Annotated in this window: 218 protein-coding genes, 4 tRNA genes and 3 pseudogenes (1 of these 225 only partly in view); 79 read left to right on the top strand and 146 right to left on the bottom strand. The window is 65.5% G+C overall.

The genetic code is table 11. The annotated features are described in order from the left end of the window. Both J7I79_RS13320 and J7I79_RS13315 read left to right on the top strand, forming a co-directional pair. Positions 1-541: the 3' portion of a type II secretion system F family protein gene (locus J7I79_RS13320; protein ID WP_214953811.1), read on the top strand. 344 nt of this gene lie to the left of the window's left edge; only the last 541 of its 885 coding nucleotides appear in the window; its start codon lies beyond the left edge, outside the window; the stop codon is at positions 539-541. Between the two features lie 107 nt (positions 542-648). After that, complete coding sequence (locus J7I79_RS13315; protein ID WP_214953809.1) at positions 649-1110, top strand: Hpt domain-containing protein; 462 nt, start codon at positions 649-651, stop codon at positions 1108-1110. On the opposite strand, the gene J7I79_RS13310 is transcribed toward J7I79_RS13315, so the two are convergent. Then, entirely contained in the window at positions 1111-1908 is a 798-nt protein-coding gene (locus tag J7I79_RS13310) for a response regulator transcription factor (RefSeq protein ID WP_214953808.1), read from the bottom strand. Between the two features lie 563 nt (positions 1909-2471). Next, positions 2472-2678, bottom strand: coding sequence for a hypothetical protein (locus J7I79_RS24775; protein WP_311380576.1), 207 nt, complete (start codon positions 2676-2678; stop codon positions 2472-2474). A gap of 19 nt (positions 2679-2697) precedes the next feature. Here J7I79_RS24775 and J7I79_RS13305 point away from each other — a divergent pair, with 19 nt between their 5' ends. After that, the gene (locus J7I79_RS13305) at positions 2698-3837 is read left to right on the top strand and encodes a PAS domain-containing sensor histidine kinase (RefSeq protein ID WP_311380575.1); all 1140 of its coding nucleotides are present in this window, start codon (positions 2698-2700) and stop codon (positions 3835-3837) included. A 23-nt stretch (positions 3838-3860) separates the two neighbouring features. Here J7I79_RS13305 and truA read toward each other — a convergent pair whose 3' ends face one another. From truA to J7I79_RS13265, 8 genes are all read right to left on the bottom strand, one after another. Then, positions 3861-4751, bottom strand: a complete 891-nt coding sequence (gene truA / locus J7I79_RS13300) for a tRNA pseudouridine(38-40) synthase TruA (protein WP_214953805.1) — start codon at positions 4749-4751, stop codon at positions 3861-3863. A gap of 31 nt (positions 4752-4782) precedes the next feature. Further along, entirely contained in the window at positions 4783-5349 is a 567-nt protein-coding gene (rplQ, locus tag J7I79_RS13295; protein WP_214953803.1) for a 50S ribosomal protein L17, read from the bottom strand. A 77-nt stretch (positions 5350-5426) separates the two neighbouring features. Then, positions 5427-6437, bottom strand: a complete 1011-nt coding sequence (locus tag J7I79_RS13290) for a DNA-directed RNA polymerase subunit alpha (protein ID WP_104172048.1) — start codon at positions 6435-6437, stop codon at positions 5427-5429. A gap of 132 nt (positions 6438-6569) precedes the next feature. Beyond that, a complete protein-coding gene (rpsK, locus tag J7I79_RS13285; RefSeq protein ID WP_018773682.1) occupies positions 6570-6971 on the bottom strand; it encodes a 30S ribosomal protein S11 in 402 nt (133 codons plus the stop codon). 51 nt (positions 6972-7022) lie between these two features. After that, the gene (gene rpsM, locus J7I79_RS13280) at positions 7023-7397 is read right to left on the bottom strand and encodes a 30S ribosomal protein S13 (protein ID WP_066293239.1); all 375 of its coding nucleotides are present in this window, start codon (positions 7395-7397) and stop codon (positions 7023-7025) included. Between the two features lie 175 nt (positions 7398-7572). Next, the gene (gene rpmJ / locus J7I79_RS13275; RefSeq protein ID WP_009358722.1) at positions 7573-7686 is read right to left on the bottom strand and encodes a 50S ribosomal protein L36; all 114 of its coding nucleotides are present in this window, start codon (positions 7684-7686) and stop codon (positions 7573-7575) included. A gap of 69 nt (positions 7687-7755) precedes the next feature. Continuing rightward, positions 7756-7977: a translation initiation factor IF-1 gene (infA, locus tag J7I79_RS13270; RefSeq protein ID WP_009358723.1), complete on the bottom strand. Its 222-nt coding sequence runs from the start codon at positions 7975-7977 to the stop codon at positions 7756-7758. Between the two features lie 154 nt (positions 7978-8131). Continuing rightward, a complete protein-coding gene (locus tag J7I79_RS13265) occupies positions 8132-9157 on the bottom strand; it encodes a P1 family peptidase (protein ID WP_214953801.1) in 1026 nt (341 codons plus the stop codon). Between the two features lie 259 nt (positions 9158-9416). Here J7I79_RS13265 and J7I79_RS13260 point away from each other — a divergent pair, with 259 nt between their 5' ends. From J7I79_RS13260 to J7I79_RS13250, 3 genes are all read left to right on the top strand, one after another. Next, entirely contained in the window at positions 9417-10367 is a 951-nt protein-coding gene (locus J7I79_RS13260; protein WP_214953800.1) for a carbohydrate ABC transporter permease, read from the top strand. Continuing rightward, positions 10364-11218, top strand: coding sequence for a carbohydrate ABC transporter permease (locus J7I79_RS13255; RefSeq protein WP_214953798.1), 855 nt, complete (start codon positions 10364-10366; stop codon positions 11216-11218). The genes J7I79_RS13260 and J7I79_RS13255 overlap by 4 nt, the downstream gene beginning before the upstream one ends. A gap of 102 nt (positions 11219-11320) precedes the next feature. Next, the gene (locus tag J7I79_RS13250) at positions 11321-12667 is read left to right on the top strand and encodes an ABC transporter substrate-binding protein (protein WP_104172045.1); all 1347 of its coding nucleotides are present in this window, start codon (positions 11321-11323) and stop codon (positions 12665-12667) included. Positions 12668-12803: 136 nt separating this feature from the next. Here J7I79_RS13250 and map read toward each other — a convergent pair whose 3' ends face one another. The 28 genes from map to rpsJ form a co-directional block, all read right to left on the bottom strand. Beyond that, a complete protein-coding gene (gene map, locus J7I79_RS13245) occupies positions 12804-13631 on the bottom strand; it encodes a type I methionyl aminopeptidase (RefSeq protein WP_214953796.1) in 828 nt (275 codons plus the stop codon). A 37-nt stretch (positions 13632-13668) separates the two neighbouring features. Next, positions 13669-14580 (bottom strand): NAD(P)-dependent oxidoreductase, encoded by a 912-nt coding sequence (locus tag J7I79_RS13240; RefSeq protein ID WP_214953794.1) that lies wholly within the window; start codon positions 14578-14580, stop codon positions 13669-13671. Next, entirely contained in the window at positions 14577-16265 is a 1689-nt protein-coding gene (locus tag J7I79_RS13235) for a class I adenylate-forming enzyme family protein (protein WP_214953792.1), read from the bottom strand. Before J7I79_RS13235 ends, J7I79_RS13240 begins: the two co-directional genes overlap by 4 nt. Then, complete coding sequence (locus J7I79_RS13230) at positions 16255-17457, bottom strand: cytochrome P450 (protein WP_311380574.1); 1203 nt, start codon at positions 17455-17457, stop codon at positions 16255-16257. The genes J7I79_RS13235 and J7I79_RS13230 overlap by 11 nt, the downstream gene beginning before the upstream one ends. Continuing rightward, positions 17454-18272 carry a glycosyltransferase gene (locus J7I79_RS13225; protein ID WP_311380573.1) on the bottom strand — a complete coding sequence of 273 codons (819 nt, stop codon included), beginning with the start codon at positions 18270-18272 and terminating at the stop codon, positions 17454-17456. Before J7I79_RS13225 ends, J7I79_RS13230 begins: the two co-directional genes overlap by 4 nt. Further along, positions 18269-19303, bottom strand: a complete 1035-nt coding sequence (locus J7I79_RS13220; RefSeq protein WP_214953790.1) for a 3-oxoacyl-ACP synthase III family protein — start codon at positions 19301-19303, stop codon at positions 18269-18271. Before J7I79_RS13220 ends, J7I79_RS13225 begins: the two co-directional genes overlap by 4 nt. A gap of 208 nt (positions 19304-19511) precedes the next feature. Continuing rightward, positions 19512-20081: an adenylate kinase gene (locus tag J7I79_RS13215; RefSeq protein WP_214954298.1), complete on the bottom strand. Its 570-nt coding sequence runs from the start codon at positions 20079-20081 to the stop codon at positions 19512-19514. 5 nt (positions 20082-20086) lie between these two features. Then, positions 20087-21397: a preprotein translocase subunit SecY gene (gene secY / locus J7I79_RS13210; RefSeq protein WP_214953787.1), complete on the bottom strand. Its 1311-nt coding sequence runs from the start codon at positions 21395-21397 to the stop codon at positions 20087-20089. Positions 21398-21586: 189 nt separating this feature from the next. Further along, complete coding sequence (gene rplO, locus J7I79_RS13205) at positions 21587-22081, bottom strand: 50S ribosomal protein L15 (protein WP_011692793.1); 495 nt, start codon at positions 22079-22081, stop codon at positions 21587-21589. Next, positions 22082-22288 carry a 50S ribosomal protein L30 gene (gene rpmD / locus J7I79_RS13200; RefSeq protein WP_056626615.1) on the bottom strand — a complete coding sequence of 69 codons (207 nt, stop codon included), beginning with the start codon at positions 22286-22288 and terminating at the stop codon, positions 22082-22084. 3 nt (positions 22289-22291) lie between these two features. Further along, a complete protein-coding gene (gene rpsE, locus J7I79_RS13195; RefSeq protein WP_104172038.1) occupies positions 22292-23020 on the bottom strand; it encodes a 30S ribosomal protein S5 in 729 nt (242 codons plus the stop codon). Beyond that, on the bottom strand, positions 23017-23400 hold the full coding sequence (gene rplR / locus J7I79_RS13190; protein ID WP_104172037.1) for a 50S ribosomal protein L18: 384 nt from the start codon (positions 23398-23400) through the stop codon (positions 23017-23019). The genes rpsE and rplR overlap by 4 nt, the downstream gene beginning before the upstream one ends. Positions 23401-23402: 2 nt before the next feature. Further along, the gene (gene rplF / locus J7I79_RS13185; RefSeq protein ID WP_090575311.1) at positions 23403-23939 is read right to left on the bottom strand and encodes a 50S ribosomal protein L6; all 537 of its coding nucleotides are present in this window, start codon (positions 23937-23939) and stop codon (positions 23403-23405) included. A gap of 18 nt (positions 23940-23957) precedes the next feature. Then, positions 23958-24356 (bottom strand): 30S ribosomal protein S8, encoded by a 399-nt coding sequence (gene rpsH / locus J7I79_RS13180; RefSeq protein ID WP_011692798.1) that lies wholly within the window; start codon positions 24354-24356, stop codon positions 23958-23960. An 86-nt stretch (positions 24357-24442) separates the two neighbouring features. Further along, positions 24443-25024, bottom strand: coding sequence for a 50S ribosomal protein L5 (gene rplE, locus J7I79_RS13175; protein WP_011692799.1), 582 nt, complete (start codon positions 25022-25024; stop codon positions 24443-24445). Then, positions 25024-25383 carry a 50S ribosomal protein L24 gene (gene rplX, locus J7I79_RS13170; RefSeq protein ID WP_104172036.1) on the bottom strand — a complete coding sequence of 120 codons (360 nt, stop codon included), beginning with the start codon at positions 25381-25383 and terminating at the stop codon, positions 25024-25026. Before rplX ends, rplE begins: the two co-directional genes overlap by 1 nt. 3 nt (positions 25384-25386) lie before the next feature. Beyond that, complete coding sequence (gene rplN, locus J7I79_RS13165; RefSeq protein WP_003803789.1) at positions 25387-25755, bottom strand: 50S ribosomal protein L14; 369 nt, start codon at positions 25753-25755, stop codon at positions 25387-25389. A gap of 405 nt (positions 25756-26160) precedes the next feature. Continuing rightward, complete coding sequence (gene rpsQ / locus J7I79_RS13160; RefSeq protein ID WP_104172035.1) at positions 26161-26469, bottom strand: 30S ribosomal protein S17; 309 nt, start codon at positions 26467-26469, stop codon at positions 26161-26163. Further along, positions 26466-26795 carry a 50S ribosomal protein L29 gene (rpmC, locus tag J7I79_RS24620; RefSeq protein ID WP_104172034.1) on the bottom strand — a complete coding sequence of 110 codons (330 nt, stop codon included), beginning with the start codon at positions 26793-26795 and terminating at the stop codon, positions 26466-26468. Before rpmC ends, rpsQ begins: the two co-directional genes overlap by 4 nt. Positions 26796-26797: 2 nt before the next feature. Next, entirely contained in the window at positions 26798-27214 is a 417-nt protein-coding gene (rplP, locus tag J7I79_RS13150; RefSeq protein ID WP_104172033.1) for a 50S ribosomal protein L16, read from the bottom strand. Next, entirely contained in the window at positions 27215-28048 is an 834-nt protein-coding gene (gene rpsC / locus J7I79_RS13145) for a 30S ribosomal protein S3 (RefSeq protein WP_104172032.1), read from the bottom strand. Then, on the bottom strand, positions 28049-28414 hold the full coding sequence (gene rplV / locus J7I79_RS13140; RefSeq protein WP_003803798.1) for a 50S ribosomal protein L22: 366 nt from the start codon (positions 28412-28414) through the stop codon (positions 28049-28051). A gap of 38 nt (positions 28415-28452) precedes the next feature. After that, a complete protein-coding gene (gene rpsS, locus J7I79_RS13135; RefSeq protein ID WP_011692805.1) occupies positions 28453-28734 on the bottom strand; it encodes a 30S ribosomal protein S19 in 282 nt (93 codons plus the stop codon). A gap of 12 nt (positions 28735-28746) precedes the next feature. Continuing rightward, entirely contained in the window at positions 28747-29586 is an 840-nt protein-coding gene (gene rplB, locus J7I79_RS13130; RefSeq protein WP_104172031.1) for a 50S ribosomal protein L2, read from the bottom strand. Between the two features lie 29 nt (positions 29587-29615). After that, positions 29616-29921: a 50S ribosomal protein L23 gene (gene rplW, locus J7I79_RS13125; RefSeq protein ID WP_024366132.1), complete on the bottom strand. Its 306-nt coding sequence runs from the start codon at positions 29919-29921 to the stop codon at positions 29616-29618. After that, a complete protein-coding gene (gene rplD, locus J7I79_RS13120; RefSeq protein WP_104172030.1) occupies positions 29918-30535 on the bottom strand; it encodes a 50S ribosomal protein L4 in 618 nt (205 codons plus the stop codon). Before rplD ends, rplW begins: the two co-directional genes overlap by 4 nt. Before the next feature lie 4 nt (positions 30536-30539). After that, positions 30540-31190 (bottom strand): 50S ribosomal protein L3, encoded by a 651-nt coding sequence (gene rplC, locus J7I79_RS13115; RefSeq protein WP_102973689.1) that lies wholly within the window; start codon positions 31188-31190, stop codon positions 30540-30542. A 17-nt stretch (positions 31191-31207) separates the two neighbouring features. Continuing rightward, positions 31208-31516 carry a 30S ribosomal protein S10 gene (rpsJ, locus tag J7I79_RS13110; protein ID WP_003803825.1) on the bottom strand — a complete coding sequence of 103 codons (309 nt, stop codon included), beginning with the start codon at positions 31514-31516 and terminating at the stop codon, positions 31208-31210. A 397-nt stretch (positions 31517-31913) separates the two neighbouring features. On the opposite strand from rpsJ, the gene J7I79_RS13105 reads away from it, so the two are divergent. Further along, a complete protein-coding gene (locus J7I79_RS13105) occupies positions 31914-33341 on the top strand; it encodes a GH1 family beta-glucosidase (protein ID WP_214953785.1) in 1428 nt (475 codons plus the stop codon). A gap of 8 nt (positions 33342-33349) precedes the next feature. Here J7I79_RS13105 and J7I79_RS24615 read toward each other — a convergent pair whose 3' ends face one another. The 9 genes from J7I79_RS24615 to J7I79_RS13065 form a co-directional block, all read right to left on the bottom strand. After that, positions 33350-33475 (bottom strand): hypothetical protein, encoded by a 126-nt coding sequence (locus J7I79_RS24615; RefSeq protein WP_258073772.1) that lies wholly within the window; start codon positions 33473-33475, stop codon positions 33350-33352. A gap of 38 nt (positions 33476-33513) precedes the next feature. Then, the gene (locus J7I79_RS13100; RefSeq protein ID WP_214953783.1) at positions 33514-37695 is read right to left on the bottom strand and encodes a hypothetical protein; all 4182 of its coding nucleotides are present in this window, start codon (positions 37693-37695) and stop codon (positions 33514-33516) included. A gap of 167 nt (positions 37696-37862) precedes the next feature. Beyond that, positions 37863-39053: an elongation factor Tu gene (gene tuf / locus J7I79_RS13095; RefSeq protein ID WP_214953781.1), complete on the bottom strand. Its 1191-nt coding sequence runs from the start codon at positions 39051-39053 to the stop codon at positions 37863-37865. A 245-nt stretch (positions 39054-39298) separates the two neighbouring features. After that, positions 39299-41413: an elongation factor G gene (gene fusA / locus J7I79_RS13090; protein ID WP_214953779.1), complete on the bottom strand. Its 2115-nt coding sequence runs from the start codon at positions 41411-41413 to the stop codon at positions 39299-39301. A gap of 69 nt (positions 41414-41482) precedes the next feature. Further along, entirely contained in the window at positions 41483-41953 is a 471-nt protein-coding gene (gene rpsG, locus J7I79_RS13085; protein ID WP_011692813.1) for a 30S ribosomal protein S7, read from the bottom strand. Position 41954: 1 nt separating this feature from the next. Then, positions 41955-42329, bottom strand: a complete 375-nt coding sequence (gene rpsL / locus J7I79_RS13080; RefSeq protein ID WP_011692814.1) for a 30S ribosomal protein S12 — start codon at positions 42327-42329, stop codon at positions 41955-41957. A gap of 396 nt (positions 42330-42725) precedes the next feature. Further along, the gene (locus tag J7I79_RS13075) at positions 42726-46625 is read right to left on the bottom strand and encodes a DNA-directed RNA polymerase subunit beta' (RefSeq protein ID WP_104172026.1); all 3900 of its coding nucleotides are present in this window, start codon (positions 46623-46625) and stop codon (positions 42726-42728) included. 119 nt (positions 46626-46744) lie between these two features. After that, positions 46745-50260, bottom strand: a complete 3516-nt coding sequence (gene rpoB, locus J7I79_RS13070; protein WP_214953777.1) for a DNA-directed RNA polymerase subunit beta — start codon at positions 50258-50260, stop codon at positions 46745-46747. Between the two features lie 336 nt (positions 50261-50596). Next, positions 50597-51055 (bottom strand): hypothetical protein, encoded by a 459-nt coding sequence (locus J7I79_RS13065; protein ID WP_251042761.1) that lies wholly within the window; start codon positions 51053-51055, stop codon positions 50597-50599. A gap of 166 nt (positions 51056-51221) precedes the next feature. Between J7I79_RS13065 and J7I79_RS13060 the strand changes: the two genes are divergently transcribed. Both J7I79_RS13060 and J7I79_RS13055 read left to right on the top strand, forming a co-directional pair. Continuing rightward, positions 51222-52421, top strand: coding sequence for an acetyl-CoA C-acetyltransferase (locus tag J7I79_RS13060; protein WP_214953775.1), 1200 nt, complete (start codon positions 51222-51224; stop codon positions 52419-52421). Next, positions 52421-52921: an aminoacyl-tRNA deacylase gene (locus J7I79_RS13055; RefSeq protein WP_214953773.1), complete on the top strand. Its 501-nt coding sequence runs from the start codon at positions 52421-52423 to the stop codon at positions 52919-52921. The genes J7I79_RS13060 and J7I79_RS13055 overlap by 1 nt, the downstream gene beginning before the upstream one ends. An 82-nt stretch (positions 52922-53003) precedes the next feature. Here the strand turns inward: J7I79_RS13055 and rplL are convergent, their stop codons facing one another. The 10 genes from rplL to J7I79_RS13005 form a co-directional block, all read right to left on the bottom strand. Then, positions 53004-53381 (bottom strand): 50S ribosomal protein L7/L12, encoded by a 378-nt coding sequence (gene rplL / locus J7I79_RS13050; RefSeq protein ID WP_104172021.1) that lies wholly within the window; start codon positions 53379-53381, stop codon positions 53004-53006. Between the two features lie 80 nt (positions 53382-53461). After that, positions 53462-54052, bottom strand: coding sequence for a 50S ribosomal protein L10 (gene rplJ, locus J7I79_RS13045; protein ID WP_214953771.1), 591 nt, complete (start codon positions 54050-54052; stop codon positions 53462-53464). Between the two features lie 329 nt (positions 54053-54381). Next, a complete protein-coding gene (locus J7I79_RS13040) occupies positions 54382-55494 on the bottom strand; it encodes a GNAT family N-acetyltransferase (protein ID WP_104172019.1) in 1113 nt (370 codons plus the stop codon). Positions 55495-55502: 8 nt separating this feature from the next. Beyond that, entirely contained in the window at positions 55503-56627 is a 1125-nt protein-coding gene (locus J7I79_RS13035; protein ID WP_214953769.1) for a GNAT family N-acetyltransferase, read from the bottom strand. Continuing rightward, a complete protein-coding gene (locus tag J7I79_RS13030; protein WP_214953767.1) occupies positions 56609-57700 on the bottom strand; it encodes a GNAT family N-acetyltransferase in 1092 nt (363 codons plus the stop codon). Before J7I79_RS13030 ends, J7I79_RS13035 begins: the two co-directional genes overlap by 19 nt. A gap of 109 nt (positions 57701-57809) precedes the next feature. After that, a complete protein-coding gene (rplA, locus tag J7I79_RS13025) occupies positions 57810-58517 on the bottom strand; it encodes a 50S ribosomal protein L1 (RefSeq protein WP_214953765.1) in 708 nt (235 codons plus the stop codon). A 186-nt stretch (positions 58518-58703) separates the two neighbouring features. Beyond that, positions 58704-59135: a 50S ribosomal protein L11 gene (gene rplK, locus J7I79_RS13020; protein WP_024365990.1), complete on the bottom strand. Its 432-nt coding sequence runs from the start codon at positions 59133-59135 to the stop codon at positions 58704-58706. A gap of 131 nt (positions 59136-59266) precedes the next feature. Continuing rightward, complete coding sequence (gene nusG, locus J7I79_RS13015; protein WP_214953763.1) at positions 59267-60106, bottom strand: transcription termination/antitermination protein NusG; 840 nt, start codon at positions 60104-60106, stop codon at positions 59267-59269. Between the two features lie 116 nt (positions 60107-60222). After that, a complete protein-coding gene (secE, locus tag J7I79_RS13010) occupies positions 60223-60507 on the bottom strand; it encodes a preprotein translocase subunit SecE (RefSeq protein WP_214953761.1) in 285 nt (94 codons plus the stop codon). Positions 60508-60587: 80 nt separating this feature from the next. Then, positions 60588-60660: transfer RNA gene (locus tag J7I79_RS13005), tRNA-Trp, on the bottom strand. Positions 60661-60935: 275 nt separating this feature from the next. Between J7I79_RS13005 and J7I79_RS13000 the strand changes: the two genes are divergently transcribed. After that, positions 60936-62153 carry a pyridoxal phosphate-dependent aminotransferase gene (locus tag J7I79_RS13000; protein WP_214953759.1) on the top strand — a complete coding sequence of 406 codons (1218 nt, stop codon included), beginning with the start codon at positions 60936-60938 and terminating at the stop codon, positions 62151-62153. A gap of 104 nt (positions 62154-62257) precedes the next feature. Here J7I79_RS13000 and J7I79_RS12995 read toward each other — a convergent pair whose 3' ends face one another. Continuing rightward, on the bottom strand, positions 62258-62890 hold the full coding sequence (locus J7I79_RS12995) for a response regulator transcription factor (RefSeq protein ID WP_104172392.1): 633 nt from the start codon (positions 62888-62890) through the stop codon (positions 62258-62260). A gap of 50 nt (positions 62891-62940) precedes the next feature. Next, on the bottom strand, positions 62941-64404 hold the full coding sequence (locus J7I79_RS12990; RefSeq protein WP_214953757.1) for an ATP-binding protein: 1464 nt from the start codon (positions 64402-64404) through the stop codon (positions 62941-62943). 124 nt (positions 64405-64528) lie between these two features. On the opposite strand from J7I79_RS12990, the gene J7I79_RS12985 reads away from it, so the two are divergent. The 5 genes from J7I79_RS12985 (at position 64529) to J7I79_RS12965 (ending at position 68842) form a co-directional block, all read left to right on the top strand. Next, positions 64529-66217, top strand: a complete 1689-nt coding sequence (locus J7I79_RS12985; protein ID WP_214953756.1) for a PspC domain-containing protein — start codon at positions 64529-64531, stop codon at positions 66215-66217. A gap of 1 nt (position 66218) precedes the next feature. Beyond that, on the top strand, positions 66219-66521 hold the full coding sequence (locus J7I79_RS12980) for a hypothetical protein (protein WP_214953754.1): 303 nt from the start codon (positions 66219-66221) through the stop codon (positions 66519-66521). A 3-nt stretch (positions 66522-66524) separates the two neighbouring features. Then, complete coding sequence (locus J7I79_RS12975) at positions 66525-66782, top strand: PspC domain-containing protein (protein ID WP_214953752.1); 258 nt, start codon at positions 66525-66527, stop codon at positions 66780-66782. A 171-nt stretch (positions 66783-66953) separates the two neighbouring features. Continuing rightward, the gene (locus J7I79_RS12970) at positions 66954-67979 is read left to right on the top strand and encodes a 6-phosphofructokinase (protein WP_214953750.1); all 1026 of its coding nucleotides are present in this window, start codon (positions 66954-66956) and stop codon (positions 67977-67979) included. 104 nt (positions 67980-68083) lie between these two features. Continuing rightward, positions 68084-68842, top strand: a complete 759-nt coding sequence (locus J7I79_RS12965) for a GNAT family N-acetyltransferase (RefSeq protein ID WP_214953748.1) — start codon at positions 68084-68086, stop codon at positions 68840-68842. 51 nt (positions 68843-68893) lie between these two features. Here the strand turns inward: J7I79_RS12965 and J7I79_RS12960 are convergent, their stop codons facing one another. The 7 genes from J7I79_RS12960 to J7I79_RS12930 form a co-directional block, all read right to left on the bottom strand. Further along, positions 68894-70420, bottom strand: a complete 1527-nt coding sequence (locus tag J7I79_RS12960) for a DHA2 family efflux MFS transporter permease subunit (protein WP_214953746.1) — start codon at positions 70418-70420, stop codon at positions 68894-68896. 34 nt (positions 70421-70454) lie between these two features. After that, entirely contained in the window at positions 70455-71018 is a 564-nt protein-coding gene (locus tag J7I79_RS12955; protein ID WP_214953743.1) for a PadR family transcriptional regulator, read from the bottom strand. A gap of 178 nt (positions 71019-71196) precedes the next feature. Further along, positions 71197-71619 carry an ankyrin repeat domain-containing protein gene (locus tag J7I79_RS12950; protein WP_214953741.1) on the bottom strand — a complete coding sequence of 141 codons (423 nt, stop codon included), beginning with the start codon at positions 71617-71619 and terminating at the stop codon, positions 71197-71199. Next, positions 71616-72701 (bottom strand): folate-binding protein YgfZ, encoded by a 1086-nt coding sequence (locus J7I79_RS12945; protein ID WP_214953740.1) that lies wholly within the window; start codon positions 72699-72701, stop codon positions 71616-71618. Before J7I79_RS12945 ends, J7I79_RS12950 begins: the two co-directional genes overlap by 4 nt. Before the next feature lie 81 nt (positions 72702-72782). Beyond that, positions 72783-73517, bottom strand: coding sequence for a flavodoxin family protein (locus J7I79_RS12940; RefSeq protein ID WP_214953737.1), 735 nt, complete (start codon positions 73515-73517; stop codon positions 72783-72785). A gap of 109 nt (positions 73518-73626) precedes the next feature. Further along, on the bottom strand, positions 73627-74241 hold the full coding sequence (locus J7I79_RS12935) for an FABP family protein (RefSeq protein WP_214953736.1): 615 nt from the start codon (positions 74239-74241) through the stop codon (positions 73627-73629). A gap of 167 nt (positions 74242-74408) precedes the next feature. Further along, positions 74409-75143: a permease gene (locus J7I79_RS12930; RefSeq protein ID WP_214953734.1), complete on the bottom strand. Its 735-nt coding sequence runs from the start codon at positions 75141-75143 to the stop codon at positions 74409-74411. Between the two features lie 274 nt (positions 75144-75417). Here J7I79_RS12930 and J7I79_RS12925 point away from each other — a divergent pair, with 274 nt between their 5' ends. The 14 genes from J7I79_RS12925 to asd all read left to right on the top strand — a co-directional run bounded on the left by J7I79_RS12925 (position 75418) and on the right by asd (position 88441). Further along, complete coding sequence (locus J7I79_RS12925) at positions 75418-76116, top strand: response regulator transcription factor (protein ID WP_011692843.1); 699 nt, start codon at positions 75418-75420, stop codon at positions 76114-76116. Positions 76117-76389: 273 nt separating this feature from the next. Next, complete coding sequence (gene mshD / locus J7I79_RS12920; RefSeq protein ID WP_214953732.1) at positions 76390-77361, top strand: mycothiol synthase; 972 nt, start codon at positions 76390-76392, stop codon at positions 77359-77361. A 103-nt stretch (positions 77362-77464) separates the two neighbouring features. After that, positions 77465-79714 (top strand): RNA degradosome polyphosphate kinase, encoded by a 2250-nt coding sequence (locus tag J7I79_RS12915; protein WP_214953729.1) that lies wholly within the window; start codon positions 77465-77467, stop codon positions 79712-79714. A 10-nt stretch (positions 79715-79724) separates the two neighbouring features. Next, complete coding sequence (locus J7I79_RS12910) at positions 79725-80729, top strand: NUDIX hydrolase (protein ID WP_251042759.1); 1005 nt, start codon at positions 79725-79727, stop codon at positions 80727-80729. 108 nt (positions 80730-80837) lie between these two features. Further along, positions 80838-82472, top strand: coding sequence for a hypothetical protein (locus J7I79_RS12905; protein ID WP_251042758.1), 1635 nt, complete (start codon positions 80838-80840; stop codon positions 82470-82472). Continuing rightward, the gene (locus J7I79_RS12900; RefSeq protein ID WP_214953727.1) at positions 82469-82855 is read left to right on the top strand and encodes a GntR family transcriptional regulator; all 387 of its coding nucleotides are present in this window, start codon (positions 82469-82471) and stop codon (positions 82853-82855) included. The genes J7I79_RS12905 and J7I79_RS12900 overlap by 4 nt, the downstream gene beginning before the upstream one ends. A 9-nt stretch (positions 82856-82864) precedes the next feature. Beyond that, the gene (locus J7I79_RS12895) at positions 82865-83668 is read left to right on the top strand and encodes a thymidylate synthase (RefSeq protein WP_214953725.1); all 804 of its coding nucleotides are present in this window, start codon (positions 82865-82867) and stop codon (positions 83666-83668) included. Further along, positions 83665-84249 (top strand): dihydrofolate reductase, encoded by a 585-nt coding sequence (locus tag J7I79_RS12890; protein WP_214953723.1) that lies wholly within the window; start codon positions 83665-83667, stop codon positions 84247-84249. The genes J7I79_RS12895 and J7I79_RS12890 overlap by 4 nt, the downstream gene beginning before the upstream one ends. 4 nt (positions 84250-84253) lie before the next feature. After that, positions 84254-84472 carry an NF038396 family protein gene (locus J7I79_RS12885; RefSeq protein ID WP_104171996.1) on the top strand — a complete coding sequence of 73 codons (219 nt, stop codon included), beginning with the start codon at positions 84254-84256 and terminating at the stop codon, positions 84470-84472. Positions 84473-84600: 128 nt separating this feature from the next. Beyond that, complete coding sequence (locus J7I79_RS12880; protein ID WP_311380571.1) at positions 84601-85560, top strand: hypothetical protein; 960 nt, start codon at positions 84601-84603, stop codon at positions 85558-85560. 24 nt (positions 85561-85584) lie between these two features. After that, positions 85585-86226: a hypothetical protein gene (locus J7I79_RS12875; RefSeq protein ID WP_214953721.1), complete on the top strand. Its 642-nt coding sequence runs from the start codon at positions 85585-85587 to the stop codon at positions 86224-86226. Between the two features lie 2 nt (positions 86227-86228). Then, positions 86229-86642, top strand: a complete 414-nt coding sequence (locus J7I79_RS12870; RefSeq protein WP_214953719.1) for a hypothetical protein — start codon at positions 86229-86231, stop codon at positions 86640-86642. A 153-nt stretch (positions 86643-86795) separates the two neighbouring features. Further along, positions 86796-87203: a hypothetical protein gene (locus tag J7I79_RS12865; protein ID WP_214953717.1), complete on the top strand. Its 408-nt coding sequence runs from the start codon at positions 86796-86798 to the stop codon at positions 87201-87203. 95 nt (positions 87204-87298) lie between these two features. Then, a complete protein-coding gene (gene asd / locus J7I79_RS12860) occupies positions 87299-88441 on the top strand; it encodes an aspartate-semialdehyde dehydrogenase (RefSeq protein ID WP_214953715.1) in 1143 nt (380 codons plus the stop codon). Here the strand turns inward: asd and J7I79_RS12855 are convergent. Next, on the bottom strand, positions 88438-89547 hold the full coding sequence (locus tag J7I79_RS12855) for a winged helix DNA-binding domain-containing protein (protein WP_214953713.1): 1110 nt from the start codon (positions 89545-89547) through the stop codon (positions 88438-88440). The genes asd and J7I79_RS12855 overlap by 4 nt on opposite strands. 130 nt (positions 89548-89677) lie before the next feature. On the opposite strand from J7I79_RS12855, the gene J7I79_RS12850 reads away from it, so the two are divergent. Further along, entirely contained in the window at positions 89678-90169 is a 492-nt protein-coding gene (locus J7I79_RS12850) for a hypothetical protein (protein ID WP_214953711.1), read from the top strand. Positions 90170-90180: 11 nt separating this feature from the next. Here the strand turns inward: J7I79_RS12850 and J7I79_RS12845 are convergent, their stop codons facing one another. The 4 genes from J7I79_RS12845 to J7I79_RS12830 are packed head-to-tail and all read right to left on the bottom strand — an operon-like array spanning position 90181 to position 93521. After that, a complete protein-coding gene (locus J7I79_RS12845; RefSeq protein ID WP_214953709.1) occupies positions 90181-91248 on the bottom strand; it encodes a UDP-N-acetylmuramate dehydrogenase in 1068 nt (355 codons plus the stop codon). Positions 91249-91285: 37 nt separating this feature from the next. Further along, the gene (locus J7I79_RS12840) at positions 91286-92587 is read right to left on the bottom strand and encodes a sugar MFS transporter (protein WP_251042757.1); all 1302 of its coding nucleotides are present in this window, start codon (positions 92585-92587) and stop codon (positions 91286-91288) included. Next, positions 92580-93032, bottom strand: a complete 453-nt coding sequence (locus J7I79_RS12835; RefSeq protein WP_251042756.1) for a MaoC family dehydratase — start codon at positions 93030-93032, stop codon at positions 92580-92582. Before J7I79_RS12835 ends, J7I79_RS12840 begins: the two co-directional genes overlap by 8 nt. 3 nt (positions 93033-93035) lie before the next feature. Further along, complete coding sequence (locus J7I79_RS12830; protein ID WP_214953707.1) at positions 93036-93521, bottom strand: MaoC family dehydratase N-terminal domain-containing protein; 486 nt, start codon at positions 93519-93521, stop codon at positions 93036-93038. A gap of 181 nt (positions 93522-93702) precedes the next feature. On the opposite strand from J7I79_RS12830, the gene J7I79_RS12825 reads away from it, so the two are divergent. Both J7I79_RS12825 and J7I79_RS12820 read left to right on the top strand, forming a co-directional pair. Next, positions 93703-94080: a metalloregulator ArsR/SmtB family transcription factor gene (locus J7I79_RS12825; protein WP_214953705.1), complete on the top strand. Its 378-nt coding sequence runs from the start codon at positions 93703-93705 to the stop codon at positions 94078-94080. Continuing rightward, positions 94077-95765, top strand: coding sequence for a SulP family inorganic anion transporter (locus J7I79_RS12820; RefSeq protein WP_214953703.1), 1689 nt, complete (start codon positions 94077-94079; stop codon positions 95763-95765). Before J7I79_RS12825 ends, J7I79_RS12820 begins: the two co-directional genes overlap by 4 nt. Here J7I79_RS12820 and J7I79_RS12815 read toward each other — a convergent pair. From J7I79_RS12815 to J7I79_RS12805, 3 genes are read right to left on the bottom strand one after another with little or no spacing between them, the layout of a single operon-like run. Then, complete coding sequence (locus tag J7I79_RS12815) at positions 95753-95977, bottom strand: DUF3188 domain-containing protein (protein WP_214953701.1); 225 nt, start codon at positions 95975-95977, stop codon at positions 95753-95755. The two genes, J7I79_RS12820 and J7I79_RS12815, sit on opposite strands and share 13 nt — an antisense overlap. 23 nt (positions 95978-96000) lie before the next feature. Then, positions 96001-96963, bottom strand: a complete 963-nt coding sequence (locus J7I79_RS12810; protein WP_214953699.1) for a DUF2797 domain-containing protein — start codon at positions 96961-96963, stop codon at positions 96001-96003. Positions 96964-96989: 26 nt separating this feature from the next. After that, complete coding sequence (locus J7I79_RS12805; protein ID WP_214953697.1) at positions 96990-97856, bottom strand: CoA ester lyase; 867 nt, start codon at positions 97854-97856, stop codon at positions 96990-96992. 313 nt (positions 97857-98169) lie between these two features. Here J7I79_RS12805 and J7I79_RS12800 point away from each other — a divergent pair, with 313 nt between their 5' ends. The 6 genes and pseudogenes from J7I79_RS12800 (at position 98170) to J7I79_RS12780 (ending at position 103094) form a co-directional block, all read left to right on the top strand. Further along, positions 98170-99222: an ABC transporter substrate-binding protein gene (locus tag J7I79_RS12800; protein WP_214953695.1), complete on the top strand. Its 1053-nt coding sequence runs from the start codon at positions 98170-98172 to the stop codon at positions 99220-99222. Then, a pseudogene (locus J7I79_RS24245) lies at positions 99219-99830 on the top strand (ABC transporter substrate-binding protein); the annotation flags it as partial. The gene J7I79_RS12800 and the pseudogene J7I79_RS24245, both read left to right, overlap by 4 nt. 91 nt (positions 99831-99921) lie before the next feature. Next, positions 99922-100347: a hypothetical protein gene (locus J7I79_RS24240; protein WP_251042832.1), complete on the top strand. Its 426-nt coding sequence runs from the start codon at positions 99922-99924 to the stop codon at positions 100345-100347. Further along, positions 100344-101222 (top strand): ABC transporter ATP-binding protein, encoded by an 879-nt coding sequence (locus tag J7I79_RS12790; RefSeq protein ID WP_214953693.1) that lies wholly within the window; start codon positions 100344-100346, stop codon positions 101220-101222. The genes J7I79_RS24240 and J7I79_RS12790 overlap by 4 nt, the downstream gene beginning before the upstream one ends. Further along, complete coding sequence (locus J7I79_RS12785) at positions 101222-102118, top strand: ABC transporter permease (RefSeq protein WP_214953691.1); 897 nt, start codon at positions 101222-101224, stop codon at positions 102116-102118. Before J7I79_RS12790 ends, J7I79_RS12785 begins: the two co-directional genes overlap by 1 nt. A gap of 55 nt (positions 102119-102173) precedes the next feature. After that, the gene (locus J7I79_RS12780) at positions 102174-103094 is read left to right on the top strand and encodes a TauD/TfdA family dioxygenase (protein WP_214953689.1); all 921 of its coding nucleotides are present in this window, start codon (positions 102174-102176) and stop codon (positions 103092-103094) included. Positions 103095-103248: 154 nt separating this feature from the next. Here J7I79_RS12780 and J7I79_RS12775 read toward each other — a convergent pair whose 3' ends face one another. The 5 genes from J7I79_RS12775 to J7I79_RS12755 all read right to left on the bottom strand — a co-directional run bounded on the left by J7I79_RS12775 (position 103249) and on the right by J7I79_RS12755 (position 109363). Next, positions 103249-104226: an aldo/keto reductase family oxidoreductase gene (locus tag J7I79_RS12775; protein ID WP_214953687.1), complete on the bottom strand. Its 978-nt coding sequence runs from the start codon at positions 104224-104226 to the stop codon at positions 103249-103251. 129 nt (positions 104227-104355) lie between these two features. Next, positions 104356-106062: an alpha-amylase family glycosyl hydrolase gene (locus tag J7I79_RS12770; protein ID WP_214953685.1), complete on the bottom strand. Its 1707-nt coding sequence runs from the start codon at positions 106060-106062 to the stop codon at positions 104356-104358. A gap of 106 nt (positions 106063-106168) precedes the next feature. Continuing rightward, a complete protein-coding gene (locus J7I79_RS12765) occupies positions 106169-107083 on the bottom strand; it encodes a carbohydrate ABC transporter permease (RefSeq protein ID WP_251042755.1) in 915 nt (304 codons plus the stop codon). Further along, complete coding sequence (locus tag J7I79_RS12760; RefSeq protein WP_137323561.1) at positions 107083-108036, bottom strand: carbohydrate ABC transporter permease; 954 nt, start codon at positions 108034-108036, stop codon at positions 107083-107085. The genes J7I79_RS12765 and J7I79_RS12760 overlap by 1 nt, the downstream gene beginning before the upstream one ends. A gap of 25 nt (positions 108037-108061) precedes the next feature. Next, on the bottom strand, positions 108062-109363 hold the full coding sequence (locus J7I79_RS12755) for an extracellular solute-binding protein (protein WP_214953683.1): 1302 nt from the start codon (positions 109361-109363) through the stop codon (positions 108062-108064). Between the two features lie 224 nt (positions 109364-109587). Between J7I79_RS12755 and J7I79_RS12750 the strand changes: the two genes are divergently transcribed. After that, positions 109588-110790: an ROK family protein gene (locus J7I79_RS12750; RefSeq protein ID WP_214953681.1), complete on the top strand. Its 1203-nt coding sequence runs from the start codon at positions 109588-109590 to the stop codon at positions 110788-110790. A 25-nt stretch (positions 110791-110815) separates the two neighbouring features. Here J7I79_RS12750 and J7I79_RS12745 read toward each other — a convergent pair whose 3' ends face one another. The 11 genes and pseudogenes from J7I79_RS12745 to J7I79_RS12695 form a co-directional block, all read right to left on the bottom strand. Continuing rightward, positions 110816-112387 (bottom strand): Na+/H+ antiporter, encoded by a 1572-nt coding sequence (locus tag J7I79_RS12745; protein WP_214953679.1) that lies wholly within the window; start codon positions 112385-112387, stop codon positions 110816-110818. Between the two features lie 89 nt (positions 112388-112476). Further along, a complete protein-coding gene (locus J7I79_RS12740) occupies positions 112477-113136 on the bottom strand; it encodes an NAD(P)H-binding protein (protein WP_214953677.1) in 660 nt (219 codons plus the stop codon). A gap of 122 nt (positions 113137-113258) precedes the next feature. Next, positions 113259-114248, bottom strand: coding sequence for a hypothetical protein (locus J7I79_RS12735; RefSeq protein ID WP_214953675.1), 990 nt, complete (start codon positions 114246-114248; stop codon positions 113259-113261). A 1-nt stretch (position 114249) separates the two neighbouring features. Further along, positions 114250-114759 carry an RNA polymerase sigma factor gene (locus tag J7I79_RS12730; protein ID WP_214953673.1) on the bottom strand — a complete coding sequence of 170 codons (510 nt, stop codon included), beginning with the start codon at positions 114757-114759 and terminating at the stop codon, positions 114250-114252. 140 nt (positions 114760-114899) lie between these two features. Further along, a pseudogene (yidC, locus tag J7I79_RS12725) lies at positions 114900-115697 on the bottom strand (membrane protein insertase YidC); the annotation flags it as partial. A gap of 121 nt (positions 115698-115818) precedes the next feature. Next, positions 115819-115895 (bottom strand) — tRNA-Met (locus J7I79_RS12720). Positions 115896-115957: 62 nt separating this feature from the next. After that, positions 115958-116029: transfer RNA gene (locus J7I79_RS12715), tRNA-Thr, on the bottom strand. A gap of 234 nt (positions 116030-116263) precedes the next feature. Then, the gene (locus J7I79_RS12710) at positions 116264-118495 is read right to left on the bottom strand and encodes a DEAD/DEAH box helicase (protein WP_214953669.1); all 2232 of its coding nucleotides are present in this window, start codon (positions 118493-118495) and stop codon (positions 116264-116266) included. Positions 118496-118928: 433 nt separating this feature from the next. After that, a complete protein-coding gene (locus J7I79_RS12705) occupies positions 118929-119582 on the bottom strand; it encodes an MOSC domain-containing protein (RefSeq protein ID WP_214953667.1) in 654 nt (217 codons plus the stop codon). A 34-nt stretch (positions 119583-119616) separates the two neighbouring features. Next, positions 119617-120291 carry a response regulator gene (locus J7I79_RS12700; protein WP_214954284.1) on the bottom strand — a complete coding sequence of 225 codons (675 nt, stop codon included), beginning with the start codon at positions 120289-120291 and terminating at the stop codon, positions 119617-119619. Beyond that, positions 120288-121886: an ATP-binding protein gene (locus tag J7I79_RS12695; protein ID WP_251042754.1), complete on the bottom strand. Its 1599-nt coding sequence runs from the start codon at positions 121884-121886 to the stop codon at positions 120288-120290. The genes J7I79_RS12700 and J7I79_RS12695 overlap by 4 nt, the downstream gene beginning before the upstream one ends. 331 nt (positions 121887-122217) lie before the next feature. On the opposite strand from J7I79_RS12695, the gene J7I79_RS12690 reads away from it, so the two are divergent. From J7I79_RS12690 to J7I79_RS12675, 4 genes are read left to right on the top strand one after another with little or no spacing between them, the layout of a single operon-like run. Continuing rightward, positions 122218-122895, top strand: a complete 678-nt coding sequence (locus tag J7I79_RS12690; protein ID WP_251042787.1) for a Tat pathway signal protein — start codon at positions 122218-122220, stop codon at positions 122893-122895. 2 nt (positions 122896-122897) lie between these two features. Then, complete coding sequence (locus tag J7I79_RS12685; protein WP_214953665.1) at positions 122898-124118, top strand: glutathionylspermidine synthase family protein; 1221 nt, start codon at positions 122898-122900, stop codon at positions 124116-124118. Further along, positions 124115-125671, top strand: a complete 1557-nt coding sequence (locus tag J7I79_RS12680; protein ID WP_214953663.1) for an APC family permease — start codon at positions 124115-124117, stop codon at positions 125669-125671. The genes J7I79_RS12685 and J7I79_RS12680 overlap by 4 nt, the downstream gene beginning before the upstream one ends. A gap of 22 nt (positions 125672-125693) precedes the next feature. Continuing rightward, positions 125694-126893: an acyl-CoA dehydrogenase family protein gene (locus J7I79_RS12675; protein ID WP_214953661.1), complete on the top strand. Its 1200-nt coding sequence runs from the start codon at positions 125694-125696 to the stop codon at positions 126891-126893. A 103-nt stretch (positions 126894-126996) separates the two neighbouring features. Here J7I79_RS12675 and J7I79_RS12670 read toward each other — a convergent pair whose 3' ends face one another. From J7I79_RS12670 to J7I79_RS12640, 7 genes are all read right to left on the bottom strand, one after another. Then, a complete protein-coding gene (locus J7I79_RS12670; RefSeq protein ID WP_214953659.1) occupies positions 126997-127743 on the bottom strand; it encodes an SDR family oxidoreductase in 747 nt (248 codons plus the stop codon). Next, a complete protein-coding gene (locus tag J7I79_RS12665; protein ID WP_214953657.1) occupies positions 127740-129122 on the bottom strand; it encodes a glycosyltransferase 87 family protein in 1383 nt (460 codons plus the stop codon). Before J7I79_RS12665 ends, J7I79_RS12670 begins: the two co-directional genes overlap by 4 nt. Positions 129123-129414: 292 nt before the next feature. Further along, the gene (locus tag J7I79_RS12660; RefSeq protein ID WP_214953655.1) at positions 129415-130818 is read right to left on the bottom strand and encodes an MFS transporter; all 1404 of its coding nucleotides are present in this window, start codon (positions 130816-130818) and stop codon (positions 129415-129417) included. Beyond that, positions 130815-131324 (bottom strand): helix-turn-helix domain-containing protein, encoded by a 510-nt coding sequence (locus tag J7I79_RS12655; protein WP_214953653.1) that lies wholly within the window; start codon positions 131322-131324, stop codon positions 130815-130817. The genes J7I79_RS12660 and J7I79_RS12655 overlap by 4 nt, the downstream gene beginning before the upstream one ends. A 54-nt stretch (positions 131325-131378) precedes the next feature. Continuing rightward, entirely contained in the window at positions 131379-132647 is a 1269-nt protein-coding gene (locus tag J7I79_RS12650) for a glycosyltransferase 87 family protein (RefSeq protein ID WP_214953651.1), read from the bottom strand. 6 nt (positions 132648-132653) lie between these two features. Then, positions 132654-133841, bottom strand: coding sequence for a cystathionine gamma-synthase (locus J7I79_RS12645; protein ID WP_214953649.1), 1188 nt, complete (start codon positions 133839-133841; stop codon positions 132654-132656). 39 nt (positions 133842-133880) lie between these two features. Continuing rightward, positions 133881-135266, bottom strand: a complete 1386-nt coding sequence (locus tag J7I79_RS12640) for a cystathionine beta-synthase (RefSeq protein ID WP_214953647.1) — start codon at positions 135264-135266, stop codon at positions 133881-133883. Positions 135267-135370: 104 nt separating this feature from the next. Between J7I79_RS12640 and J7I79_RS12635 the strand changes: the two genes are divergently transcribed. Next, positions 135371-136558: an SLC13 family permease gene (locus J7I79_RS12635; RefSeq protein ID WP_214953645.1), complete on the top strand. Its 1188-nt coding sequence runs from the start codon at positions 135371-135373 to the stop codon at positions 136556-136558. 36 nt (positions 136559-136594) lie between these two features. Here the strand turns inward: J7I79_RS12635 and J7I79_RS12630 are convergent, their stop codons facing one another. Further along, the gene (locus J7I79_RS12630; RefSeq protein ID WP_214953643.1) at positions 136595-137026 is read right to left on the bottom strand and encodes a VOC family protein; all 432 of its coding nucleotides are present in this window, start codon (positions 137024-137026) and stop codon (positions 136595-136597) included. 188 nt (positions 137027-137214) lie between these two features. Here J7I79_RS12630 and J7I79_RS12625 point away from each other — a divergent pair, with 188 nt between their 5' ends. The 3 genes from J7I79_RS12625 to J7I79_RS12615 all read left to right on the top strand — a co-directional run bounded on the left by J7I79_RS12625 (position 137215) and on the right by J7I79_RS12615 (position 140131). After that, positions 137215-138195 carry a DNA-3-methyladenine glycosylase gene (locus J7I79_RS12625; protein ID WP_214953641.1) on the top strand — a complete coding sequence of 327 codons (981 nt, stop codon included), beginning with the start codon at positions 137215-137217 and terminating at the stop codon, positions 138193-138195. A gap of 161 nt (positions 138196-138356) precedes the next feature. Further along, positions 138357-139325, top strand: a complete 969-nt coding sequence (locus J7I79_RS12620) for an ATP-binding cassette domain-containing protein (protein ID WP_214954278.1) — start codon at positions 138357-138359, stop codon at positions 139323-139325. Beyond that, complete coding sequence (locus J7I79_RS12615) at positions 139325-140131, top strand: ABC transporter permease (protein WP_214953639.1); 807 nt, start codon at positions 139325-139327, stop codon at positions 140129-140131. The genes J7I79_RS12620 and J7I79_RS12615 overlap by 1 nt, the downstream gene beginning before the upstream one ends. Positions 140132-140140: 9 nt before the next feature. Here J7I79_RS12615 and J7I79_RS12610 read toward each other — a convergent pair whose 3' ends face one another. Next, the gene (locus J7I79_RS12610) at positions 140141-141820 is read right to left on the bottom strand and encodes an AMP-binding protein (protein ID WP_214953637.1); all 1680 of its coding nucleotides are present in this window, start codon (positions 141818-141820) and stop codon (positions 140141-140143) included. A 102-nt stretch (positions 141821-141922) separates the two neighbouring features. Here J7I79_RS12610 and J7I79_RS12605 point away from each other — a divergent pair, with 102 nt between their 5' ends. Further along, complete coding sequence (locus J7I79_RS12605; RefSeq protein ID WP_214953635.1) at positions 141923-142201, top strand: putative quinol monooxygenase; 279 nt, start codon at positions 141923-141925, stop codon at positions 142199-142201. A 142-nt stretch (positions 142202-142343) separates the two neighbouring features. Here the strand turns inward: J7I79_RS12605 and trxA are convergent, their stop codons facing one another. Next, positions 142344-142757 (bottom strand): thioredoxin, encoded by a 414-nt coding sequence (gene trxA / locus J7I79_RS12600; protein WP_104171953.1) that lies wholly within the window; start codon positions 142755-142757, stop codon positions 142344-142346. A gap of 130 nt (positions 142758-142887) precedes the next feature. On the opposite strand from trxA, the gene J7I79_RS12595 reads away from it, so the two are divergent. From J7I79_RS12595 to J7I79_RS12585, 3 genes are read left to right on the top strand one after another with little or no spacing between them, the layout of a single operon-like run. Continuing rightward, positions 142888-143559 (top strand): TetR family transcriptional regulator, encoded by a 672-nt coding sequence (locus tag J7I79_RS12595; RefSeq protein ID WP_214953633.1) that lies wholly within the window; start codon positions 142888-142890, stop codon positions 143557-143559. After that, positions 143556-144485, top strand: a complete 930-nt coding sequence (locus tag J7I79_RS12590; RefSeq protein ID WP_214953632.1) for an ABC transporter ATP-binding protein — start codon at positions 143556-143558, stop codon at positions 144483-144485. The genes J7I79_RS12595 and J7I79_RS12590 overlap by 4 nt, the downstream gene beginning before the upstream one ends. Further along, the gene (locus J7I79_RS12585) at positions 144482-145282 is read left to right on the top strand and encodes an ABC transporter permease subunit (RefSeq protein ID WP_214953630.1); all 801 of its coding nucleotides are present in this window, start codon (positions 144482-144484) and stop codon (positions 145280-145282) included. Before J7I79_RS12590 ends, J7I79_RS12585 begins: the two co-directional genes overlap by 4 nt. A 63-nt stretch (positions 145283-145345) precedes the next feature. Here J7I79_RS12585 and J7I79_RS12580 read toward each other — a convergent pair whose 3' ends face one another. Then, complete coding sequence (locus tag J7I79_RS12580) at positions 145346-145891, bottom strand: thioesterase family protein (protein ID WP_214953628.1); 546 nt, start codon at positions 145889-145891, stop codon at positions 145346-145348. Between the two features lie 60 nt (positions 145892-145951). Between J7I79_RS12580 and J7I79_RS12575 the strand changes: the two genes are divergently transcribed. Further along, positions 145952-146695, top strand: a complete 744-nt coding sequence (locus J7I79_RS12575) for a potassium channel family protein (protein ID WP_214953626.1) — start codon at positions 145952-145954, stop codon at positions 146693-146695. A gap of 617 nt (positions 146696-147312) precedes the next feature. Continuing rightward, a complete protein-coding gene (locus tag J7I79_RS12570) occupies positions 147313-148251 on the top strand; it encodes a LysM domain-containing protein (RefSeq protein ID WP_214953624.1) in 939 nt (312 codons plus the stop codon). A 131-nt stretch (positions 148252-148382) separates the two neighbouring features. Here the strand turns inward: J7I79_RS12570 and J7I79_RS12565 are convergent. Both J7I79_RS12565 and J7I79_RS12560 read right to left on the bottom strand, forming a co-directional pair. Beyond that, positions 148383-148464, bottom strand: a tRNA-Tyr gene (locus J7I79_RS12565). 159 nt (positions 148465-148623) lie between these two features. Then, positions 148624-148878 (bottom strand): hypothetical protein, encoded by a 255-nt coding sequence (locus J7I79_RS12560; RefSeq protein ID WP_104171946.1) that lies wholly within the window; start codon positions 148876-148878, stop codon positions 148624-148626. A 223-nt stretch (positions 148879-149101) separates the two neighbouring features. On the opposite strand from J7I79_RS12560, the gene J7I79_RS12555 reads away from it, so the two are divergent. After that, the gene (locus J7I79_RS12555) at positions 149102-149593 is read left to right on the top strand and encodes a YajQ family cyclic di-GMP-binding protein (RefSeq protein WP_104171945.1); all 492 of its coding nucleotides are present in this window, start codon (positions 149102-149104) and stop codon (positions 149591-149593) included. 159 nt (positions 149594-149752) lie between these two features. Here the strand turns inward: J7I79_RS12555 and htpX are convergent, their stop codons facing one another. After that, positions 149753-150622: a zinc metalloprotease HtpX gene (gene htpX, locus J7I79_RS12550; protein ID WP_214953623.1), complete on the bottom strand. Its 870-nt coding sequence runs from the start codon at positions 150620-150622 to the stop codon at positions 149753-149755. Positions 150623-150673: 51 nt separating this feature from the next. Continuing rightward, complete coding sequence (locus J7I79_RS12545) at positions 150674-151945, bottom strand: MFS transporter (RefSeq protein ID WP_214953621.1); 1272 nt, start codon at positions 151943-151945, stop codon at positions 150674-150676. Positions 151946-152086: 141 nt separating this feature from the next. Between J7I79_RS12545 and J7I79_RS12540 the strand changes: the two genes are divergently transcribed. From J7I79_RS12540 to J7I79_RS12525, 4 genes are all read left to right on the top strand, one after another. Beyond that, the gene (locus tag J7I79_RS12540) at positions 152087-152881 is read left to right on the top strand and encodes a hypothetical protein (RefSeq protein ID WP_214953618.1); all 795 of its coding nucleotides are present in this window, start codon (positions 152087-152089) and stop codon (positions 152879-152881) included. Positions 152882-152911: 30 nt separating this feature from the next. Beyond that, complete coding sequence (locus J7I79_RS12535) at positions 152912-153379, top strand: Fur family transcriptional regulator (RefSeq protein ID WP_104171941.1); 468 nt, start codon at positions 152912-152914, stop codon at positions 153377-153379. Between the two features lie 27 nt (positions 153380-153406). Continuing rightward, positions 153407-154906 (top strand): catalase, encoded by a 1500-nt coding sequence (locus J7I79_RS12530; protein WP_214953616.1) that lies wholly within the window; start codon positions 153407-153409, stop codon positions 154904-154906. 163 nt (positions 154907-155069) lie between these two features. Then, positions 155070-155705, top strand: a complete 636-nt coding sequence (locus tag J7I79_RS12525; RefSeq protein ID WP_214953614.1) for a DUF2461 domain-containing protein — start codon at positions 155070-155072, stop codon at positions 155703-155705. Positions 155706-155772: 67 nt separating this feature from the next. On the opposite strand, the gene J7I79_RS12520 is transcribed toward J7I79_RS12525, so the two are convergent. From J7I79_RS12520 to J7I79_RS12485, 8 genes are all read right to left on the bottom strand, one after another. Further along, positions 155773-156378 carry a TetR/AcrR family transcriptional regulator gene (locus tag J7I79_RS12520; protein ID WP_214953612.1) on the bottom strand — a complete coding sequence of 202 codons (606 nt, stop codon included), beginning with the start codon at positions 156376-156378 and terminating at the stop codon, positions 155773-155775. Between the two features lie 67 nt (positions 156379-156445). Beyond that, on the bottom strand, positions 156446-158023 hold the full coding sequence (locus J7I79_RS12515; protein WP_214953610.1) for an amino acid permease: 1578 nt from the start codon (positions 158021-158023) through the stop codon (positions 156446-156448). Positions 158024-158232: 209 nt separating this feature from the next. Further along, a complete protein-coding gene (locus J7I79_RS12510) occupies positions 158233-158640 on the bottom strand; it encodes a DUF779 domain-containing protein (protein WP_214953608.1) in 408 nt (135 codons plus the stop codon). Further along, on the bottom strand, positions 158640-159662 hold the full coding sequence (gene adhP, locus J7I79_RS12505) for an alcohol dehydrogenase AdhP (RefSeq protein ID WP_214953606.1): 1023 nt from the start codon (positions 159660-159662) through the stop codon (positions 158640-158642). The genes J7I79_RS12510 and adhP overlap by 1 nt, the downstream gene beginning before the upstream one ends. Before the next feature lie 129 nt (positions 159663-159791). Then, positions 159792-161315, bottom strand: a complete 1524-nt coding sequence (locus J7I79_RS12500; protein WP_214953604.1) for an aldehyde dehydrogenase family protein — start codon at positions 161313-161315, stop codon at positions 159792-159794. Positions 161316-161437: 122 nt separating this feature from the next. Beyond that, positions 161438-162844 carry a GAF domain-containing protein gene (locus tag J7I79_RS12495; RefSeq protein WP_214953602.1) on the bottom strand — a complete coding sequence of 469 codons (1407 nt, stop codon included), beginning with the start codon at positions 162842-162844 and terminating at the stop codon, positions 161438-161440. Between the two features lie 110 nt (positions 162845-162954). Continuing rightward, positions 162955-164409, bottom strand: a complete 1455-nt coding sequence (locus J7I79_RS12490; RefSeq protein ID WP_214953600.1) for an FAD-dependent oxidoreductase — start codon at positions 164407-164409, stop codon at positions 162955-162957. Between the two features lie 66 nt (positions 164410-164475). Further along, positions 164476-165486: a DNA topoisomerase IB gene (locus J7I79_RS12485; RefSeq protein WP_214954276.1), complete on the bottom strand. Its 1011-nt coding sequence runs from the start codon at positions 165484-165486 to the stop codon at positions 164476-164478. A gap of 166 nt (positions 165487-165652) precedes the next feature. On the opposite strand from J7I79_RS12485, the gene rarD reads away from it, so the two are divergent. Then, positions 165653-166663, top strand: coding sequence for an EamA family transporter RarD (rarD, locus tag J7I79_RS12480; protein WP_251042749.1), 1011 nt, complete (start codon positions 165653-165655; stop codon positions 166661-166663). A 129-nt stretch (positions 166664-166792) separates the two neighbouring features. On the opposite strand, the gene J7I79_RS12475 is transcribed toward rarD, so the two are convergent. From J7I79_RS12475 to J7I79_RS12465, 3 genes are all read right to left on the bottom strand, one after another. Then, positions 166793-167656 (bottom strand): universal stress protein, encoded by an 864-nt coding sequence (locus J7I79_RS12475; protein WP_214953598.1) that lies wholly within the window; start codon positions 167654-167656, stop codon positions 166793-166795. 234 nt (positions 167657-167890) lie between these two features. Next, positions 167891-169246 (bottom strand): 4-aminobutyrate--2-oxoglutarate transaminase, encoded by a 1356-nt coding sequence (gene gabT, locus J7I79_RS12470; protein WP_214953596.1) that lies wholly within the window; start codon positions 169244-169246, stop codon positions 167891-167893. Positions 169247-169299: 53 nt separating this feature from the next. Continuing rightward, positions 169300-170730: a gamma-aminobutyraldehyde dehydrogenase gene (locus tag J7I79_RS12465; protein WP_214953594.1), complete on the bottom strand. Its 1431-nt coding sequence runs from the start codon at positions 170728-170730 to the stop codon at positions 169300-169302. Between the two features lie 167 nt (positions 170731-170897). Between J7I79_RS12465 and J7I79_RS12460 the strand changes: the two genes are divergently transcribed. The 4 genes from J7I79_RS12460 (at position 170898) to J7I79_RS12445 (ending at position 175804) form a co-directional block, all read left to right on the top strand. Continuing rightward, positions 170898-172340, top strand: a complete 1443-nt coding sequence (locus J7I79_RS12460) for a PucR family transcriptional regulator (protein WP_214953592.1) — start codon at positions 170898-170900, stop codon at positions 172338-172340. Positions 172341-172417: 77 nt separating this feature from the next. Beyond that, positions 172418-173644 (top strand): MFS transporter, encoded by a 1227-nt coding sequence (locus tag J7I79_RS12455; RefSeq protein ID WP_214953590.1) that lies wholly within the window; start codon positions 172418-172420, stop codon positions 173642-173644. Further along, a complete protein-coding gene (locus J7I79_RS12450; protein ID WP_214953588.1) occupies positions 173641-174321 on the top strand; it encodes a FadR/GntR family transcriptional regulator in 681 nt (226 codons plus the stop codon). Before J7I79_RS12455 ends, J7I79_RS12450 begins: the two co-directional genes overlap by 4 nt. Before the next feature lie 214 nt (positions 174322-174535). Further along, complete coding sequence (locus J7I79_RS12445) at positions 174536-175804, top strand: AI-2E family transporter (protein WP_214953586.1); 1269 nt, start codon at positions 174536-174538, stop codon at positions 175802-175804. A gap of 84 nt (positions 175805-175888) precedes the next feature. Here J7I79_RS12445 and J7I79_RS12440 read toward each other — a convergent pair whose 3' ends face one another. Continuing rightward, positions 175889-176428, bottom strand: a complete 540-nt coding sequence (locus J7I79_RS12440; RefSeq protein WP_214953584.1) for a hypothetical protein — start codon at positions 176426-176428, stop codon at positions 175889-175891. A gap of 145 nt (positions 176429-176573) precedes the next feature. Between J7I79_RS12440 and J7I79_RS12435 the strand changes: the two genes are divergently transcribed. From J7I79_RS12435 to J7I79_RS24235, 3 genes are read left to right on the top strand one after another with little or no spacing between them, the layout of a single operon-like run. Beyond that, positions 176574-176864: a hypothetical protein gene (locus J7I79_RS12435; protein ID WP_214953582.1), complete on the top strand. Its 291-nt coding sequence runs from the start codon at positions 176574-176576 to the stop codon at positions 176862-176864. 3 nt (positions 176865-176867) lie between these two features. After that, a complete protein-coding gene (locus J7I79_RS12430; RefSeq protein WP_214953580.1) occupies positions 176868-177695 on the top strand; it encodes a DUF1206 domain-containing protein in 828 nt (275 codons plus the stop codon). A gap of 31 nt (positions 177696-177726) precedes the next feature. Next, positions 177727-178893: an SRPBCC family protein gene (locus tag J7I79_RS24235; protein ID WP_251042747.1), complete on the top strand. Its 1167-nt coding sequence runs from the start codon at positions 177727-177729 to the stop codon at positions 178891-178893. Positions 178894-179015: 122 nt separating this feature from the next. On the opposite strand, the gene J7I79_RS12420 is transcribed toward J7I79_RS24235, so the two are convergent. The 6 genes from J7I79_RS12420 to J7I79_RS12395 form a co-directional block, all read right to left on the bottom strand. Continuing rightward, positions 179016-180479 (bottom strand): FAD-dependent oxidoreductase, encoded by a 1464-nt coding sequence (locus J7I79_RS12420; protein ID WP_214953578.1) that lies wholly within the window; start codon positions 180477-180479, stop codon positions 179016-179018. A 114-nt stretch (positions 180480-180593) separates the two neighbouring features. After that, complete coding sequence (gene cobA / locus J7I79_RS12415; RefSeq protein ID WP_214953576.1) at positions 180594-181865, bottom strand: uroporphyrinogen-III C-methyltransferase; 1272 nt, start codon at positions 181863-181865, stop codon at positions 180594-180596. A gap of 74 nt (positions 181866-181939) precedes the next feature. Next, positions 181940-182422, bottom strand: coding sequence for an SRPBCC family protein (locus tag J7I79_RS12410; RefSeq protein ID WP_214953574.1), 483 nt, complete (start codon positions 182420-182422; stop codon positions 181940-181942). Between the two features lie 208 nt (positions 182423-182630). Then, on the bottom strand, positions 182631-183596 hold the full coding sequence (locus J7I79_RS12405) for an ABC transporter permease (protein WP_214953572.1): 966 nt from the start codon (positions 183594-183596) through the stop codon (positions 182631-182633). After that, positions 183586-184311: an ABC transporter ATP-binding protein gene (locus tag J7I79_RS12400; protein ID WP_214953570.1), complete on the bottom strand. Its 726-nt coding sequence runs from the start codon at positions 184309-184311 to the stop codon at positions 183586-183588. Before J7I79_RS12400 ends, J7I79_RS12405 begins: the two co-directional genes overlap by 11 nt. Before the next feature lie 56 nt (positions 184312-184367). Continuing rightward, positions 184368-185525 carry an ABC transporter substrate-binding protein gene (locus tag J7I79_RS12395; protein ID WP_214953568.1) on the bottom strand — a complete coding sequence of 386 codons (1158 nt, stop codon included), beginning with the start codon at positions 185523-185525 and terminating at the stop codon, positions 184368-184370. A gap of 91 nt (positions 185526-185616) precedes the next feature. Between J7I79_RS12395 and J7I79_RS12390 the strand changes: the two genes are divergently transcribed. Continuing rightward, positions 185617-186054 carry a GYD domain-containing protein gene (locus J7I79_RS12390; protein ID WP_251042745.1) on the top strand — a complete coding sequence of 146 codons (438 nt, stop codon included), beginning with the start codon at positions 185617-185619 and terminating at the stop codon, positions 186052-186054. Positions 186055-186138: 84 nt separating this feature from the next. Here the strand turns inward: J7I79_RS12390 and J7I79_RS12385 are convergent, their stop codons facing one another. From J7I79_RS12385 to J7I79_RS12355, 7 genes are all read right to left on the bottom strand, one after another. Next, positions 186139-187125 carry a GTP pyrophosphokinase family protein gene (locus J7I79_RS12385; protein WP_214953566.1) on the bottom strand — a complete coding sequence of 329 codons (987 nt, stop codon included), beginning with the start codon at positions 187123-187125 and terminating at the stop codon, positions 186139-186141. A 155-nt stretch (positions 187126-187280) separates the two neighbouring features. After that, positions 187281-188447 carry an RtcB family protein gene (locus J7I79_RS12380; RefSeq protein WP_214953564.1) on the bottom strand — a complete coding sequence of 389 codons (1167 nt, stop codon included), beginning with the start codon at positions 188445-188447 and terminating at the stop codon, positions 187281-187283. 106 nt (positions 188448-188553) lie between these two features. Next, the gene (locus J7I79_RS12375; protein ID WP_251042743.1) at positions 188554-189975 is read right to left on the bottom strand and encodes a sulfate adenylyltransferase subunit 1; all 1422 of its coding nucleotides are present in this window, start codon (positions 189973-189975) and stop codon (positions 188554-188556) included. Next, positions 189975-190922 (bottom strand): sulfate adenylyltransferase subunit CysD, encoded by a 948-nt coding sequence (gene cysD / locus J7I79_RS12370; RefSeq protein ID WP_214953562.1) that lies wholly within the window; start codon positions 190920-190922, stop codon positions 189975-189977. Before cysD ends, J7I79_RS12375 begins: the two co-directional genes overlap by 1 nt. Next, on the bottom strand, positions 190919-191701 hold the full coding sequence (locus tag J7I79_RS12365) for a phosphoadenylyl-sulfate reductase (RefSeq protein ID WP_251042742.1): 783 nt from the start codon (positions 191699-191701) through the stop codon (positions 190919-190921). Before J7I79_RS12365 ends, cysD begins: the two co-directional genes overlap by 4 nt. Further along, complete coding sequence (locus J7I79_RS12360) at positions 191698-193443, bottom strand: nitrite/sulfite reductase (protein WP_104175828.1); 1746 nt, start codon at positions 193441-193443, stop codon at positions 191698-191700. Before J7I79_RS12360 ends, J7I79_RS12365 begins: the two co-directional genes overlap by 4 nt. Positions 193444-193613: 170 nt before the next feature. Further along, the gene (locus tag J7I79_RS12355; protein WP_214953561.1) at positions 193614-194339 is read right to left on the bottom strand and encodes a sirohydrochlorin chelatase; all 726 of its coding nucleotides are present in this window, start codon (positions 194337-194339) and stop codon (positions 193614-193616) included. Between the two features lie 60 nt (positions 194340-194399). On the opposite strand from J7I79_RS12355, the gene J7I79_RS12350 reads away from it, so the two are divergent. Further along, positions 194400-195071, top strand: coding sequence for a trimeric intracellular cation channel family protein (locus J7I79_RS12350; protein WP_214953559.1), 672 nt, complete (start codon positions 194400-194402; stop codon positions 195069-195071). 14 nt (positions 195072-195085) lie between these two features. Then, the gene (locus J7I79_RS12345; protein ID WP_214953557.1) at positions 195086-195511 is read left to right on the top strand and encodes a hypothetical protein; all 426 of its coding nucleotides are present in this window, start codon (positions 195086-195088) and stop codon (positions 195509-195511) included. Positions 195512-195653: 142 nt separating this feature from the next. Here the strand turns inward: J7I79_RS12345 and J7I79_RS12340 are convergent, their stop codons facing one another. The 4 genes from J7I79_RS12340 to J7I79_RS12325 form a co-directional block, all read right to left on the bottom strand. Continuing rightward, complete coding sequence (locus J7I79_RS12340) at positions 195654-196493, bottom strand: DUF559 domain-containing protein (protein WP_214953555.1); 840 nt, start codon at positions 196491-196493, stop codon at positions 195654-195656. Between the two features lie 397 nt (positions 196494-196890). After that, complete coding sequence (locus tag J7I79_RS12335; RefSeq protein ID WP_214953553.1) at positions 196891-197994, bottom strand: polyprenyl synthetase family protein; 1104 nt, start codon at positions 197992-197994, stop codon at positions 196891-196893. 9 nt (positions 197995-198003) lie between these two features. Next, entirely contained in the window at positions 198004-199338 is a 1335-nt protein-coding gene (locus J7I79_RS12330; RefSeq protein ID WP_214953552.1) for a geranylgeranyl reductase family protein, read from the bottom strand. An 11-nt stretch (positions 199339-199349) separates the two neighbouring features. Next, the gene (locus J7I79_RS12325) at positions 199350-200123 is read right to left on the bottom strand and encodes a demethylmenaquinone methyltransferase (RefSeq protein ID WP_311380570.1); all 774 of its coding nucleotides are present in this window, start codon (positions 200121-200123) and stop codon (positions 199350-199352) included. Between the two features lie 109 nt (positions 200124-200232). Here J7I79_RS12325 and J7I79_RS12320 point away from each other — a divergent pair, with 109 nt between their 5' ends. The 4 genes from J7I79_RS12320 (at position 200233) to J7I79_RS12305 (ending at position 204415) form a co-directional block, all read left to right on the top strand. Continuing rightward, entirely contained in the window at positions 200233-201663 is a 1431-nt protein-coding gene (locus J7I79_RS12320) for an isochorismate synthase MenF (RefSeq protein ID WP_214953548.1), read from the top strand. A 187-nt stretch (positions 201664-201850) separates the two neighbouring features. Continuing rightward, positions 201851-202654 carry an ABC transporter substrate-binding protein gene (locus J7I79_RS12315; protein WP_214953546.1) on the top strand — a complete coding sequence of 268 codons (804 nt, stop codon included), beginning with the start codon at positions 201851-201853 and terminating at the stop codon, positions 202652-202654. A gap of 160 nt (positions 202655-202814) precedes the next feature. After that, positions 202815-203606: an amino acid ABC transporter permease gene (locus J7I79_RS12310; RefSeq protein WP_214953544.1), complete on the top strand. Its 792-nt coding sequence runs from the start codon at positions 202815-202817 to the stop codon at positions 203604-203606. 11 nt (positions 203607-203617) lie between these two features. Further along, entirely contained in the window at positions 203618-204415 is a 798-nt protein-coding gene (locus J7I79_RS12305; protein WP_214953542.1) for an amino acid ABC transporter ATP-binding protein, read from the top strand. Positions 204416-204482: 67 nt separating this feature from the next. Here the strand turns inward: J7I79_RS12305 and J7I79_RS12300 are convergent, their stop codons facing one another. Next, complete coding sequence (locus J7I79_RS12300) at positions 204483-205016, bottom strand: YceI family protein (protein ID WP_214953540.1); 534 nt, start codon at positions 205014-205016, stop codon at positions 204483-204485. A gap of 124 nt (positions 205017-205140) precedes the next feature. Between J7I79_RS12300 and J7I79_RS12295 the strand changes: the two genes are divergently transcribed. Beyond that, positions 205141-205608 (top strand): MarR family winged helix-turn-helix transcriptional regulator, encoded by a 468-nt coding sequence (locus J7I79_RS12295; protein ID WP_251042741.1) that lies wholly within the window; start codon positions 205141-205143, stop codon positions 205606-205608. Here J7I79_RS12295 and menD read toward each other — a convergent pair. Continuing rightward, positions 205605-207293, bottom strand: a complete 1689-nt coding sequence (gene menD, locus J7I79_RS12290; RefSeq protein ID WP_251042778.1) for a 2-succinyl-5-enolpyruvyl-6-hydroxy-3-cyclohexene-1-carboxylic-acid synthase — start codon at positions 207291-207293, stop codon at positions 205605-205607. The two genes, J7I79_RS12295 and menD, sit on opposite strands and share 4 nt — an antisense overlap. A gap of 393 nt (positions 207294-207686) precedes the next feature. On the opposite strand from menD, the gene J7I79_RS12285 reads away from it, so the two are divergent. Beyond that, complete coding sequence (locus J7I79_RS12285) at positions 207687-208751, top strand: LacI family DNA-binding transcriptional regulator (RefSeq protein ID WP_214953536.1); 1065 nt, start codon at positions 207687-207689, stop codon at positions 208749-208751. Between the two features lie 87 nt (positions 208752-208838). On the opposite strand, the gene J7I79_RS12280 is transcribed toward J7I79_RS12285, so the two are convergent. The 8 genes from J7I79_RS12280 to J7I79_RS12245 form a co-directional block, all read right to left on the bottom strand. Then, a complete protein-coding gene (locus J7I79_RS12280) occupies positions 208839-210257 on the bottom strand; it encodes a glycoside hydrolase family 32 protein (RefSeq protein WP_214953534.1) in 1419 nt (472 codons plus the stop codon). Positions 210258-210280: 23 nt separating this feature from the next. Beyond that, positions 210281-211183 carry a carbohydrate ABC transporter permease gene (locus tag J7I79_RS12275; protein ID WP_251042740.1) on the bottom strand — a complete coding sequence of 301 codons (903 nt, stop codon included), beginning with the start codon at positions 211181-211183 and terminating at the stop codon, positions 210281-210283. An 8-nt stretch (positions 211184-211191) separates the two neighbouring features. Beyond that, complete coding sequence (locus J7I79_RS12270) at positions 211192-212148, bottom strand: carbohydrate ABC transporter permease (protein ID WP_214953532.1); 957 nt, start codon at positions 212146-212148, stop codon at positions 211192-211194. Continuing rightward, complete coding sequence (locus J7I79_RS12265; RefSeq protein WP_214953530.1) at positions 212145-213566, bottom strand: extracellular solute-binding protein; 1422 nt, start codon at positions 213564-213566, stop codon at positions 212145-212147. Before J7I79_RS12265 ends, J7I79_RS12270 begins: the two co-directional genes overlap by 4 nt. 231 nt (positions 213567-213797) lie before the next feature. After that, positions 213798-215573, bottom strand: coding sequence for an arginine--tRNA ligase (gene argS / locus J7I79_RS12260; RefSeq protein ID WP_214953527.1), 1776 nt, complete (start codon positions 215571-215573; stop codon positions 213798-213800). A 247-nt stretch (positions 215574-215820) separates the two neighbouring features. Continuing rightward, entirely contained in the window at positions 215821-217899 is a 2079-nt protein-coding gene (locus tag J7I79_RS12255) for a PhoX family phosphatase (RefSeq protein ID WP_214953525.1), read from the bottom strand. Positions 217900-218087: 188 nt separating this feature from the next. Then, a complete protein-coding gene (locus J7I79_RS12250; RefSeq protein ID WP_214953523.1) occupies positions 218088-219125 on the bottom strand; it encodes an o-succinylbenzoate synthase in 1038 nt (345 codons plus the stop codon). Between the two features lie 379 nt (positions 219126-219504). Beyond that, on the bottom strand, positions 219505-220149 hold the full coding sequence (locus J7I79_RS12245) for a hypothetical protein (RefSeq protein WP_214953521.1): 645 nt from the start codon (positions 220147-220149) through the stop codon (positions 219505-219507). A 519-nt stretch (positions 220150-220668) separates the two neighbouring features. Here J7I79_RS12245 and J7I79_RS12240 point away from each other — a divergent pair. Further along, positions 220669-221589, top strand: coding sequence for a phosphatase PAP2 family protein (locus J7I79_RS12240; RefSeq protein ID WP_214953519.1), 921 nt, complete (start codon positions 220669-220671; stop codon positions 221587-221589). 15 nt (positions 221590-221604) lie between these two features. On the opposite strand, the gene J7I79_RS12235 is transcribed toward J7I79_RS12240, so the two are convergent. Continuing rightward, positions 221605-222396, bottom strand: a complete 792-nt coding sequence (locus J7I79_RS12235) for a hypothetical protein (protein WP_214953517.1) — start codon at positions 222394-222396, stop codon at positions 221605-221607. Between the two features lie 344 nt (positions 222397-222740). Between J7I79_RS12235 and J7I79_RS12230 the strand changes: the two genes are divergently transcribed. The 3 genes from J7I79_RS12230 (at position 222741) to J7I79_RS12220 (ending at position 225587) form a co-directional block, all read left to right on the top strand. Continuing rightward, positions 222741-223958, top strand: a complete 1218-nt coding sequence (locus J7I79_RS12230; RefSeq protein WP_214953515.1) for an aminotransferase class I/II-fold pyridoxal phosphate-dependent enzyme — start codon at positions 222741-222743, stop codon at positions 223956-223958. Between the two features lie 160 nt (positions 223959-224118). After that, complete coding sequence (locus tag J7I79_RS12225; protein WP_214953513.1) at positions 224119-224712, top strand: hypothetical protein; 594 nt, start codon at positions 224119-224121, stop codon at positions 224710-224712. A 263-nt stretch (positions 224713-224975) separates the two neighbouring features. Then, the gene (locus J7I79_RS12220; protein WP_214953511.1) at positions 224976-225587 is read left to right on the top strand and encodes a carboxymuconolactone decarboxylase family protein; all 612 of its coding nucleotides are present in this window, start codon (positions 224976-224978) and stop codon (positions 225585-225587) included. Between the two features lie 198 nt (positions 225588-225785). Here J7I79_RS12220 and J7I79_RS12215 read toward each other — a convergent pair. Next, positions 225786-226050 (bottom strand): annotated as a pseudogene (locus J7I79_RS12215) (DUF1579 family protein); the annotation flags it as partial.

The raw sequence follows: 226050 nt of genomic DNA, 5'->3' as shown, positions 1-226050 counted from the left end.
GATGATCAAGCTGGCCGGCCTGTTCCTGCTATTCCTTGGGTACTTCGTCCCGGACCTGCTCCTGTACAGCAAGGGCATGGAACGGCAGAAAGCCATGCAGCTGGAACTGGCGAACACCCTCGACCAGATGCTCATTTCCGTCGAAGCCGGCCTCGGCTTCGAGGGCGCCATGGCCCGGGCAGGAGAAAACGGCAAAGGACCCCTCTCCGAAGAGCTTGTCCGCACCCTGCAGGACATGCAGGTAGGGCGCAGCCGCAGGGAGTCTTACATCGCCCTTGCCGAACGCACGAACATTCCGGAACTCCGCAGCTTTGTCCAAGCCATTGTCCAGGCAGACACGTACGGCATCGCCATCAGCCGCGTCCTCCGCATCCAGGCCAAGGTCATGCGGGTAAAGCGCCGGCAACGCGCCGAGGAGAAGGCCATGAAGCTCCCGGTCATGATCCTGTTCCCGCTCCTGTTCTTCATCTTTCCGGTCCTTTTTATCGCGATTCTCGGCCCTGCGGTGATCAACACAATTGACACCTTCGCCGGTCAATGACGCCATGCGTCATGCCAGTCCGCCCGCCCAGCCCGCGAAACCGCAAGGTTTCCACAGGATTGGATGAAGTCATGCGAATTGACAGTTTCAGGAAGTAGCGTTGTCATATGTCCCTCTCAGGTAGCTTCAGCGGCGATGAAAGCGCGGGCTTTGTCCCCGCACCTTCACAGTCCACGGCTGCCCCGGGCCCGGCATCAAATCGGGATGACGTTGAGCTTCCGCTCGTGGACCTCGCAGTTCTGCAGGACCTTGAAGAACAGCTGGCGCATCCGGCCGTTGCACAGAAATTCGCACGGGACTACGCGACGTTGTGGAGCCAGCGCCACCAGAAGCTGGCAGCCGCGCTGAATCGCCAGGATGCTGCTGGTGCCCTGGACGCGGTCATAAGTATGAAGATAGCTTCAGCCATGGTCGGAGGCCTGCGGCTGTCCCGGCTAGCGGAACAGCTGGAAGAGTTCATCCGAAAGGGAGACCTCGAAAAAGGACATGCCCTCATTGCCGCGGTGGAACTCCATGGGAGCGCGACCGTAAAGGAACTTCGGGACACCTACATCCTGGCGGATGAATAGCTACCGCTGGTCGTGGATCTCCTGCCGTTCATGCTCCGCCGGCGTCAGCTTGTACCCCACGCCGCGCACAGTCTGCAGCCATCGTGGGGATTGGGGATCTTCGTGCAGCTTCCGCCGGAGATTTCCGATATGGACCTCAACGGCCCTTTCATCGGATTCGCTGACGTAGGTATCATCGCGATCTTCCTCGCCCCTGACTACGCGAACCAGGTCAGTCTTCGTGCAAACAGCCCCACCGACCCGCAACAGCTCCTGAAGAAGATCGAACTCACTTCGGGTAAGGGGTAGCGCGTCTCCGTGGACAACAACTGACCTGGTCTTCCGATTCAGCGCCAAGCCATTATGCACAAGTACCGCTTCCTCAGCGGTCCTCGTGGGAGGCGACAGGGCCGGGACCGGCGCAGGCGTCCGCCCGTGTGGAGACTGCGGCCGAGGTCTGCGCAGCATTGCCGCTACCCGCGCCCTCAGCTCCAAGGGCCGAAACGGCTTGGTGATGTAATCGTCGGCTCCGGAGTGTAGCGCCGTTAGCAGGTCCGGTTCCTCTGTCCTGCCTGTCAGCATGACTACGTAGGCGTCGCTAAACTGCCGGATTTGCCGGAGAACCTCGTAACCATCGATGTCGGGCAGGCCCACATCCAGGGTGACGACGTTTGCGCCATGGTCGCGAACCACCTCGACTCCATTCCGTCCGTCCGCGGCTGAGTAAACCTCAAACCCTGCCTGACTCAGCACGGCCTCCAATAGATTCCGCACATCTTCGTCATCCTCAACAACTACTGCAACCCCAAGATCACCCATGGACTCCCCACCCTGACGAATTGTCCGAATATGCCCATCACATATGCGAAATTCACCACCACAATTTCACGTTACAACGCAGGAGCTAAATCGTCATCACTTTTTGCCCTATGACCCCACCCATCACTTCGTTTACTATGACACCAAATGCAACTTCTGCTTCTGGAAAGTCGGAGATCGCGGGCAGCGTTGCTCGCATCCAACCGCCACTGCAGGCGAAACGAGCGATTTGGCCCCAACGTAAGGAGTGGCACAATGAGCGAGCGGTTTCTGGCACGAAAGGCGGAGCGCTACTTCAGCGGCCTCCGGCCTCGGGCGCAGGTCATTCTTTGCCAGTCACCCCTGACAGTTTTCATTGCTGCTCTGGTCATCGCAGCGCCAGCCGTTTGGGCGGGGGTACTGACCAGCGGCCTCTTCCAGGCCGCCCTTGTCCTTCACGCCATTATTTTTGCAGCCTGCGTGCTGGTTCCTTGGGAGAAACTGGGACCCAATGCACCCTTGTTGATACCGGTGCTGGACCTCGTTGCCATCTGGTTTACCCGAAACGGGGCCTCCGCAAATCTTCAGGGACTGGGAGTTCTGGCGCTATTTCCGGTCATCTGGCTTTCCGCCTCGGCGATTTCAGCCAGGACAAGCCTTATCCTCAGCTTCTTCGGTCCGTTGCTCATTGCATTGCCGACCCTGTTTTCAAAGATTCCGAACATTACGGCCGCCGACGTTACGTCCATTGTGCTTTTGCCTTTGATGATGCTCGCCGTTTCGCTCGCCATACGTTTTGCCAGCGTTCATATGAGACTTCAGCAACGCAGACTTGAAGCCAAAGACATTGAGCTTCAGGCACTCCTGGCAGAAAGCAAAGAGCGCGAGCGACTCTTGAACATCATCCTGGAAACGGTCGACGTCGGAATCATTGCTGTCGGCGGCGACGGCCAACGCCTTCTTTCCAACCACCAGCAGTCCCTCTTTGAGGTGACCGCAAGTCCCGAGGGTCTGCCGGGACGCTCCCAAGAGTCGCTGCTAATGGTCTCCGGCCATGACCGAAAGACGCCGGTTCCACTGGACCGCCGCCCTGAAGCCCGCGCTGCCCACGGCGAAACCTTTGCCGACTACCAAGTTTGGTTAGGTGAAGGCACGCAACAGCGGGCTGTATCCACCGCGGCGCGTCCCCTCAAGAACGACGACGGCGAGTTCGACGGCGCGGTACTCGTCTTCAATGACGTCACCGGGCTGGTAGAAGCCATTTCGGCAAAAGATGATTTCCTTTCGAACGTCTCCCACGAGCTTCGAACTCCCCTGAATTCAGTGATTGGGAACCTGGACCTTGTGCTCGACGGAGACCAAGGGCTTCCGCCGTTGGTTGTCCAGCGGCTTGAGGTGGCGCAACGCAACACTGAACGGCTCCTCACCCTGGTTTCCGATCTCTTGGTTTCGGCGTCCGAGGCTTTGCATGTGCACCCACGCAGAACGGACCTCGCCGGCGTGGTTGAGGCGTCCCTCGGGTCGGCCCGGGCCCACGCCGAAACAACGAAGGTCTCACTGCTGATGGACGTTCCCGTGCCGTTATGGGCGCACGTTGACCCGCTCCGGATCGGCCAGGCACTGGACAACCTGGTTTCGAACGCAATCAAGTACTCCCCCGACGGCGGAACGGTGAAGGTTTCGGCGCGGGCCGAGGATGGCCTGATCCGCCTTCAGGTGGAGGATGCCGGAATGGGCATGACCGCGGCGGACACCGCCAAGGTCTTCACCCGGTTCTACCGTAGCCCGGCCGCACTCGAGGCTGGCATCCCCGGCGTGGGACTTGGGTTGTCCATCACCAAGGCGATCGTTGAGCGTCACGGGGGCGGCATTTCCTGTGTAAGCCGGCCAGGCGAAGGCAGCACTTTTACGGTGTCCCTGCCGGCCGACGGGCACGCCCCGTCCTTCTAGGCACGCCCGAGCGGCCGCGCACCCTACTTCCGCTGCGCCCGCGTCAGTTCAGCACGGGCCAGCAGCTCGCCGTCCGATGGATACGCGACTTCCTCGAGCACCAGCGGGTGCGGCGCGGACAGCACGGACTTCGCGTCCCGCTTCTGCTCAAGCAGCCGCTCGTAGAGCCAACCGGGTTTCTCTACTCCCTCTCCCACATACAGGGCCGAGCCCACCAGGGCACGCACCATGTTGTGGCAGAACGCGTCGGCCTGGACGGTGGCAACGATGACGCCGTCGGTCCCCCGTGCGAACTCAAACCGCTGCAGCTCCCGGATGGTGGTGGATCCCTCCCGCGGCTTGCAGTAGGAACGGAAGTTCTGCAGGCCGAGCAGCTTGGACGCCCCTTCATTGAGGCGCGACACATCGAGCTGTTCCCTGTGCCAAAGCGTGGAGTACCTGCCCAGCGGATCCCAAAGTGCCGGACCATCCGCAATGCGGTAGCTGTACCGGCGCCACAGCGCCGAGAACCGCGCATCGAACCCCTCCGGGGCCACGGTGACACGGTGGACTTCGATGGCTCCGGTGAGGTCCCCCAGCCCCCGGCTGAGCGCCCCGCGCAGGCGCCGCAGGAGGGCGACGGCGGGGTCCAGTTCCACACCACGGTTCAGTCCGAGCCACTCCACGTCGGTGAGGTCCAGGTGGACCACCTGGCCGCGGGCATGCACTCCGGCATCGGTCCGGCCCGCGACGGTCACCCGCACCTTGCGCCTCACCAGCAGCGCCAGCGCCTCTTCCAGTACTCCCTGGACTGTCCTGAGGCCGGGCTGCACGGCCCACCCGCTGAACGGGCCGCCGTCGTACGCCACATCCAATCGGATACGCAAAAACCCGCCGCCCCCCAAAACGGGGGCAGCGGGTTTCTGGTGGTTCATAGACTTAAGTCTATGCGAAGAATTTAGCGAATTACTTCGCGTCCTTTTCCTCTGCAGCGGCTTCCTCAGCGGCCGGGGCCTCTTCGGTTGCAGCAGCTTCAGCTTCCGGAGCAGCTTCGGTCTCAGCGACCTCTTCTTCTGCAACAGGTGCAGGAGCTTCCTCGGCGGCCGGGGCAGCCTTGTCCGCATCGCGCTTAGCGGCAGCGGTAGCCTCGGCTACAACGGCCTGCTTTGCGGAAACCGGCTCAAGAACCAGTTCGATGACAGCCATGGGAGCGTTGTCGCCCTTGCGGTTGCCGATCTTGGTGATGCGGGTGTAGCCGCCTTCGCGGTTCTCCACTGCCTGTGCAATGTCGGTGAACAGCTCGTGGACGACGCCCTTGTTGCTGATCAGGCCGAGTACACGACGGCGGGAAGCGAGGTCGCCGCGCTTGGCGAAAGTCACCAGACGCTCTGCGTACGGCTTCAGGCGCTTGGCCTTGGTCACCGTGGTGGTGATCCGCTTGTGCTCGAACAGTGCTGCAGCCAGGTTCGCGAGCATAAGACGCTCGTGAGCCGGGCCGCCTCCGAGGCGCGGACCCTTAGTGGGGGTAGGCATAATTGTTTCTCCTCATATGGAAGCCGGTGGGCTGCGCACACCATGGTGCATCCAGCCAGCCGGCCAAGATCTGCTTGTTAGAGCTCGTCGTCGCTGAACGCGGCGTCGTCCTCTTCGATGGCTGCGGCGCGTGCTGCCAGGTCGAAACCGGGAGGGGAGTCCTTGAGGGACAGACCCAGTTCAACCAGCTTGGCCTTGACCTCGTCGATGGACTTCGCACCGAAGTTACGGATGTCCATCAGGTCGGCCTCGGAGCGGGCAACGAGTTCACCCACGGTGTGGATGCCCTCACGCTTGAGGCAGTTGTAGGAACGGACGGTGAGGTCCAGATCCTCGATCGGCAGGGCCATGTCAGCTGCCAGGGCAGCGTCCGTCGGCGACGGGCCAATCTCGATACCTTCAGCTGCGGTGTTCAGCTCGCGGGCCAGACCGAACAGCTCCACCAGGGTGGTGCCTGCCGAAGCAACGGCATCGCGCGGGGCGATTGCCTGCTTGGTCTCGACGTCGACAATCAGCTTGTCGAAGTCAGTGCGCTGCTCAACACGGGTAGCTTCCACGCGGAAAGTAACCTTCAGCACCGGCGAGTAGATCGAGTCGACCGGAATGCGGCCGATCTCGGAATCGCCGGACTTGTTCTGAGCTGCCGAAACGTAGCCGCGGCCGCGCTCGATGGTCAGTTCGAGTTCGAACTTGCCCTTCGAGTTCAGCGTGGCAATGTGCAGATCCGGGTTGTGGAATTCGACGCCGGCCGGCGGAGCGATGTCCGCGGCGGTGACGACTCCCGGGCCCTGCTTGCGCAGGTAAGCAACAACCGGCTCGTCGTGCTCGGAGGAAACCGACAGGTTCTTGATGTTCAGGATGATCTCGGTGACATCTTCCTTGACACCCGGAACCGTGGTGAACTCGTGCAGCACGCCATCGATCCGGATGCTGGTTACAGCAGCGCCCGGGATGGAGGAGAGCAGGGTACGGCGGAGGGAGTTTCCGAGAGTGTATCCAAAGCCCGGCTCCAGCGGTTCAATAATGAAACGGGAGCGGTTATCGGAGACGACCTCTTCAGAGAGGGTGGGGCGCTGTGCAATGAGCACTTAGGTTTCCTTTCGGCGAGCATCCGCTATATGACGCAACACAGGTGGTGGAAATTTGGTCTGAAGACTTAACGCGGCTGGGCTTGCCCGGACCCGTGAAGGTCCGGGCAAGCTCCTGCTGCTGGAAACGTCTTAGACGCGGCGGCGCTTCGGCGGACGGCAGCCGTTGTGCGCGCTGGGGGTTACGTCCTGGATGGACCCAACCTCGAGGCCAGCGGCCTGCAGTGAACGGATTGCGGTCTCGCGTCCTGATCCCGGTCCCTTGACGAATACGTCAACCTTGCGCATGCCGTGCTCCTGCGCACGCTTGGCAGCAGCTTCGGCAGCCATCTGGGCTGCGAACGGGGTGGACTTGCGTGAGCCCTTGAAGCCAACCTCACCTGAGGAAGCCCAAGAGATAACAGCGCCGTTCGGGTCCGTGATGGACACGATGGTGTTGTTAAAAGTGCTCTTGATGTGCGCCTGGCCCAGCGCGATATTCTTCTTGTCCTTCTTACGCGGCTTGCGAACCGCGCCACGAGTCTTCGGGGGCATTTTTTCTCCTACAGAAAGTTATTGGGGGAAGACGAGTCAATCCCGAGGGATTTAACGAGCCTTCTTCTTGCCTGCAACGGTGCGCTTCGGACCCTTGCGGGTACGTGCGTTCGTCTTCGTACGCTGTCCGCGCACTGGCAGGCCCTTGCGATGGCGAATACCTTCGTAGCTGCCGATTTCGACCTTGCGGCGGATATCAGCTGCTACTTCGCGGCGAAGGTCACCCTCAACCTTGTAGTTGCCTTCAATGTAGTCACGCAGCTCAACCAGCTGGGTATCAGTGAGGTCCTTAACGCGGACGTCAGCGCTGATGCCAGTGGCAGCCAGGGTTTCGTGTGCACGGGTCTTGCCCACGCCGTAGATGTAAGTAAGCGCAATTTCCAACCGCTTTTCGCGGGGAATGTCTACGCCAGCGAGACGAGCCATAGTGGCAGTGCTCCTTGAATAAACCGGAGGTCGTAGGCAGTACACCCGCACATTCTGTGCGGCCCCAGCCTCCGACCGGGGGTTAGCTGTCCGGGCTCATACGTCCCAATTCAGCTTGTGCTGCCTTTATTTACTTGCGTGGGTTAGCAACCCAGGATTTCCCTCAGGAGGGAAATTAGCCCTGGCGCTGCTTGTGGCGCGGGTTCTCGCAGATCACCATGACCCGGCCATTACGGCGGATCACTTTGCACTTTTCGCAGATCTGCTTGACGCTCGGCTTGACCTTCATGGCGTTCCTTTGCGTGTGGCAGTTGGTCAACTGGAGCAGCCGTCAGCTCAAGCTGAGGCCGCCCAGAATTTACTTGTAGCGGTAGACGATACGACCCCGAGTGAGGTCATAAGGGCTCAGTTCCACCACTACCCGGTCCTCAGGGAGAATCCTGATGTAGTGCTGGCGCATCTTGCCTGAGATGTGCGCGAGTACGATGTGCTTGTTGGTCAGCTCAACGCGAAACATCGCGTTAGGCAGCGCCTCAGTCACAACGCCTTCGATCTCAATGACCCCGTCCTTCTTGGCCATACCCTCCGCTAACTGTTGTTGCCGCAGCCCTGCCGGATTGCACCGGACATGGCCACGAACGTTTTTGATTGATTGGTTTCTGCCTTCCGACCGCAAAAGGGCGCAAACAGGGCAGACAACCAACAGACAACACTACGCCATCTCGGCAGGAATGTTAAATCGGACCATGGTAGCGCACTACCGGGCCGTACGCAGCATATTCCCCCGCCGGGGTTGTGATGCCCGCGGCCCGGGAGATGCCGTCCAGGATGGCTTCAGTCACGACGTCGGCCGCCGCGCTCTGCAGCGCGATGAGGCTGAACTGCCTGGGAGTCTCGATGCTCTCCAGCTCGACGGCGCCCGTTGCCAGGCAGAACACGGTGTCCCCATCGGCCAAGGTATGGCTCGGATTCAGCGCCCGGGCCAGTCCGGCATGGGCAGCAGACGCCGTCCGCTTACAGTCGGCCTTGCTGAGGACGGCATTGGTAGCGACGACGACCAGGGTTGTGTTCAGGGGCGGCAGCTGGGCATCCCGCTGTCTTAGCTTGTAGAAATCCGCCGCCCCGGTTTCGGCGGGCTCAACCAGCGGCCGGCCAACAGGCATCCCCACGGCATTGACCACGGCGATCGCACCCACCACGATGCGGTTCTCCAGGGTGATGGACGCCGTCCCGACTCCCCCCTTGTACGTCCCCCGGCCGAGTACCGCTCCGGTGCCGGCTCCCACGTTGCCGCGTTCGACGTCGTGGCCTTCCGGTTGGGCGGCAGCGGCGGCAGTTGCCGCGTAGCCCATCTCCTCGTCCGGGCGGGAAGCGAAGTCGCCGCCGCGGCCGAGGTCGAAGATGGCCGCAGCGGGGACGATCGGCACGAGGCCTCCGGGCACCGGGAAGCCCCGGCCGTTTTCCTCGCACCAGCGCTGGGCACCGCGCGCTGTGACCAGTCCGTAGGCGCTGCCGCCGGTGAGCACCACGGCGTCCACCCGCTGCGAGAGCGTGGTGGGATCCAGGGCGTCCGTTTCGGAGGTCGCCGGGCCGCCGCCGCGGACATCCACGGAACCGACCGTTCCGGGCGGCGGCAGCACCACGGTGACCCCGGTGAGCCAGCCGGCGTCGTTGGGGACACCGCCGTCGGACTCCTGGACAGTTCCTGATCTTTGGACGTGGCCAACCCGGATCCCAGTGACATCGGTAATCGCTCCCATGGCTCCATTGTGCGCCCTGCACAGGAAATGAGTGTCCGCTCCCACGCGTTCCGCGACCCGCGGAGGCAACTCCGGCTGCCAAAACAAACGTTATGTAATACTGCAAGCAACACAGCGTTAACGGGCAAGGAAGCCTCGACTAACAATCCTCTGACGAGGGCTTGTGCGGGATTCTGCCCACCAACCATGTGGTGAAGTGAAGCTAAATCCCCACGCCCACTGGCCAGTCACGCGCAGGCCCGGATCCGTTAGAGACCGAATGACACGACAACTGACTGACAGGCCGCCCGCCGTCGCGGAAGCCGGTCCGGCGCTGCGACGCCGCGCCAAATGGTCCGGCAGGACGCGCCGGGACTTCTTCGTTTTCCTGGCCCTGGCCCTCCCCAACCTTGTGCTGATCGGGGTGTTCACGTACCTCCCGCTCCTCAACAACGTGTACTACTCCACCCTGGACTGGACGCTGGGATCGGCTTCGGCCACGGTAGTGGGGCTGGACAACTACGTCACCTTCTTCACCAGCGCAGACGCCGCCAAGGTGCTGGGCACCACCGCGGTGTTCACGCTGGTCACTGTGGGCGGCTCCATGGTGCTGGGGCTGCTGATCGCGCTGGCCCTGAACTCGAAAGTCCGCGGCACCACCTTTGCGCGGTCCGCCGTCTTTGCCCCGTATGTCCTCAGCGGCGTGGGGGTCGGCCTCGTGTGGCTGTTCATCTTCGATCCCGGCTACGGCGTACTCGCCTGGGTCCTCCGCGGGCTGGGCCAGCAGAGCCCGCAGTGGATCAACGATCCGCAGCTCTCGCTGGTCATGGTGATCATTGTGTACGTCTGGAAGAACCTGGGGTACTGCGCCGTGGTGTACCTGGCCGGGCTGCAGTCGCTCCCGCAGGACGTCATGGAGGCTGCTTCGCTGGACGGCGCCAACGGATTCCGGCGCTTCCTGAGCATGTCCGTGCCTCTGCTCTCCCCCACCACGTTCTTCCTGCTGATCACCACCATGCTCAGCTCACTGCAGGCGTTCGACCTCATCAGGATCATGACGCCGCTGGGCAACGGCACCAGCACGCTGATCTACGAGGCCTACCTGCAGGCGTTCGGCGCGTACAACCGGGCCGGGTACTCGGCAGCTATCTCGGTGGTGCTCTTCGCCATCCTGCTGATCATCACGGTGTTGCAGCTGCGCTTTGTCGAACGGAAGGTGCACTACTCATGAGCACACACCGGCCGCTGTCCCGCGCCAATATTGTCCAGACCATTGCCGGCGGTTACGTCCCGCTGCTCCTGGCCACGCTGGTGGTGTTCCTGCCGCTGCTCTGGATGATCCTCAGCTCCTTCAAGCTGCCCGGCGAGATCATCACCATGGACCTGAGGATCCTGCCGGAGAGCCTGAACCTGGAAAACTACAACATCGCCATGACCACGGTGCCGTTCGCCCGGTTCTTCCTGAACAGCACCATCGTCACCGTGGTTGGCGCAACCGTCAAAGTGCTGCTGGCCATTCTCACCGCCTACGCCCTGGTGTTCGTCCGCTTCCCCTTCAAGAACGCCATCTTCGTGCTCATCCTCGTGGCTCTGATGGTCCCGCCGCAGGTGTCCATCCTGCCGAACTACATCCTCATCGCCGGGATGGGCGGAAAGAACACCCTGTGGGGCATCATCCTCCCCGGCCTGGGGACCGCGTTCGGCACCTTCCTGCTGCGCCAGCACTTCCTGACCCTGCCGGCGTCGATCCTCGAATCGGCGGAGATCGACGGCGCCGGCCACTGGCGCCGCCTCTGGCGGATCGTGGTGCCGGTTTCGGTGCCGTCCATCGCCACCGTGGCACTGGTCACCGTGGTGAGCGAATGGAACGACTACATCTGGCCCCTCATCATCACCGACCGGCCCGAGACCATGACCCTTCCTGTGGGCCTGACGCTGCTGCAGAACTCGGAAGGCAACGGTTCCGGCTGGGGCATCCTGATGGCCGGTGCCGTGCTGGTGATCGTTCCGATCCTGGTGGTATTCGCAGCGCTCCAGCGCTACATCGTGGCCGGCCTCACCCAGGGCAGCGTCACAGGTTAAGACCCGCGTCTCGGCAACCCCTGCAGGCAGTCTTACCGAACCACCCGTCATCCAACCCGTACAACGAGTCAGCGTGAGCAGACACCTTTGAGAGGATCCACAATGGTTATGAATCTTGACCGCAGGCATTTCCTGGGACTGGCCGGCGCGGGGGCAGGCGCCGCGGCACTGGCTGCATGCGGCGGTCCCTCCACCGGGGGAACAACGCCCGCGAGCGAAGCCGCCGAGATCGACTTCAGCGGCGTCAAGCCGGCCGCCTCCATCGATTTCTGGACAAACCACCCGGGCAAGTCCCAGGACGTGGAAAAGTCCATAATCGCGAAATTCCACGCCAAGTTCCCGGACATCAAGGTGAACCTGGTCACCGCCGGCGCCAACTATGAGGAAATCGCGCAGAAGTTCCAGACCTCGCAGGCGGCCAAGGAGGCCCTGCCGGGCGTTGTGGTGCTCTCCGATGTCTGGTGGTTCCGCTACTTCTCCAACGGCAACATCATTCCGCTGGACGGCTTGGTCAAGCAGCTGGACATCAAGGTGGACGACTTCCAGAAGTCCCTCGTGGCGGACTACCAGTACGACGACAAGCAGTGGGCCCTCCCCTACGGCCGTTCCACGCCGCTTTTCTACTACAACAAGGACCACTTCAAGGCGGCCGGGCTCCCTGACCGGGCCCCGAAGACCTGGCAGGAGTTCGCCGAGTGGGCGCCGAAGCTGAAGGCCAGCTCGGGCGCGCAGTACGCCTACATCTACCCGGCACTGGCCGGCTACGCAGGCTGGACCCTGCAGAACAACCTCTGGGGCTGGGGCGGCAGCTGGTCCAACGAGTGGACCATCAACTGCGACTCGGCGGAATCCGTGGAGGCGCTGCAGTGGGCCCAGGATTCCATCTACAAGGACGGCTGGGCGGGCGTTTCCTCCAAGGAGGCGGCCGACGATTTCGCCGCCGGCATCACCTCGTCCACCATCTCGTCCACGGGTTCCCTGCTCGGCGTGCTGAAGTCGGCCAAGTTCAATGTGGGCGTGGGCTTCCTGCCGGGCGGCCCCAAGGTGGAAAGCGGAGTCTGCCCCACGGGCGGGGCCGGCCTGGGCATCCCCAGCGGCGTGAGCAAGGAAGTGCAGCTCGCTGCGGGCACGTTCCTGAAGTTCATGACCGAGCCGGAAAACACCGCGGAATTCTCGGCGGCCACGGGCTACATGCCCACCCGCACCTCCGCCGATATGACCTCGGTCCTGGCCAAGACGCCGCAGATCAAGACGGCAATGGACCAGCTCGCGGCCACCCGCGTCCAGGACAACGCCCGGGTGTTCCTGCCCGGCGCGGACCAGGAAATGGCCAAGGCCGCCGCGAAGATCCTCACCCAGCAGGGTGACGTGAAAGCCACCATGACGGCCCTGAAGTCCACGCTGGAGGGCATCTACACAAAGGACGTCAAGCCCAAGCTCAAGAGCTGACGCCCGGTCTCGACGCGCAAAAGGGCCCGCGATACGCAAAATCCCTGGCGCACCCGTAATTCCGGGTGCGCCAGGGATTTTGTGCGTCGCAAGGGTATTGGCGCGTCGCTGCCGGTTCGTGCCTACGGGACGGAACCTACGGGATCGGGACGGGGACCACGCCCAGCGGCGCAAGCCGCTTCGCACCGCCGTCGGGCGCTGAAAGAACCCAGATGCCCTTCTCGTGGACGGCCACCGAGTGCTCCCACTGGCAGGAGCGCTTGCCGTCGGTGGTCACCACGGTCCAGTCGTCGTCGAGCACGGCGGTCTCAATGCCGCCACGGACCAGCATGGGCTCGATCGCCAGGCACAGCCCGGGACGGATCTTGGGCCCGCGGTGGCTGGTGCGGTAGTTCAACACGTCCGGCGCCATGTGCATCTCGGAGCCGATGCCGTGGCCCACGTAGTCCTCCAGGATGCCCAGCGGCTTGCCCTGCACGGAGGCCACGTAGTCGTCCACGGCACAGCCGATGTCGCCCACGAACTTTCCGGTGGCCAGCGCGGCGATGCCCCGCCACATGGCTTCCTCGGTGACTTCGGACAGCCGGACGTCCTCGGGATCGGGCGTCCCCACAATCACGGTGCGGGCCGAGTCGGAGTGCCAGCCGTCCACGATCGCGCCGCCGTCGATCGAGATGATGTCGCCGTCGTTCAGCACACGGTTGCCGGGGATGCCGTGGACCACTTCCTCGTTGACGGAGGTGCAGATGGTGGCCGGGAATCCGTGGTAGCCGAGGAAGTTGGACTTGGCGCCTGCCTCGTCCAGGACCGCAGCGAATACGGCGTCCAGCTGGGCCGTGGTGGTGCCGGGGGTGGCAGCCGCTACCGCAGCGTCCAGGGCGCGGCTCAGGACCAGGCCGGCCTCATGCATGGTGCGCATTTGGGCGTTGGTCTTGTATTCGATGCGGGGCTGTCCGAATGCCATGTATACCTCAGTGCTTCGTCTCGCTGGCGGGATGCGTTCATCCCAGGTCTCTGATCCATTCTCCCGCACCTGCGAAGCTGCTCGGGACAGGGTCCACGCCCAGCTCCTCCCGCAGCCGCCGTGTGCAGTAGGTCCGCTGGAAGCCGAGCTGGCTCACGGCGTACCGCGTGAGCCGCGGCGGCCTGCGTGTCACGCCTGCCACCGCCTCGAGGGACGCCGCCAGCGTCATCGCCGCGCGCATCGGGATGAAGCCGAGTTCGACGTCGGCCCGGCCTGTAGCGTCCAGCACCTCCCGGAGGACCTGGCCGAGTGCCACCGGCCGGTGGTCAGCCACGTTCACGGGACCGGTCGCCTCCGAGGTGCAGGCGGCGAGCGCTGCCCGGGCCAGGTTGCCGATGGACGTCAGCTGGTGCCGGATGTCCGAGCCTCCGACGCTCAGCAGCCGGCCGTGGTTCACGTTGCGGATGAGCCGCGGCAGGAGCGTCCCGTCACCGGGGCCGTAGACGCCATGCGGCCTGAGGATCAGCGCGTTGCCGTGCCGCGCTGCAGCGGCCTCGGCCAAGGCTTTCGAGCTGGAATAGGCGTTCAGGTACCGTCCCGCCACCGCGTCCTCCGGCCGGTCCACGCACGGCTGCCACCAGGGGTAGACGCTGGAACTGGAAATGTGGACAAGCCGCGCACCCGGGAAGGTCGCGGCAACGGCCTCTGTCCCCAGCACGTTCACGCGGTGGAACAGCGGCGGCGGGCCCCAGTCGCCGACATGCGCGCCGGCATGTACGACGGCGTCAACTTCCGGTGGAGAGGGCAGTTGCCCTGCGCTGAGGTCCCACACGCTGAGGCCCGGGAGCTTGCGCCGGCCGTACCGGATCACTTCCCAGCCGCGTTCCTCGGCGGCCTCAGCAACGGCTCCGCCGACGAAACCGCTGGCACCGGTAACAGCGATCCTCATGGCCTCCCCTCCGGCGGCCGTTCCGCGAACAGGGCCCTCAGGGCAATGCGGTCAGGCTTGCGGTGCCGGCCGGACGCCGGCAGCCGGGGCATGATTTCTATCCGGTCGGGCAGGGCCGATTCGTCGATGAGTTTGGGCAGCTCGCGCCGCAGCATCCGCAGCAGCGTCTCCTGGTTCCGGCCGTGCTGCGGTTCGACGGCGAGCCACACCGCTTCGTCGCCGATGCCGTCCGGGACGCCGACCATCACCGCCTGGCCGACGCCTTCGATGCCGGCAATCACGGGCTCGTAGAGGCCCGGGTAGATGTTGGTCTTGCCGCGGATGATCATGTCCTTCTTGCGCCCCAGCAGGACCAGCCTCGGCGCGCTCGAGGAGCCGGCCGGTCCGGCCGGGTCATCGACGGGCCCCTCCGGTCCGTGGTCCAGCCGCACGAGGTCGCCGGTGGCGTGCTCCTCCATGGTGTCCCCGCCGAGGTAGCCCAGGCACATGTTCGGGCCGGAGACGGTCAGCTCGTGGTCCTCCGCTACCCGGATGTGCACGCCCGGCAGGGGCTGGCCGAGGTAGTCTCCCTCCCCGGAGCCGTCCCGCGTCCGGAATTCCGCGGTTTTCCCGGAAGCGAACTCCAGTTTCTCGCGCCCGTCGGCGATCGCAATGGGCAGTACTTCGGTCATCCCGTAGATGCAATGGAAGCGCACTCCGGGCAGGAGCAGGGCGGCCCGTTCCAGGAAGGATGCCAGCACGGGTGCGGCACCCAGCATCACCGTTTTCAGGGTGTCCGGCCACACCAGCTGTCCTGTTTCCACGGCGTCAAGGATCGGCGCTAGCTGCGAGGGCACCAGGAACACGTGGCTTGCCGCTTTATGCCCGGGCGAGGGCCCCAGCTCGGCCGCGAACCGCAGCGGATCGATCGCAGCGGACAGACCATACGCGGGCATGGTCCAGTGGGCACCGGCAATCAGCGCAGGCAGGCCCATCATCAGCTGCTCCGAATGGATGCGGTCACCGGCCGCGAACGTGCAGCGCGTGCTCAGCTGGCCAAAGCCGGCCGCCAGGGTCCCGCGGCTGTGCACCACTCCCTTGGGATTCCCGGTGGTGCCGGACGTGAAGATGATGACCGCTTCCTGCCCTGGCGCGGCTTTGACCGGCGGGAGAGCGGCAGGAGCATTGCGGGACAGCGAACGGATGTTGGTGGACTTCAGCGGGACTCCCGGAAGCCACGGGCCGGAGTGGTAGTGCCTGACATTCATGGCTCCGTAGTCCGGGAGCAGCAGGCCGCGCCGCCGGGCAAGTGGCCGCAGCGGGCCGCGCGCGCTGAGGGCATAGAGCAGCGACTCGGAGGCTGCCCAGCGCGGGGATGCCAGCGCGGTCCTGTTCCGGAAGAGCTCGGGCCCAACCCCCGGATCGATGAACACAATGGCCCCGCCTGCCCTGACGGCGGCCAGCGCGAGCGTGAAAGCCGCCGGACCCGGCCGGACCGAAAACAGCAGGCGCTCCCCCGGGCCGAACCCGTCACGCCGCAGGCCTGCGGCCGTGGATTCGATCCCGCCAGCAAGGTCCCGGTAGCTGATGGTCTTACCGGGCCTTCCGCTGCGTTTGCCCGGTGCCGTAATGGCCGGATGGTCCGGGTACTTCGATGCGGCGTCGTACACCGCGGCAATGAGGTCATCCGGCAGGTCAGTTGGCACGGGTCAGCTCCAGGGACTTGTAGTGCGGAATGAGCACGTTGCGGCTGACAGTCCTGGACCGGATGGACCACGGGTTCCGGCGGTACTCGTCCAGCAGCGCGGCCAGCGCGCAGTTGATTTCGGCCATCGCGAGGGGCATGCCGATGCAGAAGTGGGCGCCCGCCCCGAACCACAGCTGGCGGGCCGCGGGCGGGACGGGCGTATCCGGGTCAAAGCCGCCCAGGCTCTTGACCGCGTGCACGGTCGACAGCAGGATGCGGTCCCCCGGCCTGATCCTGACACCGCCCAGCCGCCCGGCCGCCGTCGCCTCGCGGAGCATCATGGGCGACGGCGCCGTGTACCGAAGGCCCTCATTGACGGCGTCCGGGAGCCCGCTGCGGTCAGCTGCCAGTCCGGGCAGCCGGCCGCCGTCGAACAGCATGGCGGCGAGACGCGGAACGTAGGACACCAAGGTCTCGGTCCCCGCGATCACGAAGGCGCTGACGATCCCCACCGCTTCGTCTTCGCTGAGGCCCATGACGCGGAGGCGGCCGGGAAAGGTGGAGGGGTCGTCGCTGCGGTAGGCGTTGCGCACCGGTCCGGCAAGAATTTCGACGGCGGCCTTCGCCTTCGCGACTTGCGGCGCCGTTAGCCGTGGCCGGCCCAGGCGAACCAGCGAGGTGATGGAGGTACCCAGGGTGAAGAGTTCGGTGTCCGGCAGGCGACCGGGAGCATCGTCCGGGACACCCAGCAGCCTGCTGATCACTCCGCCGGACAGTTCCTTGACCAGCCCGACGAACTCCACGGAGCCACCGTTCTCCAGCCCCGCGGCCAACCGTTCGCGCAATCGTTCGCCTGCGGGCGCGACGATGGCTTCAACGGCCCGCGGGGTGAACAGTCCGTTGAGGCGGCGCCGCAGCTCCAGGTGCTCTGCCCCGTGCATGTTCAGCAGGACGCGCGGTCCCACCACGGGAGTCCACAGCGCGCCGGAAGCCCGGGTCCCGGACTTCGAGTAGCCGGCGTCCATCAGGACATCGCGGACCAGTGAGGCCTCGCTGACCAGCACGCCGAGGCCCGGCAGCCGGACAACGGGCCGGAGCTTCCCCAGCCCGCGGATCAGCGGGTAGGCCACCGGATGGGCGCCGGTGTGCAGCCGCCGCTCCCAGCCGGCCAGGCCTCCCGTGGCCGCGGCCGGCGCCGTATCGGTGCTCACCGGATGTCCACGTGGTCGGGGCGGAACCGGTGGTCCGCATACCATGCGAGGGTGTTGGGCAGGCCCCAAGCCTGTACCCGGCGGGAGGACCCAAAGACCACCACGTTGCGCCGGAGCTCATAGGCGCGCGTGAGTTTGCGGACGCTGTTGGATAGCGCCCGGTCCTCGTGCAGGTCCTCGATGCTGGTGCGGGGAAATCCGCCTGACCGCAGATACAGCTCCGCGGTGATGGCCATGTTGCAGCCGGGCAGCATCTGGTAAGGGCCAAGGTAGCCCTCCCCCTTGTTGCCCGGGCGGATGCGGCCAAAGAACGAGGCAACTTCCACGGCCAGCAGCATCAGCCAGCGGTTTGCCCGGCCCAGGCCCTCGTCCAGCCGGGGGTTCAGCTGCCCGGCAATCATTTCCAGGCCGTCGTCGAACGCTTCCACGATGCGCAGTGTCCAGTCGGGAGCCGGCAGGCAGTCCGCGTCCGTGCGTGCCAGCCAGCGGGCGCCGTTCAGGGCGCCGAAACGCATCCCCGTATCGGCAGCGGCTCCGGTCCCCTTTTGCGGCTCGTGGATCAGCCGGACATCCATGGCCGGGTGAATCCGTGCAAAGTCCGCGACGATTGCCGTGGTTGCATCCGTGGAGCCATTGTCCACCACCACGAGCGTGAAGTCCTTGTGCACCTGGGCGGCCAGCGCCTGTAGTGATTGGCGGATCAGCTTCTCCTCGTTGAGCGCCGGCATCGCGACACAGAGCGCCCGCACCGGCGGTTCGCCGGCGGCCGGTTCGTCGGCGGGGACCGAATCGCCGCCGGGGACCGGTGCCGTCACAGCCGCACCACGGCGATGCCCAGGCTCACGCCGCCGGCCAGCCCCACCAGCGCCACCAGGTCGCCGGGGCCGCACCGGCCCAGGTCCTGCGCCACCTTCAGCTGCAGCGGCAGGCTGACCGAGGCCATGTTGCCGAAATCCTCCACGGTCCTGACGAGTTTGTCCTGCGGCACCCCGGCGCCGCGGGCAAAGATGTCCCGGTACGGGGCACTCACCTGGTGGACGCAGACAACGGCGAAGTCCGTCCAGGCCAGGCCAAGCCGCCCCAGGGTCTCGTCCAGGATGCCCCGGCCCAGGTCAAGGAATGCGTCCTTGAGCTTTTCGCCGTCCATGTTGAAGTACGTTGCTTCGGGGTCCCGTGGGGCTACGGAACCGCCGGTGGCGAGCGTTCCCACCGCCCAGTGGCTGCTCTTCGCGGTGAACCCCATTCCCAGCACCCGGGACCCGGCGTCGTCGTCGGGGTCTGCCGGTTCGAGCAGCAGCGCGCACCCGGCGTCGCTCATGGTGTAGCCCGGGAAGGCTGCGGCGAAGGTCTCCTGGTCCGGAACGGCCCACCGCACCGCCCTGGAGGGCGATTCCCCGCTCACCAGAAGGACGCGCCGGTAACGGCCGGTTCCGATCAGGGCATCGGCCACCTCGAGGCCGTTCAGAATGCTGTTGCAGGCGTTCTTGATGTCCATCACAGGGCAGCCCATGCCGAGTTTTGCGGCGACCATGTGGCCGGTGGCCGGTTCCACCATGTCCTGGCTCGCCGAGGCAAAGAGGAGGAGGTCGACGTCGGCGGGCTGGAGTCCCTGGTCCGCCAGCAGTTTGGCGGCGGCGACGGCCGCAAGGTCGGACGCCTGCTCGGTCACGGCCATCACAGACCGTGTCCGGATGCCCGTCAGCCTGCCGATCAGGCCCTTGGGGACCCGAAATTCCGGGCTGGAGGCTGCGAGCTGCCGCTCCAATTGCCCGGTGCCCAGCCGCCCGGGCGGCACATAGACTTCGAGGCCGGCGATCCTCGCCGCCCCCGGAAGGGTCTGGTTCATGCAGTATCTCCCCACAGACAATGCGTCCGGTGATTCCCGGTTCCGGTCCTGAGCACCTGAAAGCGTCCTCAAGCGCCGCCCTCAGTACAGGGCGCCGCCCCAAAAAAAGGCAGGGCGCGTCCCGTACACGATGGTACGGGACGCGCCCTGCCTGGCACTGAAGGCGGGCCGGGTCCGGCATCTGCCTTGATGCCCGGCTAATCCTAAATCAGGCTGCCTGTGCTGCCTTGATGGCTTCCATCACGCGGTCGGTGACCTCGTCGATGGCGCCGATGCCGTCAACCTGGGTCAGGATGCCGCGTTCGGCGTACTTGGCCACAACGGCCTCGGTCTGCTCGTGGTAGAGGTCCAGCCGGTGGCGGATGACGGCTTCATTGTCGTCGCTCCGGCCCGTTTCCTTGGCCCGGCCGAGCAGCCGGTGCACCAGTTCCTCGTCGTCGGCGGTCAGCTGCAGGACAACGTCCAGCTTCTGCTCACCCTTGGCGAGGATCTCATCGAGGTAGTCCACCTGTGCGGTGGTGCGCGGGTATCCGTCCAGGAGGAAGCCACCGTCGACGTCGTCCTCGCTCAGGCGGTCGCGCACCATCTTGTTGGTGACGCTGTCCGGCACGAAATCCCCGGCATCCATGTACTTCTTGGCTTCGACGCCCAGCGGCGTCTCACCTTTGACGTTGGCGCGGAAGATGTCGCCGGTGGAGATCGCAACGACGCCGAGGCGCTCGGAGATCCGATCCGCCTGCGTTCCCTTGCCCGAACCCGGAGGTCCGATAATCAGCATTCTCGTCATCGCAAAAGCCCTTCGTAGTGACGTTGTTGTAGCTGCGCGTCAATCTGCTTGACCGTTTCCAGGCCGACACCCACCATGATCAGGATCGACGTTCCACCGAACGGGAAGTTCTGGTTGGCATTGATCAGGACCAGGGCGACCAGCGGGATCAATGCCACGAAGCCCAGGTAGAGGGCGCCGGGCAGGGTGATCCTGGAAAGGACGTACTGCAGATAGTCCGCCGTCGGCTTGCCGGCCCGGATACCCGGGATGAAGCCGCCGTACTTCTTCATGTTGTCGGAAACCTCTTCAGGATTGAAAGTGATTGCGACATAGAAGTAGGTGAAGAAAACAATCATGGCGAAATAAAGCGCCATGTAGATCGGGTGGTCACCGCGGGTGAGGTTGTTGTTGATCCACTCAACCCACGGCGCCATTTGTTCGCCCTGCTTGGGCTGGTTGAACTGCGAGATCAGGCCCGGCAGGTACAGCATCGAGGACGCGAAGATGACGGGCACGACGCCGGCCATGTTCACCTTGATGGGGATGTACGTGCTGGTCCCGCCCACGGTCCGCCGGCCGATCATGCGCTTGGCGTACTGCACGGGGATGCGGCGCTGGGACTGCTCTACGAACACCACGAGAGCCACGGTGAGCAGGCCGATCGCCAACACCATGAAGAAGGTGCCCGGGCCCTGCGAGGTCCAGATGGCGCCGAGCGACGTCGGGAAGCTGGCGGCGATCGAGGTGAAGATGAGCAGCGACATGCCGTTGCCCACACCCTTCTCGGTGACGAGCTCGCCCATCCACATGATCAGGCCGGTGCCGGCCGTCAGCGTGATGATGATGAGGATGGTGGTGATGACGCTCGCATCGGGAATGATGTCCAGCTGGCAGTTGGGCAGCAGCTGGCCGGAACGTGCCAGCGACACCAGCGTCGTGGCGTTCAAGAGGCCCAGGGCGATGGTCAGGTAACGCGTGTACTGCGTCAGCTTGGACTGCCCGGATGCGCCCTCTTCATACAGCTGCTGGAACCGGGGAATGACTACCCGGAGCAGCTGCACAATGATGCTGGCCGTGATGTACGGCATGATGCCCAAGGCGAAGATGGACACCTGCAGCAATGCACCGCCGCTGAACAGATTGACGAGCTGGTAGATCCCGCCCGAGGTCTGACCGTTCTGCAAGCATTGCTGGACATTCTGGTAGTTCACACCAGGCGAGGGGATGAAGGCACCCAAGCGGAAGATTGTGATGATTCCCAGCGTGAACAACAACTTGCGTCGCAGATCAGGCGTGCGAAAGGCCCGGCCAAATGCGCTAAGCAAGCGTCCTCCTGATGTGTTTATAAAGTCGTGTGAGATAGGTCAATAAAACCCAACAACCGAGTCTAACGGGTTGATGCGTCCTGCGAACAATCGGCGAGGTTCCAAATGAGAAAAAACTCCCGGTACGCGGGGCCTGGGGCCCCGCGTACCGGGAGTTCTCACAACGGGCAGTCGCCCCGCCGTCCCCGATTAGAGGGCGGTGGTGCTTCCGCCTGCTGCTGCGATCTTTTCTGCGGCGCTGGCCGAGAATGCGTGGACCGTGACGTCAACCTTGACGGTGATGTCGCCGGTGCCCAGCACCTTGACGGGCTGGTTCTTGCGAACGGCACCCTTTTCGACCAGGTTCTCCACGGTGACTGCGCCACCTTCGGGGAACAGCTCGTTGAGCTTGTCCAGGTTTACAACCTGGTACTCAACCCGGAACGGGTTCTTGAAGCCGCGCAGCTTCGGCAGGCGCATGTGCAGCGGCAGCTGGCCGCCGGCAAAGCCAGCCTTGATCTGGTAACGGGCCTTCGTACCCTTGGTACCGCGACCAGCGGTCTTACCCTTGGAACCTTCACCACGACCAACACGGGTCTTGGCGGTCTTGGCACCCGGGGCGGGACGCAGGTGGTGAACCTTCAGTGCGTTCTGCTTCTCAGCAGCGGCGCCCTGTGCCTTTTCGGCGGTGTTCTTCTCTGCCATTTACTTCGCCTCCTCTACCTTTACCAGGTGCGGAACCGTGTTGAGCATTCCAACGGTCACGGCATCGGCGGTGCGGACAACGGTGTGTCCGATCCGCTTCAGGCCGAGGGACCGAAGGGTGTCGCGCTGGTTCTGCTTGCCGCCAATGGCGGACTTGATCTGAGTGATCTCCAACTGAGCGTCGGAGGGAATCAGGTTCTTAGCCATGACTCAGACACCTGCCTTCTGGTTCAGGAGAGCCTTCACCATTGCCGGCGGAGCGACCTCGTCGAGCGGGAGGCCGCGGCGTGCTGCCACTGCTGCCGGCTCTTCGAGGCGCTTCAGGGCATCAACGGTCGCGTGAACGATGTTGATGGCGTTGGAGGAACCGAGCGACTTGGAGAGGATGTCGTGGATGCCCACGCACTCCAGTACTGCACGGACCGGACCGCCGGCGATAACACCGGTACCGGCGGAAGCCGGACGCAGCATAACGACGCCCGCGGCGGCTTCACCCTGAACGCGGTGCGGGATGGTGCTGCCGATGCGGGGAACGCGGAAGAAGGACTTCTTGGCTTCTTCAACGCCCTTCGCGATGGCGGCAGGAACTTCCTTAGCCTTGCCGTAGCCAACGCCGACCATACCGTTGCCGTCGCCGACAACGACGAGGGCGGTGAAGCTGAAGCGACGACCACCCTTGACGACCTTGGAAACGCGGTTGATGGTTACAACGCGCTCTACGAACTGGCTCTTTTCGGCTTCGCGGCCGCCGTCGCGGCCACCACGGCCACCACGGTCGCCACGGCCCTGGCCACGGTCTCCACGCTCGCCACGACGAGCGCCACCACGGCGGTCGTCGGCAGCAGCGGGAGCAGCGGTCTCAGTGGCCGGAGCAGCAACGGCTTCAGTCGCCTTCTGATCTGCAGACACAGTGTCCTTTTCCTTGTTTGCTTCCGTCACAGTGACAGCCCACCTTCACGTGCGCCGTCAGCGACGGCGGCGATCCGGCCGTGGTACTTGTTACCACCGCGGTCGAAGACAACAGCTTCGACGCCGGCAGCCTTGGCACGCTCGGCGACCAGTTCGCCAACGCGCTTGGCCTTGGCGGTCTTGTCACCATCGAATGCACGAAGGTCGGCTTCCAGTGTGGAGGCGCTTGCCACGGTCAGGCCCTTGGTGTCATCGACAACCTGGACGAAGATGTGGCGTGCGGAGCGGTTGACGACCAGACGCGGGCGTACAGCCGTACCGGAGATGCGCTTGCGGATACGAAGCTGGCGGCGGCTGCGCTGGGCAGACTTGCTCTTGTTCGTACGCTTCTTGTTAATTGCGATCGCCATGGTTACTTACCAGCCTTTCCGACCTTGCGGCGGATGACTTCGCCTGCGTAACGGATGCCCTTGCCCTTGTAGGGGTCCGGCTTCCGCAGCTTGCGAATGTTGGCAGCAACCTCGCCGACCTGCTGCTTGGAGATACCTGAAACAGAGAGCTTGGTCGGGGTCTCAACTGCAAAGGTGATGCCGTTCGGTGCCGAGACGTTGACCGGGTGGCTGTAGCCCAGAGCGAACTCCAGGTCAGAACCCTTGGCCTGGACGCGGTAACCAGTACCGACAATCTCAAGCTTCTTCTCGTAGCCTGCGGTGACACCCTGGATCATGTTGGCGATCAGGGTGCGGGTCAGGCCGTGCAGCGAACGTGAGGCGCGCTCGTCGTTCGGGCGGGCGACAGTCAGGGTGCCTTCTTCCAGGGAAACCTCGATCGGGCTGGCCACAGTGTGGCTCAGCTCGCCTTTGGAACCCTTGACGCTGACGACAGAGCCGTCAACCTTGACCTCAACGCCGGCAGGAACGGTGATGGGGAGACGTCCAATACGTGACATTATTCTCTTCCTTTCCCGTTACCAGACGTAAGCGAGGACTTCGCCGCCCACGCCCTTCTTGCCGGCCTGCTTGTCAGTCAAGAGGCCGGAAGAGGTGGACAGGATTGCGACACCCAGGCCACCGAGCACGTGCGGCAGGTTGGTGGACTTTGCGTAAACGCGCAGTCCCGGCTTGGAAATACGACGAACGCCAGCGATTGAACGCTCGCGGTTCGGACCGAACTTGAGCTCGAGGGTCAGCTTCTTGCCAACCTCAGCGTCTTCTTCTTTCCAGGAGGCGATGTAACCTTCAGCCTTCAGGATGTCGGCAACGCGTGCCTTGAGCTTGCTGTACGGCATAGTCACGGTGTCGTGGTATGCCGAGTTTGCGTTGCGCAGACGCGTAAGCATGTCTGCGACGGGATCTGTCATGGTCATGTTGGGCTCTTGCCCTTCCTCATAACGGTTTCCGCCCTGCCATCCCCTAGGGGAATCGGCAAGGCCGGACCTTCTATGTAGCTAGATTAAGCTTCGGTCTTGAACGGGAAACCAAGCGCCTTGAGCAGCGCGCGGCCTTCGTCGTCGGTCTTGGCGGTGGTCACGACGGTGATGTCCATACCGCGAACGCGGTCGATGGAATCCTGGTCGATCTCGTGGAACATAACCTGCTCGGTCAGACCGAAGGTGTAGTTGCCGTTGCCATCGAACTGCTTGCCACTGAGGCCCCGGAAGTCACGGATACGCGGCAGTGCCAGCGTGACCAGACGGTCCAGGAATTCCCACATGCGGTCCCCACGCAGAGTTGCGTGTGCACCGATGGGCATGCCTTCGCGCAGCTTGAACTGTGCGATCGACTTGCGGGCCTTGGTTACCTGCGGCTTCTGACCGGTGATCAGGGTCAGATCGCGGACAGCGCCGTCGATCAGCTTGGAGTCCTTGGCGGCATCTCCAACACCCATGTTCACAACGACCTTGACCAGACGGGGAACCTGGTTGACGTTTTCGTACTTGAATTCCTCGATGAGCGTGCTCTTGATGGAATCCGCGTACTTGGTCTTCAGACGAGGAACGATCTTGCTTGCCGGAGTCTCGAGAGTCTCAGTCATTAGATGTCCTTCCCGGAGCTCTTGGCCACGCGTACGCGCACTTCACGCTTCACGCCATCGCGCTCAACGGTTTCGGTGCGGAAACCGACGCGGGTGGGCTTCTTGGTGGAGGGGTCAACCAGGGCCACGTTGGAGATGTGGATGGAAGCCTCGACGACCTCGATGCCACCGGTCTTGGAGCCGCGCTGCGACTGACCGACCTTGGTGTGCTTGGTTACGCGGTTAATGCCCTCGACCAACACGCGGTTGGTCTCCGGGAATACGCGCAGAACCTTGCCCTGCTTGCCTTTGTCGCCGCCGCGCTCAGCCTTGGCGCCAGTGATGACCTGAACGAGGTCACCCTTTTTGATCTTAGCCATGGACTAGAGCACCTCCGGAGCCAGAGAAACGATCTTCATGAACTTCTTGTCACGAAGTTCACGACCAACCGGTCCGAAGATACGGGTACCGCGGGGGTCACCGTCGTTCTTCAGGATCACAGCTGCGTTCTCGTCAAACTTAATGTAGGAACCATCCGCACGGCGGCGTTCCTTCTTGGTACGGACGATGACAGCCTTGACGACATCGCCCTTCTTTACGTTGCCGCCCGGAATTGCGTCCTTGACGGTAGCGACGATAACGTCGCCAATGCCTGCGTAGCGACGGCCAGATCCACCGAGAACGCGAATGGTAAGGATTTCCTTAGCACCCGTGTTGTCGGCGACCTTGAGTCGCGACTCCTGCTGAATCACTATTTACTCCTTGCGTCGCGCTGGTTCTCAGACCGAAAATCTTCCTACGGAATGAGCCTTGCGGAACGGTTGATCGGGGTGTCTCTTGACCTGCCTGGATTTTGCCAGACCAGGCCTAAACTCCCGTGCCAAAAACATTTGCTTCCCAGGCGATTCCGACGGATCGGAGCTCAAGGGGGCACTATGCCGTGGCACGATTGTTTACGAGGTTAATGACGGCGCACGAAGGGCGCCATACAAACTCAAAATCCTAGCACGTTCCGGCCCTCGGATACTAACCGGCGACGGACCGGGCCCGGCACCCGGGCAGGGGACTGGGCAGGGCACGAAAAGGCCCGCTCCCCTTGCGGGGAACGGGCCTTTCTGGCCAGTAATGACCTAGGCCGGACAGGTCCGGCTCAGGGGTTACTTGGCCTTTTCGAGGATCTCCACCAGGCGCCACCGCTTGGTAGCGGACAGCGGGCGGGTCTCGGCGAGGAGAACGAGGTCGCCGATGCCGGCGGTGTTCTCTTCGTCGTGGGCCTTGATCTTCGTGTTGCGGCGGATGACCTTGCCGTAGAGGGCGTGCTTCACGCGGTCTTCGACCTGGACAACGATGGTCTTTTCCATCTTGTCCGAGACGACGTAGCCGCGCTTCGTCTTACGGTAACCGCGCTCGTCAGCCTTGGCTGCGTCGGAAACAGTTTCCGTCACGTTCTCGTCCTTTTCACTCACTTGGCATCCTCCTCGGCCTCAACCGTTTCAGCCTTGTCGGCCTTCTTGGTTGCAGCCTTCTTGGACTTCTTCTCTTCCTTGGCTTCCACAACCGGTGCGGCTACCTCGACACGAATGCCGAGCTCGCGCTCACGGAGAACGGTGTAGATGCGTGCGATGTCCTTCTTTACCGCGCGCAGACGACCGTGATTCTCCAGCTGACCGGTGGCGGACTGGAAACGCAGGTTGAACAGCTCTTCCTTGGCCTTACGGAGTTCTTCAACGAGACGCTCGTTGTCGAAACCGTCCAGCTGTGCGGATGCAAGTTCCTTGGATCCTACTGCCATTTCTACTCACCACCTTCGCGACGCACAATGCGTGCCTTCAACGGCAGCTTGTGGATTGCCAGGCGCAGGGCCTCGCGAGCTACCTCTTCACTGACACCGGAGAGTTCGAAGAGAACCCGGCCCGGCTTGACGTTTGAGACCCACCATTCCGGAGAACCCTTACCGGAACCCATGCGGGTTTCGGCAGGCTTCTTCGTCAGCGGACGGTCCGGGTAAATGTTGATCCAGACCTTACCGCCACGCTTGATGTGGCGGGTCATCGCGATACGGGCAGATTCGATCTGACGGTTCGTGACGTATGCCGGGCTCAGAGCCTGGATGCCCCACTCACCGAAGGAGACCCTGGTGCCGCCCGTAGCAGCGCCGGAACGACCCGGGTGGTGCTGCTTACGGTGCTTGACTCGACGTGGGATAAGCATTTAAGCCTGTCCTCCTTCTACTGCAGCAGGTGCAGCCTCAACTGCCGGAGCTTCGGCAGCCGGAGCTGCCTCCGCTGCCGGACGGTCGGTACGACGGCGGCGGTCACCACGGTCAGCGCCACCCGGGCGGCCCGGGCGATCGCTGGCACCACGGCCGCGGGACGGAGCAGCAGCTGCCTGCTGAGCCAGTTCCTTGGAGGTGACGTCACCCTTGTAGATCCAGACCTTCACGCCAATACGGCCGAAGGTGGTCTTGGCTTCATAGAAGCCGTAGTCGATGTTCGCACGGAGGGTGTGCAGGGGCACACGGCCTTCGCGGTAGAACTCCGAGCGGGACATTTCAGCGCCACCCAGTCGACCGGAGCAGGCGATACGGATGCCCTTGGCACCTGCACGCTGTGCGGACTGCATTGCCTTCTTCATCGCACGGCGGAATGCCACGCGGGAAGTCAGCTGCTCTGCAACGCCCTGGGCAACAAGCTGTGCTTCCATCTCGGGGTTCTTGACCTCGAGGATGTTCAGCTGAACCTGCTTGCCGGTGAGCTTTTCGAGCTCGCCGCGGATGCGGTCTGCTTCTGCACCGCGGCGGCCGATGACGATGCCCGGACGTGCCGTGTGGATATCCACACGGACACGGTCGCGGGTGCGCTCGATTTCAACCTTGGCGATACCGGCGCGCTCCATGCCCGTGGACATGAGCTGGCGGATACGGATGTCTTCGCGAACGAAGTCCTTGTACCGCTGGCCGGCCTTGGTGCTGTCAGCAAACCAGTGCGATACGTGATCGGTGGTGATGCCGAGTCGGAACCCGTGCGGGTTAACTTTCTGTCCCACTTAGCGAGCCTCCTCTTTCTCCGGGGTAGCGACTACCACGGTGATGTGGCTCGTGCGCTTCTTGATCTGAAATGCACGACCCTGGGCACGCGGCTGGAACCGCTTCATGGTCGGGCCTTCATCAACAAACGCTTCGCTGATGATGAGGTCACCTTCGTCAAACGCCACGCCGTCGCGGTCCGCGAGGACCCGGGCGTTGGAGATTGCTGACTGAACTACCTTGAATACCGGCTCCGAAGCTGCCTGGGGGGCAAACTTCAGAATTGCCAGAGCCTCGTTCGCTTGCTTACCACGAACAAGGTTGACGACGCGCCGGGCCTTCATAGGCGTTACGCGGATGTGACGCGCAATTGCCTTGGCTTCCATTGCTTTCCTTCTCTCGTCTTTGACGTAAGTGCAGGCGCCTAGCGGCGCTTGCCCTTACGGTCGTCCTTGACATGGCCGCGGAATGTCCGCGTCGGAGCGAACTCGCCGAGCTTGTGCCCGACCATCGACTCGGTGACAAACACCGGGATGTGCTTGCGTCCGTCGTGTACGGCGATCGTGTGCCCGAGCATGTCGGGGATGATCATCGAACGGCGGGACCAGGTCTTGATTACGTTCTTGGTGCCCTTTTCGTTTTCCCTGTCCACCTTCACAAAGAGGTGCTGGTCAACGAAAGGACCTTTTTTCAGGCTGCGTGGCATGTGTCCAGGCTCCTATCGCTTGTTCTTGCCAGTACGACGACGACGCACAATAAGCTTGTCGCTCTCTTTGTTCGGGCGGCGGGTGCGGCCCTCACGCTTACCGTTCGGGTTGACGGGGTGACGTCCACCGGACGTCTTACCCTCGCCACCACCGTGCGGGTGGTCAACCGGGTTCATGGCGACACCACGGACGGTCGGGCGAACGCCCTTCCACCGCATACGGCCGGCCTTACCCCAGTTGATGTTCGACTGCTCGGCGTTGCCGACCTCGCCGATCGTGGCGCGGCAGCGCACGTCAACGTTGCGGATTTCGCCGGAAGGCAGACGCAGCTGGGCGAAGCGGCCTTCCTTTGCAACGAGCTGGATCGATGCGCCGGCGGAGCGGCCCATCTTGGCGCCGCCACCCGGACGCAGTTCTACTGCGTGGATAACGGTACCCACCGGGATGTTGCGCAAGGGCAGGTTGTTGCCAGGCTTGATATCAGCGTTGGCACCGGCCTCTACGAAGTCACCCTGGGACAGCTTGTTCGGGGCGATGATGTAACGCTTGGTGCCATCAACGTAGTGCAGGAGGGCGATGCGAGCCGTGCGGTTCGGATCGTACTCAATTTCGGCAACGCGGGCGTCAACGCCGTCTTTGTCGTGGCGACGGAAGTCGATCAGACGGTACTGGCGCTTGTGGCCACCACCCTTGTGACGGGTCGTGATCTTACCGGTGTTGTTACGGCCACCCTTTTTCGGGAGGGGACGTACCAACGACTTTTCCGGCGTCGACCGCGTGATTTCAGTGAAGTCCGCTACGCTCGAGCCACGACGGCCCGGTGTAGTCGGCTTGTATTTACGGATTCCCATAATTTATTTCCTCGTTAAAGTGGTCTCCGCTACGAGAGCGGACCGCCGAAGATGTCGATAGTGCCTTCTTTGAGGCTCACAATTGCACGCTTGGTGTTCTTGCGGGTACCCCATCCGAATTTGGTGCGCTTGCGCTTACCGGCACGGTTGATGGTGTTGATCGAGTCGACCTTGACGGAGAAAATCTTCTCCACAGCCAGCTTGATCTCGGTCTTGTTCGAGCGGGGGTCCACCAGGAAGGTGTACTTTCCCTCATCGATCAAGCCGTAGCTCTTTTCCGATACGACGGGTGCAAGCACAACGTCGCGCGGATCCTTGATGGTGGCTGCACTCACTTGGCATCCTCCTCGTTCTTTGCCTTGGCGGCAACGAATGCCTCATAGGCAGCCTTGGTGAAGACAACGTCGTCAGAGACGAGCACGTCGTAGGTGTTCAGCTGGTCTGCGTACAGAACGTGAACATCTGCGAGGTTGCGCACGGACAGTGCGGCAACATCGTTGGCGCGCTCGATGACAACGAGCAGGTTCTTGCGCTCGGACACGCCGCGCAGCGTTGCCAGTGCATCCTTGGCGGACGGCTTGGTGCCGGCTACCAGTTCAGCAACAACGTGGATGCGGCCGTTACGGGCACGGTCAGAGAGTGCGCCGCGCAGTGCAGCAGCAATCATCTTCTTGGGGGTCCGCTGGCTGTAGTCACGCGGGGTCGGGCCGTGGACAACGCCACCACCGGTCATGTGAGGAGCACGGATTGAACCCTGACGGGCGCGGCCGGTGCCCTTCTGCTTGAACGGCTTGCGGCCTGCACCGGAAACTTCAGCGCGGGTCTTGGTCTTGTGGGTACCCTGGCGAGCAGCAGCGAGCTGGGCAACGACGACCTGGTGCAGCAGCGGCACGTTGGTCTGTACGTCGAAGATCTCTGCAGGCAGGTCAACCTTGACAGTGCTAGTCATTGAACTAGGCTCCCTTCACGGCGGTGCGTACGAGGACGACCTGGCCGCGGGCACCGGGAACGGCGCCCTTGATGAGGAGCAGCGACTTCTCGACGTCAACTGCGTGAACCGTGAGGTTCAGCGTGGTGTGACGAACGGCGCCCATGCGGCCGGCCATTTTCATGCCCTTGAAGACGCGGCTCGGGGTGGATGCGCCACCGATTGAACCGGGCTTACGGTGGTTCTTGTGTGCACCGTGGGAAGCTCCAACGCCGTGGAAGCCGTGACGCTTCATAACACCGGCGAAGCCCTTACCCTTGGTGGTGCCAACGACGTCGATCTTCTGGCCGGCTTCGAAGACCTCAACAGAGAGCTCCTGGCCCAGCTCGTACTCGGCAGCATCTGCGGTACGGAGTTCGACGACGTGACGGCGAGGCGTGACGCCTGCCTTTTCAAAGTGACCAGCCAGCGGCTTGGTGACCTTGCGGGGATCGATCTGGCCGTAGCCGATCTGAACGGCGACGTAGCCATCAACTTCTGCATTACGCAGCTGGGTGATGACGTTTGAGTCAGCCTGGACAACAGTGACGGGGATGAGCTTGTTGTTCTCGTCCCAGACCTGGGTCATGCCGAGCTTCGTGCCCAGCAGGCCCTTTACGTTACGGGTTGCGGTCATAGTCTCTCAGCACCTCCCTACAGCTTGATTTCGATGTTCACGTCAGCCGGCAGGTCGAGACGCATAAGCGAGTCAACAGCCTTCGGCGTGGGGTCGATGATGTCGATCAGACGCTTGTGCGTGCGCATTTCAAAGTGCTCGCGGCTGTCCTTGTACTTGTGCGGAGAGCGGATAACGCAGTACACGTTCTTCTCCGTCGGCAGCGGCACGGGGCCGACTACCGTTGCGCCTGCGCGCGTGACCGTCTCAACGATCTTCCGTGCTGAAACGTCAATGACCTCGTGGTCGTATGACTTCAGCCGGATGCGGATTTTTTGTCCCGCCATGTCGCCTGACTCTCTTTCAGTCTGTGCTTCCCCTGGTTGGGGCTGCCCTGTTCACTTACTCGTTGTGTGGCTGCCGAAGCATTGAAGTCGTAACTACCACCCGCCGCACAAGCTGAATCCGGAAGAATCCGGGTTCCTCAACCTGCCGGCGTAACCGACCCCCGCGGTCGGGCGTGTCGCGCTCACCACGCGTACTCGTCCGCAGTTCCATGGGGAGTGGGTTATGTTTGGTCTCCTACTTGGACCCTGACACCCGGCATTATCCGGATCGGGACGCGAAGGAGCGCTTGAACAACTCATCTAGTATGCCGGATTTTATGGGCAGAAGCCAATCAGGCTATGCGGAGCCTTGCCCCCCGTCATTGCCTTCAGCAACAGTCGAATGGATGATAGGGACATGACTGTGCAGAACTCTGCGGCGTTGCAGAGCCTGGCCGGACGGCTGGATCCGGACTTCACCCTGGGTGTGGCGGCCGCCGCGTTCCAGATCGAGGGATCGCTGAAAGCTGACGGGCGCGGACCCTCCGGCTGGGATGCCTTTGCCGAGAAGCCGGGCAGCATCATGGACGGCCACTCCCCTGCCGTTGCCTGCGACCACTACAACCGCTCCGGCGAAGATGTGGCCCTTATGCGCGAGCTGGGCGTTGACTCCTACCGGTTCTCCATTTCCTGGCCCCGGATCCAGCCTGACGGCCGCGGCCCTTTCAACGGCCAGGGCCTCGACTTCTATGACCGGCTGATCGACCAGCTGCTCGACGCCGGCATCTCACCGATGGCCACGCTGTACCACTGGGACACGCCCCTGCCGCTCGAACACAGCGGCGGCTGGATGAACCGGTCCACGGCGGAGCGTTTTGCCGAGTACAGCGCAGCAGCAGGGGAAAGATTCGGCGACCGGGTTGCCCAGTGGGTCACCTTGAATGAACCGGTTTCGGTGACCCTCAACGGATATGCGCTGGGCGTGCATGCCCCGGGCCACGATCTCCTGTTCAACGCCCTGCCGTCTATTCACCATCAGCTGCTGGGGCACGGCCTCGCGGTCCAGGCCCTGCGGGCCGCAGGCGTCACCGGTGGGGTGGGCGTCACCAACCTCCACTCCCCTGTCCGGCCGGCAACAGGCAAGCCCGGCGACAGGATGGTGGCGAGGATTTTCGACACCTTGATGAACCGTGTCTACGCGGACCCCGTCCTGCTGGGCCGCTACCCGAAGCTGCCCCTTGTAGTCCGGCCGTGGTTCCGCTCCATGGGCAAGATCTCCGACGCCGACCTCCGGACCATCCACCAGCCGTTGGACTTCTACGGACTCAATTACTACTACCCCGTAAAAGTGGCCATGGGCCGCGGGACGGTCAGCGTGCCGGCGAACAATTCTGCGGCACTGGCCCGGCTGCCCTTCCACGAAGTGGGCTACCCGGAGTACGAGACCACCGGGTTCGGCTGGCCGGTGGCCCCGGAGCACCTCGGCATCCTGCTCCGCGAAATGAAGGACCGGTACGGCGATGCCTTGCCGCCCCTATACATCACCGAGAGCGGGGCGAGCTTCCCGGAGCCGGAGCACGTGTCCGGTCCGATTGCCGACACAAAGAGAATCGAATACCTGGCCAACCATTTGAGTCACGCGATTGCGGCCACGTCCCCGGGTGGTATAGCCGAGGACGTGAAGCTGCTGGGCTACTACGTGTGGACGTTGCTGGACAACTTCGAGTGGGCGGCTGGATATTCCCAGCGGTTCGGGCTGATCCACGTGGACTTTGACACGCTGGAGCGCACACCTAAGGAATCCTTCTACTGGTTCCAGGCGCTCAGCAGGGCACGGAAGGCCTGAGCGCGGGCCTACTGGTTCTTGTTGGCCCGGTTGATGCGCTTGGCGCGGTCGATCTCCTGGCGGAAGTGCTTCTTCGCCCAAAAAACGCCGGCGACTACCGCAGCGGCAACCAGGAGGAAAATAATCCATTCCATGATGCTGTCCTTTCGTTGTCAGCCACCTTACCAAGGCTTCAGTGCAAACGATCCCGCCCGTCGGGGGTCGGCTGGGCCGCGGATTGGGGCCCTTCGTCAGCCGGCGCCTCCGGCTTGGCGCGGGCCAGCTTCCACAGGGCAAAGGCTATGAGCCCGACGGCGATCAGCGCAAGCAGCGCGAAGGTATAGGACCGAAGGGCCCACGTCAGGCACAGCGCGACACCGGCCGCACCCCACCAGACGAACATCCGTTCTCCGATAAGCAGTCCGGTCAGCAGGAGTGCCGCGTGCAGGGCCAGCACCCACAGCTGCTGGCCGCCGGATCCGCCAAACAGAATACCCAGCCCGCTCAGGCCAAGCAGTGCGGCGCCCGCCCCCAGGATGACGCGGCCGGCTGCCCGGTATCCGGCAGCGAAACGCAGCGCGGCGAGGGCTGCGGCCAACAGGACGTACCACTGCACCGCCCAGAACGGCGCCTGCAGGTGGCCATCCGTGATGAGGACGGCACGCTGCACCGCCATGGTCACCAGGAACGCGCCAATCTCGAGAGTCAGCCTCCGCGCCCGTACCGGAACTTCCTTCACGGCCACGGACACGGATGCAGCCACGAATAGGGCCGCGGTCAGGGCAGTGGCATCGGGCACCATGCCCGCCACCGCTGTCGCGGCCAGCCCGAGCGCCGCTGCGGAAACCAGCGTCCTCCGCCGCACTCCGTCCTGATCACCGAGCGCGAAGCTGGCCCCGAAGAGAACCAATGCCGCCGGGCCGCATCCGGCCAGCCAGGGCAGATAGGCGCCCCACGGCGCCTCGGTACCGCGAAACACGGCGGCGGCAATCAACGTTGACCCCGCCAGGACAAGTGCTGAGGCCGGCGGATACAGCAACGGTGTGCGTTCCACGTGCGATGCCGTAAACCCGGTGGCGACTAGCACCAGGAGGGTAGCGCCGGGAATCCAGTCCGCAGCCTGACCGACGACAAGTACGGCGGTGAGGGCGGGAGCAGCTGCCCCGGCGAGCCAGAACCAGCGGTCCACGCCAGCTTCGCGTGAACCGTCGCGGTGCCGTTGCCGTGCAATGCCCGCGATGTTGAAAGCCAGTGACGCGGCCAGGAGGGCCAGGGGGACGCCATCCCAACTGAGAAGCGGCGCGGCGAGGACGGTTCCGGCCCCGAACTGCAGTGCCGGTCCCGATGCGACGACGGCGAACACTCCCCCGTACACGCAAAGGTAGAGCGCCCCACGTGCCGCGAACAGCCGATGGGCGGCCAGGGCACCAAGCACCAGCAGCAACAACTCAACGAGGACAACTGCCCGTCCGCCTTCGGCAGCGTAGATGGCGGAGGCGCCGGCGCCCTGGATCACGTACAGCGCGGGCAGGACTGCCTGCGCCCCGAGGGTTACCCATACCGCGGCGTCCTGGAACGGCACTTGCTCCAGCCGGTGCCGCATTAACCAGCGGACAACGTGCTGCAATGCCAGCACGCCGGCGAAGGTGAGTGACACTACGGTGCCGGACGCCGTGATGTCGAAGCTGAAGACCATCGCCAGCGCCGCTGTCAGCAGGCGGGCCGCGGCAAAGTAGGCACCCTTCGCCTGTCGCGGTTCCACCGCCACAACCATGGCGGCACTGAAGGCCGCGAAGATGCCCAGCAGAAGTTCGACGTCGGACAGGCGGTCACCGCTGCAGACAAGCAGGACCGCCAGCATGGACGGCGCAAAGGCTGCTGCCGCCGCCAGGTCACGGAACACGTATCCCGAGGCAGCTGCACTAAGGGCCATCACGGTGATGGTGAGGGTTCGTTGCCAGTCCCAAGTTCCCTCGACCGCCGCTGTGTGGGGCAGAATTACGGCCGCCGCCAGGGTGGTGGTCTGCAGCATCAAAACAAGGGCGACGTCGGCCACCACCGCGTCCGGAGCCCGGTCGCGCATAGCGGCGGTCAGCGGGAACACGAGCTGACTCCCCAAAGCAATAATCAGGACTGTGGCGAGTGAAATTTCCTGACCCCCGACTACCACCGGCCCTGTGGCCTCCTGGAACTGCCCATAAGCAAGAACCAGCAGGAGCGTTGCCGCAGCCCGGCCCATCCACCAGTAGGCCCACCGCCGGATGACCGCCGTTGAGCGCAGGGCCGAGGCGCCAAGATACAGGACGACGAGCAGCAGGACGCCGTTGCCGAGTCCGAGCGAAACACCCGTGTAGGAGCCCAGGACGACAGCCGCCGAGACTGCCAGGGGCAACGCCTCCGCTGCCGTCGGTTGCCAGGATACGCCCAAGCCAATGCGCGGGAACAGGACCGTGCCCGTCGCCAGCGACGCCACGAGCTGAACCACGAGGGCTGTGGCCAACAGCAGGTTCCCGGCGGTGGTGTCCGTTACGGACAGGGCGGCGGTGGCAACTATCCCGGCAGCGGTAAACCCGACCAGTGTGGGCATGGGGGCAAGCAGCGCGGCGCCGGCACGCTCCGCCGCGGCCGATGCTAGCTGCTGCATCACGAGGGCCAGCGACAGGGCGAAGATAGCAGCAGCAAGCACGACAGGGTTCCCCTCCATCACAGCGGAGGTCAGGACCGGAACGGCCAAGGTGCCCGCTATCCGCGCAGAAAGGATGAACTGCCGGCGCATCGGCGAACGGGTACCCGCCGACCGCACGGCCCAAAAGAGCGTGCTGGCCGCCAGGATGTTGAAGTTCAGCCACGGCCCCAGCTGCGCGCCTGCGATGATGCCCGTGGCCAGCGCTGCCGGCGGCGCCCACTCAGCGGCTCCCTCGGCTTTGACCGCGATGACCATGCCGGTGGCTACGCTGGCGAGCACCGCCCACAACAAGAGGCCGTCCTGGCTGCCGGGGACCGGCAGCAGCATGAACACGACCATCAGCAGTTGCGCTCCAAAGGTGCAGAACGAGTCAGCCCGCCAGTGCCGTTCTCCTCCCCGGGCCGGACACCACCGCTGCAGTGTGGCCGCGCACGCGGCCGTCACCACCGACTGCAGGGCCAGAAGGGATCCGGCCGTTACGAGGCCCCACGTGACAGTACCGGTCAGATGCCAGGCCCAGGCCGAAGCCGCAAACGTCATCGCCAATCGCGCACCATAGATCTTTGGCAGACGGTGCCCAGCGGACGGCACGGCGGCCGCCAGTGCGAAGTATGCTCCGCAGAGTGCCATGATCAGGGCGAATTCGCCTCGATTTAAGTGCAGCGGCAGAACCGTTGCCGCTACGGCCACTGCCGGGACAACGAACGGGTCGAGAAGCATGATGGGACGCAGGAACAGGGGCGGGACCCAGCGCGGCTTCAACAGCGCTACGAAGGTCATCGCCGCAGCGAAGCCGATCATGGCCCCGAAGTACCAAATGAGCGAAGCACCCAGTAAGGAAACCCCGGACCACGCCGTCGAAACCACAAAGCTGAGGGACAGATACACCAGTACGCGGCTTTCGAGCCGAAGAGCAGCAGCGACGTAGGCCAGCGTTCCAACAACGGAGGTCAGGAGCCACGCGAGGGGACCGTCCTGGACGGCAAAGTTATACATCGCCAGGCCCGCGACGGGCACCAGCGCAAGCCCGGTTCCGGCAAAGGCTACGGCGGCAGGACGCAGCCTCGGAGCTTTTGCGTGCAGTGCAAATCCTGCGCCGTAGAAGAGCACCGTGATGAGGCAAACGCCGGCGAAACGCAGCACAGCCGGCAGGCTTGTACCCACAAAGAGCGCCCCCGCTGCCACCAGCAACAGACTGGCAACGTAGAGCGTGACGTTGATGTTCTGCCGTTCGCGCTTCTCCTTGCGGGCCTGCCGTTCGGCCGGTGACTCTTCGAACGGAGCCCCGTCCAAGGATGGCGCATCCACGAATGTCCCGCCCAACGATGGCCCATCATTCGGGGCGCCCAACGTCGGCAGGTGCGTGATTGGCTGCTGCGCGGGTGGGGCCGGCACCAGGCCCGGCACCGGCACCGCCGCCTCGGCCGGCGGGCCCGGTGCCTCGGCAGGCGGGAAGGAGGGCCAGCCGACCGCATGGCCTGCCGCTGCCGTAGTGGGCGCCTCGGCAGCAACCTGCTGCGGTAACCGGGCAGCCACGTTGGCGTCATTCCACCCCTGCACGTGGCCGGCCATGAAGCCGTTCCGGTAGGCGTCGCCCCCGGCGGCTTTAAGCTGGCGGACGGAATGCCGGGAGACGATCAGGAGTACTGCGGCAATGATGAGCAGAAGCGTCATAAGGGCGGACCACATCTCGGTTCCTTTCAGTGTCATCGCCAGAGATGCAAGCTCAATAGCAATTTATCCAGCGACTGGATAAATCTTAGCAAAAAACAGCCCCGCTGCGTATACACGCAGCAGGGCTGTTGATAAGTATCAGACGACCGTCAGACGGCCTGCTGATCCATGATCAGCAAGTATTACTTGACGATCTTGGTGACGCGTCCTGAACCAACGGTGCGGCCGCCTTCGCGGATTGCGAAGCCGAGGCCCTCTTCCATGGCGATGGGCTGGATGAGCGCAACGGTCATCTCAGTGTTGTCGCCAGGCATAACCATTTCCGTGCCTTCCGGCAGGGTGATAACGCCGGTTACGTCCGTGGTGCGGAAGTAGAACTGCGGGCGGTAGTTGGAGTAGAACGGGTTGTGACGTCCGCCTTCGTCCTTGGAGAGGATGTAGACGTTAGCCTCGAAGTCGGTGTGCGGGGTGATGGAACCCGGCTTGACGACAACCTGGCCACGCTCTACGTCATCACGCTTCAGACCGCGGAGCAGGAGGCCACAGTTCTCGCCGGCCCATGCTTCGTCGAGCTGCTTGTGGAACATCTCGATACCGGTAACCGTGGTCTTCTGGACCGGGCGGATGCCGACGATCTCGACCTCAGAGTTGATCGCGAGGGTTCCACGCTCGGCGCGGCCCGTAACAACGGTGCCACGGCCGGTGATCGTGAAGACGTCTTCGATCGGCATGAGGAACGGCTTGTCACGGTCACGTACGGGGTCCGGAACGGACTCGTCGACAGCTTCCATGAGGTCCTCGACGGACTTGACCCAAACCGGGTCGCCTTCGAGAGCCTTCAGACCGGAAACGCGAACAACCGGAGCCTCATCGCCATCGAAGCCCTGAGCCGAAAGCAGCTCGCGAACTTCCATTTCGACGAGGTCGAGGAGCTCTTCGTCATCGACCATGTCCGACTTGTTCAGTGCAACCAGCAGGTAGGGAACGCCAACCTGGCGGGCCAGCAGGACGTGTTCGCGGGTCTGAGCCATCGGGCCGTCAGTGGCGGCAACCACGAGGATTGCACCGTCCATCTGGGCAGCGCCGGTGATCATGTTCTTGATGTAGTCAGCGTGACCCGGAGCGTCTACGTGTGCGTAGTGGCGCTTCTCGGTCTGGTACTCAACGTGGGAGATGTTGATGGTAATGCCGCGCTGACGCTCTTCGGGAGCAGAGTCAATGGACGCGAAGTCGCGCTGCTCGTTGAGAGTCGGGTACTTGTCGTACAGCACCTTGGAAATCGCGGCCGTCAACGTCGTCTTACCGTGGTCAACGTGACCAATGGTGCCGATGTTAACGTGCGGCTTAGTCCGCTCGAACTTTGCCTTTGCCACAGGTTCCTCCTAGAACGTTTTCAAATGACTTACCCTTCGGTCGCGCTTGTCGCGCCGAAACTTCAGTAAGTCTACTTGGGGGGCTTGGATTGGTGAAATTGCAGATTCAGGAACTAATACTAGTCCCTCGAGCCTGTTCGTGCTGATGGCCGGAAACCGGGCTGGCCTGAAACCCGCCATCTGCACCGGGTTAGTTTCCGGAACCGGAAACGCACCCGAGTTTGTCGCTTTGAAAGTCCGGTGGACTATTCGCCGCGGTTCTTCTGGATGATCTCGTCGGCAAATGCCTTCGGGACCTCGGCGTAGCTGTGGAACGTCATGGAGTACACAGCGCGGCCCTGGGTCTTTGAACGCAGGTCGCCGATGTAGCCGAACATGCCGGAAAGCGGGACGTGTGCGCGGATAACCTTGACGCCCTGAGCATCCTCCATCGACTGCATCTGGCCACGACGGGAGTTGAGGTCACCGATAACTTCACCCATGTATTCCTCAGGGGTGCGGACCTCGACATCCATCAGCGGTTCGAGCAGGATGGGGTTTGCCTTGCGTGCGGCTTCCTTGAAAGCCATACGGCCGGCGATCTTGAACGCCATTTCCGAGGAGTCAACATCGTGGTACGCGCCGTCAATCAGCGTGGCCTTGATGCCGACAACCGGGTAGCCGGCCAGGACGCCGTCGTTCAGTGCATCCTGGATACCTGCATCAACAGACGGAATGTATTCGCGCGGGATACGGCCACCAGTGACCTTGTTCTCGAACTCGTACAGCTCGCCATCGGAAGTGTCCAACGGCGCAATCGCGATCTGGATCTTTGCGAACTGACCCGAACCACCGGTCTGCTTCTTGTGCGTGTAGTCGTGACGCTCTACAGCACGCTTGATGGTTTCGCGGTAAGCAACCTGCGGCTTGCCAACGTTTGCCTCGACCTTGAACTCGCGGCGCATGCGGTCCACCAGGATGTCCAGGTGGAGCTCGCCCATGCCGGCGATGATGGTCTGGCCGGTGTCTTCGTTGAGGGAGACCTGGAAGGTCGGGTCCTCAGCGGAGAGCTTCTGGATGGCCGTGGAGAGCTTCTCCTGGTCACCCTTGGTGTTCGGTTCGATGGCAACCGAGATCACGGGCTCCGGGAAGCTCATGGACTCGAGGACGATCTGGTTGCTGGAGTCGCACAGGGTGTCGCCCGTGGTGGTGTCCTTCAGCCCGATCGCTGCGTAGATGTGGCCGGCGGTAGCGCCCTCAACGGGCATTTCCTTGTTGGCGTGCATCTGGAACAGCTTACCGATGCGCTCCTTCTTGCCCTTGGTGGAGTTGACCACCTGGGAACCTGCCTCGACGTGACCGGAGTACACGCGGATGAAGGTGAGCTGGCCGAAGAACGGGTGGGCAGCAATCTTGAAGGCCAGAGCCGAGAACGGCTCCTCGGAAGACGGCGCGCGCGTCAGTTCCTTCTCTTCGTCGCGAGGATCGTGACCGATCATCGGGGGGACGTCGAGCGGGTTCGGCAGGTAGTCGACGACGGCATCGAGCATCGGCTGTACGCCACGGTTCTTGAAGGCAGAACCACAGAACACCGGGTACAGCTCGGAGTTGATCGTCATCTTGCGGATGCCGGCCTTGAGCTCATCGACGGTGATTTCTTCACCTTCGAGGTACTTCTCCATGAGCTCTTCGGAAGCCTCGGCAACGGTCTCGACGAGCGTTGCGCGGTACTCTTCGGCCTTGGCCTGGAGATCGGCGGGGATCTCCTGGACCTCGTACTTGGCACCCATGGTGACGTCACCCTTGGAGTCACCGGGCCACACCAGGGCGCGCATCTCAAGGAGATCCACGACGCCGATGAAGTCGTTCTCGGCACCGATCGGCAGCTGCATGACCAGCGGCTTGGCGCCGAGGCGGCCAACGATGGTGTCAACGGTGAAGTAGAAGTCAGCGCCGAGCTTGTCCATCTTGTTGACGAAGCAGATACGCGGAACGTTGTACTTGTCAGCCTGGCGCCAGACAGTCTCGGACTGCGGCTCCACGCCTTCCTTGCCATCGAACACGGCGACGGCGCCGTCGAGGACGCGCAGGGAGCGCTCAACCTCAACGGTGAAGTCAACGTGGCCGGGGGTGTCGATGATGTTGATCTGGTTGTTGTCCCAGAAGCAGGTCACGGCGGCAGACGTGATGGTGATGCCGCGTTCCTTTTCCTGTTCCATCCAGTCGGTCGTCGAAGCGCCGTCGTGCGTTTCGCCGATCTTGTGGTTCACACCTGTGTAAAACAGGATGCGCTCGGTGGTGGTGGTCTTGCCGGCATCAATGTGGGCCATGATGCCGATATTGCGGACCTTACTAAGGTCGGTAAGCACGTCCTGTGCCACGGTGTCTCCCTTTCGGATGGACTACACGTTCGCCGCCGGCTCGTCAGAGCCGGCGGCGTCCGGGAAGTATTACCAGCGGTAGTGTGCGAAGGCCTTGTTGGACTCGGCCATCTTGTGGGTGTCTTCGCGACGCTTGACAGCGGCACCGAGGCCGTTGGATGCATCCAGGATTTCGTTCTGGAGACGCTCGGTCATCGTCTTCTCGCGGCGGGCCTTGGAGTAGCCGACCAGCCAGCGGAGGGCGAGGGCCGTGGAGCGGCCCGGCTTGACCTCAACCGGAACCTGGTAGGTGGCGCCACCGACGCGGCGGGAGCGGACCTCGAGGGAAGGCTTGACGTTCTCCATGGCCTTCTTGAGGGCTGCAACGGGGTCGCCGCCGGACTTGGCGCGGGCGCCTTCGAGTGCACCGTAAACAATGCGCTCAGCGGTGGACTTCTTGCCGTCTACGAGCACCTTGTTGATGAGCTGGGTGACCAGCGGGGAGCCGTATACGGGATCTAGAACTAGCGGCCGCTTGGGGGCCGGACCCTTGCGAGGCATATTACTTCTTCTCCATCTTTGCGCCGTAGCGGCTGCGGGCCTGCTTACGGTTCTTCACACCCTGGGTATCGAGGGCGCCACGGACGATCTTGTAGCGGACACCCGGAAGGTCCTTCACACGACCGCCACGGACGAGCACAATGGAGTGCTCCTGGAGGTTGTGGCCTACACCGGGGATGTAGGCAGTGACTTCAACGCCACCGTTAAGGCGCACGCGTGCAACCTTACGCAGAGCCGAGTTCGGCTTCTTCGGGGTGGTGGTGTAGACGCGGGTGCAAACACCGCGGCGCATCGGGCTGCCGTTAAGAGCGGGAGCCTTGGTCTTTTTGACCTTAGGCGTGCGGCCCTTTCGGACCAGCTGGTTAATCGTAGGCACTCTCGTGTTCTCCGTTTTATCCGGAGCGGCCGCTGACAGCCGCTCTCCTTTTGCTTTGCCCCGCCGCCCGAGCTTTGAAGAATCTCCAGAGCAGCTGAGGCGAAGCCTTAATAGTCGGATCGCACACCGGGGAACCTGGCTCACGTCAGCAACGGCCCCTAGGCATGCAAAAATGTGGCATACGTTGCACAAGAACCCTGCAAACCGGAAACGTCGCTCTGGTTCAGCCTTTCAGCTCAACCGGCGCACTCATCCACTGCCACAATAACAATTGGTATCCAGTCTAACATGGACGGCCGCCATGCCTTAATCGGCGGCCCTGGCCCAACGGAAAGGCCCCGCCCCGCTTCCGCTGTTTCCAGCGGAGCGGGTCGGGGCCTGACGACGAACTAGCGGTTAGCGGAAGTCGCTGCCGAGATCGTAATCATCCAACGGGATGGCGTGGAACTCAGGAGCTCCGTCGCCGCCCAGGGTGTCGTAGGAGAAGTCGCTGAATGCGCTGGGACCTGTGAACAGGTTGGCCTTTGCTTCTTCAGTCGGCTCCACCGTGACCTCCGTGTAGCGCGGGAGACCCGTGCCGGCGGGGATGAGCTTACCGATGATGACGTTTTCCTTGAGGCCGAGCAGCGGGTCGCTCTTGCCTTCCATGGCCGCCTGCGTCAGGACGCGGGTGGTTTCCTGGAAGGAAGCTGCGGACAGCCAGGACTCGGTGGCCAGGGATGCCTTGGTGATACCCATGAGCTCAGGACGTCCGGAAGCCGGAGTCTTGCCCTCGGATACAACACGGCGGTTGGCGTCTTCGAAGCGGCTGCGCTCGGCCAGCTCACCGGGGAGCAGGTCGGATTCACCGGACTCGATGACCGTGACGCGGCGAAGCATCTGGCGAACGATAACCTCGACGTGCTTGTCGTGGATACCGATGCCCTGGCTGCGGTACACGCCCTGGACTTCGTCCACCAGGAACTTCTGTGCAGCACGGGGGCCCATGATGCGCAGAACCTGCTTGGGGTCGACCGGACCGTTGATGAGCTTCTGGCCCACCGTGACGTGCTGGCCGTCTTCAATCAGGAGGCGTGAACGACGCAGGACCGGGTAAGCGATCTCTTCGCTGCCGTCATCCGGAGTGATGACCAGGCGCATCTGACGCTCGGACTCTTCGATGGCGATGCGGCCGGCTGCTTCTGCAATCGGTGCGACACCCTTCGGAGTACGTGCTTCGAAGAGCTCCTGGATACGGGGCAGACCCTGGGTGATGTCGTCGCCGCCGCTGGCGGAAACAGCACCACCGGTGTGGAACGTACGCATGGTCAGCTGGGTACCCGGCTCACCGATGGACTGTGCGGCGATGATGCCCACGGCCTCGCCGATGTCCACGGTCTTGCCGGTGGCCAGCGAACGGCCATAGCACAGGGCGCAGGTGCCGACGCTGGACTCACAGGTGAGTACGGAGCGGACCTTGACCTCGGTGATACCGGCTGCGAACAGTTCGGCAATGACGACGTCGCCGCAGTCGGTGCCGCCGGCAGCCAGGACCTTGCCCTTGGAGTCAACGACATCCACGGCCAGGGTACGGGCGTACGCGCTGTTCTCAACGTTCTCGTCCAGCACCAGCTCGCCGTTGGCGTCAGCCACGGCAATCGGAGTGACGAGGCCACGCTCGGTGCCGCAGTCCTCCTCACGGACGATAACGTCCTGCGAGACGTCCACCAGACGACGGGTCAGGTAACCCGAGTTGGCGGTACGCAGGGCGGTGTCAGCCAGACCCTTACGGGCACCGTGCGTCGCGATGAAGTACTCCAGCACTGACAGGCCCTCACGGTAGGAGGACTTGATCGGACGCGGGATGATTTCACCCTTAGGGTTGGCCACCAGGCCACGGATACCCGCGATCTGACGGACCTGCATCCAGTTACCACGTGCACCGGAGGACACCATGCGGTTGATGGTGTTCATCGGCGACAGGTTGTCGCGCATGACCTGGGCGATCTCGTTGGTTGCCTTGTTCCAGATCTCGATCAGTTCCTGGCGACGCTCGTCGTCGTCGATCAGGCCCTTGTCGTACTGGCCCTGGATCTTGGCAGCGCGCTCTTCGTATCCGGCAAGGATGACCGGCTTCTCGGCCGGAACCTCGATGTCGGAGATAGCAACGGTGACGCCTGAACGGGTGGCCCAGTAGAAACCGGCATCCTTCAGGTTGTCCAGCGTTGCCGCGGTAACAACCTTCGGGTAGCGCTCGGCGAGGTCGTTGACGATGCGGGACAGTTCGCCCTTGTCAGCAACAGCCTCAACCCACGGGTAGTCCTCGGGCAGGGTCTCGTTGAAGATGACCTGGCCCAGGGAGGTCTGGACGAGAGCGGTCTGACCCGGCTCCCAGCCTTCCGGAGCTTCCCAGCCGGCGTACGGGACGAAACCCTCAAGACGGATCTTGACCTGGGAGTTCAGGTGCAGCTCGTGCAGGTCGAACGCCATGATGGCTTCCGAAACCGAGGAGAAGATACGGCCTTCGCCAGCTGAACCGACACGCTTGGTGGTCAGGTGGTAGAGACCGATGATCATATCCTGCGAAGGAAGCGTCACCGGGCGGCCGTCAGACGGCTTCAGGATGTTGTTCGAGGACAGCATCAGGATGCGTGCTTCAGCCTGGGCTTCGGGGCTCAGCGGCAGGTGCACTGCCATCTGGTCACCGTCGAAGTCAGCGTTGAAGGCGCCACAAACCAGCGGGTGCAGCTGGATTGCCTTACCTTCAACAAGCTGCGGCTCGAACGCCTGGATGCCGAGGCGGTGCAGGGTAGGTGCACGGTTCAGCAGCACAGGGTGTTCGGTGATGATCTCTTCGAGAACGTCCCAGACCTGCGGACGGTAACGCTCAACCATGCGCTTGGCCGACTTGATGTTCTGGGCGTGGTTGAGGTCAACCAGGCGCTTCATCACGAACGGCTTGAAGAGCTCCAGTGCCATCTGCTTCGGCAGGCCACACTGGTGCAGCTTCAGCTGCGGACCGACGACGATAACCGAACGGCCGGAGTAGTCGACGCGCTTACCCAGGAGGTTCTGGCGGAAGCGGCCCTGCTTGCCCTTGAGCATGTCGCTCAGGGACTTCAGCGGACGGTTGCCCGGTCCGGTGACCGGACGGCCACGGCGGCCGTTGTCGAAGAGGCTGTCAACAGCTTCCTGAAGCATGCGCTTCTCGTTGTTGACGATGATCTCCGGAGCACCCAGGTCAAGCAGGCGCTTGAGACGGTTGTTGCGGTTGATCACGCGGCGGTAAAGGTCGTTGAGGTCGGAGGTCGCGAAGCGGCCGCCGTCCAGCTGGACCATGGGGCGCAGTTCCGGCGGGATCACCGGGACGGCGTCCAGCACCATGCCGAGCGGGCTGTTGTTGGTGGTCAGGAATGCGTTGACAACCTTCAGTCGCTTCAGGGCACGGGTCTTGCGCTGGCCCTTGCCGTTGGCAATGATGTCGCGCAGTGAGTCCGACTCGGCCTGCATGTCGAAGTTCTCAAGACGCTTCTTGATGGCCTCGGCACCCATGGAGCCTTCGAAGTACATGCCGTAGCGATCGCGCAGTTCGCGGTACAGGCCTTCGTCACCTTCGAGGTCGGCCACCTTCAGGTTCTTGAAGCGGTCCCAGACCTGCTCGAGGCGCTCGATGTCGGCGTCGGCGCGCTTACGCACGTTGGCCATCTGACGGTCCGCGGAATCGCGGGCCTTCTTCTTGTCGGCAGCCTTGGCGCCTTCACCTTCGAGACGGGCAAGCTCGTTCTCGAGGTCGCGGGCGATCGTGGCGATGTCGGAGTCGCGGTTGTCGACCAGCTGCTTCTTCTCGATGTCGTGCTCAACCTGCAGGTTGGGCAGTTCTTCGTGACGGCTGTCGGCATCGACGCTCGTGATCATGTAAGCAGCGAAGTAGATGACCTTTTCGAGGTCCTTCGGTGCCAGGTCAAGGAGGTAGCCCAGGCGGGACGGAACACCCTTGAAGTACCAGATGTGCGTGACCGGGGCGGCCAGCTCGATGTGGCCCATGCGCTCACGGCGGACCTTTGCACGGGTGACCTCAACGCCACACCGCTCGCAAATGATGCCCTTGAAGCGCACGCGCTTGTACTTGCCGCAGTAGCATTCCCAGTCGCGGGACGGGCCAAAGATCTTCTCGCAGAAGAGGCCGTCCTTCTCGGGCTTGAGCGTGCGGTAGTTGATGGTTTCCGGCTTCTTAACCTCGCCGTAAGACCAGCCACGGATGTCTTCCGCGGTGGCGAGGCCGATCTGCATGAGGCCGAAGGAGGATTCGCTGGACATATGGTCCCTGTTCTCTCTTGTTCTCTAAATTCTGAAGTCTTGGGTTACGGGAAGAGGGAGGTGACTTACCGGAAAAAGACAGCGCGGGTGGTGCGCTGCTTTTCCCGGTAAGTCCCCTGCTAAACCTCTTCTACGGAACTGGGCTCTGCACGAGACAGATCGATGCCCAGTTCTTCCGCAGCCGTGAAGACTGCGTCATCAGAGTCACGCATTTCAATTGTGGTTCCGTCCGTGGAAAGCACTTCCACGTTCAGGCACAGCGACTGCATTTCCTTGATCAAGACCTTGAAGGACTCAGGAACGCCCGGCTCGGGGATGTTCTCGCCCTTGACGATTGCTTCGTAGACCTTCACACGACCGTGGATATCATCCGACTTGATCGTGAGGAGTTCCTGGAGCGTGTAGGCGGCGCCGTAAGCTTCGAGCGCCCACACTTCCATTTCACCGAAGCGCTGGCCACCGAACTGTGCCTTACCACCCAGCGGCTGCTGCGTGATCATGGAGTACGGGCCGGTGGAGCGTGCGTGGATCTTGTCGTCCACCAGGTGGTGGAGCTTCAGGATGTACATGTAGCCGACCGAGATCGGATCCGGGAACGGCTCGCCGGAGCGGCCGTCAAACAGGCGGGTCTTGCCGGATGAGTTGATCAGGCGGACACCGTCGCGGGTCACGTTCGTGGAATCGAGCAGGCCCGTGATTTCCTCTTCACGCGCACCGTCGAAGACCGGCGTTGCAACAGTGGTCGAGCCACTCTCGCGCGGCAGGTTCGGCAGCTGCTTGACCCATTCGGGCTCGCCTTCGATCTTCCAACCGGTCTTGGCAACCCAGCCGAGGTGCGTTTCGAGCACCTGGCCGACGTTCATACGGCCCGGAACACCCAGCGGGTTCAGGACGATATCAACGGGGGTACCGTCGGCAAGGAAGGGCATGTCTTCGATCGGGAGGATCTTGGAGATAACACCCTTGTTGCCGTGACGGCCGGCGAGCTTGTCGCCGTCGGTGATCTTGCGCTTGGCGGCCACGTAGACGCGGACCAACTGGTTGACGCCCGGGGGCAGTTCGTCGTCGTTGTCGCGGTCGAAGACGCGGACGCCGATAACGGTGCCGGACTCGCCGTGCGGAACCTTCAGGGAGGTGTCGCGGACTTCGCGGGACTTCTCACCGAAGATTGCACGCAGCAGGCGCTCTTCCGGGGTCAGTTCGGTTTCACCCTTCGGGGTGACCTTTCCGACCAGGATGTCGCCGGCTTCAACCTCGGCACCGATGTGGATGATGCCGCGCTCGTCCAGGCCAGCCAGGACTTCCTCGGACACGTTGGGGATGTCACGGGTGATTTCCTCGGCACCAAGCTTGGTGTCGCGGGCATCGATCTCGTGCTCCTCGATGTGGATGGAGGAAAGAACGTCCTCGGCAACAATGCGCTGCGAGAGGATGATGGCGTCCTCGAAGTTGTGGCCTTCCCATGACATGAATGCCACGAGCAGGTTCTTACCGAGGGCGAGTTCACCCTGGTCCGTTGCCGGGCCGTCAGCGATGATGCCGCCGACCTCCAGGCGCTGGCCTTCGCTCACCAGGACACGGTTGTTGTAGCAGTTGCCCTGGTTGGAGCGTGCGAACTTGTTGATGCGGTAGTTGGTTTCCGTACCGTCATCGTTGAGCATGATGACCAGCTCAGCGGAGACCTCGGTAACCACACCGGCCTTCTTCGCGATGGTGACATCACCGGCGTCGACGGCCGCGGCGCGCTCCATGCCGGTGCCCACGAACGGGGCCTCGGAACGGACCAGCGGCACGGCCTGGCGCTGCATGTTGGCACCCATGAGGGCGCGGTTAGCATCGTCGTGCTCGAGGAACGGGATCAGGGCGGTAGCCACGGACACCATCTGGCGCGGGGAAACGTCCATGAACTCGACCTCGCCGGCGGGAACCAGCACAGGCTCGCCTCCACCACCACGGGCGCGGACCAGGACGGTCTCTTCGGCGAACTTCTTGTTCTCGTCCAGCGGAGCGTTGGCCTGAGCGATCAGGACCTCTGCTTCGTCGTCGGCCGTGAGGTACTCGACCTCATCGGAAACGACGCCCTCGGACACGAGACGGTAAGGAGTCTCGATGAAGCCGAAGGGGTTGATGCGGCCGTAGGAAGCCAACGAACCGATCAGACCAATGTTCGGGCCTTCAGGAGTTTCGATGGGGCACATACGTCCGTAGTGGGACGGGTGAACGTCTCGAACTTCCATGCCTGCACGGTCACGGGACAGACCACCCGGGCCAAGCGCGGACAGACGGCGCTTGTGGGTCAGACCCGACAGCGGGTTGTTCTGGTCCATGAACTGCGACAGCTGGGAGGTTCCGAAGAACTCCTTGATGGCTGCCACAACGGGGCGGATGTTGATCAGCGTCTGCGGCGTGATGGCCTCGACGTCCTGCGTGGTCATACGCTCGCGGACAACGCGCTCCATACGGGACAGGCCTGTGCGGACCTGGTTCTCGATGAGCTCGCCGACGGCGCGGATGCGGCGGTTGCCGAAGTGGTCGATGTCATCGATCTCAACGCGCAGCTCGTGGTCCTGGCCGTCGCGCTTGCCCGTGAGGGTCTTCTCGCCGGCGTGCAGTGCAACCAGGAACTTGATCATTGCAACGATGTCTTCAACGTGCAGGACCGACGCTTCCTTGTCGCCAAGGGAGCGGTCGATGCCCAGCTTGCGGTTGATCTTGTAACGGCCGACCTTGGCCAGATCGTAGCGCTTGGAGTTGAAGTACAGGTTGTCCAGCAGGGACTGGGCAGCCTCGACGGTGGGCGGCTCGCCCGGTCGCAGCTTCCGGTAGATGTCCAGCAAGGCGTCTTCGCGGGTTTCGGTGGCGTCCTTCTCCAGCGTTGCGCGCATGGAGTCGTACTGGCCGAATTCTTCGAGGATCTGGCCTTCGGTCCAGCCGAGGGCCTTCAGCAGCACCGTGACGGACTGCTTGCGCTTACGGTCAAGGCGCACGCCGACCTGGTCGCGCTTGTCGATCTCGAGCTCGAACCAGGCGCCGCGGGACGGGATGATCTTCGCAGTGAAGATGTCCTTGTCGCTGGTCTTGTCAGCGGTGCGCTCGAAGTAGGCGCCCGGGGAACGGACCAGCTGGGAGACAACGACACGCTCGGTGCCGTTGACGACGAAGGTGCCCTTCTCGGTCATCAGCGGGAAGTCACCCATGAACACGGTCTGCTGCTTGATTTCGCCCGTGTTGTTGTTCATGAACTCGGCTTTAACGTACAGCGGAGCCGAGTACGTAGCGTCCCGGTCCTTGCACTCAGCCATGGTGTATTTGGGGTCAGCGAACTCCGGGTCGGAGAAGCTCAGGGACATGGTGCCCTGGAAATCCTCGATCGGGGAGATCTCTTCGAAGATGTCAGACAGACCGGAGCTAGTGGCGACACTGAGGTCGCCTTCTTCGACGGCCTTCGCAACGCGTGCCTGCCAGCGTTCGTTTCCGACCAGCCAGTCGAAGCTGTCCGTTTGCAGGGCAAGCAGATTCGGAACGTCAAGAGGTTCGTGAATCTTTGCGAATGAGAGCCGGCGAGTGGCACCATCGGTGCTGTCGGCATTGATAGCGGTAGCGTTGTTTACATTAGAGGTGCTCGAGGCGACCAAGAGGGATCCTTCCACAGACCTTCAGGCGTTTTCAGATCTCCCCCGTTGAAAGCCCTGCAGAATGACTCCGCAGTGCTACCAGTCCGGTTCCGCTATATGACCCGGGACCTACGCTGTCCATGATGTTGCACGTCTCGGACGGCACGTCGATGGATCAGCTGCTAGGCAAAGCCCACCGCTATATGAAGGCTGAAGGTAAACAGGGAAGACGCAAATATCTACGATACGGCAAAACGGCGTACGTGTCTACCCCACTTCCCCGGTTATTGCAAGCACCGTTGCCGAAGGCACCTAATTGGCCGCAGCCCCCGGCCTGCGCCCCCTACAGCCTGAGCGTCACGCCCGCTGCGGTGCACTCGCCCGCGTTGGCGAACACCGCATCGCGGACTTCATCCTTTGACTCCCGCTCCGGCTGGGCGTCCCTATTAACTGCCGACGAGTGATCAACGGCGAGGACCTTGAGCGACGTGACAGGCCCACCAGATTCCCCGTCACAGTGTCCTGGGCGTCGTCCGCGGCAAGATGGATGTCCTCGTAGGCGTTCGAATCGTTCTGGATCGCCTTGTACTCGGCGTAGAGGGAGTTGAACGCCTCGCACGCTTCCTTCACACCGGATGTTCCGGCGGCGGACTTGGAAGCGGACTTGGAGGCCGACGGCGACAGTGCAGGGGCGCTGGACGTTTGCGTTTTCGGCACGCTGGTTTCTGTTCCGGAACCGCTGTCGGGTCCTGTGCCAGCGCAGGCAGTGAGCCCGGCCAGACCAGCGAATGCCACGACTGCAAGTATCTTCTTCATTTGAGCTCCTGTTTCCCCACAACGTCCTCACCTGCGCGGACATATCCGACGGGAGTTTCCGTATCCACGGCACGGAATGGACCCCGCCTCACGTGCGTTTGAATGGATAGGTGATTCGGCTCACGATAGCCTTGGCGTACATCGTCACAGATCGGAAGAGATAACCATGAGCAACTCCGCAGACAACAACGATGTTGTCATCCTCGCCGCGGCACGCACGCCGCAGGGCCGCCTCAACGGCCAGCTGGCCAGCTTCACGGCGGTGGAACTCGGAGCGCACGCCATCAAGGCGGCCCTCACCACCAGCGGCGTTGGCGCAGACCAGGTGGACGCGGTAATCATGGGCCAGGTGCTGCAGGCCGGAGCCGGCCAGAACCCGGCACGGCAGAGCGCCATCGGTGCCGGCATTGGCTGGAACGTCCCCACGGTCACCATCAACAAGGTGTGCCTTTCCGGTCTCACGGCGGTAATCGACGCAGCCCGCATGATCCGCAGCGGTGATGCCGCCGTCGTCGTCGCCGGGGGCCAGGAATCCATGAGCCGGGCACCGCACATCCTGCCGGGTTCCCGGCAGGGCTGGACCTACGGGGCCATCCAGGCGCTGGATGTGGCGGCGCATGACGGCCTGACGGATGCCTTCGACGGTCACTCCATGGGCCTTTCGACGGAAAGCAAGAACCTCGTCCTGGGCATTGACCGGACATCGCAGGACAATGTGGCCGCCCAGTCGCACCAGCGTGCCGCGCTGGCGGCAAAGAACGGCGTCTTCGACGACGAAATCGCACCGATCAGCGTCAAGCAGCGCAAGGGCGACCCCATCGTTGTCACCACCGATGAAGGCGTGCGCCCCAACACAACGGTCGAGTCGCTGGCCGGCCTCCGTGCCGCCTTCGTCAGCGACGGCACCATCACGGCGGGAAACTCCTCTCCCCTATCCGATGGCGCCTCGGCCCTGGTGCTGACCACCAGGAAATTCGCGGAAGACAACGGCCTGGACTACCTTGCGGTGGTGGGCAAGCCTGGCCAGGTCGCAGGACCGGACAATTCACTGCACTCGCAGCCGTCCAACGCCATCAGGAACGCCCTCGACCGTGCGGGATGGACCACCGAGGATCTCGACTTCATTGAGATCAACGAGGCCTTCGGTTCAGTTGCCGTCCAGTCGCTCAAGGACCTCAAGTACCCGCTGGAGAAATGCAACATCCACGGCGGCGCCATCGCCCTGGGGCACCCGATTGGTGCGTCAGGTGCGCGCCTGGCCGGACATGCCGCCCACGAGCTGAAACGCCGGGGCACCGGCAAGGCCGCCGTTTCCCTCTGCGGCGGCGGAGGCCAGGGCGAGGCCCTCCTCCTGTACCGGGACTGATGGCGGCCTCATCGGCCGAGGTGGCCGGCGGCGTCGGCAGGGCACGGTTCCTGGCCGACGCCGCCGCGCGGGGCCTCGACGTCGAAATAGTGGAACGGCTTGCAGCCAGGAGCCTTGAGGAGGCCGCAGGCATACTGGGCATTACACCGGCGGACATTGTGAAGTCCCTGGTGGTGAAGCACAAGGACGGAAGCTTCCTCTTTGTTTTGATACCCGGCGACCGGCAGATCTCCTGGCCCAAGCTGAGGGGGCTGGTGGGGGTCAACAAGCTCTCGCTGCCACCGGCCGACGTCGCCCTGGAAGCGACGGGCTACGAACGCGGCACCATCACGCCGCTGGGCAGTACGACGCCGTGGCCGGTATACGCGGACCGGACCATCACTGGGAGGCGCATTTCCATGGGCGCCGGGGAGCATGGCTACAGCGCGTTCGTGGACGCCGATGCGTTGACCACTGCCTTGGACGCCGTGGTCGCGGATATCTCCGATCCCGGGGGTTAAAGGCAGGAAACCCCGCCCACCGGAGTGGACGGGGTTTCCCGGAGCCGTACGGAAAGCTGGAAGCCTTCCGGAGCAGAGAGTGTTACTTGACGGTAACGCGGGCGCCGGCAGCTTCGAGCTGATCCTTGGCCTTCTCTGCAGCTTCCTTGGTGACGCCTTCGAGGACGGCCTTCGGAGCGCTGTCGACAACGTCCTTGGCTTCCTTGAGGCCCAGGGAAGTGATGGCGCGAACTTCCTTGATCACTGCGATCTTCTTGTCGCCAGCAGCTTCGAGAACGACATCGAATTCGGTCTGCTCTTCAGCTTCTTCAGCGGCGCCGCCACCGGCGGGGCCGGCGACAGCAACAGCAGCAGCGGTAACTTCGAAGGTCTCTTCGAAGAGCTTAACGAACTCGGAGAGCTCGATGATGGTCAGTTCCTTGAAAGCTTCAATGAGCTCTTCGTTGGTGAGCTTCGCCATGGTGTGGCGTCCTTCCTATAGGTGGTGCTTGGCGGCCTGGGCCGTTGCCTTCGCACCGGAGTCTGATTTGAAAGAGAAAGTTAGTTCTCTTCGGGAGCTGCGGCTTCGGCCGGAGCTTCGGTCTCTGCTGCTTCTGCGGCCGGGGCTTCTTCAGCGGCGGGCGCTTCGGCTGCTGCCGGTGCACCGTTCTCTTCTTCAAGCTTGAGGCGCAGGGCGTCAATGATGCGTACAGCGGCGGCAGCAGGAGCCTTGAGGATCCCTGCAACCTTGGCGAGCTGCAGCTCGCGGGACTCGAGTGCTGCCAGGGCAGCAACTTCGCTGGCGTTCAGTGCCTTGCCCTCGAAGTAACCGGTCTTGATGACCAGCTGCTTGTTGGTCTTGGCAAAATCCGTCAGGCTCTTGGCCGCTGCAACTGCGTCACCCTTGATGAACGCGATTGCAGTGGGGCCGGCGAGCTGACCGTCGAATGCTTCGACACCAGCTTCCTTGGCTGCAATGGCGGTCAGGGTGTTCTTGACGACCGAGAACTTGGTGTCCTGGCCGAGAGAAACACGCAGCTGCTTGAGCTGTGCAACAGTGAGCCCACGGTATTCGGTCAGGACAGCGGCGTTCGATTCCTTGAAATCGTTAGTGATCTCAGCTACTGCTGAAACCTTTGCAGGCGTTGCCATAACCCTCCTTCCGGGGATAGTGCCGGTATACCGGGTCCCCGCTCAGGTGAGCTAAAACTAAAAAACGCCCCGCGCAGATGCACGGGGCTTGGCTCAACACAGCTTAACTGCGGAGCTTTGCTTCGTTCACCTGCGCCGGCCGCCCTATGTTCAGGGTCCTTCGTCCGAAAACCCACTGGCTCTCCCGCACACAACTGCAGTATTGAGTAATGCTCAGGAGAGTGGATTTCCAACAACCGACGGTCTTTGGTAGCTCAAGCTTACGGGCAACGCGGCCCGTACTCCAAATCGGTCTCCATGCGGGAGGTGAGGCTGCTGCCCAGCGCCGCTCAGCTGCTGCTCGGCCCGAAGTCCGGGAGATCCTTCTGCCAGATTCCCGTGACACCTGCAGTGGTGAAACCCAGCTGCTGGTTCACCTTGAGCAAATACCGGTTCTCCGGAGCGTTCCACGTGTAGATGACCCTGGCATCGGGGAACTGCTCCGTAAGGCGTTCCATGTTGGCCACCTTGATCAGCAGGCCCAGCTTGTTGCCCCGGTGTTCCTGCATCACCACCGTGTCGTCCTGGAACACCACGTCCTGCCGCTGGGACAGGACGCTGATTGTGGTCAGCCCGACCAGCATTCCGGTGGCGATGTGCTCGACGGCGGTGACCACCGTGCGCCGTCCCTGCGCGATGGTGGCCTCTTCAGCTTCCCTGATCATGGCGCCGTCGAACACCAGCTGCTCTTCGGTCCGCGACGACGGTGTGGTGTCCTCACCTGCCTGGTTTTCCAGCGCGGCAACGGCTTCGAGCCACTGGTCCGGGCACCTGTCCGTCCAATGATGCAGGCGGTAGCGGCCCGCGTTGGCCTGCTCGGCTTCCTCCTCCAGCTCCGCGACCAGCTTGCTGTCCAGCGGCAGCAGGCACGAACTGAACTGCTCGATGTGCTGCAAGGTGTATCCCGTCTTGCGGGCAAACTCCACTTCCCGGCTGCCCAGCGGCACAAAGCCCAGGCCTGAGCCGGGGACCAGCTGGTCGTCGATGGAGCTGTTCAGCGAGACGCCGGGATGATTGGTGTCGATCAGGATCATGGTCCGTCCTTCGCCCCGGGCAAACTGCTCTGCAGCCTCCAACAGCTGGCGTCCGACGCCTTGGCGCTGGAACTCCGGCAGGATATCCAGCGTGAACTCAGCGTGGTCGAGGTTGTCGGCCAGGGGCAGGGCAATATCCACCGCGCCCACTATGTCGCCGTCGATCTTTGCAACGAGGATGACTTGGCGTTCGTAGGGGTCGGCAAGTTCGAGGAGCTTTTCAAGCGGGGTGTAGGCGAGGTCGTCGCTCCCCCACGTTTGCATCCGCACTTTGCGGCCAACTTCGACGGCGGCCAGGAAATCGGCGCTGTCGGGCCCGTCCAGGGAATCGGGAATCCAGAGTTGTTCGATCCGTACGTCTTGAGCCATAAAGGGCGTCATTCCAGTCGTTTCTGCCACTCACCTTCAAAGCCAGCGGGCTTGAATCCAAGCGAAATATTTATCGCCAGCATATGCCGGTTTTCGCTGGCATTCCACGTAATGACAGACCCGGCGGCAGGGCGCACCTCCTGGGCGCGCCGGAGGTTTGCGATCTTGGCCAGCATGCCCAGGCGATGGCCGCGGTGCGGTCCTGCCACCAGCGTATCCTCCTGGATCAGCGTACCGGGGCGCTCCGGCCGGTAGCTCAGCACCGTGTAGGCCGCCAGTTCCCCCGTGCCTGAGTGCTGCACCGCGGCCACGAGCGAAGCCACGCCGCCGCGCTGCCGGCTTTGTTCCTCCTCCCGAACCCTCGGCACGTCCCAGTCCTCGGCCTCTGCTTCCAGGCCCGCCGTCGGCACATCTGCACTCATCCGGCCCTTCAGCACCGCATAGGCGTCCACAAGGGTGTCCGGACATCGGCCTTGCCAGCCCACCACCCGGTAGCCGCCGGCATGCGCCCTGGCGTCAGCCTCCAGCCTGTCCAGCAGGCCGGGGTCAACCGGCAGCGGAAGCCTGCTGGACCTCTCCACTTGCTCCAGTTCGTAGCCGGAGGCCAGCGCGAAACGGGTTGAGGCGAGATTCAGCGGAAGTCCACCGCTCCCCGATTTCGCCGGCAGCTCCTGATTGTCGGACTCCGACCCCGTCCGTCCGGCCTGCGGCAGCACAGGCTCCTCGCAATAGCCTTCAAAAACCCGGCGCCCTCGCTGTTGGGCCGTTTCCTCGGCGACCGCCAGCAGGCGCCGGCCAATCCCCTGCCGTCGGTATGCTGCGGTAACCACCACTTCGATCCAGGCCGCGGCGGTGTTCTCCTTGAGCGGCAGCACCACCGAACAGGTTCCCACCGGCACTCCATCCAGTGTGGCCAGGAACTGCAGGCGGTCTTCGTACTCGCTGCCCCGCCAATATTCCTGGTCCTCCCGGAGGGTCGAAGCGCGGTCCAGGTTTCCCCACTGGTCCAGATGGTGCCTGTCCCGGATGGCACGGCACGCCAGCAGGCCAGTGGCACGTTCGGTCCCCTCGTCCCCGGGCCGCGGGATGGGGACGGCGGTGATGGCCGGGCCGCTCATAGCGTCTTCTGCCATTCGCCGTCGTACCCCGCGGGACGGAACCCGAGGGCCACGTTGATGGCCAGCATGTGGTCGTTCTCGGCGGCGTTGAACGTGACGATGCGCTCCACGTTGGGGTAGCCGGTGAGCAGCCGGCGGATGTTGAGGATCTTGACCAGCATGCCCACGCGGTGACCGCGGTGGTGACTGGCCACCAAGGTATCGTCCTGGTTCGCCAGCCAGGGTTTCCGGTCCGATACCTGAAGGACCGAGTACGCAGCCAGCTCACCCGTGTCACGGTGCCGGGCGCTTGCCACGAGGGAGTCCAGGCCTGCCTGCTTCCACGTATTTTCAACATGGCGGACCCGCGTCACGTCCCAGGTTTCCTCGTCGTAGCTGAGGCCGCCGGCGGGGGTGTCCGTGCTCATGCGGGACATGAGGACCGCCAGTTGGGCCGTGTACTCGTCGGGACAGCTGTCGATCCAGTGCAGCAACTCATAGTGCTCCCCCGCCTTGGACAGTGCGTCGGCGTCAAGAGCAGCCAAGGTGTCTTCAGCGGGAGGCAGCGTCAACGCGCTGAAGCGTTCCACCTGTTCCAGCCTGTAGCCGGCCCTCCGCGCGAAACGGACGCACCGTGCTTCTGCAGGCACTCCTCCGGTTCCCGTCCCGGGCTTGAGCAACCGGGGATCCTCGACATCGAAGTCCGCCGGGTGCTCGCTGAAAGTCTGCAGCGTGGTGCAACCGCGTGAAGCAGCCAGGTCCTCTGCATGGTCCATCAGCGCGCGGCCGATGCCACGTCCGGAGAACTCCGCCAGGACACTCACGTGGAGCAGCGCGGTGTGGACGTTCTCCTGGAGCCCGAACCGGATCCAGGATCTCCCCAGCATGCGTCCGTCCACCCGTGCCAAGAAGAGCCGCAACTGGGTGTACGGGCTGTCTCGCCAATAATGGAGCCGCGCTTGTGCCGGTGACGAACGGTCCGGGTTCCCCCAGGTCTCTAGCACCAGGGCATCGCTAAGTTCGCCGAATTCCAGGAACTCTCCGGCATCCGGGGCGTCGAGGGACGCGGGCAGGACTAGGGGTTCTATGAGGTACGGCACTGCATTCACGGGGACAGCCTAACCGCCGTGGAGACCGCAGCAAACGGAAGCGGAAGGACAAAAGCAGAAAGACCGCCCCGCAGATGCGGGACGGTCTTTCCTACGAGCCTGGTAAGTATTAGACCTCGGTCAGGACCTTGGTGACGTTGGGGTCAACCGAGATGCCCGGGCCGAACGTGGTAGCCACGGTGGCCTTCTGGATGTAGCGGCCCTTGGAAGCGGACGGCTTCAGGCGAAGGACCTCTTCCAGTGCTGCTGCGTAGTTCTCGGCCAGCTTGAGGACGTCAAACGAAACCTTGCCGATGATGAAGTGCAGGTTGGAGTGCTTGTCGACGCGGAAGTCGATCTTGCCACCCTTGATGTCATTGACAGCCTTGGCGACGTCAGCGGTCACCGTACCGGTCTTCGGGTTCGGCATCAGGTTACGCGGACCCAGGACCTTACCGAGGCGGCCAACCTTGCCCATGAGGTCAGGGGTGGCGACGGCGGCGTCGAAGTCGGTCCAGCCGGCTGCGATCTTTTCGATCAGGTCATCGGAACCAACGAAGTCGGCGCCGGCAGCGATTGCTGCTTCGGCCTTGTCGCCCGTTGCGAAGACGAGGACGCGGGCAACCTTACCGGTGCCGTGCGGCAGGTTAACGGTGCCGCGGACCATCTGGTCGGCCTTACGCGGGTCTACACCCAGGCGGAAAGCGACCTCAACGGTGGCGTCGAACTTGGACGGGTTGGTGTCCTTGGCGAGCGTCACTGCCTCGAACGGCGCGTAGAACTTCTCCGCGTCGATCTTGGCGGCGGCTGCCTCATATGCTTTGCTGCGCTTTGCCATGCTGCTTATTCTCCTTGTGCAGTTGTGGTCTGCGGACCGCGCTGGGCCCTGCCACAGTCAGAGCATTCCGGTGTGGAATCCTGACATTTCAATGTTTCAGTGGTGCCGGTCGCCCGGCGGTGCCGTCCGGCGTCGTCATCGGTTTCTTACTTTTCCGAATTCAGAAGCCGCATCAGCGGTGGGGAATTAACCCTCGACGGTGATACCCATGGAGCGAGCGGTGCCGGCGATGATCTTCGCTGCGCCTTCGAGGCTCGTGGCGTTGAGGTCTTCCATCTTGGTGGTGGCGATCTCGTTGACCTGGGCCTGGGTCAGCTTGGCAACCTTGACGGTGTGCGGCGTGGGTGAGCCCTTGGCGACGCCTGCAGCCTTTTTGATGAGCTCTGCAGCCGGCGGGGTCTTGGTGATGAACGTGAACGAGCGGTCTTCGTAGACCGTGATTTCAACAGGAATAACGTTGCCGCGCTGGGCTTCCGTCGCAGCGTTGTACGCCTTGCAGAATTCCATGATGTTGACACCGTGCTGGCCAAGCGCAGGACCGATCGGCGGGGCCGGGTTAGCGGCACCTGCCTGGATCTGCAGCTTGATGAGGCCGGTGACCTTCTTCTTGGGAGCCAATGTAGGGTCCTTCTCTCAATTTCGTCCTGGGACACAGGAGCGTGCCTCAGGTTGGTGGCCGCCATGGCGAGGCGACCGGCCGCTTCGGGGCTGCTAAGCGGGCAGCCCCGGAGCGAATTCTGTGGGTTTTGCTAGATCTTGGAGACCTGGTTGAACGCCAGGGTGACCGGGGTCTCGCGTTCGAAGATGGATACCAGAACCACGAGGGTCTGGGACTCGATCTTGATCTCGGAGATCGTGGCGGGGAGGGTCTCGAACGGACCTTCCTTGACGATGACGGACTCGCCCACTTCAAAGTCGACGTCGATCTGGGCGGCCGCGTGCTTGACGGGCTTGCCCTTCTCGGCCTGCTCTTCTTCGAAGACCGGGGCCAGCATGGAGAAGACCTCGTCCAGACGCAGCGGCACGGGGTTGTGGGCGTTGCCCACGAAGCCGGTGACACCGGGGGTGTGGCGAACGGCGCCCCACGAGGCATCCGTCAGGTCCATGCGGACCAGGACGTAGCCGGGAATGCGGACGCGGTTGATGACCTTGCGCTGGGCGTTCTTGATCTCCACGACTTCTTCCATGGGAACCTGGATTTCGAAGATGTAATCTTCCATGTCCAGGGTCTGGATGCGGGTTTCAAGGTTGGCCTTGACGCGGTTTTCATAACCGGCGTAGGAGTGGATGACGTACCAGTCGCCTTCCTGGCGACGCAGCTTGGCCTTGAATTCCTCGGCCGGATCAACCTCAGCCTTGGCGGCCGCGGCGGCCAGTGCGTCAGCCTCTTCATCGGAGTCAGCGCCGGCTTCGTCCGTTTCGGCGTCGGAATCTTCATCGCCAGCGTCGGCGTCAGCGTCGGCTTCAGAGGAATCGTCGATGGAATCGGGCGCAGCAGACTCAACCTCGGACTCTTCCCCGGCTACCGCCACGGCGTCCTGGTTATCATCCAGCTCAGTCTCAGTTACCTCGAGCTCCTGCTCAGACACTTGGCCTCCTGCTTCCTCATTGCTAAACATGCCTATTTAAATGGCTCAATTCCGCACACCCCGTGAATGCTTCCGGATTTCCCGGAGCATTCCACGCAGTCTGCGGACGGATCGCCTTAGCGGTCCGTGGGGCCCGTGCCGCCGAAGACCCAGCTCACTCCGGTCCCGAACGCCAGGTCCAGGACGGTAACGATGAGCATCATGATGACAACGAACACCAGCACCACGAGCGTGTAGTTGATCAGTTCCTTGCGGGTGGGTGCTACGACCTTCTTCAGTTCGCCGATGACCTGGCGGACGAAGAGTGCGATGCGAGCGAAGAGGCCTGCCTTAGCGGCATTCTTGGCGGGGCGGCCCTTGGAGCTGCTTGCAGCCGTTTCGGTCACCTGGTCCTCACTCATCCTCGCAATGTCGGATACCCGGTTCTGAACTGAACCATGGTTGCTGCGCTGGCTCCGGCTCACCGCCGGAACCGCTTGCGCAGGGCAGACAGGACTCGAACCTGCAACCTGCGGTTTTGGAGACCGCTGCGCTACCAATTGCGCCACTACCCTATGGATCGAAAACCAATCACACCACACTTCCCGCAAACTTCACGGGGCGCAGGCCATCATCGTGTTTTCAACACCGGAGAACTAGTCTACGCAACAACTGCGCTTACGTCGAACCAGCCTCATTTTGGACCTTCGTTGCCGCTGCCGGGAGCCGCAGACCGGGACACGGTCACATTCCTGGCCGCCACGCTGAACGATCCGCTGAACAGCATAGAGTAGATCTCGTCGAAACCCACAACCAGCCATCGAGCTGCAAGCGAAGAATGGACCCCGCCATGCCTGCCGCCCGCGTTTCCCAACGCATTTCCGCTATCGCCGAATCCGCCACCCTTGCCGTTGATGCCAAGGCCAAGGCACTTAAGGCAGCCGGACGGCCGGTCATCGGCTTCGGCGCCGGGGAACCCGACTTCCCGACGCCGGGCTACATCGTGCAGGCCGCCATTGAGGCCGCCAGCCAGCCGAAGTACCACCGCTACTCCCCCGCAGGAGGCCTGCCGGAGCTCAAGCAGGCCATTGCCGCGAAGACTCTCCGGGACTCCGGCTACAAGGCCGAGGCATCCCAGGTTTTGGTGACCAACGGCGGCAAGCAGGCCGTGTACAACACCTTCGCCACGCTGGTTGATCCGGGCGACGAAGTCATTGTCCCCACCCCGTTCTGGACCACGTACCCGGAAGCCATCCGCCTGGCCGGCGGCGTGCCGGTTGAGGTGTTCGCCGGACCGGAGCAGGAATACCTGGTCACAGTCGAGCAGCTTGAAGCCGCCCTCACCGAGCGCAGCAAGATCCTGCTGTTCGTCTCGCCGTCGAACCCTACGGGCTCCGTCTACTCGCCCGAACAGGTCCGGGAAATCGGCCTCTGGGCTGCCTCCAAGGGCCTGTGGGTGGTCACGGACGAAATCTACGAACACCTGACCTACGACGGCGTTCCCTTCACCTCCATTGCCACGGCGGTGCCTGAACTCGGCGACAAGGTGGTTATCCTCAACGGCGTTGCCAAGACCTACGCCATGACCGGCTGGCGGGTGGGCTGGATGATCGGTCCGGCGGACGTGATCAAGGCGGCCACCAACCTGCAGTCGCACGCCACCTCCAACGTCTCCAACATCATGCAGATCGCTGCCCTCGCGGCCGTCTCGGGCCCGCTCACCGCAGTGGATGAGATGAAGGTGGCCTTCGACCGGCGCCGCAAGGCGATTGTCGCCGGCCTGAACGCGATCGACGGCGTGGAATGCCCGACGCCGACGGGAGCCTTCTACGTCTACGCGGACGTCCGCGGACTGCTGGGCAAGGAGTTTGAGACGGCGAACGGAACCGTCCGCCCGGAGACTTCCGCCGAGCTGGCGGCGCTCATCCTGGACGAGGTTGAAGTTGCGGTTGTTCCGGGCGAGGCTTTTGGCCCCTCCGGCTACCTGCGTCTCTCCTACGCACTGGGCGACGATGACCTCGCCACCGGTGTGGCCCGGCTGCAGGGCTTCCTCGGCAAGGCCAAGTAGGCACGCTCCCGCACTTTTCGCTGCAAAAAACCCAAACGCTCTCTCACCTGGTGAGAGAGCGTTTGGGTTTAAGCGGCAGGATGTGAGAGAGCGTCTGGGGCCGGCTAGAGGAGCCGGCGCTCGGCCGCCCATTTGGTCAGTTCATGCCGGCTGGAAAGCTGGAGTTTGCGGAGCACGGCGGAGACGTGGGTTTCCACGGTCTTGATGGAGATGAAGAGCTCCTTGGCCACTTCCTTGTAGCTGTAGCCCCTTGCGATTAGCCGCATGACCTCCAGCTCACGGGCGGAGAGCCGGTCCAGTTCGTCGTCGGCGATATCCGCCGGAGCGGTGCCGAACGCGTCCAGGACGAACCCGGCCAGCCGCGGCGAAAAGACGGCATCTCCGCCGGCAACCCGCAGCACTGCGTCGGTGATTTCGGTGCCGGAGATGCTTTTGGTGACATATCCCCGGGCCCCGGCGCGGATGACCGAAACGACGTCTTCCGCGGCGTCCGAGACGCTCAGGGCGAGGAACCGGATGCTGGACAGCAGGGCCGCCGAGCCGGCGATCACTTCCCGCCCTCCCCCGCCCAGGCCCCCGGGCAGGTGCACGTCCAGCAGCACCACCTCGGGCCGAGTCTGTGCGATGACGGCGATGGCCTGCTCCACTGTTCCGGCTTCGCCTACGACGGTGACCCGGGCGTCCAGGTCGGCTTTGAGTCCCGACCGGAAGATGGCGTGGTCGTCCACGATGACCACGCGGATAACTGGAACACCTCCTGCATGCGCGCCCGCTGTGTCGATGTTGTTCACGACTTTCCCTCTCCGTTGTCCGCGGCGTCCGAAGGCAGCCTGAGCCGCACTTCGGTACCGTCCGCACTGCTGCTGATGACGGCTGTGCCGCCGTGGCGTTTCATCCGCCCGATGATCGATTCCCGGACCCCCATGCGGTCGGCAGGAACCGACTGCGGGTCGAAGCCGGGCCCGCGGTCCTTGACGAAAATTTCCACACCGCCGTCGGCAACCTCCAGGTAGACCGACACGGTGCCGCCGCCGTGGCGGGATGCGTTCACCATGGCTTCACGGCTGGCCTGCACCACGGCTTCGTGCCGCTCGGTCATGGCGGTGTCCCCCACGCTGACCACGTCCACGGCGTTCCCCAGGGAGTCCTCGACTTCCGCCGCGGCAGCCTTGATGCGCTCCGAAAGCTGCCCGGCCTCTTTGCCGGGGTCCCGGTACAGCCAGCCCCGCAGCTCCCGCTCCTGCGCGCGGGCCAGCCGCACGACGTCGTGCTCGTTGCCGGCGCGTCGCTGGATCAGTGCGAGAGTCTGCAGGACGGAGTCGTGCAGGTGCGCTGCAATCTCGGCCCGCTCCGTGGCCCGGACCCTGCCCGCACGTTCCGCTTCAAGGTCCCGCCAGAACTTCAGGCCCCACGGGAGCAGCACCAGGGCCACCCCGCCGAGGACGGCAACGGAAGCCAGGAGTGCCAGCCAGGTCTGCTCCCAGGAGCCCGAGCCGGACACCATCACCAGCACGCCGGCGACCACCAGGGCAAGCCCTGCGCCGAGCCGGGCCCAGCCGCCAGCCTGGTCCGCCTTGGTTTTGTCGAGGAGCCCGGCCCTGCGGGTTTCATCCAGCTGCATCCAGGCGATGGCAGCCCCGCCAAGGATGGCAGCGGCGGGGATCAGGGTGCCCAGCGGAACGTCGACCCCCAGCATCCGTGCGGTCAGGATTCCACCTGCCAGCAAGAGGCCGGCGCCCAGCAGGATTTCCTTGCCGTACGGCATGCGCCGGAAACGGAACCATGGCGAACCGGCCGTCCCCCGGGCAGGACCGGACGCGGGCGCCGGGCCCGGCTGCCATGCCGGCGAGCCCTGCGCCGGGGAGCCCTGCCCCGGCGTGCCGGGCACGGTTGGCGTGCCGGGTGACCCTGGCGCGTGGGGGTAGGTGACTCCGGCCGGAAATGGCGCTGCAGCGAATGGTGCGGCAACAAAGCCCGCCTGCACCGGCAGCCCCGGTGCACTGACGGCCGGGGCAATGGGCGACGCCGGGCGACGCGCGTTCCGCTTCGCGTTCTCGTCCGCTGTGGGGACCATGATCCAGAGCCACGCGTAAAAAGCCAGCCCTGCCCCACCCGCGAGCGCGGCCACCACCATGCCGATCCGGACCATCCGCACCGGCCAGCCCAGATGTGCGGCGAGGCCCGCGCAGACGCCAGCGATAACGCGGTCGCTGCTGCGGACAAGCGGAGGGCGGGAGATGGCCGTTGTCATGTGTCAATCCAAACACGGATCAGGGTTCGTCACGCCTGATCTCGGCATGAACCTGGGGTCACTCAGGGGAAGCTCAGGGTGTTCCCCAATAGAGCGCGGCCGCTGCGGACGGCAGGATCGAAGTATGAACTCGCACAATGCACACCCAGATGAAGATCCGCTGCCGTCGGGCCGTCCCGATTCCGGTTCCGCCGACTCAGCGCAAGGCACATCCGACGACCGCGCCTCCTCAAGCGACGACGGCACCGCTTCAGCCCCGGACAGCTCCTACGCGGCACAGGACGGTCCGCCCGCCGGCCCCGACGCACCGCGTTCAACCGGTTCCCCCTCGGAGCCCGGCCCCGCTGCGGACGGCCCCTTGCCCGCACCGCCGCTCTACCCGAATCCGCAATTCCCGGACGCCCAGTCCGCCAACGGCCCCTACGGACACCCGCAGTCCCAACCCCAGAACTTCTTCAACTGGGTCCGGGGACACGGGATCCAGCGCGGGCCGGACCGCTGGATCGGCGGCGTCGCCAGCGGCATCGCACACCGGCTGGGCGTCGATCCGCTGATCGTGCGCGGCGTCTTCATTGTCCTCTCGATTTTCGCCGGCATCGGCGTGCTGCTGTACGGCGTTGCCTGGGCACTCCTACCCGAACCAGACGGCCGCATCCACGTCCAGGAAGCAGGCGCTGGCCGATGGTCTACCGGCATGACCGGCGCTCTCATCACCACGGTGATCGGCTTTCCCAGCCTGGGCGGCGGATTCTGGGGCTGGGAGCGTAACGGCTTCGGCGGCTTCCTCTGGACGGCCTTCTGGATCGCAGGGGCCATCTACCTCGTCTACTACCTCTCGCAGCGCGACAAGACCCGAAACGGAGCGCCCATCATGAACACCAGCGCCGCAGCCGGCGCAGCAGCCGGCGGAACCGCCTTCGCAGCCACGTCGCCGGCCGGCACACCGTCCCCGGCGGCAGGCGCGCCGTATGCGGCCGGCCCCTACGCGGGCCCTTACGCCAGTGCCTCCTACGGCGACGGCTCTTACGACGGCGGCGCTCCCGGCTCACGCGGTTACGGCCCCTACGCGGATCCAAACACCCCCGCGCCCGGCAATTTTGGGCCCTCGGGAGCGAATCCTCCTTATGGCCCCAACCAGCCGTATGGCGGCTACGGCGGTCCGTCCGCTCCCGCGCCAAAGGCTCCGAACATGGGCCCGGGCGCCCCGGCTGTCGCGGTGACGGCCGGCCTTGCCCTCCTGGTGGGCGGCGGCATCAAGGCCCTTGAAGCCCTCAACATCACCAACCTGGGTGACGCCACGAACGCGGTGGTGTGGGCAGGCGGTGCCGCCGTCCTGGGCCTCGGCATCCTGATCGCGGGCCTCAGGGGCAGGACCTCGGGAATCCTCGGATTCTTTGCCGTAGTGGCACTCATCATCGGCGGCATCTTCAACGTGGTGCCCAACGGTGACCGGTTCCGTTTCCAGAACGCCAACTGGAACCCTGCCAGCATCGAGCAGGCAAAGGAAGGCTTTGACATCACCGGCGGCACCGGAACCGCTGACCTGACGCAGCTGAGCCTCACACCGCCGCTGGGCACCGACGTCGTAATTCCCATGGACGTCACGGCCAGCAACCTGACGGTGATCATCCCGGACACGGTTCCCGTGGAAATCCGGGCGGACATGACCCTGGGGAACCTCAATGACGGTTCGCAGAACCGCGGGGGCATGACGAACCAGCAGAGCAACTACAACACCGACAAGCCGGGCGCCGCCCTCGTCCTTGAGATCGACGGCACTATGAGCAACATCACCATCCAGGAAGGGAACTGACATGAGCAGCTACGAACCTGCTCCGGACACCGTGCCGCAGGCAAAGGCTTCACCCGCAGAACCGGCACACAGCTCAGGAGCAAGGCACGGCGGACCCTCACCCGCCCGGGTGGGCACAGTGGTCTGGGGCCTTATCGTCCTCGCCCTGGCAGTGCTGATCATCATCGGCCAGCTCGGCATCGTGGCACTGAATGGAACCTACGTGCTCATCGGCCTGATGATCGGCGCCGGCGCCGCCCTGGTAGTGGGCGGGCTCCTGTCCGCCCGCGGACGTGACAAACAACCCACAACAGGGAAGTCTTGAGGCATGGATAAGTTCTTCAGCATCGTCAGGGGCTTCGGCCTGAAGCGCGGACCGCAGCGGTGGCTGGGAGGCGTGTGCGGGGGCATCGCAGCCAAACTCAATGTGGACGTCGCCTTCGTCCGGATCGCGTTCCTGCTCCTGAGCCTCCTGCCGGGTCCGGCCTTCGTGTTCTACCTGGCGGCGTGGCTGATCCTCCCGGACCAGCGGAACGCCATCATCCTCCAGTCATTCCTGGACAAACGATCAATCAACGGATCCTGACCGCTTGGTCCCGCAGGCCCCCGCTCCCCGGAGCGGGGGCCTTTCGTCTGCCATGGAACGAGGCAGTTTGTAACCAGTTTGTGTCGTAACCCACACTCAGCACTAGAATCTAGGGTGAGCTCAGCGTGGCGCTCTGCCTGTACACTCTCTCACCAGGATTTGAGCCGAGACATGAAAATTGGAATTCTCACCAGCGGCGGCGACTGCCCCGGACTGAACGCCGTCATCCGCGGCGCCGTCCTCAAGGGGATCGCCATCCACGGCCACGAATTCGTAGGATTCCTTGACGGCTGGCGCGGCGTCGTCGAGGGCGATGTGATTGACATTCCCCGCACCATGGTCCGCGGCATCGCGAAGCAGGGCGGCACCATCCTTGGAACGTCGCGGACCAACCCGTTTGAAAATGGCGGCGGCCCCGAGGTCATCAAGGGCCACATGGACCGGCTCGGCATTGATGCGATCATCGCCATCGGCGGCGAAGGAACGCTGGCCGCAGCCAAGCGGCTGACCGACGCCGGCCTGAAGATCGTCGGTGTTCCCAAGACCGTGGACAACGACCTTGACGCCACGGACTACACCTTCGGCTTCGATACCGCCGTCCAGATCGCCACCGAGGCCATCGACCGCCTCCGCACCACGGGCGAATCGCACCACCGCTGCATGATCGCCGAGGTCATGGGCCGTCACGTGGGCTGGATCGCGCTGCACGCCGGCATGGCCTCGGGCGCCCACGCAATCCTCATCCCGGAGCAGAAGGCCTCCATGGACCAGATCACCGAGTGGGTGCAGGAAGCCCACGACCGTGGCCGTGCACCCCTGGTGGTTGTGGCCGAGGGCTTTGTGCCCGAGGGCCAGGAAACGCCGCACTCCGAGCGCGGACTGGACACCTTCGGCCGCCCGCGCCTGGGCGGCATCGCGGAGATGCTGGCCCCGGAACTCGAGGCGCGGACCGGCATCGAGACCCGCGCAACCGTCCTTGGCCACATCCAGCGCGGCGGCGTCCCGTCGGCGTTCGACCGTGTCCTGGCAACGCGCTTGGGCATGGCCGCCATCGACTCCGTGGTGGACCAGCGCTGGGGCACCATGGTGTCGCTCCACGGCACCGACATCGTCCACGTGGGCTTCGACGCCGCCCTGGGCAACCTCAAGTGTGTCCCGCAGGACCGCTACGACGAGGCCGCCGTCCTCTTCGGCTAGGCCGCTTTGGCGCGAACGGACACTTGGGGCCTCTCCGGAGGGCCCCAAGTGTCTGTTCGCGCTTCCCTCCGCCGGGTCGGGTCCCCGCTGGGTAGGGTTGAGGCATGACTCTCGACGCCGGTTCCGCAGACATCATCCAGCTGGCCTGGGCCCGCCGCCTGGGCCTCGATGACGGAGTGTTCGCCGAGTCCCGGAAGCTCGACGCCGATGCCGCCGCCGCGGGGGCCGCCTCGCCTGCGGGCGCTGCCCGGATCACCCGCTCGGACGAATCCCGGAAGTCAGTTGATTTTGTGCGCCTCTTCGGCGCCTCGGCCCTCGTAGGACCGCAGTGGGCCCTGGACGCCGCTGAGGGCATTCCTGATGAGGAGCTCGCCCAGCACGTAACCCTTTTGACCATCACACGTCCGCACGGCGGACACGGGCAGGGCGCGGCCGCCCTCCTCTTCGCGGACGATCTCCCGCTGCTCCAGCCGGCGGAGGAACTCACGGTCTCGCACGGAAACCCCGAAGCCATTGAGCTGGAAGGCATGTGTCCGCCCGACGACGTCAACGAGGTCGGGTTGTCCGACCTCGACCACCGCTACACCATCATGCGCGATGACAACGGCCGCAAGATTCCGGTGGCCTGCGGCGCCTATACCGAGTGGGAAGGCATCCTCGCCCATATGGGGGTTCTCGTTGACCCTGACTGGCGCCGCCGGGGACTCGGCTCGCTGGCCGCGTCTATCGCGGCCCATGAGGCGCTGGCGGCGGGGCTCACCCTGCAGTGGCGTTCTGACGTCAGCAACAAGGGCGCCCTCGCAATCGCACGCAGCCTCGGATTCGCCACGGGCGGCATCCACACCATGGTCCGGTTGGGCTGACCGGCCCGGCCGGCCCAACGGGTTCAGCCCAACAGGTTCAGCCGTGCAGGCTTAGACGGACTTGGCCTGCGCTGATTTGGCCGCCGCGGTGTCCGATGCCGGGGCCGCGGAGCCGCCCCAGTTTTCCACCGGCTTGGGCTTTGCGAAGAACAACGCCACGGCCGCACCAAGCACTATCACTGCCGCCGGCAACATGATGGACTGTCCCATCGCCGTCGAGAATCCTTCGTGCAGGGCCTCCGGAAGCTGGCCGCCGAAACTCCGGCCGGCCTCCCCCGAGGCACCGCCGGCCGCCGCCGGAAGCTCCTCAGCCAGCCGCGCCTGCATCAGGACGGCAATGGCCGCGCTGCCCAGCACGGCGCCGATCTGCCGGGTGGTGTTGTAGACCCCGGCGCCTGCCCCGGCCTGCCGGGGCGGCAGGTTGCGCGTGGCAGTGGAGCTCAGCGGCGCCCAGATGCCCGCGTTGGCGAAGCCGAGCACGGCGCTGGGCAGCAGGAAGAGCCAGATCGGCGTGTCCGGGTGCATCAGCGCTGAATTCCAGAACAGCGCCACGGCCATCAGCGCCAGGCCGCCGGCGGTGATGTATTTCGGGTTCACGCGGTCGATGATCTTGCCAACCACCGGCGCGAGGCCGCCTGAAATCAGCGCCATCGGGATCATCATCAGGGCCGACTGCGTGGGAGTCAGCCCGCGGACCACCTGGTAGTAGAAGATCAGCGGGAGGCCGAAGGCCGTCACCGTGAAGCCCACCGTGGTGATTCCCATGTTGGCAAGCGAAAAGTTGCGGTCCTTGAACAGCGAGAGCGGCAGGAGCGGCTCGCCCTTGTTGAAACGCTGCCACAGGACGAACCCCACCAGCACCGCAAGGCCGGCGATGATCAGGCCCCAGACGGTGATGGGACCGCTGATGGTGCCCCAGTTGTACGTCTCGCCTTCCTGGATGCCGAACACGAGCAGGAAGAGCCCGACGGCGCTGAGCAGCACGCCGGGGATGTCGAACTTGTGCGGGTGCGTGGTCAGCGACGGAACAAAGCGCAGGGCCAGGATGAAGCCAGCTATGCCGACGGGCACGTTGATGAAGAAGATCCACTCCCAGCCCAGGCCGTCCACCAGGACACCGCCGAGGATCGGTCCCACCAGGGTGGCGACGCCGGCTGTCGCGCCCCAGATGCCCATGGCCGCGCCCCGCCGGTCCGGCGGGAAGATCCGCGTGATGACCGCCATGGTCTGGGGTGTCATGATCGCAGCACCAAAGCCCTGGACCACTCGGGCCAGGATCAGCGTCTGGACGTCGCCGGACAGGCCGCACCACAGGGACGCGAGGGTAAAGACCACAAGGCCCGTCAGGTAGAGCTTCTTGGGTCCGAACCTGTCGCCCAGCCTGCCGGTGATCAGCAGCGGCACGGCGTAGGCCAGCAGGTAGGCGCTGGTCACCCAGATGACGGAATTGATGTCGGCGTTCAGTCCTTCCATGATCCGGGGGTTGGCGACCGAGACAATGGTGGTGTCGATCAGGATCATGAAGAAGCCGATCACCAGGGACCAAAGGGCCGGCCACGGCCTAGCTACGTTTTCCATGTGAATCCTTCGGGTGTGGTTGTGGTGTGTTCCGCTACCACGGGATTTCCCCGGAGCGGAGCTGGTCCTGCAGGCTGCGTATCCAGCCCATTTCGGACCCCAGCATGGTCTGTTGGTACTCGAGGTCGATCCAGTACTTGCGTGCCACGTCCTTCTTCAGGACAGCCGCCTCCCCTCTTTGCAGGAACTCGAGTTGTTCCTGCAGCAGCGCCAGCCTGCGGTCCAGGAGTTCCACAACGAGGGCGGCGGGAAGGTTGTAGGCCTCGGCGATACCCAGCGGGAACGACGGATATTCGTTGACCGGCTCGGCAAGCATGTCCTGCAGGCGCGCCGTCAGGGCCTCCCGCCCCGCGGGCGTGATCCGGTACGTCGTCCGTTCCGGCCGATTGCCCTCCCGGTCGGTGCCGGCCGTTTCCACCAGCCCACGTTCCTCCAGCCGGCCGACCGCGTGGTAGAGCGTACCGGGGCGCACCTTGACCAGCCGGTCTTCATGCCTGGCCATCAGGAGCTGGTACATCTCGTACGGATGCATCGGCTCCTCCACCAGGAGTGAGAGGGCCGAGATGCCGAGCGGCGTCAGCGGAGCGGATCGTGGCATGATTCCGGTCCCCCCTGTAATCCGACAGCGCAGTGTTGTTCGGCGGCAAACCGCCATTATTCCGCTTCAACTATTCCACATGGAATATTAGGGCGCAAGAAAGCCCGCGGGTCCGGCGACCCACGGGCTTTGAGGCGGTGCCGCCGCCGCGCGGCGACTTACCCGCAAGGCAGTGCGTTCAGCCCAACAGGGCCTGGATTTCGGTCCGGGCAAACATCTCTGCCGCCGCACGTGCCGAGGGCGTCCCGGCGTCGGGGTCGGCCCCGGCGCCCAGCAGCGCCTCTGCCACGTCCGTGTACCCCTTGAAGGCTGCCCCGGCGAGGGGCGTCTGCCCGCGGTCGTTGACAGCGTTGGCGTCCGCACCGTGCCGCAGGAGAAGCTGAACCGCGGGGGCGTGGCCGTGGTACGCCGCCAGCATCAGCAGGGAGTCCCCCGACGCATTGGTCATGTTGGCCGGCGCCCCGGCATCAAGGTAGCTGCCCAGCAGTGCAGCGTCGCCCTGCCGTGCCGCGTCAAAGAGCGCATGGGCCAGGGCGAGGGTGTCGTCGTCGGGTCCTGTGTTGTGCCCCAAGGCGGTGTTGTCCCCTGCATTGTCTGTCATCGGTGTGTTCCCTTCAGGAAGCCGGTCTGGCGGCCCACCACCTGGCCCGCGTCGGGAGCCACAATGACTTCCTGCGCGGCCGTGTATGGTTCATCGCCGTCTACGACCGTCAGTATTTCATCCGGGGAGACTGAACGCTTTATGACTGCCAGTGCCACAGGACCCATTTCGTAGTGCTGAACCACAGAGGTCACTGTTCCCACCTTGCGCTCCCCCAGCCGCACTTCGCTCCCGACAGCGGGAAGGGTGTGCTGGGAGCCGTCCAACTGGAGGAAGACCAGGCGGCGCGGCGGGTGGCCCAGGTTGTGCACGCGGGCGATCGTCTCCTGGCCCTTGTAGCACCCCTTCGCCATGTGCACCGCGGTGCGCAGGAGGTCCAGTTCATGCGGGATGGTCTTGTCATCGGTTTCGGCGCCAAGACGGGGGCGCCACGCGGCGACGCGGAGCGCTTCCGCTGCCCAGGCGCCGGCCAGCGGCCGGTCACCCACGGTCGCCTCGAGTTCCGCGGACGGGACCAGGTATTCGAACCAGGGCCGCTCCATGCCCGGGTGCGATTCTTCCCCGACCACGGAGTAGGCGTAGCCGCCTGCACCCACATGCGGCCAGGGGTCTTCCCACACTTTCAGGCCGGACCATTCCTCCACCCGCCGGGTGGTCCCCAGGACCGCCCACTCGTCGGAAGCATCCGCGATTTCGACGCGGAGCATGAACTTCATCCGGTTCAGCCACTCGGCCAGCGGCGCTGCTTCGGCGGCCTCCACAATCAGCCAGGTGGTCCCGCCGTCGTCAACCACCCGCGCGTCGAACTCGATGCGGCCGTGGATGCTGAGCAGCAGCAGTTCGCTGGATTCGCCCGGGGCAAGGTTGGTGACCTGCTGGGAAGAGAGCGTGTTGAGCCAGCTCAAGCGGTCCGGACCGGAGACGGTGACCACACCACGGTGGGAAAGGTCGACGACGGCGGTTCCGGCTGCCAGCGCCCGCTGCTCCCGCAGCGGCTCACCGTAATGCGACGCGACGCCGGAGTCCGCACCGCCGGCCTCGACGGCGCCAGGGCGCGACAACAGGGGGCTCTTGGTAGTCATATGAAGGGAACATCCTTAAGTGGGCAGGTATTCCGGCACCGGCAAGCCCGGCTCCCGGCAGTCGTTGGCGCGGGCGGCGGTTTAGCGGTACTCGGGGTTTTCGAAGTCGAACCGGGTACCGGCCTTCCATTCCTCCGGCAGATTGCCGTAGGGAGGAATCCCGCCGGCGTCCTTGAGCATCCGCGCGAAGTGCAGCAGGTTCCACGTCATGAACGTTGTGTTGCGGTTGGTGAAGTCGCTCTCCGGACCCCCGGACCCCTCGTCCAGGTAGCTCGGGCCCGGCCCTACCGGCCCGATCCACCCTGCATCAGCCTGCGGCGGAATGGTGAAGCCGACGTGCTGGAGGCTGTACAGGACGTTCATCGAGCAATGCTTGATGCCGTCTTCGTTGCCGGTAATAAGGCAGCCGCCCACCTTGGGATAGAAGGCCCATTGGCCTTGCTCATTCAGTTGCCCGGAGTGCGCGTAAAGGCGTTCGATCAGCTTTTTTGTCTGGGAGGAGTTGTCGCCGAGCCAGATAGGTCCGGCCACCACCACGATGTCCGCTTCCTTGACCGCAGGGTACAGTTCCGGCCATTCGTCGGTGGCCCAGCCGTGCTCGCGCATGTCCGGGTACACCCCGCTGGCGATGTCGTGGTCGACGGTCCGGATCACGCGGGTGGTGACGCCCTGCTTCTCCATGATCAGGCGGCTGACCTCAATCAGGCCCTCTGTGTTGCTGGTCTCCGGAGATTTCTTGAGGGTGCCGTTGAAGAAAACGGCTTTGAGGTCGCCGTAGTTTGCGCTCTTCCCCGGGCCTGGCTGCTGGCTGTTCACGGTCTTGCTCCCTGCACTCGTTGCGGACAACAAAAATCAGTGAGACCTGCGGCCAGCTGTTTGGACCGGCCTGATGCGCCTAGTATGCCTTGCTCTGCGGCGCTTGGATCTACGATGCCTTGCTCAGGATGGCCGAAGCGTGGGCTTCCAGTCCGCCGCCCGGTGTGGCACCCTTTCCGGCGGCAACGTCCCAGCGCCAGAGAAGCTTTCCCTCCACCAGGCCGAAAATCCGGGTGGCCGCCGTGTACTCCTTCGAGTGGCTGCCCCGCATCACCATGTCGGTGCTCAGCTGGATTTGGGGGCCCTTGATCTGCCCGTAGTACAGCTCGGAGATCCCGCCGGGATGCGAAATGGAAACTGAGATGCCGAAGCCGCCGTCGCTGTTGCGCAATGCCTCGACTTCGTCGGCGCTCTTCAGGACGGGAACGATGTCCGCCGGAATCAGGCCGGGCCCGCCGTCTTCCTCACGCTGCTTCCGCTCCAGCGCCCAGAAGCCGGTCTCGACCGTCAGTGGCCGCAGCTTGGTGCCTTCGTCGTCAGTGAGCCAACTCTCGGCGCGGTACTGGAGGTACGGCAGGCCGTTGTGCGTGAAGGACACCCGCTGGAAGAAGTGCTCGGAATCCTCCTCGCCGGCTCCCAGCCGTCCGCTGCCCTCCCACTCACCAATGAGCCAGGATAACGGGACGAGCTCGGGAGTGAGGTCTGTAGGAATTTCAATCGGCACAGTAACTACCTCTGCAGATAACCAGCTGGGCTGGTATTACTTCTGGCCCTTGAACAGGCGGTAAACCACAAAACCCGCGAACCAGGCCATGGAAAGGCTGGCAATGCCAAGCAGGACAAGGAAGAAAATCTCAAATGCAAGTACGGACATGATGCCATCCTAACGCGTTAGTAGATGAGTAGTTTGTCTATGAAGTAGGCGAGCGAACCCACCGCAGCCACGGGCGCAAGTCCCATGCCGAGGGCGGCAGGAATGTTAATTGCGTCCCCGCGGAGTATAACCAGCCTGCGCAGGCTGACCAGAACCGCACCCACCACAACTCCCACCACGGCGGCGGGTATTACGGCGATGTTCGAGAAGATCAGGCCGGCAAGCGGCGCCGTCAGGCCCGCCAGCACAATGCCCAGGGGCGCCACGATCCGGTCAGGCCAGCGGATGAGGCCTGCCAGTAAGGCAAACGCCGCACTGATGCCGGCCACGAGCAGCATTTCCTTGACTCCGTTGAACCTCGACGCCGCGATCCACCCTGCGCCGAGACAGGACAGCAGCACTCCGGCGCTCGAGCCCAGTGTCGACTCCAGCCGCTGGGCCTGGCCGGTGCCCCGCATCAGCTGCATTAGGAACACAGCCATGACACCTGCGGCGATAAAGGCCGGCGTCCAGTCAAGGAAACCCGGTGCCGGGACGTAAGTGGCAGCCACGGCTGAGCCCGCACCAGGGAGCCCGATGATTGCGGCAAGGGTCTTCTTGGCGGGAATGCCCAGGAAATGGGGCCAGCCGATTCCGACGGCCAATGCCACCAGAATGGCAACGCCGAGCAGGACTTCCGGCGAGGTGTACGCCCCGCCGACAAATACAGCAAGCCCGGCCAGCCCGATGGTTCCGATGGTCCACGGCTTCACTGTTTACCCGCGCTCACTCTCTGCTGACGTCATCTCGCTGGGTCCAATCCTGCCCTATATGACCTGCTTATGTCGCAAAACGTGAACTGAAAGCGGCCGGATCAGTGTCCGTTAAGGGTCAATTAGGTATACTCAAAGCTCAGCTACGCTTCCTTCGGAGGACGCGGACCCGGCCGGATTCCGGCTGGCCACTACCGACGCGGGCAGCCAGTACCGGCCGGTGAAAGCCCGGTTCAGACGCCCAATGATGCGCGGACAGCCCCTTGGAGGAACAATGTCGCACATCCTGCTACTGACGAACAGCACCGGATCCTCGGTGGACATTCTGCCTGCCTTGGAACTCCTGAACCACCGGGTACATATCCTGCCGGCCGAGCCAACAGCGCTGCTGGAAACTGACCCCTGCGACGTTGTGCTCCTGGACGCCCGCAAGGATCTGGTGGGAGCACGGTCCCTGACCCAGTTGCTCAAGGCCACCGGGCTCAGCGCGCCCCTGATGCTGATCCTCACCGAAGGCGGCATGGCGGCCGTCTCCTCGGCCTGGGCCGTCGATGACATCCTGCTGGACTCAGCAGGTCCGGCTGAAGTCGAAGCCAGGATCCGGCTCTCTGTCGCACGTGCCGTGCCCGAGAAAGAGGACCTTCCCACCGAAATCCGCGCCGCCGGCGTCGTCATCGACGAAGCCAGCTACACGGCCCGGGTCAACGGTGCTCCCCTGAACCTGACCTTCAAGGAATTCGAACTCCTGAAGTACCTGGCGCAGCACCCGGGCCGGGTTTTCACCCGCCAGCAGCTGCTCACCGAGGTGTGGGGCTACGACTACTACGGAGGCACCCGCACAGTGGACGTCCACGTCAGGCGACTGCGGGCCAAGCTGGGCGCAGACCACGAAAACCTGATCAGCACGGTCCGCAACGTCGGCTACCGCCTGACCCTGGTGCGCCAGCCCGAGGAAGAGCTGACGGAGGCATAGAGCCCCGCACGACTGCAGGCCGGGTATCGGCCCCAAACAATGCAGGGAAACGAAGAAGCCCCGGACCACTGGTCCGGGGCTTCTCGTTGGGCTTTTAGGCCGGCGGTGGAGGACATACGGGTCGAACGTATCGAGGCCACCCCAGTGGTGGATCCCCCTCAATTCCCGCTTCAGGAAGCCGGAACAGGTAACGACTATACGTGCCGGATCCCGCGGCATCAAATCGGCGCCCAATCCCTCTGCCAGCCAGACGGGCCGTATAGCCTTTACTCCATGAGTCCTGCGCATCCCGAAAACTGGCCCGTGCTCGTCATCAAAGGCGAAGTGGATGAGGAGCTGCTGAGGGATTTCACCGCCCTCGCTGCAGCCGCCGAAGAGTCGGACGGCAACCCTCCGCTGTCCGAACAGACCTTTGTGACGCTCCGCGCCGGCGAGTCAGGCAGCCATTCGCTCCTGACTTTGGCTCTCTACGCGCCGGATGAGGATTCGGACCCTGCCACCGCCCAGGACCTTGCCGGATTTGCGGTGGTGGTTGAGGAAGCGGACGGCACCGGCGTGCTTGAGGTGGCAGTGCACCCGAGTTACCGCAACCAGGGGGTGGCAGACAGGCTGGTGGCCACACTCAAGGCATCCCGGGGATTCGAAGGGCTCAAGGCTTGGTCCCACGGGAACCACGAGGCCGCGGCAGACCTCGCAGCCAAGTACGGGTACGGCCCTATCCGGGAACTGTGGAAGATGCGGCTCACCGCGTCCGACGCGGAACTCCCCGACGCCGCCCTCCCGGACAGCGTCACCCTGCGCGCCTTCGTGCCCGGCCAGGATGAAGAGGCCTGGCTTGCAGCCAACAAGGCCGCCTTCTCCCACCACCCCGAGCAGGGCAACATGACACGGCAGGACCTCTCGGCCCGGATGGCCGAGGACTGGTTCGATCCGGCCGGCTTCCTCCTGGCCGTCGACCCGTCCGGGGGGATCCTCGGGTTCCACTGGACCAAGGTGCACCCACGTCACGGCAGCCACCCTGCGATGGGCGAGGTGTACGTGGTGGGTGTGGCCCCCGAGGCCCAGGGCCTGGGACTCGGCAAAGCCCTCACTGTGGCAGGCATCAAATACCTCCAGGACAAGGGCCTCCACGCGGTCATGCTGTACACGGATGCCGACAACGCTCCCGCCGTTTCGCTCTACCGCAGGCTCGGCTTCACGCGATGGGATGCGGACGTTATGTATGGACCCTTAAACGCCGGTTAATCCAATCGGCTGACGCATGCGGGACGGTTCAGGAAATCTACATATCCCCCGAATCGAATGCTTGTAAGGTTGAAGGTAAACCGCGCCAGCAAAAGGAGAGACCATGCAACCGGAATCAGCCGGGACAGCCACGTCTGGAGCTAAGGTGCGGCCAGCGCGCGCCCGCTTCGGGTCCTCCGAGGTGCCGGCCTCCCGTGCCACGCAGGACCGGATCGACATCCCCGAGTTCGCCCCCAACCTTGAGCCGGAAGGCGACATCAGCCCGGACCGGTTCCTGGACCGTGAGCTCAGCTGGCTGGCCTTCAATTCGCGTGTGCTGGAACTTGCCGAGGACCCGAACCTCTATCTCCTGGAACGGGTCAGTTTCCTCTCCATCTTTGCCTCCAACCTGGACGAGTTCTTCATGGTCCGTGTTGCCGGCCTGAAGCGCCGCATCGCCACAGGACTGGCTGTACCGTCCCCGGCCGGCCTGAGCCCCATGCAGGTTCTGGACCAGATCGGCGAAGCCGCCCACCGGCTCCAGCAGCGCCACGCGCAGGTCTACGCCGAGCAGATCCGGCCCGCCCTCGCCTACGAGCACATCCACCTCATGCACTGGGACGAACTGGATGACCAGGCCAAGGACCAGCTCAGCGCCATGTTCGCGGAGAAGGTCTTCCCCATCCTGACGCCCCTCGCGGTGGACCCCGCACACCCGTTCCCCTACATCTCGGGGCTGTCCCTGAACCTGGCCGTGGTGGTGCGCAACCCGGTCAGCGACAAGGAGCTGTTCGCCCGCGTCAAGGTTCCGGACCAGTTGCCCCGCCTCATCTCCATCGACGGCCCGCGTGCCGGATCCGTGCCCGGCCGGGTGGCCCGGTTCATCGCTTTGGAAGAGGTCATCGCAGTCCATCTGGACCAGCTGTTCGCCGGCATGGAGGTCCTGGAGCACCACACCTTCCGCGTCACCCGTAACGAGGACGTCGAGGTCGAAGAGGACGACGCCGAGAACCTGCTGCAGGCGCTCGAGAAGGAACTGCTGCGCCGCCGGTTCGGCCCGCCCGTGCGCCTCGAGGTCACCAACGACATCAACCCGAACATCCGGGCCCTGCTGATCCGCGAACTGGGCGTGGAGGAGTCCGAGGTCTACTCCGTTCCTGCCCCGCTGGACCTCCGCGGTTTGTCCGTCATTGCCGGGATCGACCGCGCGGACCTGCACTACCCCAAGCATGTGCCGCACACCTCGCGGTACCTGAATGAATCGGAAACGTCCAAGGCGGCGAACGTGTTTGCCGCCATGCGTCGGCGGGACATCCTCCTGCACCACCCTTACGATTCCTTCTCCACCTCCGTCCAGGCTTTCCTGGAACAGGCCGCGGCGGACCCGAAGGTGCAGGCCATCAAGCAGACCCTGTACCGCACCTCCGGCGACTCCCCCATCGTCGACGCCCTCATCGACGCCGCGGAGGCAGGCAAGCAGGTGCTGGCCCTGGTGGAGATCAAGGCCCGGTTCGACGAACAGGCCAACATTTCCTGGGCCCGGAAACTGGAACAGGCCGGCGTGCACGTTGTGTACGGCATCGTGGGCCTTAAAACCCACTGCAAGCTGTCCCTCGTGGTCCGCCAGGAAGTGGACGGCCTGCGGCGCTACTGCCACATCGGCACCGGCAACTACCACCCGCGCACGGCGCGCTACTACGAGGACCTCGGTCTGCTGACCGCCAACGAACAGGTGGGCGAGGACCTTTCCAAACTCTTCAACCAGCTCTCCGGCTACGCGCCGAAATCCACCTTCAAGCGGCTCCTTGTGGCGCCCCGGTCGGTGCGTTCCGGACTTATCGACCGCATCGAGAAGGAAATCCGCAACGCCAAGGCCGGCATCGCCGCCAGGGTGCAGATCAAGGTCAACTCCATGGTGGACGAGGCGATCATCGACTCGCTCTACCGCGCCTCGCAAGCCGGCGTGAACGTTGACGTGATCGTCCGCGGCATCTGTTCCCTGCGCCCGGGCATCCCGGGCCTCAGCGAAAACATCACGGTGCGCTCCGTGCTGGGACGGTTCCTGGAGCACTCGAGGGTCTTCGCGTTCGCCAACGGCGGCGATCCCGTGGTCTACATCGGTTCCGCCGACATGATGCACCGCAACCTGGACCGGCGCGTGGAAGCCCTCGTCCAGCTCACCAGCGGCGACGACACGGCCTATGTGCTGGACATGCTCCGCCGCTACATGGACCCGGAGACCGCCAGCTGGTACCTGGACAGCCAAGGCGAATGGACCAGGCACCACCTCGGCGACGACGGCCGGCTCCTGGACGACGTCCAGTCATGGCTGCTCGCATCGCGCTCCCGCCAGCGCCCGACCGTAAGGCGGTAGGACCCTGGCCTTGAAGAGTGACGAGACAGGTGCCGTCAGCAACGACACGGCAAACGATTCGCTCGTTGCCGACCAGACCGACCATCCCGGCGAACCCATTGCCGTGGTTGCGGCGGGCGCTTTGCCGTGGCGCGTCAACAAGGACAAGCTGGAAGTCCTGCTGATCCACCGTCCAAGCTATGACGACTGGTCGTGGCCCAAGGGCAAGATCGACGCCGGCGAGACCATCCCTGAGTGCGCCGTCCGCGAGATCGAAGAGGAGATCGGGCTCAAGGCCACCCTGGGCATTCCCCTTCCGCCCATTCACTACCATGTGTCTGCCGGCCTGAAGGTGGTGCACTACTGGGCCGTGGATGTGGACGGTGCTGTGCTTCGTCCGGACGGCAAGGAGGTGGACAGCGTGATGTGGTGTTCGCCGGAAAAGGCGGCCGCCCTGCTGAGCAACCCCGGTGATGTGGCGCCGCTCGAGCGGCTGGTGGCAGCCCACGACCGCAAGGAACTGGATACCTGGCCGCTGCTGGTGGTCCGCCATGCCAAGGCCAAGCCACGTTCTTCCTGGACCAAGGCGGAAGGCGACCGACCGCTCGCGGCCACCGGTTTGCGCCAGGCACAGGCCGTCCGCCGGCTGCTGCATGTGTGGAAGCCGATGCGCGTGCACTCGAGCCCGTGGCAGCGCTGCGTGGCCACGATTGCCCCGTACGCCAAGTCTGCCGAGGCCAAGGTGAAACTTCACGATGCCCTGACGGAGCACCGCCACGCCCGCAGCCCCAAGAAGACCGCTGCCGTCGTCGAGTCACTCTTCGACAAACAGCGCGCCATTGCCCTGTGCACCCACCGGCCCGCACTGCCTACGGTCATCAAGCAGCTCGGGGAGCACATGAACGGCCGGCTGCGGGCGCTCCTGCCGTCCTCCGACCCCTACCTGGCTCCGGGTGAGATCATCGTGTGCCACGTGGCCCGCGGCAGCAACCACAAAATCGTCGCAGTGGAACAGTTCAGGCCCTTCGACGATTAGCGGCCGTGCCGGCGCCCGCCCGCCCGGCACGCCAAGTAATGGGTCGGTTTGACCCCCAGGTCTTTGTATCAAATACTCAGTACATTGATGCAAAATCTGGGGGGGATTATGCCGGTCCAATTCGAATTGCCGCCGATGCTGCTGGGACCGCTGGCCGCCGCCGTCGTTGTCTATCTCATCCTGAGGTGGGTGGTATGGGAACCCAGGACGGGCGCCTCACCCGAAACTGTCTCCCAGCACGCGCTGTGGGTCGGGGTCATCGGCTGGATGGCCAGTTCACTGCAGGGTGCCATGAATATCGGCATCATCCCGGCCGGCAGAATTAACAGCCCTGTCATCGGACCTATCCTGGTGACACCCGAGACAGTCATGCCGGTACTGGCCTGGCCTATCGTTGGCGTCCTCGGGATCCATGCCATCGGCCAGGTCAGCTATCCGCGGCCCAAACGCCTCCACCGCAAGGCAAGCCTCCATGTGCGGAAGATCCGCGATTTCCTTCCGCAGCCGCTGGCGTGGACAACCCTGGCCATCTTCACGGGTGCGGCACTTTTCATTGCCTGGACGGGCACGCTTCCAGCGTATGTACCGATGCCCTACGGGTCAGTCCAGCCGGAAGGATTCCGGACCATCGGCGGCGACGGGAGAATCGCCGGCATCGACCTGGCCACCTGGCTTGGAGCGGCGCTGGTTGTCCTGGCTGCGGGCACATGGGTGGTGCTGCTGCTGATCTCCCACCGCAGGCAGCTCGAGCCGCTGACGGATCACGACAACTCATTGCTCCGGACGATTGCCATGAACCGGCTCCTGCGCACGGTGGCAACCGTGGCGTCGGGCCTGGCAGTCACCGCCGGTAACTTCGCGGCCCGGCCGGACCCCGCCGTCGGCAGCACGTCGTGGACCAACTTCGCAGGTCTTGGGGGGATGGCTGTCCTGCTGGCCATGTTGGTCTGGGCGCCGCCGAAACTGGCCGGGCCGACAGGCTCCCAGGCGAAACTCACTGCGCCGGCCGGAGGGTCGCACCCCGCAGCCCGGCTGGTTTCCTCGGTCGGCGCCGCCCTCGGTGTCGCCGCGGCCCTTCCCCTCCTCGTCGGAGTCTTCCTCGTGCCCGCGATCATGGCCGCGCCAGCTGGCTACGGGCCGCCCGGTTTCGTGGCCTTGGTGGCCGCGCTGGTCCTTTTGGTTCTCGCCGCGGGTCAGCTCCTCCTGCAGCGCAACTACGCCAACGCTGACCAGCCCCGCGCCTGGCCTCGGCAGCCGGTGTCGCCAGCATTGTCTACCACCGCGATCCTGGCGCTGCTCGTCTTCGTGACAACGCTCGTTGTGTCAGCGGCCGGAAACTCGCTCATTGGCCACGACGCAGGGTGGCTGCCTCCCGCAGTCCTCAGCGCAGTCGCGGTGATCCTGGCGCTCCCGGCTTTCCTCGCGACGCGACGCCGGTACGGAATCCGGGACGCTCCCCCGGGCCTCGACGCCGCCCTGCGGGCAATCACCGTATACCGGATAGTCCGGACACTGTCGGCCATGTTCATGGCGCAGGCAGCCATTGTTTTGCTCATGAACAGCCAAGCGTGGGCAACTGTGTTCGGCGTGGCGTTTATGCCGACCATCCCCTGGTGGCCCGCCTCCCTCGCCGGTGCCATCCTGGCCGGTGCGGCGATGGTGACGGCCCTCTTGCCGGTGCGTGTCCTCGCGGGATCCGGCTTCCGGTCCGCTCCCCTGTCCGACAGGGAAGCCATCACATGACGGCGGGCATTTCCGTGGACCTCGGATCTGCAGTGCCGCCGTATGAGCAGATCCGCACGCAGATCTCTTCGCTGATTGCGGTGGGCTCGCTGGCTGCCGGAACCCGGTTGCCCACCGTGCGCAGCCTTGCCGCGGACCTGGGCATCGCGGCGGGCACAGTGGCACGGGCCTACAAGGAACTCGAGCAGACCGGCCTGATCCAAACGCGGCGGCGGAACGGCACCGTCGTCGTCGGAATGCCCGACGACGGTCTACCGCCCGGTGGCGCCATCAACGCGGACGTCGTGGCCGCCGTCGACCGTTACATCACGCAAGGCCGCGCGGCGGGACTTGATGACGGCACGCTCCAGGGCATTCTGCGCGTGCGGCTCGGCCATCAGTAGACTGGGACGGTGAGCATTCCAACGCCCTATGAAGACCTCCTGCGCGACGTCCTTGCCAACGGCACGCACAAATCAGACCGCACCGGCACCGGCACGCTGAGCGTGTTTGGACGGCAGATGCGCTTTGACCTGAGCCAAAGCTTCCCTCTGGTCACCACTAAGCGGGTGCATTTCAAGTCCGTGGCCGTCGAGCTGCTGTGGTTCCTGCGCGGCGAGACCAACGTGAAGTGGATGCAGGACCAGGGCGTCACCATCTGGAACGAATGGGCAGATGCCGACGGCGAACTCGGCCCCGTTTACGGTGTCCAGTGGCGCAGCTGGCCGACCCCCGACGGCGGCCACATCGACCAGATCGCCGAACTAGTGGAGAACCTGAAGTCCAACCCGGACTCGCGCCGGCACATCGTCTCCGCGTGGAATGTCGCCGAGCTCCAGGACATGGCCCTGCCCCCGTGCCACGCCTTCTTCCAGTTCTACGCTGCGGACGGCAAGCTGTCCTGCCAGCTTTACCAGCGTTCCGCGGACACGTTCCTGGGCGTCCCGTTCAACATCGCCTCCTATGCGCTGCTGACATGCATGCTGGCGCAGCAGGTGGGCCTGGAACCGGGTGAGTTCGTCTGGACCGGCGGGGACGTGCACATCTACGACAACCACATGGACCAGGTGCTCAAGCAGCTGAAGCGGGAGCCGTACGAGTACCCGCAGCTGAAGATCCTGCGCAAGCCGGACACGATTTTCGACTACACGCTGGATGACTTCGAAGTCGTCGGCTACCAGCACCACCCTACGATTAAGGCGCCGATCGCAGTATGAGCACCGACAACGCCATGAATCCCCTGGCCTTCACTGAAAAAATTGCCGACGACACCACCGGAGTGGGGCTTGTCTGGGCCCAGACCACGGCAGGCGTGATCGGCAAGGACGGCGACATGCCGTGGCACCTGCCCGAGGACATGAAGCATTTCACCCGGCTCACCAACGGGCACCCGGTGATCATGGGCCGCAAGACCTGGCTGTCCTTCCCGGACAAGTACCGTCCCCTGCCGGGGCGCACCAACATTGTGGTGACACGGCAGGAAGGCTGGGGCGACACCGCCGAGGCGGAGGGCGCCCTCGCGGTGAAGTCGCTCGACGACGCCCTGCTGGAGTCGCAGTTCGCTCCCGGCCACGAAACAGTGTGGGTGCTGGGCGGCGGAGAAATCTTTGCGCAGACCCTGGACATCGCCAACGTCGCGGTAGTGACGTTCATTGATTCCGAGACGGACGGCGACACCTATGCGCCCGATCTCGGCTTCGAGTGGAAGCTGGCCGCGAGCGAACCGGCCACCGGCTGGCTGACCTCCACCAGCGGAACGCGATACCGGTTCACCATGTGGCGCCGGACAGAGGGCTAGGAGCATGCTGAAGAAGCCGGAAACACTCTTTGTCCTGGGCTACATGCTGCTCCCGCTGCTGGCTCTGCTCTCCGCGATCGTGGGGCTGACCATGATCCTGGGCGGCAATAAGATCGCCGGCGCCATCGTGCTGGTGGTGGTCACCCAGGCGTTCGCGTTCGGGGCGGTCTACGCACTGCGCCTCCGCAAAGCGGCGGTGCTGGAGCAGCACGACGCCGAGTAACGGCTAAGGCAGCGGGTTGCCTTTGCGATGGGGAGACCAGCCCATCGCGGCAGTGCTGTCCAGCTACTAGAGTTATGCGAGCAGCCTGACGAATATCCGCTGCTCAGAACTTTTTGGGGGGATGCCTTGTGGCAGGAAACTTGTGGGGCGCGGATGTTGCCCAGCTGCGGACTCTCGCGCAGCAGTTCGGCAAAACATCCGACAGCCTGCTTCAGCAGTCAACACAGCTGAGCAATCAGATCAACAACAACCCCGCGTGGAAGGGTCAGGACGCGGTCACGTTCCGCGCCGACTGGAACAGCAGCCACCGTGCCCTCATTCAGAGAACAGCGTTGGCGCTCAAGCAGGAGTCGAAGAAGCTGCTGACCCAGGCCGAGCAGCAGGAGCAGGCCAGCACTGGCGGCGGCGACGGGCCGACCCCGGGTGGCGCCGGTTCGAGCGGCGATGCCGGTGACGATAAGAAACCGTTCCAGCTGGGTCCGGACTGGCTCGCTGACAGTGATGACTCCCCCTTCCGCGGAGGCTGGGACACATACAACCTGGTCAAGGCCTTCCCAAATATTCGGGCCGGTCTCTTCGACCTCCCGCACTTCATCAAGAAGGCGGACTCCTTCGCCGAGTTCTTCTCCAAGGACTTCCGTGACGTGGCCAAGGCATTTCAGGACACAAATCCGCTCAGCCAGTACTTCAACACATCCTCTGAGCTTTTCGACGGCAAGTGGGACACTGCCTTAAACCTCGCCGATAGTGGGAAGGCCGCCAAATTCTTTGACATGGGCGGCAAGCTGCTCGGGGGGCTGGGGGTGGGACTCGATGCGCTGGACACGGTCAACCACATCAGCAACGGCGAAGTTGGCGGCGCAGTTTATTCGGGAATCAAGGCTGGACTTGGCGTGGCGAGCTTCGCACCGCCACCAGTGGGGACAGTGGCTATGGTCGCTTCCGGTGCTTTGGCCATCTACGACAATGTCCCGGTAGTCAAGGAAACAGTCAACGCCATTGGCGGGTCAATAGCTGACGGCGCTAAGGCAGCCTGGGAAGGTGCCGGCGATGCAGCTGACAAGGTCGGCGACTTCTTCGGATTCTGAGCACATAACGAGAGGCATTGAATTATGACTGAAACCACATCGGAGAGAGACGCCTACCCGGACGCCATTGGCTTTGGGTTCGCCGAGATCGCCACGCTTGCGAGCATGCGCCGCGGCGATGCGGCGGTGTTGAGCGCCGAAGCCTTGCGGGTTGCCGAGTACTTGGGCAACACCGAAGTGGTGAGCGCAGGCGCCTCGTCTTTGGTGGCACGTGGTTTGGCAACGGCGGAAGCTGATGGGGAACTTTCCGTGGCGGGCCCAACCGCTGCCGTGGCCGCCGCCCTTTCCACCGCCACGCGCCGCATGGAAATCTCCCTGCTCACAGCCGAGGGCGGCGACAGCGTCATCGGCATTGAAAGCCAGGACATCCACCTGCTTTTCCAACCCCGCGCCTACCTCACCTGGTGGGCCATGGCCCAGCGCCCCGGCCTCTCCCCTGCCGAGGCGAATCTTTTGGTCATCAAGGAACACCTGCGCATCAACCCCAAGGGCGGGGCGACGCTCCGCCGCCGTGAGGAGCCTACCGGCCAGACCCTTTATGTAAAGCAAGGGCAAGGGTCCTGGACCGTTGGGACGTCCAGCCCCGCCCAGAAGGACATCTCCGAAAGCACCGGGCTGGATGACGCTGCCCTCCTTGCCCGTATCCGCTCCATCCGACAGGACTGACCGTGGTATTTGACCGTGAGCGCGAGCGGCGCAACGACGCAGTGTATGCCGAGCACAAGGAAGCCCTCGCCCGGGGCGAGAAGCGCGTGCTCCGCAGGACCGACACCGGTGAGCTCCACAGCTATCCCGGAGATGAAATCGGATTCTCGCCCGGCCGCGGCCAGGTACAGGTCAGGACCTGGTGGGGCATGGGGATCGTAACTGCCGTGCTGGGGCTGTTGTTCATCGCCTCCTGGGTGATACTCCTGCTGCCGTTGGGCAAGGGTGAGCAACCGTTCTGGGGCGCGCTGTTCCTCATGGCATTAGCGGGGCTGGGCAGCTGGTACACCTTCGGCCTTGCCAGGGACGAGTACCGGGCAACCCAGCTCCGCAAGGAGCGCGGCACACCCAAACCCGGCAGCGGGTACGTTTCCTAGCGTTCAGTGGGCGTCCAGACGGATCCGCCATATCCAAACAGGACTAAATCCATGCGAGATGATGCAGCAAATGGCCATCGCGACGACGAGATGCGAGCGTGGCACGAGCGGGCTGCTGGGATGGATCCTGCAGCCCCGGAGCGAAGGCACGACATGAGCCAGCCGTTAGAACAGCCCCAACGGGGTCGGAGGAAGGGCTACTACGCCCGACAGGTGGAGGCCGAGGCAGCACGCCAAGGTCTTACCGTCGAGGAGTACGGAGTTTACAAAGGCGACGTCGGCAGCGCCGTCAAACCCATCAACTCGGCGGGCGGCCTGCTCTTCCTCAGCATCCTGATTACGCTGATCGTGACCGTGGTAGCCGTGCTCATGGTCAAGGTGCTTACCGATGGCACGGAGGAGCCCAATTGGGGCCAGCTTGTGTTCGCTGCTGCCTTCGGCCTCTGGATTGTTCCCACAACCTGGGCCTACTACGTCAATGAGCGCAAGGCAGCGCGCCTCCGCAGGCAGAACGGCAAAACCATCGAGTTGCCCACCAGGCGCAACTCTGTGAGGGACTGAGTCCGCCCAGCCGCTTCGGGGAGGGCCGTCGTCGTGCATTGCCTGCGTGACGTAACCGACTGCGCCGCGCCGGTTCCGAAGTCTAAACTGGACGAATGACTACAGCAGCTACCCCCTCCGTCGGCCTGGTCGGATGGCGCGGCATGGTCGGCTCCGTCCTGATGCAGCGCATGCAGGACGAAGGCGACTTCGCCAACATCAACCCAGTGTTCTTCTCCACGTCCAACGCCGGAGGTGCCGCCCCGACTGTTGCCGGTGCTGCCGCTGGCGCGGCCGGCAAGCTCGAGGACGCGTTCGACGTCGACACGCTGGCTAAGCTGCCGATTATCGTCACCGCCCAGGGCGGCGACTACACCAAGCAGGTCCACGGCGAGCTGCGCAGCCGCGGCTGGGACGGCCTCTGGATCGACGCCGCCTCCACCCTGCGCATGAACGATGACTCGATCATCGTGCTCGACCCCATCAACCGGGACGTCATCGACAAGGGCCTCGTCAACGGCACCAAGGACTTTATCGGCGGCAACTGCACCGTGTCCTGCATGCTGATGGGCCTCGGCGGCCTGTTCAAGAACGGCCTCGTCGAGTGGGGCACGTCCATGACCTACCAGGCTGCCTCCGGCGGCGGCGCCCGCCACATGCGCGAGCTGCTCAGCCAGTTCGGCACGCTGAACGCCGAGGTCAGCTCGGAACTGGACGACCCTGCGTCGGCCATCCTGGAAATCGACCGCAAGGTCCTGGCGCACCAGCGCACCGACATCGACGCGACGCAGTTCGGCGTCCCGCTGGCCGGCTCGCTGATCCCCTGGATCGACGCGGACCTGGGCAACGGCCAGTCCAAGGAAGAGTGGAAGGCGGGCGTCGAGACCAACAAGATCCTCGGCACCTCCGGCGAGAACCACATCGTGATGGACGGCCTGTGCATCCGCATCGGCGCCATGCGCTCGCACTCGCAGGCACTGACGCTCAAGCTCCGCGAGGACCTCTCCGTGGCCGAGATCGAGAAGCTTCTGGCCGCGGACAACGAGTGGGCCAAGGTGGTGCCGAACACCAAGGAGGACTCCATGGCGGGCCTCACCCCGGTGGCTGCATCCGGCACGCTGGACATCCCCGTGGGCCGTATCCGCAAGCTGGAAATGGGCCCGGAGTACATCAGCGCCTTCACCGTGGGCGACCAGCTCCTGTGGGGCGCCGCAGAGCCGCTGCGCCGCATGCTCAACATCGCCACCGGCACCCTTTAGGGACTGCCGACAAATTTCAGGTACCTTGCGGCCTGCAGCTCAAATGACTTTTGGGCTGCAGGCCGCAGTCCGTTAACCGTGTCGAACGGTTCAGGCACGACGGCGGCAGTCCGGCCGGTGCCTGACCGCGCCCAGGTGCCGATCACTTCGCCGCCGGAGACAATGGTCTTCTTGAACACCCCATTGCCGCCGGGAACAACCTTCTGGGAATGCTCCGCCGGCAGCACTAGCGACCGGTCCGTGTAGCCCAGCAGGAACTCATCGAACCCGGGCAGCGCGAGCAGGGAGCGCTGGCCGGGGACGCCGTCGTCGAGCAGCGCCGCGGTGGCCGGCGACATCCAGTAGCTGGTCCCTTCGAACTCCAGCTCAACGAGCTGGTCCTTCACCAGGGCCAGGCCGCTGCGGACTTCCGTCACCGGGGTGTTCGACCACCAGGCGAAGTCACGTTCCGTGGCCGGGCCGTGACTGAACATGTACCGCAGCAGCAGTTCAGCGATGCCCTCGGCGCGGCCCAGTTCCCGGGATTTCGGGATCCACTCGTCGAACGCCTTGATCAGCTGCTGGTTCCCGACGAGGGGTCCCTGCACCAACAAGGCGCGCTGGCACAGGATCCCCAGCAGGTGGATGCCGCGCTGGCCAACCGTAGACTGGCCCGCTGCTTCGAAAGCCTCAAAGAGCTGTTGGCGCGTGGCCGATCCGCCGCCCGAGACCAGTTCCAATGCCGCCTCACGGGCAGCGTCCATGTCGCGGGCATCAATCTCGAGCTCCCGGTGGCGGGTGCCCATGCCCCGGAGCAGGCGGTCGGCCGTGATGTCCAGGATCCAGCGCAGGTCCTCCGGAGCAAGCAGGTGAAGCGTCCCGCGCATCGGCCATGAGCGGACAACCGTCCCTTCATCCAGCGCCGAGCGGACAGTGTCGACGCCGGAGTTACGCACCCTCAGGCCGACCGCCCACAGCGCGGCCTGCATGTCCTGCGCCTGCAAGGCCGTCATCCAGCGCACGGCCTCGGGCACGGAGTCGAAGTCCGGCGCCAGCAGCCCCTGCGCGGCGAGGCGCAGCCTTCCGATGACATGCCGGGTGACCCTGATCCGCGTGCCTGCTCCCATGCCCCCATCGTAGGTCCAGCCGCGGACAATCCACGTCCGCTTTTCCGGAATCTCCCGGCCGGCGGCGGGGCACGGGCAGTACCCCGCCTCCTCCCAGCCCGTTTACAGCAGAGGTCCCTACGCTGGATCCATGACTATCGGAGACCTCTGGCCGCACCTGCGGCCCCTGTGCCGGGCACTCGCCCTGCTGGGCTGGGTCACGAGCGCCGCCGGCATGGCTGCCGGGCTGTCCATCGCGATTGCCGGCGGAACCAGCCTCTCCCCTACCGTCCAGGCCCTGCAGCTGGTCTCTACGATCAGCATGGGAGCGGCGGTCATCAGTTTCATCGCAGCCTCCCTGCTGCAGCCGCAGCACCGCGGCTGGCGCGCCGGTGAACAGGAGCGCGGCGCCGTGGCCCATGAGCAGGCCGGCGAGATGCCGCCAACCATCAGGAGTTTCCTGCTGGCCGCCTTCGCTTTGCTGGCGGGCGCAGGGGTGTTCGCCGGTGCAGGGCTGGTCCTCCGCAACGGCCCCAGCGCGCAGTCCGTGGCATTCTGCGAGGTCTTCCTGCTGGGCGCAGCGGCGTCCGGGTTCACGTTCATGCTGTTCAGCAAGGTAGCCCCGCGCCATAGCGGGAACTGAGTGGCTGTTCCTTAGAGCTCGACGCCGATCAGCAAGGGTTCGGGGAGCAGTTCGATGCCAAAGCGTTCGACGACGCCGCGGCGCACCTCGCGCGCCACGGCGACCATGTCCGCCGCGCTGGCGGAGCCCCTGTTGGTGATGGCCAGGGTGTGCTTGGTGGACAGGGATGCGCGGCCGCCGGAGACGCTGCCGGCCTCCAGCGCGAAGCCCTTCCCGAACCCGGCATGGTCAATCAGCCAGGCTGCGGACAGCTTCACCAGGCCGTCCGCTCCGGCCGGGTAGCGGGGAGCACCTTCGGGCAGCGCCCCCGCCGCGTCTGCCGGGACGATGGGATTGGTGAAGAAGGAACCGGTGGAATAGGTGTCGCGGTCTGCCGGGTCCAGGACCATGCCCTTGGAGGCCCTGAGCCGCAGGACCTCCCGGCGCACATCGTTGGAGTATGCCCTCTTGCCGGGCTCAACGCCCAGGGATTTCGCGAGCTCGGCATACCGGATCGGAGCACTCATCCTGCCCAGCGGCAGCTGGAACTCGACGGTCAGCACCACGTAGCGCGGGGACCCCTGGACGGTGGTCTGCTTGAGGATCGAGTCCCGGTACCCGAACTTCAGCTCGGAACTCGTGAAGGTGCGGACGGCGTTCTGTTCCCGGTCCCAGGTCCGGACCGCGGCAATGGTCTGGGAGACGTCGGCGCCGTAGGCACCCACGTTCTGGACGGGCGTGGCACCGGTGGACCCGGGAATGCCGGACAGGGCTTCGATTCCCGACCATGCATGGCGCACCGCGTGCTCCACCAGGGCATCCCAGTTGTGCCCCGCCTGGACCACCACAGCAACTCCGCCACAGGAATCCTCCGCGTTGACGGTGAACCCCTCGGAGGCAATCCTGAGCACGGTGCCGGGGTACCCGTCGTCGGAAATCAACAGGTTCGACCCGCCTGCGATGATCAGCAACTGTTCGCCGGCGGCGTCCGCAGAGCGGACGGCGTCGATGATTTCCGGCTCCGTGCGTGCTTCGATGTAGTTGCCGGCGGGACCGCCGACGGCGGCAGTGGTCAGGTCGGAAAGCAAAGTCTGGGTCACCTGTCCAGCCTAGCGGTCATTGGGACGGCACCGGGATTCAGGGAAGTTTCCGGGCCACCGGGGACAGCAGGAAACTGAGCACCAGCATCACCATCACGGCGAGCAGCGAGTGGAGGATGCCCACGTGTTCGGCCAGCAGCCCCAGCAGCGGCGGCCCGCAGAGAAACGCGCCGTAGCCGATGGTGGACACCACTGAGACGCGGGCCGCGGCCTTGACCGGATCATCGGCCGCCGCGGACATGCCGACCGGGAAGCCCAGCGACGCCCCGAGGCCCCAGATTGCCAGCGCCACGAACGCCATCCACGGCACGGGGGCGAACACGAACAAACCCAGGCCGGCGACGGCCAGTGCGGCGCACCAGCGCATCACGGGCACCCTGCCAAAACGGTCCAGGACCAATGTGCCGGTAAAGCGGCCGATGGTCATGAAGGTAACGAACAGCCCGTAGCCCGCCGCGCCGGCAGCGTCGCTCTGGCCATGGCCGTCGGCAAGGGCCAGGGCCACCCAGTCGCCGGCCGCCCCCTCGGCGAGGGCGAGGCCAAGGACCAGCACACCCAGCAGCAGCGTGCGCTTGTCGCGCCAGGCCTGGGCAATCTGGCGTTTGTTGTCCAGCGGCTGCTCCGGGACCGCGTCCGTCTGGCGGACGATCGGGATGGGCCCGGTGGAGGGATCCTCGAACGTGTCCGTCCCGGACGCCCTGAACGGGCGCTCCCCTTGAACCGGCGTGATGTCCGCCCGGAACCAGGAGGCTGCCGTTGCCACTGAGACGGCCACGACGAGGCCGCCGGCAGCAAGATGCCAGACCACGGGAACGCCGGCCCCGGCGGCCCAGGCACCCAGCCCGGCGCCGGCTACCGTTCCGAGGCTGAAGGAGCCGTGCAGCCGGGGCATGATGTGCCGTCGGACGGCGCGTTCCACCGCGGCGCCTTCGACATTGGACGCGGTGTTCCAGCTGGCGGTGCCCAGCCCGATGATCACCAGTCCCGCGGCAACCGCCACCGGGCTGGCGAGCACGGACGTGCCGAAGCCTGCCAGCACCAGCCCGAAGCCCACCATGATGCTGCCGATCCGGATGGTCCGCTTGGAGCCCAGCCGGAGGACGATCAGCCCCGAGGCGGACACTGAAACAAACGAACCGGCAGTCATGCAGAGCAGGAGAAGGCCGATGGTGCCGGGAGTCAGGTCCAGGCCATCGCGGATGGCCGGCAACCGGGACACCCAGGTGGAAAACGCGAGTCCGCTGGCCCCGTAGGCCACCACCACGGCGTTGCGCCAGTGGGTGATTTCGGCAGCCGGAACGAAGGCTTCCCTGGCCAAGGCAGCCTTTCTGTTACGCAAGCCTGACGACTGCCTGTGCCTTCATCAGGACCTTCTGGCCGGCGAAGACCACGGTGAGGTCCACGCGCGCGGTGCCGGCGTCGGCGTCGAGCGCGCCAATGGCGCCGCTGACCTCGATGACGGCCCCCGGCTCCTCTGTGCCGGTGGTGTCCGTGACGAGTACCGGTTTGGTGAAGCGTGTCTGGAAATCGACGACGGCGGCCGGGTCGCCGGCCCAGTCGGTGACGAGCTGGACTGCCGCGCCCATGGTGAACATACCGTGGGCAATGACGCCGGGCAGGCCCACACCGGTGGCGAAAGCTTCATTCCAGTGGATCGGGTTGAAGTCGCCGGACGCACCGGCGTACTTCACCAGGTCCTGGCGGCTGACGGTGATGCTGCAGCTGCCGAGGTCCTGGCCGACCGCGAGTTCAGAGAAGACGGGGGCGATGGATGCAGTGCTCATGGGTTACTGTCCCTCTCCGCGGACCAGGATGGATGAGGTGGCGGTGGCGACGGCCTCCCGGGAGGGATCCGGCGTGCCGTCAGCTGAAGCTTCACCGCTGACGGCGAAGATTTCCGAGCGGGTGGTGATCATGGCGCCGCCGCCCATGGCACGGACACCGTCCACGTGCAGCTCGGCCACCAGCCGGTCCCCGGCGAAGATGGGGCGGTGGTGGACAAAGCGCTGGTCCGCGTGGACCACGCGGGAGAAGTCAATGCCGGACTCCGGATCCTCGATCAGCTGGGCGTCTGCGCGCTGGGCAATGATGATGGCGAAGGTGGGCGGCGCCACGAGGTCGCTGTGGCCAAGGGCCTTGGCCGCGTCCAGGTCAAAGTGCGCGGGGTGGGTTGCCTTGACGGCCCTGGCGAACTCGCGGATTTTCTCGCGGCCGACGTCATACACCTCTGCGGCAGGGTAGCTACGGCCCTGCAGATCCGGATTGATAGTCATGGCCTCAAGCCTATCGTTCCGCCGCCGCCGGACACCGAAGAGGTGGGCGGGCTCACGGCCTGTTACGCGCAGAGGGTCTGGCATCATTCCCAAGCCAGCGGTATGATGGTTTCATCATTCCATCAATTCAGGGTGACCCTCACGGGTATCCTCCGGCATGAACCAGCGACAGCAGGTCCCAATGCTTTCCGCAGCACAGGCTCCTTTGTACGAAATCAAGGCCAACCTCTTCAGGGCACTCGCGCACCCGGCGCGTATCCGGATCCTGGAACTGCTGGCGGCAGCGCCGGACACCACGGCCCCGGTCAGCTATCTGCTGGCCGAAACGGGGCTCGAGGCCTCACATCTGTCCCAGCACCTGGCAACCCTGCGCCGGCACAAGGTTGTCACGTCGGTGCGGACGGCGAATGCCGTCACGTACCGCCTGGCACACCCCAAGATTGCCGAACTGCTAGCCATTGCACGGACCTTCCTGCTGGACAATCTGGCTGATTCGAATGAGCAGCTCCGGCTGGCCCAGGAACTGCCGAATGCGCACCTCCCGGGTACCGCGTTGTGAGCGCCGTTCCGGCGGCCTCCCCCAAGACGAGGCTGCGCTCCGCACTGGCGAGGTACCTTCCCTCCCGCAGGGATTATGACGGTCTCAGCTCCTCGTGGAAGACGGACCTGCTGGCCGGCATCACCGTGGGTATCGTGGCGCTCCCGCTGGCCCTGGCATTCGGGGTCAGCTCCGGCGTGGGAGCCGAGGCCGGCCTGATCACGGCCGTGGTGGCCGGCCTCGTGGCCGCGGTTATGGGCGGATCCAACGTCCAGGTGTCCGGCCCCACCGGTGCCATGGTGGTGGTGCTCGCCCCGGTGGTGGCGACGCATGGGGCCGGCAGTATCGCCCTGGTTTCCCTCATGGCGGGCCTGATGGTTTGTGCCCTGGGCATCAGCGGGCTCGGGCGTGCTGTGGCGTTTATTCCCTGGCCCGTGGTGGAAGGCTTCACCCTGGGGATCGCCACCATTATCTTCCTCCAGCAGGTTCCTTCGGCCATGGGCACCGAAGGCATCCCCGGCCACAACATCCTCCTCGCCGCCATCGAGAGCGCATCGGCTGCCACCCTTCCCACAGTTGCCCAGACCCTGGCCGTGGTGGCGGGGGTCGCGGCCATCATGCTGATAGCGCCCAGGCTTCACAAGTCGCTGCCCGGAAGCCTGATCGCAGTACTGCTGGTCACCGTCGCAGCGGAGCTGCTGCAGCTGGACATCCCAAGGATCGGGGCCATGCCCCATTCCCTGCCGGTGCCCCGGGTGCCGTCGCTTGATCCTGCCGCGCTGGGTGGCCTGGTGATGCCCGCAGTGGCAATCGCGATGCTGGCCGCCATCGAGTCGCTACTGTCCGCACGGGTGGGCGCAGGACTGGTTGGACCGGACGGCAGGCTCAGCGGCCCCTACACGCCGGACCGCGAGCTCACCGGCCAGGGGCTGGCCTCCATGGCAGCGGGCCTCTTCGGCGGCATGCCGGCAACGGGTGCCATTGCCCGGACCGCCGTCAACGTCCGCTCCGGCGCCAAAACCCGCCTCTCCGCGATCGTGCACGCCCTGGTGCTGTTGGCCATCATCTACCTTGCCGCCGGGCTGGTAAGCCGGATCCCGCTGGCCGTGCTGGGCGGAATCCTTATGGTGACCGCAACACGGATGGTTTCACAGCGCACCGTCACCGCCATTCTTCGCTCCACCAGGGCCGATGCGGCAGTCTTCCTCCTCACGGCACTCATCACCGTGGCGTTCGACCTGATCGTCGCCATCGAGATCGGCCTGGCCGCTGCCGCCCTGCTGACGCTGCGAAAGTTCGCGTCGCTGAGTGGCGTCCGCCGCGAGGACATTGCCGGGGCACCGGTGGAAGGGGACGAGCACATTGCCGTCTTCACCCTTGGCGGCGCCATGTTCTTTGGCGCAGCTGAGCGGATCCTGCAGGAAATCAGCCAGGTGAAGGACATCCAGGTGGCCATCATCAGGCTGTCCCAGGTGCAGATGCTGGACGCCACCGGGGCGCACGCCCTGGTGGAGGTCATCTCAGCCCTCGAGCTTCGGGGCATCACCGTACTGGTCAAGGGGGTCCAGCCGGAACATATGGCCCTCGTGACCAACGTCGGCGTGATCCGGTCCCTTCGCCACCACAAGCATCTGTTCACGGACTTGCCGGCGGCCGTGGACCATGCGCGCAGCCACGTCCGCCGAAACGCCGGCTACCTCTTGTAGGTCTTGCGGATCTGCTGGCCGCGCACCACGATCCCCACCACATGCAGGACCAGGCCCAGCCCGATCACCGGCAGCGAGGCCACGGCGAGGCCCTGGTTGTTCGAGGTGTTGCCCACCAGGTTGAGGATGATGCCTGCGGCAATCAGGCCCATGGCGCTGAAAACGAGCACCTTGTAGGCGGCGGATGCGGTGGCCCAGAATTCGTTCAGCACCGTGCCATTCTACGGGCCGCCGTTCAGAACAAGGACTCCTGCACCGCCGGAACCTCTGATCGGTAGTGGTCCCCGAGTTCCACGGCGCGTGCCTTGAGCTGGCTGAGGTTCACCACGAACTCCAGCTCCGCGCCATCCAGGGCGGCAACCGCGATGCTCCCGCTCACCGCGTCAATCCGGAATCCGTGCGCGCCGTGGCTGAGGTCATGCGGGTAGGAATGCCGGGCCGCCGGCGTGCACGCCCCGTCCGCGAGGCCTGGCCGCATCCATCTCTCGTCCACCACGTCAAAGCCTTCAATGCCGGAGCACGTCAGCAGTGAGCGGGCCTCTGCTGCCAGCCGCCCGTTCAGGGCGTCCAGTTCGACGGCGGGGGCCGGCGCCACCAGGGCCGCAGCTTTGGCCGCCGACCGGACCTGCTGCGGGAGCCCACCGTCACGGGTGAGCATGTCTTCGAGAATGCGGACAACCTTGCCGTCGTCCGCGCGCGCCACATACCGGGCCACCACGGCGCCCTGCTCGGCCAGCCGGTTCCATTTCCGCAGGTTCGAGGCCGTACCCACCTTGCTGGCCCCGTTGGCGAACGTGGCCACGTACAGCCAGTGCTGCTGCATCAGGTACGCGCGCAGGCCCGGAGGAACGCCACCGCCGCGGTGAAAGTCGTGGATAAGCCGGGAATCATCCACCACGAAGCAGCGCTCGCACTGGCTGCCCCTGACTGCCGGCGCTTTGGCCGGGCAGACCACATGGTCCCGGTCGGCCGGACCGTGCACCCTGTGATGCCCCAGGCAGAACTTACCCTCGGCGGCCACCCGGTAGCCCAGCCGGCTGCCGGCGTCGAGCGTCAGCTCCCTGAAGCCGCCGGCCGGGTCCTGGAGCCGCATGACCGGAGTCCCGCCGTCGTTCCTCCCGGACTGACGGTCCTCCGCGGAACCGGGTGGCGCCCCATCCCAAAAGACCCCGTGGACCAGATAGCGGGTATCGGTCACGGGGCCTCCTTGGATTGCTGGGGACGCTAGAGCGCCGGCTGCACGCCAAATGCTACGGCGAGCTTCATGATCTTTTCGGCACGGCCCAGGCGGGGCAGGTCGGAGCCATCGCGGATGACGCGGCCGTTGGCTTCGAAGTCGGCCATGAAGTCCGTGGCCCACGCGACGTCGGACGGCGTGGGGCTGATGACCTCGTTGATGACGTTGGTCTGGTCGATGGCCAGGCACAGCTTGCCGGTCATGCCCATCATCACGGTGATGCCGGTCTGCTCACGCAGGATCGGGTGGTTGGTGCCCACGGTGGGGCCGTCGATGGGGCCCGGGAGGTTGCCCACGCGGCTGGCGACAACCAGCTTGGCCCGCGGGTAGGCCATGGCCTCGGCCGTGGCGGCCATGCCTGTGTCGCGGCGGAAGTCACCGGAGCCGAAGGCCAGGCGGAACGCGCCCTGGGCCTTGGCGATGTTGTTGGCTTCCTCGATGCCGACGGCCGATTCGACCAGCGCAATCACGGGGGTCTTGCCGTCCATGCGGTGGTAGCTCTCTGTGACCTGGTCCGCGGACTCGGTCTTGGCCAGCATGACGCCTAGCAGTCCGGGGGTGCCGCGCAGGCCGGCGAGGTCTGCGGCCCAGAAAGGGCTGGTGGCGTCGTTGATCCGTACCCAGGCCTGGCCGCCGGCAGTCAGCCAGTTGACCACGTGCTCGCGGGCAGTGTCCTTCTGCGAGGGGTCCACGGCATCTTCGATGTCCAAGATGATCGAGTCCGCGCGCGACACGGCCGAGACGTCAAAAAGCTCAGGCTTCATTGCGTTGACCAAAAGCCACGAACGGGCAATTTCGGCGGGGATGTTTCGTTCGGGCCGTACAGTCTCGACGGTGGCGGAGGTAGAGGTCATGCATCTACCGTATCCGCCCGGTACGCACAAACGCTAAGTAACAGCCGCCCGCCGGGCGAACAATACCGCGAACATTACGACCAAAATCCGCGGTTGCCTGCGCGTCAAACTCCTTCACAGGCCGTTACGGGCGAAACGGGGCGTCTTGTGACCCGCCGTTTCCTCCTGTTTCCGCGCATTTCCGCGGGTTCCCGGCGTGACAGCAACGCTTTTATTGGCCGGAAAGGTGCGCTTACATCGTTCAAGTGGCAGGCAAACAACCCCGCTGCATAACTCCACAACCTCTCCCCAATGCTTCACAAAGGAACCCCGAATGAAACGACACCTGACCATCATGAGTGCCGCGGCCGCCGTCGTCATCGCGATGACGGTGTCGTGCGGCGGGGGCGCCGCAGGCGCAAGCTCAGTCGCGAACACAGCCGGCGGTAGTTCCTCCGGAGGCGCCTCCGGCGCCACCGAGGTGAAGGAGCTGCGCTACCAGGGCTGGGCTAACTCCGTCACTCTTCCCGAGCTGGCCCAGGACCTCGGCTACCTCGGCGACGTCAAGCTCAACTGGATGGGCAATACCATCAGCGGCCCGCAGGACATCCAGTCAGCAGCCACCGGCCAGACCGACTTCGGCGGTGCCTTCGCCGGAGCGGTGGTGAAACTCGTTGAAGCCGGCGCCCCGGTGAAAGCCGTCATCAACTACTACGGCGAGGACGAGAAGACGTTCAACGGCTTCTACGTCAAGGAAGACAGCCCCATCCGCACCGGCCGGGACTTCATCGGCAAGAAGATCGCCGTGAACACGCTGGGTGCGCACTCCGACGCCGTCATCAACACCTACCTGCAGAAGAACGGCCTGAGCGCCGAGGAAATCAAGCAGGTCCAGCTGGTGGTGGTGCCGCCCAACGACACCGAGGAAGCCATCCGCCGCGGCCAGGTGGACGCCGGTTCGCTGGGCGGCGTCCTGCAGGACAAGGCAATCGCCAGCGGCGGACTGCGCTCGGTGTTCAGCGACGCCGAACTGTTCGGCACCTTCGCCGGCGGCCCCTACGTGCTGCGCACGGACTTCATCGCCAAGAACCCCAACACCACCCGGACGTTCACCACGGGTGTGGCCAAGGCCATCGAGTGGGAGCGGACCACACCGCGCGAGGAAGTGATTGCCCGGTTCACCAAGATCCTGCAGGAACGCGGGCGGAACGAGAACCCGGCTGCCCTGCAGTACTGGAAGAGCGTGGGTGTTCCGGCCAAAGGCGAGATCAACGATGAGGACTTCACCCGCTGGGGCAAGTGGCTCAAGGACACCGGGATTGTCCAAGGCGAACTGGATCCGAAGAAGCTCTACACCAACGAGTTCAACGAGCTGGTGACCGGATGAGCGCCGCGACCCCGGGAAAGATCGTCCTGCCCCGCCGTGCCGTGTTGGCATCCGCCCTCGGAGCAGCATCGTTCATTGTCCTCACGGCCACGGGCTGCGGCGGGATTGCCGCCGGCGCCAGCACAGCCGGCAAGCCCGCCGGTGACGAGGTGAAGACGGTGCGGTACCAGGGCTCACCCAACAACGTGTCCCTGCCCGAACTCGCCCAGGACCTGGGCTTGCTCGAGGACATCACGCTCGAATGGGTCAGCAACACCACCAGCGGCCCGCAGAGCATCCAGTCAGTCGCCACCAGCCAGACGGACATCGGCGGTGCCTTCACCGGCGCCGTGATCAAGCTGATCGAGGCAGGCGCACCCGTTCAGGCCGTCATCAACTATTACGGCGAGGACGACAAAACCTTCACCGGCTACTACGTGCTGGAAGGCAGCCCCATCAGCGCGGCCCGGGACCTGATCGGCAAGAAGGTGGCCGTCAACACGCTGGGAGCCCACCACGAAGCCGTCATCTCCACCTTCCTGAAGAACAGCGGACTGTCACCGGAGGAGATCAAGCAGGTGCAGCTGGTGGTGGTGCCGCCGAACGAAACCGAGCAGGCACTGCGCAAGAAACAGGTGGACGCCGGCACCCTCGGCGGGGTGCTGCAGGACCGGGCGCTCGCGGAGGGGGGGCGTCCGTGCCCTGTTCACCGACGTCGGCGTGATCGGCGGCCCGTTCGACGCCGGCCAGTACGTCATCCGCAAGGACTTCCTGGCCGCCAACCCGGAAACGAGCCGGAAGCTCGTGACCGGCATCGCCAAGGCCATCGAATGGGAGCGCACCACGCCCCGCGAGACGGTGATCGCGAAGTTCGAAGAGATCATCGCCAAACGCGGCCGCAACGAATCCAGCGAAGCCCTGAAGTACTGGAAGAGCGTGGGGGTTGCCTCGCCAGGCGGCCGCATCCAGGACACGGACTTCACCCTGTGGAGCGACTACCTCACCTCGGCCGGGATCATCGACGGCGCCCTGGACCTGCCCAAGCTCTACACGAACGAGTTCAACGGCCTGGCAACCGGCACCGGTGCGGCTTCCGGCACAGCCAGCCCCGGCGCCACCACCAGCAACACGAAAGGACAACCATGACGCCGAAAATCAGCCTCCGGAACGTCACCAAGGAATTCGCGGTGCGCCAGGGCAAAGGCACCCGGAACCAGGCCGGCCCGTCCGTGCTGACGGCCCTGGATGACCTCAGCCTGGACGTCGCTGCCGGAGAGTTCCTCACCCTCGTGGGCCCCAGCGGCTCCGGCAAGACCACGTTGCTGGACCTGCTGGCCGGCCTCTCCCGGCCCAGCTCGGGAAGCGTCCTGGTGGACGGCAAGGAAGTGACCGGTCCGGGCCAGGACCGGGCCGTAGTCTTCCAGCAGTACGCGCTCTTCCCCTGGCGGACAGCGTCGGCCAACGTCTCCATCGGGCTGGAGAACTCCGGGCTTTCGCGGAAGGAACGGGCCGCCAAGGCCAGCGAGTTCCTCGACCTGGTGGGGCTGGCGGGGTTTGAGGACCGCTATCCGCACGAACTGTCCGGCGGTATGAAGCAGCGCGTGGCCATCGCCAGAAGCCTCGCCTATGAGCCGGACATCCTGCTGATGGACGAACCGTTTGCCGCCCTGGACGCGCAGACCCGCGAGCAGCTCCAGGACGAGCTGCTGCGGATCTGGAAGGCAACGGGCAAAACCATAGTCTTCATTACCCACGGAATCGACGAGGCCGTGTACCTGGGCCAGCGTGTGGCCGTGCTCAGCGCCCGGCCCGGCCGGCTCAAGGAAATCGTGGACATCAACATCCCGGACCGCGACGGCGAGGACGATATCCGCTCCCATCCGGCGTTCGTGGAGCACCGGCACCAGGTCTGGTCCCTCCTGCACGACGAGGTCCGGCTCGCCCAGGGCTCCGGACACCGCAAGATCCTCCCCGACGGCACGGCCCCCGACGAACAACCCAAGGAAAGGAGCGCTGCCTGATGAGCGCTGTGTTGACCCGACCGCCAGAGGCGGCTGCCGCCGTCGAACCTTCCCTGCAGACCGGTTCCGGTCCGGAAAGTGGACAGCGCACGACGCCGGCGGCCAGGTTCGCTGCCCTGGCCGGGCTCGCCGGACGGGCCGGCTGGAAATCCCTCGCCGTGCTGCTGTTCCTGGCGCTGTGGGGACTCGGCCCGACGTACCTGGCCAGCCCCTCCACCCGGGTGTTCCTGCCGCCGCTGCACGAGGTCCTCGCGGCCGGCGTGAAGCTGGTAGAGACCGGCCAGCTGCAGAACCACCTGCAGGCAAGCCTCACGCGTTCCGTCTCCGGGTTCAGCATCGCTGTGGTGTCCGCCGTGGTGCTGGGGCTGCTGATCGCCTGGTACGGGTGGCTGAGCTCATTCCTGAACCCGCTGCTGGAGCTGTTCCGCAATACGGCGACGCTGGCCCTGCTGCCGGTGTTCACGCTGCTGCTGGGCATCGGCGAGGAATCGAAGATCACCATCGTGGCCTACGCGGCGTTCTTCCCGGTGCTCCTGAACACCATCGCCGGCGTCCGGACCGTGGATCCTCTGCTGATCCGGGCCGCGAGGTCCCTGGGGCTGAACAGCTTCCGGCTCTTCCAGAAGGTCATCCTGCCCTCGGCTGTCCCGACGATTTTCACGGGCATCCGGATGGCCGGCACGTCCTCCATCCTGGTGCTCATCGCCGCCGAAATGGTGGGTGCCAAGGCCGGGCTGGGCTACCTGATCGTCAATTCGCAGATGAGCTTCCTCATCCCGGACATGTACGCCGGCATCCTCACCGTCTCCATCCTGGGGCTGGCGGTGAACGTCCTCCTCGTCGCCCTGGAACGGCACTTCTCCCGCTGGCGCACCGCCGTCGGCGCCGGCAACTGACCGCTTCACCAGCACCAACAGCCTGTCCGCATCATCAACCGGTAAGGAAAAAGCAATGACCACCATCACCAAAACCAAGCTCGAATTCGCCAAGCTGGGCTCCCGCATCGGGGCTGAAATCCGCGGCCTGGACCTCAGCGGGGACCTCTCCGCGGATACCGTGGCCCGGATCCGCGCGGCCCTGAACGAGCACAAGGCCCTAGTGTTCCGCGAGGCCAACATCCGTACGGGCGAGGAGCAGGTGAAGTTCGCCAGCCACTTCGGGCCGCTCACTAAGGCGCACCCCACCGTGGCCTCCGTTGAGGGCGAAGAAAACGTCCTGCCGGTGGACAGCGAGAACGGCTCCGCCAACAACTGGCACACGGACGTCACTTTCGTGGTGAACCCGCCGCAGGCATCCACGCTCCGCAGCATCGACCTGCCGGCCTACGGCGGGGAAACCCTGATCGCGTCCTCGGCCGGGGCGTACGCCGACCTTCCGGAGGAACTGCGGAACTTCGCGGACAGCCTGTGGGCCATCCACACCAACGACTACGACTACTCGGTGCCCAAGAACCTGGAGCACCAGAACGCCGAGGAACGCCGCAAGGAGTTCACCCGGCTGAAGTTCGAGACAGCCCACCCGGTGGTCCGGGTGCACCCGCTGACCGGCGAGCGCGGATTGTTCATTGGGGGCTTCGCGCAGCGGCTGCGGATCGTGGGGCTGTCCAACACCGAGTCGAAGGACATCATCCGGCTGCTGCAGGCCTACGTCACGCGCCCCGAGAACGTGGTGCGGGTGAACTGGGAGCCCAACCAGCTGGTCCTGTTCGACAACCGCATCACCCAGCACTACGCCCCGGACAACTATGACGGCCAGCCGCGCAAGCTCAACCGGGTGACCATTGCCGGCGACGTTCCGGTGGGTGTGGACGGCAAGCAGAGCCAGGCCCTGAAGGGAGACTCGTCCACGTACTCGGTGGTGGCACCGGTCTAGGTGCCGCCCGAGGTTCCGTGTGGCCGGCAAGGTGGCCGGCACCATCAGTTGTCCGCCAACCCAACTAGGTCGCAGTTAATGTCGTTTTGAGCGCTCATAACGACATCTACTGCGACCTAGTTGGGTTAAGCGGGGAACGTGGGCGGGCAGGGGCTTAGGGGATGTTGCTCCCCCGGGCGGTGACCCACAGCCGGTACCACTCGGCGCGGGTCATGGCCGCGGCAACACGGGCAGCGCCGGCGCAGGCCCGGATCCGGTCCGGGTTGGCCGAGCCGATCACGGGGGCGATCCCGGCCGGGTGCCGCATGAGCCAGCCGAGGAGGATGGCTTCCCTGGTGGTTCCCATGGCCTTCGCCATGTCGGCGACGAGCGCCGCTGTGGCGGCCTCTGCCGGCGTCGGGCTTTCCGGCGGGGCCCCGGTGTAGTGGCCCCTTGCCAGCGCCCCGTAGGCCTGCAGCGTGATCCCCTGCCGGCCGCAGAACTCGACGGTGCCGTGCGGGAAGCTGTGGTCCAGCCCCTCGGCATGGTTGACCAGCACGGTGCTTTCCAGCCAGGCCCGTTTCAGCAGGCTCATTTCCAGCTGGTTGGCAACCACCGGTGTTTCCAGGTGGTCCTGCAGCACCTCGATCTGCGGGGCGGACATGTTGGACACGCCAACCTGGCGCACCTTGCCTTCCTGCATCAGCTGCCCGACGGCGGACGCCACCTCGGCGGGGTCCGCCAGCGGGTCGGGGCGGTGCAGCATAAGGACATCCACGTACTCGGTCTTCAGCCGCTTCAGGCTGCCGTTGACCCGTTCGAGGATGCCGTCGCGGCTGAGGTCGTAGTGCGTCTCCAGCCCCTGCTCGTTGAGCCGGATGCCGCACTTGGTCTGGAGCCGGATCCGTTCCCGGAGGCCCGGCGTAATCGCAAGGACCTCACCGAAGACGGACTCCGACTTGCCGCCGCGGTAAATGTCAGCGTGGTCAAACAGCGTGATGCCGGAATCCAGCGCGGCGTTGATGGCGGCGTCCGCCTGGCCCACGTGCTCGGATGCGTACGGCTCGGCGGACCAGCTGCCGCCCAGCCCCATGCAGCCATAGATCAGTTCCTGTTTACGGCTCAGTTCCTGGCTTGCAGCATTTTTACTCATGTCGTCACTCTTTCACTTGCTCCGGCGAAGGCCCAGCGGCAAAAAAGCCCCGGTGGCGGTGCCCTGCCCGGGCACCGCCACCGGGACGGGTTTTATGGTGAAGCTAACGGATGCTGCCTGGCACCGGCCTTAGCGCAGCCAGGCCGTGGTGTTGCCGGGCAGCTCGCCGGCTACCAGCGGGCCGCTGCTGAGCAGCACCTCGCCTGCCGGGAGCTCCACCGGCACCACACCGAAGTTGGTCACGGACTGCCAGCCGCCGTGCCGGCTGAACTGCAGCACCTGGGAGTTGCCCGTTTCCACCCATTCCAGCTCTTCCGCGGTTTGCAGCTCGCGGCGCAGCTTCAGCGCCTTGCGGTAGAGCTCCAGGGTGGAGCCCTCCACGCCGTCCTGGGCGTCCACGGCATAGCGGCTGAACCATTCAGGCTGGGGCAGGTGGGCGTCCCCGGCGCCGAAACCGAATGAGGCGCCCTCGGTGGCCCACGGCAGCGGCACGCGGCAGCCGTCGCGGCCGATCTCCACGCCCTTGTTGCGGAAGAAGGCCGGGTCCTGGCGCTCGGCGTCGGGGATCTCGCCGACTTCCTGCAGGCCGAGTTCCTCGCCCTGGTACAGGTAGGCCGAGCCCGGGAGGGCCAGCATCAGCAGGCTGGCCGCACGGGCGCGGCGCAGGCCCAGCTCCGTGTCCAGTTCCTCGGCGGGGGCGCCGGCCAGCAGCCAGCCCTTGCCGTCCTGGCCCTTGGCGTGGACGCCGTCGCCCATCGGCAGGCCGTACCGGGTGGCGTGCCGGACGACGTCGTGGTTGGAGAAGACCCAGGTCGAGGATGCCCCGGTTGCCGTCGCTTCGGAGAGGTTCCGGGTGATGATTTCCTGGAACTCCTCGGCATCAAAATCGGCCTGCAGCAGGTCGAAGTTGAACGCCTGGCCCAGGCCCTGCGGGCTGGCGTAGCGGGCGCGGCGCGTGGCGTGCACCCAGGCCTCGGCGACGGCGGTGCGCGGCGGGTTGTACTCGTTGAACACCTCACGCCATTCGGCGTAGATCTCGTGGACCTCGTCGCGGTCCCAGAACGGGTGCGAGCCGTCCGGGAAGCCGTCAGTGCCGGTGTTGTCCTCGGTGAGTTCGGCCTTGGAGAGCAGCGGCTCGGTGAGGTCCTTGGTCAGGGCGTGCGCCACGTCCACGCGGAAGCCGTCCACGCCGCGGTCGGACCAGAAGCGCAGGGTCTTCAGGAAGTCGTCGCGGATCTCGCGGTTGGCCCAGTTCAGGTCCGGCTGCTCCTTGGCGAAGATGTGAAGGTACCACTGGCCGGGGGTGCCGTCCGGTTCGGTGATGCGCTCCCAGGCGGGACCGCCGAAGACGGAGTCCCAGTCCGACGGCGGCAGCTCGCCGTTCTTGCCCAGGCCGTCACGGAAGATGTAGCGCTCGCGCGCAACGGAGCCCTTCGGCGCGGCCAGGGCCTCCTTGAACCATTCGTGCCGGTCGGAGGAGTGGTTGGGGACGATGTCCGCAATGAGCTTGATGCCGGCTTCGTGGAGCGCGGCGGACATCTCGGCGAAGTCATCCAGGGTGCCCAGCTTGGGGTCCACGTCGCGGTAATCGTCGACGTCGTAGCCGCCGTCCGCGAGCGCGGACGGGTAGAACGGGCTCAGCCAGACGGCGTCGATCCCCAGTTCCTTCAGGTACGGCACCTTGGCCGTGATGCCTTTGATGTCGCCCAGGCCGTCACCGTTCGAATCCGAGAAGCTGCGCGGATAGATCTGGTAAACGGAGGCCTGGCGCCACCAGTTGGGATCGGCTGCGAGGTTTGAATCGGACAGGGTTGCCAGAGTGGCGGTGGTGGACAAAAGAAATTTCCTTTTCTTGGGTTGGTTGTTTTGTTACGGGAAAAATGGATGGGCGCGTCCGGATGCCTTGCGCCTTTTTCACTGGCTACGTCGCCGGTTACTTCGGTTACTTCACTGCACCGCGCATGACTCCGGACAGTACCCAACGCTGGGCGAGGATGTAAACCACCAGCGTGGGCGCCATGGCCATCAGGTACGACGCGAAGGCGAGGCTGTAGTTGGTGTTGAATTCGCCCTGGAAAAGCATCTGCACCACGGGGAGGGTCTGCAGTGCGGGGTCCGCGATCATCATCTGTGGCAGCAGGAAGTCATTCCAGGAGCCGAGGAAGGCGAAGATCCCCACGGTTGCGTTCATGGGAGCCAGCAGCGGGAAGATGATCCTGCGGAACACCTGCCACGTGGTGGCGCCGTCCATGCGTGCCGACTCTTCCAGCTCCACGGGAATGGAACGTACGAAGGCAATGTACAGCAGCGTATTGAACGAGATTCCGCCGAGTACGTGCAGGAACACGACACCGGCCGGGTTGTCCAGGCCAAGGAGCGCTGTCTGCTTGATGAGCGGCAGGATGATCACGGGGAAGGGAATGAACATCGCCGAGAGCAGGTAGACGAACGAGCCCCGGAAGAACCTGTGGTTCCAGTTCCGGGCAATGGCGTAGGCCACCAGGGAGCTGCAGGCCAGCGAACCGAGGACGCTCAGCACGGTAACAAACCCGGTAGACATGAATGCCCGCGGGAAGTTGGTGGCCACGTAGGCGGCGGCGAAGTTTTCCCAGTTCATCGGGTTGGGCCAGGCGAGGCCCGTGCCGGTTCCGATCTGGTCCGGGGACTTCAGTGCCATGGCCACGGTGAAGTACAACGGCAGAAGGACGGTCAGCGAGGCCACCAGCATCAGTGCGGTGAGCCACCAGTTGACCTTGAAGCCCTCGCGGTTGGACCTGCGGTTCTTGCGGAAGCCCGGTGTGGCGCCGGTGGGCGCTGCGGCTCCGGTGATGGGCTCGGGGCGTGTGTAAACGGTCATTAGAGTGAAACCCCCCGGCGCTGGATGAGGCGCAGCTGGATGACGGAGATCAGCAGGGTGATCAGGAAGTAGATGACGGCGTTCGCCATCTGGTAGGAGTAGTCGCCGCCCGTGAAGCCGGAGAAGATGCGCATGGCCACGGACTGCGTCGCCATGCCGGGACCTCCGCCGGTGAGGCCCACGATGATCTCGTAGGTCCCCAGGAAGCCCTTGAACCCGAGGATCACGTTGATCACCAGGTAGCCCAGGATCAGCGGCAGCGTCAGGCTGAGGAACTGGCGGAAACTGCCGGCACCGTCCAGGTCCGCGGCTTCATAGACCTCGGAAGGGACACTCTGGAGTCCTGCCAGGTAGATGATGGTGGCGCCGGGCGCCGCCTGCCAGACAGTGACCACCACGATGGCGATCCAGGCCAGGTTCTCATTGGCGAGGATGCTGGTGGCGAGCGGGGTCATTCCGAACCGCTCCGCAAGCACCGGAAGCGTGTTGGAGAAAAGGTAGTTGAACACGAAGGAGACGATCAGCGCGGACAGCACCATGGGTATGAAGAAGACGGTGCGGATGCCGGTGCGCCATTTGATTTTCGCGTTCAGTCCCAGTGCAATGGCGAGCGCCACGACGTTGACCACCACTGTGGTGGTCAGGGCGAACACGAAGGTGAAGATGTAGGACTGCAGTACTGCCGGGTCCTTGAAGATGTTGACGTAGTTCATCAGCCCGATGAACTTCCAGTCGCCGTAACCGGCGTAGTTCGTGAGGCTGAAGAAGACGCCCACGAGTGCCGGCAGGGTGATGAAGAAGGCGAACAGTGCCAGTACCGGCACCACCATCCAGTAGTACGTGGGGTCGATCTTGCTCTTGGACCGGAATGCTCCGGTGCCTGTGGAGGCTGAGGCCGGGGTCTTGCCTTCTGCGGGACGGGCTGTCTGGGCCACCCGGGAAGTTGTAGTCATGTGAACTCCTGGAGTCGGGGTGGGATCAGACTGCGGTGCGCTCGGCAACGCGGCGCCATTCGTCGTCGAGCGCTGAAAGGAACTGCTCGCCGTTCTTGCCGTACACGAAGGACTGGATGTAGTTGTTCAGGGGCACTGACGGCGGGAAGTAGGTCGCCGCGCCCTGGTAGTAGCGTCCTTCCTTGACCGACTCGCCGAGCCCGCTGATCTGCGGGTTGCTGACGGCGGGAGCGTCCTTGAGGGGTGAGAAGGCCGCGTTCTTTTCGTTGAACGTGTTCACCACGGACGGCTCCAGCAGGTAGTTGACGAACCTCTGCGCCGCGGCCATGTTGGGCGTGTTGCGGGTGATCGAGAGCGCCATGTCCACGTTCACGCGGGCTTTGGTTTCCTCGGCGTTGTCCGTCACCGGCAGCGGGAAGCTCCCGAGCCTGATGTTCTTGTTGGCTGAAACGAGCTGGGACAGCGCCCACGGGCCCTGCAGGTACATCGCTGCCTGGCCTTTGGCGAACGCCGCATTGCCGTCCGCGTAGTTCTTGCTGGCGGCGCCGCTCTGGGCGTAGGACGCGAGCTGCAGCATCTTGGGCAGCGCCGGGCCGAAGTTGTTGGAGAACGACTCGGCCGCGTCCTTGCTGATGCGGGCGGCCCTGGCATTGATCCTGGTAAAGAAGTCCGCAACGTCCAGCGAGCCGCCGGACACATAGTCGAACATGCCCTGGGCGAGGGTCCACGTGTCTTTGTACGTTCCGTAGATCGGGGCAATGCCGGCGGCCTTGAAGGTTTCGCAGGCCGCGACGAACCCGCTCCACGTGGTGGGGACGGCGACACCCTGCGCTTCGAAGATGTCGCGGTTGTAGATGACCCCGGCCGCGGCCAGCGAGAACGGCAACGCACTGACCTCGTTGCCGTTGTACTGGCCCCAGGAGCTGATGAGCTCCTGCATCTTCGGGTCGATGCCGGCGGCCACGGGCAGGTCCGAGAGGTCGGCGAAGATGCCTTTCCGGACGAAATCGGCGGTGGCCTGCGCGAAGCCACGGGTCACCACGTCCGGAGGATCGTTGCGGACCAGCCCGGGAACGAAGTTGCCCTCATTGAAGTCCTGGACCACGTGGATGTCCGGGTTCAGCGCCTCGAAGTCCTTGATGACCTGGTTGAAGTAGGCCACCACCTCGGGCTTGTTCTGCATGAAGCGCAGGGTGGTGAGGCCGTTCTGCGGGCCGGACGTTGACGCGCAGCCGCTAAGGGGAATCATGGCGGCTGCACCGGCCAGGCCGGCGGCCCGGAGCAGCGAACGCCTGCTCAGCAGTGATGCGGGCGCGGCGGCGTTCACAGGGCGGGGGCTGACGTGCGTGGGTGGCGGGGCTGGTGCCGGGGTCCGGGCGGGCAGTGCTTCAGGATGCGGTTCACAGTTGCTCCTTTGCAAAAGGCTGAGTGAAGGGCTGGAAGTAAAGCCAGTGGTCGGCGGCCGTCCGGTCCATATGGTCTGAGTTTATATGGAATCTAAATTTAGTTCCTCAAGTATTATGTGGTGCAAAGCACAGAGAGGTCAACACCATGTCTGAAATGACTGCTGCAACGCCCCAGCTTTTGCGGCGCGTGAGCGCCGGAGCGGTGCTGGAATTCATGCGCGCCTCGCAGGCGGTGACGGTCACTGAAGTCATGGAAGCCACCGGACTCACCCGGGCTACAGCAATCTCCGTGTGCGAGGACCTCATGCATCGCGGCTGGATCACGGAGCTGGAAAACCAGCGGGCATTTGGCGGCTACCAGAAAGGCAGGCCGGCACGGCGGTTCGAGCTCAACGAGCGCGCAGGCTATGTCCTGGGCATGGACGTGGGCATCTCCAAGGCCACGGTGGTGGTGTCCGATCTCCGCGGCAAAACCCTGGGCCGGTCCAGCCAGCCGTTCGCCGGTGCCGAAATTTCGGCCGAGGAACGGATCGCCGTCATTGACCGGACCGCCATGATGGCCCTGCACGGCGTGGGGGCCTCCCCTGACTCCGTGCTCGCCGTCTGCGCCGGCATCGCGGCCCCGGTGGACCGCAACGGCGACGTGCTGGTGACCCAGCACTTCTGGGGACTGTTCGACGTCGGCCTGAAGGCGGCGCTGCTGGACCGGCGCGGGTGGACTGTGCTGCTGGAAAACGACGCCAACCTCGCCGCTCTGGGGGACCGCTGGCGCGGGGCGGCGGCCGGCGTGGACGACGTCGTGGTTATCCTCGCCAGTGAACGGCTGGGTTCGGGAGTGATCGACGGCGGGCGGCTGCTGCACGGCCGCGGGGGCGGTGCCGGTGAGCTCGCCTTCCTCGACATGGTCGAGGGCGTGGGCGACACCTTCGGCATCGCATCCCTGGCGAGGGGATGGGCCGCAGACGCCCTTGCCGGCAAGGCCAAAACCTCACTTCGTGAGCACTCCGGCGCAGGCGTCGAGGCGGAGCACGTTTTCGCCGCTGCCGCCGCCGGAGACGCCGTTGCCCTGAAAATCCTCGACCGGCTGGCAGACAGGATGGCCAGGGTCATCGGGGCCGTGGCCACCATGATCAACCCCGAGTTGGTGGTCATTGGCGGCGCGGTGGCAAACTCGGCGGGCGTGCTGCTTGGGCCGATCGCCGAACGACTGAAGGAGTTCACGGCCACTCCCCCGACGGTGGCGGTCTCCCCCCTCGGCGACTCAATCGTGACCGTGGGTGCCGTGCGGTGCGCCCTGGACTACGTCGAGAAAAACACCCTTGACCTGGAGCTTGCGGCCCCGGACTAGGCTGGGCATCGTCGGCGGGAGCAGCCTACTCCGGCATGATCATGGTGCGCAGGTCCAGCTGGCGGAGCACGCGGTCCGCGACTTCCGGGTCCATGTCCGGTTCGTTCCGGGCTGCCACCACTTCCTGGCGGGCGGCATCGAGCGCAATGGTCTGCACGGCAATGGCCAGTTCGCGGCCGCGCTTGCGCTTCTCCCCCACGCTTTCGTTCTTCAGGCTTCCGTCCAGGAGCTCCGCATGCAGGCGCGTCATCTTCTCCTTGACCAATGCCACCTTCTCCGGCGGGAGCTCCTTCATGAGGTCGTTGTCCTTCAGCGCGGCGACGGCAGCCTGCTGCGCCCGCTTGGCCAGCACCCGGGCGGCGTCGCGTTCCTCCGAACCGTCCCCGGTGGCCTTCAGCACCTTCATCAGCCAGGGCAGCGTCAGGCCGGGCAGTACAAGCGTGGCCAGCAGCACCGCGCAGGCGATGACCAGCAGCTGGTCACGCGCCGGGAAGGGAGTGCCGTCCGCCAAGGTCAGTGGCAGGGCCAGGGCAAGCGCCAGCGTCGCAAGGCCCCGCATGCCGCACCAGGTCAGGATCAGGACCTCCTTGGCCGACGTGGGCTGCAGCAGGTTCTCCCGCTTGCGTGCCGAGGCCGCCAGGAGGGCGAGCCACAGGAACCGGACGGCGAACACAATGATGCACACCACCACCGCGGTTCCGATCATGCCGTAGATTTCAGTGCCTTCGTCGTGGATGACGTGGCGGATTTCCAGTCCCACCAGCCCGAACGCCAGCCCCGTGACCAGTAGCTCCACCACGTCCCAGAAGGCCGTGCGCGTGACCCTCTCGGCGGCGTCCTGGGGCCGGGAGTGGCGCTGCATCTCCAGGGCGGTAACGACGACGGCGATCACGCCGGAGGCGTGCACCTCCTCGGCGAGGATGTATGCCGCGAAGGGCACCACGAGGGTGACCGAGCTGCGGGCCACCATGGACGCCACGAGCCGCGTGATCAGCGCCGTGACCCAGCCCATGGCAATGCCGACCAGCACCGCGACCGCCGCCCCTACAAGGAACTTGAGGACGACGTCGGGCCCTATCCGGCTGCCGGAAACGGCGGCGGCAACGGCGGCCTGGAAGATGACGATGGCGGCGGCGTCGTTGAAGAGGCCCTCGCTCTGCAGGACGGTGATGAGCCGCCGCGGCATGTGCACCCGGCCGGCCACGGATTCCACGGCAACGGGGTCCGGCGGGGCCACCATGGCGCCCAGGGCGATGGCGGCGGGGATCCCGATTCCCGGGATCATGAGCCAGGCCGCCCCGGCCACCGCGGCGGTGGACACGATCACCAGGGCCACGGCGAGCATGATCAGCGTGCGCCAGCGGACCCTGAACACAGCCCACGAGCTGCGCTGGGCGGTGGCGAACAGGAGCGGCGGCAGGAAGATGGGCAGGATCAGCTCCGGCGAGATGTCCATTTCCGGAAAGCCGGGGATGAACGTCAGCGATGCCGCCAGGATCAGCATAAGCACCGGATAGGGCAGCCGGAGCCGGTCCCCCAGGCCCACGGCCACCACCGTGGCAAGCAGGAGCCCGATAATGAGTGCCAGCTGGTCCATGTGCTCACTTTCCCCGAAGAGGAGGTGCCCGCGGGGATGCGCAGGCGCCTCCTCCACGATATCGGGTGCGGGTCGGTGCCACCCCCCGTTTAGTTGCCGGGCTCCAGCGCCGCGGCGACCGGCAGGGTGCCGTCGCGGAATTCGATGGTGCGGCCGGCGGTTTCCGGCAAACCCAGGACGGCGGCCGTCACGAGGGCCACATTGGCGCGTGAGGTGGCGGTGCCCGCGGAGGTGTCCGCCGGGTTGACGTCGATCAGCCCGTTGCCCGGCCCCTCCGTCAGCGACCCGGGCCCCAGGATGGTCCAGGCCAGGTCCGTGCCGCGCAGGTACTCGTCCGCGGCGGCTTTCGCCTCGGCGTAGGCGTGGAAGCTGTTGTCGGCGGGAACTCCGTGGTCGGGTCCCGCACCGAAGTAGGACACCATGATGTAGCGCCCGACGCCGGCCTCCGCCGCCGCGTCCATCGAACGGACGGCGGCGTCCCGGTCCACCGCATAGGTGCGGTCGGGGCTGCCGCCGCCGGCACCGGCTGACCACACCACGGCGTCATGGCCGCGGAGGGCGCCGATGAGTTCCGCCGTCGTCGTGTGTTCAACGTCCAGGACCGACGGCGTGGCGCCCGTCGCCGCGACGTCCTCCGTATGGTCCGGGTTGCGGAAGAAGGACGTGACGTCCTCACCGTCCGCCACGAGGATTCTGGCCAGTTCCAAAGCCACTTTGCCGTGGCCGCCGATGATTGCGATGCGCGTCATTGACCCATTCTGTCGCAACGGCCAAGTGCCCGCACCGTCGCTCGCAACGGGCTTAATCAAAAGCAGATCCTCCCACCTGGAGCGGGTGGGAGGATCTGGTGCCCGCAGGCCCGGGGATCGGGCTACGAGTAGGTCAGGCTGAGCAGCAGGGCCTTCAGCTGGGCGTATTGTTCGCTCGCCATCCAGGCCTTCGCGGCATCAGGGGTGGCGAAGACGGGCTGCTTTTCGAAGTCGAACACAACGTAGGCAGACATGACGCCGTTCGGTAAGGGAATCTGGTTGGTTCCGGACTGGGACTGCGCCGGAAGGAACTCCTGGGCGAGCCGGACGTCCATGAAGTAGTAGAGGGAGGAACTGTCCGCGGGCTCCGTGGGTTCCGGCATCCCGGGATAGGGGACGGGGAGGACCTGGTCTGAGGCGAAGCCAAACTCGGCGGGGATCCCCGAGGCGTCGGTGATCCCGGGCACGGGCGCATGGTCAAGAACAGTACGCTTGACGCTGCCCGCGGCGCCGTCGCCATACATCCCGCTGAGGACCCGCGCCACCTCGGAGCCGGAACCGTCAAGCACCACTGCGTACACGGAGCCGGCCTTAGCCTCCTCGGTCAGGTAAGGCCCCTGCTCCGTCCTGACACTCCAGTCGTCAGGGTAGGCAAAGGAAATGTGCCCGTCGGGGAAGACGAAGGTCTGGCGGGGGGCCGTCTGGGGCGGCGTCCCCGTCGGCGAAGGCTCGCCGTGAGGCGGTACGGTCGTGGTGTTCTCCGCAAGGGGCGGCGCCACCGACGCAGCCGGCGTCGGCATTTCCGATGCACTCGGCACTGGTGTTTCCGATGCAGTGACGGTGCCCGCCGGCCCGGGCGCGGAAGTCAGCGGACCAAGGTTGGTGGCCGCCAGGACACCCACGGTGACAGCTGCCGCTGCCAAGGTGACCACACCGGCCAACCGGGCCCGCCGCAGCCTGCGTTCCGCGAGCGAAGTTTCACCCGCAGGGAGGCGATCGCTGAACGCGGCCGGTTCGGACAGGATGTGACGAAGCGCCTCTTCGCCGTCAGGTGCGGACGGATCCTTGTGCAACGGATCCGCGGCGGAAATAGTGTTCTTGATCGGATCCATCTCAGGCACCCATCCTCTGTGTGATCATTTCGGCGCCCGCAGGCATCTGTTTCCGGAACGCAGCCCGCGCCCGGTGCAGCCGGACTTTGGCCGCCGACTCGCTGCACTCCAACACGCCGGCTATCTCCGACGTGTCCAGCCCGTCCCAGTAGGCCAACTGGAGAATGTCCCGGTCCTTCTCCCGCATGGCTGCCATGGCATCGTGCACGGCAACGATTTCGGATCCATGCCCGCCGGCCAGCACAGCGGCGGCGCGCAGTTTCTCCTGCAGCGCCTGCTGACGGTCACGGCTCCGGTACGCATTCCCGATCAGGTTCCGGGCCACGGTGAGGAGCCATGCGATATCCGTCCGTGGTGCATCTGCCCACTTCTGCCACGCCACCCGGAAGACGTCCGCAGCGATTTCCTCGGCCACTTCCGGGGATTCCACTCTTCGGCGGACGAACCGGAAAACGCCTGCGTAGCTGTCTTTGTGTATGGCGATGAACGCCAATTCACGCTCGGAAAGCACGGTTCCCCCTGATGTAGTGTCCTGAGCCGCCTGTCATCTGTATTGTTTCCGGCACCCACCCAGAGGTTACCCACACCACAGAATTTTTTCGGCTGATGCCTGCGAGTCCGATCCTAGGAAGACCGACCGTGACCAACCGCCCGGTCGACGAAGTACTGCTGCGCCAGGGTCCAGAGGTTGGTGGTGGTCCAGTAGATAAGGACGCCGATGGGGAACACGATGCCGCCGGCGCCGAAGATGACCGGCAGGACGTAGAGGATGGCTTTCTGCTGGCGCATGAACGGAGTCGCCATGGCCTCGTCGGTCATAGTTCGAGCCATGATCAGCTTCTGTGTAATGAACTGCGCTGCCGTCATCGCCAGGATCATCACGATCGAGAGGATCCACACCGCCACAACATTGCCGCCCGGGGGCGTGCCATGAAGCATGGTGGCGGACAACGGGGCGCCGAAGATGCTGGACTGATCAAACTGCACCACCTGCTCGTGGCTCATGGCACCGATGCCTTCGGCTTGGTGCGCTGCAGTGCTGATGCCGGAGAGCACCTGGAACAGGGCCAGGAAGAACGGCACCTGGATAAGCATGGGCAGGCACGCCGAGAACGGGTTGGTGCCGTGCTTCTTGTACATTGCCATCTGTTCCTGCGCCATGGCCTGGCGGGAGAGCTGGTCGGTCTTGCCGCGGTATTTCTCCTGGAGCTTTTTCAGGTCCGGCTGGAGCAGCCGCATTCGGCGCTGGGCGTCGAGCTGCTTCAGGAACACTGGGATCAGGGCGGCACGGATGACCAGCACCAGTCCAACGATGGAAAGCGTCCACGTCCAGCCGTCGGCCGCCGGCATGCCAATGGCGCTCAACCCCTCATGGAAGCCCACCATGATGATGGAAACCAGCCATTGGAACGGAAGCATGATTGTTTCAAAGTCCACCGAGATCCCCATCCGCTTGGTGCTGCAAAGCTACGGCGAAACAGGCCGGTTGTCACGGTCCTGGCGGCGGGGACACCCCAACGGCTGAAAAACAAAGAACCCCCGGAATCTCAAGGATCCCGGGGGTTCTGCCTGGTAGCGGTGGGGAGGCTCGATCTCCCGACCTCACGATTATGAGTCGTGCGCTCTAACCAACTGAGCTACACCGCCACGAATGAGAAAAACCTGCATCAAGCCGGTCAAAAACCGCCTTGACACAGGCCCTCATTCAGAGCCCCCCACCGGAATCGATCCGGTGACCTCGTTCTTACCAAGAACGCGCTCTACCACTGAGCTAGGGGGGCAACGAGTAAATACTCTACCGGAAGATTCCGCTCCCAACAAATCGGCGGCGGGACAGGTCCGCGAGGCTGGAAAATCCGCCGAAAAGCCCGGAATTCCAGGCATTTCGCCGCTGTCGGCGGACCCCGTGACGCTCTCCGCAGCACTGATGTGATGAAGCCAACACAGGGTGCCGGTTAAAGAAAAACGGGCCGGCTGATTGCCGGCCCGTTCTTAGTGTCTGGTGTTGCTAGTGGTTACCACTTGCCCTTGCGGTTGAAGCCGCCCTGGCCGCCTTCGTTGCCGTGGCGGGGCTTGCGTGAGCCGTCACCGTGGCCGCCGAAGCGGGAGTCACTGGCCTGGCCGCGGGTGGCGCCGCTGTCAGCGCCAACAGTGCGCTCCGAACGGTCGCTGTATGAACGGCCGCCGCGGTCAGCGGAGGAACGCTCGCCGTCGCTCTTGCGGAATTCCTTCTTGAACCCGCCGTTGCCCTTGAAGTTGCCGCCACGGTCGCCGCCGCCGGAGTAACCGCCGCGGTCGCCGCCACGGTTGCCCTGGTAACCGCCACGCTCGCCGCCGCCACCGGACGGCTTGCGGCCGTTGTCCAGCTCGAGGTGGATCAGCTCGCCGCCGATCCGGGTGCGGGACAGGGCCTTAAGCTGGTCGGCGCTCAGGTCCGCCGGAAGCTCCACGAGGGAGTGGTCCGAGCGGATGTCGATGCCGCCGATCTGTGCGGAGGAAATGCCGCCCTCGTTGGCAATGGCGCCAACGATGGAACCCGGCATGACGCGCTGGCGGCGTCCGACGGCGATCCGGTATGTGGCGTTGCCCTCGGTCAGGGTGCGGGTGGGGCCACGTGAACCGAAGCCGTCCTTGGCGCGTTCGCGCTTCTGGAACTCGGGAGCAGCAGGCAGTTCCTTGACCAGGAGCGGCTGTCCGCCCTGGGCCATCACGGCAAGTGCTGCAGCGATCTCGGCGGCCGGAACGTTGTGCTCTTCCTCGTAGGAGGCAATGAGGTCGCGGAAGGCCGAGACGTCTTCGGACTCGAGGGTCTCCGTGATGCGCTCGGCGAACTTGCCCAGACGAAGCGTGTTGACGGTCTCGGCCGTGGGCAGGTGCATCTGCTCCACCGGCTGGCGGGTCGCTTTTTCAATGGAACGCAGCAGGTACTTCTCCCGCGGGGTCATGAACAGCACGGCGTCACCGCTGCGGCCTGCACGGCCGGTGCGGCCGATGCGGTGCACGTAGGACTCGGTGTCGTGCGGGATGTCGTAGTTGATCACGTGGCTGATGCGCTCAACGTCAAGGCCGCGGGCCGCGACGTCGGTGGCCACCAGGATATCGATGCGGCCTTCCTTCAGCGCATCGACAGTCCGTTCGCGCTGCTGCTGCGGGATGTCACCGTTGATGGCGGCAGCCTGGAAGCCGCGGGACCTCAGCTTGTCAGCCAGGTCCTCGGTGGCCATCTTGGTGCGCACGAAGGCGATGACGCCGTCGAACTCTTCAACCTCGAGGATGCGGGTCAGCGCGTCGAGCTTGTGCGGGCCCATGACCTGCAGGTAACGCTGGCGGGTGTTCGCACCGGTGGTGGTCTTGGACTTCACCGAGATCTCGGCCGGGTTGTTCAGGTACTGCTTGGACATCCGGCGGATCTGGCTCGGCATGGTGGCCGAGAACAGGGCAACCTGGCGGTCGGACGGCGTCTGCTGGAAGATCTGCTCCACGTCTTCGGCGAAGCCCATGCGCAGCATTTCGTCGGCCTCGTCCAGCACCAGGTACTGGAGCTCGGACAGGTCCAGGGAACCCTTGGAGATGTGGTCGATCACACGGCCGGGAGTACCGACAACCACCTGGGCACCGCGGCGCAGGCCGGCGAGCTGGGGGCCGTAGGCGGAGCCGCCGTAGACGGGGAGGACAGTGAAGTCGTCAATGTGCTTGGCGTACGAGGTGAAGGCCTCGGCAACCTGGAGCGCCAGCTCACGGGTGGGAGCCAGGACCAGGGCCTGCGTCTTGCGGGACGGGCCATTGAGGTCGTGGAGCTCAGCCAGGCGGGACAGTGCCGGTACTGCGAATGCTGCAGTCTTACCGGTGCCGGTCTGGGCCAGCCCCACGACGTCGCGGCCTTCAAGGAGCAGCGGGATGGTGGCTGCCTGGATGGGTGAGGGCTTCTCGTAGCCGACATCCTGCAGGGCGGCAAGAACGCGGGGGTCGATGCCGAGGTCCACGAAGCGGATGCCTTCGGCTTCAGTGTCAGTTTCGCCGCTCGTCGGGTCGGCCTTGGGGGCTTCTTCAGACTTCGGGGCTTCAGCCTTCGGGGCTTCTTCAGACTTCGGGGCTTCAGCCTCGATGGCTTCTTCAGCGGCAGGCGCTTCGGCAGGTGCCGGGGCCTCGGTGAAGACGGGGGCAGCGCCGGCTACCGGGGTAGCGTTTTCGGCAGGGGTGTCGACGGTTGCGGCTTCGGCGGTAGCGTCGTTGTGAATTTCGGGCATAGGGGAGTTTTCCTCATCCATAGGGGGCCAGGCGGCACAACCCGAGGTGAGCGGAGCCGCAGTACATGTGCCGTTTGGACGCCGGGCAGACATTGACCGGCCGGTCACGTAGAAGTCCGGCGCTTTCGCAATCCCGTGGCAGGACTTCCCGCTGCATCTCTTGGCTGCTATCCCAGCAGTCTGTACAGCGTTTTCTTTAGCCGGCTCTCCCTATGAAAATGCCCGCATCGCTTGTGCGGGCCCCAACACTTGCCAGTCCTGCCTCAAAAATTGGGCAGGAATAAGGGATTTCCGGAGTGGGGGATATTTCAAGTGTAAGGCATGGTTCCGCGTTGCACTAACCCGGAGGTGGCCCAGGGGCGGTGACGTTGCGCACACGGGGCCGCACAGCGGGCGCACATGGGGCCGCACAGCCCGCCCGAAGCCGGTGGAACTAGACGCCCAGGCGCCGCTGAATCTTCTCGAATTCGTCGTGGTACTCCGGCTGAAGGCGGATCTCGCCGTCCGCGTCTGCATCACGCAGCGCTTCCATATCCTCGACGGTGGCCTCGCTGAACCACTTGCCGACGGTCACGCCGTGGGTGGGAACAAACAGCCGGTGGATATGGTCGCCGGCCTGGATGGTCCCGGTCCTGATGACGCGGAGGTAGGTGCCCACCCGGCCCGCTTCGGTGAAACGCTTGACCCACTGGGACTCGTCCATGCGGCGCTGGAACGTGGCACACGGGACACGGGGTGAGGTGACCTCGACTTCGACGTCGAGTCCGATCTTCCACCGTTCGCCGATCACCGCGGTGGTGGTGCCGATGCCCGCGACGCGCAGGTTCTCACCGAAAATCCCGGGCGGCAGTTCGCGCTGCAGTTCACCCACCCAGTAGTCGGCGTCGTCCTGCGAATAGGCGTACAGCGCCTGGTCCACGCCGCCGTGGTGGATGCGGCTGGCCTGGACGTCCCCATGGAGCCCGAGCTTGTGAACCTTGACCGGGCCGTCGACGGCACGTTTATCGATGGCGGTAACGCCCACGCTTCCCTCATCGCTCAGAAGCTGATGTACCCGGCAGACGGCAAGCACAGATGCGGTGTCCATGGCACCAGTGTAGGCGGGCGGGCTAATGGCCGCTTCACGGATCGAAGCGGTACCCCATTCCGGCCTCCGTGTGCAGGTGGCGCGGGTTGGCCGGGTCCTGCTCCAGTTTGCGCCGCAGCTGGGCCAGGTAGACGCGAAGGTACTGGGTCTCTTTGGCGTACGCCTGCCCCCACACCTGGGTGAGGAGTTGCTGCTGGCTGACCAGTTTTCCTGCATTGCGCACCAGCAGTTCCAGGATGTTCCACTCCGTGGGGGTGAGCCGGATTTCCTTTCCGTCCCGGACCACCTTCCGGGCGGCGAGGTCCACCACGAAGTCCGCGGTTTCCACCGTGGGCGCCTCGCGCTGCGCCGGGGAACGCCGGGAGGCCGCCCGCAGCCTCGCCAGGAGTTCGTCGAGGCCGAACGGCTTTGTCACGTAGTCGTCCGCCCCGGCGTCGAGGGCATCCACCTTGTCCTCCGAGGCGTGGCGGGCCGACAGCACGATGATGGGCACCGAGCTCCAGCCGCGGATCCCCCGGATCACGTCGACACCGTCCATGTCCGGAAGCCCGAGATCCAGCACCACGATGTCCACCGGGTGCTGGGCTGCCAGCTTCAGTCCGTCCGCTCCGAAGCCGGCGCTGATTGCCTGGTAGCCGTGGGCGCGGAGGTTGATCTGCATGGCCCGGGCCAGCTGTGCCTCGTCTTCGATAATCAGCACCAAGGTCACGGCAACGGCCCCTCCCACAGCGGCAGGGTGACCACCATGGTCAGCCCGCCGCCCGGCGTCGGCTCCGCTGCGAGCGTGCCCCCCATGGCTTCGGTGAAGCCGTTCGCCACGGCAAGGCCAAGCCCGATCCCGACGTTGCGTCCGCCGTCGGTGCGCTGGGAATCGTTGAGCCGCTGGAACGGCCGGAACATGTCCAGCACGGCCGCCGGGGCCACTCCGGAGCCCTGGTCCACCACGCGGAATTCGCTGGCGGGGCGGCCCGCAAGCGCGATCCCCTCCCCCGCCCGAGCCGTCAGCACCACGTCGGCCTCCGGCGCGTATTTGAGCGCGTTCTCCACCAGGTTGGCCACCACGCGCTCCAGCATCCCGGCGTCGGCCTCCACCCGGGGAAGGTTGGGCGGCAGTTCCACCCGGATCCGCCCTGGGGGCAGCCCCTTCAGCGCATCGGGCAGCACGTCCACCCACCCCAGTCCGCGCAGGAGCGGGTTGACGGAGTCAGCCGTAATCCGGGACATGTCCAGGAGGTTGCCGATCAGGTGGTCCAGGCGGTCGGCCGAATCCTCGATGGTGGCGAGCAGCTCGCGTTCATCCTCCGGGGAAAACCGCACCTCCTCCTGCCGGAGGCTGCTGACCGCCAGCTTGATCCCGGCCAGCGGTGTGCGCAGGTCGTGGCTGACGGCCCTCAGGATGGACGTGCGCATCTTGTTGCCCTCGGAGAGACGCTGGTTGTCCTGCCTGCTCGCCACCAGCTGCCGGCGTTCCAGGATGGCCACCAGGAACGCGCCAAAGGCGGCCAGCATCCGCTGGTGCTGGCCGGAAAAGGGCTGGCCGGCCGGTGGGCCGCCGTTGATCAGCAGGGTGTACCGGGAATCGACGGCGGCGGTGTGGTCGGCGGCCGCATGGGTCACCGGCGGACTGGTCCCGGCGCTGGCAACCACAGTCCATTCGGTATTACTCCCCGGTCCGCGTCCCGGTCGGCCTGCCGCAGCGGATCCTGTGCCGCCCGGGCCGGCCGCGCTGCCCGGGCCGGGCGGGGAGCTTCCGGCCAGCAGGGTCACGGCGTCCACCGCCAGCCTGCTGCGGACCTTCTCGAGGAACGTCTCCAGGCTGCCGTCGGAACTGAGGATCCGCAGGGAAAGCTCACTCAGTGCGGTGGCTTCGGCCCCGGACCGCGCGGCTTCCTCGGCCCGACGGGTCGCCAGGCCGACGGCAAGGGCCACGCTGCAGGCAACCGCCAGGAACACCAGAAGGGTGAACAACGTGGAGGGATCGGCGATGGACAGCGAGCCCACCGGATCGGCGGAGAAGTAATTGAGGAGCGTTGTGCCCAGGACGGCTGCCACGACGGCGGGCCAGAGTCCCCCGATGGCAGCCACTGCGACGGCGACGGCGAGGTGCAGCAGCATGATGATGCTGAAGTTCCGGTACCCCGCCAGCGTCACGAGCACTTCCACGGCAGGCGGCAGGACCACGGCAAGGACCATGCCCAGGGCGAAGCGGCTCCGTCCAATGCCCTGAAGCACCGAGCGCGCCGTCCCGGAACCGGCGGGGCCGGAGTGCGGGGCGCCGGAACGGGCGGGTTCAACTGCTGCCATGGCTCCATCTTGGCATGGGCAGTTCTCCCCCTGTTTCCCGTTACCAGGACCTCCCTCCAGGCACTAGGCTGACTTCAGGATTGACACAACTGTGCCTTGCCGTCCGCGTGGCCACGCGTATTGCAAAGCGGGCGGCCACGCAGCATTGGCGCGCGTGGGCGGTCACAGATTCAGCATGGACAACCAAGGGGGACCCATGGAGCCGCAGGACCCGAACAAGGATCCTTCGAAGGATCCAAAGAAGGATCCGAAGAACAACCGTTCCGGACCGCAGCGACCGGACGGCGAGTCAGCGGCGCCCGGCGTGCCCGGGGCTTCGGGACCGGGCTGGATGACCTCGCCCGACGATTTCACGCCGCAGCCCCACGATCCCGCTACCGGCCAGCTGCCGCCCTGGCAGGTTCCCAAACCCGAGCTCCGCCCAGACCTGCTCGGCGATTCGGCAGCGGCAGGCGCCCAGCCCGAAGCAGGAAGAAAGGCAGGACGCCGGCAGAAGGGCGCGGCTGCTGGTCCTGGTCAAGGCCCGGGCACGGCGCCCGGAACCGGACCGGGATCCGGACCTGGACCTGGACCCGTGATCGACCCCTTCGAGCGCGAACGCGAACGGGAAGCGGCGGCACGCAAGAAGCGCTCGCAACGCCGTACCGTCGTCGTCGGCCTCGGCGTTACTGCCCTGCTGGCGGGCACCATCACCGCCATCGTGGCCAGCAACGAAGCGGAGGCCGACTACGCGCAGGTCTGTTTCAACGATGAAACCGGCGAGCGCGTGGACGACGCCCAGTGCGACAACAGCAGCAGCGCCGGACGGAGCTCGGCCATCTACGCCTGGTACTTCTACTCGCGCGGCGCCAGCGTCCCGGCTGTCGGGCAGAACCGCTCGCAGTACACCGGCTTCACCAAGACCGTGCCGCAGGGGGCCAAAACGTCCAAGGGATACAGCACCAAGGGCGGAACGGTCAGCAGGGGCGGCTTTGGCAGCAGCTCCAAGGGCGGAAGCACGGGAGGCTAGGCGTGAAGAGACTGCAGGCGACCCCCAGGCCCGACTGGAAGCAAAAGATCGAGGAACAGGGGCTGGTCTTTTCCACCACCACCATGCCGGACGGCAAGAAGATCGAGTACTGGAACGAATCGGCGTACTACGAATTCACCATGGACGAGGTGGAAACCCTCGAGAAGACCGCCGAGGACATGCACCTGATGTGCCTTGAGGCGGCCGAGTACCTCGCGACCGGGGCCATGGGCAACATCGGAATCGGCCCGCAGGCGCTGGAACTGGCGGCCGAATCGCTGCAGGCCGCGGATATGGACATCTACGGCCGCTTCGACTTCGTGTACGACGGCCGGGGCGGCCCGGCCAAGATGCTCGAGTACAACGCGGACACGCCCACGGGGCTGATCGAGGCTTCCGTGGCGCAGTGGTTCTGGCTGCAGGATGTGTTCCCGGAGAAGGACCAGTGGAACGGCATCCATGAAGCCCTCATCCGGCAGTGGAAGAAGCTGCAGTACCGCACCGGCATGAGCACCCTGCACATTGCGCACTCGGAGGCTGAGCAGTCCGGCGAGGACTGGATGACCGCCGCGTACATGCGCGACGTCGCAGGCCAGGGCGGCTGGACCACCATCGGCATCAACATGTCGGACATCGGCTGGGACCCCAACCTGAACCGCTTTGTGGACCTGGACAACTTCATGATCAGCACCATCTTCAAGCTGTATCCGTGGGAACTGATGATGAAGGAGCCGTTCGGCCAGCGCCTGCTGCAGCGTGCCCACAATCCGCGCTGGGTGGAGCCGGCCTGGAAGATGCTCCTGTCCAACAAGGCGCTGCTGGCGGCCCTGTGGCACCTCTACCCGGGCCACCCGAACCTCCTCCCGGCGTACCTGAACGATCCCGGGCCCCTCAGGGAATGGGTCGCCAAGCCGCTGCACGGCCGCGAAGGGGACAACATCAAGATCCACGCTGCCGGCATCAACATGGAGCAGCCGGGCGGCTACGGTCGCGAAGGCTGGTGCTATCAGCAGTTCCATTCCCTGCCCGATTTCGACGGGAACCATCCCGTGCTGGGCCTGTGGGTGGTTGACGGCGAGTCCGTGGGCTGCGGCATCCGCGAATCCGACGGACCCATCACCGATTACTTCTGCCGGTTCGTTCCCAACACCATCGACGCCCCGGCCCCTCTTTCAGTCCAGGCCGCCTCGGCCTCCTCCAGCAAAGCAGGTATCGCACTATGACCGCAGGGACTTCGATGGCGGGAGGCCCCCCGGAGGGAACATCGGGACGCTCCGGCGGCAACTCCGGGGGCGACTCCGGCGGGCCGGGACCGGTTGTTCCGTCCAAGGGGCTGCGCGCCGGCATCCTGGACCTGGGCGACTCCGTCATGCTGGGGCTGGCCTCCACCGCACCCGTCTATTCGCTGGCGGCCACGCTGGGCCTGATTGTCGCGGTCAACGGCAACTACACTCCGTTGATCCTGCTCCTGGGGTTTGTGCCGGTCCTCTTCATCGCCTACGCCTTCCGGGAACTGAACAGCGCCATGCCGGACTGCGGCACCACCTTCATCTGGGCCCGCCGGGCGTTCGGTCCGTGGGCGGGCTGGCTGGGCGGCTGGGGCGTTGCCCTGGCCGGCATTGTGGTCCTCGCCAACCTGGCACAGGTGGCCGGGCAGTATCTGTGGCTGCTGATCGGCGACGGGTCGCTGGCGGAGAACGACCTGGTGGTGACGGCCACCGGCGTGGTGTTCATCATCTTCATGACCTTGGTGAACTACCGCGGCATCCGGCTGGGTGAGCACGTCCAGCGGGTCCTGACCTACGTGCAGTATGTTTCGCTGGGCATATTCGCGCTGGCGATCATTTTCCGGATCACGGGCGGGGCACCCGAAGGCCAGGCCTTCGACATCGAATGGTTCAACCCGGCCGGCGCCTTCGCCGATCCGGGCGCGGTGGTGCACGGAGTACTGCTGGCGCTCTTCATTTACTGGGGCTGGGACACCTGCCTGGCCGTGAATGAGGAAACCGAGAACCCCGCCAAGACCCCCGGCCGCGGCGCCGTCATCTCCGCCTTCGTGCTCGTGGCGATCTACGTGTCCGTGGCGCTGCTGGTCATGATGTATGCCACCGTGGGCACGGACGGGATCGGGCTAGGCAATGCCGAGAACCAGGATGACGTCTTCCTGGCCATGAAGGACGTGGTGCTGGGGCCCTGGGGCTGGCTGATCGTGGTGGCCGTGCTGGCATCAGTGCTGTCCTCGACGCAGACCACCATCCTGCCCACCGCCCGCGGCACACTGTCCATGGGCGTCCACGGGGCCCTTCCGGCCAAGTTCGGGGAAGTCCACGAGCGCAACCAGACGCCGGGGTTCTCCACGCAGGTGATGGGTGCCGCCGCCGTCGTATACTACGTGGCCATGAGCTTCCTGAGCCAGAACCTGCTCTCCGACTCCATCAGCTCCATCAGCCTGTTCATCGCGTTCTACTATGCCCTCACCGGCTTCGCGTGCTTCTGGTTCTTCCGCGGCACCCTGCGCGAGTCAGCCCGCAATCTCTGGTTCCGGGGCATCCTGCCGCTGCTCGGTGCGCTGATGCTGACCGTCGCGTTCTTCATTTCCGCCGTGCAGATGTGGGATCCGGCCTACGGGGACACGGAGATCCTCGGCGTGGGCGGTGCGTTCGTCAGCGGCGTGGTGCTGCTGGCGCTGGGCGTGGTGCTGGCCGTGGTGTGCCGCTTCGCCCCCGCCACGCGAAGTTACTTCCTGGCACAGCGGCCGGCGCCGAGCAACCGCTAGGAGCAACCCGTAGGATGCTCCAATGAGCAACGCTGCTGACGTTCCCGCTGTTTCGGACCCCTCCGACGTCCTGGCCCTTGATGCCCTGCTGGCCCCCGGGGAACTGGCGGTCCGGGAGCGGATCCGCGATTTCACCGAGCAACGGATCAAACCGGATATCGCCCGCTGGTACGACGACGCCGTCTTTCCGCTCGATCTGGCCCCCGAACTCGGCGAGCTGGGCGTCCTCGGCATGCACCTGGAGGGCTACGGCTGCCCGGGCCGCTCCGCCGTCGAGTACGGCCTCGCCGCGTTGGAACTGGAAGCCGGCGATTCCGGGATCCGCACGTTCGTCTCGGTCCAGGGATCCCTGGCCATGACCGCCATCCACCGGTGGGGGTCCGAGGACCAGAAGCAGGAGTGGCTCCCCCGTATGGCCGCCGGAGAGGTGATCGGCTGCTTCGCCCTGACCGAACCCACCGCCGGATCCGATCCGTCCGCGATGACCACCGTGGCCCGCCGCGACGGGTCCGGGGACGGCGCCGGCTGGGTCCTGGACGGCGCCAAGCGCTGGATCGGGCTCGCGTCCGTTGCGGGCGTGATGGTGGTGTGGGCCATGACCGACGACGGCGTCCGCGGCTTCCTGGTGCCGGCCGGCACACCCGGAGTCACGGCGACGCCGATCGGCCGGAAGCTTTCGATGCGCGCCTCGATCCAGTGCGATGTGGTGTTCGACGGCGTGCGGCTGGGACCCGAGGCCCTGCTGCCGGGCGCCCGCGGCCTGCGCGGCCCCTTCGCCTGCCTCAACGAGGCGCGGTACGGGATTGCCTGGGGTGCCATGGGCGCCGCCCGCGATTCCTATGAAGCCGCCCTGAAGTACTCACAGGACCGACTCCAGTTCGGCAGGCCGCTCGCCGGGTACCAGCTCACGCAGGAGAAGCTGGTGAACATGCTCCTGGAAATCCAGAAGGGCACCATGCTCGCCCTTCACCTGGGCCGGCTCAAGGACGCCGGCACCCTGCAGCCCGAGCAGATCTCCTTCGGCAAGCTGAACAACGTCCGTGAGGCGCTGGCCATTGCGAGGGAGGCCCGCTCCATCCTCGGCGGCAACGGGATCACCCTGGACTACTCGCCGCTGCGGCACGCCGCCAACCTCGAGTCGGTGCGCACCTATGAGGGCACCGACGAGGTCCACACCCTGATCCTGGGCCAGCACATCACCGGCATCGGCGCTTTCCGGTAACCCCTCCCAAGTAGCTCGCATTTAACGTCGTCAAAAGCGCTTTTGACGACGTCAAATGCGAGCTAGTTGGGGTGCGCGCCGCACCTTGGCCGCACCTGCGGGCTCAGGCCGAGAAGCCGCCGTCGGCCTTGATCAGCTGACCGGACACCCAGCGGCCCTCGGGTGAGAGCAGGAACGCCACGGTGCCCGCCACGTCCGCGGGGGTGCCGAGCCGTCCGCCGGGCTGGCGGCGGCTGAGATCCTCCCGCAGCTCCGAATCCATCCAGCCGGTATCAACAGGCCCGGGATTCAGCACGTTCGCCGTGATGCCGATAGGTCCCAGCTCCCTTGCCGCGGCAATGACCGTCCGGTCCAGCGCTCCCTTGGACGCACCGTACGGCAGGTTGAACGCTGTGTGATCGCTGGTCAGCGCCACGATCGCGCCGCCGTCGTGCCCTGCCTGCCTGGCAAAGGCGGCGATGAGTTGCCAGCTGGCCCGGGTGTTCACGGCGAAGTGCCGCTCCCAGCTCGCCAGCGTGGTGTCCAGGACACCGGAGTCCACGGACTCCGCATGGCTGAGCACCAGGCCCTGCAGCGTCCCGGCCTGTGCTGCCACGTCGGCCATGAGCCGGTCCACCGCCAGCGGGTCCTCCAGATCCGCCGGCAACGCAAGGGCGCGGGCGCCCGTCGCTTCCAGCTCCGCCAGGAGCCGTTCGACGTCGTCCTCCCGGATTCCCCAGGGCATCCGGGAGTCGTAGTCCTGCCAGTACGTGAGCACCAGGTCCCAGCCGTCCGCTGTCAGGCGGCGGGCAATGCCGGCGCCGATGCCGGCCAGGCGGCCGACGCCGGTCACCAGTGCTGTCCTGCTCATCCGGGCACCTCGGCCAGCGAGTTCCGCCGGAGCACCACGAGCCAGCAGGCAAGGATGGCCACCGCGCAGAACACGCCGGCGCTGGAGGCCATGAGCCAGGGCTCGGGCGCCTGGAAGTCCAGGTTCTCCGCTCCGAGCGCCTCGCCGATGGTCTTGGGTGAAAAGAAGAACACGATGATCGAGGCCCCCAGCACTCCGCCCAGGAACCAGCGGGTCACCCGCTGGCGCTGCGGTGTCTCACGCAGGGTCCAGGCGAACGCCGGGAGGACGGCCGCCATCCAGACCCAGTGGTGGGACCAGGAAACCGGGCTGATGAGGAGCATGGTGAGTGCCGTTGCTGAAATGGCCACCACCCGCGCGCCCTGGTCGCTGGCGGCCTTGACGACCATGGCGCCCACGCCAACCACCAAAACGCTGAGCAGGAGCCAGGGGACAGTGACGCCAGCTTCGGGAACACCGAAATGCAGCAGTGCACCCTTGATTGAAAGGTTGTCCACATAGCCCGCCCCGCCGATCCTGGACGTGTCAGGCAGGATCTCCAGCCAGAACTGGAACGATTCCGCCGGGCGAACCAGCCAGCCCAGCAGCACGGTGAAGGCGAATCCGGCGGCCATGTTGAAGAGTCCGCGCCAGTCCTTACGCACCAGGAAGTACAGCCCGAAGACCAGTGGCGTCAGCTTGATGCCGGCGGCCATGCCCACCAGGAACCCCCGCCCAGGGACACCCTGGTTCCAGCGCTGGTTCCTGGCGAGGAGGTCGGCCGCCATGAGCCCCATCAGCAGGATGTTGATCTGGCCGAACGCCAGGGTCTCGCGCCACGGTCCCAGGTTGATCACGGCCAGCAGCAGTATGACGGCGCCGCACCGGTTCCGTGTTGCCTGGAACCCGGGGGCTCCGAAGGTGTTGCGCCAGTCCTGTTTGGCGCTCCAGTACCGCACTCCGCGCACGGCGACCCACACGGCCACGGCTGCCCCGGCAGCGTTGAAGAGCATCAGCGCTGACTTCTCCGGCAGCGTTGCCAGCAGGCTGAACAGCATCGCGGCGAACGGCGGGTACGTGAACGGCAGTTCCGGCCCGCCCGCCCAGCCCACGGTCCGGCTGTAGAGGTCCGACGGCGACTGGCCGGCTTCGTTGAGGATCTTGCCGCCGTGCCAATAGACGCTGAAGTCAAGGCCGTGCTCGCCCCAGGCGTCGAGCCTTGAAGAGATGAACACGGCGGCAGCCAGCACGGCCAGGACTGTCACCAGCTCGCCGGAGACGCCCAGTGCCAGACTGCTCCGGTACCACGGTGCAGCGGTCCCGGCGCGTGGCCGGGGTTTCCTGTCGGCGACGTGCCGCGTCGCGGCGTCGAACTCCTTTTCGGCGTCGAGCAGTGCCATCCCGTGTCCCCAAACGTTGTTCCTGCAGAGCGGCGCCACTGTAGGCGCGTTGCGCGCTATCGCGATGTTGTGCCGGCTGACTCGCGCCGGATTCGGCGCCTCGTCCTCACATCCTACTGAAACAGGGGCCCTGTCCCCTGCTGCGCGGCTCCGGCGTGGCAAAACCAGGCGGGGCACCAGGCAGGGCACCAGGCAGGGCACCACAAACCGTCAGGCTGTTGCTGCCGCGGAACGCGTCGGCGGCCGCGCGTTGGTCGGCGGCCGCGCCCGGCGGTCCGCGGGGCAGCCGGGCTCAGCGGTCCGCGGGGCTGGCCGCCACGAGGACGGGTTCCCGCGCCCCGGCATCCTTGCGGATGGTGGCGCTGATGACGGCGGCAATGGTGCACATGGCCGCAGCGCCGAACCAGGCATAGGTGTACTGGCCGGTGGCGTCACGGATGGCGCCGGCGCCCAGGGCGGCGGCGGCCGCACCGAGCTGGTGGGCCGCGAAGACCCAGCCGAACACCACACTGCCGTCCGCCCCGAAGACCTGGCGGCAGATGGCGGCGGTCGGCGGAACGGTGGCAACCCAGTCCAGCCCGTAGATCACCACGAAAACGATCATGCTGGGCTGGACGGTGGCGCTCAGCAGCAGCGGCAGCACCAGCAGTCCGATGCCGCGGAACTGGTAGTAAACCGCCAGCAGGATCCTCGGGTTGAAGCGGTCCGTCAGCCAGCCGGACGCAATGGTGCCCACGATGTCGAAGATCCCGACGACGGCGAGCAGGCCCGCCGCGGTGGTCTCCGCCATGCCGTGGTCGTGGGCGGAGGGGATGAAGTGGGTGCCGATGAGACCGTTGGTGGTGGCACCGCAGATGGCAAAGCCGGCCACCAGTGCCCAGAAGGTCCGGACCTTGCTGGCACGCTTGAGGACCTGCAGCGCCCGGACCGCGGCGTTGCTGCTGGGCGCAGTGGAAGGGGCCGGTTCCGCCGCTGCGGCGGGCGCGGCGGCGGACTCAGTGCCGCGCGCATTACCGGCGACTGTGCCGGTGTCTGCGGAGGGGACGGCCTCGGCACCGTACGGCAGCACTCCGGCGTCGGCCGGTGAGTTCTTGAGGAATTTGAGCACCAGCGGCACCACGGCCAGGGCGCCGGCGGCGATGAGCAGGGATGCCTGCCGCCAGCCGGGATCCTGGGCCAGCACGGCGATGCAGGGCAGGAAAACCAGCTGCCCGGCCGCACTCCCCGCTGTCAGGATGCCGATCACCAGGCCGCGGCTCTTGGCGAACCAGGTGTTGGCGATGGTGGCGGCGAAGACGAGCGCCATGGACCCTGTGCCCAGCCCGATCAGCAGCCCCCACGTCAATAAGATCTGCCACGACTGGTTCACCAGCACCGTCAGGGCACTCCCCGCGCCGATCAGGACCAGCGCCACGGACGTCACGGCGCGGATGCCGAACCGTTCCATGAGCGCTGCGGCAAACGGTGCGGTGAGGCCAAAGAGCACCAGGTTGATGCTGACGGCCCCGGACAGCACGGTGGTGGACCAGCCAAATTCGTCCTGCAACGGCACCATCAGGACGCCGGGGGCGGCCCGGAAGCCGGCGGCGCCCACGAGGGCCAGGAATGCGACGGCGGCCACGATCCACGCGGGATGCAACTGGCGGCGCTTGCGTTTCCGGGGCGAGGGCAGCAGGGTGGTTTCGGAAGCGCTCATGCTGCGGGTCCGTTCTGTGAGGTGGAGGTGGCCAGCCGGACGGGCTCCGCCGTGCGGGTGAGGCTGTGCCAGCTGGTGTTTTCCGCGGTCAGCCGCTCACCGCAAGCGGTGCAGCTGTCCGCGGAGGACGTCCGCTGGCCGCAGGTGGAGTGAATGACGAACATGTGCGCCTGCTCGGACGGTGCCGGGAGATGCTTTTCGGCCCAGATCACCACCGCGTTGAGCACCGGCAGCGCGTCCTCGCCTTTCTCGGTCAGCACGTACTCCTGCCGGGTGCGGCCACCGTCGTCGTACGGTTTCCGGGCAAGGAGCCCGTCGTCCACGAGGCCGGCGAGCCGTTTGGTGAGTACTGAGTCAGCCACCATCAGCCGTTTTTTCATGGCGACGAAGCGGCCGTTGCCGAAGAAGACTTCGCGGAGCACCAGCATGCTCCAGGGATCGCCCAGGATGTCCAGGCCGCGGGCCATGGCGCAGGTGCGTTGGGACCAGTCAGAGCGGAGTGCCATGCAGGAAACCCTAGCTGACTCTCTTCAAGAAAGCTAAGGTTGTCGCGTAAGACGTCAGCGGAGGGTGGCCCTCGACGGACGGTAGGCCAGTGCCCAGTAGGCGAGCATGGCGATGCCGCACACCACGCCCAGGCTGGACACCGCGAGCTGCCCTTGCGTTTGCGGGTCCTTGCCCCATTCGTGCGCGCCCGCCATCACGGCGAGGTATTTGGGCGTCAGGTAGAACGCCACTGCAGAGGCGGCCACGATGATCCAGCCGGCCAGCCGCATCCTTCCGTCCTTCGACGGGATGCGGTGGAGTGCGAAGGCCATTGAGGGCAGCGCCACGGCCATCCACACCCAGTGGTGGGACCAAGAGACCGGGCTGATGAGCAGCATGAGCACGGCGCTGGCCGATACCGCGACGAAGTTCTCGTCCGCTTCGACAGCCCATTTGATGACCCGCGCCGCCACGGCCACGAGGGCCAGCGAAAGAACCAGCCACACCGCGCTGGTGACTCCGGAGTCCGGCATGCCCAGGTGCAGCAGCAGGCCTTTGACGGAAAGATTGTCCACGTAGCCGGGCCCGCCGATCCGTCCGGTGTCCGGCAGGATCTTGGTCCAGAACGTCACCGAGGCATGCGGGAGCACAGCCCAGGACAGCGCGATGGAGCCGAAGAAGCCCGCAGCCATCCAGCCGAGCGCCTTAAAGTCCCGGCGCACCAGGAAGTACAGGCCGAACGCCAGCGGCGTCAGTTTGATCCCCGCCGCCATGCCGATCAGCAGACCTGCCGGCCAGCGGAGCTCACCCGCCCGGGATTTTCCATACAGGGCAAAGTCCGCCAGGATCAGCCCCATCAGGATGATGTTGATCTGGCCGAAGTCGAACGTGTCCCGCCAGGGGCCCAGCAACAGGATCGCCGCCGTCCCCGCGAGCGCCACGGCCCGGAACCGCCAGTCGGCGAAGGCGTCCTTCCAGCGGTGCAGCCCGAAGTAGTGCCGCGCCAGCCACGCCGACACAACGGCGGCGCCAGCCAGCGCCGTCGTAATGAAAATGAGGCTGCTGGCACCGATGCTGAGCGTCGCCAGCAGCGCGAACAGCAACGCTGCGAACGGCGGGTAGGTGAACGGGAGGCCGTCCCGCGGGGCGTAAAGCTCGTTGACGCCGCTCTCGCCGGTCTGCAGCACCCGGCTGCCGCCGTAGTAGTACACCTCGAAGTCGTTCATCAGCGGGATGTACGCCGAGTACAGAACCACAAGGGCGATCACGACGGCGGCAGCGCCTGCCGCCGTCGCGATCCAGCCGCGTTTGGTGGGCGAAACCGCCCGGAGCGAGATGGTCACCGGCTGCTAGCTGCCCGTCCCGATGAAGGTGAAGGCGTGCTCCAGGTCCGCGATGAGGTCCTCGACGTCCTCGATGCCGCAGGAGAGCCGGATGAGGTTGACCGGAACGGCCAGCTCGGTTCCCTTGACGGAGGCGTGCGTCATTTCCGACGGGTAGTTCATGAGCGACTCGATGCCGCCAAGGGACTCGGCCAGTGTGAACACGGACGTGTTTTCCGCGACGGTGCGGGCCGCCGCCTCGCCGCCCTTGAACTGCACGGAGATCATGCCGCCGAACTTCTTCATCTGCTTCTTCGCGAGCTCATGGCCCGGGTGCGACGGGAGGCCCGGGTACAGCACGGCCTCCACTTCGGGGCGCTGCAGCAGCCACTCGGCCACGGCCTGGGCGTTGTCGCTGTGCCGGTCCATCCGGACGCCAAGGGTCTTGAGGCCGCGGGTGGTAAGGAAGGCATCCATCGGGCCGGAGACGGCACCGACGGCGAACTGCACGAAGCCGATCTTCTCGGCCAGTTCCGCGTCGTTGACCACGATCGCGCCGCCCACCACGTCGGAGTGGCCGCCGATGTACTTGGTGGTGGAGTGCACCACGATGTCGGCGCCGAGGGCCAGCGGGGTCTGCAGGTAAGGCGAGGCGAAGGTGTTGTCCACCACCAGGAGGGCGCCGGCGTCGTGCGCCAGCTTGGCGAGTGCCTCGATGTCAGTGATCTTCATCATCGGGTTCGACGGCGTTTCCACCCACACGAGGCGGGTTTTGCCCCCGTCCGGTCCGCCGGCCGCAACAGCCTCCGCGACGGCGTCAAGGTTGGACATGTCCACGGGGGTGTTGCCGATGCCCCACTCCCCCAGCACGCGGCTGATCAGCCGGTAGGTGCCCCCATAGGCGTCGTTGCCGAGCACGATGTGGTCGCCCGGACGGGTCAGGGCGCGGATCATCGAGTCCTCGGCGGCGAGGCCGGAGCTGAAGGAGTACGCGTGCGAGCCGCCTTCGAGCGCGGCCAGCTGTTCCTGCAGCGAGTCACGGGTGGGGTTGGTGCCGCGGCCGTATTCATAGCCGTCACGCAGCCCGCCGATGCCGTCCTGGGCGTATGTGGAGGAGAAGTGCACGGGCGGCACCACGGCGCCGGTGCGCGGCTCGAAGGCCTGGCCGGAGTGGACGGCGCGGGTGTTGAAACCTTGGTTTTCAGAGACAGACATGAAGTTCCTTTCGGCTGCCGATCGGGCTTGCAATCAGGACTAGTTGCTGAGGTAGGCGAGGAGGTCGTGGCGGGTCAGGATGCCCACCGGGGCGCCGACGAAGGTGACCATGACCGTGTCGACGTCGGAGAGCAGTTCGCGGGCGGCGGAGATGGTCTCCAGCGAACCGATCACGGGCAGCCGCTCCCCCATGTGTTCGGAGATCTTGTCCGTCAGCTTCGCCTCGCCGCGGAACAGCTTGGACGTGAGGCTCCGTTCGTCCACGGCGCCCAGCACTTCGCCCATAACCACCGGCGGTTCCTGGGACAGGACCGGGATGTGGGAGACGCCGTACTCGTTCATGATGTTGATGACGTCGCGGACGGTTTCGTTCGGGTGGATGTGCACCAGCTCCGGCAGCTCACCGGTCTTGGATTTGAGCACTTCACCGACGGAGGATTCCTCGCCGCCGGACAGGAAGCCGTAGGACCGCATCCACTGGTCATTGAAGATCTTGGCCAGGTAGCCGCGGCCTGAGTCGGGCAGGATCACGACCACCACGGCGTCTTCGGGCAGGTCCTTGGCGACCTGCAGGGCGGCAACCACGGCCATGCCGGATGAGCCGCCCACCAGCAGGCCCTCTTCGCGGGCAAGCCTGCGGGTCATCTCGAAGGACTCGGCATCGCTGACGGCAATCACGTCGTCCGGGACGGTTTTGTCGTAGTTGGCCGGCCACATGTCCTCGCCGACGCCCTCCACGAAGTACGGCCGGCCGGTTCCGCCGGAGTAGACGGAGCCTTCGGGGTCGGCACCGATGATCCGCACGGGTCCGCCGTCGACTTCTGGCCGGTTGGCGGAAACTTGCTTGAGGTACCTGCCGGTGCCGGTGATGGTGCCGCCGGTGCCGGCCCCGATCACGCAGTGCGTGACCCGGCCGTCGGTGTCCTGCCAGATCTCGGGTCCGGTGGATTCGTAATGGCTTCCCGGCGCGGCGGGGTTGGAGAACTGGTCCGGCTTGAACGCACCCGGGATTTCGGTGACCAGGCGGTCCGACACGCTGTAGTAGCTCTGCGGGCTGTCCGGGGCGACGGCGGTGGGAGTCACCACCACCTCGGCGCCGTATGCCTGCAGGACGGCGCGCTTGTCCTCGCCGACCTTGTCCGGGACCACGAAGATGCAGCGGTAGCCCTTCTGCTGGGCCACGAGGGCCAGGCCGACGCCGGTGTTCCCCGAGGTGGGTTCAATAATGGTTCCGCCGGGCAGGAGTTTGCCGTCCCGTTCCGCCTCCTCGATCATCTTCGCCGCGATGCGGTCCTTGATGGATCCGCCCGGGTTCAGGTATTCCACCTTCGCCAGGATGGTGGCTTTGACGCCATCCGTTACGTGGTTGAGTTTGACGAGCGGCGTGTGGCCGATGAGGTCCAGGACGGACTGGGCGTACTTCATAGGTACAAAGTTACCGTCTCGGGCCTGCACCCCTTGCCTCGGCGGCCCGCCCCGCCGGTGCGTGCCGCGCGGGCACAGGCCCGGACGGGTGGGACGATTGGGCAGTGCAGCGGTTCGCGTGGTTGACGAAGAGACGGAGTTACCTCCTGCCGGGGATCACGCTCGCGGCCGGCGTGGGGGCCCTGGCCCTGGGTGCGCTGCCTGTGCCTGCCTTCGCGGAACTGGCCGGCCGCACCATTCCCGTCCTGTCCTTCGTCCTGGCAATGTCCCTGGTGACGGAGCTCCTGGACGAGGCGGGCCTGTTCCAGGTGGTCACGGACCGCCTGGCTGCCCTGGGCCGCGGCCGCGTTTTCTTCCTGTGGCTCCTGGTCATTGCAGTCGCCACGGTGTCCACGGTTTTCCTGTCCCTGGATACCACAGCGGTGCTGGTGACCCCCGTGGTGGTGCTCCTGGCCGTCCATGCCGGCATTCCGCCCCTGCCGTTCGCCCTGACCAGCATCTGGCTCGCCAACACGGCGTCCCTGCTGCTTCCGGTGTCCAACCTCACGAACCTGCTGGCCCAGGACAGGCTCGGGCTCAGCCCGCTGGGATTTGCGGGCCTTGTCTGGGCACCCGCCCTGGTGGGACTGCTGGTTCCGCTCACCCTGTTGTGGCTGGCGTTCCGGGGAGACCTGCGCGGAAGCTACGGGCCCCAGCCAGTCCATCGTGTGCGGGACCGCGGCCTGCTGATATTCGCCGCGGGCACAGTGCTGGTGCTGCTGCCGGCGCTGGTGTCCGGAGTACCTGTCCAGTACCCCGCCATGGCGGCCGCCGCCTTCCTGCTGGCGGTTTTCCTGCGGCGGCGTCCTGCCGCGCTGCGGTGGTCGATGGTTCCGTGGCGTCCGTTGATGCTGACCGTGGGCCTGTTCGTGCTCGTGGAGGCCCTGCATGCCAACGGCCTAACCTCGCTGCTGGCCGGGGTGGCCGGAACAGGCGAAAGCCTGCCCGCCCTCCTGCAGCTGGCCGGGCTCGGCGCGGGAGCCGCCAACGCCGCCAACAACCTCCCCGCCTACCTGGCTATGGAGCCGGTAGCAGGCTCGCCGGCCCGGCTGACCGCGCTGCTCATCGGCGTGAACCTCGGCCCGCTGGTGAGTCCGTGGGCATCCCTGGCCACGCTGCTCTGGCACGAGCGGCTCCGTGCCCTGAACGTCCGGATCAAGTGGGGCGGATTCGCCCTCGCCGGCCTGGCGGCCGCAGCGCTGACGGTTCCCCTGGCCGTCGTGGCGCTGTGGGTGGCTTCAGGGATGCACTGATCCCGGGGCAGGAAGGGGCCACACGGGCCCCGCGGCCTACGCGCCGATGTCGTTTGCCGCGGATTCCGGGCTGACGCCCGCTCCCCCTGCGTCGGCGTTCTGCCACAGCCCTAGGACGTTGCCCTCGGGATCCCTGAAGTAAGCGTAGAAACCCATTCCGGGGATGGCATCCTTGGGTTTGACTACGGCTCCGCCCAACGATTCGATCCGCGCGAGCGAGGCGTCGATGTCCTCGACATCAACGGTGATGATGGGGGTCTTCAGTTCCCCCTCCCTGGCGAAGAGTCCGCCGTTGATCGCCCCGGGTTCCTTGGGCATCCCGGTTGTTTCATCACTCGGCGTGGTGAGGACCACGTTGTAGTCCATCTGGGGCATCGGGTTGATTGTCCAGTCGAAGGCCGCCTTGTAGAACTCGGTGGCCCGTCCCTGATCGTCCGCCGGGATTTCAAAATGTACGATTCCAGCCATTGTGCGCTCCTGACAAAATGGGGGTGGAGGCACGGATCTACCGCGCCACACGCAAATTCTAGTCCCGCAGGCCGGAGCCAATCAGGGCCCTTTGGCCTTGCCTGTCCACCGGGCTGCAGGCCGTGCAGGCGATGCCGGGGCGGCATGCCGCTGGGGGCTGTGTCAGCCTTGCGTGGGACGATAGACGTATGACCATCACCGACGTCCCTGCTGGCCTCGCCGCCGCGGCGGACGCCTCGCTGCGGTGGCATCCGGGCGGTCCCTTCAATCTCCTGCAGACCCTCGGAACGCTGATGCGCGGCAACGGAGATCCGGCCGTCGCCTCCCGGCCCGATGGTGTCTGGATGTCATTTACGACGCCGGATGGCCCGGCGACGCTCCGTCTCACCGTTTCCGGGGACCCCCGCGAACCGGACGTCGACGTGCAGGCCTGGGGGCCCGGGTCCGGGGACGCCATCTCGACGGCGCCGCGGCTGCTGGGCAGCGGAGACGACTGGTCCGGCTTTGACTGCCCCGAGTTCCACGCCACGCTCCCCCGGATGGTGGTGGAAGCCCGGCGCCGGAACCTTGCCGTGCGGCTCCCGTCCACGGGCCGGATAGTCGATTCCCTGGTGCCTACCATCCTCGAGCAGAAGGTCACCGTCATCGAGGCCCGGCGGGGCTACCGCTACCTGATGTACCGCTTCGGCACGGCGTCCCCCGCCGCCGGTACGGCCGCGCCGGCCGGGCTGTTGGTTCAGCCGACTCCTGAGCAATGGCTGCGGATCCCCTCCTGGGAATGGCACAAGGCCGGCGTGGGACCGCAGCGCTCGGCAACTGTCATGCGTGCCTTGCGTTCCGCCGTCGCCCTTGAGCGCCTGGCGGGGCTCACGGCCGCGGAGGCATCCGCCAAGATGCAGACCATCCCCGGCATCGGCATCTGGACGACGGCGGAGGTGGTCCAGCGCACGCACGGCTGCCCGGACTCCATCGCGGTGGGCGACTACCATCTGGCCGCGTACGTGGGCGCCGCGCTGACCGGCCGCCGGACGGACGACGCCGGGATGCTGCGGCTGCTGGCGCCGTGGCAGGGTCACCGGCAGCGGGTGGTACGGATGATCGGCCTCAGCGGCTTCCGGAAACCCACGTTCGGCCCGCGCATGACCATCCAGGACCACCGCCGGCACTAAGCCTCCCCTGCTGCGGGCATTTCACAGCATCTCCCCGCCAATCACTCCATCGCGGACCGAAGCTGTCCCTGATCCTGTGGACGCCCCCGCCGGCTGGGTATAGCGTGGCGGCATGGCGTCCGGCAGCCAGAACGCCAGTGACCCGCATCCTGGAGCGCGCAGTGATCCACACCCGGAAACTCACCAAGAACTTCACGGTCAAAAAGGAAACGGTCGAGGCCGTCAAGGGCGTCGACATCGACGTCGCCCCGGGCGAACTCGTGGCATTCCTCGGCCCGAACGGCGCCGGCAAGTCGACCACGCTGCGGATGCTGACCACGCTGCTCCGACCCACCTCCGGCACCGCCACGGTTGCCGGCGTGGACGTCTCGGCGGACCCCGCCGGGGTGCGCGCCCGGATCGGCTACATCGGCCAGGGCAACGGCGGCGGCCACAGCTTCAGGGTGATCGACGAAATGATGATGCAGGGCCGCTTCTACGGAATGAACACCACCGATGCCGCCGCCCGGGCCCAGGAACTCCTGAAATCCCTCGACCTGACCGACCTCGCCAAACGCACGGTCATCAAACTTTCCGGCGGGCAGCGGCGCAGGATGGATGTGGCCCTGGGCCTCATGCACTCACCGCGGCTGCTCTTCCTCGACGAACCTTCCACCGGCATGGACCCGCAGAACCGGGCCAACCTGTGGGAACACATCATGCGGATGCGCGCCGAGCACGGAACCACCATCGTCCTCACCACGCACTACATGGACGAGGCGGATTCCATGTCCGGGCGGGTGATTGTCATCGACCACGGCCGGATCATCGCCGACGATACCGCGGCCCGCCTCAAGGCCAACCTGGCCGGCGATCTGCTGGCCGTTGAGGTTGCAGCGGAGTCGGCCCCGGGCGTGCGCGGGCTGCTGGGACGGGCAGCAGCGGGCGGTGAGGTCCAGGAAAACACGCACGACGGCGTGGTCAGCTTCCGCCTGCGCCTCCCGGAAGGCGCACGGCTGGCGCCCGCGCTGCTCAAGGAAATGAACGACGCCGGCGCTCCCGCCCAGTCCCTGGAACTGAAACCGCCCACCCTGGACGATGTGTTCCTCGAGCTGACCGGACGCAACCTCAGGGAAGGAGCGGACCACTGATGAGTGTCCAGGATGTCCGGGACGTCGCGAAGAAACCCGGCCTGTTCCAGGTCCTCCACGACACAAGGTATGTGTTCTGGCGCGAGATGCTGCTGCCGCTGCGGGACCCGTTTTCGCTGATCTTTTCGCTGATCCAGCCTCTCGTCTTCCTGGGCCTCTTCGGACCGCTCCTCGGGTCAGCGGTGGGAGCACCGGCCTTCGGCGGACAGTCCACGCTGCAGTGGTTCCTGCCCGGCGTCGTGGTCATGATCGCCCTGTTCGGCACGTCCATGACCGGGTCCAACCTGCAGTACGAGCTGATGACCGGTTCCTACGAACGGATCCTGGCCACGCCGCTGTCCCGTTCGTCGCTGATGATCGGGCGGGCGCTGAAGGAGTGGGCGCCGCTGGTGGTGCAAGGGCTGCTCATCGCCCTGGTCTGCATCCCGTTCGGCTTCGTCTTCTACCCGCTGCACGTGCTGTTCGGGCTGGTCATCCTGGGCATCTTCGGCATCGGACTCGGTGCGCTCTCCTATGCCCTTGCCCTCGTGTCGCAGAACAAGGAGTGGATCTTCTGGGGAGTGCAGCAGACACTGCTTTTCCCGCTGATGATCCTGTCCGGCATCATGCTCCCCATTGAAGCCGGTCCGGACTGGATGAAGACCGCAAGCTGGTTCAATCCCCTGACCTACCTGGTCAATGCCGAGCGGGAACTGTTCGCGGGGAATATCGGCAGCGATACGCTCCTGGGCCTCCTGGCCGCGTCGGTGACGGCCGCCGTCGGACTGGTGGTTGGTATCCGGGCCATCAACCGCAACATCAGTTAGGACCGCCGGCTATGAGAGTCCCAGCCGGGCCACCGCTTCCTTGCGCATTTCCACCTTGCGGATTTTTCCCGAGACGGTCATCGGGAAGCTTTCGCGGACGTCCACGTACCGCGGGATCTTGTAGTGGGCCAGCTGCCCCCGGCAGAACTCGGCGACGGCGGCGGCGTCCAGCGGCTCGGCGCCGGGCTTGAGGATGATGCATGCCATCAGCTCCTCGCCGTACTTGGCATCCGGGACTCCGATCACCTGCACGTCCTGGACCGAGGGGTGCGTGTAGAGGAACTCCTCGATCTCGCGCGGGTAGATGTTCTCCCCGCCGCGGATCACCATGTCCTTGATCCGGCCTTCGATCAGCACGTAGCCGTCGGCATCCATGCGGGCCAGGTCGCCGGTGTGCATCCAGCCGTCAGCGTCGATCGCTTCGGCGGTCTTGTCCGGCTGGTCCCAATACCCCTGCATCACGCTGTAACCGCGCGTGCACAGCTCCCCGATATCGCCGCGCTCCAACACACTGCCTGTCACCGGGTCCACCACCTGACTCTCCAGCTGCGGCATGGTCCGCCCCACGGTCTCGGTGCGGTGCTGCATGGTGTCACCGTCGCGGGTCATGGTGGACACCGGGGACGTTTCCGTCATGCCGTAGCAAATGGCCACATCCCTCATGTTCATCTCCGAGATGACCCGGTTCATCACCTCGATGGGACACAGCGATCCGGCCATAACGCCGGTCCGCAGCGTGGACAGGTCATAGGAAGCGAAGTCCGGCAGTGCCAGCTCGGCAATGAACATGGTGGGCACGCCATACAACGATGTCCCGCCAAAATCCTGGACCGCCTCCAGGGCCGCCGCAGGTGTGAAGGACCGCCCCGGAACGATCGTGGCGGCGCCGTGGCTCAGGGCGTTCAGGTTTCCGATGACCATCCCGAAGCAGTGGTAGAACGGCACCGGGATCACCACGCGGTCGTGCTCCGTGTACCCCAGCAGCTCGCCGATGGAATAGCCGTTGTTCAGGATGTTGCGGTGCGTAAGCGTGGCGCCTTTGGGGAAGCCGGTGGTGCCCGAGGTGTACTGCAGGTTGATGGGATCGTGCGGATCCAGCCCCGCCAGGCGGGCCTTCAGGACGGAATGCCCGACGTCGTCTGCCCGCTTGAGCAGCTCGGCGTAGGTGAGTTCGGCGTCCGTTTCCGGGTCACCTGCCTGCAGCTGCGGCTGGCCGCCTTCCGGGAGGAACACCAGTTCCTTCAGCTCAGGGCATTCGGCGAGGGCCTGCCGGGCCATCCCGGTGTAGTCGCTGCTCCGGTCCGACGGCGCCGTGACAAGCATGCGCATGCCGTTCTGCTTCACCACAAACTCCAGCTCATGGCTCCGGTAAGCCGGATTCACATTGACCAGGATGGCGCCGATCTTGGCTGTGGCGTACTGCAGGATGGTCCACTCCGCACAGTTGGGGCTCCAGATTCCAATCCGCTCCCCTGTGGCGACGCCGAGGGCGAGCAGCGCGCGGGCCAGCCTGTCGACGTCGTCGTTCAGTTTTGTGTAGCTCCAGCGGCGGGCATCCGCGCCGGGAACCGGAGCAGCCTCGATCAGGGCGTCGTGGAACGGGAACCGGGCCACGATCCGCTCGAAATTCTGTCCGATGGTCTCTTCGAGCAGCGGGACGTCAGTGTCCCCGGCTGTATAAGCGCGCATGCTGGCACGCTACCAACAGACCACTGGCAAGAGAAGCGTAAAACTAGGAAGCCCTACAAAATATTTCGGAACCGGCAAGGGCGGGCCGGTATTGTGAAACGCATGAGTGCACCCATTGACCTGCAGGCAACGTTCATCCCCAACGACGGCGAATTCTTCCGCGTGAAGCTCGCCCTCGAAATCGCGATCGACGAGGTGGTCAACGAAGCCGGCTGCATCCGGTACGAACTGACGGAGGCCACCGAGGACAAGCTGGTGCTCACCGAACAGTGGGCTTCCGAAGAGGACCTTGACAAGCATTCCAAGGGCACCGCCGTCCAGGACCTGAACGAATCGCTGAGCGCCCTGCTGGCCGAGCCCGTCCAGCTCGAACGGCTGTAGTCCTGCCGCTTTTCCCGACAAACAACGCGGGGTCACTCCGCCCGCACGACCCTGGTTCGTGGGCGGAAGTGACCCCGCGTTGGAGTTTAAAATGCTGCGTTTAGGCGGTGGAGCCTCAGGCGTTTGACGCCCGGCGGAAGCCTTAGGCCTCCGGAATCTGGGTGCCGTCCTGCTTGCCGGCCGCAGCCGCTGCCTCAGCCTGCGAACGGGCCACATGGGCGTGGACTTCCTCCATGTCCAGTGCCTTGACCGCGTCCACCACCTGTTCCAACTGCTGGGCGTTCAGCGCGCCGGGCTGGGAGAACACCAGCACCTTCTCGCGGAAAGCCATCAGCGTGGGGATGGACGTAATGCCGGCCTCGGCCGCCAACTGCTGTTGCGCTTCGGTGTCCACCTTGGTGAAGACAACGTCCGGGTGCTTCTCGGAAACGGCGGAATACGTGGGTCCAAACTGCTTGCAGGGACCACACCATTCGGCCCAGAAATCAACGAGGACGATGTCGTTGTTCTCCACGGTTGTTGCGAACTGTTCACCTGTAATGTCTACGGTAGCCATGGGTCAACGGTACGCGAGCCGCCCGGGGATGTCCCATGCGTTTCGCTCTTGGCACACCTGCACCGCTTCAGCCCTGCCCCGGGACCTACGGCCCTTACCGGGGCTTAAACAGGCGTTTAGCATCTTGAACATGCGTTCAGCAGCAGCGGACCCACGCGGGGACGACCGAAGCACCACCGTCCGCGCCGTTGCCACGGCCGCGGGCGTCAGTCCGGGGCTGGTCATCCATCACTTCGGCAGCAAGGCCGGCCTGCGTCTGGCCTGCGACGACTTCGTCATCGGGTACGTGGCACGGCGCGGCCAGGAAAAGGCGGATCCGGCCAGCGCCCGCGACCTCGTCGAGGGTTACCTTGCGGACCCCGGGCAGTACGACGACGAAATCGCCTACATCCGGCAGGCGCTCAGCGACCAGTCGGAGGCCGGCGAGCGCCTGTTCGATGCACTGGTGCGGCAAACAGCGCAGCTGATGGAAACCGGCATGGCCCACGGCACCGTCCGCGCCTTCAGCGATCCCCACGCCGCCGCCGTCGTGATCGCTTCCAACAGCCTGGCCATCCTGGTGCTTGGCAGGCACATCGCCAGGTCGCTGGGGACGACGGGACTCGGCGCCGACACGGTGCGCCGGCTGACTGTGCCGGCGCTGGAGCTCCACACGCACGGGTTCTACACCGACACCGCCTTCCTGGACGCGGCACGGTCCGCGATGGGGGCTTCCGGAACGGAGGCTCCCGCCGGGGCCGGAGCCGGGGCACAGGCCGGGGCACAGCCTTCCGGACCGCTGAACAGGGAGGAAGATCGATGAGCCAGGCGATAGTCGTTCAGTCACTCACCAAGAAATTCGGCAGCCGGGAGGTGCTGCACGGCATCGACTTCACGGTGGAACGGGGAACGGTGTTCGGCGTGATCGGGCCCAACGGTGCCGGCAAGACCACCACCATGCGCTGCCTCTTGGACATCATCAGGCCATCGTCCGGGAGTTTCTTGGTGCTGGGCGAGGACCCCCGGCGGGCGGGACCGGAGCTTCGTCGCCGGATCGGATATCTCCCCGGCGAACTGTTCCTGGAAGGACGGATCACGGGACGAAAACTCCTGTCCCATTACGAGGCCATCAGCGGCCCGGTGAAGCGCGGCCACATCGATGCGCTGGCGGAGCGGCTTGATCTCGACCTGGACCGGCACACACGCAAGCTGTCGAAAGGCAACCGGCAGAAGCTGGGGCTCGTACAGGCCTTTATGCACGACCCGGAGCTGCTGGTGCTGGACGAGCCCACCAGCGGCCTGGATCCCCTCGTGCAGCAGGAATTCCTGGCCATGGTGAAGGAGTCCCGGGACAAAGGGCAGACCATCTTCCTCAGCTCCCATGTACTTAGCGAAGTCCAGCAGGCCGCGGATGAGGTCGCCATCCTGCGCGACGGCCATATCGTCACGGTGGCCTCGGTGGCAAGGCTCCGGGAAAGCGCGGTGCGCCATGTCCGGCTCAGCGCCACCCGGATTTCCGCGGACGACGCCGGCGCGATGCTCCGCCGGGTCCCCGGCATCGCCCGGCTTGAGGTGCTGGACTCGGGCGACGGCGTCGAGCTCTCAGCCACCCTTGAAGGGGCCATCCAGCCGCTGCTCCACGTGCTTTCTGGGCTGCATCTGACCGACCTGGTGCTCGAGGAACCCGACCTGGAGGAATCAGTGCTCAAGATGTACGGAAGCCTGGCCGGCAACGGGGTACGGCCGTGAAGACGACCCTTCCCCTGTTCACCAGAGCCTTCGTGGACTCCTGGCGGTCGACCCTCGGCTGGGCGGCCGGACTGGCCTTTGCCGTCTTCCTCTACCTGCCGCTCTACCCCTCCATTGGCGGCAGCGCCGAAATGCAGAACATGATCGACGCCCTGCCGCCGGAGATGACCAAGGCCCTGAATTACGATCAGATCGCCACCGGTCCGGGCTACACCCAGGCCACGCTCTTCGGCCTGATCGGCTTCATGCTGATGACTATTGCCTCGGTGGCCTGGGGCGCGGCGGCGGTGGGCGGCGACGAGGAATCGGGTCAGCTGGAACTTACGCTGGCGCACGGTGTCACACGTGTCCAGGTGGTCCTGGAGCGTGCCCTGGCCCTGTTCCTTCGCGTGATCTTGCTGTCCGCCCTGGTGTTTGTCCTGGTGCGCCTGCTCAATGACTCGGCACGGCTGGACATCATGCCGGAAAACCTGTTCGGTGCCGCCGTGCTGTTCGCCGGACTGTCGCTGCTCACCGGAACCGCGGCCCTCTTCGCCGGCACGTTGACGGGCCGCCGGACGCATGGACTTGCTGCCGGTGCTGCCGTGGGCGTGCTGGGCTACGTCTTCAATGCAGTGGGGCGGCAGAGCAAGGACGTCGAGTGGCTCCTGGGACTATCCCCGTATCACTGGGCCTACGGAAACTCCCCGGTGGCGAGCGGGGCGGACTGGGCGGCCGCTGGCTGGCTGTGGGGCATCTCAGTGGCACTGGTGCTGCTCAGCGCAGTGGCGCTGGACAGACGCGACGTCGGCGCGTAGCGGCAGGTGCCGCGGCGGCGGGCGTGTAGGCGGCAGGCGCGGTTTCAGCGGCGACGCAGCGTCTCAGTGCCAGAGGTTCGGCGCGGGACGGCGGGCTCCGGGCAGTGCATTGGTTTCGCGCCACTCGTGGATCCACTCCGGCAGTTCCAACCCGGCCGGGGGCTCACCGAATTCAGCGAAGATCTCCTCCTGGCTGACGGGCCTCCCCTTACTGACAAGACGGGTGGCGATGTGCGCCCGTGCATAGATTTCCCCGTCCGCCACCATGCGCTGCTCGAAGTAGATGGCCTTGGTGTCCAGGCCGATGATCCGCGATTCGATGGTGTACTGCTGCCACAGCTGCAGGGACTTGCGGAAGGCGATGGTCTCCCCTGCGGCCACGGGCGTCCAGCCCCGCCGGCGCATCTTTTGCCAGGTCCCGCTACGTGCCATCAGGTCAAACCGGCCCAGATCCATCAGCGAGAAGTACATCCCGTTGTTGACGTGCATGGCGATGTCTATGTCCGTGGGCAGGACGCGAAGCGGCAGGGAGGATGTGTCCCAGATGCTCAGGGGCGGCCGGCGCGAGGAAGTGAACAGGAGCAGGAGGGTTCGCAAAAGCAGGTGCATGCAACCATGTTACCCATGAGTAACATCGGGGCCAAGAGGCAGCCCCGTAGGATTTCCCCCATGACACAGCAACGCTACAGGGACATAGCCGAGTGGCCGCTGATGGGGACAGCCCTGGTGTTCCTGGCAGCCTATGCCTGGCAGGTGATCGGCCACATCGAAGGGCGGCAGGCCGACGTCCTGGAAGGGATCATGTGGATCACCTGGGCAATCTTCGCCGCCGACTATGCCGCCAACCTGTGGCTCGCGGAGAACAGGAAGCACTGGTTCATCCTCAACCTGCACGAGCTGCTGATCGTTGCCCTCCCGTTCTTCCGCCCGCTGCGGCTGCTCCGGCTGGTGACGCTGATCTCCGTGCTGCACCGCACCGTGGGTGAAACCCTCCGCGGCCGCGTGGTCACCTACGTGGCCGGCTCCGCGGTCCTGCTGGTCTTCGTGGGCGCACTTGCCGTCCTGGACGTCGAACAAAACGCCCCCGACGCCAAAATCCTCACCTTCGGTGACGCCGCCTGGTGGGCCATCACCACCATCACCACCATCACCACGGTGGGGTACGGCGACCTCTTTCCGGTCACGCCGATCGGCCGGATGGTCGCAGCGGCTTTGATGATGAGCGGTATCGCGGTGCTGGGTGTGGTCACCGCGTCCATCGCATCGTGGCTGGTGCAACGGGTGGAAGAGAACACCGAAGCGGCCGTGGAAGCGGCTGAAGTTCCGGTCCGCACCGAGGTCCGGGAGCTGCTGGTGGAGGTTGCCGCCCTGCGCCGGGAATTGGCGGAACTGCGCAGCGAGCGCGAGCTGTAGAACCGCCCGCCAACCGACCGCATTCAATCAAAAAGATAGCCGCCCGGGCTTTACATCCGGGCGGCTATCTTTTGCTGTCTAATGGCATTGAATAAATCCAGATGACTGAATTATTTTGTTTTGCGCCATTCTTCCAAAAAGCGAGAATTGTCCAGGTAAAAGAACTAATTAACCAGCATTCGCAATGCGCACGTGTCCTGCCGCTCATCGTCCTCGCGGCTCGACATGCGCGGGCCGCGTACTCACCCCAGGCCAAGTACCACTCCATCCGCAAGCGAGTGTCCCCGCCGTCGAACAAAAAACGGCATTGGGTATGTCCCGCCAATGTGCGGGTGTTATGCGTGAAGATTCGGGTAATGCCCACTCGTGCGGCAAATACTCCCCATTCATAGACTCGATATTCCTAGGGCAAGCAGCATTCCGGAATTTCACATGGCCACAGAGGTGGGCATGGGTCTAATCATTCGGGCTTCCGCAATTCTTCGTCAATTCGGCAGCTCACTTCATGCGCCTTTACGCATCGGGCTGCCCTTTGTGCGGCCCGGGGCCGGCGCACCACCGCCCTGGGGCCTGCTGTCCTGTTGACCCCCAAGGGCATTGACTCTTGGGGGGAACCGATGGATCAAAACGAGCTTAACCAGGAGGACAGATCACCTGTCCCCACACTTGCAAAAGGCCGCGGCACAAATACCAGGCTGAGGATCATGCTGGCCGCAGGAGCCGTGGTGACGGCGATTGCCGTGACCGCCATAAGCTTCTCCGGCGCCGCGCAGACGTCCCAGGTCAGCGAAGCCCAGGCCGTGACGCCTGCGGTGCCTGCGGCCGCCAACTCCGCAGACGCCTCTGCCACGGCCGGTGCCAACACGCCGGAGGCGGCTGTTGCTGCCGTTCCGGAAGCCGCGCCACAGCAAGCACCGGCTGCCGAACCGGCGCCCGCCGTGCAGGCACCCGAACCGGCCCCAGAACCGGTCCCCGCCCCGGCACCCGAGGCATCCAACACGTACACGGTGGTTGCCGGGGACACGGTGGGGGCGATCGCTGCCCGCTTTGGCGTCGACATGAACGCCATGCTGGCGGCCAACGGGCTGGGCTTGTACTCGCCGATCGTGCCGGGCCAGGTCCTGAAGCTGACAGGCCCCGCCATTGCCGCCCCGGCCGCGGCAGCGGCACCGGCACCGGCACAGGCTCCGGCACCAGCCCCCGCTCCTGCTCCTGCTCCGGCCCCCGCGGTCCGGACAATCTACGTCGCGGGCGCCGGTGGCCAGGGGATGGTGGACGCCTGTATCGGCCCGATTCACTTCACCCCGACTGATGCGTACGCGCTGTTCATCACGGAACACGACTTCTGCGGCGGGTGGGCACGGTTCTCGGGGATCGGCGTCGGCGAAACGGTCAGCATTCCCGGCTACGGAACCTACACGGTCACCGGGCGGGGCCAGGTGCCCAACCCCGGTACAACGAACAATGTCTCAGCGGTTTTCGGAGGTTTTCCGCGGGTGATCCTGCAGACCTGCATCCCGGGGACCAACCAGATGCTGGTGATAGGCCTCAACTGATTTCCTAGGCTTGTCCGCGGTTCCGAGCCTTGAAGGCTAGGGACCGCGGACAAGCTCGGGCCGGGACGCGAAAACGTAGCGGAAACAGAAAAGTCTCCGGAACCTGGTGGTTCCGGAGACTTTTCCAAGGGTGGCAGATGAGGGATTCGAACCCCCGTAGGCGTTGCCAGCTGATTTACAGTCAGCCCCCTTTGGCCGCTCGGGTAATCTGCCGAACTTCAAAAGAAGATCACTCGCGGCTTCCATGTTCAGAACGGCTGTTTCCATCCGTTCCGCTTCCAGCAACCGCGGGCAAGACAACTTTACAGAACTTCTGCCGAAGAATCGAATCGAGCCTCAAGAGGCCCCGAAGCCCCCGGAATTCCGCGGAAATCAGGCTTCACCGAGAATGCGTCCGGCCAGTTTCGCCTCGAACTTGGCGGCTTGCTCCTCCGTGATCTGGTTCAGCTGCACTGCCCGCATCAGGTCCGAGTGCACACCGTCCATTCGGGAAGAGGCGTCTGCCACGGGGCTAAGGATGATGGACGCGGCCACCGCGGCCGCTGCCACGGAGGTCGCCGCCGTGGCGATTGTTGCGGCTGCGGCTGCAGTTGAGCGGGTGACATAACGGACGGCCTTCTGGTGCATGTGCTTTCCTTCCGGGGCAACTCTTCCAACACCTTCAACTCTGGGGGCCAAGGCTTCGTTCCCGCCCTGCGTTCGCTATGAGGAAACTGTGAATCGCCCGGAACGGTTCCACTTCGAACGTTGTTCGGGACGCGGCCTTCACTTGGACGCCATCCGTACTAGGCTGGAATGCAGACAACACCGCCCTTCAAGGGGTATCGGGACGATCAGCAGGAGGACAGTTATGGCAGGCGAATCCACATTCGACGTCGTCAGCAAGGTAGACAAGCAGGAAGTTGCCAATGCGCTGAACCAGGCGCAGAAGGAACTGGCCCAGCGGTATGACTTCAAGGGCGTCGGCGCCGAGGTCGATTTCAGCGGTGAGAAGATCCTGATGAAGGCGAACTCCGAAGAGCGCGTGCTCGCCGTCCTGGACGTGCTGCAGTCCAAGCTCATCCGCCGCGGGATTTCCCTGAAGTCCCTCGACACGGGCGAGCCCTACGCGTCCGGCAAGGAATACCGGTTGGAGACCTCCATCAAGGAGGGCATCGCCCAGGACCTCGCCAAGAAGATCAACAAGCTGATCCGCGACGAGGCCCCGAAGTCCGTCAAGTCCCAGATCCAGGGCGACGAACTGCGCGTGACGTCCAAGTCACGCGACGACCTCCAGGAGACCATGAACCTGCTTAAGGGCTTCGACGAGGCCGACCTGCAGTTCGTGAACTTCCGCAGCTAGCCCCGCCGTCGTTTTCGACGCGAAAAAAACCTGACGCTACACCAAGAGGCCGGCGACACCCGTATACGGGCCGCGCCGGCCTCTTTTCGCGTCGAAGGGCACTTTGCGCGTCGAAAAGCACGATGCGCCTCACCACGGAAGAAAGTACGACGGCGGCGCTCAGCTGTGCGGGTGGCCCGCCATCAGTTCCAGCCGTTCGATGCGGTCCTGCATCGGCGGGTGCGTGGAGAACATTTTGCTCAGCCCGCCGCCGCGGAACGGGTTGGCGATCATCAGGTGCGACGCGTTCACCAGCTTCTGGTCCTGAGGCAGCGGCACCATCTGCACGCCCTGGTGGATCTTGCGCAGGGCTGAGGCGAGCGCCAGCGGATCGCCGGTGAGCTCGGAACCGTCCTCGTCGGCGTCGTACTCCCTGGTCCGGGAGATGGCCGACTGGATCACGGTCGCCGCGAGCGGGGCCAGCAGTGCCATGGCGATCATCGCGAGCGGGTTCGCATTGCGCCGGTCGCCGCCGCCGAAGAACAGCAGCATCTGCCCCACCGAGGTGATCACGCCGGCTACCGCCGCGGCCACGGATGAGGTGAGGATGTCCCGGTTGTAGACGTGCATGAGCTCATGGCCGAGCACGCCGCGCAGTTCACGGACGGACAGCAGCCGCAGGATGCCTTCGGTGCAGCAGACGGCGGCGTTCTGCGGGTTCCTGCCGGTGGCAAAGGCGTTCGGCGCGGGCGTGGGCGAGACGTAGATCCGGGGCATGGGCTGGTTGGCCCGGGCCGAGAGCTCCCGGACAGTCTGGTAGAGCTGCGGGGCCTGCTCCTCGGTGACGGGGTAGGCCTGCATGGACCGGAGCGCGATCTTGTCGCTGTTCCAGTACCCGTAAGCCGTGGTGCCCACGCCCACCAGAGCCATGATCCAGATGGGGGTGGCGCTGCGCGTGCTGCTGCCGATCACGGCACCGAGCCCCAGGAGCACGGCCCAGAGCACCCCGAACAGCGCCGCGGTCTTGAGCCCGTTGTGGTGATTATGCACTGTGCCTCCTCGCGAAGTTCCTGCCCTCATGAAATGACTGCGGGGCGGTCCCTACGGAACGGGATTCCGCGCGTCGTACTTCAAAAAACCCGACTGCCAGCGTGCCAGCGCCCATGCCACAGCGATGCACAGGAGGCCGCCCAGCAGCAAAACCCAACCTTCACTCAAAAGTTTAGTGCCGCCGCCGGCCAGCATGTCCCCTATCCTCGGACCGCCCGCAACCACCACTACAAACACGCCCTGGAGCCGCCCGCGAAGGTGGTCGGGCGTGGCCGCCTGGAGGATGGTGGTGCGGAAAACGGCGCTCACGGAATCGGAGATGCCGGCCAGTGCACAGCACAGCGCGGCGGGCAGCAGCCACAGCGTTACGCCGGCGGCGCCGGAGCGCCCCGCCAGGACCACCACCAGCCCGAAACCGGCAATGGACGCGCCCCAGCCCATGACGGACCACACCACGGCACTTCCTTGCCGGCGGACGCCGCCCAGGGGTCCGGAGAACAGGCCGGCCAGGAAGGCGCCGATTGCAGTGGATGCCAGGAGGATGCCCACCGTGGCCTCGCCGCCGCCGATCATCACCGCACCGATGGCCGGCATCAGGGCCCGGGGCTGCGCGAAGATCATGGCCACGAGGTCGATCACGAATGTCATGCGGAGGTTCGGGCGCGTGCCTAGGAACCGGAACCCCTCCACCACCGAACGCAGCCCCGCGCGGTGGGCTTCCTTCCCCGGCGGCATCGGCGGAAGCTTCAGCAGGGCCCAGAAGGCAAACACGAAGCTCGCCACGTCCAGCGTGTACGTCCAGCCGAACCCCACCCACGCCACCAGCACGCCGGCCAGGAGCGGACCGGCAGTCATGGCCAGGCCGAAGCTGATCATGCTCAGGGCGTTGGCCGCGGGGAGCAGCTCCTTGCGGACCAGCATGGGGATGATGGCGCTCCGGGCCGGCTGGTTGATGGCCTGCGCGCCGCTCTGCACGGCAACCAGCACGTACAGCAGCCACACGTTCCCCACCTCCAGCCAGGCCTGCAGTGCCAGCGCGGCCGTGGTCAGCCACAGCACGGTGGTGGCCAGGAGCGCCACCCTGCGGCGGTCGTGGGCATCGGCGATGGACCCGCCCAGCAGGCCGCCCAGCACCAGGGGAACCAGCGCGAAAATACTCAGCAGCCCGACGTAGAGGCTGTCCTGCGTCAGCCGGTACACCTCCAGGCTGACCGCCACCAGGGTGAGCTGGCTGCCGAGGTTGGAGACGGCTGATCCGAGCCACAGCCGGCGGAAGTCCGGACTCTCGCGCAACGGAGTGATGTCAGCCAGCAATTTACCCACCGGGCAACTCTAGCCGCGGGCACTGACGGAACCGGGCCATCCCGCCACCGGCACCCCGGCAGTGACCCCGGCAGGGCCCCGAATAGTGGCGCTGACCTTGATAGTCTCGGGCGGGGAAACACAACAGCGAACGGAGTGCGCATGGAGTTGTCCAGAAGGCTGCTTTTCGGCTCTGCGGTATGGGAAGTCACCCGGCCGCGCACGCCGCTGACTTCCGGCCACCTGATGATCCGCCTCAGCAATCCCGCGACGGCCCTCGACCACCGGTCGGCCGCCGACTGGCTGCTGTGCCACAACGCTGCCCGCACGGCACTGGCCGACGTCCTGGGGGCGGACACTTGCACTCTGCTTTTTGCGCACCGCTGGCATGCGCTCGGTGCCTCGATCGGCGAACCGGCCGCGGAGTCATCCACCCCCACGTTCCACCTGTTCGGCCGCTGGGACGGCGAACCGGTCACCCCTGCCGAACAGCTCGCCTTGCCTGCGCAGCGCCGCAGGCCGGTGCCGGATCAGGATCTGGACAAGCACGACGTCGGGCTGCGCACCGCGTTGCTGGCGGCGGCAACTGCCGCCCGGCCCAGCTCAGCTGACGGCACCGGCCCCCGCCGCGACGGCCCGAAAGGAGCGGTGCCGCTGCCCGCCATCCGCACCTGGCCGCCGTCGACCCCTGCCGGGACGCACCACACGGTCCTGGCGCCGGAGCGGAGCATCGGGTCCGTGCAGGACGTCACCCCGCAGGAACTCCTTGCCCTGGCCGCGGCATTGGAAGCCCTGGCGCTGCGGCAGGGCGTCGCGGGCCTCAGCTGCATGGTGCCGGACACTGCCGTTACGGGCGGGCGGCTGGAACTGCACGCGCTGGGCCGCTCCGCCGGCGAGGCCGTCAACCCGTTTGAAAGGGTGCTGCGTTCTCCGGAGATTAGCCTAGCCTTATTGTGATTCAGTCATAATAAGTGCTTCAATGGTGCTATGACAGTTCACGAGGCCGGCCAGGACGCATGGGCAGCTGCCCTGCGCGCCCACGGCCGCCGGGTGACCAAGCAGCGGCTGGCGGTTCTCACCGCCGTCGAACACCACCCGCACTCGCCGGCCGAAAGCATACTTGCCGCCGCGCGTGAGGAACTCCCCGAACTGACCGCGCAGTCCGTCTACGTGGTCCTTGGCGACCTCACGGACCTCCAGATGCTGCGCCGGTTCGAACCTCCCCATTCCCCAGCGCTGTACGAGACACGGGTGGGCGATAACCACCACCACGCCGTGTGCATCAGCTGCGGACGGGTGGAGGACGTGGACTGCGCGGTTGGCCACGCCCCCTGTCTCACCCCGCACTGGGACCCGGACGCCAAGCCGATGACCATCCAGATCGCTGACGTCATGTACCAGGGCATCTGCCAGGACTGTCAGCGCACCCAAAAGCTACCCGCCGAACGAAACTAAGCAAGAAACCCAACCAGAAGGAGAAAGATGACTCAGAACATCTCTGCGCCCGCTGTGTCCACCACGCAGTCCGGTGCTCCCGTCACTTCCGACGCTCACTCGAAGGCTGTCGGCGCTGACGGCGCCATCATCCTGACCGACCATTACCTGATCGAAAAGCTCGCACAGTTCAACCGCGAGCGTGTCCCGGAGCGCGTCGTGCACGCCAAGGGCGGCGGAGCGTTCGGCAAGTTCACCACCAGCGAGGACATCTCCAAGTACACCAAGGCCGCTTTCCTGCAGCCGGGTGTCGAGACCGAAATGCTGATCCGCTTCTCCTCGGTCGCCGGCGAGAACGGCTCCCCGGACACCTGGCGCGACCCCCGCGGTTTCGCCGTGAAGTTCTACACCTCCGAGGGCAACTACGACCTCGTGGGCAACAACACCCCCGTCTTCTTCATCCGCGACGGCATCAAGTTCCCGGACTTCATCCACTCCCAGAAGCGCCTCCCGGGCACCCACCTGCGCGACGCTGACATGCAGTGGGACTTCTGGACCCTCTCCCCCGAGTCCGCACACCAGGTCACCTGGCTCATGGGCGACCGCGGCCTGCCGGCTTCCTGGCGCGAAATGCAGGGCTACGGCTCGCACACGTACCAGTGGATCAACGCCGAGGGCGAGCGCTTCTGGGTCAAGTACCACTTCAAGTCCAATCAGGGCGTCAAGACCATCAGCGGTGACCAGGCTGAAGAGCTGGCCGGTTCGGACGCGGACTTCTACATCCGCGACCTGCAGGAAAACATCGCTGCCGGCAACTTTCCGTCCTGGGACCTGCACGTCCAGGTCATGCCGTACGAGGATGCCAAGACCTACCGCTTCAACCCGTTCGACCTCACCAAGGTGTGGCCGAAGGCTGACTACCCGCTGATCAAGGTGGGCACCATGGAGCTGAACCGGAACCCGGAGAACTACTTCGCGCAGATCGAGCAGGCCACCTTCGCGCCGTCGAACTTCGTTCCGGGCATCGCCGCGTCCCCGGACAAGATGCTGCAGGCCCGCATCTTCTCCTACGCTGACGCTCACCGCTACCGCGTGGGCACCAACCACGCCCAGATCCCGGTGAACCAGCCCAAGAACCAGGTCAACAACTACAGCCAGGACGGCGCCGGGCGTTACCACTTCAACGCCCCGTCCGTTCCGGTCTACGCCCCCAACTCGGTTGGCGGCCCCGCTGCTGTTGAGCCGCAGGACCCGGCAGGCGGCTGGGAGAACGACGGCGAGCTGACGCTCTCCGCGCACTCCCTGCACGCCGAGGACGGCGACTTCGGCCAGGCCGGCACGCTGTACCGCGAAGTGTTCGACGACGGCGCCAAGGCCCGCCTGCTGGACACCATCACCGGTGCAGTGGGCGGCGTGAAGAGCCCGGGGATCAAGGAACGCGCCATCCAATACTGGACCAACGTCGACGCCGACCTCGGCGCCAAGCTGCGCGCCAACCTCGGCGCAGGCCAGACGGCATCAGACGCCGAGGCAGCCAACAAGCTCTGATTCGCTCATTAGCTAAGGCTCGCTCCTGAACGGTGCCTGACTGCCTTTGATATGAACACCCCGCCGCGGATTTTCCGCGGCGGGGTGTTCTGCGTTCCGGGCGCTTTCCACATACGGTGCGAAGCCTCTGGCCTGCGCGGCAGGGCGGCCCTAGGCTCCCTACATGAACACATTCGACGGCATCCCCGCCGGTGCCTCCGGCTTCTATGCGGACCTTGAGCAGAACAACAACCGGGACTGGTGGCTGGAACACAAGGCCCGCTACGAGACGCTGGTCCGGGAACCGCTGGCTGCCCTGCTTGCCGAGCTGGAGCCCAGGTTTGGCCCCGCGAAGATCTTCCGGCCCAACCGGGACATCCGTTTCTCCCAGGACAAGTCCCCCTACAAGACAGCCCAGGGTGCGGTCGCGTCCTTCCAGGAGGGCGTGGGGTACTACGTGCAGCTGAGTGCCGACGGCCTCCTGGTGGCCGCCGGCTGCCATTCGATCTCGCCCGCCCAGCTTGCCCGCTTCCGGAACTCGGTGGATGCCACCGGGACCGGGGAATCCCTGGAGAAAATTGTCCATCGGCTGACCCATGCCGGATTCACCGTTGAGGGTGAACGGCTCAAGACCGTCCCGCGGGGCTTCCCCCGCGAGCATCCCCGGGCGGAGCTCCTCAAATACAAGTCGCTGTCCGCCGGCAGGGAGCTGGGCGAACCCGGCTGGCTCTCCACGCCGGGCGCCGCGGAGGAGGTTGGCGGGCTCTGGGAACAGTTGCGGCCGCTCGTCGAGTGGATGGGCCGCCACGCTTCGCCCTAAGGCAGCTGCACCGTAGACAGCTTCACCGCAAGGCAGCGTGCCGTACGGGCCGCGGTGGGTGACGGCGTCAGAAGTGCTGGCCGTCCGTGGCCAGGCGGTGCTCAAGGTTCGAGAAGAAGACGGTCACCATCAGTTCGAAGGCCTTCGTCGCTTCCTCGGGCTGGTTCATCACCACAAAATCGAACTGGAGGCCGTAGAACGTGGACGTGAAGAGGCGGGCGTCGGTGTCCGCGAACTCCGGGCGGATGCCCTGCACCACCAGCCAGTCGCGGGCTTTTTCGTGGAGCATGCGGAAGTGGTCCTGGGCTGTTCCGCGGGGCGAGGCCGCCACGATGTCCTGTGCCGTGGCCTCAAACTCAAGCCTTGCCAGGTGGCGGTTCCGCTGGGCCATCGTCCAGCGCCAGGACTCCATCAGGTAGGACCGCCAGGCCTCCTGGTCGATGTCGCGCACGTCCGTGGTGCGCATGCTGTCCAGCCGGGATTCGATGGAGCGGATGATCTCGTTGACCAGTTGCTCCCGGTTGCCGAAGTGGTAGACCAGCACGTAGGAGCTGATGCCCAAGCCGTCCGCCAGGCTCCGGAACGTGAGTTCGGCCAGGGTCTTGTCCATCAGGTAGTCCTGAATGGCGGACAACAGCTCCGCCTTGCGCTCCGGTTTAACTGCTCTGGCCATGGCTCCATCTTATGGAGTCATGGCCAGGGCGGATTCCGACGCAGCGGCGTGCGGACTGGAGCGGGGGTCAGCTGCGGGTGAGCGCGCCCTCGTCCTCGTCGTCCGCAGCGCCCTTGTCCTGTACTGCGTCCTGCACAGCTTGCGGGGCGCCATTGACGGCGGCCTTGGCTTCGGCGAACTTCTCGTTGAGCCGGGAATGGCGCTGGCCGTAGGAGAAGTAGATGGCCACGCCGATGACCAGCCAGATGGCGAAGAAGATCCAGGTCTCCACTGCGAGGTTCGTCATCAGGTAGAGGCACAGGAGCGCCGATACCACCGGGAGCACCTTGCCGAACGGGACGCGGAAGGCCGGCTTGAGGTCCGGGCGCTTCCTCCGCAGGACCAGGATGCCGAGGCTGACCATCACGAACGCGGAGAGCGTGCCGATGTTGATCATTTCCTCCAGCAGGTCCACGTTGGTGAGGCCTGCCACGACGGCGACCCCTGCACCGCAGATGATCTGGAGGCGGACCGGCGTCGCACGGATAGTGCTGGTCTTGGACAGCGAGCGCGGCAGCAGGCCGTCGCGGCTCATGGCCAGGACCACCCGGGACAGTCCCATGAGCAGCACCATGATCACCGTGGTGAGGCCCACCAGGGAGCCGAAGGCGATGACCTTGGCGGCGTCGGTGTTCCCCACGGCTTCGAAGGCGGTGGTGAGGGTGGGGTTCTCGGCCTCCGCCAGCTGCGTGTAGGACACCATGCCGGTCAGGGCGAGCGAGACCAGGATGTAGAGGACCGTGACGATCGCCAGGCCGCCGAAGATGCCGCGCGGCAGGGTTTTCTGCGGGTTCTTGACCTCTTCGGCCGAGGTAGCCACGACGTCGAATCCGATGAAGGCGAAGAAGACCAGCGCCGCGCCGGCGAAGATGCCCAGCGTGCCGTACTGAGCCGGCACGGCTCCGGTCAGGAATCCGAAGAAGGACTGCTTGAGCACGTCGGCACCACCTGAGGCGGCGGTGGGCTCGGAGGCGGGAACGAACGGTGCGTAATTCTCGAACTTCACGTAGCTGAAGCCCACCACGATGACGAACAGGACCACGGCGATCTTGATGAGGGTGAAGATATTGCCTACGCGGGCGGAGAGCTTCGTTCCCAGCACCAGCAGCACGGTGAATACGGCCACGATCAGGAAGGCGCCCCAGTAGAGGTCGATTCCGCCGAGCGAGATGGCGGGCGGAATGTCCACTCCCATCAGCGCGAAGACCTTGCTGAGGTAGATCCCCCAGTACTTGGCGATCACGGCTCCGGCGGTGAACAGCTCAAGGATGAGGTTCCAGCCGATGATCCAGGCCAGCAGCTCGCCCATAGTGGCGTAGGTGAAGACGTAGGCGGAACCGGCCACCGGGATGGCCGTGGCAAATTCGGCGTAGCACATGATGGCCAGGGCGCAGGTGACTGCAGCGATGGCGAAGGAAAGCGTCACAGCGGGGCCGGCGAAGTTCGCGGCGGCCTTGGCTCCGACGGAGAAGATCCCGGCGCCGACAGCAACGGCGACACCCATGATCATCAGGTCCCACGTGCTCAGGGAACGCTTCAGTTTGCGTCCGGGTTCATCGGCGTCGGCAATCGACTGCTCAATGGATTTTGTCCGGAAAAGGTTCATAGGAAAGTCCACAATCTCGATAGCTTGTTGGAAACAGACTTATCAAGAGTAGTGTCCATCCAGTGGACGGTCATATTTATCCCGGATAGTGAGACGCCGCATGCCCAGCCTGAAGATCATAGCGGGGTCGAGTTTTGGCGCGAACGAACACTTGAGGCCCCTCTCGCGAGGGGCCTCAAGTGTTCGTTCGTGCTGCCGGGACGGGCTGGTCAGGCCGGCCAGTCCATGAGCTTTGACCGGATCAGGAACCGCTTGCCTTCGGGTGATTCAACCGAGAACCCGCTCCCCCGGCCCTGGACCACGTCCACGGTCAGATGGGTGTGGCTCCAGTAGCTGAACTGCTCCCGGGACATCCAGAACTCGAGGGGCTGCGGCTGCACGCCGTCGGCGATGTCGAACAGCCCCAGGAGGACGTCGGCTTCCGCGGTGATGAACTCCCCGGCCGGATAACACATAGGCGAGGAGCCGTCGCAGCAGCCGCCGGACTGGTGGAACATGAGGGGCCCGTGCTGGCCCCACAGCTTCCTGAGCAGTTCCACAGCCTCGGCCGTGAGCGCCACGCGGGAGATGTCTTCCCCGGGCAGCGTCACTGCCGCGTCAAGCCTCGCCTCCATCATCAGTACTTGATGACGACGCGGCCGTCGATCTTGGCGTGCTTCATCTCGTCAAGAACGGCGTTGACCTCGGAGAGTTCCCGCGTGGACACGGTGGGGTGGATCTTGCCCTCCGCGTAGAACTCGAGGGCTTCCTCCAGGTCCTGCCGGGTACCCACGATTGAGCCGCGGACCGTCAGGCCCTTGAGCACAATCTCGAAGATCGGTGCCGGGAAGTCGCCCGGCGGCAGGCCGTTGAACACGATCGTGCCGCCACGGCGGGCCATCCCGATCGCCTGTCCGAATGCTGATGGGTGCACAGCCGTGACCAGGACTCCATGGCAACCTCCGGTTTCACGTTGGATGACTTCGACGGGATCCTCGTGCAGCGCATTCACGGTAAGTTCCGCACCGTGCTTCTTGGCCAGGGCGAGTTTGTCGTCCGCGATATCCACGGCGGCTACCCGCAGGCCCATGGCCACGGCGTACTGGACGGCAATGTGCCCGAGTCCGCCGATGCCGGAAATGGTGACCCACTGTCCGGGCTTGGCTTCGGTCATCTTCAGGCCCTTGTATACCGTGACGCCGGCGCAAAGCACCGGGGCGACTTCAACGGGGTCCGAGCCGGCAGGGATGCGGGCGGCAAAGCGCGTGTCCACGAGCATGTACTCCCCGAAGGAACCGTCCACACTGTAGCCGGCGTTCTGCTGCGCTTCGCAGAGGGTCTCCCAGCCGGTGCGGCAGTACTGGCAGTCGCCGCAGGCGGACCACAGCCAGGCATTGCCGACGAGGTCTCCGACGGCCAGGTCGGTGACACCCTCGCCCAAGGCAACCACTTCGCCTACGCCTTCGTGGCCGGGGATGAACGGCGGTGTCGGCTTGACCGGCCAGTCGCCCTCGGCCGCGTGGAGGTCGGTGTGGCAGACGCCGGTGGTGATGACCTTGACCAGCGCCTGGCCCCGGCCCGGGGTGGGAATGGGGAGGGTCTGGATCTGAAGATCCTTGCCGAATTCGGTTACTACTGCTGCTTGCATTGTCGTCGTCATTGGCGAAATCCTTGCGTTGATGGAGCGTTGGTGCGGTGGAGGTGGTGCTGCCTTCCTGAGGGGTGGCCAGGGTGGTGCGGGCGGGGACGGATCAGTGCTGATCCGTCCCCGCCCGGGCTGAAGGGCGGCTTAGAAGAAGCCGAGCTTGTTCTCGTTGTAGCTGACCAGGAGGTTTTTGGTCTGCTGGTAGTGGTCCAGCATCATGGAGTGGTTTTCACGTCCGATGCCGGAGGACTTGTACCCGCCGAACGCAGCGCCGGCCGGGTAGGCGTGGTAGTTGTTGACCCACACGCGGCCGGCCTGGATTTCGCGGCCTGCACGGTAGGCGACGTTGCCGTTGCGCGACCAGACGCCGGCGCCCAGCCCGTAGAGGGTGTCGTTGGCGATTTCCATCGCGTCGTCGTAGTCACTGAACCGGGCGACCGACACGACAGGTCCGAAGATCTCCTCCTGGAAGATCCGCATCTTGTTGTGGCCTTCGAAGACGGTGGGCTGAACGTAGTATCCACCGGCCAGGTCGCCTTCCAGCTGGGCGCGGGCGCCGCCGGTGAGCACCTTGGCGCCTTCCTGCTTGCCGATGTCGATGTAGGAAAGGATCTTTTCCAGCTGGTCGTTGGAGGCCTGCGCGCCGAGCTGGGTGTCGGTGTCCAGCGGGTTGCCCTGGATGATCTTCTCTACCCGGGCCACGGCGTCAGCCATGAACGAATCGTAGATGCCTTCCTGGACCAGGGCACGGGACGGGCAGGTGCAGACTTCGCCGGAGTTGAACGCGAAGAGCGCGAAGCCTTCCTGTGCCTTGTCATAGAACGCGTCGTCGGACTCGGCAACATCGTTGAAGAAGATATTCGGGCTCTTGCCGCCGAGCTCCAGCGTGACCGGGATCAGGTTCTGGCTGGCGTACTGGCTGATCAGCCGGCCGGTGGAGGTCTCGCCGGTGAAGGCGATCTTGCGGATCCGCGGGCTGGAGGCCAGCGGTTTGCCGGCCTCGACGCCGAAGCCGTTGACCACGTTGAGCACGCCGGCCGGAAGCAGGTCACCTATGAGCTCCATCAGGACCAGGATGGAGGACGGGGTCTGCTCGGCGGGCTTGAGGACCACGGCGTTGCCTGCGGCCAGGGCGGGGGCGAGCTTCCAGACGGCCATCAGGATGGGGAAGTTCCACGGGATGATCTGGCCGACGACGCCGAGGGGTTCGTGGTAGTGGTACGCCGTGGTGTCGTCGTCGAGCTGGGAGAGCCGGCCTTCCTGGGCACGGACGGCGGAGGCGAAGTAGCGGAAGTGGTCCGCCGCGAGCGGGATGTCCGCATTGAGGGTCTCGCGGATCGGCTTGCCGTTGTCCCAAGACTCGGCAACGGCAAGCATCTCGAGGTTCTCGTCGATGCGGTCGGCGATCTTGTTGAGGACCGCGGCGCGCTCTGCGACGGAGGTCTTGCCCCAGGACGGTGCAATCTTATGCGCGGCGTCCAGTGCCAACTCGATGTCTTCCGCGGTGCCGCGGGCAACTTCGCAGAAGACCTTGCCGGTGACGGGCGTGATGTTCTCGAAGTACTGGCCCTTGACCGGGGCAACCCATTCGCCGCCGATCCAGTTCTCGTAGCGGTCCTTGAACGTAACCTTCGAACCCTCGGTACCGGGCTGTGCGTAGACAGTCATTGCTAGCTCCTTTGCTGTGGCAGTTACTATGCCTCCACCGTAGGAGCCGGGAGGTTGCAACCAGGTTGCAACCCTGTGACTCAGCTCACGCCAGCGCCGTCCCGCACGCCAGCGCCGACGCCTCAGGCGCTGAGTTCGTTTTCCAGCCGTTCAAGATCGGCGACGACGGCGGCCCGCTTGGGCGAGCGCAGCGGGAGCAGCCTCAGCGCGGCGGTGCGGACACCGACGTCGTCCTTTGCTTCCGGAAGTTCCGCATACTTCAGCAGCGCGTCCGCGCTGCCGTCCGTCAGGACCGCTTCGCGCAGCAGCGAGGACACGCGGTCCCGGAGATCGATGATGCCCGGCGCTTCCGAACGCGGCAGCACCGCGCCGCGGTAGATCTCCAGGGCGATGCGGTGCGCCCCGCGCTGCAGGCAGTTGAGCACTTGGCTCGAGTCCGGCATCAGGTCCATGGGGAGCCGGTAGGGGCGGGACGCGGGGACGGCATCCGGGCTCAGCTGCTGCAGGACCTTGCGCAGGCGCACCATCTCCGGCCGGAGCGTCATGGAGGAGCCGTCGCCCGGGTACAGCAGCGTGCAGAGTTCCTCCGCGCTGAGCCCCTTCGGGTGGACGCTGAGCAGTGCCAGGATTTCGCTGTGCCGGGCGGAGAGCGCCACAGTGCGGCCTTCGATGCTGAGCAGCGCCTGGTCCCGGCCCAGGAGCTGGAGGCTGTTGCGGTACAGGCTCCCTTCCACCGCGGAACCGGCCTTCGCAGCGGAAGACGGCGTCCGCCGTCGTGCCGGCGCGGCCTGGCGGGCGGCCGCCAGCTGGAGCCGCTCCACGCGCAACTGCGCCTGGGCCGCTGCCACGGTGGCCTCCACGAGGGACAGTGTGTGCGGCGCAACCGCGGATTCGGTGCCCGTGATGTCCACGACCCCCAAGAGTGCGCCGGAGTCGGGGTCGTGGAACGGCACGGCGGTGCAGCTCCACGGATGGACGGAGCGCTTGTAGTGTTCGGCACCGGAAATCTGGATACTTCGGCCCAGGGCAAGGGCGGTTCCCGGGGCGCTGGTGCCAACGCTGGCTTCGGACCAGTCGGCGCCGGCCACGAACATCATGCCTTCGGCGCGCCGCTGCATTACGGAGTCACCCTCCACCCAGAGGAGGCGGCCCACCTCATCGCCCACGGCAACCAGCAGGCCGCTGTCGTGGCTGGGCAGGACCAGGAGTTTATGGATCACGGGCATGATGGTGGCTAGCGGATGCTGCCGGCGGTATTCCTCCAGCTCCTCCCCGTCCAGGGCGAGTGGTGCTTCGGGGTTGTCCGGATTGGCCCGGAACTGGACGGAACGCTGCCAGGATTCCTCCACCAGGCTCCGCAGCCCGGGCAGGTGCACGCCGCCGGTGGGGCCGGCGCTGTTCACGGAATCAAGGCCGCCGGCAGGGCCGAAGCCGGCCACGCCGAGGAGTTCGTGGCCCGCCAGGGCATGCCGCTGGAGAAGTGCCGCGGCGTCCGTTCCCGGAACTGCTGGCTGATTCGTTTTCCTCATCGAACTCCCTTGCCGGCACATCGGTGTGCCAGGCGTGACGGTATGCCGTGCTGGATTGGTCTGCTCAGTCTATTGCCATCCGGCAAGCCGCCATAGGGCTAGTCGTCGGGTTAGCCCTCGGCGCTGCGGGAGATCCGGATCATTTCCTCGCGCGGCACAACCTTGACGCGTTCGCGGACGACGCCGGTCTCCGCCTCCGCTTCGGTCCACGCCTGACCGAGGGCTGCTTCGTGGGCGTCCAGCCTGTTCCAGCCCTCCCACGTGGTGTACTCGACGCCGCGCTCCTCCAGCAGGGCAATGATGGCGTGCGGATCCGGGTTCTGCGCCGGCGGCAGTGTCAGCCGGTCCTCCAGCAGGCAGCCGATGGTCTCCAAGGCGTCGCCCTTCGTGTGCCCGATGAGCCCCACCGGACCGCGCTTGATCCAGCCCGTGGCGTAGATCCCGGGAACCGGATTGCCCTCGGAGTCGAGGACCCGGCCGCCCTCGTTGGGGATAACGCCGGCCCTGGCGTCGTATTCCAGCTCGTCCAGCGGGGAGCCGTGGTAGCCGATGGCGCGGTAGACGGCCTGGACGGGGTAGTCAATGAACTCCCCCGTGCCCTTGACGTGCCCGGTGCCGTCCAGCTGCATCCGCTCAAACTTGATGCCCGCAACCTTTCCGGTGCCCGCGGTGTTGCCGGCGCCGTCGTAGACCTCCACCGGGCTATGCAGGAAGTGCAGGTGCAGGCGACGGGAGGACGGCTGTTCGGATTCCGCGTGCTCCTCCACGAGCCAGTTGGTCAGCGTGTTCACCATGGTCTTGATCTGGTTGTTGCTGCGGATGGCGTCATCGGAGGCTTCGTCGAACTCGAAGTCCTCCGGGTACAGGACGATGTCCACATCCTTCATGTGGCTCAGCTCGCGCAGCTCCAGCGGGGTGAACTTGACTTGCGCCGGGCCGCGGCGGCCGAAGACGTGAACGTCCGTGACCGGGGAGTTCTTCAGGCCCCGGTAGACATTGTCCGGAATTTCCGTGGAGAGCAGCTCGTCCGCGTGCTTCACCAGCATCCGGGCCACGTCCAGGGCCACGTTGCCGTTGCCGATGACGGCGACTTCCTTGGCGTCCAGCGGCCATTCGCGGGGAACATCCGGGTGGCCGTCGTACCAGGACACGAAGTCGGCCCCGCCGAAGGATCCTTCCAGTTCGATGCCCGGAACGTTCAGGTCGGCGTCCTTGATGGCGCCGGTGGAGAAGATCACGGCGTCGTAGAAGGCGCGGAAATCGTGGAGTTTCAGATCGCGGCCGTAGGTCACGTTGCCGAGGAACCGGATATCGCCGCGGTCCAGCACCTTGTGCAGTGCGTTCACGATGCCCTTGATGCGCGGGTGGTCCGGTGCCACGCCGTAGCGGATCAGGCCGTAGGGCGCAGGGTAGGCCTCGAACAGGTCGATGCTGACTTCGAAGTCGCCACCCTTGACCTCGTTGGACTTGGTCAGGATGTCCGCGGCGTACACGCCTGCCGGTCCGGCGCCGACAATCGCGACGCGGAGGGGACGTTTGGGGGTGGTTTCGGCCGAGTTGGACACCGGGAGCCCTTCTGAAACGAGAAACTGCGCCACGTCACGTAGCGCACAGTTCCCCATTCTAATTGGTCAGCCCCCTTTCCCTGCGGAGCTGTTGAGGGATACTACGTCGCCCTCCCGGTACAGCAGCGCGCGCAATTCGGATTCAGCCGAGCCTGTCCGCCGGGGGTCGATGGTCTCCCCCGCGGCAAAATAGTCCAGGAGCCGCGGATCCACATAACTTTTCCGGGCGATCGACGGGGTGTTTCCCAGTACCGCCGCCGCGTCCTGCATCGCGAGGCTGATGGCCGTCTTCTTCTCGGCCACTGTCTTCTGGGGCCCGATCCGGGCCAGGCTGACCGCGGCAGCCACGGTTCCATGCAGGGTGCGGAAGTCCTTCGCCGTGAAGTCCTGCCCGGTCCGTTCCTTGACGTATTCGTTGATCTCCGGGCTGCCCACCGGATGCCAGCTGCGCCCGTTCTTGTACGCCAGGAGCCGGGCGTTGCCGCCCCGGCTCTTGAGCACCCGGACCAGGGCGGCGAGGTCGGCGTCGTCGATCTCGGATTCCCAGGTTTTGCCGCTCTTGGCGGGAAAACTGAGCCGGAGGCTCTCCCGCCTCACTTTCACGTGGGCGCACAGCAGGGTGGCCAGCCCGTGGCTACCGTTCTCGTTGGTGTACCGCTCGGACCCGACCCGCAGCGAACCCGTGTCCAGCATCCTGAAGGCAGCCGCCAGGACGCGTTCGCGCGAGAGTCCGTCGCTGCGCAGGTCCACGGTGACCAGCCTCCGCGCCGTTGGCAGGGATTCGGCGAGCTGGAGGACCCGGTCGAATTTGAGCCGGTCCTTCTTTTCCCGCCAGGCCGGGTGGTAGATGTACTGCCGGCGGCCCATTGCGTCGAGTCCTGTGGCCTGGATGTGCCCATTGTCGTAGGGCGCAATCCACACGTCGGTCCAGGCCGGCGGGATGCCGATGCTCTCCAGCCTGTCCCGGACCGGCCCCGGCGGCAGCGTGGAACCGTCCAGGTCCCGGTACGTGAAGCCGGTTCCTGCGGCCAGGCGCCGGTAGCCCCTTCCCGAGGCGTTGCTGTGGCGGAGCCTCATGGCCCGGGCCGGCTCAGGATGCTTGTTCATATTAGTAAGCGTACTGAGCACTGCAAGGCCCTGCAGCACGGCCCCGGGGAATCGTTTGCCGTGTTGGCGGAATACCGCCCGCGCGGGTGGTGTTATTGATCGTGTGCCTACTCCCGACGGAACCATTGCCCCAGCCATGACCACTCCAGGTACCTCAGCGTCCGCCGCAGCTTCCGGCGGACAGCCGCGCCGCCCCGGCGTCGCCCTTAAGGCAGTGGACAAGGACACGACGGCGGGAGTCCTCTTCGGGATCGGCGCGTACGGACTGTGGGGGCTGCTTCCCCTGTACTTCTTCGCCCTGCAGCCCGCCGGTGCGGTGGAAATCGTGGCCAACCGGGTGGTGTGGTCGCTGCTTTTCTGCACGCTGCTGATCACGGTCACCCGCTCCTGGCGCGTGCTCGGGGCGGCGTTCCGGAACCGGACCGTCCTTGGCACCCTGTCCATCGCCGCGGCACTGATCGCGGTGAACTGGCTGACCTACACGTACGGCGTCACCACCGGCCAGGCCGTGGAGGCGTCCCTGGGCTACTTCATCAACCCGCTCGTCTCCGTGCTGCTGGGGGTGTTCGTGCTGAAGGAAACCCTGCGTCCGCTCCAGTGGGCCGCCGTCGGGATCGGTTTCGTTGCGGTGGTGGTGCTGACGATTTCCTACGGCAAGCTGCCCTGGATCGCGCTGACGCTGGCGGTCAGCTTCGGGCTCTACGGCTTCGTGAAGAAGCGGATCGGGCCCAAGGCCGACGCCATCACCAGCCTGTCCGTGGAGACGGTGGTGCTCGCTCCCCTCGCGGCCGCCACGATGATCTTCCTTGGCATCAGCGGAGCCGCCACGCTCGACACCCAGGGTTCCGCGCACTTCTGGCTGCTGGTTTCCTCGGGCGTCATCACCGCGGTGCCGCTGGTGTTCTTCGGTGCCTCGGCCCGCCGCTTGCCCATGACCACCATCGGCCTGCTGCAGTACTTCGCGCCGGTGCTCCAGTTCATCGTGGCCCTGGTGGTGTTCAAGGAAACCATGACCCTGGACCGCTGGATCGGCTTCGGCGTGGTCTGGCTGGCGCTGCTGGTGCTGACCGTGGACATGCTGGCGGCATCGCGCCGGAGTTCCGTGGCCCGGAAGCGCGCCCTGCGGGAAGCGCGAGCGGACACTTAAGCCCCACCCAGCGCGAACGTAAAGCGCGAACGGGCAGATAATGACCTGTTTTTCGCTTTTTGGGGTCGTTATCTGCCCGTTCGCGCTGTCAGTTAGGCCTGCGGAAGGGCCGCAAGTGCCCGTTCGCGCTTAGGGGCTGTCGAGGCGCTGGTATTCGCGCGGGATAACCACCATCGGCACGGGCAGAGCACGCAGCACTTTGTTGGCCGTGCTGCCGATGAACAGCTTGTTCTTCTCGGCCAGGCGCGACGAACCCACGATCAGGATCTCGCCGTCGTCCCATTCGAGGTCGTCGATGCACTCCTCGATGGTGCGTCCGTGCGCCACTTCCACGCTCACGTTATGTCCTTCCGGGAGCCGGTGCGACGCCTCGGTGAGCACGGTATTGGCGTGGATGTGCGCCGCGTTGACCACTTCGCCGCTGTCACCTTCCGCGTCGAGCTCCACCAGGGAGACCATGCGCAGCGGTGCACCCCGGCGTTGCGCGGCCGCGATGGCGACACCGATTGCTGCCTCCGCGCCCACCCTCTGGCCTACGGCGAGCGTCAGCCGGGTGACGGCCTCCGTGCGGCGGTAACCGCGGGGAGCCAGCGCGACCGGAACCGGGGAGGCGTGCAGGAGCGCATTGGCCACGCTGCCCACCGTGTGTCGCTTGAACAGCCCGCTGCTCGCCGCACCCACCACGATCAGTCCTGCCTGGTATTCGACGGCGGCGTCGATCAGGCCCGCGGCGAACGACTCGGCGTGGCGCACATGGAACTCGACGCTCACGTCCTCGGGCACCAGTGCCAGCCCCTCACGCTGCGCGTCCAGCACCGCCTGCTCGCCGGCACCGGCATGGCCGCCGCCGGCATCCTGCGACGCATGCGGGACGCCCTTTTTCACCACATAGACGAGGTCGAGCTGGGCGCCCTGCGCCCGGGCCAGCGCGGACCCCAGGGCAACAGCGTCGGCGCCGCGCTCGTTTGGTGTGTAGCCAACTACGTATCGCATGGGTGAACCCCTTTTGGGTCTGGGGCAGAATCCGGCCGCACTCGGGGTTCCCGGGCGACGTCGGCCGGTCTGCGTTCCTGCAGTGGTAGTGCTGACTCTAGCCACCCCGGCCGCTTAAACAGAAGAGCCGCGGACGGTCGGTCCGCGGCTCTTCGGTTGGCTCCCGGAAGCCTGGGTCAGGCATCCGGGCGGAGTCCCAGTGGGTGGGGTCCTGGTGCGGGCCCCGGGTCTTGGTTAGGCGTGCGCCTTGATGACGGCGGCCAGCACGTCGAGGCCGTCCAGCAGCAGTTCGTCGCCGATGACCAGCGGCGGCAGCAGGCGGATGACGTTGCCGTAGGTGCCGCAGGTGAGGATGATGACGCCTTCCTTGAGGCAGGCAGCGGCAACGGCCTTGGTCAGTTCCGGGTTCGGTTCTTTGGATCCGGCCTGCACCAGTTCGATCGCCAGCATGGCGCCGCGTCCGCGGATGTCGCCAATAACCGATACCTCGGAGGCCAGTTCGCGGAGCCGGCCGGTGGCCAGTTCCTCGATGTGCTTGGCGCGGGCATTGAGGTCGTACTGCTCCATGGAACCGATGGACGCGAGTGCCGCGGCGCAGGCAACCGGGTTGCCGCCGTATGTGCCGCCGAGTCCGCCCGGGTGAACGGCGTCGAGCAGGTCCGCACGGCCGGTGATCGCGGACAGCGGCATGCCGCCGGCGATGCCCTTGGCCATGGTGATGATGTCCGGGACAACACCTTCGTGGTTCACGGCGAACCATTCGCCGGTGCGGCAGAAGCCGGACTGGACCTCGTCGGCGATGAAGACGATGCCCTTTTCCTTGGCCCAGGCGGCCAGTGCCGGCAGGAAGCCGTCGGCCGGGACGATGAAGCCGCCCTCGCCCTGGATCGGCTCGATGATGATCGCGGCAACGGATTCGCCGCCGATCTGCTTTTCGATCATGGTGATGGCGCGCTTGGCGGCCTCGGCACCGGTGATCGAGGGGTTTTCCTCGCGGAACGGGTAGCTCATGGGCATGCGGTAGACCTCGGGCGCGAACGGGCCGAAGTTGGTCTTGTACGGCATGGCCTTCGCGGTCAGCGCCATGGTCAGGTTGGTGCGTCCGTGGTAGGCGTGGTCGAACGCGACGACGGCGTCACGGCCGGTGGCCAGGCGCGCCACCTTGACGGCGTTTTCCACGGCCTCGGCACCGGAGTTGAACAGCACCGTGCGCTTTTCGTGGTCACCCGGGGTGAGGCGGTTCAACTGCTCGGCAACAGCCACGTAGCCCTCGTACGGGGTGACCATGAAGCAGGTGTGGGTGAAGTGCTCCACGGCTTCCTTCACGGCACCCACGACGGCGGGATCGGACGCGCCGACGCTGGTCACAGCGATGCCGGAACCCAGGTCGATGAAGGAGTTGCCGTCGACGTCGTGGATGATGCCGCCGTCGGCGTCCGCGACAAAGACGGGGACGCTGGAGGCGACGCCGGCTGCCACGACAGCCTTGCGGCGTTCGGTCAGCGCAACAGACTTGGGTCCCGGGAAGTCCGCCTGAACGCGGCGCTTCTGCTCGAGACGGTAGGTGATGTCATGGGCGGTGGTGGTCATGGAGAAGCCTTTCTTGAAAGCTGGGGATGAGGCGTAAAGGTCAGGAAGCTGGGTTATGCATCGAGCGCACTCATCACGTGCTTGATGCGCGTGTAGTCCTCGACGCCGTACATGGAGAGGTCCTTGCCGTAGCCGGACTGCTTGAAGCCGCCGTGCGGCATTTCGGCGGTCAGCAGGATGTGGGTGTTGATCCACACCGCACCGAAGTCCAGGTCGCGGCTGACGCGCATCGCCGTGCCGTGGTCGGTGGTCCAGACGCTGGACGCGAGGGCGTACTCGACGTCGTTGGCCAGCTCCACTGCCTCGGCCTCAGTGTTGAACTTCTGGACGGTGATGACCGGCCCGAAGGTTTCCTTCTGGACGACGTCATCGGTCTGCTTGGCGCCCGTGATGATGGTGGGTTCGAAGAAGAAGCCCTTGTCGCCAACGCGGTGGCCGCCGGTCACGATCGTGCAGTTCTCCGGCAGGTGCGCCACCACGGAGTTCACAGCGTTGAAGTGGTTGACGTTGTTGAGCGGGCCGAAGTAGTTGTCTTCGTCGTTCTGCGAGCCGGTGTGCAGGGTCTTGGTGTGTTCCACCATGGCTGCCACGACGTCGTCGTGGACCGAGTCCTCGACCAGCACGCGGGTGATGGCCGTGCAGTCCTGGCCGGCGTTGAAGAAGGCGAACTCGGCGATGGCCGCCGCGCTCTTCTTGATGTCAGCGTCCTTGAACACGATGGCCGGGGCCTTGCCGCCGAGCTCCAGGTGGGCGCGCTTTAGGCCTTTCGCGGCGCCGGAGGCCACCGCGATGCCGGCACGGACCGAACCGGTGATGGAGACGAGGCCGGGGACCTTGTGGTCCACCATCATGGCGCCGGTTTCGCCCGTTCCCAGGACAACGTTGAGGACGCCCGCCGGGAAGATGTCCTTGGCCAGCTTCGCCAGGACCAGGGTGGACTCCGGGGTGGTGTCCGAAGGCTTGAGGACCACGGTGTTGCCTGCCGCGAGCGCGGGGCCGATCTTCCAGATGGCCATCAGGAACGGGTAGTTCCAGGGTGCAACCTGGGCCACGACGCCGATGGGTTCGCGGCGCACGTAGGAGGTGTGGCCTTCGAAGTACTCGCCGGCGGACTTGCCCTCGAGGATGCGGGCCGCGCCTGCGAAGAAGCGGAGCTGGTCGGCGCCGGCGGCAACTTCCTCGGAGGCGATCAGGCTGCGGACCTGGCCGGTGTTGCGGTGCTGGGCTTCAACGAGTTCGTCGCTGTTGGCTTCAACGGCGTCGGCAAGCTTGAGGAGCATCAGCTGGCGCTGGCCCGGGGTGACGTGCTTCCAGGTCTTGAACGCCTCGTTGGCGGCCGTCATGGCGGCGTCGACGTCGGCCTGGACGGAGATGGGCGACTTCGCCACCACTTCACCGTTCGTGGGATTCACGATGTCCAGCAGTCCGGTGCCGGCGGGCGTGACGAACTCGCCGTTGATGAAGTTCTGCAAGGTTTGGACCACGGTGTACAACCTCTTTCATGCTGGTTTCTGCAGCCGGTTCTGGACCCGGCGCAGTGTTGCGACTGCTCATGAGCCTATGCCAGGGCCGGTACACAGGGAATAGCCACCTGCACACCATCCCCGGAACCCTTTAGTGCGGTTGACCAGCGCCCGGTTATCCTGAATTCATGGCAATCTCCCTCGCCGCCCTGCTGGGCGTACAGTCGCTCAAGCTCACCAAATCCGGTCTGGCGGAGACCACGTGGCACCAGGACATCCAGTGGGTTGCCGTCACCGAGCAGGAGGACCCTCAGCGTTTCCTCAACGGCGGCGAGCTGGTGCTCACCACGGGAATGCGGCTGAAGTCCGCCCCGGAGCAGCGCCGCTTTGTGCGGCAGGTGCAGCGGGCAGGCGCGGTGGGGATCGGGTTCGGGATCGGACTGACGCACGACGGCGTTCCGCAGGCACTGATTGCGGAGGCGAACCGCTGGGGCCTTCCCGTGGTGGAGGTCCCGTACGAGACGCCGTTCATTGCGATCACCAAGCTGGTGGCGGACGCCCAGTCCGCGGACCACTACTCCAAGCTGGAAAGGCTCATTGCGGGCCACCAGATTCTGGCCCGTGCCCTGCTGACCGGCGGCGGCCTGTCCGAGTTGCTCAAGAACCTGGGCTCGATGCTCCGCACGGACATTGTCCTGACCCAGTTCACCGCGCAGCTGTACAACAGCGTGCCCGGCAACCCGCCACCCACGGCGGACACCTGGGCGTCCTACCCCATCCCCACCGGCCGGCGCGACGCGTGCACGCTCTGGATCCGGCAGCCTTTCGAGGATTCCGGCATCGTGGGGTACGCGCAGAACCTGATCAGCGTCGAGCTGAACAACATGGTCAAGCAGCGGCAGGCCCAGCGGGCACTGTCCGGCCAGGTGCTGGAGGACGTGATCCACGGGACCCTGGAGGCCAGCGAGGCGTCCCGGCGGCTTGCCGGCATCGGCGTCAACAGCACCCGGAAGAACGTGGTCCTCCTGGCCGAGTCCGCGGCGCACCCCAAGCAGCTGGTGACTTCCTCGGTGCCGCGGCCGCTGGAACACGGGGTGACCGCCGTCGTCGGCAAGGACCTGATCATCGTGGTCCAGGACGACGGCAGCGGCGCCAGCGTGCTGGCCAAAAGCCTGAGTGACCACCTGGCCGAGGCCGGGATCCACGCCACGATCGGCATCGGCGGCGCCTACACCAAACCCAACGGGCTGCGCTGGAGCTACTTCGAGGCACGGGACGCGGCAAGCCACGGCCTGCCCGTCAACGAGCCCGAGCGGCTCAGCCTGACCTCGCTGCTCCTGGCCAGCGAGGACGTGCCGCTCGCGGACATGGCGAATGAGTCCCTCAACCCGCTGCGGAACTTCGATGCCCTGCACGGGGCCGAGCTGATGACCACGCTGGAAAGCTACCTGAACAACAACGGCTCGGTGGCCGCCGTCGCCGAAGCCCTGACCCTGCACCGCAACACCGTCCGGTACCGGCTCGCGCAGATCACCGAGCTGACCGGCTACGACCCCGCCCAGACCCAGGACCGCGTGCAGCTCTGGCTCGCCCTGGCGGTGCAGCGGCTGAGCCAGCGGCAGCAGGGGTAGTCCCCCGCCGCTTGAATCGTCCGAGATGTTTGCCACATCTTTACAAACATCAAACGTCTAACGTCTAATGTTTAAGTATGGCAACCACGACGACGGCACCCCCCGGAACTGACACCTCGCCCACCGCACGGGTCGGCGTTGCCCGGCCGCGCGCCGTCGTCGTCCTCGGAATCATTGCCGTTGTCCTGATCGGCCTCAACCTCCGCGCCGGCATCACCGGGGCTGCCGCCCTCCTCCACGATCTCCAGGAGGTCCTGGGCTACGGGGCCTTCATTGCCGCCGTCATCCCCTCTATTCCCACGCTGTGCTTCGCGGTTGCCGGGGCGGCCACGTCCTGGCTGACGCGCCGGGTAGGCGTGGAGAAGGCCATCCTGCTGTCCCTCGGAATGCTGGCCGTCGGCCTCCTGCTGCGCGGCATCCCGTCCACCGGCATGCTGCTGGCGGGCACCGTGGTGGGGATGTCCGGACTTGCCGTCTGCAACGTGGCCATGCCGTCCTTCATCCGTGAGCACTACGCGGACCGCACCTCGCTGATGACAGCGCTCTACACGGTCACCATGACCACCGGCGCCACCGTCACGGCCGTGATGGTCGTTCCCGTTGCCCAGGGGTTGGGTTCGGCGTCGGCCGGGCTGGGCTCCATCGGCCTGCTCTCGGTGGCCGCCTTCTTGGGTTTCCTGCCGGTCGCCCTTCACGCACACCGGAACGCCACGCCGGGCCGGGGCAGCCACATTTCCCCCTGGCCGCTCCTGCGGACCCGCAAAGGCGCGCTGCTCACCGCCATTTTCACCCTGCAGGCACTCCTCGCCTACGCCGTGCTGAGCTGGTTCCCCTACATGCTGACCACCACCGGGCTCACCGCAACGGACAGCGGCCTGATGTTCGGGCTGATGCAGTTGGTCTCCGTGCCTGCCGGCATGGTGCTGATCGCCATCGGCTCCCGGCCGCGGATGCTGCGGCCGGCCTTCTACCTGGCCAGCGTCACCATGGTCCTGGGCGTGGCCGCCCTGATGCTTCTGCCCGCCTCACTGGCTGCCGTCCCCGCCGTGCTGCTGGGATTCGGCCTGGGCATCTTCCCGCTGGTCATGGTGATGATCAGCCGCAGCGGACGCACGACGGCGGAAACCACGGCCATGTCCACGCTGGCACAGTCGGTGGGCTACCTGCTCGCCACGGCCGGCCCGTTCGGCATGGGCCTGCTGCACAGCGCCACGGGCGGCTGGACGGTTCCGCTGATCCTGCTGCTGGCCATCGCCCTGGCCCAGATTGTCGTGGCGCACCTGCTGACAAGGACCCGGCCATGACCCTCACTGCTTCGAGCCGGCCTGTACTGGCCGACGAAATCACCGACAAGCTCCGCCGGATGATCCACTCCGGCGAGTGGCCGCTGCAGCAGAAAATCCCGGCCGAACCCGAGCTGATGGCCACGCTCGGCGTGTCCCGGGGTACCCTGCGCGAGGCCATCAAGGCCTTGGCCCATGGCGGAATGCTGGAGGTCCGCCGCGGGGACGGAACCTACGTCCGCGCAACGAGCGAGATCTCCGGCGCGGCACAGCGCATGTACCAGGACCACACGCCGGAGCACATCCTTGAAGTCCGGGTCGGCATGGACACGCAGGCCGCCCGGCTGTCCGCCCGCAACGCACAACCAGACCACATCACCGCCATGAAGGCCCTGCTCGACCAGCGCCGCGACGCCTGGAACTCAAAGGACTACGCGGCGTGGGCCCAGGCCGACTGGGACTTCCACGTGCTGGTGGCGCAGTCGACCGGCAACCCGCTGCTACACGAGCTATACGTAAGCTTCGGCTCCGTGTTCCATGCCGACATGCTCCGGCAGCAGCGCCGGGAAGGCTTCAACGGGCTCCCCGACGAAGGGCACGGCAAGCTGGTTGACGCCATAGAAGCGCACAACGAGAGCGCTGCCGTGGACAGCGTCAACCGGAACCTGAACTCCTGCGCGGAGTGGCTCGGAGTGTAGCTAGAGCGGCCGTTTGCCCCAGGCCTGCGCCGCGCCCAACGCTCGAGGGCAATGTCCCGCCATCTGGACAAAAACTCCAAGGGCGTCGAGGGATGCGCTGCGCTTGTGGGGTTTCGCCGGGGCACAATCCGTCAGTAGGCTTACTATCTGACCGAGGTAGTTATGCCTGCGGCGCGCACCCGCGTCCAAGCACCGCTGATGATGAGGAGTTCCCATGGCGCGATCAACACGCTTGACCGAGCACGAGTCTGACACCGGGCCACTGCGGCAAGCGGCGGCGGATGAGATGCCCCGTCAAGGGCAGCGTCCGGGGACAGTGAAACCAAAGGAAACCAAGTCGGCCAGCGCACTGTGGGCCGACGGACTGGGCAGGGTTGGCATCCGCGCAGCCCAGATCCTGCTGATCCTCATGGTGGCCGTGGTTTCCGTCTACGCGCTGATGCAGATCAAGCTCCTGGTCATTCCGATCTTAATCGCGCTGATCCTTGCCGCGGCCATCGGCCCGTTCGTGAACATGCTCCGGCGCCGCGGCCTTCCGGGCGGGGTTGCTACCGGGCTGGCCTTTGTAGCGCTGATGCTGCTGCTGGCCGGTGTCTCCTCCCTGATCTATTTCTCGGTCCGCAACCAATGGGGCGAGCTGGTTCAGCAGGCCTCTTCGGGACTGGATGAACTGGAGCGGTTCCTGCTGACCGGTCCCGTCCCACTTGAGCAGGAACAGCTCGACCAGGCGCGGGAGGGAATTGTCCAGTTTGCCACCAGCAGCCAGGTCCGCTCCGGCGCCATCACAGGACTCTCGGTGGTCACCGAGTTCATCGCAGGAGCCAGCCTCATGGTGGTCATACTGTTTTTCTTCCTCAAGGACGGCGCCAAGATCTGGAACTTCTTCCTCCGTCCCTTCACCGGCCAGCGGGAGGCAAAGCTGCGCCGGGTGGGCAGCCGCACCCTTGAGGTGCTGGGCGGCTACGTGCGCGGCACCGCGATCGTGGCATTGGTGGACACGGTGGCAATTGGAGCAGCACTGCTGATCATGCAGGTTCCGCTGGCCTTCCCCCTGGCCATCATTGTCTTCATTACCGCCTTCATCCCGCTGGTCGGCGCCACCGTGGCCGGCATCCTGGCCGCGTTGGTTGCCCTCGTGGCAAACGGGCCGGTCGTCGCGCTGATTGTGGTGGCGGTGGTGATCGCAGTCAATCAGCTCGAGGGCGACCTCCTGCAGCCGGTTGTCATGGGCAAGTCGCTGCAACTCCACGCCCTGGTGATCCTGATGGCCCTGACCGCCGGCACCATTCTGGCCGGCATCGTGGGTGCGGTGCTTTCCGTGCCGCTGGCCGCCGTGGCCTGGGCCATCATCCAAGTGTGGACGGCCGAGGATGCGACCCTGGAGGACATGAACCCCGATCTGCCGCCGCCCAACAGTGAGCCCGCCCAATCGCCACCCCCTCCTAACCTTAGTTGGAGGGGAGGTCGGGAAGTTTTGGAGTAAACGCACGACGACGGTCGGCACCCGGGTGCCGACCGTCGTCGTGCGTTCTCAGCTAACCGCCGCCGCGGCGCCTGTCCTGACGAACTAGGCGGCGCGAAGACCCGCGAAAACGTTCTTGGGGCGCTGCATTTCGCCGTGCTTGGCGCCAAGGATGATGACTGCCGCGGCGAACGCGGGGATGGCCCACTGCAGCATCTTGAGCTGCTGCTGCGCCGCCTTCAGCTCGTCGGAGGCCTCCGCCCGCGGTTCCGTGGCACCTTCGGCACCCTCGCCCGCAAGCTTCTCAACCTTCTTGCCGAGGATGCCGGAGTACAAGGTCACGCCCGCACCCAGCACGGTCACCGCCGTCTTGACCACGGTGTCCCGCGCAACGCCGTCCTGCTTGGCGATGCGGTCCTTGTTCTCCCACGCAATGGCGAGGTCCGCCACGAGGTGCGAAGCAAACGCCGCCGTCTGCAGCGGTGCCCATTTCATCCAGCCGGCACTGGACAGCCTGGTCCTTTCGGAGGGGTCCTTGGCTTCCGCCGCTGCACCGTTCAGGCCGATGGCACCCATCAGGGATCCACCGAACCACGCCGCTGCCGTCAGGTCGTGAACTGACCGGGCAATGAGATTTCCTGCCATGATGTGCATTCCTAACGTTGAAGTGGTCGAGTTGCCGCTCCCGCGGACTTGCTGTGGCACAAGGTCACGGTCCACCCATGGTAAGCACACTTACTAATGTTACGAAAGCCCGTCTTGCAAGCGCAGACGGCGTAATATCGTCGGCATGGGAACCACAGGGACTTTGTTTGGCTGGGCCTTCGGCGACCCCGCCCGCGCCAGCGACAGCAGTTATCTCGACGGCCTTGAGCTGGAGGCCCTGGGAAATGCCCGCGAGACGGCGGAGGCCAAAGGGGTAGCCCTTGTGCCAGGATCTGAAGTCTTCACGGTCCTGAGCGGCAACGACTCCCTGGTGGAGCTGGACAATGCGCCGGGGAAACTGGTGGTCCGGTGCACAGTGCACGTGGAAGGACCCCACGCGGAAAGACTGCGTGCTGAAGGACCCATGAACGGCTAGCCAATGTCGGACGAAGGATCCACTATCAGCGAGGCCGCGGACGCCGTCGAGGAGGCGTCCAATGCCAAGGCCCTGGACGTCCTGGCAAGGGCGGGCTTTGCCGTCATGGCTCTACTCCACATTATTATCGGCGTCATCTCCATTGCCCTCGCCTTCGGCCAGCCCGGGCAGGCCGACGCCACCGGCGCGATTGAACAACTAGCTGCCAACCCGTGGGGGCCCGCCGTGATGTGGGCCTGCGTTGCGGCATGCACGGGACTGGCATTGGGGCAGGCAAGCGAGGCCACCCTGCGCGCCCGCCACCTCCCCCGCAAGGAGCGGGTCGGGAAGCTGCTCAGTTCCGGCTTCCTGGCGATCGCCTACGGCAGCGTGGGGCTCAGCTTCGCCGGCTTCGCGGTGGGGCTTCGCGGGGATTCGGGTGACAGCACGCGTGACTTCAGCAGCTCGCTGATGGCCACCCCGGCCGGACTTTGGGCGCTGGTGGCCCTGGGCCTGACCATCATGGGCATCGGCGTCTACTTCGTGGTGAAGGGTGTCCGGCGGGGATTCAAAGAGGAGCTCTTCCACTTTGACGGCACCCGGCGAGGCAGGCTCATCGACACCTTGGGCATTACCGGGCATACGGCCAAGGGCATCGCCCTGAACCTCGCCGGACTGCTCATCGTCATCGCCGCCGCCAACCACCGCCCGGAGGAGTCCACCGGGCTGGACGGCAGCCTCAAGGCACTGCGCGGCCATCCGTACGGACCGTATCTGCTCGTCGCCATCGGGGCGGGCTTCATCGCCTATGGATTCTTTGCCCTGATCCGCGCCCGGTTCGGTCGGATGTAGTTCCACCTGTTGAAACGATAGGAAGGAAGCCATGACGGACCACGAACCCAGGCACGCCGGCGGCGTCACCGAAGCAGCGGGCCGCGCGTTTGCTGCGATGTTCCGGGCCCTCAAACTCGCGCGGCCGGACCGCCCGATTCACCCGGATGGCGTCGGTCTTGACGGTGTACTCACCCGCACCGGGGACGGCGGCCGGTCCAGCGGGATTGACTGGCTGGACGCACGCGGCGTTGACCCGATTGAGGCCAGGTTCTCGCGGTCGGTGGGGCTGCCGCAGACACTTCCGGACATCCTGGGACTCGCCCTCCGCATCACACCCTCCGACGGCGGCACGGCGGATGTGCTGTTCGCCTCCACCGGCTGGAAGGTTCCGGGCAGGTTCCTGCTGATGCCCACGCTCGACGCCGCCACGGCCGCCCTGACAACCCTCATGCCCTACCGCGGCCGGAAAGGGCCCGTGCTGCTGGGGCTCCGGACCGTAAGCCTGCCGTCGGGGTCGCTGGCTTCCGGGGAATGGGTGCTCGGACTTTACTGGGCCAGGCCGGCCGGACCTTGGCGGCAATGCGGCGAGCTACGCCTGCGGGCCGCTCCGATACCCTCGGACACCCGCCTGCGCTTCAATCCGCTGGAAAATCAGCTTCCCGGCGCCCGGACATACGCGTGGACCCGGCGTCTGCGGGAGCGCTCCTACCGGGCGGCGCAGCGGCCGGCTCCCGCCGCCGTCGTGAAGCAGGCACAGAAGAAAGCGAGCACTGAAATGGCTACAGTTTCCAAGACCTTCCTCACTCCGCCGGCCGACGTCTGGAACGTCATCGCCGACGGCTGGCTCTACTCCGGGTGGGTTGTGGGTGCATCCAGGATCAGGGATGTGGACGCATCGTGGCCCGCTACCGACGCCGTGCTGCATCATTCGGTTGGCGCGTGGCCGCTCCTGATCAACGACAAAACCAAGGTGACGGCGTCGGATCCGGGGAAGTCCATCGAACTCATTGCCCGGGGCTGGCCCCTCGGAGAAGCGAAGGTGGTGATCACCCTGGAGCCGCTGGAAACCGGGTGCAAGGTTTCCCTCGCCGAGGACGCAGTCAAGGGCCCGGGCCTGTTGATCCCCAAGTTCATCCGGGACCCGCTTATCTCGGTCCGGAATAAAGAAACGCTAAACCGGCTCGAGCTGATGGCCTCGGGCGGCGCCGGCAACTGACGCCGCACGCTCGTTAACAAACGAACGCGCGAACTGGCAGCTAATGACGTCAAACCCGGGGTTTGCGGTCATTAGCTGCCAGTTCGCGCGCTAGTCAACGTGCGCGGTAGGGAACGGCAGGACTAGACCTGCGCGGCCACTCCGTCACGGGAGATGGACACCATGTCCTCGCGCGGCACAACCTTGACCCGCTCGCGGGCAACCTCAACGCCGTGCGAACCGGTCTCGGTGGCCTTTTCGCCCAGGCTGCGCTCGTGCGCGTCCAGTGCCAGCCAGCCTTCCCAGCTCGTGAACTTCACGCCGCGGGCGTCCAGGAGTTCGACGACGGCGTCCGCCTCGGGAACGGCGGCAACGGGAAGGTTTTCGCGGTCTTCGAGCAGGTAGGTCACGGTTTCCAGGGCGTCACCCTTGGTGTGGCCGATAAGGCCCACCGGGCCGCGCTTGATCCAACCGGTGGCGTAGATACCCGGAATGTGGGTGCCGGCAGCGTCCAGCACACGGCCGCCGTCGTTCGGTACAACACCCTTCTTGTGGTCGAACTCGACCTCCGGGAGGGCGGAACCGAAGTAGCCGATGGCGCGGTACACGGCTTGGACCGGGTAGTCCACGAACTCGCCGGTGCCTCGGGCGTTGCCCGTGCCGTCCAGCTCGGTGCGCTCAAACTTCATGCCGGCAACGCGGCCGGGGGTCTCGGCGTCGTCGTAAATTTCAACCGGGCTGTGCAGGAAGTGCAGGTGCAGGCGGCGGGAGGCCTTGAGCTCGGAGACGTCCTCCGGCTGCTCGGCGATCCAGTTGGTGAGCGTGCCGACCATGGTCTTGGTCTGGTTGTTGCTCTGGACTTGGCGGTCGGATTCCTCGTCGAACTCGAAGTCCTCCGGGTACAGGATGATGTCCACGTCCTTGGAGTGGGCCAGCTCGCGCAGTTCCAGCGGGGTGAACTTCACCTGGGCCGGGCCGCGGCGGCCGAAGACGTGCACGTCCGTGACGGGCGAGGACTTCAGGCCGGCGTAGACGTTGTCCGGGATTTCGGAGACCAGGAGGTCGTCGGCGTGTTTGGAGAGCATGCGGGCCACGTCCAGTGCCACGTTGCCGTTGCCGATGACGGCGATTTCCTTGGCGTCCAGCGGCCATTCGCGGGACACGTCGGGGTGGCCGTCGTACCAGGACACGAAGTCGGCGCCGCCGTAGGAGCCGTCGAGTTCGATGCCCGGGATGTTCAGGTCCGCGTCCTTGATGGCGCCGGTGGCGAAGATGACGGCGTCGTAGTGGGTGCGGAGGTCCTCGATGGAGAGGTCCGTGCCGTAGTCCACGTTGCCGAAGAACCTGATGTCGCCGCGGTCCAGGACCTTGTGCAGGGCGTTGACGATGCCCTTGATGCGCGGGTGGTCCGGGGCAACGCCGTAGCGGATCAGGCCGTAGGGCGCCGGGTAGCGGTCAAAGAGGTCGATGCTCACGGTCAGCTCGCCGCTCTTGACGGCTTCACTCTTGGTGAGGATGTCGGCGGCGTACACGCCGGCGGGGCCGGAACCCACGACGGCGACCCGGAGCGGGCGGGCGGCAGAACCTACGGTGGTGCTAGTTGACACGGCTGTGTTCCTTTTTCTGTCACGGCCCAACTGACTCGCATTTAACGTCGTGAAATCGTCTTTTGGGAGCGTTATCTGCGAGCTAGTTGGGAAGGGGCTACGGGGGCTACTTGGCTACGGGGTGAGGACGCGGGTGTTCGAAATGCGGGGGCGGTTCGGGGTGGTGGTGCTGTAGTCGGCAGTCTTGAAGTGCGACGGCGCGAACGGGCTGACGCGGACAACGTCGCCGATCACGATCACCGCGGGATTCGCGACGCCGGTGGCCTCGGCCTGGTCAGCGATGGAACCGAGAGTGCCAATGGTCACGCGCTGGTTGGGCAGATAGCCATTCTCAACGATGCCAACTGGAGTGTCCTGAGGCAAACCGGCGCCGGCCAGGGCGGCGGCGGATTCGCGCAGCTGGCCCACTCCCATGAGCAGCACAATGGTGTGGTCGGCCCGGGCGGGGACCTCGGAAAGTTCCTCGTGGCCGGTGACCACGCTGAAGCCCTTGGCCAGGCCGCGGTGTGTCACGGGGATGCCGGCCGCTGCGGGAACGGAGATCGCTGACGTCACGCCGGAGACCACTTCAACCTCGACGCCGTGCTGGCGGCAGAATTCGGCTTCCTCGCCGCCGCGGCCCAGGACGTACGGGTCCCCGCCTTTGAGCCGGACCACGCGGTGGCCGGCCATGGCTTCGTCGACCAGGATGCGGTTGATGTCGGCCTGAGGTACGGGATGGTGGCCGGGGGTCTTGCCCACCTCGATGACGCGGACGTCCGGGGCGAGTTCGCTCAGGAGTTCGCGCGGGCCGAGGCGGTCTGCCACCACGACGTCGGCCTGGCCCAGGAGCCGGCGGCCGCGGACGGTGATGAGCCCGGTGTCGCCGGGGCCGCCGCCCACGAGGGCCACGCTTCCCCGGTGGGCCCGCTGGCGGCGCAGCGGAAGGTCGCCGGTTTCCAAAGCGGTGGCGACGGCGTCGCGCAGGGCCATGGCGCGGCGCGGGTCTCCCCCGGCGTTCACGGCGATCTGCACATCGTCAACTACGGCGACGGCGGGGGTCCAGGCGGCGGAGGCTTCATGGTCGGAAGCGTTGACGCACCAGACGCGCTGGGCCTCGGCGTCGGCCGAAACGCGGGAGTCCACGGCGGGATCGCCGGTGGCGGTCTGGACGAACCAGACGCCGTCGACGTCGGAAGTGCGGTAGGGGCGCTGCTCCCAGGTGAGGAGGCCGGCGTCGGCCAGTTCCTCAAGTCCCGCGGAGGCGGCGGGGGCAACCACGGTTACCCGGGCACCGGCGTCGAGCAGCCCCTTGGCGCGGCGCGTGGCCACCGGCCCGCCGCCCACCACCAGCACGGGGCGGCCCAGCAGGCGCAGTGCCGTGGGGTAAATATCCTGAATTGCCATGAATCGACGATAGGGCCGCGTCATATACCGGAACAACGGCGCGGAAACACCAGTTCACGTAAGGTAACGCTGCGTCACATTGCCGAGGGGCCGGTTTGGGCTGCGGGAGGGGGAACAATGCCGGCGAGGTACAGGCCGCGCTCCGCGATCAGCCCTTCCAGGTACCGGCGCAGCACCAGCCTCTCGGCGATCCGGCCCAGCGGTCCGAACGGCGCCGTGAATTCCACGCGGTCCGTCATGAGGCAGCCGTGGTCTGTCGCTTCGAACTCATGGACGTGGCGGAAGGCTTTGAACGGCCCGCGGACCTGCTCGTCCACGAAGCGCCCGGGAAACTCCAGCGACGTGATGCGGCTCGTCATCCGTATGGGCAGCCCGAAGTGCCGCGCCCGCCATGTCACTTCCTGCCCGACGCCGATCAGGCCGGACGTCACGCCCGCCACCGCGCGCTCCCCCGCATCGGCCTGCGAGTCCACGTGCGCGTCGATGCTGCGCGCTAGGTCGAACAGCTGTTCCCGGGACAGGCCGGATTCGGTGCGGCATATAAAGCTGACGGTCATGGCGCCAGTCTGCCAGACTCCCCGGCGGCGGCCTGCGTGGGGCACATTGAAGCCGATTTGTCCCCGCAAGGGGCCAACGCCCGGCGTGTCCGTGTCGAAGTGCCCCATTTTGGCCGAGACCAACAAGAACAGCAGAGCCCGACGGCGGGACTCGCCGTCGGGCTCTGCTGTTTGGTTTTGTTGTGGCTGCTCAGCCAGGCAGCGGGCCCTAGCGGGTGCTGCCCGCGAGGAGGCCGCGGCGCCGCAGGAGCCGCTTTTCAATCGGCGCGAACACGAGCAGTTCGATCAGGATGCCCACGGCCAGGATCAGCAGGATGGCTGACATCACGATGGTCATGTCGGCAAGGTCGCGGCCCTGGCTCAGCATGGAGCCGAGGCCGAAGCCGATGGTGCCGCCCACCGCGATGATTTCCGCCGCCATGAGTGACCGCCAGGAGAAGGCCCACCCCTGCTTCAGCCCGCTCAGGTAGCCCGGCAGTGCGGCCGGAAGGACAATTTGAAGGGCCATCTGCAGCCGGTTCGCGCCCAGGACGGTGCCGACACTGCGGTACTGCGGCGGGATCTGGTCCACGCCGGAGATCAGGCCGTTGATGATGGATGGAATGGCGCCCATGAACACCACGAAGTACACCGTGGCGTCCGTGAGGCCGAACCAGATGATGGCTGCCGGCACCCAGGCCACCGAGGGCAGTACCTGCAGTCCGGAGATGAGCGGGCCGAAGGCGCGGCGCAGAGGGGCCACCTGTGCCAGCAGGAGCCCGATCGGCGTCGCGATGGCCACACTGATCAGGAAGCCGATGAGGCCGCGTTGCAGCGAGGTCCAGACGGCTTCCTGCAGGGACCCTTCGGCCCAGAGTGTGCCGAACTGGCCCAGCACGTCCAGCGGACCGGGCACCAGGTCCCGGCGCTTGAGGCCCAGCGAGACGTAGAACTGCCATACGACCACCAGCACCACGAGCGCCGCCACCGGGAGCAGGATGCGGCTCCAGTCGATGCGCGCCGCACGCGCGGCGTCCGACTGCAGTGAATCAAGGCCGGCTTCGAGCTCGCGCAGGTCCTCGTTGCCGGTGGAGGACCGGGTCAGGGCAGCGTGGATCTTCCGGGTCTCCGGCTCAGCGCCGGACACTTCCCCGGTAACGGGCGCTTCGGCCAGGGGCGTTGGGTTATTTGGCATGGCGGCGGATCTCCTCTCGCAGCCGGGCGGTGATGACCCCGGTCAGCTGTCCGGCAAGTCCGGCGTCGGTTCGGTGTTCCTCGGTGACGTTCCATTCCTGGACCACGCGGCCGGGGCGTGAGGACAGCAGCAGCACGCGCTGGCCCAGCCGGACGGCTTCGCGGACGTTGTGCGTCACAAAAACGATGGTGCGGCCGGTTTCCTTCCAGATCCGCTCCAGTTCGTCATGGAGGAGGTCGCGGGTGATGGCGTCAAGGGCGGCAAACGGCTCGTCCATGAGCAGCAGCTGACGGTCCTGGGCCAGGGAGCGGGCCAAGGAGACGCGCTGGCGCATGCCGCCGGAGAGCTCGTGCGGGCGCTTGTCGCCGGCACCGCCCAGGTGCACCAGGTCCAGGAGTTCGTTGGCCTTGGTGCGCCGCTCGGCCTTGCCCACGCCGCGCAGCCTCAGGGCGAGTTCGATGTTCTCCCGGGCTGTCAGCCACGGGAAGAGGGCGGCGTCCTGAAACATAAAGGCCGCGCCGTCGCTGGGGACCTCAAGGGCGCCCGACGTCGGCAGCTCCAGTCCCGCCATGATGTTCAGCAGGGTTGACTTGCCGCAGCCGGAGGCGCCGAGGAGGGCGACGAACTCGCCTTGCGCGATGCTGGCGTTGACGTCGTCCAGCACCGGGGCGCCGTCGCCGAAGCGTTTGCCCAGGTTTTCCAGTACGACTGGCATGGTCCTGTCCTTACGTTGATGGGGCTGGAGGTGATGCTTGGGGGTGGTGCGCTTGGTCAGTCCTTGCCGAGGCCGGCGGCGCTGACCTTGTCCCCGCCGGTTTCGGCGGTGACGCTGTTCAGGGCGGTGAGGTCGAAGATGCCGTCGATGTCGGCCTGCTTGGTGGTGCCGGCGTCCACACCGTCCTGCAGGAGCTTCTTGTAGGCTCCGGCCAGCGGATCCACCGTGAAGACAATGTTCTGTAGGGACCGGTCAATGACGTCCTGCTGGAGCTCGGCGCTCCCGTATTCCTTCAGCGCTGCGTTCAGCACACTCGCCTTTTCCGCAGCCGGTGTGTCATTGAGCCAGGCAACGGACTGGGCGTGGCCCTTCAGGAGGGCTTTGACGGTGTCCGGGTGCTCGGCAGCGAACTTCTTGTTCACAATCAGGATGGTGGTGGGGAACTCGCCCGGCTTGCCGGTCAGCGACCCGTCCCACAGGTCCTTCTCATCGACCAGGACCTTCGCACCGGCCTGCAGCACCAGGCGGGAGGCCCACGGCTCGGGCAGCCACGCGCCGTCGAGCTTGCCGTCCTGGAACAGCTTCAGCGTCTGCGCGTTCTCGGTCGGGTTGATGGCAACATCGCCGCCGCCGTCGGTGGTGGTCTTGAAGCCCTGCGTGGACAGCCAGGCCCGCAGCGCCACATCCTGGGTACCGCCCAGCTGCGGCGTGGACAGCGTCTTGCCCTTCAAATCCGCCGCGGAGCTAATCTCCGGCTTGACCACCAACTGCGCCCCGCCTGCCGCGGCGCCGGCAATGATGTTCACGGACTCGCCCTGGCTCTTGACGAACGAGTTGATGGCCGGGTTCGGGCCGATGTAGGTGGCATCGATCGCGCCGGCGTTCAACGCCTCGATCGCGGCCGGGCCGGCGTTGAACACCTGCGTGCTCAGCTTCGTCCCGCCCAGGCTCTTGGCGATGAAGCCTTCCTTGACCCCCACCAGGGCAGGGGCATGGGTGACGTTGCCAAAGAAGCCAAGTTTCAGCTCGGCCGCGGGGGTGGGAGCGGCGGCCTGGGCTTCGGTGTTACGGGAAAGTGTTGACGCCACCACGGCACCGGCGGCAATGAGCAGCACCAGGCCGAGGGCAACCAGAACCTCGACGGCGCGCTTGCGCTTCGGTTTGTTGCTCTCTCCTGCCACGATGCGGGTCATTCCGGGCTGGGGACTTGTCATTGTTTCACCATAGGGAGTGTCATAAACGAGGTTCAATGACTTGGAAACCGGGGGTCACGCGCGTTCATGCAGCGTCATATTCGCGCAACACATGGCAAGGCCATTCCCGCCGGAAAAGGGCACGGGCATTGCTGCCCGGACCGGAGACTGCCACTCTTGCTGCATCGGCACCACCGGTGCCCAGGAGAGGAAGGACCAGGCGATGCCGCTCTACCTGTCGAAATTCAGCTACACACCGGAGACGTGGGCGAGACTGACCAGCAACCCCGAGGACCGCAGGAAGGCCGCCCAGGCGTACATCGAATCCGTCGGCGGTAAACTCCACGGCTTCTGGTACGCCTTCGGCTCCCACGACGGCTACAACCTCTGGGAGGCACCCGACAACGTGTCCATGGCCGCGGTTGCACTGGCGATCAGCGGAGGCGGCGCGCTGAGCTCCTTCGACACGACGGTGCTCCTGACCGTCGAGGAAACACTGGAGGCCCTGCGGAAGGCCGAGCAGATCAAGTACCGGCCGCCCGGCACCTGACCGCGCCTGAGGGGCCGGCCCTCAGGCACCGGCCCAGCAGGGGCCGGCCCTCAGGCACCGGCCCAGCCGGCCCGCAGGTGCGGCTCAGTCCCGCATGCGTTCCAGCCGGTACGTCAGCTTCGACTCACGTTTGTGGTCGTCCCCCAGGGATTTGGTGCGGGAAATGTAGTCCCTGCCCCAGGTTCTCAGCAGGAAGTCGTCCGCGATCCGGACGTGGCCGGCCGGGAACTTGTAGTCCATCTTTTTGGCCACGGCGGACCAGTCGGCGGCGCCGAAGAGCTCCTCTGCGTCAGCCACGGTCCGCACATCGTTGGCAGCAAGCAGGTCCCCCAGCCAGTCGTATTGCCGGGCCTGGCTCCTGGGGTGTTCCGAGAGCAGCCTCGTGAGCATGTCCTGGAGGATGTCCCCGGTGAGCTCTGTGGCGGGATTCTCGGCGAAGTCGGCAGTGCTTTCGGCCTGGCGGCGTTTGACGATGTCGTTAATCGCGGAGAACTGTGCGTCGGCGAGTTCGATGAGCGTTGACGCCATGGTGAACGCGCGGTCCACTTCGGCGTTGGCCTCGCTGCCGCCCTTGTAGCGGATGTCGTGCTCGAAGGCGGCCCACGCATGCTGCAGCACGGTCCGGATCTGGACCTCGAACCGGTCCCCGATGAACGAGTGGCAGCCCACGGGAACGTTCTCGGCAGGGATTTCGAGGACGAGGTGCCTGCCGGCGTAGCCGATCTGGCCGTTACGCCGCTGGGAGCTCGTTTTGTCGTCGTCCTCGCGGCAGCTGAATTGCCCCTTCAGCGCCGTTGCGACGTCGGCTATGTCGGGTTCCAGGAACATGATGACGCGGACGCCGATGAGGTCGTCGAGCTGTTCGAGGCCCCGTTCATACTTAAAATTTCCGTCCGCTTTGAGCCGGTCCAGTTTTGCCTTGACCGAGGCGGGGTCCTTCACCCTGGCCTGCACGGTGTGGTGGTTGAGGCCGTCGTCCCTGAGCCGGGCGCGGATGGCGTGCCCGATTGCATCCGAAGCCGCATTCAGCCGGGGCAACAGCTCCGCGTACTGCTCCAGGGAGCGGGCCACAACCGCCTCATGATCTTCCAACCGTTCCCCCGATCATCAGCAGCTCATGTACCCAGCAGAGTATCCAAGCCAGCCGGTTTCAGCTACTGCCGCTGCCCCGTCAGCCGCAACCGAAGGCAGGAAGCCCCCGCCTCTGTAGCCTGGCCTGCCCATGCTCAATCTCCTTTGACGTTGATCAGCTGGCGAAGCGTGTGACGGATCCTCACCAGGTCCTGCGCGTCGTGCATCACGACGTCAATGGGTTTGTACGCCGCTGGAATCTCGTCAATGAAGGCCTCGGTGGCGCGGAATTCAATCCCGTCCATGGCCCTTTTCAGCTCTGCCAGCGAGAACGTCTTGCGGGCGGCGGTCCGGGAGTACTCGCGGCCGGCTCCGTGCGGCGAAGAGTTCAGCGACGCGGGGTTGCCAAGTCCCGCCACAACGTACGACGCCGTCCCCATGGACCCGGGAATAAGTCCCGGATCGCCGTGCTCGGCCCTGATCGCGCCCTTACGCGACACCCACACGGACTTGCCGTAGTGCCTTTCCTGCTGCGTGAAGTTGTGGTGGCAGTTGATCCGCTCCCGCTCCTTGACGTGGCCGCCCACCCAGTTGGCGAACTGGGTGATCACACGCTCCATCATTTCTTCCCGGTTCAGGAGGGCGAAGTGCTGGGCCCAGCGCAGCTCCGCGATGTACCGGGTGAACTCGCTGGTGCCTTCCTCCAGGTAGGCGAGGTCCGGGTCGGGCAGCCTGGTTCCGCGTTTCCGGGTCACCTGCTGGGCCACGCCGATGTGATGCTGGGCGATCTTGTTGCCAACGCCGCGCGAGCCGGAATGCAGGAACAGCCAGACGGCATCGGTTTCGTCAGCGCAGACTTCGATGAAGTGGTTGCCCGATCCCAGCGAGCCGAGCTGGAGTTCCCACTTGGCCAGGTACTGCGCCGGATTGAACCCCGCCTGGGCCGCCATTTTTCGGAGCTCGGCAAGGCGCGGCTCGGCTGAGGCCGTGACTTTCCTGTTGTTGTGGCCCGCCGAGAGTGGGATGGCCCGTTCGATGGCCTCGCGCAGCCGTTTGCGGTCCTTCGGCAGGTCCTTCAGCGAATACTGCGTCCGTACGGCGATCATCCCGCAGCCGATGTCCACGCCCACTGCGGCCGGAATGATCGCGTGAAGGGTGGGAATCACGGAACCCACGGTTGCGCCTTTGCCGAGGTGGGCGTCCGGCATCAGCGCCAGATGCGGGTAGATGAACGGCAGCGTGGAGGTGGCCAACGCCTGCTCGCGGGTCTTGTCGTCCAGGATCGAGGCCCAGTTGAGCAGCTTGCTGTTGATGGTCTCCACGTTTCGCCTCCCACCGTTAAGGATACGAAACGACAAAACCGCGGCTTATTCGCTGGACCTGACCGTGAAGGTCCGGATCTGCGAACAAGCCGCGGTTCCTCGTGAATCAGATCGAGTAGCGCTCGTCTTCGTGGTCACCCGGGTGGTCGTTGACCAGCCCGGCGGCCAGGGTGTTGCCGTCCAGCGGGTCGATTACCAGGAAGGCGCCGGTGCGGCGGTGGTGCAGGTAGTTCTCCAGCGGCAGCGGGGCGGCGAGCCGGAGCTGCGCGTGGCCGATGTCGTTGAGTTCCAGGCTGGACGCGCCCTCAAGCTTGAAGGTGGCGAGGTCCAGCTTGCCGCTGACGCTGCGGACCAACGCCTGCACCGTGCGGGTGCCGTGCTTCACCAGCACCTTGGCGCCTTCACGGAGCGGCTTCGGGGACAGCCAGCACAGCGCGGCGTAGAGGTCGGCGGAGGCTTCGCGGACGGTGCCTGCGGCGGCGATCGTGTCACCGCGGGCGACGTCGAACTCGTCAGCGAGGCGCAACGCCACGGACTGCGGAGCCACGGCTTCGGTGAGCTCAGCGCCCGCGAAGTCGATGCCCGTCACGGTGGTGGTGCGCGGGGCCTGGCCGGGGGTCAGCACGCTGACTTTGTCCCCCACCTTCACCGAGCCCTCCGTGATCTGCCCGGCGTAGGCGCGGTAGTCGCGGTACTTCTCGACGTCGAGTCCGCCGGCAATTGCGTCGGGAGCAAGCGCGCCCTGCGGCCGGACCACCAGCTGCACCGGGAAGCGGAAGCTCTCCAGGTGGCTTTCCAGTTCGTCCGCGGCGGGCAGGGTCTCAAGCACCTCAAGCAGGGCCGGGCCGGTGTACCACGGGGTGCGCTCGGAGCGCTCCACCACGTTGTCGCCGTCGAGCGCTGAAACCGGAACCACCAGCAGGTCGGTGATGCCGTCCGAACCGAGGCCGAGCTCGCGGCCCACCTTCTGCACGTCGGCTTCGATCTCGCGGAACACGCTCTCGCTGAAGTCCACCAGGTCGATCTTGTTCACGGCCACGATCACGTGGGCCACGCGCAGCAGCTGCAGCACGGAAAGGTGCCGGCGGGTCTGCTCCAGGACACCCTTGCGGGCGTCGATGAGTACGACGACGGCATCCGCGGTGGACGCGCCGGTCACCGTGTTCTTGGTGTACTGCACGTGCCCGGGGCAGTCGGCCAGGATGAAGCTGCGGCGGTCCGTGGCGAAGTAGCGGTAGGCGACGTCGATGGTGATGCCCTGCTCGCGCTCGGCACGCAGGCCGTCCGTCAGCAGTGCCAGGTCGATGCCGCCCTTTTCGCCGCCGAAGCCGCGGTCCGCGGAGGTGCGGGCAACGGCGTCGAGCTGGTCTGCCAGGATCGCCTTGGAGTCGTGCAGGAGGCGGCCCACCAAAGTGGACTTCCCGTCGTCGACCGATCCGGCGGTGGCGAAGCGGAACAGCGAGGCGTGCGCGAGCGGGGCCTCGTCAAGAAGGGCAGCCGCGCGGGCTGTATCGATTTCGGTGCTCATTAGAAATAGCCATCCTTCTTGCGGTCTTCCATGGCGGCCTCGGAGATGCGGTCATCCGCACGGGTGGCGCCACGTTCGGTGATGGTGGAGGCGGCAACTTCAATGACGACGTCGCGCACCGTGGCGGCGGCCGACTCAACGGCGCCGGTGCAGGACATGTCGCCGACGGTCCGGTAGCGGACGGTCTTGGTGATGACTTCCTCATCGGGGCGGGGCTGGGAAACCTCGCCCACTGCCCGCCACATGCCGTCGCGGGCAAAGACCTCGCGGTCGTGGGCGTAGTACAGGCCCGGCAGCTCGATGTTTTCGCGCTCGATGTAGCGCCAGACGTCCAGCTCGGTCCAGTTGCTGATGGGGAACGCGCGGACGTGCTGGCCCACGGTGTGGCGGCCGTTGTACAGGTTCCACAGCTCGGGGCGCTGGTTACGCGGGTCCCACTGGCCGAACTCGTCGCGGAGGCTCAGGATGCGCTCCTTGGCGCGGGCCTTGTCCTCGTCCCGGCGGCCGCCGCCGAAGACGGCGTCGAACTTGTTGCGCTGGATCGCGTCCAGCAGCGGCACGGTCTGCAGCGGGTTGCGGGTGCCGTCGGCACGCTCGGCCAGTTCTCCGGAATCGATGAACTCCTGGACGGAGCCGACAACCAGCTTCAGGCCCAGGCGCTCAACGGTGCGGTCGCGGAAGTCGATGACCTCGGGGAAGTTGTGGCCGGTGTCCACGTGCAGCACGGGGAACGGAACCTTGCCCGGCCAGAACGCCTTGGTGGCCAGGTGCAGCATCACCACGGAATCCTTGCCGCCGGAGAACAGCAGCGCAGGCTTCTCGAACTCGGCGACGACCTCGCGGATGATGTGGATGGCCTCTGATTCGAGGGTGTCCAGGCTGGAGAGGCGCGTGGAAACGGCAGCGTCAGTCACCTGGGTGGGCTCCTCAGTTAGGAAAGTGCTCATACGTGTAGTCCGCATTCTGTCTTGTCGGTTCCTGCCCAGCGGCCGGCGCGGGGGTCATCGCCGGGCGCTACCTTGCGGGTGCAAGGCTGGCAGCCAATGGACGGGTAGCCCTGTGAAAGCAGCGGGTTGACGGGAAGGAGGTTGTCGTCGGAGTACTGCACCAGCTGGTCGAAACTCCAGGCCGCAACCGGGTTGACCTTGACCAGGCCGTTGACCTCGTCCCAGGTGATCAGCGGGGTGTTGGTGCGGGTGGGGGCCTCGTCGCGGCGCACGCCGGTGAACCAGAGTTCATAGCCGGCGAGGGTGCGGCGCAGCGGAGCCACCTTGCGGAGGGCGCAGCACTGGGCGGCGTCGCGGGCAAAGAGGTCCTTGCCGAGCAGGCGGTCCTGCTGCTCCACGGTGTTCTCCGGGAGGACGTCCACCACGTTGACGCGGAGGTTAGCGGCCACTTCGTCGCGCGTGGCGTAGGTTTCCGGGAAGTGGTAGCCGGTCTCCAGGAACAGAACGTCGACGCCGGGAAGCTGGTCGGCAACCAGCGCCGGCAGCACGGCGTCGGCCATGGAGCAGGCCACGGCTACCGCGGGCAGGTCAAAGTTCCGGGCCACCCAGGCAATGACGTCCCGGGCCGGGGCATCCCAGCCGAGCTCGGCGGCGCCTGCTTCGGCCAGTGCCTTGAGTTCCTCGTGGGAGCGGAGTACGGGGTCTACTCCTTTGGAGGGGCCACGACCGCCGGGGTCCCCGGCCGAGCTTGCGAGGTTGGGGAGCGGTTGGGGATTCATTGCAGGTCCTCCTCATCGGCTGCGTGGGCCCACTCGGCGAAGGTCTGGCCTTCGGCGTGGTCGGCCACGAACTTCCGGACGACGCGCTCGACGTAGTCGGGCAGGTCGTCAACGTAGACCTTGAGGCCGCGGACAGTGCGTCCGAGGCCGGCTTCTTCGCGGCTGTTGGAAGCCAGCCCGCCGCCCAGGTGGACCTGGAAGCCGGGGCTGGGGTCGCCGTCGGGCGTTGGCAGCATCATGCCCTTGAGTCCGATGTCCGCGGTCTGGATGCGGGCGCAGGAGTTGGGGCAGCCGTTGATGTGCAGGGACAGGGCGTGGGGCAGCTGGCCGCTTTCCGCGAGGTCCGCGAGGCGGCGTTCCAGCTCGGCCACGGCGGTTGCGGCGGTCATCTTGGTTTCCACGATGGCCAGCTTGCAGTATTCGATGCCGGTGCAGGCGATGGTGCCGCGGCGGAACACGGACGGTCGGGCGGAGAGGCCCAGGGCGTCGAGCTCGGCAACCAGCGGTTCAACCTCGTCCTTGGGGACGTCCAGCACAACCAGCTTCTGGTGCGGGGTGGTGCGCAGGCGGTGCGAGCCGCGGGCCTCGAGGGTGTCCGCGAGCTTCACCAGCTGCGTGCCGGAGAGCCGGCCGGCCAGCGGGGTGGCGCCGATGAAGAACTTGCCGTCCTTCTGCTCGTGCACGCCCACGTGGTCGCCCGGGGTGGTCGGCTTGGGTGCGGCGGGGCCGTCGGCCAGCTTGTAGCCGAGGTATTCGTCTTCGAGGATCTGGCGGAACTTTTCAGGTCCCCAGTCGGCCATCAGGAACTTCAGGCGGGCCTTGGTGCGCATGCGGCGGTAACCGTAGTCGCGGAAGATGCTGGTGACGCCGAGCCACACATCGGCTGCCTGCTCGGGCGTAACGAACGCGCCGAGGCGCTTGCCCAGCATGGGGTTGGTGGACAGTGCGCCGCCGGCCCAGAGGTCGTAGCCGATGCCGAGTTCGGGGTGCTTGACGCCCACCAGGGCGAAGTCGTTGATCTCGTGCACCACGTCCTGGCTGGGGTGGCCGGTGATGGCGGTCTTGTACTTGCGCGGCAGGTTGGACAGCAGCGGGTTGCCGATGAACCGCTCCCCCAGCTCGGCGATGAGCGGGGTGGGGTCAATGATTTCGTCCTTGGCGATGCCAGCCACCGGCGAGCCCAGGATGACGCGGGGCACGTCGCCGCAGGCTTCGGTGGTGGACAGGCCCACGCCCTCCAGCCGGGTCCAGATCTCGGGGATGTCCTCCACCCGGATCCAGTGCAGCTGGATGTTCTGGCGGTCGGTGAGGTCCGCGGAATCCCGGGCGAAGTCCACCGAGATGTTGCCGATCACGCGCAGCTGCTCGGTGGTGAGCGCACCGCCGTCGATCCGGACGCGGAGCATGAAGTACTTGTCCTCGAGCTCGTGCGGCTCAAGCGTGGCGGTCTTGCCGCCGTCGATCCCGGGCTTGCGCTGCGTGTAGAGGCCCCACCAGCGGAAGCGGCCGTGCAGGTCCTGGCCCGGGATGGAGTCGAACCCGTCCTTGGAATAGATGGACTCGATACGCTCGCGGACGTTGAGGCCGTCGTCTTCCTGCTTCCAGGTTTCGTTGGCGTTGAGCGGGGCGGTGCCGTCAACCTTCCACTGGCCGTGCGGCTTCGCCGCCGGACGGTTGGCGCGTGCAGGTCGCTTGGCGGCAGCGGAGTCCGCGGACGCTCCGGCTAGAGCTGTATCAGTCATGCATCGACTGTAGGTCCGACCCGAAAGCCGTCACAAAGGGTCAGAAACGCGAGGTCACCTAGGGAAACATTTCGTCATGAATCGCCGGGGAGCCTTGAAGAAGGACTGGGGCTGTGCATGGTCCGGGGCCGTCAGCCAGGGCCTCCGCAGGGGGCTCGTCCGGGGCTTCGTCAGGAGGTCGCTGCCGCGGCGTCTGCCGCAGCGGACACGGCGGCGTCATAGCGGTCCAGCGCAATCTCGGCCATGAGCCGGGAGGGCAGCAGCGGCTCCGTCACCCCGTCCGCCTCAGCCTTGGCCAGCTGGTCGTGGAAGAAGCCGTGCGCCAGCAGGTACGACGCAATGATCACGCGCCCCTGCCCCTCCCCTCCGGGGTATTCGGCGCGCAGCGAGGCGACGGCGTCGTGCACGGACGGCTTGGCGGCCGCACCGTAGGCGGGAACGATCCTGTTGCCGCGCAGCGCCCTCAGGTGTTCTGCGAGCTCTTCGACGCTCACCGAGGCTTTGGGGTTGGTGGATCCTGCGGCCGCGAGGACTACGGCGTCGTGCTCGGTGGCTCCGGCCTCGCGCAGCCGCTGGTCGAGGATCTCTGCCAGCCTGGGGTCAGGCCCGAGGGGATCGGAAGCGGTACTGCCTTCCCGGCCCCGCGCCGCCTTGGCGATGTCCACCTTGGTGTGGAAGCCCACGCTGAGCAGCAGCGGCACGATGACGGCCGGCTCGCCTTCCGGCAGCCCGGCCATGACATCCACCAGATCCGGGTCCTGGACATCAACATAGGCCTCGCGGACGTCCAGGCCGGGCCGCAGTTCGCTGATCCCGGCACGGAGTCCGTTGACCTCGGCAGCACCCAGCGGGCTGGACGTTCCATGGGCACAGGCGATCATGATGGGGCTATTCATAGGGGCTAGCGTAACGTTGGAGCCGCCCTATCCGCCCCTTGAAATTGACCGGGACGCCCCATGACCTTCTCATTCAACGCCGTTCTGGTATGGCTGGATCTGGCCGGTGTCTTCTTTTTCGCGGTGTCCGGGTCCCTCCTGGCCGCGCGGAAACAATTCGACCTCATCGGCTCCCTGCTTCTCGCCTCCCTCGTTTCGCTGGGCGGCGGCGTGATCCGCGACATCATCCTCAACAGCGGCCCTCCCGCGGCGTTCACCAACCCGGCATATCTGGCTCCCCCGCTGCTCGCCACGGTGCTGGTGTACTTCCTGTTTTCCAGTTTCCAGCGCTTCACGTCGCTGCTCATCCTGTTCGACGCCGGCGGCCTGGCCCTGTTCTGCATCACCGGAACGCTGAAGGCACTGAGTTTTGGCATGAACCCCGTTTCGGCCGTGCTGCTGGGGGTCACGACGGCGGTGGGCGGCGGACTGCTGCGCGATATCACGGCCAACGAGGTGCCGCAGCTTTTTGACCCGAAGGACCTCTACGCGCTGCCTGCGTTCACGGGGGCGGCCCTCACCACGCTCCTGTGGGTGTCCGGTGCATTCAACGCGTTCACCGCGGGGGCCGTGGCCGCCGTCGTTTTCGCCTTCCGGGTCACGGCCTGGCGCCGTTCCTGGTACGTTCCGCTGGCGGTCCGGGGGTGGCACCGGCTCGGCCTGGGGACGGCGGAAAATGGTGGCCGGGATTAGCTAGGATATGAACCATGACTGACATGTTCCTCGAGAAGTTCCGCGCGCTTGTTCCGAAGTATCTCGAAGACGAATGGCAGGAAGAGGACGGACTGCCCGAAGACGAACTCAAAACGGCTCTCGCCGAGCACCAGTTCCAGATCCCGCTGGTCCTGAAGGAGTTCTACCAGGCCCTGGGCGGCTGCGAGGACCTCATGGAGGCCTATCACTACTTCTGGGACCCCGAGGAACTCGAAGTTGATGACGAGGGCTTCCTCATGTTCCTCGAGGACGAGGAAGAACAGTTCACCTGGGGTTTCCGCGTGGGCGACCTCGGCGTCCCGGACCCCATTGTGTACCGCCGCAACAACGCCCGCGGCCAGTGGAAGAGCGAAGAGGGCACTTTCTCGGAGTTCGTGTTCGACATGTTCGAGTGGGCGTTCAACGACGAAGAGGACTAGGGTCCTTGCCGCCTACGGTCCACGCCGCCGCGGCTTGCTTCGGCGGTTCCCCGGCCTAAACAGGGCACTTCGACACGGACACGCCGTCGGCTAAGCCCGGTTCCGCGGATTCGTCGCCCAAAGTGCCCGACGACGGCCGCAGTCACCTCGCGCTGAACCCTCCCCGCCGGCAGAGCTCCAGCACCGCCATCACCTCGGCCACCATCCGATCAGGGTGATTGACGACGTCGTCATAGCCGAACCGGAGCCCCAGGCGTCCGCCGATGACGGTGGCGTTGTTGCGCTTCCGGTCCTTTTTCACCTGGCGGGGCTCCAGATGCGAGCCGCCGTCGGTTTCCACCACGACACAGTCCTCGATGAGGAAGTCCACCTCCCCCACGCCCGGAAGCTCCACATGCATGCGGACATGCAGGCCAGCCCGCCGGAAGTGGTAGTTCGCCAGCACCTCGAGGACGGAGTCCGCCCGTGGGATCACGCTGTGAAGAATGGCCCGGGCCCGGGCATTACGGTTACCGGGCAGCTTGCGGCGCAGGAACTCCACAGTGATGTCTCCGCGTTGGGCTGCGCACTGGACCATGACCAGCGATTCCACCTCCGGCAGGCAGCGCAGGGCGTGAATGAGCACGTCGGCCAGGCCGGCGACGGGAAGCCACGGATGCCGCGGATGCGGGCATCTGCCGTGTGCCAGCGTCCCTGGCGGCGTTGACTTTTGGCCTGGGGAAAGGTGCACGGGCCCCGCATCAAGCACGGTCCACAGCGCGTAGGTGGGCGCAGCCGAGAGACACGTCAGCAGGGCATTGTGCCTTAGCGCCAGCCCGAAAGCACCGGCCTCCTTGGGCAGGCTGTAAACGCCTCGCCGGATTCGCACAATGCGCCCCGCTGCCAGTGCTTTGTCGCGGGCAGTGTGCTTAAATCCCGCTGCGCGGAGTGCCGACGCCTTTGTTACGCCGGACCGAGTGCGGAGGAAGGTCTCGATGTCCATGCTCCCAAGCTGCCCCTTGGTCGGCGGGATGGGCAGATCCGGTCTGCGTCATGTGGACAACCCGTCCGTCCTGGGGCACTTCGACACGGACGCGCCGTCTCCTGAGCCTGGAATGCCCATCCCAGGGCTCAATGTGCCCCACGACGGACGCGCCCCGAAAACAAGGCCGGCCCAGGAAGTGTGACACGCCGTTTAACATCCGATTCGCGTTCGTGACAAAGCTGTCATAGACTTATTCACGGATCCACTAAATGCCTCCGGTGGATCTGATGCGAACGGAGAAATGGCCCCGGTTCGATGCAGCGAGTGACTCGTATTGCTGCAAAGGACCGGGGCCATTCCGTGTTTAAGCAGGCGGCTCTAGGCAGGGTCCTAGCTGGCGCTGTCAGGCCGGAACTTAGCTGGCGCGGTCCACCACGGCCAGCGCGAAGCTGATGAGTGAGGACTTGACCACGCCTTCTGGCAGCGGCGCCAGCGCGGCGATGGCCTCATCGGCCCAGGCTCGGGCCACAACCCACGACTCCGCGGTAACCCGGTGGTCGCGCAGGCCGGCCACGGCGGCGGCGAGTGCCTCGTCCGAGGTGAGGTCGCCGTCGATCAGTTTCAGGAGTTCGACGGCGGACGCATCACCTTCGGCGGCGGCGTTGCGGAGCAGCAGCACGGGCAGGGTGGGCACGCCTTCGCGCAGGTCCGTGCCGGGGGATTTGCCGGACTTGACCTTGATGCCGGTGACATCGATGACGTCGTCGGCCAGCTGGAACGCCACACCGATCTTCTCGCCGTACTCCACCAGCAGCGGCTCGTAGGCTTCGTCAGCACCGGCAAAGATGGCACCGAGCTGGCCGGAGGCAGCCACCAGGGACCCGGTCTTGTCCGCAATGACGGACAGGTAGTGCTCCACCGGGTCCTCGTCGGGACGGGGTCCCACGGTTTCGTGCAGCTGGCCCAGGCACAGCCGTTCGAAGGTGCGGGCCTGGATTCCCAGCGCGCGCGAGCCGAGTTCGGACACCAGGATGGACGCCCGGGCGAAGATCAGGTCGCCGGTGAGGACCGCCACGGAGTTGCCCCAGACCTCGTGGGCCGTGGGGGCACCGCGGCGGAACGGGGCCGAGTCCATCACATCGTCGTGGTACAGCGTGGCCAGGTGGGTGAGCTCGACCACCACGGCAGCCTGGACAACGGCGGGCCTCGAGGCGTCACCGAGGTGGGCGCAGAGCAGGGCCAGCAGCGGGCGGATGCGCTTGCCACCGGCTTCCACCAGGTGACGCGACGTCGCATCGGCCAGCGGATCGGAGTTGGCGATGGCCTCGCGGAGCTTCTTTTCCACGCGGGCAAGGTTGGTGGTGATGGCGGGGCCCAGCTCCGGGTCCTCAGCGATGGCGGCGAAACCGGCCGGCAGCTGCAGTCCTGTGGCGATCGCGGTGGTGTTGGGCTCGGGCTCCCTGGAGTCCGGCAGGCCGTGTCCGGCATGGGTCCAGCTGTGCTTGGCAGAGTTCGTCACGGGTTAACCCTAACTTTTTGTTGCGGAAACCGCGGATGTGTAGCTGGACGGGGAGAGGGAGGTGTTGGACGTGGCAGGCACCAGGGCCTCCAGGAGTCTGATCACCCTGTCCTCGAATCCCTTGGCTGATTCATCCGTGACGTTGGCCATCAGCCGGACTACGAACTTCATGAGTGCCGGCAGCGGCATGCCGGTCCGGAGCGCGAGCTTCATCACGGACGGCTTGCCGATCACCGAGGCGAAGGCACGGCCCAGGGTGAAGTGGCTCCCCCACTGGCCGCGCACATAGTCCGCGTACCCCTTGAAGTGGAGGTCGGCGTCGTCGTGCGTCCATTTGGCGTAGCGGCTCTGCCAGGTGTTGGCGTCGATGACGTATTCGGCCGCAAAGCGAGCTGACTCCATGGCGTAGGAGATGCCCTCGCCGTTGAACGGGGACACCATCCCGCCGGCGTCGCCCAGGAGCAGCAGGCCCGGGTAGTAGTGCGGCGTGCGGTTGAAGCCCATGGGCAGGGCGGCGCCGCGGATCTCGCCCACCTGGTTTTCGGGCGTGAAGCCCCATTCGGCGGGCATGCCGGCGGTCCACTCGCGCAGGACCTGCTTGTAGTCGAGCCGGCCGAATTCCTTGGAGGAGTTCAGGATGCCCAGGCCCACGTTGGAGGTGCCGTCGCCCACGCCGAACACCCAGCCGTAGCCGGGGAGCAGCTGGCCGTCGCGGCCGGGGAGCTCCAGCCAGCCTTCCATCCAGTCGTCGTCGTGCCGGGGGCTCGTGAAGTAGGTGCGCACGGCCACGCCGAGCGGGCGGTCGTCGCGCTTCTGAATGCCGAGGGACACGGCGGTTCGGGACGAGTTACCGTCCGCTGCGAGGACGACGTCGGCAAGGAAGTCGCGCGTCTCCCCCGTCTTGCGTCCGGACTCGTCAAGCAGCGCGGCGCGGACGCCGATGACGCGCCCATCCGGCGACCGCAGGGCTTCGGTGACGCTGTGACCTTCCAGGACGCGGGCGCCGGCGGACTCGGCGTGCCGGGCCAGCTCTTCGTCGAAACCCAGCCGGGTGCGGATCAGGCCGTAAGTGGGGAAATCGGAAACTTCCGGCCAGGGCAGTTCGATGGTGCGGCCGCCGGCGATCAGGCGGAGGCCCTTGTTGCGGCGCCAGCCGCCTTCCTCGGGGTGGGGCAGGCCGAGCTTATGGATCTCGCGGACGGCGCGCGGAGTAAGCCCGTCGCCGCAGACCTTTTCACGCGGGAACCTGGTTTTTTCCAGCACAGTGACGCGGATGCCGGCCTTGGCGAGGTAGTAGGCGGCAGTGGACCCAGCGGGCCCTGCGCCGACGATCAGTACGTTCACGGCAGGTTCGGCTAGCTCGCCGGCCGGGTGATGTTGCGGCGGAGCTTCGCCACGGGGCCGGTGTGGTTGGCGATGGCGGCGGCGCTGCCGGACAGCGGTTTGTGTGCACGGTGGACGGCGACGATGCCGCCGCTGAGGTTGCGGTACGTGACCTTCTCCCAGCCGGATTCCTGCAGCCAGCCGGCCAGGTGGTCCTGGTCGGGCCAGGCGCGGATGGACTCGGCGAGGTAAACGTAGGCGTCCGGGTTGGACGAGACCTTGACGGCGATGGCCGGCAGCGCGCGCATGAGGTATTCGGTGTACATGGTGCGCCACAGCGGGACCACGGGCTGGGAGAACTCGGCGATGACCAGCTTGCCGCCGGGCTTGGTGACGCGGAGCATCTCGGCCAGCGCCTTCTTGGGCTCGTTGACGTTGCGCAGGCCGAACGAAATGGTGGTGGCGTCAAAGGTGTTGTCCGCGAACGGGAGTCGGGTGGCGTCGCCGGCGATGAAGTCGATGTCCGGGCGGCGGCGTTTGCCCACCTTGAGCATTCCGAGCGAGAAGTCGCAGGCGATGACGTTGATCCCTGCATCCGCGTAAGGCTCGCTGGATGTGCCTGTTCCGGCGGCGAGGTCCAGCACGCGCTGGCCCGCCTTCACATCCATGGCTTCGACGACTACCCGGCGCCAACGGCGCGTCTGTCCCATGGACAGGACGTCATTCACGACGTCGTATTTGGGGGCGACGTCGTCAAACATCGTGGCTACTTCGTCCGGACGCTTATCCAAGGATGCTCGGTTCACCATGTCATTGTCTCAAATGTTGGGCGGACCCACGAACCACGGCCCGGCCCAGCGCGGCGGCGGGCCCCAATCAGGCGCCAGCGGCACTCGGGAGTACTGTTATCTCATCATGACGAGTACGTTCCGCGCCGGCATTATTAAGACACTGACAGTCCCTCTGGATGGAAGATCATTCTCCGGGGGGCTGCCGTCATTTCTGGTCCGGGACGATGTCCTTTGCTGGACCCGCCGCGAAGCCGGACTGGTGGGCTTCGGCGAGATCGCCCGCTTCACCGCCACCGGCCCCGAGCGTTTCCTCGAGGCCGACATCTGGTGGCGGCACCTGGTCCTCGAAGCAGACATCGCCGACTCCGTGGAGTGCCCCGGCACCGGCCCGGTGGCCTTCGGCTCCTTCGCCTTCTCCAAGGTGTCCACGCACCGCTCACGGCTGATTGTTCCCGAGATCGTTGTGGGGGTCAGGGACGGCCGCGCCTGGCTCACCCAGTTAACGTTCGACGACGGCGAACTCACCGAGGCGGGCGCCCTCGCCGCCCTGCAGCGCTGGCTGGACGCTGATCCGCTGGATGCTGACGCGCCCGACGACGGCCCGCTCGTTTCCGGACTGGCCTCCGGAGCGGCTTCCGGACTGGCTTCCGCGCTTCCCCTTGGCGACCGTCCCGGCGGCGGCGTTACCGCGGAACCGGCTGCCGACGTCGTGCCTAAACTCGAAACCGGCTCACTCAGCGAGCACGACTGGATGGCGGCAGTGGCCGCCGGTGTCGCCGAAATCCGCACCGGCAAGCTCGAAAAGCTGGTGCTGGCCCGGGACATCGTGGCCACGATTCCGGAAGGCGTGAATGCCGCGGAAATCCTCCGCCAGCTGGCCGTCCGGTATCGCGAATGCTGGACCTATGGCGTGGACGGCCTGGTGGGGTCGACTCCGGAAATGCTGATCCAGGTGGAGGGCCGAACGGCCCAGGCGCGGGTCCTTGCCGGCACCCTGGACCGCCGCGATGCCGAGGGGGTGGACGGCTCGCCGCTGGAATTCGCCGAGCGTGTGCTGGCCGGGTCCGAGAAGCAGCGGCACGAGCACGAGATTGCCATCCAGTCGCTCACTACCCAGCTGGCCCCGTTTTCCGAGGCCATGAACGCACACAGTGAACCGTTCATCCTGGAGCTGCCCAACGTGTGGCACCTGGCGTCGGACGTGAAGGCCGAACTGACCGAGGTGGAGGGCCATGTGCCCACGTGCCTGGCGCTGATCAATGCGCTGCATCCCACGGCCGCGGTCTGCGGAACTCCCACCACCGTGGCCGGGGCGCTGATCCGCAAGCTGGAGCACATGGACCGCGGGCCGTACGCCGGTCCGGTGGGCTGGCTGGACGCGGCGGGGAACGGCGAATGGGGCATCGCGCTGCGCGGTGCCGTCGTCGAGGCGCCGGACTCGGTGCGGCTCTATGCAGGCTGCGGCATCGTGGAGGGCTCCCACCCCGAGGCGGAGCTCGCGGAGACCTGGGCAAAGTTCCGGCCAATGCTCGAGTCGCTGGGCATCAAGAGCTAGAGTCACCGGGAAGGCCACGGTCAAAGTCCGGGATTCCAGACAATGCACCGGTGTGGGGCCTTGCGCTAGCCTCGACATTAGTTATCCAATAGTGAAACTAAGTTTTCTGTGATGCACATCTCTCATTCGGCGTTACACTATAAGCCGTTTTAGTCACGCATACCCCTGCAACAAAAGGTAAGAAACTATGCAGCCCATGTCCTCCGCCACGGCAAAGCTGGCCGCCAAGGCAGCCGCAATCCTCGCCGTCGGCGCCCTTTCCCTCACGGCCTGCGGCGGTAGCTCCACCCCTGCAGCGTCGTCCGCGGGCGGCGTCCAGCTCATCAACGCCGGCAAGCTGACCGTTTGCTCCGACGTCCCGTACGAGCCGTTCGAATTCCAGAAGGACGGCAAGATTGTCGGCTTCGACATGGACATCGCCGCCGAGGTTGCCAAGGACCTGAAGGCCGAACTCAGCGTTGTGGACAGCTCCTTCGAGGCCATCGAGACCGGCACGGCGCTCACCGGCTGCGACGTCTCCATCTCCTCCATCTCCATCACGGATACCCGCAAGGCCGTCATGGACTTCTCCGAGCCGTACCTGAACGACGACCTGACCCTAGTGGCCACTGAGGCTTCAGGCATCACGAACATCGACGGCGCCAAGGGCAAGAAGGTGGGCGTGCAGCAGGCCACCACCGGCGCCCAGTACGCCAAGGACAAGGGCATCGACGCCCAGCAGTTCGAGGACACCGGGCTCCTGGTCCAGGCCCTCAAGGCCGGCACCATCGACGCCGCCCTGGGCAACCAGTCGGTCCTCGGCTACGCCATCAAGGACGATGCCAAGTACAAGCGCGTGGAAAACTACGCCACGGGCGAGAAGCTGGGCATCTCCATCAAAAAGGGCAACACCGCCATGGCCGACCAGGTCAACTCCACCCTCAAGCGCCTGACCGACGACGGCTCCTTGAAGAAGTACGAGACTACCTGGTTCGGCGAAGCCGCCAAGTAGCACACACTCCGGCCCGGGCACTCTAGCCAGAGAAACCCGGGCAGCCCTGTGACCTACCAAGTTGGGGCCCTGTACCGCTGTATGACAGTCCGCTGTAAAGCACTCCGCTGTACAAACAGCCCGTACGGGGCCTCAACTGCGCAAACGAATGTGAGAACCCATGGCAATGACCGCACGTCAACGAGCCAAAGTCAGCCTGTACGTCCAGGCCGGAATCTTCGTTGTGGCTGTGGCCGCGCTGATTCTGGCCACTGACTGGAAGACCATCGGCAACAGCGTCTTCAACTTCGCCAAAATCGGCCCGATGTTCCCGGATATCTTCCTGGTCGGCCTCAAGAACACCCTGATCTACACGGCCCTGGGCTTCATCGTGGGCCTGTCCGGCGGTCTGCTGCTGGCCCTCATGAAGCTCTCCAGCTTCCCGCTGTACCGCTGGATCGCCACCGGCTACATCGAGTTCTTCCGTGGCATCCCCGCGCTGCTCGTGTTCATCGCCTTCGGCTACGGCGTTCCGCTCGCGTTTGGCGTGCAGTGGAACGTAACCATCGTGGTGATGATCTCGCTGGGCATGGTGGCTGCGGCCTACATCGCGGAAACACTCCGCGCCGGCCTGCAGGCCGTGCCCAAGGGGCAGCTGGAGGCCGCCCGCTCGCTGGGCATGCCCCAGTGGCGGGCCATGGTGTCGATCGTGATCCCGCAGGCTTTCCGGATCGTGCTGCCGCCGCTGACCAACGAGGTCATCCTCCTGACCAAGGACTCCTCGCTGATCTACGTGCTGGGCCTGACCGCCTCGCAGTACGAGCTCACCAAGTTCGGCCGCGACGGCATCTCCAGCCTGGGCGCAGGGCTCACCCCGCTCCTCGTGGCGGGCGCCTTCTACCTGGTGATCACCATCCCGCTGAGCCTTTTGGCCCGGAAGTTCGAAAGCCGCTCCGCGCGGACGAAGCGATAGGCAGGACAGTCATGAACGACGTCGAAAACAACGCCCGCAATACTGCCGTACATGCCGCCGGGGTTTCCCTCAAGGACCTCCGCAAGTCCTACGGCTCCAACGAAGTCCTCAAAGGCATCAGCCTGGAGGTCTCCCCCGGCGAGGTTGTCTGCCTCATCGGCCCGTCCGGTTCCGGCAAGTCCACCCTGCTGCGCTGCGTGAACCTGCTGGAGCAGCCCAACGAAGGAACCATCCACGTGGGCGGCTTCGAGGCCACCGACCCCGATGTGGACATCGACAAGATGCGCCGCAAGGTGGGGATGGTGTTCCAGCAGTTCAACCTGTTCCCGCACCTGAACGCCCAGCAGAACTGCACCATCGCCCAGACCAAGGTGCTCAAGCGCCCGCAGGCCGAGGCGGACAAGGTGGCGCGCGCCAACCTGGAACGCGTGGGCCTGGGCCACCTGGCAGACCGGTTCCCGGACCAGCTTTCCGGTGGCCAGCAGCAGCGCGTGGCCATTGCCCGCGCCCTCAGCATGGACCCCGAGCTCATGCTGTTCGATGAGCCCACCTCGGCCCTGGACCCGGAAACCGTGGGCGACGTGCTGTCCGTCATGCGGAACCTGGCCAAGGAGGGCATGACCATGCTGGTGGTGACCCATGAGATGGGCTTCGCCCGCGAAGTGGCCGACCGCGTGGTCTTCATGGATGGCGGCGTCGTGGTGGAGGAAGGCGTGGCCGAGCAGGTCATCAGCGCCCCCAAGCAGTCCCGCACCAAGGAATTCCTGAAGCGCGTCCTGGACCCGACGCACATCGACATCTCCAAGTAGGACGAAGCGCCGCGCGCCTGCTCGTGCAGCGCGCGGCGCCTTCATGTCGGCGCTTCCCTTCCGGCACTTACCTTGCGGCACTTATGTCGAGGGCCAGGTCGAAGTAGCGGCCTACCCATCCCCTGGCACCCGTGATGCCGAAAGAGCACCGGTCCAAATGGTCGGCCCGTGCCAGCACGTGAATCTGGTCAGGAGCTTGGACTTCCCACGACGAAACAACAACCTCGACAGCGGCGTCCACTCCATGCATGGCCACAAGCCCGATTAGCACCGCCCCGCGCCCGTCCTCCCGCACCTCGGTTGAAGTGAACTCGATCCGCGGAAACTGGGCCACATCCAGCAGTCCCGGACCCTTGACGTCGCGGTCGCGCTTCGCATTGTCGGATTTGAAACTGGCGGCATCGATGGTCGCCAGGACCCGGCACTCCGAGAGCGATTCCGCAATCTCCAGTAGCCCCGACGCGGTGCTGAATTCGGCTCGCACCTTGCCCAGGCCGAACATATGCCGGCTTGTGTAAGTGACCCTGGAACGGACACCGTCGATGCGGTAGGTGCCTGCGGTGGGCAAGCTTAGGGTTTTCGTGGCTGGCTGGGTGGTCATGGCGGTTTTCCTCTGTGCTTTGGCCCGAATCCCCCCGGGGCAATTGCTGATGTATCAACAACTTTGCTCCTGCTATGCTGACATGTCAACAACTTTTACCAGCCATGCGTGAGAGGAACACCAAATGCCCAAGCCCCGCTGGTTGAGCAAGGACGAGGAGGAAGTCTGGTTCGCCTACATCCTCTTTAGCCGCCAACTGGCAGCGGGCATGGAGCGGCAGTTGGCGGGGAGCGGCGTCTCAGGCGCCGATTACCAGATGCTTGCCCCCCTGGCCGCAGCCGGGGCAGCAGGCATGCGCCCCCGGGACCTCGGACACAGCGCGGGCTGGGACCGCAGTCGACTGGCGCACCAGTTGCGACGGATGGAGGAGCGCGGCCTTGTCACCCGCGAACAGGCGGAAGACGACGCCCGCGGCATAGTGGTCCACCTCACGGAAGCCGGGCGGGCCGCACTGCGCACGGCATCGCCGGGGCACATCGAATGGGTCCGGGAGAACTTTCTTGAGCTGTTAACTCCGGCTGAACGGCGGATGTTGGTTGAGCTCTCCGAACGCGTCATGGCCAAACTCGAGCCCGAGTCGCGCCCCCGCTAACCCGCCAGTACGCCGCGGACTGCTTCCGCCACTGCGGCCTTGATGCGGCCGTGCAGCTCCCGAAGGCCCTGCCGGTCGGTGCGGACCTCAATAATGCTGCGGCCCGACGGCGGTGCGGCAAGCGCCTCGGCGAGTTCCGCCGTCGTACTTACCGCGCAATGTCCGATGCCGTACGCGGCGGCGAGTGCTGCAATGTCCACTGTGTGCGGGGTGCCGAAGAGGCGCTCGACGGCGTTCCCGTATGTTCCGGCTTCCTGCACGGCCCCGTGTTCCAGGAGGTTGAAGATGGCCCCGCCGGCGTCGTTCAGGACCACGATGCGCAGGAGGGGATCGTTCTCGGCGAAGCCCAGGAGGAGGCCGCCGGCGTCGTGCAGGAAGGTGACGTCGCCTACCAGGAGGGTGGTTTCCTGCCGGCCGCCCCAGGCGATGCCGGTGGCGGTGGAGATGGTGCCGTCGATCCCGGCGAGGCCGCGGTTGGCGAACACTGTGGCCTGTGGTTTGGGCAGGGGCTGACCCGCGAGGTCCACGTCCCGGATGCCGTTGGAGGATCCCAGCATCAGCTGCCCGCGCGCATGCTTCCACACCAGCGCGCCGACCGACGGTCCGGTTGCTGCTGTTTCTGCGGACAGCACCTGGTCCAGCGCGTGCTGCGCGGCGGCACCGGCCAGCAGCCAGGCATCCAGCCAGGCCGAGGAACCGCGGCCGGAGAAATCGGCGAGGTCCGCGAGGTTGTCCAGCGGGAGTTCCGTCCGCCGTCCGGGTTCGTACCAGGCTACGGGAACCGGCTGGTAGAGGGCGGACGGGACGTCGGCACGGGCCAGCAGCGCGGAGACCGGGCGGGACAGGGTCGGCCGGCCGAACAGGACCACGCGCTCGATCGGCCGGGCGGAATCCGGGCCGAAATGTTCCAGCAGGAGCCGGTACGGGCCCACGGCATTGGGGCCAAAGCGTGAGTTGGAGGACGGTTCGGCGAGCAGCGGCAGGCCATGGGCGCGGGCGAAGGCCTCGGCGGCCGGACCGGCGTCGTGCCCGGCCAGCACCACGGTGCGCCGTTCCTCCAGCGTGGCGGGTGCCGGCGGCAGGCTCATGGGTTCCGGGGCGCGCCCGATCCTCCACGTCCTCCGGCCCGCGGCTTCCGGCAGCCGGTCGCCGGCGGCGGGGACCAGCGGATCACGGAAAGCCAGGTTCAGCTGGACGGGCCCGGGCGCGACGTCTTCGAACACGCCGGTGGCGGCGCTGAGGGCGGTCTCCACTGCGCGTTCCGGGTCGGTGCCTGCGGGGACGTCGGCGGCGAACCGCACGTGCTCGCCGAAGAGGTCCAGCTGGACGGTGGTCTGGTTGGCGCCGGTGCCGCGCAGTTCGTCGGGCCGGTCAGCGGACAGCACCACCAGCGGCACGGCGGCGTGGTTGGCCTCCATGACGGCCGGCATGAGGTTTCCGACGGCGGTCCCGGACGTGGTGAGGACAGCGGCCGGCGCTCCCGTGGACAGGGCAAGGCCCAGGGCAGTGAAGCCGGCGGAGCGCTCATCGATCCGGACCAGGAGTTCCACGCGGCCGGCGGCGTCGGCTTCGGCGAGCGCATAGGCCATGGGTGCTGACCGCGAACCCGGCGAGACCACCACGTACCGGACGCCGCCGTCGAGCAGGGCGGACGCGGCAATCCGGGAAGCTTCGATGGCGGTCAGCGTGCCCTGCGACGCGTCGGTGCGGCTGGCGCTATCGGCGTGGCTCGCGCTATCGGCGTGGCCGTGGGTGTCCAGTGCTGCTTGCGCCGGGGCTGCTTCGGCCGGGGCGCCGGTGGCGTCACCTTCGGAAAGAGGGGCGTCGTCGGCGGCTGCATAGGCATTGAGCGGGTCCAGCGGGTTCTCGGAAGTCACCAATCCAGTCTCCCATCAACCCCAACCCTCTCTCACTTCCCGCACCCCAAACCCCGACGCTCTCTCACTTCCTTCGGCGAAGTGAGAGAGCATCGCCGGAAAACCGACAGGAAGTGAGAGAGCGTCGCAGTGCGAGCACCAGCTCACACGAGTTAGGTAAACTGCAGCAAAGCAGTGTTTTCCCACCCGGAGGATCAGCCCATGAACCGCAAGGCCACCGCACTGGACGTCGCCAAGCTGGCGGGTGTCTCGCGCAGCGCTGTGTCGCTCGTGCTCAACGGGCGGGGCGACGGCAACGTTGCCCTCGAAAGCCAGCAGCGCATCCGGGAAGCAGCCTCCGCCCTCAACTACTCGCCGAACAAGATAGCCCTCAGCCTGCGCAACCAGCAGTCGCGGGTCATCGGGATCGTGTCGGATCACGTGGTCGTCAGCGCCTTTGACGGGAACATCATTGGCGGGGCCGACGACGTCGCACGCAGCCGCGGCTTTGTCACCGTAGCCATGGACACGGAGTTCGACGCCGCCCGGGATGAGAGCGCCGTGGAGACCCTTTTGGACCGGCAGGTGGAGGGACTCATGTACGTCACGGAGGGCCTAAAGCGCCTGGAGGTGCCGCCGGGGATGCTTCGGGTTCCGTCGGTCCTGGCCAACTGCTTCGACAGCGCCCCGGCCCCGGCCCTATCCCACGTGATCCCGGACGAAGTGCGCGGCGGCAGGGAAGCCGCTAACCACCTGCTGGAGCTGGGCCACCGCGACATCGCCATGGTGGCTGGCCCCGCCAAAGCCTCGGCCGCACCCCTTCGCGTCGCCGGCTACCGCGAGGCCTACTCCGGGCGCCACCTTCCGGTCCGGGAAGACCGGATCAGCTTCGCCGGATGGGACATTGACGACGGATTCCACGGCGCCATGAAACTGCTCGACGGCGCGTCGCCCGCCGAGCGGCCCACCGCCATCATGGCCGCCAACGACCGCGTCGCCATCGGCGTCATGCTGGCCGCCGCCCGCCTGGGCCTCAACGTACCCGGCGACCTCTCGATCATGGGCTACGACGACGAATTGCACATCGCCGATACCATGGTCCCCGCGCTCACCACCATGGCCCTACCGCTTCGAGAAATGGGAGCCGCGGCCATGACCCAGCTGTTGCAACGGATCGAGGGCGACGGCGGTTCGGAACCTGCGCGAGTTGACGGCCTCGAGACCTTGGTCCCCTGCCGCCTCGTAATCAGGGAGTCCACGGCGCCCGTACCGGCGGGCCGCAGCTGATTCCCGCCCTGCGACAGCGGCCCGGCGGCCGAACGGCACGACGGCGGCACCCAGCTGAGTGCCGCCATCGCTAGGTACCGCCGTCCGCTATTTAGGCTGCTTCAGTTCCCAGACGTCAGCCGTGGCGCCGGCCGGAAGGTGCAGCTGCCATTCTTCCCCCGCCGCCGGGTAAGCCCGCAGCGTTGTGGCCACGGAACCGGCGCGGTAGACCTCCACCAGTGAGGCATCCACGAAGACCCGCAACTCCTCCCCCGGCTGTAGGTTTCCGCTAAACACGCTCTGGCGGCCGCCGTCTCCCACGAGCAGGAGTTCGACGGCGGTGTTCCCGCCGCCGGCCCCGCCGCCAGTAGCCGCACCGGCAGTAACCAAGGCTTCAGCAAAGGGGGGCAGTACAACGGATCCTGCCGCCTGGCTGGCCGTCAGCGCTCCACGGTAGGCGCTGACCTCGGAGGCAGGGCTGACGGCAAGGGCACCGTCGACCACGGAGAGTTCACGCGGGAAGGTCAGGACGCCAGCCCAGCCGGCGGCGTCTATTTCGTCCTGGCTGCGGCCGCGGCGTCCGTCGCGGCCCGGTCCTTCATTGGCCCAGCCCCACAGGAGGGCCCGTTCCGCCAGCGCCACGATCTGGGGCGCGTAGAAATCGCGCCCGAGGTCGGACTTCCCGCCGCCGCGGGGCGTGAAGACCGGCAGTCCGGTCGCCGGGTCCTCGGTCAGGGCGCCGACCAGGTGTCCCACGCCGTTGGCGTGTTCGTGTTCGTCACCTGAGAGCCAGAGCGAGAACATCATCAGCCAGGTTCCGGAGTCGTCTGAGTTAGAGTCCCCGGCGGAATCGGGCACCCGCACCAACTGCGGGCATTCCCAGATCTCTGCGGGCGTGAACTCCGAAGCCACCGGGTTCTCCGAGGTCAGCCAGATGCCCTGGTACTTCCAGTCGGACAGGTCCTCCACCGTGTACAGCAGCAGTGCGGCGTGCCCGCTGGCGAGGCCTGCGCCCTGCATGGCGTACCGCTTGCCGTTGAAACGGAAGATAAACGGGTCGCGCACCGCGGTGACCTGCCCGTCGTTCGGCATCGAGGCCGCAATGTGGCCGGTCTGCTCCCAGTGGACAAGGTCCTCCGAGCCACGGGCGATGACCACCTGGGAGTGGCCCCCGTCGCCGCGGACGCCCGAGTACGCGGCGGTGGGAACACCGCCGTCGTCCGTCACCACACCGGTCCAGCAGCCGTACTCATCCGGACCGCCGTGCTGCGGGCGCAGCGCCACCGGGTGTTCCTCCCAGCGCACCAGGTCGGCGGAGCTCACGTGGCCCCAGGCGATCCTGTGGTGCCGGGCGGAGTCCGGGTTGTACTGGAAGAACACGTGGTAGCGGCCGTTGATGTAGCTGATGCCGTTGGGATCGTTGATCCAGCCCTGGGCGGGACGCGGGTGGAACCGCGTGAAGGCGGGGTCGGTGTGGGCGGCGGCGACGTCGTCGAAGCGGATGGCGGCGAGGTCCGGGGAGGGCATAACGGGGCCTTTCGGTGAGGAGGCTATTTTCCGGTGCCGGCCGTGAGGCCGTCCTGGAGTGCGCGCTGGCCGAACATGAAGACCACCAGCGCCGGGATCATGGACAGGACCACGCCTGCGAGGACCACGGAGATGCTTCCGGTTCCCAGGTTGCCCTGGAGCGAGACAAGTCCCAGCGGGAGCGTGAAGTTTTGCTCGGAGATGGTCAGGATGAGCGGGCGGAAGAACTCGTTCCAGTGGAAGTTGAATGCGAGGATTCCCACGATCGCCATGCCGGGCATCGCCAGCGGTGCATATACGGAACGGAACGTCCGCCAGGGTGAGGCGCCGTCGATCGAGGCGGCCTCGGCCAGCTCGGCGGGGAGCCCCATGAAGTACTGGCGCATCAGGAAGGTGCCGAACGCCGTCGGAATGGCCGGAAGGATCAGCGCCAGCAGCGTGTCCGAGAGGCCCATGCCGCGGATCAGCATAAAGACGGGCACGATCGTGACCTGCACCGGCACCATCATGGTGGCCAGCACGATCGAGAAGAGTGCGCCGCGGCCGCGGAACTTCAGGTGCGCGAACGCGTAGCCTGCCATCGCTGCGGACACCATCTGGCCCACCGCGATCAGCCCGGTCACCAAGGCGCTGTTGAGGACGAGGAGGAAGATATTCAGTTGCTGGAATACTTCACCGTAGGACGTGAAGTCCGGGTTCCACGGGAAGAACGACGGCGGCAGCTTGAAGGATTCCGACGGCGACCGCAGTGACGTGGACAGGGTCCACAGCACGGGGCCCAGCGTGAGGGTGGCCGCGATCAGCAGCAGGACGATGCGGATGGCGAAGTTCCAGCTGAACCTGCGCCTGTTGGGTGACGTTTCCGGGAGGCCTTCCGAAAGCCGGGGGGAATGCCCAGCCAGGCCGTGGTCTGTTGTGGTTGTCATGGCTGGCCTTACTGGTAGAAGACGAATCGTTTGCTGAGCCGGAACTGCGCGGCCGTGATGGCCATGATGATCAGGGTGAGAAGCACGCCGATGGCGGAGGCCTGACCGAACTCGAGGCGCTGGAAGGCCGATTCAAAGATGACCATGACGGCGGTGCGGGTGGAGTCGCCGGGGCCGCCGCGGGTCAGCACGTAGGGCTGGTCGAACACCTGCAGGGCGCTGATGATCGCCATCACCGAGGCCACCAGCGTGGTGGGGCTCAGCAGGGGCAGCGTCACGTAGAGGTGCTTGCGCCAGCCGGTGGCGCCGTCGATCGATGCCGCTTCGTATGTCTCCACGGGAATGGAGGCCAGGCCGCCGATGAACAGCAGGAAGGAGAACCCGAAGTTCTGCCACACGTAGACAAGGATCACGACGGCGGCGGACCCGCCCGGCGTGGTCAGCCACGGCACCGCGGGGATGCCCACGAGGGACAGGAACCAGTTGACCACGCCGAACTGTTCGTTGAAGAGGTACCGCATGAAGATGGAAACCGAGGCCGCGGACAGGATCAGCGGGAAGAAGAAGGCCGAGCGGAAGAATACGCGCAGCCAGGCCGGCATCTTCTCCTGCACCATGATGGCCAGTGCCAAAGCGAGCCCCAGCTGGAAGGCCACGGCCACCACCACGAACCCGATGGTGTTCAGGAAGGACACGCGAACGGTGGGATCCTGGACCACTTCGGAGAAGTTGTCGAAGCCCACGAAGGTCGGCGCCGAAATGATGTCCCAGCGGAAGAAGGCAAGGACCACGGAGGCCACGATCGGGATCAGGGTGAACAGGCCCATGCCGAGGATGGTGGGGGCAAGGAAGATCCAGGCCAGCCAGCGCTGGCTGTGCCTGCCGTTCGTTGCGGGTGCCTTGGCCTGGGAGGCCGGTCCGGCCGCCTGCCTCGGCCGCTCCCGCGGCGGGGTGGTGGTGCTCATGACTGCCTCCTCAGGGCCAGTTCAAGGTCGCGCTGCATGGAGGCGAGGGCCTGCTTGAGCTGGCGCTCGTCGCCGCTGACAGCCAGCGAAACGTTCTTCATCAGGGCCGTTTCGACGGCTGCCTGCTGCGGTGGAGCCGGAATAGGGCCGGTGGTGGGGAACCTGTCCAGGGTGTCGTAGAAGACCTTCCAATTGGCGGGTCCCTTGCCGGCGTAGAGCTGCTCGTTGACCATGGAGCGGCGCGCCGGCGTCGTGATCGGGTTGGGGAAGATCAGTTCCATCGCCTCGCGGCTGGAGCTGAACTTGATCCACTCCCAGGCGGCGTCCTTGTCCTTGGCGGTCTTCATGATCGCGTAGCCGGCGGTGCCGAACTGGTGGCGCTGCGTCTTCCAGCGCGGGAAGAACTGGACGTCGAAATCGTTTTCGCCCATCCCGGCCTCGTGCAGGCCCTGCACCCAGTAGCCGCCGGCCGGCGTCGTCCCGATGCGGTTGGATGCGAACAGCCCGACCAGTGAACTGCCGCCGCCTTCCTCCGGGCGGACCCCGAGCCCGTCCTTGACCAGCCCGCGCAGGTAGTCGAAGGACTCGAACACGCGGTCGTCATTGGCGTTGGGCTCCAGCCACTGGTACCCGCCCGACCTGAGGCTGCGGGAGGGATCGTTGGCGTAGAAACCGTCCCAAAGCCACTCCCCGCCGGCGGACCTGGTCTCCCTCAGGAAGCTGGTGTCGTTCGCGTACAGCCACGGCACCACACCGCCGAAGAGCCGGTTGGTCCAGTAGTACGGGGTGAAGTCCGTGGTGCGGGCCTTGCGCATGGCGGCGAGGCTGTTCCGGAAGTCCACGTGGGTCCAGTCATCCGCGGGGCGCTCCAGCCCTGCCTGCGCGAACGCGGTGGTGTTGTAGTACATGTTGGCCGCGTTCCAGTCCATGGGGAGCTGGAACAGGCTGCCCTTGTACATGAAGGCTTCCACCAGGCTGGGGTGGACGTCGTCGAAGAACTCCGCCATGTCCGCGGCGTCGCGGCGCACGTACTCGTCGAGCGGGTGGGCGAGTTTTTCCGCGAATAGCTGGGCGCCTTCGGTGGCCACGTAGACCACGTCCGGCGGGGTGCCCGCGGCCACCATGGTGAGGATCTTGGTGAAGAAGTCCTTCCAGTCCACGGCTTGGATGGCTTGGACCTTGACCTTGATCTCCGGGTGGAGTCGGGTGAATGCGTCGATGGCGCGCTGGCGGGCGGCGGCGTCCGCGGCGGTGCCCATGATGGCGATGCTGAGGCTGTTGTCCCCGCGGCCCGGAATGTCCGTCCCGGAGAGACGCGGCCACGATGCCACGGTTGCTCCGATAATTCCCGCGCCGAGGGCACCAAGGGCCGTACGGCGGGTGAATTCCCGCAGGTGCCCGTTTGTGGCTCCGGTCATGTCAATTTCCTTCCTAACACGTGTTAGGAACTGTAGATCAACGACCTAACACGTGTCAAGCGTCACAGGTTAGGGCACAGGCTGGCCTTGCAACCTGGCACGCTTCACTGCGACGCTCTCTCACCTCCTGCGCTTAAAACCCGGACGCTCTCTCACCTCGCCTGCCGTCGTGGCCAGAAGTGAGAGAGCGTCGGTAAGAAATATGTAGGAAGTGAGAGAGCGTTCCTGTGGCTACATGCTCTCGGGGGTCTCGATGCCCAGCAGGTCCAGTCCCTCGGAGAGTCTGTGGAGGACCAGTGCGCACAGGGCCAGCCGCGACTGGCGAACCGAATCGTCCGCCTTGAGCACGGGGCACTGGTCGTAGAAGGACGTGAACAGCTGCGCCAGCTCGAACAGGTACGTACACAGCCGGTGCGGCTCGAGGAGTTCCCCCACCCGGCGAAGGTTGGCACCATACTCCAGCAGGTGCAGGGCCAGGGCACGTTCGGCGGGTTCGACGACGGCGATGGACGCAGCCGCCGTCGGCTCGCCCGCCACCGGCTCGCCCGGGGACCCACCCACCCCAACCAGGGGCACTGCCTCCCCCGCAGACTCCGCCTCGCCGGCCTTCCGCAGGATGGAGCGGATCCGCGCGGCGGCGTACTGCACGTACGGGCCGGTGTTGCCACTGAGCGCAAGCATGCGGTCAAAATCGAATACATACTCGGTATCGTGGCCCACGGAGAGGTCGGCGTACTTCACCGCTCCGATGCCCACCTGCCGGGCAGTTACGGCGCGCACGTCCTCCGGGAGGTCCGGGCGGCTCGAGTCCACCACGGCGCGGGCGCGGTCCACGGCCTCGTCCAGCAGGGCCATCAGCTTCACCGGTGTGCCTGAGCGGGACTTCAGGATCTTGCCGTCCTCGCCCAGCACGTTGCCGATCTGCACGTGGGTGGCCTCGACCGTGTCAGGCAGCCAGCCGGCCTCGCGCGCCGACTCCATGACCATCCGCAGGTGGACGTTCTGCGGGGCGCCCACCACGTAGAGGATGCGGTCGGCCTGGAGGTCCTGGACCCGGTACCGGATGGTCGCGAGGTCCGTCGTGGCGTACCCGTACCCGCCGTCGGACTTGCGGATGATGAGCGGCAGCGGCTCGCCGTCCCGGCCCGTAAACCCGGCGGGGAAAGTGCACAGCGCCCCTTCACTGACGCGGGCCAGGCCCCGCTCCTCCAGTTCCTGGCACAGCTGTGCTAGATGTGGATCGTACGAACTTTCACCCGCGATGTGGTCGTCCTCGAGGCTGACTCCCAGCGTGGCGTAGATGGCGTTGAAGTAGACCTTCGAGTGGTCCACCAGCCGCTGCCAGACTTCCAGCGTCTCCTCATGGGCCGACTGGAGTGACACGACGCGGAGGCGGGCCCGCGTCGCGAAGTCGGGGTCGCCGTCGAACTTTGCCCGCGCCGCCTGGTAGAACGCGCTGGGGTCCTCCACCAGCAGCGCGGCCTCGGGTGAATCCTCGCCGATCTCCAGCCAGTGCTCAATCAGCATGCCGAAGGGCGTGCCCCAGTCGCCGATGTGGTTCTGCCGGATCACCGTGTGGCCCAGCGCCTCGAGGACGCGGACCAGGCTGTCCCCCACCACGGTGGTGCGGAGGTGCCCCACGTGCATTTCCTTCGCAACGTTTGGGGAGGAATAGTCGACGACGACGCGCTGGGCCTGCGTCTCCGGCCCGCCTTGCGGCTGGGAAGCCTGCGCGTTGAGCAGCTCTTCGATCCACGTGCCGTCGAACGTGAGGTTGATGAAACCGGGGCCGGAGATTTCAACTCCGGTGCAGAGGCCGTCGAGCTCCAGGGACTCGACAATGCGTGCGGCAGCGTCGCGCGGAGCCAGGCCCACCTTCTTCGCGAGCGCCATGGCGGCGTTGACCTGGATGTCCGCGAATTGCGACGGCCGGACCACCGGGTCGGTGTCCCGGAACTCTTCGCCGAACGCGTGGGCAATAGCTGCCTGGACTCTGGGGACAACCATCTCGGCCGGATTATTCACAAGCTCAAATTATCAGTCCCGGGCCCATCCGACCCTCTCTCACATCCTGCGGTTAAACCCCGGACGCTCTCTCACCTCCTGCCCGTGCGGCCCGGGAGGTGAGCGAGCGTTCTCCGAAAACCCGCCAAAAGTGAGAGAGCGTCCCGAAAAAACCCACCAAAAGTGAGAGAGCGTCCTGGAAGGTGGGGCGGGCCCGAGGGGTGAGCCGGCCCGATTAGTGGGAAGCGGCCTAGCCGCGGAAGACCTGGACCACCGACGGGCGCGGTGCGCGCGCCTTGCCGGCAGCCGCCGTCGTGCCTGCCGGAACGTAGTCCGGGAAGTACGAGTTCGGTGCGTCGAACGTGCCTTCCTCCCCCGGGTGCTGCACGGAGACAAAGACGGTGCGGTCGTCGTCGTGCACGATCGGGCCGCAGGTCTCGCCGTCGCGCGGGACGGCCAGGAACTGCTCCACCTTGCCGCGTTCGGCGCCGTCGAGCGTCACTTTGAACAGTCCGTCCGCGCGGCCGATGCCGGCGGGGGCGCCGTCGGTGGAGATCCACAGGTTGCCCACGGAGTCGAACGCCAGGTTGTCCGGGCAGGAGATCGGCGAGACCTGGTCCACCGGGAAGCCGGAGAAGTAGGTGACGTCGCCCTGGGCGGGATCGCCGCAGACCATCAGCAGGTTCCAGGTGAACGCCGTGGAAGTCTGGTCGCCGGTTTCGGTGATTTCCACGATGTGGCCGTCGCGGTTGGCGTTGCGCGGGTTGATCTCGGTGGCGCCTTCCTTGCCCGCCTTGCCGCGGTCCGAGTTGTTGGTGCAGGCAACGTAGACCTTGCCGGTGTGCAGGCTGGGCTCCACGTCCTCGCAGCGGTCCATCTTGGTGGGACCCACCTTGTCCGCGGCCAGCCGGGTGTAGACGAGGACCTCTTCGACGGACATCCCGGGCACGGCCGAGGCCCCGTCAACCACCAGCGGCAGCCATTCGCCGGTGCCGTCGAACGCGCCGTCGGCCGGTACCGCACCGGTCCCGGTGATCTCGGCCGCCGGCGAGTTGCCGGTGAACTTGGCCACGTACAGGTTGCCGGCGGACAGCAGCGTCATGTTGTGCTTGCGGTCGCCTTCGCGGTACTTGTCCTTCGAGACGAACTTGTAGAGGTAGTCGAAGCGCTCGTCGTCGCCGGAGTAGGCCACCGCGTGCCCCGATTCGGCCACGATCACGTTGGCGCCCTCGTGCTTGAACCGGCCCAGCGAGGAGTGCTTCTTCGGCGTGGACGTGGGGTCAAACGGGTCCACTTCCACGATCCAGCCGAAGCGGTTGGTCTCGTTCGCGTAGCCGGCGTTGCGGGTATCGAAGCGGGGGTCGTCCAGTTCCCATTTGCGCGCCGTGGCCGACGACGTCAGGCCGTAGCGCTTGTCGCTGGCGGACGTGCCCGGGGAAACGAAGTACCCGTTGAAGTTCTCCTCGCCGGACAGGATGGTTCCCCACGGTGTGGTGCCGCCGGAGCAGTTGCCGAGCGTGCCCTTGATCTTGCGCCCGGACGGGTCATCGATGGTCTTCACGAGCGAGGACCCCGCGGCGGGACCGGTGAGTTCGTAGACCGTGCTGTTCAGGTAGCGGCGGTTGAGCCCGGCGCCCTGGACGTAGCTCCACGGCTTGTTCTTGTTCTGCCGCTCCAGCTCCACCACGGACAGGCCGTGCGCGGCAGCCCCCACTGCCCGGACATCGGCGGCCGGCATAGTTGCCGGGAACATGATGTTTTCGTTGGTGTATTCGTGGTTGGCGAAGAGCACGGCGCGGCGGCCCTTGCTGCCCGGAACCTCGAGGATGTCCGTGTAGTCGTTGTTGTAGCCGAACTGCTTTTCCTGCGCGGCCGCCGTCTGGTTGTTGATGTCGAACGCGGGAGCATCCTTGAAAATCGGGTCTCCCCAGCGGATGACGGGCTGCCAGGTGAACCCGGCCGGCACGGTCAAGGTGTCCACGTCCGCGGCGATGGACGGGATCGCGGTGAACTGCAGCTTGGACTTGCCGAAGCCGTCCTTTGCCGCGGCGGCGAGGTCGGTGCCGCCGTCGGCCACTGCAGTTCCGGCGGACGTTACCGCACTGCCCAGCACGACGGCGAGCGCACCGGCGGCGCCGAAGCCGAGGGCGGCGCGGCGGGACATGGTGGCGGAGGCGATGTCGCGGAAGTAGCTGTTTGAGCTGGTGTTGCAGACCTCGCCCGAGCAGGCGTTGTCGCACTTCAGCGCGCAGGTGACGGGGCTGCGCTTGCCTTTGGTGTGGCCGAGCATGGGGAGCAGGGCAAACTTGCGTCCGGTCGTTTCAGACATGAGGGGGCCTTCCAAGGAATCCGATGCGGTCCCGCCAACCCTGCCAGCCGCTTCCAACCGGGAACCGACAACCAGATGAAGATCCGGTGAACCGGTGGTGACCCGCAGAAAGGGTGAGAGAGCGTTTCAGGAAAACCCGCAGGAAGTGAGAGAGCGTCCCGGAAAAGGCCGCCAAAAGTGAGAGAGCGTCAGACCTGGGCGGGGGCGGCCAGAACTGCGTGCACCCGGCGGAGGCGGTCCAGCCACCAGTCCCGGCGGTCGCCGGGGGCCGCGAATTCCTCGAGCAGCCCGGCGTCGGCCCTGACGTCGCGGAGGCGGATGGCGCCGTCGTCGGCCACGAGCGAATCCCGGGTGACATCGGCCACGAGCAGCGACACCGTCCCCAGCCCGCACGCGTACGGCAGTTCCGGGAGCGCCGCCGCCAAAGCCAGCCCCGCGCGGATCCCCACCGACGTGTCCAGCGCGGAGCTCACGACGGCGGGCAGCCCGGCCTGCGCGACGATGTCCAGCGCGCGCCGCACTCCCCCGAGCGGCGCCACCTTCACCACGATGAGATCGGCCGCTCCCGCCCGCGCCACGCGCAGGGGATCGTCCTCCTTGCGCACGCTTTCGTCCGCGGCGATCAGCAGGGGAACGCCGGCGGCCCGCAGCTGGCGGCGCACCTCGGCCAGGCCGTCGATGTCCGGCACCGGCTGCTCGGCGTATTCAAGCCCGACGGCGGACAGCCGGGTCAGCGCCTCCACGGCCGTGGGAACGTCCCACCCGCCGTTCGCGTCGACGCGGATGGCGGCCTGCGGGAGGGCGCTGCGGACGGCGGCCACCCGGGCGGCGTCGTCGTCGAGCGTCTGGCCGCGTTCAGCCACCTTGATCTTGACGGCATCCACGCGGCCGAACCGCGCCAGCACCTCCGGAACACGGTCCGCAGAGACGGCCGGAACCGTGGCGTTCACGGGAATCACAGATCGCAGCGGCTCGGGAAAGCCCTGCCAGCCGGCCTCGACGGCCGCGGCGAGCCAGCGGGAGGCTTCGGCGTCGCCGTATTCGGGGAACGGGCAGAACTCACCCCATCCCAGCGGGCCTTCCAGCAGCAGGGCCTCGCGCTGGGTGATGCCGCGGAACTTCACGCGCATGGGCAGGCTCACCACGTGGGCGGACGCCAAAAGCCGGTCCAGGGAAGGGAGTGCTGCATCCTTCAGTTGGGGCTGGCTCGGTGCGTCGGCAGGCATGATTTCACTCTACCGGGCACCCCTGACAACGGGCCGACGCAAAAGAGCCCCGCTGCAGATAGGGAGGCCAAGGAGTCCTTGGTAGGGCCGACGGCGACTGGGGGCGAGCTTCACGTTTATGAGACTCGTCGCCGCCGGCCCAGCTCAAGGAGCCCCGGGCGCACATTCCCTGCGGATAACCGCCGGATCTGCTGCGGGGCGGTCCGTGTAGAACCGGACCGTTGATAAAATCCTAGGGACCCCGGGCCTTCGCCGCATGAGTACCCGCTACTCGTTTTGGCGGCTCCGATGTACTCAGGAAAGCGGCCATCACGCGCCGCGAACAGCGCGCGATGGCCGCCGGTTGGAAGGGCCCATGGCGCCCTAACCAAACGTGGATTTACCGCTGGTTGTGGTCGTCATCCTTGGCGCGGTCCAGCAGCTTGCAGATGTCCTTGGCGTGCCGGATGCTGTTGTGCGTGATCTCGCCGGAGACTATCTCCATCTGGTCAACGGAGGCATAGACAACGTTGCCCGCAAGCCGTCCGCGTTCGAAGTAGAAAGCCTTCGGCAGTCCGGCGTCCTCAAAAACCTTCTCGTCAGCTGCTCCCACGGCAAACACCAGGCTAGGACCCCGGCCGGACAGGTGGGCGCTCAGGCCGTCAGCTGCAAGCCTCTGCGTGAACGGCCCGGAGACGTCCAGCTCGTCGATGGTGGCGCCGTCGGAGACGCGGGTGAGGTCAATGGTGGCGTCGCCCCGGAACCTGATCACCAGGGTTCCGTCGTCCTTCTTCTCGCCCTTGTACTTCACCTCGCGCTCGTCGCCGGCTTCCACTTTGATGGTGGTGTCACAGGCGGTGAACTCGTAGTCGGCGTAGTACGCATCGGGCACGGAGACGTACTTTCCGTCGGTGTCCTCCGGGGGCCACGGCCCTGCGGCTCCGCCTCCGCCATCAGATCCGGCGGACGCCGGAGCGGAAATTCCCGTCAGCAATGCCAGCGCCAAGGTGGCGGGCAGGCACAGATACCTCATTTTTCGGTTCATGGCAGCACTCCTGAAGATGGCAGGAGGGGACGCATACGGGTCTGACCTGCCAATGTTGGTAAACATCAAATGCCAGCTAGGCGACGAGACCAGTTGTGATGCGGTGTTATTGCGGCCGCTGTGTTCAGGCCGACAATACGTTCAAGCTAGCGCCGCCGTCGCCGCGGTGTCAACGGTAAATTGGACGCCGGCGGTACGCCAAATCCGGACGCCTATTCGGACACCAAACACGCACGCCGGTTGGGCACGCACATGTGGGGTTTTGCGGACGCCAATGCCCTGCGTGTCACCGTTGTCGTGGGCATTGGCATCCGCTACGGTCGCCGGCTTAGTGCTGGTCGGCTGGCGGCCGATATCCCCAGCGTAGGAAAATTGCCAGCGGCCAGCACGAGTATTTGCTACCTGTTTTGGGGCGCAAGTGCAGGCAGTGGTGGCCCTCGGTACGGTGCTCCGGCCCCGCAGCGGAGGCGCGGCGCAGGCACTTTCCTCAGACGGCTCTCAGCATTTTGTGGGACGCTGATGGTGATGAGTTCTCACCTTAAAGATTCCCGACGACGGCGGCCCGCCGGGCAGGTGCGTGGCACCAAGCGACTGGGTGCGCTGTGCATCCTCGCAACACTGGCCTGTGTTGCCGGCCTGATCGCAACGTACTACTTCTTCGTGCGGACCACCACGGGGCAGTACATCGACGAATCCGCCCTCGTGGAGGCCGTCGCCATCCACGGGCCCGCCGGGAAGGCCACCACCAGGTTCCTGGACTGGCTGCCCACCATCTCGCTGGTAATGGCCGCCGTCGTCGTCCTCTTTGTCACGGTGATCCGCAAGCGGTGGAGGGCCGCGGGCATTGCCGTGGCCGCGTGCATCGGCGCGAACATCGCCACGCAGGTACTGAAGGAACTGCTGCCGGCCCGGCCGTTCCGCGGCGTCGAAACCCTGGAATTGAATTCGTTGCCGTCCGGCCACACCACGCTGGCTGCGTCGGCCGCGGCCGCTGTCTTCCTGATGGCCTCGCCGCGCTGGCGGCCGTTCGCAGGCTTTGTGGGCGGCAGCTTCGCCATCGTGTCCGGAATTTCCACGGTGGTGAACCAGTGGCACCGCCCCGCCGACGTCGTGGCGGCCTTCCTGCTGGTGGGCGCCTTCGCGATCCCGGCCGGATGGCTGATCATCCGTACGGGCAATTCATGGAACGTGTGGGACGGCTTTGGCGGGCACTGGGCGTCCTCACGCTGGTGGATCCGGCTGCCGGGCCTGATCTCCCTGGTGTTTGCCGCGGCCGCCGCGTATTTGCTCACCCGGTACACCCCCGGCCAGGGCGGCAGCACCACCAGTTACTTCTGGGGCGGCATCTCACTGATCGTCGTGGCCGGGTACCTTGCCACGGTGGCCACCACCGCGCTGTTCGCCTTTGCCGCACGACGGCGGGTGGCCGGCGGCCGCTGACGGCCCGGCTGGTGGCTACTTCAGGAACGAGGCGTTGAAGGAGTTCAGGTCCACCGGAACGCCGTTGAGGCTGTGCTCGAACTTCTGCTGGATGCCGATCCGCATGGTGCTGGCCGTGTTCCAGCCGCCGTACTGCACCGGGGCGGGCGCAAGGTAGTCGGCAGTCCAGGTTGAGTAGTTGAGGTTGCTGGTGCTCGTGTCCCAGAGCGGGACGTCGGAGAACGCGGTGCTGTTGCTCATAAGGTCCGGCCACATTCCGCTGCCGCTGTAGATCACGGGCCGCACGCCCATGCTGCGGACGCCATCCACCATTTGGCGGGTCACCGCCGGGCTGCCGGGCTCAACGTCCAGGGCGAAGAACTGCAGCTGCGAGGCGTACGGTCCGGCCGCGTTGATGCCGCCCTGCCAGCAGGAGGCGTCCCGCGTGTACACGGCGATTTTCAGGCCGGCGTCGAGCGCCATCTTGAGCTGGGCCTGGGTCCGGGACCAGGGATCACAAGTACCCCAGGCGGTGGAGTGCATCACGTAAAGCCGGATGCCGGCGTCGTACGCCTTTTTGAACCACGCCGGGTCGGTGATCGCGGCGGTGGTGTCCACAACCTTTACCGAAGAGCTGGAGACGGGCGGGGTGAAGTTGGTGGGCTGCATCTTCGCCTCCTGGACTTTCGCGGGCTGCGGCACAGCGGCCTGGGCTTCCGGCGCCGACTGAGCCGGCTTCTGCGCGGACGGTGCGGCGGCAGGTGCCGCTCCGAGGCCCAGCAGAAGGGGCAGGGCAGCAATGGCGGCAACAAGGTTGATCTGAAGCAAACGATACTCCTGGGTCTGGCCAGCCCGGCGTGGATGGGGGCTGGCATGGCGCAGCAAGGCCGCGTGAGGGTGGGATACGCAGTTGATCGAGCCCAGTTCCCGGTCAACCCGTGGGACGCCGCACAAGTAGTGCCGAGGTCCGCCCCTACCTTACGGGTGTTGCGGCGAGTATCGAAAACCGCAAAAACGAGTGTTGACGGTCCGGGTGCTTGTCCCGTATTGGGCATGGAAGGCATCTCCCATTTACATTGCCGCCCGCGAAGGCCAGAATAAATCGCACCACAGCCTCCACTGGCTCAGCAGCGAGCTGACTTCCATGCTGCTCAAAACAGGGGGCTGCTCTGATGGCCGATCTCTACGAATCCAAGCTTTCCACACGGGTGGATTTCCCGGCCCGGGCCAGGGCCGTTGCCTCTATTCCATCGTTGCTGAGGGTCCAAGGATTCCTGCGCGCGCATGCCCAGCGCCAGCATGAACCCGGAATCTGCGACTTCACCATCGGCAATCCGCATCAGATGCCGCAAGAAGCATATGTCGCGGCATTGCGGGACCAGCTGGAGCCCCGGAACGAACTCTGGTTCGCATATAAATCCAACGGCGCCGAAGCCCAGCAGGCCGCGGCGGCATCGCTGCAACGCCTGTTGGAGATGCCGTTCGAGCCGGAGGACATCCACCTCACCACAGGCGGGTTCACCGCCATCGCCATGGCATTGAAGGCCGTGGCTGATCCGGGTGACGAGGTGATTTACAGCCTGCCCCCATGGTTCCTGTACGAGCCGATCGTCACCGAAGCCGGCCTGGTCCCGGTCAAGGTGCGGATCGACGAGGAGACATTCGACCTGGACCTCACGGCTATCGCGTCTGCCATCACGCCCCGCACCCGGGTGGTGATCGTCAATACCCCCAACAACCCCACCGGCCGGATCTACCTGCCCGCGCTGCTGGTGAAGCTGGCCGCGGTGCTGGAACTGGCCTCGGAGCGGAACGGACGCCGGATCTATCTCCTGTCCGATGAGGCCTACAACCGGATTGTGTACGACGGCGCCCGCTTCCACAGCCCGGCGGAATACTATCCGCATACCCTGCTCGCATACTCCTACGGGAAGACGCACCTGGCACCAGGGCAGCGGATAGGCTATCTGGCCCTGCCGCCCACCATGCCGGACCGGGACGCCCTGCGGGAAATCCTGAGCGCACTGCAGGTTGCCATGGGCTGGATCTACCCCAACGCGCTGCTTCAATATGCACTGCCTGCACTGGAGACGTTCTCCATCGATGTGGGGCAGCTGCAGCGGAAGCGGGACCGGCTGTACGACGCGCTGACGGGGATGGGGTACCGGCTCCACCGGCCGGAGGGCTCGTTCTACCTGTTTGTGCAGTCTCCGGTGCCTGACGATGAAGCGTTCACCGAGTCCCTGGCCACCCGCGACGTCTTTGTGCTGCCGGGGGTCCTGTTTGAAACACCGGGGTTCTTCCGGATCTCGCTTACGGCCAACGAGGAGATGGTGGAGCGCAGCCTGCCCGCGTTCGCGGAGGCGATCAGGTTGGCGGGGGTTGGGTAAGTTGCGGGACGGCACGGGTGACCGGCGGCGAATCGAAAACTAGGTAGGCGCCACTCTAGTCCGCCGTGGAGGCAGCGGATACTGTCAGCTACTGGCCGGTTGAGTCGGCTGAGGTGCTTGAGCGGGCAGGCAGCAGCTGACCGCCGTTAGGGTGAATCCCGTGCAAATGTGGCGCGCGGTCTCCTCCGTAGTTGTCTGGTGGCGTGCCGTCAAAGAGGAAGCGATGCTTCCCGCGAAAATGGAGGATTTCATGATTCGTGAGACCACACGCCGGCTAGTGCCAGCAGCCATGCTGGCAGCAATGCTGCTCGCTGCGCCCCAACCGGCCATGGCCGCTGATTTTGGCCCTAGTGACCCTACCCCTGGATGCCCCGGTTTCGATATTGTCGTCAGCGGAACCGGCGGGAACCAGGTCACCAAAGTCACTAGGGAAAAGAACGGCTATGTTCGCACGGTGACCGGTGGAGACGGCTTCATTTTGACGTTCACAGCCGTCAAAGGGACGCAAGTGGGAACGTCAATTACTGTGCCCACGAACGGTTCCGTGACGCATACATCCTTCAACCCGGACGGCACCGTTACGTTCACGTTGACAGGTCAAAACGTCTTCATCTATTTTCCAACAGATGTAGGCGGCGCTCGGACAATCCTTTACACAGGCAAAGCCGTAGTCGAGAACAGCGCACTCGGAGTGTCTACTTTCCAAAGCGCGTCGGGAAAGCAAAAGAACCTCTGCGACCTGTTGTCCCTGTAGCCGATGAGGGCCAGGAAGCTCCGACCAGAATGGCCTGTTCGGAGCTTCCTGGCCCTTGTCATTGCATCTCCACCCCTTGTAGTGTCCGCAGGACCGCTAGGTTGATTCTGGATTTTCGGGTGCCGCCGGCTCCCGAACACGCCGGGTCTGTGTGTTGACTCGCCGGTGGTCGCGGAGGAATATCGCATTTGTCCGCACCGGCGCTGCCAGGGCTCTCCACCGCCGTGCAGCGCGGGTGGCCCCAGCCGGAAGAAGGATCCCCCATGTCCATACTCGCCACCACTCCCGAAAGCCAGGCGTTCGGCCTGAAGGCGAAGATATACGACGACGACCTCCGGTCCCACGGTTACGTCGCCAAGCACACGAAGGACCTGGCGGTGAACCCGGAGGCGTATGTGGCATTCGAAGCGCTCATCAGCGCCATCACCCAAAACATGGACGTGCGGCGCTACGAGCTGATCACCCTGGCCGCCGCCCAGGCGCTCGGTTCGGCACACTGCCGGCTGGCCCACGGGTTGAAGGCGCTGCGGGCCATTGCCGAGGACGAGCTGGTGCAGATCGCAAAGGACTATCACAACGCCGGGTTAACAGTGGCGGAGGTGGCCATGATGGAGTATGCCGAGCGGCTCAGCACGGACGCGGTCACCATGACCGACGCCGACACCCTCGAGCTGCGGGACCACGGCTTCACCGACCGGGAAATCCTGGACATCACGCTGGCTGCTGCCGCTAGGAATTACATGAGCCGCACGCTGCAGGCCATCGCGGCGGAGGTGGATGTTCCCACCAAGCTCTCCCCGCAGCTCCGCAGCGCCCTGCTGTCTCCCCTGGCACAGTATGGCGCAGCCGCGAAGCCCCGGCACCGCGGCGCCTGACCCACAACGCTCTCTCACTTCGTGCCGTAAAAAACCCAACGCTCTCTCACTTCCTGCGGTAAAAACCCCAACGCTCTCTCACTGCGCGTCGGCACGTCGGGAATAGTGAGAGAGCGTCGCAGAAAAACGTGCAGGAAGTGAGAGAGCGTCGCAACCCGTAGCGCTGGCTAGTCAGTTGGGCGGCTCGGCGGCTGGCGCCTAGGCCTGCCGGCGGTATGTTGCGTCGACCACCTGGTATGGATCATGGCCCGGCACCATGTTGTGCATGGTGATCCGTCCGCCGTTGCCGTCGCCGGGGTGGACGTGGATCTGCCAGCCCCAGTCAGGTCCGGACGGGGCGGGGTACCAGCCGGTCAGGCGGATCACGCCGTCTTCGTCGATGTTCCCGTCAAGGGTCAGCCATTCCGGCCCGGAGTGGAAGGAATCAACCCAGACCGCCTTAGCTTCGATCCACCGGTCGGGT

Source organism: Arthrobacter sp. ISL-69, assembly GCF_018613775.1.
Lineage (GTDB): Bacteria > Actinomycetota > Actinomycetes > Actinomycetales > Micrococcaceae > Arthrobacter.
Note: the sequence above shows the minus strand (reverse complement) of the source record. Positions and strands in the feature narration are given on the sequence as shown.

Bases quoted from the DNA above. Each gene is read 5' to 3' on its own strand.
- J7I79_RS13315 (WP_214953809.1), top strand. From the start codon at position 649: ATGTCCCTCTCAGGTAGCTTCAGCGGCGATGAAAGCGCGGGCTTTGTC.
- J7I79_RS13310 (WP_214953808.1), bottom strand. From the start codon at position 1,908: ATGGGTGATCTTGGGGTTGCAGTAGTTGTTGAGGATGACGAAGATGTG.
- J7I79_RS24775 (WP_311380576.1), bottom strand. From the start codon at position 2,678: ATGGCGAGCGAAACGGCGAGCATCATCAAAGGCAAAAGCACAATGGAC.
- J7I79_RS13305 (WP_311380575.1), top strand. From the start codon at position 2,698: ATGAGACTTCAGCAACGCAGACTTGAAGCCAAAGACATTGAGCTTCAG.
- truA (WP_214953805.1), bottom strand. From the start codon at position 4,751: ATGAACCACCAGAAACCCGCTGCCCCCGTTTTGGGGGGCGGCGGGTTT.
- rplQ (WP_214953803.1), bottom strand. From the start codon at position 5,349: ATGCCTACCCCCACTAAGGGTCCGCGCCTCGGAGGCGGCCCGGCTCAC.
- rpsK (WP_018773682.1), bottom strand. From the start codon at position 6,971: ATGCCCCCGAAGACTCGTGGCGCGGTTCGCAAGCCGCGTAAGAAGGAC.
- rpsM (WP_066293239.1), bottom strand. From the start codon at position 7,397: ATGGCTCGTCTCGCTGGCGTAGACATTCCCCGCGAAAAGCGGTTGGAA.
- rpmJ (WP_009358722.1), bottom strand. From the start codon at position 7,686: ATGAAGGTCAAGCCGAGCGTCAAGCAGATCTGCGAAAAGTGCAAAGTG.
- infA (WP_009358723.1), bottom strand. From the start codon at position 7,977: ATGGCCAAGAAGGACGGGGTCATTGAGATCGAAGGCGTTGTGACTGAG.
- J7I79_RS13265 (WP_214953801.1), bottom strand. From the start codon at position 9,157: ATGGGAGCGATTACCGATGTCACTGGGATCCGGGTTGGCCACGTCCAA.
- J7I79_RS13260 (WP_214953800.1), top strand. From the start codon at position 9,417: ATGACACGACAACTGACTGACAGGCCGCCCGCCGTCGCGGAAGCCGGT.
- J7I79_RS13255 (WP_214953798.1), top strand. From the start codon at position 10,364: ATGAGCACACACCGGCCGCTGTCCCGCGCCAATATTGTCCAGACCATT.
- J7I79_RS13250 (WP_104172045.1), top strand. From the start codon at position 11,321: ATGGTTATGAATCTTGACCGCAGGCATTTCCTGGGACTGGCCGGCGCG.
- map (WP_214953796.1), bottom strand. From the start codon at position 13,631: ATGGCATTCGGACAGCCCCGCATCGAATACAAGACCAACGCCCAAATG.
- J7I79_RS13240 (WP_214953794.1), bottom strand. From the start codon at position 14,580: ATGAGGATCGCTGTTACCGGTGCCAGCGGTTTCGTCGGCGGAGCCGTT.
- J7I79_RS13220 (WP_214953790.1), bottom strand. From the start codon at position 19,303: ATGAACCAGACCCTTCCGGGGGCGGCGAGGATCGCCGGCCTCGAAGTC.
- J7I79_RS13215 (WP_214954298.1), bottom strand. From the start codon at position 20,081: ATGCTGATTATCGGACCTCCGGGTTCGGGCAAGGGAACGCAGGCGGAT.
- rplO (WP_011692793.1), bottom strand. From the start codon at position 22,081: ATGGCAGAGAAGAACACCGCCGAAAAGGCACAGGGCGCCGCTGCTGAG.
- rpmD (WP_056626615.1), bottom strand. From the start codon at position 22,288: ATGGCTAAGAACCTGATTCCCTCCGACGCTCAGTTGGAGATCACTCAG.
- rplR (WP_104172037.1), bottom strand. From the start codon at position 23,400: ATGGCGATCGCAATTAACAAGAAGCGTACGAACAAGAGCAAGTCTGCC.
- rplF (WP_090575311.1), bottom strand. From the start codon at position 23,939: ATGTCACGTATTGGACGTCTCCCCATCACCGTTCCTGCCGGCGTTGAG.
- rpsH (WP_011692798.1), bottom strand. From the start codon at position 24,356: ATGACCATGACAGATCCCGTCGCAGACATGCTTACGCGTCTGCGCAAC.
- rplE (WP_011692799.1), bottom strand. From the start codon at position 25,024: ATGACTGAGACTCTCGAGACTCCGGCAAGCAAGATCGTTCCTCGTCTG.
- rplX (WP_104172036.1), bottom strand. From the start codon at position 25,383: ATGGCTAAGATCAAAAAGGGTGACCTCGTTCAGGTCATCACTGGCGCC.
- rpmC (WP_104172034.1), bottom strand. From the start codon at position 26,795: ATGGCAGTAGGATCCAAGGAACTTGCATCCGCACAGCTGGACGGTTTC.
- rplP (WP_104172033.1), bottom strand. From the start codon at position 27,214: ATGCTTATCCCACGTCGAGTCAAGCACCGTAAGCAGCACCACCCGGGT.
- rplV (WP_003803798.1), bottom strand. From the start codon at position 28,414: ATGGAAGCCAAGGCAATTGCGCGTCACATCCGCGTAACGCCTATGAAG.
- rpsS (WP_011692805.1), bottom strand. From the start codon at position 28,734: ATGCCACGCAGCCTGAAAAAAGGTCCTTTCGTTGACCAGCACCTCTTT.
- rplB (WP_104172031.1), bottom strand. From the start codon at position 29,586: ATGGGAATCCGTAAATACAAGCCGACTACACCGGGCCGTCGTGGCTCG.
- rplD (WP_104172030.1), bottom strand. From the start codon at position 30,535: ATGACTAGCACTGTCAAGGTTGACCTGCCTGCAGAGATCTTCGACGTA.
- rplC (WP_102973689.1), bottom strand. From the start codon at position 31,190: ATGACCGCAACCCGTAACGTAAAGGGCCTGCTGGGCACGAAGCTCGGC.
- rpsJ (WP_003803825.1), bottom strand. From the start codon at position 31,516: ATGGCGGGACAAAAAATCCGCATCCGGCTGAAGTCATACGACCACGAG.
- J7I79_RS13105 (WP_214953785.1), top strand. From the start codon at position 31,914: ATGACTGTGCAGAACTCTGCGGCGTTGCAGAGCCTGGCCGGACGGCTG.
- J7I79_RS24615 (WP_258073772.1), bottom strand. From the start codon at position 33,475: ATGGAATGGATTATTTTCCTCCTGGTTGCCGCTGCGGTAGTCGCCGGC.
- J7I79_RS13100 (WP_214953783.1), bottom strand. From the start codon at position 37,695: ATGTGGTCCGCCCTTATGACGCTTCTGCTCATCATTGCCGCAGTACTC.
- rpsG (WP_011692813.1), bottom strand. From the start codon at position 41,953: ATGCCTCGCAAGGGTCCGGCCCCCAAGCGGCCGCTAGTTCTAGATCCC.
- J7I79_RS13075 (WP_104172026.1), bottom strand. From the start codon at position 46,625: ATGTCCAGCGAATCCTCCTTCGGCCTCATGCAGATCGGCCTCGCCACC.
- J7I79_RS13065 (WP_251042761.1), bottom strand. From the start codon at position 51,055: ATGAAGAAGATACTTGCAGTCGTGGCATTCGCTGGTCTGGCCGGGCTC.
- J7I79_RS13060 (WP_214953775.1), top strand. From the start codon at position 51,222: ATGAGCAACTCCGCAGACAACAACGATGTTGTCATCCTCGCCGCGGCA.
- J7I79_RS13055 (WP_214953773.1), top strand. From the start codon at position 52,421: ATGGCGGCCTCATCGGCCGAGGTGGCCGGCGGCGTCGGCAGGGCACGG.
- rplL (WP_104172021.1), bottom strand. From the start codon at position 53,381: ATGGCGAAGCTCACCAACGAAGAGCTCATTGAAGCTTTCAAGGAACTG.
- rplJ (WP_214953771.1), bottom strand. From the start codon at position 54,052: ATGGCAACGCCTGCAAAGGTTTCAGCAGTAGCTGAGATCACTAACGAT.
- J7I79_RS13040 (WP_104172019.1), bottom strand. From the start codon at position 55,494: ATGGCTCAAGACGTACGGATCGAACAACTCTGGATTCCCGATTCCCTG.
- J7I79_RS13035 (WP_214953769.1), bottom strand. From the start codon at position 56,627: ATGGCAGAAGACGCTATGAGCGGCCCGGCCATCACCGCCGTCCCCATC.
- rplA (WP_214953765.1), bottom strand. From the start codon at position 58,517: ATGGCAAAGCGCAGCAAAGCATATGAGGCAGCCGCCGCCAAGATCGAC.
- secE (WP_214953761.1), bottom strand. From the start codon at position 60,507: ATGAGTGAGGACCAGGTGACCGAAACGGCTGCAAGCAGCTCCAAGGGC.
- J7I79_RS13000 (WP_214953759.1), top strand. From the start codon at position 60,936: ATGCCTGCCGCCCGCGTTTCCCAACGCATTTCCGCTATCGCCGAATCC.
- J7I79_RS12990 (WP_214953757.1), bottom strand. From the start codon at position 64,404: ATGACAACGGCCATCTCCCGCCCTCCGCTTGTCCGCAGCAGCGACCGC.
- J7I79_RS12985 (WP_214953756.1), top strand. From the start codon at position 64,529: ATGAACTCGCACAATGCACACCCAGATGAAGATCCGCTGCCGTCGGGC.
- J7I79_RS12980 (WP_214953754.1), top strand. From the start codon at position 66,219: ATGAGCAGCTACGAACCTGCTCCGGACACCGTGCCGCAGGCAAAGGCT.
- J7I79_RS12975 (WP_214953752.1), top strand. From the start codon at position 66,525: ATGGATAAGTTCTTCAGCATCGTCAGGGGCTTCGGCCTGAAGCGCGGA.
- J7I79_RS12970 (WP_214953750.1), top strand. From the start codon at position 66,954: ATGAAAATTGGAATTCTCACCAGCGGCGGCGACTGCCCCGGACTGAAC.
- J7I79_RS12965 (WP_214953748.1), top strand. From the start codon at position 68,084: ATGACTCTCGACGCCGGTTCCGCAGACATCATCCAGCTGGCCTGGGCC.
- J7I79_RS12960 (WP_214953746.1), bottom strand. From the start codon at position 70,420: ATGGAAAACGTAGCTAGGCCGTGGCCGGCCCTTTGGTCCCTGGTGATC.
- J7I79_RS12955 (WP_214953743.1), bottom strand. From the start codon at position 71,018: ATGCCACGATCCGCTCCGCTGACGCCGCTCGGCATCTCGGCCCTCTCA.
- J7I79_RS12950 (WP_214953741.1), bottom strand. From the start codon at position 71,619: ATGACAGACAATGCAGGGGACAACACCGCCTTGGGGCACAACACAGGA.
- J7I79_RS12945 (WP_214953740.1), bottom strand. From the start codon at position 72,701: ATGACTACCAAGAGCCCCCTGTTGTCGCGCCCTGGCGCCGTCGAGGCC.
- J7I79_RS12925 (WP_011692843.1), top strand. From the start codon at position 75,418: ATGTCGCACATCCTGCTACTGACGAACAGCACCGGATCCTCGGTGGAC.
- mshD (WP_214953732.1), top strand. From the start codon at position 76,390: ATGAGTCCTGCGCATCCCGAAAACTGGCCCGTGCTCGTCATCAAAGGC.
- J7I79_RS12915 (WP_214953729.1), top strand. From the start codon at position 77,465: ATGCAACCGGAATCAGCCGGGACAGCCACGTCTGGAGCTAAGGTGCGG.
- J7I79_RS12905 (WP_251042758.1), top strand. From the start codon at position 80,838: ATGCCGGTCCAATTCGAATTGCCGCCGATGCTGCTGGGACCGCTGGCC.
- J7I79_RS12900 (WP_214953727.1), top strand. From the start codon at position 82,469: ATGACGGCGGGCATTTCCGTGGACCTCGGATCTGCAGTGCCGCCGTAT.
- J7I79_RS12890 (WP_214953723.1), top strand. From the start codon at position 83,665: ATGAGCACCGACAACGCCATGAATCCCCTGGCCTTCACTGAAAAAATT.
- J7I79_RS12885 (WP_104171996.1), top strand. From the start codon at position 84,254: ATGCTGAAGAAGCCGGAAACACTCTTTGTCCTGGGCTACATGCTGCTC.
- J7I79_RS12875 (WP_214953721.1), top strand. From the start codon at position 85,585: ATGACTGAAACCACATCGGAGAGAGACGCCTACCCGGACGCCATTGGC.
- J7I79_RS12865 (WP_214953717.1), top strand. From the start codon at position 86,796: ATGAGCCAGCCGTTAGAACAGCCCCAACGGGGTCGGAGGAAGGGCTAC.
- asd (WP_214953715.1), top strand. From the start codon at position 87,299: ATGACTACAGCAGCTACCCCCTCCGTCGGCCTGGTCGGATGGCGCGGC.
- J7I79_RS12855 (WP_214953713.1), bottom strand. From the start codon at position 89,547: ATGGGAGCAGGCACGCGGATCAGGGTCACCCGGCATGTCATCGGAAGG.
- J7I79_RS12850 (WP_214953711.1), top strand. From the start codon at position 89,678: ATGACTATCGGAGACCTCTGGCCGCACCTGCGGCCCCTGTGCCGGGCA.
- J7I79_RS12835 (WP_251042756.1), bottom strand. From the start codon at position 93,032: ATGAGCACTGCATCCATCGCCCCCGTCTTCTCTGAACTCGCGGTCGGC.
- J7I79_RS12830 (WP_214953707.1), bottom strand. From the start codon at position 93,521: ATGACTATCAATCCGGATCTGCAGGGCCGTAGCTACCCTGCCGCAGAG.
- J7I79_RS12825 (WP_214953705.1), top strand. From the start codon at position 93,703: ATGCTTTCCGCAGCACAGGCTCCTTTGTACGAAATCAAGGCCAACCTC.
- J7I79_RS12805 (WP_214953697.1), bottom strand. From the start codon at position 97,856: ATGACCTCTACCTCCGCCACCGTCGAGACTGTACGGCCCGAACGAAAC.
- J7I79_RS12800 (WP_214953695.1), top strand. From the start codon at position 98,170: ATGAAACGACACCTGACCATCATGAGTGCCGCGGCCGCCGTCGTCATC.
- J7I79_RS12790 (WP_214953693.1), top strand. From the start codon at position 100,344: ATGACGCCGAAAATCAGCCTCCGGAACGTCACCAAGGAATTCGCGGTG.
- J7I79_RS12785 (WP_214953691.1), top strand. From the start codon at position 101,222: ATGAGCGCTGTGTTGACCCGACCGCCAGAGGCGGCTGCCGCCGTCGAA.
- J7I79_RS12780 (WP_214953689.1), top strand. From the start codon at position 102,174: ATGACCACCATCACCAAAACCAAGCTCGAATTCGCCAAGCTGGGCTCC.
- J7I79_RS12775 (WP_214953687.1), bottom strand. From the start codon at position 104,226: ATGAGTAAAAATGCTGCAAGCCAGGAACTGAGCCGTAAACAGGAACTG.
- J7I79_RS12765 (WP_251042755.1), bottom strand. From the start codon at position 107,083: ATGACCGTTTACACACGCCCCGAGCCCATCACCGGAGCCGCAGCGCCC.
- J7I79_RS12760 (WP_137323561.1), bottom strand. From the start codon at position 108,036: ATGACTACAACTTCCCGGGTGGCCCAGACAGCCCGTCCCGCAGAAGGC.
- J7I79_RS12750 (WP_214953681.1), top strand. From the start codon at position 109,588: ATGTCTGAAATGACTGCTGCAACGCCCCAGCTTTTGCGGCGCGTGAGC.
- J7I79_RS12745 (WP_214953679.1), bottom strand. From the start codon at position 112,387: ATGGACCAGCTGGCACTCATTATCGGGCTCCTGCTTGCCACGGTGGTG.
- J7I79_RS12740 (WP_214953677.1), bottom strand. From the start codon at position 113,136: ATGACGCGCATCGCAATCATCGGCGGCCACGGCAAAGTGGCTTTGGAA.
- J7I79_RS12735 (WP_214953675.1), bottom strand. From the start codon at position 114,248: ATGGATCCGATCAAGAACACTATTTCCGCCGCGGATCCGTTGCACAAG.
- J7I79_RS12710 (WP_214953669.1), bottom strand. From the start codon at position 118,495: ATGCCCGAAATTCACAACGACGCTACCGCCGAAGCCGCAACCGTCGAC.
- J7I79_RS12705 (WP_214953667.1), bottom strand. From the start codon at position 119,582: ATGGACACCGCATCTGTGCTTGCCGTCTGCCGGGTACATCAGCTTCTG.
- J7I79_RS12695 (WP_251042754.1), bottom strand. From the start codon at position 121,886: ATGGCAGCAGTTGAACCCGCCCGTTCCGGCGCCCCGCACTCCGGCCCC.
- J7I79_RS12690 (WP_251042787.1), top strand. From the start codon at position 122,218: ATGACCTCGCCCGACGATTTCACGCCGCAGCCCCACGATCCCGCTACC.
- J7I79_RS12680 (WP_214953663.1), top strand. From the start codon at position 124,115: ATGACCGCAGGGACTTCGATGGCGGGAGGCCCCCCGGAGGGAACATCG.
- J7I79_RS12675 (WP_214953661.1), top strand. From the start codon at position 125,694: ATGAGCAACGCTGCTGACGTTCCCGCTGTTTCGGACCCCTCCGACGTC.
- J7I79_RS12670 (WP_214953659.1), bottom strand. From the start codon at position 127,743: ATGAGCAGGACAGCACTGGTGACCGGCGTCGGCCGCCTGGCCGGCATC.
- J7I79_RS12665 (WP_214953657.1), bottom strand. From the start codon at position 129,122: ATGGCACTGCTCGACGCCGAAAAGGAGTTCGACGCCGCGACGCGGCAC.
- J7I79_RS12660 (WP_214953655.1), bottom strand. From the start codon at position 130,818: ATGAGCGCTTCCGAAACCACCCTGCTGCCCTCGCCCCGGAAACGCAAG.
- J7I79_RS12655 (WP_214953653.1), bottom strand. From the start codon at position 131,324: ATGGCACTCCGCTCTGACTGGTCCCAACGCACCTGCGCCATGGCCCGC.
- J7I79_RS12645 (WP_214953649.1), bottom strand. From the start codon at position 133,841: ATGTCTGTCTCTGAAAACCAAGGTTTCAACACCCGCGCCGTCCACTCC.
- J7I79_RS12640 (WP_214953647.1), bottom strand. From the start codon at position 135,266: ATGAAGTACGCCCAGTCCGTCCTGGACCTCATCGGCCACACGCCGCTC.
- J7I79_RS12630 (WP_214953643.1), bottom strand. From the start codon at position 137,026: ATGGCTGGAATCGTACATTTTGAAATCCCGGCGGACGATCAGGGACGG.
- J7I79_RS12625 (WP_214953641.1), top strand. From the start codon at position 137,215: ATGACCATCACCGACGTCCCTGCTGGCCTCGCCGCCGCGGCGGACGCC.
- J7I79_RS12615 (WP_214953639.1), top strand. From the start codon at position 139,325: ATGAGTGTCCAGGATGTCCGGGACGTCGCGAAGAAACCCGGCCTGTTC.
- J7I79_RS12610 (WP_214953637.1), bottom strand. From the start codon at position 141,820: ATGCGCGCTTATACAGCCGGGGACACTGACGTCCCGCTGCTCGAAGAG.
- J7I79_RS12605 (WP_214953635.1), top strand. From the start codon at position 141,923: ATGAGTGCACCCATTGACCTGCAGGCAACGTTCATCCCCAACGACGGC.
- trxA (WP_104171953.1), bottom strand. From the start codon at position 142,757: ATGGCTACCGTAGACATTACAGGTGAACAGTTCGCAACAACCGTGGAG.
- J7I79_RS12595 (WP_214953633.1), top strand. From the start codon at position 142,888: ATGCGTTCAGCAGCAGCGGACCCACGCGGGGACGACCGAAGCACCACC.
- J7I79_RS12590 (WP_214953632.1), top strand. From the start codon at position 143,556: ATGAGCCAGGCGATAGTCGTTCAGTCACTCACCAAGAAATTCGGCAGC.
- J7I79_RS12580 (WP_214953628.1), bottom strand. From the start codon at position 145,891: ATGCACCTGCTTTTGCGAACCCTCCTGCTCCTGTTCACTTCCTCGCGC.
- J7I79_RS12575 (WP_214953626.1), top strand. From the start codon at position 145,952: ATGACACAGCAACGCTACAGGGACATAGCCGAGTGGCCGCTGATGGGG.
- J7I79_RS12570 (WP_214953624.1), top strand. From the start codon at position 147,313: ATGGATCAAAACGAGCTTAACCAGGAGGACAGATCACCTGTCCCCACA.
- J7I79_RS12560 (WP_104171946.1), bottom strand. From the start codon at position 148,878: ATGCACCAGAAGGCCGTCCGTTATGTCACCCGCTCAACTGCAGCCGCA.
- J7I79_RS12555 (WP_104171945.1), top strand. From the start codon at position 149,102: ATGGCAGGCGAATCCACATTCGACGTCGTCAGCAAGGTAGACAAGCAG.
- J7I79_RS12540 (WP_214953618.1), top strand. From the start codon at position 152,087: ATGGAGTTGTCCAGAAGGCTGCTTTTCGGCTCTGCGGTATGGGAAGTC.
- J7I79_RS12535 (WP_104171941.1), top strand. From the start codon at position 152,912: ATGACAGTTCACGAGGCCGGCCAGGACGCATGGGCAGCTGCCCTGCGC.
- J7I79_RS12530 (WP_214953616.1), top strand. From the start codon at position 153,407: ATGACTCAGAACATCTCTGCGCCCGCTGTGTCCACCACGCAGTCCGGT.
- J7I79_RS12525 (WP_214953614.1), top strand. From the start codon at position 155,070: ATGAACACATTCGACGGCATCCCCGCCGGTGCCTCCGGCTTCTATGCG.
- J7I79_RS12520 (WP_214953612.1), bottom strand. From the start codon at position 156,378: ATGGCCAGAGCAGTTAAACCGGAGCGCAAGGCGGAGCTGTTGTCCGCC.
- J7I79_RS12515 (WP_214953610.1), bottom strand. From the start codon at position 158,023: ATGAACCTTTTCCGGACAAAATCCATTGAGCAGTCGATTGCCGACGCC.
- J7I79_RS12510 (WP_214953608.1), bottom strand. From the start codon at position 158,640: ATGATGGAGGCGAGGCTTGACGCGGCAGTGACGCTGCCCGGGGAAGAC.
- adhP (WP_214953606.1), bottom strand. From the start codon at position 159,662: ATGACGACGACAATGCAAGCAGCAGTAGTAACCGAATTCGGCAAGGAT.
- J7I79_RS12500 (WP_214953604.1), bottom strand. From the start codon at position 161,315: ATGACTGTCTACGCACAGCCCGGTACCGAGGGTTCGAAGGTTACGTTC.
- J7I79_RS12495 (WP_214953602.1), bottom strand. From the start codon at position 162,844: ATGAGGAAAACGAATCAGCCAGCAGTTCCGGGAACGGACGCCGCGGCA.
- J7I79_RS12485 (WP_214954276.1), bottom strand. From the start codon at position 165,486: ATGAGGCTCCGCCACAGCAACGCCTCGGGAAGGGGCTACCGGCGCCTG.
- rarD (WP_251042749.1), top strand. From the start codon at position 165,653: ATGACCACTCCAGGTACCTCAGCGTCCGCCGCAGCTTCCGGCGGACAG.
- J7I79_RS12475 (WP_214953598.1), bottom strand. From the start codon at position 167,656: ATGCGATACGTAGTTGGCTACACACCAAACGAGCGCGGCGCCGACGCT.
- gabT (WP_214953596.1), bottom strand. From the start codon at position 169,246: ATGACCACCACCGCCCATGACATCACCTACCGTCTCGAGCAGAAGCGC.
- J7I79_RS12460 (WP_214953592.1), top strand. From the start codon at position 170,898: ATGGCAATCTCCCTCGCCGCCCTGCTGGGCGTACAGTCGCTCAAGCTC.
- J7I79_RS12455 (WP_214953590.1), top strand. From the start codon at position 172,418: ATGGCAACCACGACGACGGCACCCCCCGGAACTGACACCTCGCCCACC.
- J7I79_RS12450 (WP_214953588.1), top strand. From the start codon at position 173,641: ATGACCCTCACTGCTTCGAGCCGGCCTGTACTGGCCGACGAAATCACC.
- J7I79_RS12445 (WP_214953586.1), top strand. From the start codon at position 174,536: ATGGCGCGATCAACACGCTTGACCGAGCACGAGTCTGACACCGGGCCA.
- J7I79_RS12440 (WP_214953584.1), bottom strand. From the start codon at position 176,428: ATGGCAGGAAATCTCATTGCCCGGTCAGTTCACGACCTGACGGCAGCG.
- J7I79_RS12435 (WP_214953582.1), top strand. From the start codon at position 176,574: ATGGGAACCACAGGGACTTTGTTTGGCTGGGCCTTCGGCGACCCCGCC.
- J7I79_RS12430 (WP_214953580.1), top strand. From the start codon at position 176,868: ATGTCGGACGAAGGATCCACTATCAGCGAGGCCGCGGACGCCGTCGAG.
- J7I79_RS24235 (WP_251042747.1), top strand. From the start codon at position 177,727: ATGACGGACCACGAACCCAGGCACGCCGGCGGCGTCACCGAAGCAGCG.
- cobA (WP_214953576.1), bottom strand. From the start codon at position 181,865: ATGGCAATTCAGGATATTTACCCCACGGCACTGCGCCTGCTGGGCCGC.
- J7I79_RS12410 (WP_214953574.1), bottom strand. From the start codon at position 182,422: ATGACCGTCAGCTTTATATGCCGCACCGAATCCGGCCTGTCCCGGGAA.
- J7I79_RS12405 (WP_214953572.1), bottom strand. From the start codon at position 183,596: ATGCCAAATAACCCAACGCCCCTGGCCGAAGCGCCCGTTACCGGGGAA.
- J7I79_RS12400 (WP_214953570.1), bottom strand. From the start codon at position 184,311: ATGCCAGTCGTACTGGAAAACCTGGGCAAACGCTTCGGCGACGGCGCC.
- J7I79_RS12395 (WP_214953568.1), bottom strand. From the start codon at position 185,525: ATGACAAGTCCCCAGCCCGGAATGACCCGCATCGTGGCAGGAGAGAGC.
- J7I79_RS12390 (WP_251042745.1), top strand. From the start codon at position 185,617: ATGGCAAGGCCATTCCCGCCGGAAAAGGGCACGGGCATTGCTGCCCGG.
- J7I79_RS12375 (WP_251042743.1), bottom strand. From the start codon at position 189,975: ATGAGCACCGAAATCGATACAGCCCGCGCGGCTGCCCTTCTTGACGAG.
- cysD (WP_214953562.1), bottom strand. From the start codon at position 190,922: ATGAGCACTTTCCTAACTGAGGAGCCCACCCAGGTGACTGACGCTGCC.
- J7I79_RS12365 (WP_251042742.1), bottom strand. From the start codon at position 191,701: ATGAATCCCCAACCGCTCCCCAACCTCGCAAGCTCGGCCGGGGACCCC.
- J7I79_RS12360 (WP_104175828.1), bottom strand. From the start codon at position 193,443: ATGACTGATACAGCTCTAGCCGGAGCGTCCGCGGACTCCGCTGCCGCC.
- J7I79_RS12355 (WP_214953561.1), bottom strand. From the start codon at position 194,339: ATGAATAGCCCCATCATGATCGCCTGTGCCCATGGAACGTCCAGCCCG.
- J7I79_RS12350 (WP_214953559.1), top strand. From the start codon at position 194,400: ATGACCTTCTCATTCAACGCCGTTCTGGTATGGCTGGATCTGGCCGGT.
- J7I79_RS12345 (WP_214953557.1), top strand. From the start codon at position 195,086: ATGACTGACATGTTCCTCGAGAAGTTCCGCGCGCTTGTTCCGAAGTAT.
- J7I79_RS12340 (WP_214953555.1), bottom strand. From the start codon at position 196,493: ATGGACATCGAGACCTTCCTCCGCACTCGGTCCGGCGTAACAAAGGCG.
- J7I79_RS12320 (WP_214953548.1), top strand. From the start codon at position 200,233: ATGACGAGTACGTTCCGCGCCGGCATTATTAAGACACTGACAGTCCCT.
- J7I79_RS12315 (WP_214953546.1), top strand. From the start codon at position 201,851: ATGCAGCCCATGTCCTCCGCCACGGCAAAGCTGGCCGCCAAGGCAGCC.
- J7I79_RS12310 (WP_214953544.1), top strand. From the start codon at position 202,815: ATGGCAATGACCGCACGTCAACGAGCCAAAGTCAGCCTGTACGTCCAG.
- J7I79_RS12305 (WP_214953542.1), top strand. From the start codon at position 203,618: ATGAACGACGTCGAAAACAACGCCCGCAATACTGCCGTACATGCCGCC.
- J7I79_RS12300 (WP_214953540.1), bottom strand. From the start codon at position 205,016: ATGACCACCCAGCCAGCCACGAAAACCCTAAGCTTGCCCACCGCAGGC.
- J7I79_RS12295 (WP_251042741.1), top strand. From the start codon at position 205,141: ATGCCCAAGCCCCGCTGGTTGAGCAAGGACGAGGAGGAAGTCTGGTTC.
- J7I79_RS12285 (WP_214953536.1), top strand. From the start codon at position 207,687: ATGAACCGCAAGGCCACCGCACTGGACGTCGCCAAGCTGGCGGGTGTC.
- J7I79_RS12280 (WP_214953534.1), bottom strand. From the start codon at position 210,257: ATGCCCTCCCCGGACCTCGCCGCCATCCGCTTCGACGACGTCGCCGCC.
- J7I79_RS12275 (WP_251042740.1), bottom strand. From the start codon at position 211,183: ATGACAACCACAACAGACCACGGCCTGGCTGGGCATTCCCCCCGGCTT.
- J7I79_RS12270 (WP_214953532.1), bottom strand. From the start codon at position 212,148: ATGAGCACCACCACCCCGCCGCGGGAGCGGCCGAGGCAGGCGGCCGGA.
- J7I79_RS12265 (WP_214953530.1), bottom strand. From the start codon at position 213,566: ATGACCGGAGCCACAAACGGGCACCTGCGGGAATTCACCCGCCGTACG.
- argS (WP_214953527.1), bottom strand. From the start codon at position 215,573: ATGGTTGTCCCCAGAGTCCAGGCAGCTATTGCCCACGCGTTCGGCGAA.
- J7I79_RS12255 (WP_214953525.1), bottom strand. From the start codon at position 217,899: ATGTCTGAAACGACCGGACGCAAGTTTGCCCTGCTCCCCATGCTCGGC.
- J7I79_RS12250 (WP_214953523.1), bottom strand. From the start codon at position 219,125: ATGCCTGCCGACGCACCGAGCCAGCCCCAACTGAAGGATGCAGCACTC.
- J7I79_RS12245 (WP_214953521.1), bottom strand. From the start codon at position 220,149: ATGAACCGAAAAATGAGGTATCTGTGCCTGCCCGCCACCTTGGCGCTG.
- J7I79_RS12240 (WP_214953519.1), top strand. From the start codon at position 220,669: ATGGTGATGAGTTCTCACCTTAAAGATTCCCGACGACGGCGGCCCGCC.
- J7I79_RS12230 (WP_214953515.1), top strand. From the start codon at position 222,741: ATGGCCGATCTCTACGAATCCAAGCTTTCCACACGGGTGGATTTCCCG.
- J7I79_RS12220 (WP_214953511.1), top strand. From the start codon at position 224,976: ATGTCCATACTCGCCACCACTCCCGAAAGCCAGGCGTTCGGCCTGAAG.